Origin of the sequence: Mesorhizobium sp. Pch-S, assembly GCF_004136315.1 — a bacterium.
Lineage (GTDB): Bacteria > Pseudomonadota > Alphaproteobacteria > Rhizobiales > Rhizobiaceae > Mesorhizobium.
Genome location: NZ_CP029562.1, coordinates 1,991,050 through 2,218,154 on the forward strand (window position 1 = coordinate 1,991,050; position 227,105 = coordinate 2,218,154).

The 227,105-nt window shown below is 63.7% G+C and carries 216 protein-coding genes and 4 pseudogenes (2 of these 220 only partly in view); 95 read left to right on the forward strand and 125 right to left on the reverse strand.

Translation table 11 applies throughout. From position 1 onward, the window contains the following. From C1M53_RS09045 to C1M53_RS09105, 13 genes are all read right to left on the reverse strand, one after another. Positions 1-1,514 carry the 5' portion of a VWA domain-containing protein gene (locus C1M53_RS09045; RefSeq protein WP_165358104.1) on the reverse strand. 694 nt of this gene lie to the left of the window's left edge, so 1,514 of the gene's 2,208 nt are visible here — the first part of the coding sequence; its start codon is at positions 1,512-1,514; its stop codon lies beyond the left edge, outside the window. 29 nt (positions 1,515-1,543) lie between these two features. Beyond that, positions 1,544-2,377: a CbbQ/NirQ/NorQ/GpvN family protein gene (locus C1M53_RS09050; RefSeq protein WP_129411944.1), complete on the reverse strand. Its 834-nt coding sequence runs from the start codon at positions 2,375-2,377 to the stop codon at positions 1,544-1,546. Positions 2,378-2,532: 155 nt separating this feature from the next. Next, positions 2,533-3,570, reverse strand: coding sequence for an aliphatic amidase (locus C1M53_RS09055; protein ID WP_129411945.1), 1,038 nt, complete (start codon positions 3,568-3,570; stop codon positions 2,533-2,535). A 69-nt stretch (positions 3,571-3,639) separates the two neighbouring features. Continuing rightward, positions 3,640-4,335, reverse strand: coding sequence for an urea ABC transporter ATP-binding subunit UrtE (gene urtE, locus C1M53_RS09060; RefSeq protein ID WP_129411946.1), 696 nt, complete (start codon positions 4,333-4,335; stop codon positions 3,640-3,642). Further along, positions 4,328-5,086: an urea ABC transporter ATP-binding protein UrtD gene (gene urtD / locus C1M53_RS09065; protein ID WP_129411947.1), complete on the reverse strand. Its 759-nt coding sequence runs from the start codon at positions 5,084-5,086 to the stop codon at positions 4,328-4,330. Before urtD ends, urtE begins: the two co-directional genes overlap by 8 nt. Then, on the reverse strand, positions 5,083-6,315 hold the full coding sequence (urtC, locus tag C1M53_RS09070; RefSeq protein ID WP_245488496.1) for an urea ABC transporter permease subunit UrtC: 1,233 nt from the start codon (positions 6,313-6,315) through the stop codon (positions 5,083-5,085). Before urtC ends, urtD begins: the two co-directional genes overlap by 4 nt. 34 nt (positions 6,316-6,349) lie before the next feature. Continuing rightward, entirely contained in the window at positions 6,350-7,219 is an 870-nt protein-coding gene (urtB, locus tag C1M53_RS09075; protein WP_129411948.1) for an urea ABC transporter permease subunit UrtB, read from the reverse strand. A 121-nt stretch (positions 7,220-7,340) separates the two neighbouring features. Next, positions 7,341-8,588, reverse strand: a complete 1,248-nt coding sequence (locus tag C1M53_RS09080; protein WP_129411949.1) for a transporter substrate-binding domain-containing protein — start codon at positions 8,586-8,588, stop codon at positions 7,341-7,343. Positions 8,589-8,821: 233 nt separating this feature from the next. After that, entirely contained in the window at positions 8,822-9,490 is a 669-nt protein-coding gene (locus C1M53_RS09085) for an ANTAR domain-containing protein (RefSeq protein ID WP_129411950.1), read from the reverse strand. 23 nt (positions 9,491-9,513) lie between these two features. Continuing rightward, a complete protein-coding gene (locus C1M53_RS09090; RefSeq protein ID WP_245488497.1) occupies positions 9,514-10,671 on the reverse strand; it encodes a transporter substrate-binding domain-containing protein in 1,158 nt (385 codons plus the stop codon). A gap of 145 nt (positions 10,672-10,816) precedes the next feature. After that, positions 10,817-11,833: an alpha/beta fold hydrolase gene (locus tag C1M53_RS09095; protein WP_129411952.1), complete on the reverse strand. Its 1,017-nt coding sequence runs from the start codon at positions 11,831-11,833 to the stop codon at positions 10,817-10,819. A 65-nt stretch (positions 11,834-11,898) separates the two neighbouring features. Further along, on the reverse strand, positions 11,899-13,212 hold the full coding sequence (locus C1M53_RS09100; RefSeq protein ID WP_129411953.1) for a cytosine permease: 1,314 nt from the start codon (positions 13,210-13,212) through the stop codon (positions 11,899-11,901). A gap of 415 nt (positions 13,213-13,627) precedes the next feature. Further along, positions 13,628-14,419 carry a DJ-1/PfpI family protein gene (locus tag C1M53_RS09105; RefSeq protein ID WP_129411954.1) on the reverse strand — a complete coding sequence of 264 codons (792 nt, stop codon included), beginning with the start codon at positions 14,417-14,419 and terminating at the stop codon, positions 13,628-13,630. Between the two features lie 207 nt (positions 14,420-14,626). On the opposite strand from C1M53_RS09105, the gene C1M53_RS09110 reads away from it, so the two are divergent. Continuing rightward, positions 14,627-15,586, forward strand: coding sequence for a DJ-1/PfpI family protein (locus tag C1M53_RS09110; RefSeq protein WP_129411955.1), 960 nt, complete (start codon positions 14,627-14,629; stop codon positions 15,584-15,586). Between the two features lie 44 nt (positions 15,587-15,630). Here C1M53_RS09110 and C1M53_RS09115 read toward each other — a convergent pair whose 3' ends face one another. Then, a complete protein-coding gene (locus tag C1M53_RS09115) occupies positions 15,631-16,824 on the reverse strand; it encodes a GGDEF domain-containing protein (protein WP_129411956.1) in 1,194 nt (397 codons plus the stop codon). 132 nt (positions 16,825-16,956) lie between these two features. Then, positions 16,957-18,120 (reverse strand): MFS transporter, encoded by a 1,164-nt coding sequence (locus C1M53_RS09120; protein ID WP_129411957.1) that lies wholly within the window; start codon positions 18,118-18,120, stop codon positions 16,957-16,959. Positions 18,121-18,233: 113 nt separating this feature from the next. Here C1M53_RS09120 and C1M53_RS09125 point away from each other — a divergent pair, with 113 nt between their 5' ends. Genes C1M53_RS09125 through C1M53_RS09135 form a run of 3 tightly spaced genes read left to right on the forward strand, consistent with a single transcriptional unit; the run spans position 18,234 to position 20,154 of the window. Further along, entirely contained in the window at positions 18,234-18,503 is a 270-nt protein-coding gene (locus C1M53_RS09125) for a hypothetical protein (RefSeq protein ID WP_207213087.1), read from the forward strand. A gap of 51 nt (positions 18,504-18,554) precedes the next feature. Continuing rightward, positions 18,555-19,448, forward strand: a complete 894-nt coding sequence (locus C1M53_RS09130) for a DMT family transporter (protein WP_129411958.1) — start codon at positions 18,555-18,557, stop codon at positions 19,446-19,448. 28 nt (positions 19,449-19,476) lie between these two features. Beyond that, the gene (locus tag C1M53_RS09135; protein ID WP_129411959.1) at positions 19,477-20,154 is read left to right on the forward strand and encodes a 50S ribosomal protein L11 methyltransferase; all 678 of its coding nucleotides are present in this window, start codon (positions 19,477-19,479) and stop codon (positions 20,152-20,154) included. Between the two features lie 322 nt (positions 20,155-20,476). Here C1M53_RS09135 and zwf read toward each other — a convergent pair whose 3' ends face one another. From zwf to pgi, 5 genes are all read right to left on the reverse strand, one after another. Next, positions 20,477-21,862 carry a glucose-6-phosphate dehydrogenase gene (gene zwf, locus C1M53_RS09140; protein WP_129411960.1) on the reverse strand — a complete coding sequence of 462 codons (1,386 nt, stop codon included), beginning with the start codon at positions 21,860-21,862 and terminating at the stop codon, positions 20,477-20,479. Between the two features lie 13 nt (positions 21,863-21,875). Further along, positions 21,876-22,883, reverse strand: a complete 1,008-nt coding sequence (gnd, locus tag C1M53_RS09145; protein ID WP_129411961.1) for a phosphogluconate dehydrogenase (NAD(+)-dependent, decarboxylating) — start codon at positions 22,881-22,883, stop codon at positions 21,876-21,878. 160 nt (positions 22,884-23,043) lie between these two features. Further along, on the reverse strand, positions 23,044-23,511 hold the full coding sequence (locus tag C1M53_RS09150; protein ID WP_129411962.1) for a VOC family protein: 468 nt from the start codon (positions 23,509-23,511) through the stop codon (positions 23,044-23,046). Positions 23,512-23,844: 333 nt separating this feature from the next. Beyond that, positions 23,845-24,555, reverse strand: a complete 711-nt coding sequence (locus C1M53_RS09155) for an HAD family hydrolase (protein ID WP_129416093.1) — start codon at positions 24,553-24,555, stop codon at positions 23,845-23,847. A gap of 198 nt (positions 24,556-24,753) precedes the next feature. Then, the gene (gene pgi, locus C1M53_RS09160; RefSeq protein ID WP_129411963.1) at positions 24,754-26,391 is read right to left on the reverse strand and encodes a glucose-6-phosphate isomerase; all 1,638 of its coding nucleotides are present in this window, start codon (positions 26,389-26,391) and stop codon (positions 24,754-24,756) included. A gap of 343 nt (positions 26,392-26,734) precedes the next feature. Here pgi and C1M53_RS09165 point away from each other — a divergent pair, with 343 nt between their 5' ends. Then, positions 26,735-28,225, forward strand: a complete 1,491-nt coding sequence (locus C1M53_RS09165) for a PLP-dependent aminotransferase family protein (RefSeq protein WP_129411964.1) — start codon at positions 26,735-26,737, stop codon at positions 28,223-28,225. 180 nt (positions 28,226-28,405) lie between these two features. Here C1M53_RS09165 and C1M53_RS09170 read toward each other — a convergent pair whose 3' ends face one another. Both C1M53_RS09170 and C1M53_RS09175 read right to left on the reverse strand, forming a co-directional pair. Further along, entirely contained in the window at positions 28,406-28,600 is a 195-nt protein-coding gene (locus tag C1M53_RS09170; RefSeq protein ID WP_129411965.1) for a hypothetical protein, read from the reverse strand. A 220-nt stretch (positions 28,601-28,820) separates the two neighbouring features. After that, positions 28,821-29,915 carry a MerR family transcriptional regulator gene (locus C1M53_RS09175; RefSeq protein ID WP_129411966.1) on the reverse strand — a complete coding sequence of 365 codons (1,095 nt, stop codon included), beginning with the start codon at positions 29,913-29,915 and terminating at the stop codon, positions 28,821-28,823. 253 nt (positions 29,916-30,168) lie between these two features. On the opposite strand from C1M53_RS09175, the gene C1M53_RS09180 reads away from it, so the two are divergent. Then, complete coding sequence (locus tag C1M53_RS09180) at positions 30,169-31,758, forward strand: trimethylamine methyltransferase family protein (protein WP_129411967.1); 1,590 nt, start codon at positions 30,169-30,171, stop codon at positions 31,756-31,758. A 221-nt stretch (positions 31,759-31,979) separates the two neighbouring features. On the opposite strand, the gene speB (C1M53_RS09185) is transcribed toward C1M53_RS09180, so the two are convergent. The 3 genes from speB (C1M53_RS09185) to C1M53_RS09195 are packed head-to-tail and all read right to left on the reverse strand — an operon-like array spanning position 31,980 to position 34,923. Beyond that, positions 31,980-32,933: an agmatinase gene (gene speB / locus C1M53_RS09185; RefSeq protein WP_207213088.1), complete on the reverse strand. Its 954-nt coding sequence runs from the start codon at positions 32,931-32,933 to the stop codon at positions 31,980-31,982. Positions 32,934-32,977: 44 nt separating this feature from the next. Beyond that, positions 32,978-33,373, reverse strand: a complete 396-nt coding sequence (locus C1M53_RS09190; protein ID WP_129411969.1) for a nuclear transport factor 2 family protein — start codon at positions 33,371-33,373, stop codon at positions 32,978-32,980. A gap of 26 nt (positions 33,374-33,399) precedes the next feature. Next, entirely contained in the window at positions 33,400-34,923 is a 1,524-nt protein-coding gene (locus C1M53_RS09195; RefSeq protein ID WP_165358105.1) for a cytosine permease, read from the reverse strand. 98 nt (positions 34,924-35,021) lie between these two features. Between C1M53_RS09195 and C1M53_RS09200 the strand changes: the two genes are divergently transcribed. After that, the gene (locus tag C1M53_RS09200; protein WP_129411970.1) at positions 35,022-35,927 is read left to right on the forward strand and encodes a LysR family transcriptional regulator; all 906 of its coding nucleotides are present in this window, start codon (positions 35,022-35,024) and stop codon (positions 35,925-35,927) included. A gap of 99 nt (positions 35,928-36,026) precedes the next feature. Further along, on the forward strand, positions 36,027-36,620 hold the full coding sequence (locus tag C1M53_RS09205; RefSeq protein ID WP_165358106.1) for a dimethylsulfonioproprionate lyase family protein: 594 nt from the start codon (positions 36,027-36,029) through the stop codon (positions 36,618-36,620). Here the strand turns inward: C1M53_RS09205 and chrA are convergent. Together chrA and C1M53_RS09215 are read right to left on the reverse strand one after the other, a co-directional pair. Further along, on the reverse strand, positions 36,617-37,837 hold the full coding sequence (gene chrA, locus C1M53_RS09210) for a chromate efflux transporter (protein WP_245488498.1): 1,221 nt from the start codon (positions 37,835-37,837) through the stop codon (positions 36,617-36,619). The genes C1M53_RS09205 and chrA overlap by 4 nt on opposite strands. A 125-nt stretch (positions 37,838-37,962) precedes the next feature. Next, positions 37,963-38,445 carry a RidA family protein gene (locus C1M53_RS09215; protein ID WP_129411973.1) on the reverse strand — a complete coding sequence of 161 codons (483 nt, stop codon included), beginning with the start codon at positions 38,443-38,445 and terminating at the stop codon, positions 37,963-37,965. Positions 38,446-38,630: 185 nt separating this feature from the next. Between C1M53_RS09215 and C1M53_RS09220 the strand changes: the two genes are divergently transcribed. Next, the gene (locus C1M53_RS09220; RefSeq protein WP_129411974.1) at positions 38,631-39,326 is read left to right on the forward strand and encodes a TetR/AcrR family transcriptional regulator C-terminal domain-containing protein; all 696 of its coding nucleotides are present in this window, start codon (positions 38,631-38,633) and stop codon (positions 39,324-39,326) included. A gap of 9 nt (positions 39,327-39,335) precedes the next feature. Here C1M53_RS09220 and C1M53_RS09225 read toward each other — a convergent pair whose 3' ends face one another. From C1M53_RS09225 to C1M53_RS09230, 3 genes are all read right to left on the reverse strand, one after another. After that, positions 39,336-39,620 (reverse strand): hypothetical protein, encoded by a 285-nt coding sequence (locus tag C1M53_RS09225; protein WP_165358107.1) that lies wholly within the window; start codon positions 39,618-39,620, stop codon positions 39,336-39,338. Positions 39,621-39,714: 94 nt separating this feature from the next. Further along, a complete protein-coding gene (locus C1M53_RS32060) occupies positions 39,715-39,990 on the reverse strand; it encodes a hypothetical protein (RefSeq protein WP_245488499.1) in 276 nt (91 codons plus the stop codon). Further along, positions 39,990-41,183 (reverse strand): MATE family efflux transporter, encoded by a 1,194-nt coding sequence (locus C1M53_RS09230; protein ID WP_245488500.1) that lies wholly within the window; start codon positions 41,181-41,183, stop codon positions 39,990-39,992. The genes C1M53_RS32060 and C1M53_RS09230 overlap by 1 nt, the downstream gene beginning before the upstream one ends. A 368-nt stretch (positions 41,184-41,551) precedes the next feature. On the opposite strand from C1M53_RS09230, the gene C1M53_RS09235 reads away from it, so the two are divergent. Continuing rightward, the gene (locus C1M53_RS09235; protein WP_165358108.1) at positions 41,552-43,408 is read left to right on the forward strand and encodes a sensor domain-containing diguanylate cyclase; all 1,857 of its coding nucleotides are present in this window, start codon (positions 41,552-41,554) and stop codon (positions 43,406-43,408) included. An 11-nt stretch (positions 43,409-43,419) separates the two neighbouring features. Here C1M53_RS09235 and C1M53_RS09240 read toward each other — a convergent pair whose 3' ends face one another. After that, complete coding sequence (locus C1M53_RS09240; RefSeq protein ID WP_129411977.1) at positions 43,420-44,223, reverse strand: alpha/beta hydrolase; 804 nt, start codon at positions 44,221-44,223, stop codon at positions 43,420-43,422. Between the two features lie 184 nt (positions 44,224-44,407). Between C1M53_RS09240 and C1M53_RS09245 the strand changes: the two genes are divergently transcribed. The 4 genes from C1M53_RS09245 to C1M53_RS09260 are packed head-to-tail and all read left to right on the forward strand — an operon-like array spanning position 44,408 to position 45,837. Further along, positions 44,408-44,722, forward strand: a complete 315-nt coding sequence (locus tag C1M53_RS09245) for a helix-turn-helix domain-containing protein (RefSeq protein ID WP_129411978.1) — start codon at positions 44,408-44,410, stop codon at positions 44,720-44,722. Positions 44,723-44,724: 2 nt separating this feature from the next. Beyond that, on the forward strand, positions 44,725-45,189 hold the full coding sequence (locus C1M53_RS09250; protein WP_129411979.1) for an SRPBCC family protein: 465 nt from the start codon (positions 44,725-44,727) through the stop codon (positions 45,187-45,189). A gap of 25 nt (positions 45,190-45,214) precedes the next feature. Next, positions 45,215-45,631, forward strand: a complete 417-nt coding sequence (locus C1M53_RS09255) for a GFA family protein (protein WP_129411980.1) — start codon at positions 45,215-45,217, stop codon at positions 45,629-45,631. Between the two features lie 56 nt (positions 45,632-45,687). Continuing rightward, positions 45,688-45,837, forward strand: coding sequence for a hypothetical protein (locus tag C1M53_RS09260; protein ID WP_129411981.1), 150 nt, complete (start codon positions 45,688-45,690; stop codon positions 45,835-45,837). A gap of 106 nt (positions 45,838-45,943) precedes the next feature. On the opposite strand, the gene C1M53_RS09265 is transcribed toward C1M53_RS09260, so the two are convergent. Beyond that, positions 45,944-47,749, reverse strand: a complete 1,806-nt coding sequence (locus tag C1M53_RS09265; protein WP_129411982.1) for an IlvD/Edd family dehydratase — start codon at positions 47,747-47,749, stop codon at positions 45,944-45,946. 212 nt (positions 47,750-47,961) lie between these two features. Between C1M53_RS09265 and C1M53_RS09270 the strand changes: the two genes are divergently transcribed. After that, positions 47,962-48,417, forward strand: coding sequence for a carbon monoxide dehydrogenase subunit G (locus C1M53_RS09270; RefSeq protein ID WP_129411983.1), 456 nt, complete (start codon positions 47,962-47,964; stop codon positions 48,415-48,417). A 79-nt stretch (positions 48,418-48,496) separates the two neighbouring features. Then, complete coding sequence (locus C1M53_RS09275; RefSeq protein WP_129411984.1) at positions 48,497-48,985, forward strand: hypothetical protein; 489 nt, start codon at positions 48,497-48,499, stop codon at positions 48,983-48,985. 11 nt (positions 48,986-48,996) lie between these two features. Here the strand turns inward: C1M53_RS09275 and C1M53_RS09280 are convergent, their stop codons facing one another. After that, on the reverse strand, positions 48,997-50,169 hold the full coding sequence (locus C1M53_RS09280; RefSeq protein WP_129411985.1) for an Mrp/NBP35 family ATP-binding protein: 1,173 nt from the start codon (positions 50,167-50,169) through the stop codon (positions 48,997-48,999). 284 nt (positions 50,170-50,453) lie between these two features. On the opposite strand from C1M53_RS09280, the gene C1M53_RS09285 reads away from it, so the two are divergent. Together C1M53_RS09285 and C1M53_RS09290 are read left to right on the forward strand one after the other, a co-directional pair. Next, positions 50,454-50,831 carry a VOC family protein gene (locus C1M53_RS09285; protein WP_129411986.1) on the forward strand — a complete coding sequence of 126 codons (378 nt, stop codon included), beginning with the start codon at positions 50,454-50,456 and terminating at the stop codon, positions 50,829-50,831. A gap of 194 nt (positions 50,832-51,025) precedes the next feature. Continuing rightward, complete coding sequence (locus tag C1M53_RS09290; protein WP_129411987.1) at positions 51,026-51,379, forward strand: nuclear transport factor 2 family protein; 354 nt, start codon at positions 51,026-51,028, stop codon at positions 51,377-51,379. Positions 51,380-51,489: 110 nt separating this feature from the next. On the opposite strand, the gene C1M53_RS09295 is transcribed toward C1M53_RS09290, so the two are convergent. Next, the gene (locus C1M53_RS09295) at positions 51,490-52,713 is read right to left on the reverse strand and encodes a sensor domain-containing diguanylate cyclase (RefSeq protein ID WP_245488501.1); all 1,224 of its coding nucleotides are present in this window, start codon (positions 52,711-52,713) and stop codon (positions 51,490-51,492) included. 145 nt (positions 52,714-52,858) lie between these two features. On the opposite strand from C1M53_RS09295, the gene C1M53_RS09300 reads away from it, so the two are divergent. From C1M53_RS09300 to C1M53_RS09365, 14 genes are all read left to right on the forward strand, one after another. After that, a complete protein-coding gene (locus C1M53_RS09300; protein WP_129411989.1) occupies positions 52,859-53,788 on the forward strand; it encodes a LysR family transcriptional regulator in 930 nt (309 codons plus the stop codon). Positions 53,789-53,893: 105 nt separating this feature from the next. After that, positions 53,894-54,373 carry a formate dehydrogenase subunit gamma gene (locus C1M53_RS09305; RefSeq protein ID WP_129411990.1) on the forward strand — a complete coding sequence of 160 codons (480 nt, stop codon included), beginning with the start codon at positions 53,894-53,896 and terminating at the stop codon, positions 54,371-54,373. Further along, positions 54,370-55,926, forward strand: a complete 1,557-nt coding sequence (locus C1M53_RS09310; protein ID WP_129411991.1) for an NADH-quinone oxidoreductase subunit NuoF — start codon at positions 54,370-54,372, stop codon at positions 55,924-55,926. Before C1M53_RS09305 ends, C1M53_RS09310 begins: the two co-directional genes overlap by 4 nt. A 10-nt stretch (positions 55,927-55,936) precedes the next feature. Beyond that, entirely contained in the window at positions 55,937-58,816 is a 2,880-nt protein-coding gene (gene fdhF, locus C1M53_RS09315; protein WP_129411992.1) for a formate dehydrogenase subunit alpha, read from the forward strand. A gap of 30 nt (positions 58,817-58,846) precedes the next feature. Then, positions 58,847-59,677 (forward strand): formate dehydrogenase accessory sulfurtransferase FdhD, encoded by an 831-nt coding sequence (gene fdhD / locus C1M53_RS09320; protein WP_129411993.1) that lies wholly within the window; start codon positions 58,847-58,849, stop codon positions 59,675-59,677. Beyond that, the gene (locus tag C1M53_RS09325; RefSeq protein WP_129411994.1) at positions 59,667-59,930 is read left to right on the forward strand and encodes a formate dehydrogenase subunit delta; all 264 of its coding nucleotides are present in this window, start codon (positions 59,667-59,669) and stop codon (positions 59,928-59,930) included. The genes fdhD and C1M53_RS09325 overlap by 11 nt, the downstream gene beginning before the upstream one ends. A 400-nt stretch (positions 59,931-60,330) precedes the next feature. Beyond that, positions 60,331-60,804 carry a hypothetical protein gene (locus C1M53_RS09330; protein ID WP_129411995.1) on the forward strand — a complete coding sequence of 158 codons (474 nt, stop codon included), beginning with the start codon at positions 60,331-60,333 and terminating at the stop codon, positions 60,802-60,804. 63 nt (positions 60,805-60,867) lie between these two features. Continuing rightward, positions 60,868-61,263, forward strand: a complete 396-nt coding sequence (locus C1M53_RS09335; protein ID WP_129411996.1) for a hypothetical protein — start codon at positions 60,868-60,870, stop codon at positions 61,261-61,263. Further along, positions 61,230-61,763: a hypothetical protein gene (locus C1M53_RS09340; protein WP_129411997.1), complete on the forward strand. Its 534-nt coding sequence runs from the start codon at positions 61,230-61,232 to the stop codon at positions 61,761-61,763. Before C1M53_RS09335 ends, C1M53_RS09340 begins: the two co-directional genes overlap by 34 nt. Positions 61,764-61,777: 14 nt before the next feature. Next, positions 61,778-62,281: a hypothetical protein gene (locus C1M53_RS09345; protein WP_348630034.1), complete on the forward strand. Its 504-nt coding sequence runs from the start codon at positions 61,778-61,780 to the stop codon at positions 62,279-62,281. A gap of 192 nt (positions 62,282-62,473) precedes the next feature. Continuing rightward, positions 62,474-64,027, forward strand: coding sequence for an alpha/beta fold hydrolase (locus C1M53_RS09350; RefSeq protein ID WP_129411998.1), 1,554 nt, complete (start codon positions 62,474-62,476; stop codon positions 64,025-64,027). Between the two features lie 107 nt (positions 64,028-64,134). Continuing rightward, entirely contained in the window at positions 64,135-64,608 is a 474-nt protein-coding gene (locus C1M53_RS09355; protein WP_129411999.1) for a carboxymuconolactone decarboxylase family protein, read from the forward strand. Positions 64,609-64,685: 77 nt separating this feature from the next. Next, a complete protein-coding gene (locus tag C1M53_RS09360; RefSeq protein ID WP_129412000.1) occupies positions 64,686-65,048 on the forward strand; it encodes a nuclear transport factor 2 family protein in 363 nt (120 codons plus the stop codon). A 122-nt stretch (positions 65,049-65,170) separates the two neighbouring features. Next, positions 65,171-65,485 carry a hypothetical protein gene (locus tag C1M53_RS09365; RefSeq protein WP_129412001.1) on the forward strand — a complete coding sequence of 105 codons (315 nt, stop codon included), beginning with the start codon at positions 65,171-65,173 and terminating at the stop codon, positions 65,483-65,485. A gap of 40 nt (positions 65,486-65,525) precedes the next feature. Here C1M53_RS09365 and C1M53_RS09370 read toward each other — a convergent pair whose 3' ends face one another. The 9 genes from C1M53_RS09370 to C1M53_RS09405 all read right to left on the reverse strand — a co-directional run bounded on the left by C1M53_RS09370 (position 65,526) and on the right by C1M53_RS09405 (position 73,577). Further along, a complete protein-coding gene (locus C1M53_RS09370) occupies positions 65,526-66,953 on the reverse strand; it encodes a gamma-aminobutyraldehyde dehydrogenase (RefSeq protein WP_129412002.1) in 1,428 nt (475 codons plus the stop codon). Positions 66,954-67,080: 127 nt separating this feature from the next. Further along, positions 67,081-67,896, reverse strand: coding sequence for an ABC transporter permease (locus tag C1M53_RS09375; protein WP_129412003.1), 816 nt, complete (start codon positions 67,894-67,896; stop codon positions 67,081-67,083). After that, on the reverse strand, positions 67,886-68,860 hold the full coding sequence (locus tag C1M53_RS09380) for an ABC transporter permease (RefSeq protein ID WP_129412004.1): 975 nt from the start codon (positions 68,858-68,860) through the stop codon (positions 67,886-67,888). Before C1M53_RS09380 ends, C1M53_RS09375 begins: the two co-directional genes overlap by 11 nt. Beyond that, complete coding sequence (locus C1M53_RS09385; RefSeq protein ID WP_129412005.1) at positions 68,857-69,855, reverse strand: ABC transporter ATP-binding protein; 999 nt, start codon at positions 69,853-69,855, stop codon at positions 68,857-68,859. The genes C1M53_RS09380 and C1M53_RS09385 overlap by 4 nt, the downstream gene beginning before the upstream one ends. Before the next feature lie 182 nt (positions 69,856-70,037). Beyond that, positions 70,038-71,198 carry an ABC transporter substrate-binding protein gene (locus C1M53_RS09390; protein WP_129412006.1) on the reverse strand — a complete coding sequence of 387 codons (1,161 nt, stop codon included), beginning with the start codon at positions 71,196-71,198 and terminating at the stop codon, positions 70,038-70,040. Between the two features lie 210 nt (positions 71,199-71,408). Then, positions 71,409-72,320 carry a LysR substrate-binding domain-containing protein gene (locus C1M53_RS09395; RefSeq protein ID WP_129412007.1) on the reverse strand — a complete coding sequence of 304 codons (912 nt, stop codon included), beginning with the start codon at positions 72,318-72,320 and terminating at the stop codon, positions 71,409-71,411. Positions 72,321-72,361: 41 nt separating this feature from the next. After that, positions 72,362-72,706, reverse strand: coding sequence for a VTT domain-containing protein (locus tag C1M53_RS32065; protein ID WP_348630050.1), 345 nt, complete (start codon positions 72,704-72,706; stop codon positions 72,362-72,364). Further along, positions 72,640-72,978, reverse strand: coding sequence for a hypothetical protein (locus C1M53_RS32070; protein WP_245488503.1), 339 nt, complete (start codon positions 72,976-72,978; stop codon positions 72,640-72,642). Before C1M53_RS32070 ends, C1M53_RS32065 begins: the two co-directional genes overlap by 67 nt. Then, a complete protein-coding gene (locus tag C1M53_RS09405; RefSeq protein WP_129412008.1) occupies positions 72,975-73,577 on the reverse strand; it encodes an rRNA adenine N-6-methyltransferase family protein in 603 nt (200 codons plus the stop codon). The genes C1M53_RS32070 and C1M53_RS09405 overlap by 4 nt, the downstream gene beginning before the upstream one ends. A gap of 203 nt (positions 73,578-73,780) precedes the next feature. Between C1M53_RS09405 and C1M53_RS09410 the strand changes: the two genes are divergently transcribed. Next, entirely contained in the window at positions 73,781-74,455 is a 675-nt protein-coding gene (locus C1M53_RS09410; RefSeq protein WP_129412009.1) for a response regulator transcription factor, read from the forward strand. Then, positions 74,452-75,852, forward strand: coding sequence for a HAMP domain-containing sensor histidine kinase (locus tag C1M53_RS09415; protein WP_129412010.1), 1,401 nt, complete (start codon positions 74,452-74,454; stop codon positions 75,850-75,852). Before C1M53_RS09410 ends, C1M53_RS09415 begins: the two co-directional genes overlap by 4 nt. Before the next feature lie 106 nt (positions 75,853-75,958). Here C1M53_RS09415 and C1M53_RS09420 read toward each other — a convergent pair whose 3' ends face one another. Next, positions 75,959-76,522, reverse strand: a complete 564-nt coding sequence (locus C1M53_RS09420) for a TetR family transcriptional regulator (RefSeq protein WP_129412011.1) — start codon at positions 76,520-76,522, stop codon at positions 75,959-75,961. Positions 76,523-76,724: 202 nt separating this feature from the next. Between C1M53_RS09420 and C1M53_RS09425 the strand changes: the two genes are divergently transcribed. The 4 genes from C1M53_RS09425 to secD all read left to right on the forward strand — a co-directional run bounded on the left by C1M53_RS09425 (position 76,725) and on the right by secD (position 84,261). Beyond that, positions 76,725-77,960 carry an efflux RND transporter periplasmic adaptor subunit gene (locus C1M53_RS09425; protein ID WP_129412012.1) on the forward strand — a complete coding sequence of 412 codons (1,236 nt, stop codon included), beginning with the start codon at positions 76,725-76,727 and terminating at the stop codon, positions 77,958-77,960. Next, on the forward strand, positions 77,957-81,046 hold the full coding sequence (locus C1M53_RS09430; protein ID WP_129412013.1) for an efflux RND transporter permease subunit: 3,090 nt from the start codon (positions 77,957-77,959) through the stop codon (positions 81,044-81,046). The genes C1M53_RS09425 and C1M53_RS09430 overlap by 4 nt, the downstream gene beginning before the upstream one ends. A gap of 86 nt (positions 81,047-81,132) precedes the next feature. After that, positions 81,133-81,597, forward strand: a complete 465-nt coding sequence (locus tag C1M53_RS09435; protein WP_129412014.1) for a hypothetical protein — start codon at positions 81,133-81,135, stop codon at positions 81,595-81,597. A gap of 111 nt (positions 81,598-81,708) precedes the next feature. Next, positions 81,709-84,261, forward strand: coding sequence for a protein translocase subunit SecD (gene secD / locus C1M53_RS09440; protein ID WP_129412015.1), 2,553 nt, complete (start codon positions 81,709-81,711; stop codon positions 84,259-84,261). Between the two features lie 116 nt (positions 84,262-84,377). Here secD and C1M53_RS09445 read toward each other — a convergent pair whose 3' ends face one another. Next, complete coding sequence (locus C1M53_RS09445) at positions 84,378-84,854, reverse strand: VOC family protein (protein ID WP_129412016.1); 477 nt, start codon at positions 84,852-84,854, stop codon at positions 84,378-84,380. 283 nt (positions 84,855-85,137) lie between these two features. On the opposite strand from C1M53_RS09445, the gene ilvD reads away from it, so the two are divergent. After that, positions 85,138-86,973, forward strand: coding sequence for a dihydroxy-acid dehydratase (gene ilvD, locus C1M53_RS09450; RefSeq protein ID WP_129412017.1), 1,836 nt, complete (start codon positions 85,138-85,140; stop codon positions 86,971-86,973). Positions 86,974-87,072: 99 nt separating this feature from the next. On the opposite strand, the gene C1M53_RS09455 is transcribed toward ilvD, so the two are convergent. The 7 genes from C1M53_RS09455 to C1M53_RS09485 form a co-directional block, all read right to left on the reverse strand. Further along, a complete protein-coding gene (locus C1M53_RS09455) occupies positions 87,073-87,429 on the reverse strand; it encodes a cupin domain-containing protein (RefSeq protein WP_313956149.1) in 357 nt (118 codons plus the stop codon). Positions 87,430-87,445: 16 nt separating this feature from the next. Next, the gene (locus tag C1M53_RS09460; protein ID WP_129412018.1) at positions 87,446-88,831 is read right to left on the reverse strand and encodes an FAD-binding oxidoreductase; all 1,386 of its coding nucleotides are present in this window, start codon (positions 88,829-88,831) and stop codon (positions 87,446-87,448) included. Between the two features lie 21 nt (positions 88,832-88,852). Beyond that, positions 88,853-89,968 carry an ABC transporter ATP-binding protein gene (locus C1M53_RS09465; protein WP_129412019.1) on the reverse strand — a complete coding sequence of 372 codons (1,116 nt, stop codon included), beginning with the start codon at positions 89,966-89,968 and terminating at the stop codon, positions 88,853-88,855. Continuing rightward, positions 89,965-90,762: an ABC transporter permease gene (locus C1M53_RS09470; RefSeq protein ID WP_129412020.1), complete on the reverse strand. Its 798-nt coding sequence runs from the start codon at positions 90,760-90,762 to the stop codon at positions 89,965-89,967. The genes C1M53_RS09465 and C1M53_RS09470 overlap by 4 nt, the downstream gene beginning before the upstream one ends. Then, positions 90,762-91,601, reverse strand: coding sequence for an ABC transporter permease (locus C1M53_RS09475; RefSeq protein ID WP_165358321.1), 840 nt, complete (start codon positions 91,599-91,601; stop codon positions 90,762-90,764). Before C1M53_RS09475 ends, C1M53_RS09470 begins: the two co-directional genes overlap by 1 nt. A gap of 131 nt (positions 91,602-91,732) precedes the next feature. Next, complete coding sequence (locus C1M53_RS09480) at positions 91,733-92,818, reverse strand: extracellular solute-binding protein (RefSeq protein ID WP_129412022.1); 1,086 nt, start codon at positions 92,816-92,818, stop codon at positions 91,733-91,735. Between the two features lie 52 nt (positions 92,819-92,870). After that, positions 92,871-93,521 (reverse strand): XRE family transcriptional regulator, encoded by a 651-nt coding sequence (locus tag C1M53_RS09485; RefSeq protein ID WP_129412023.1) that lies wholly within the window; start codon positions 93,519-93,521, stop codon positions 92,871-92,873. Between the two features lie 280 nt (positions 93,522-93,801). Between C1M53_RS09485 and C1M53_RS09490 the strand changes: the two genes are divergently transcribed. Continuing rightward, complete coding sequence (locus tag C1M53_RS09490; RefSeq protein WP_207213124.1) at positions 93,802-94,071, forward strand: hypothetical protein; 270 nt, start codon at positions 93,802-93,804, stop codon at positions 94,069-94,071. Between the two features lie 21 nt (positions 94,072-94,092). On the opposite strand, the gene C1M53_RS09495 is transcribed toward C1M53_RS09490, so the two are convergent. Together C1M53_RS09495 and C1M53_RS09500 are read right to left on the reverse strand one after the other, a co-directional pair. Next, positions 94,093-95,256 carry an ATP-binding protein gene (locus C1M53_RS09495; RefSeq protein WP_129412025.1) on the reverse strand — a complete coding sequence of 388 codons (1,164 nt, stop codon included), beginning with the start codon at positions 95,254-95,256 and terminating at the stop codon, positions 94,093-94,095. Continuing rightward, positions 95,253-95,945, reverse strand: coding sequence for a response regulator (locus C1M53_RS09500; RefSeq protein ID WP_129412026.1), 693 nt, complete (start codon positions 95,943-95,945; stop codon positions 95,253-95,255). The genes C1M53_RS09495 and C1M53_RS09500 overlap by 4 nt, the downstream gene beginning before the upstream one ends. Positions 95,946-96,153: 208 nt before the next feature. On the opposite strand from C1M53_RS09500, the gene C1M53_RS09505 reads away from it, so the two are divergent. After that, positions 96,154-96,789: an isoprenylcysteine carboxylmethyltransferase family protein gene (locus tag C1M53_RS09505; protein WP_129412027.1), complete on the forward strand. Its 636-nt coding sequence runs from the start codon at positions 96,154-96,156 to the stop codon at positions 96,787-96,789. A gap of 118 nt (positions 96,790-96,907) precedes the next feature. Beyond that, complete coding sequence (locus C1M53_RS09510) at positions 96,908-97,822, forward strand: DMT family transporter (RefSeq protein ID WP_129412028.1); 915 nt, start codon at positions 96,908-96,910, stop codon at positions 97,820-97,822. 257 nt (positions 97,823-98,079) lie between these two features. Here C1M53_RS09510 and C1M53_RS09515 read toward each other — a convergent pair whose 3' ends face one another. The 5 genes from C1M53_RS09515 to C1M53_RS09535 form a co-directional block, all read right to left on the reverse strand. Next, a complete protein-coding gene (locus C1M53_RS09515) occupies positions 98,080-98,709 on the reverse strand; it encodes a CDGSH iron-sulfur domain-containing protein (RefSeq protein WP_129412029.1) in 630 nt (209 codons plus the stop codon). An 85-nt stretch (positions 98,710-98,794) separates the two neighbouring features. After that, on the reverse strand, positions 98,795-100,738 hold the full coding sequence (locus tag C1M53_RS09520) for a TetM/TetW/TetO/TetS family tetracycline resistance ribosomal protection protein (RefSeq protein WP_129412030.1): 1,944 nt from the start codon (positions 100,736-100,738) through the stop codon (positions 98,795-98,797). Positions 100,739-101,011: 273 nt separating this feature from the next. Beyond that, the gene (locus C1M53_RS09525; protein WP_129412031.1) at positions 101,012-101,284 is read right to left on the reverse strand and encodes a hypothetical protein; all 273 of its coding nucleotides are present in this window, start codon (positions 101,282-101,284) and stop codon (positions 101,012-101,014) included. 76 nt (positions 101,285-101,360) lie between these two features. Next, the gene (locus C1M53_RS09530; RefSeq protein WP_129412032.1) at positions 101,361-103,814 is read right to left on the reverse strand and encodes an FAD-dependent oxidoreductase; all 2,454 of its coding nucleotides are present in this window, start codon (positions 103,812-103,814) and stop codon (positions 101,361-101,363) included. After that, positions 103,811-104,698 (reverse strand): choline/ethanolamine kinase family protein, encoded by an 888-nt coding sequence (locus C1M53_RS09535; protein WP_129412033.1) that lies wholly within the window; start codon positions 104,696-104,698, stop codon positions 103,811-103,813. Before C1M53_RS09535 ends, C1M53_RS09530 begins: the two co-directional genes overlap by 4 nt. 206 nt (positions 104,699-104,904) lie before the next feature. Here C1M53_RS09535 and C1M53_RS09540 point away from each other — a divergent pair. The 8 genes and pseudogenes from C1M53_RS09540 to C1M53_RS09575 all read left to right on the forward strand — a co-directional run bounded on the left by C1M53_RS09540 (position 104,905) and on the right by C1M53_RS09575 (position 114,711). Further along, positions 104,905-105,665, forward strand: a pseudogene (locus tag C1M53_RS09540) (DeoR/GlpR family DNA-binding transcription regulator). Positions 105,666-105,848: 183 nt separating this feature from the next. Beyond that, complete coding sequence (gene kdpF, locus C1M53_RS09545) at positions 105,849-105,950, forward strand: K(+)-transporting ATPase subunit F (protein WP_207213090.1); 102 nt, start codon at positions 105,849-105,851, stop codon at positions 105,948-105,950. A gap of 15 nt (positions 105,951-105,965) precedes the next feature. Next, on the forward strand, positions 105,966-107,675 hold the full coding sequence (gene kdpA / locus C1M53_RS09550; protein ID WP_129412034.1) for a potassium-transporting ATPase subunit KdpA: 1,710 nt from the start codon (positions 105,966-105,968) through the stop codon (positions 107,673-107,675). Between the two features lie 12 nt (positions 107,676-107,687). Beyond that, positions 107,688-109,727 (forward strand): potassium-transporting ATPase subunit KdpB, encoded by a 2,040-nt coding sequence (gene kdpB / locus C1M53_RS09555; protein WP_129412035.1) that lies wholly within the window; start codon positions 107,688-107,690, stop codon positions 109,725-109,727. 2 nt (positions 109,728-109,729) lie between these two features. Next, positions 109,730-110,299 (forward strand): potassium-transporting ATPase subunit KdpC, encoded by a 570-nt coding sequence (gene kdpC, locus C1M53_RS09560; protein ID WP_129412036.1) that lies wholly within the window; start codon positions 109,730-109,732, stop codon positions 110,297-110,299. Positions 110,300-110,417: 118 nt separating this feature from the next. Beyond that, complete coding sequence (locus C1M53_RS09565; RefSeq protein ID WP_129412037.1) at positions 110,418-113,129, forward strand: sensor histidine kinase KdpD; 2,712 nt, start codon at positions 110,418-110,420, stop codon at positions 113,127-113,129. Beyond that, on the forward strand, positions 113,126-113,818 hold the full coding sequence (locus C1M53_RS09570) for a response regulator (RefSeq protein WP_129412038.1): 693 nt from the start codon (positions 113,126-113,128) through the stop codon (positions 113,816-113,818). The genes C1M53_RS09565 and C1M53_RS09570 overlap by 4 nt, the downstream gene beginning before the upstream one ends. Before the next feature lie 146 nt (positions 113,819-113,964). After that, positions 113,965-114,711 carry a hypothetical protein gene (locus C1M53_RS09575; protein WP_129412039.1) on the forward strand — a complete coding sequence of 249 codons (747 nt, stop codon included), beginning with the start codon at positions 113,965-113,967 and terminating at the stop codon, positions 114,709-114,711. Between the two features lie 62 nt (positions 114,712-114,773). Here C1M53_RS09575 and gcvA (C1M53_RS09580) read toward each other — a convergent pair whose 3' ends face one another. After that, a complete protein-coding gene (gene gcvA / locus C1M53_RS09580) occupies positions 114,774-115,730 on the reverse strand; it encodes a transcriptional regulator GcvA (protein ID WP_129412040.1) in 957 nt (318 codons plus the stop codon). A gap of 110 nt (positions 115,731-115,840) precedes the next feature. Here gcvA (C1M53_RS09580) and C1M53_RS09585 point away from each other — a divergent pair, with 110 nt between their 5' ends. Then, on the forward strand, positions 115,841-116,020 hold the full coding sequence (locus tag C1M53_RS09585; protein ID WP_129412041.1) for a hypothetical protein: 180 nt from the start codon (positions 115,841-115,843) through the stop codon (positions 116,018-116,020). A gap of 15 nt (positions 116,021-116,035) precedes the next feature. Here C1M53_RS09585 and C1M53_RS09590 read toward each other — a convergent pair whose 3' ends face one another. The 10 genes from C1M53_RS09590 to gcvA (C1M53_RS09635) form a co-directional block, all read right to left on the reverse strand. Beyond that, positions 116,036-116,440, reverse strand: coding sequence for a type II toxin-antitoxin system VapC family toxin (locus C1M53_RS09590; protein WP_129412042.1), 405 nt, complete (start codon positions 116,438-116,440; stop codon positions 116,036-116,038). After that, on the reverse strand, positions 116,437-116,670 hold the full coding sequence (locus C1M53_RS09595) for an AbrB/MazE/SpoVT family DNA-binding domain-containing protein (RefSeq protein WP_129416097.1): 234 nt from the start codon (positions 116,668-116,670) through the stop codon (positions 116,437-116,439). The genes C1M53_RS09590 and C1M53_RS09595 overlap by 4 nt, the downstream gene beginning before the upstream one ends. Before the next feature lie 98 nt (positions 116,671-116,768). Continuing rightward, positions 116,769-117,476, reverse strand: a complete 708-nt coding sequence (locus C1M53_RS09600; RefSeq protein WP_129412043.1) for an ABC transporter ATP-binding protein — start codon at positions 117,474-117,476, stop codon at positions 116,769-116,771. Continuing rightward, complete coding sequence (locus C1M53_RS09605) at positions 117,469-118,200, reverse strand: ABC transporter ATP-binding protein (protein ID WP_129412044.1); 732 nt, start codon at positions 118,198-118,200, stop codon at positions 117,469-117,471. Before C1M53_RS09605 ends, C1M53_RS09600 begins: the two co-directional genes overlap by 8 nt. After that, positions 118,197-119,159 (reverse strand): branched-chain amino acid ABC transporter permease, encoded by a 963-nt coding sequence (locus C1M53_RS09610; RefSeq protein WP_129412045.1) that lies wholly within the window; start codon positions 119,157-119,159, stop codon positions 118,197-118,199. Before C1M53_RS09610 ends, C1M53_RS09605 begins: the two co-directional genes overlap by 4 nt. After that, the gene (locus tag C1M53_RS09615) at positions 119,156-120,037 is read right to left on the reverse strand and encodes a branched-chain amino acid ABC transporter permease (RefSeq protein WP_129412046.1); all 882 of its coding nucleotides are present in this window, start codon (positions 120,035-120,037) and stop codon (positions 119,156-119,158) included. Before C1M53_RS09615 ends, C1M53_RS09610 begins: the two co-directional genes overlap by 4 nt. A 29-nt stretch (positions 120,038-120,066) precedes the next feature. After that, the gene (locus C1M53_RS09620; RefSeq protein WP_129412047.1) at positions 120,067-121,365 is read right to left on the reverse strand and encodes an ABC transporter substrate-binding protein; all 1,299 of its coding nucleotides are present in this window, start codon (positions 121,363-121,365) and stop codon (positions 120,067-120,069) included. Between the two features lie 114 nt (positions 121,366-121,479). Next, positions 121,480-122,895 carry a hypothetical protein gene (locus tag C1M53_RS09625; RefSeq protein WP_245488504.1) on the reverse strand — a complete coding sequence of 472 codons (1,416 nt, stop codon included), beginning with the start codon at positions 122,893-122,895 and terminating at the stop codon, positions 121,480-121,482. Positions 122,896-122,938: 43 nt separating this feature from the next. Then, positions 122,939-124,243: a nicotinate phosphoribosyltransferase gene (pncB, locus tag C1M53_RS09630; RefSeq protein WP_129412049.1), complete on the reverse strand. Its 1,305-nt coding sequence runs from the start codon at positions 124,241-124,243 to the stop codon at positions 122,939-122,941. A gap of 276 nt (positions 124,244-124,519) precedes the next feature. After that, complete coding sequence (gene gcvA / locus C1M53_RS09635) at positions 124,520-125,491, reverse strand: transcriptional regulator GcvA (protein ID WP_129412050.1); 972 nt, start codon at positions 125,489-125,491, stop codon at positions 124,520-124,522. 248 nt (positions 125,492-125,739) lie between these two features. Here gcvA (C1M53_RS09635) and speB (C1M53_RS09640) point away from each other — a divergent pair, with 248 nt between their 5' ends. The 5 genes from speB (C1M53_RS09640) (at position 125,740) to C1M53_RS09660 (ending at position 130,939) form a co-directional block, all read left to right on the forward strand. Beyond that, complete coding sequence (gene speB, locus C1M53_RS09640; RefSeq protein WP_129412051.1) at positions 125,740-126,792, forward strand: agmatinase; 1,053 nt, start codon at positions 125,740-125,742, stop codon at positions 126,790-126,792. Positions 126,793-126,918: 126 nt separating this feature from the next. Further along, a complete protein-coding gene (locus C1M53_RS09645; RefSeq protein WP_129412052.1) occupies positions 126,919-128,007 on the forward strand; it encodes an ABC transporter substrate-binding protein in 1,089 nt (362 codons plus the stop codon). Between the two features lie 252 nt (positions 128,008-128,259). After that, positions 128,260-129,297 carry an ABC transporter ATP-binding protein gene (locus C1M53_RS09650; RefSeq protein ID WP_129412053.1) on the forward strand — a complete coding sequence of 346 codons (1,038 nt, stop codon included), beginning with the start codon at positions 128,260-128,262 and terminating at the stop codon, positions 129,295-129,297. Next, positions 129,294-130,148: an ABC transporter permease gene (locus tag C1M53_RS09655; protein ID WP_129412054.1), complete on the forward strand. Its 855-nt coding sequence runs from the start codon at positions 129,294-129,296 to the stop codon at positions 130,146-130,148. Before C1M53_RS09650 ends, C1M53_RS09655 begins: the two co-directional genes overlap by 4 nt. Beyond that, positions 130,145-130,939: an ABC transporter permease gene (locus tag C1M53_RS09660; RefSeq protein ID WP_129412055.1), complete on the forward strand. Its 795-nt coding sequence runs from the start codon at positions 130,145-130,147 to the stop codon at positions 130,937-130,939. The genes C1M53_RS09655 and C1M53_RS09660 overlap by 4 nt, the downstream gene beginning before the upstream one ends. A gap of 13 nt (positions 130,940-130,952) precedes the next feature. Here C1M53_RS09660 and C1M53_RS09665 read toward each other — a convergent pair whose 3' ends face one another. The 3 genes from C1M53_RS09665 to C1M53_RS09675 all read right to left on the reverse strand — a co-directional run bounded on the left by C1M53_RS09665 (position 130,953) and on the right by C1M53_RS09675 (position 134,018). Continuing rightward, positions 130,953-131,939: an NAD-dependent epimerase/dehydratase family protein gene (locus tag C1M53_RS09665; RefSeq protein ID WP_129412056.1), complete on the reverse strand. Its 987-nt coding sequence runs from the start codon at positions 131,937-131,939 to the stop codon at positions 130,953-130,955. Beyond that, positions 131,936-132,511 (reverse strand): TetR/AcrR family transcriptional regulator, encoded by a 576-nt coding sequence (locus C1M53_RS09670; RefSeq protein ID WP_129412057.1) that lies wholly within the window; start codon positions 132,509-132,511, stop codon positions 131,936-131,938. The genes C1M53_RS09665 and C1M53_RS09670 overlap by 4 nt, the downstream gene beginning before the upstream one ends. A gap of 97 nt (positions 132,512-132,608) precedes the next feature. Then, positions 132,609-134,018 (reverse strand): MATE family efflux transporter, encoded by a 1,410-nt coding sequence (locus C1M53_RS09675; protein ID WP_129412058.1) that lies wholly within the window; start codon positions 134,016-134,018, stop codon positions 132,609-132,611. A 362-nt stretch (positions 134,019-134,380) separates the two neighbouring features. Here C1M53_RS09675 and C1M53_RS09680 point away from each other — a divergent pair, with 362 nt between their 5' ends. The 5 genes and pseudogenes from C1M53_RS09680 (at position 134,381) to C1M53_RS09705 (ending at position 141,085) form a co-directional block, all read left to right on the forward strand. Next, positions 134,381-136,810, forward strand: coding sequence for a penicillin acylase family protein (locus tag C1M53_RS09680; RefSeq protein WP_348630035.1), 2,430 nt, complete (start codon positions 134,381-134,383; stop codon positions 136,808-136,810). A gap of 185 nt (positions 136,811-136,995) precedes the next feature. Further along, positions 136,996-137,694, forward strand: coding sequence for a helix-turn-helix transcriptional regulator (locus tag C1M53_RS09685; RefSeq protein WP_165358109.1), 699 nt, complete (start codon positions 136,996-136,998; stop codon positions 137,692-137,694). A gap of 209 nt (positions 137,695-137,903) precedes the next feature. After that, positions 137,904-139,060, forward strand: a pseudogene (locus C1M53_RS32075) (nitrilase-related carbon-nitrogen hydrolase). An 83-nt stretch (positions 139,061-139,143) separates the two neighbouring features. Then, complete coding sequence (locus C1M53_RS09700; protein ID WP_129412061.1) at positions 139,144-139,629, forward strand: hypothetical protein; 486 nt, start codon at positions 139,144-139,146, stop codon at positions 139,627-139,629. Between the two features lie 55 nt (positions 139,630-139,684). Next, entirely contained in the window at positions 139,685-141,085 is a 1,401-nt protein-coding gene (locus tag C1M53_RS09705; RefSeq protein ID WP_129412062.1) for an APC family permease, read from the forward strand. Positions 141,086-141,331: 246 nt separating this feature from the next. Here the strand turns inward: C1M53_RS09705 and C1M53_RS09710 are convergent, their stop codons facing one another. Together C1M53_RS09710 and C1M53_RS09715 are read right to left on the reverse strand one after the other, a co-directional pair. Continuing rightward, the gene (locus C1M53_RS09710) at positions 141,332-142,345 is read right to left on the reverse strand and encodes an amino acid ABC transporter substrate-binding protein (RefSeq protein ID WP_129412063.1); all 1,014 of its coding nucleotides are present in this window, start codon (positions 142,343-142,345) and stop codon (positions 141,332-141,334) included. 229 nt (positions 142,346-142,574) lie between these two features. Continuing rightward, positions 142,575-145,625, reverse strand: coding sequence for an aminotransferase class III-fold pyridoxal phosphate-dependent enzyme (locus tag C1M53_RS09715; protein ID WP_129412064.1), 3,051 nt, complete (start codon positions 145,623-145,625; stop codon positions 142,575-142,577). A 126-nt stretch (positions 145,626-145,751) separates the two neighbouring features. Here C1M53_RS09715 and C1M53_RS09720 point away from each other — a divergent pair, with 126 nt between their 5' ends. Both C1M53_RS09720 and C1M53_RS09725 read left to right on the forward strand, forming a co-directional pair. Beyond that, positions 145,752-146,186, forward strand: coding sequence for an Lrp/AsnC family transcriptional regulator (locus tag C1M53_RS09720; RefSeq protein WP_129412065.1), 435 nt, complete (start codon positions 145,752-145,754; stop codon positions 146,184-146,186). 23 nt (positions 146,187-146,209) lie between these two features. Next, the gene (locus C1M53_RS09725; protein WP_129412066.1) at positions 146,210-146,563 is read left to right on the forward strand and encodes a hypothetical protein; all 354 of its coding nucleotides are present in this window, start codon (positions 146,210-146,212) and stop codon (positions 146,561-146,563) included. 215 nt (positions 146,564-146,778) lie between these two features. On the opposite strand, the gene C1M53_RS09730 is transcribed toward C1M53_RS09725, so the two are convergent. The 5 genes from C1M53_RS09730 to C1M53_RS09750 all read right to left on the reverse strand — a co-directional run bounded on the left by C1M53_RS09730 (position 146,779) and on the right by C1M53_RS09750 (position 151,716). Further along, positions 146,779-148,437 carry an FAD-binding dehydrogenase gene (locus C1M53_RS09730; protein WP_129412067.1) on the reverse strand — a complete coding sequence of 553 codons (1,659 nt, stop codon included), beginning with the start codon at positions 148,435-148,437 and terminating at the stop codon, positions 146,779-146,781. 63 nt (positions 148,438-148,500) lie between these two features. After that, positions 148,501-149,487, reverse strand: a complete 987-nt coding sequence (locus tag C1M53_RS09735) for a Gfo/Idh/MocA family oxidoreductase (RefSeq protein WP_129412068.1) — start codon at positions 149,485-149,487, stop codon at positions 148,501-148,503. 80 nt (positions 149,488-149,567) lie between these two features. Beyond that, entirely contained in the window at positions 149,568-150,149 is a 582-nt protein-coding gene (locus tag C1M53_RS09740) for a YceI family protein (RefSeq protein ID WP_129412069.1), read from the reverse strand. A gap of 55 nt (positions 150,150-150,204) precedes the next feature. Next, positions 150,205-150,792, reverse strand: coding sequence for a cytochrome b (locus C1M53_RS09745; protein ID WP_129412070.1), 588 nt, complete (start codon positions 150,790-150,792; stop codon positions 150,205-150,207). Positions 150,793-150,816: 24 nt separating this feature from the next. Next, positions 150,817-151,716 (reverse strand): LysR family transcriptional regulator, encoded by a 900-nt coding sequence (locus C1M53_RS09750; protein ID WP_129412071.1) that lies wholly within the window; start codon positions 151,714-151,716, stop codon positions 150,817-150,819. 122 nt (positions 151,717-151,838) lie between these two features. Between C1M53_RS09750 and C1M53_RS09755 the strand changes: the two genes are divergently transcribed. Further along, on the forward strand, positions 151,839-152,834 hold the full coding sequence (locus C1M53_RS09755; RefSeq protein WP_129412072.1) for an aldo/keto reductase: 996 nt from the start codon (positions 151,839-151,841) through the stop codon (positions 152,832-152,834). Here the strand turns inward: C1M53_RS09755 and C1M53_RS09760 are convergent. From C1M53_RS09760 to infC, 12 genes are all read right to left on the reverse strand, one after another. Further along, positions 152,831-153,130: a hypothetical protein gene (locus C1M53_RS09760; protein WP_129412073.1), complete on the reverse strand. Its 300-nt coding sequence runs from the start codon at positions 153,128-153,130 to the stop codon at positions 152,831-152,833. The genes C1M53_RS09755 and C1M53_RS09760 overlap by 4 nt on opposite strands. 15 nt (positions 153,131-153,145) lie before the next feature. Then, positions 153,146-153,748, reverse strand: coding sequence for a nucleotidyltransferase family protein (locus C1M53_RS09765; RefSeq protein WP_129412074.1), 603 nt, complete (start codon positions 153,746-153,748; stop codon positions 153,146-153,148). Positions 153,749-153,831: 83 nt separating this feature from the next. Beyond that, positions 153,832-154,845 carry a Tim44 domain-containing protein gene (locus C1M53_RS09770; protein WP_129412075.1) on the reverse strand — a complete coding sequence of 338 codons (1,014 nt, stop codon included), beginning with the start codon at positions 154,843-154,845 and terminating at the stop codon, positions 153,832-153,834. Positions 154,846-155,021: 176 nt separating this feature from the next. Then, positions 155,022-155,858, reverse strand: a complete 837-nt coding sequence (locus tag C1M53_RS09775; protein ID WP_129412076.1) for an aldo/keto reductase — start codon at positions 155,856-155,858, stop codon at positions 155,022-155,024. A 165-nt stretch (positions 155,859-156,023) separates the two neighbouring features. After that, the gene (pheT, locus tag C1M53_RS09780; RefSeq protein WP_129412077.1) at positions 156,024-158,429 is read right to left on the reverse strand and encodes a phenylalanine--tRNA ligase subunit beta; all 2,406 of its coding nucleotides are present in this window, start codon (positions 158,427-158,429) and stop codon (positions 156,024-156,026) included. After that, positions 158,426-158,860 (reverse strand): ASCH domain-containing protein, encoded by a 435-nt coding sequence (locus C1M53_RS09785; RefSeq protein ID WP_129416100.1) that lies wholly within the window; start codon positions 158,858-158,860, stop codon positions 158,426-158,428. The genes pheT and C1M53_RS09785 overlap by 4 nt, the downstream gene beginning before the upstream one ends. A gap of 218 nt (positions 158,861-159,078) precedes the next feature. Continuing rightward, positions 159,079-160,176, reverse strand: coding sequence for a phenylalanine--tRNA ligase subunit alpha (pheS, locus tag C1M53_RS09790; protein ID WP_129412078.1), 1,098 nt, complete (start codon positions 160,174-160,176; stop codon positions 159,079-159,081). A 149-nt stretch (positions 160,177-160,325) separates the two neighbouring features. Then, positions 160,326-160,727 carry a 50S ribosomal protein L20 gene (gene rplT / locus C1M53_RS09795; RefSeq protein ID WP_024924238.1) on the reverse strand — a complete coding sequence of 134 codons (402 nt, stop codon included), beginning with the start codon at positions 160,725-160,727 and terminating at the stop codon, positions 160,326-160,328. A gap of 34 nt (positions 160,728-160,761) precedes the next feature. Next, on the reverse strand, positions 160,762-160,965 hold the full coding sequence (rpmI, locus tag C1M53_RS09800; protein WP_027166935.1) for a 50S ribosomal protein L35: 204 nt from the start codon (positions 160,963-160,965) through the stop codon (positions 160,762-160,764). A 171-nt stretch (positions 160,966-161,136) separates the two neighbouring features. Beyond that, positions 161,137-161,769, reverse strand: coding sequence for an isoprenylcysteine carboxylmethyltransferase family protein (locus C1M53_RS09805; protein ID WP_129412079.1), 633 nt, complete (start codon positions 161,767-161,769; stop codon positions 161,137-161,139). A 113-nt stretch (positions 161,770-161,882) separates the two neighbouring features. After that, the gene (locus C1M53_RS09810; protein WP_129412080.1) at positions 161,883-162,524 is read right to left on the reverse strand and encodes an isoprenylcysteine carboxylmethyltransferase family protein; all 642 of its coding nucleotides are present in this window, start codon (positions 162,522-162,524) and stop codon (positions 161,883-161,885) included. Between the two features lie 218 nt (positions 162,525-162,742). Next, positions 162,743-163,279 carry a translation initiation factor IF-3 gene (gene infC, locus C1M53_RS09815; RefSeq protein ID WP_129412081.1) on the reverse strand — a complete coding sequence of 179 codons (537 nt, stop codon included), beginning with the start codon at positions 163,277-163,279 and terminating at the stop codon, positions 162,743-162,745. A gap of 303 nt (positions 163,280-163,582) precedes the next feature. Here infC and C1M53_RS09820 point away from each other — a divergent pair, with 303 nt between their 5' ends. The 4 genes from C1M53_RS09820 (at position 163,583) to C1M53_RS09835 (ending at position 166,972) form a co-directional block, all read left to right on the forward strand. Beyond that, positions 163,583-164,353, forward strand: coding sequence for an alpha/beta hydrolase (locus C1M53_RS09820; protein ID WP_129412082.1), 771 nt, complete (start codon positions 163,583-163,585; stop codon positions 164,351-164,353). Further along, a complete protein-coding gene (locus C1M53_RS09825; protein WP_129412083.1) occupies positions 164,353-165,495 on the forward strand; it encodes a benzoate/H(+) symporter BenE family transporter in 1,143 nt (380 codons plus the stop codon). The genes C1M53_RS09820 and C1M53_RS09825 overlap by 1 nt, the downstream gene beginning before the upstream one ends. A gap of 118 nt (positions 165,496-165,613) precedes the next feature. Beyond that, complete coding sequence (locus C1M53_RS09830) at positions 165,614-166,075, forward strand: DUF2852 domain-containing protein (protein WP_129412084.1); 462 nt, start codon at positions 165,614-165,616, stop codon at positions 166,073-166,075. Positions 166,076-166,213: 138 nt separating this feature from the next. Then, positions 166,214-166,972 carry a M48 family metallopeptidase gene (locus C1M53_RS09835; protein WP_129412085.1) on the forward strand — a complete coding sequence of 253 codons (759 nt, stop codon included), beginning with the start codon at positions 166,214-166,216 and terminating at the stop codon, positions 166,970-166,972. Between the two features lie 30 nt (positions 166,973-167,002). Here C1M53_RS09835 and C1M53_RS09840 read toward each other — a convergent pair whose 3' ends face one another. From C1M53_RS09840 to bla, 6 genes and pseudogenes are all read right to left on the reverse strand, one after another. After that, the gene (locus C1M53_RS09840; protein WP_245488505.1) at positions 167,003-167,899 is read right to left on the reverse strand and encodes a LysR substrate-binding domain-containing protein; all 897 of its coding nucleotides are present in this window, start codon (positions 167,897-167,899) and stop codon (positions 167,003-167,005) included. 258 nt (positions 167,900-168,157) lie between these two features. Next, the gene (locus C1M53_RS09845) at positions 168,158-169,024 is read right to left on the reverse strand and encodes an aminoglycoside phosphotransferase family protein (protein ID WP_129412086.1); all 867 of its coding nucleotides are present in this window, start codon (positions 169,022-169,024) and stop codon (positions 168,158-168,160) included. After that, positions 169,021-169,533, reverse strand: a complete 513-nt coding sequence (locus C1M53_RS09850; protein ID WP_207213091.1) for a GNAT family N-acetyltransferase — start codon at positions 169,531-169,533, stop codon at positions 169,021-169,023. The genes C1M53_RS09845 and C1M53_RS09850 overlap by 4 nt, the downstream gene beginning before the upstream one ends. 184 nt (positions 169,534-169,717) lie before the next feature. Beyond that, complete coding sequence (locus C1M53_RS09855) at positions 169,718-170,032, reverse strand: EthD family reductase (RefSeq protein WP_129412087.1); 315 nt, start codon at positions 170,030-170,032, stop codon at positions 169,718-169,720. Positions 170,033-170,193: 161 nt separating this feature from the next. Then, positions 170,194-171,353 (reverse strand): annotated as a pseudogene (gene ampC, locus C1M53_RS09860) (class C beta-lactamase). A 24-nt stretch (positions 171,354-171,377) separates the two neighbouring features. Next, positions 171,378-172,274 (reverse strand): class A beta-lactamase, encoded by an 897-nt coding sequence (bla, locus tag C1M53_RS09865; protein ID WP_129412088.1) that lies wholly within the window; start codon positions 172,272-172,274, stop codon positions 171,378-171,380. 170 nt (positions 172,275-172,444) lie between these two features. Here bla and C1M53_RS09870 point away from each other — a divergent pair, with 170 nt between their 5' ends. Continuing rightward, the gene (locus C1M53_RS09870; protein WP_129412089.1) at positions 172,445-173,323 is read left to right on the forward strand and encodes a LysR family transcriptional regulator; all 879 of its coding nucleotides are present in this window, start codon (positions 172,445-172,447) and stop codon (positions 173,321-173,323) included. A 29-nt stretch (positions 173,324-173,352) separates the two neighbouring features. On the opposite strand, the gene C1M53_RS09875 is transcribed toward C1M53_RS09870, so the two are convergent. Beyond that, entirely contained in the window at positions 173,353-174,171 is an 819-nt protein-coding gene (locus C1M53_RS09875; protein WP_129412090.1) for an SDR family oxidoreductase, read from the reverse strand. Between the two features lie 78 nt (positions 174,172-174,249). On the opposite strand from C1M53_RS09875, the gene C1M53_RS09880 reads away from it, so the two are divergent. Then, the gene (locus C1M53_RS09880) at positions 174,250-174,693 is read left to right on the forward strand and encodes a MarR family transcriptional regulator (RefSeq protein ID WP_129412091.1); all 444 of its coding nucleotides are present in this window, start codon (positions 174,250-174,252) and stop codon (positions 174,691-174,693) included. A gap of 18 nt (positions 174,694-174,711) precedes the next feature. Here the strand turns inward: C1M53_RS09880 and C1M53_RS09885 are convergent, their stop codons facing one another. After that, entirely contained in the window at positions 174,712-174,930 is a 219-nt protein-coding gene (locus C1M53_RS09885) for a hypothetical protein (RefSeq protein ID WP_129412092.1), read from the reverse strand. Positions 174,931-175,032: 102 nt separating this feature from the next. Here C1M53_RS09885 and C1M53_RS09890 point away from each other — a divergent pair, with 102 nt between their 5' ends. Then, positions 175,033-175,692, forward strand: a complete 660-nt coding sequence (locus C1M53_RS09890; RefSeq protein ID WP_129412093.1) for a phosphoribosylanthranilate isomerase — start codon at positions 175,033-175,035, stop codon at positions 175,690-175,692. Positions 175,693-175,821: 129 nt separating this feature from the next. On the opposite strand, the gene C1M53_RS09895 is transcribed toward C1M53_RS09890, so the two are convergent. Continuing rightward, positions 175,822-176,403, reverse strand: a complete 582-nt coding sequence (locus C1M53_RS09895; RefSeq protein ID WP_129412094.1) for a dihydrofolate reductase family protein — start codon at positions 176,401-176,403, stop codon at positions 175,822-175,824. 186 nt (positions 176,404-176,589) lie between these two features. Here C1M53_RS09895 and trpB point away from each other — a divergent pair, with 186 nt between their 5' ends. The 5 genes from trpB (at position 176,590) to C1M53_RS09920 (ending at position 181,353) form a co-directional block, all read left to right on the forward strand. Continuing rightward, complete coding sequence (gene trpB / locus C1M53_RS09900; RefSeq protein WP_129412095.1) at positions 176,590-177,840, forward strand: tryptophan synthase subunit beta; 1,251 nt, start codon at positions 176,590-176,592, stop codon at positions 177,838-177,840. After that, on the forward strand, positions 177,837-178,082 hold the full coding sequence (locus C1M53_RS09905; protein WP_129412096.1) for a hypothetical protein: 246 nt from the start codon (positions 177,837-177,839) through the stop codon (positions 178,080-178,082). Before trpB ends, C1M53_RS09905 begins: the two co-directional genes overlap by 4 nt. Positions 178,083-178,173: 91 nt before the next feature. Beyond that, entirely contained in the window at positions 178,174-179,013 is an 840-nt protein-coding gene (trpA, locus tag C1M53_RS09910; RefSeq protein WP_129412097.1) for a tryptophan synthase subunit alpha, read from the forward strand. 54 nt (positions 179,014-179,067) lie between these two features. Beyond that, positions 179,068-179,991, forward strand: coding sequence for an acetyl-CoA carboxylase, carboxyltransferase subunit beta (accD, locus tag C1M53_RS09915; protein ID WP_129412098.1), 924 nt, complete (start codon positions 179,068-179,070; stop codon positions 179,989-179,991). Positions 179,992-180,021: 30 nt separating this feature from the next. Next, positions 180,022-181,353, forward strand: coding sequence for a folylpolyglutamate synthase/dihydrofolate synthase family protein (locus C1M53_RS09920; protein WP_129412099.1), 1,332 nt, complete (start codon positions 180,022-180,024; stop codon positions 181,351-181,353). A gap of 47 nt (positions 181,354-181,400) precedes the next feature. Here the strand turns inward: C1M53_RS09920 and C1M53_RS09925 are convergent, their stop codons facing one another. The 14 genes from C1M53_RS09925 to C1M53_RS09990 all read right to left on the reverse strand — a co-directional run bounded on the left by C1M53_RS09925 (position 181,401) and on the right by C1M53_RS09990 (position 200,238). Beyond that, positions 181,401-182,165 carry a sulfite exporter TauE/SafE family protein gene (locus C1M53_RS09925; RefSeq protein WP_129412100.1) on the reverse strand — a complete coding sequence of 255 codons (765 nt, stop codon included), beginning with the start codon at positions 182,163-182,165 and terminating at the stop codon, positions 181,401-181,403. A 48-nt stretch (positions 182,166-182,213) separates the two neighbouring features. Further along, positions 182,214-182,495 carry a cupin domain-containing protein gene (locus C1M53_RS09930; protein ID WP_129412101.1) on the reverse strand — a complete coding sequence of 94 codons (282 nt, stop codon included), beginning with the start codon at positions 182,493-182,495 and terminating at the stop codon, positions 182,214-182,216. A 164-nt stretch (positions 182,496-182,659) separates the two neighbouring features. Then, positions 182,660-182,983 carry a thioredoxin gene (gene trxA, locus C1M53_RS09935; protein WP_024924257.1) on the reverse strand — a complete coding sequence of 108 codons (324 nt, stop codon included), beginning with the start codon at positions 182,981-182,983 and terminating at the stop codon, positions 182,660-182,662. 73 nt (positions 182,984-183,056) lie between these two features. After that, positions 183,057-186,575, reverse strand: coding sequence for a double-strand break repair helicase AddA (gene addA, locus C1M53_RS09940; protein ID WP_129412102.1), 3,519 nt, complete (start codon positions 186,573-186,575; stop codon positions 183,057-183,059). After that, positions 186,572-189,715 carry a double-strand break repair protein AddB gene (gene addB / locus C1M53_RS09945; protein ID WP_129412103.1) on the reverse strand — a complete coding sequence of 1,048 codons (3,144 nt, stop codon included), beginning with the start codon at positions 189,713-189,715 and terminating at the stop codon, positions 186,572-186,574. Before addB ends, addA begins: the two co-directional genes overlap by 4 nt. Further along, on the reverse strand, positions 189,712-190,473 hold the full coding sequence (locus C1M53_RS09950) for a nucleotidyltransferase family protein (RefSeq protein WP_245488506.1): 762 nt from the start codon (positions 190,471-190,473) through the stop codon (positions 189,712-189,714). Before C1M53_RS09950 ends, addB begins: the two co-directional genes overlap by 4 nt. Beyond that, a complete protein-coding gene (tsaE, locus tag C1M53_RS09955; RefSeq protein ID WP_245488507.1) occupies positions 190,473-191,969 on the reverse strand; it encodes a tRNA (adenosine(37)-N6)-threonylcarbamoyltransferase complex ATPase subunit type 1 TsaE in 1,497 nt (498 codons plus the stop codon). Before tsaE ends, C1M53_RS09950 begins: the two co-directional genes overlap by 1 nt. 8 nt (positions 191,970-191,977) lie before the next feature. After that, positions 191,978-194,539 carry a PAS domain-containing sensor histidine kinase gene (locus C1M53_RS09960; RefSeq protein WP_129412105.1) on the reverse strand — a complete coding sequence of 854 codons (2,562 nt, stop codon included), beginning with the start codon at positions 194,537-194,539 and terminating at the stop codon, positions 191,978-191,980. 290 nt (positions 194,540-194,829) lie between these two features. Further along, positions 194,830-196,230 (reverse strand): adenosylhomocysteinase, encoded by a 1,401-nt coding sequence (ahcY, locus tag C1M53_RS09965; RefSeq protein ID WP_129412106.1) that lies wholly within the window; start codon positions 196,228-196,230, stop codon positions 194,830-194,832. A 180-nt stretch (positions 196,231-196,410) separates the two neighbouring features. Beyond that, positions 196,411-196,707 carry an HPr family phosphocarrier protein gene (locus C1M53_RS09970; RefSeq protein ID WP_129412107.1) on the reverse strand — a complete coding sequence of 99 codons (297 nt, stop codon included), beginning with the start codon at positions 196,705-196,707 and terminating at the stop codon, positions 196,411-196,413. Further along, complete coding sequence (locus C1M53_RS09975; RefSeq protein ID WP_129412108.1) at positions 196,704-197,105, reverse strand: PTS sugar transporter subunit IIA; 402 nt, start codon at positions 197,103-197,105, stop codon at positions 196,704-196,706. Before C1M53_RS09975 ends, C1M53_RS09970 begins: the two co-directional genes overlap by 4 nt. A 163-nt stretch (positions 197,106-197,268) precedes the next feature. Continuing rightward, a complete protein-coding gene (locus tag C1M53_RS09980; RefSeq protein ID WP_129412109.1) occupies positions 197,269-197,733 on the reverse strand; it encodes an HPr kinase/phosphatase C-terminal domain-containing protein in 465 nt (154 codons plus the stop codon). Positions 197,734-197,738: 5 nt separating this feature from the next. Continuing rightward, positions 197,739-199,520, reverse strand: a complete 1,782-nt coding sequence (locus C1M53_RS09985) for a sensor histidine kinase (protein ID WP_129412110.1) — start codon at positions 199,518-199,520, stop codon at positions 197,739-197,741. Positions 199,521-199,536: 16 nt separating this feature from the next. Beyond that, complete coding sequence (locus tag C1M53_RS09990) at positions 199,537-200,238, reverse strand: response regulator transcription factor (protein WP_129412111.1); 702 nt, start codon at positions 200,236-200,238, stop codon at positions 199,537-199,539. Between the two features lie 366 nt (positions 200,239-200,604). On the opposite strand from C1M53_RS09990, the gene C1M53_RS09995 reads away from it, so the two are divergent. The 4 genes and pseudogenes from C1M53_RS09995 to C1M53_RS10010 all read left to right on the forward strand — a co-directional run bounded on the left by C1M53_RS09995 (position 200,605) and on the right by C1M53_RS10010 (position 204,033). Next, entirely contained in the window at positions 200,605-202,215 is a 1,611-nt protein-coding gene (locus tag C1M53_RS09995) for a phosphoenolpyruvate carboxykinase (protein ID WP_129412112.1), read from the forward strand. A gap of 94 nt (positions 202,216-202,309) precedes the next feature. Next, on the forward strand, positions 202,310-202,747 hold the full coding sequence (arfB, locus tag C1M53_RS10000; RefSeq protein WP_129412113.1) for an alternative ribosome rescue aminoacyl-tRNA hydrolase ArfB: 438 nt from the start codon (positions 202,310-202,312) through the stop codon (positions 202,745-202,747). A gap of 93 nt (positions 202,748-202,840) precedes the next feature. Next, complete coding sequence (gene lysM / locus C1M53_RS10005; RefSeq protein ID WP_129412114.1) at positions 202,841-203,311, forward strand: peptidoglycan-binding protein LysM; 471 nt, start codon at positions 202,841-202,843, stop codon at positions 203,309-203,311. 108 nt (positions 203,312-203,419) lie between these two features. Continuing rightward, positions 203,420-204,033: pseudogene (locus C1M53_RS10010) on the forward strand (alpha-ketoglutarate-dependent dioxygenase AlkB). 117 nt (positions 204,034-204,150) lie between these two features. Here C1M53_RS10010 and coaA read toward each other — a convergent pair. The 9 genes from coaA to hisB all read right to left on the reverse strand — a co-directional run bounded on the left by coaA (position 204,151) and on the right by hisB (position 210,041). Continuing rightward, positions 204,151-205,134, reverse strand: coding sequence for a type I pantothenate kinase (gene coaA / locus C1M53_RS10015; protein ID WP_186307203.1), 984 nt, complete (start codon positions 205,132-205,134; stop codon positions 204,151-204,153). After that, complete coding sequence (locus C1M53_RS10020) at positions 205,134-205,460, reverse strand: phosphoribosyl-ATP diphosphatase (protein WP_129412116.1); 327 nt, start codon at positions 205,458-205,460, stop codon at positions 205,134-205,136. The genes coaA and C1M53_RS10020 overlap by 1 nt, the downstream gene beginning before the upstream one ends. Before the next feature lie 9 nt (positions 205,461-205,469). Further along, on the reverse strand, positions 205,470-206,264 hold the full coding sequence (hisF, locus tag C1M53_RS10025) for an imidazole glycerol phosphate synthase subunit HisF (RefSeq protein ID WP_129412117.1): 795 nt from the start codon (positions 206,262-206,264) through the stop codon (positions 205,470-205,472). After that, positions 206,261-207,109, reverse strand: a complete 849-nt coding sequence (locus C1M53_RS10030; protein WP_129412118.1) for an arginase family protein — start codon at positions 207,107-207,109, stop codon at positions 206,261-206,263. Before C1M53_RS10030 ends, hisF begins: the two co-directional genes overlap by 4 nt. Next, positions 207,106-207,852 carry a 1-(5-phosphoribosyl)-5-[(5-phosphoribosylamino)methylideneamino]imidazole-4-carboxamide isomerase gene (hisA, locus tag C1M53_RS10035; RefSeq protein WP_129412119.1) on the reverse strand — a complete coding sequence of 249 codons (747 nt, stop codon included), beginning with the start codon at positions 207,850-207,852 and terminating at the stop codon, positions 207,106-207,108. The genes C1M53_RS10030 and hisA overlap by 4 nt, the downstream gene beginning before the upstream one ends. Continuing rightward, the gene (locus C1M53_RS10040; RefSeq protein WP_245488508.1) at positions 207,853-208,143 is read right to left on the reverse strand and encodes a DUF1330 domain-containing protein; all 291 of its coding nucleotides are present in this window, start codon (positions 208,141-208,143) and stop codon (positions 207,853-207,855) included. It lies immediately after the preceding gene. A gap of 10 nt (positions 208,144-208,153) precedes the next feature. Next, complete coding sequence (gene hisH, locus C1M53_RS10045) at positions 208,154-208,804, reverse strand: imidazole glycerol phosphate synthase subunit HisH (protein WP_129412120.1); 651 nt, start codon at positions 208,802-208,804, stop codon at positions 208,154-208,156. 1 nt (position 208,805) lies between these two features. Then, entirely contained in the window at positions 208,806-209,294 is a 489-nt protein-coding gene (locus C1M53_RS10050) for a DUF2628 domain-containing protein (protein WP_129412121.1), read from the reverse strand. 147 nt (positions 209,295-209,441) lie between these two features. Beyond that, positions 209,442-210,041, reverse strand: a complete 600-nt coding sequence (hisB, locus tag C1M53_RS10055) for an imidazoleglycerol-phosphate dehydratase HisB (RefSeq protein ID WP_129412122.1) — start codon at positions 210,039-210,041, stop codon at positions 209,442-209,444. A gap of 237 nt (positions 210,042-210,278) precedes the next feature. Between hisB and hslV the strand changes: the two genes are divergently transcribed. The 11 genes from hslV (at position 210,279) to C1M53_RS10110 (ending at position 220,214) form a co-directional block, all read left to right on the forward strand. Beyond that, positions 210,279-210,830 carry an ATP-dependent protease subunit HslV gene (gene hslV / locus C1M53_RS10060; RefSeq protein WP_054312621.1) on the forward strand — a complete coding sequence of 184 codons (552 nt, stop codon included), beginning with the start codon at positions 210,279-210,281 and terminating at the stop codon, positions 210,828-210,830. 2 nt (positions 210,831-210,832) lie between these two features. Beyond that, complete coding sequence (locus tag C1M53_RS10065; RefSeq protein ID WP_281040924.1) at positions 210,833-211,360, forward strand: GNAT family N-acetyltransferase; 528 nt, start codon at positions 210,833-210,835, stop codon at positions 211,358-211,360. Continuing rightward, positions 211,357-211,956, forward strand: a complete 600-nt coding sequence (locus C1M53_RS10070) for a DUF2585 domain-containing protein (protein WP_129412123.1) — start codon at positions 211,357-211,359, stop codon at positions 211,954-211,956. Before C1M53_RS10065 ends, C1M53_RS10070 begins: the two co-directional genes overlap by 4 nt. A 16-nt stretch (positions 211,957-211,972) precedes the next feature. Further along, entirely contained in the window at positions 211,973-213,127 is a 1,155-nt protein-coding gene (locus tag C1M53_RS10075; RefSeq protein ID WP_129412124.1) for a hypothetical protein, read from the forward strand. Positions 213,128-213,139: 12 nt separating this feature from the next. Beyond that, positions 213,140-214,447 (forward strand): ATP-dependent protease ATPase subunit HslU, encoded by a 1,308-nt coding sequence (gene hslU / locus C1M53_RS10080; RefSeq protein WP_129412125.1) that lies wholly within the window; start codon positions 213,140-213,142, stop codon positions 214,445-214,447. Positions 214,448-214,501: 54 nt separating this feature from the next. Further along, on the forward strand, positions 214,502-214,795 hold the full coding sequence (locus tag C1M53_RS10085; protein WP_129412126.1) for a hypothetical protein: 294 nt from the start codon (positions 214,502-214,504) through the stop codon (positions 214,793-214,795). Between the two features lie 205 nt (positions 214,796-215,000). Further along, positions 215,001-215,963, forward strand: a complete 963-nt coding sequence (locus tag C1M53_RS10090; protein WP_129412127.1) for a DUF1402 family protein — start codon at positions 215,001-215,003, stop codon at positions 215,961-215,963. 194 nt (positions 215,964-216,157) lie between these two features. Beyond that, positions 216,158-217,156 carry an inositol 2-dehydrogenase gene (iolG, locus tag C1M53_RS10095; RefSeq protein ID WP_129412128.1) on the forward strand — a complete coding sequence of 333 codons (999 nt, stop codon included), beginning with the start codon at positions 216,158-216,160 and terminating at the stop codon, positions 217,154-217,156. A gap of 3 nt (positions 217,157-217,159) precedes the next feature. Next, positions 217,160-218,005, forward strand: a complete 846-nt coding sequence (locus C1M53_RS10100) for a TIM barrel protein (protein WP_129412129.1) — start codon at positions 217,160-217,162, stop codon at positions 218,003-218,005. Between the two features lie 56 nt (positions 218,006-218,061). After that, the gene (locus C1M53_RS10105; protein ID WP_129412130.1) at positions 218,062-218,856 is read left to right on the forward strand and encodes an SDR family oxidoreductase; all 795 of its coding nucleotides are present in this window, start codon (positions 218,062-218,064) and stop codon (positions 218,854-218,856) included. A gap of 266 nt (positions 218,857-219,122) precedes the next feature. Continuing rightward, complete coding sequence (locus C1M53_RS10110; protein ID WP_129412131.1) at positions 219,123-220,214, forward strand: 3-deoxy-7-phosphoheptulonate synthase; 1,092 nt, start codon at positions 219,123-219,125, stop codon at positions 220,212-220,214. Between the two features lie 42 nt (positions 220,215-220,256). Here the strand turns inward: C1M53_RS10110 and C1M53_RS10115 are convergent, their stop codons facing one another. After that, positions 220,257-221,366, reverse strand: a complete 1,110-nt coding sequence (locus tag C1M53_RS10115; protein ID WP_129412132.1) for a Gfo/Idh/MocA family oxidoreductase — start codon at positions 221,364-221,366, stop codon at positions 220,257-220,259. Positions 221,367-221,516: 150 nt separating this feature from the next. On the opposite strand from C1M53_RS10115, the gene C1M53_RS10120 reads away from it, so the two are divergent. From C1M53_RS10120 to iolE, 4 genes are all read left to right on the forward strand, one after another. Continuing rightward, entirely contained in the window at positions 221,517-222,338 is an 822-nt protein-coding gene (locus tag C1M53_RS10120; RefSeq protein WP_129412133.1) for a MurR/RpiR family transcriptional regulator, read from the forward strand. A 117-nt stretch (positions 222,339-222,455) separates the two neighbouring features. Further along, the gene (iolC, locus tag C1M53_RS10125) at positions 222,456-224,387 is read left to right on the forward strand and encodes a 5-dehydro-2-deoxygluconokinase (RefSeq protein WP_129412134.1); all 1,932 of its coding nucleotides are present in this window, start codon (positions 222,456-222,458) and stop codon (positions 224,385-224,387) included. A gap of 23 nt (positions 224,388-224,410) precedes the next feature. Beyond that, positions 224,411-226,261: a 3D-(3,5/4)-trihydroxycyclohexane-1,2-dione acylhydrolase (decyclizing) gene (gene iolD, locus C1M53_RS10130; protein WP_129412135.1), complete on the forward strand. Its 1,851-nt coding sequence runs from the start codon at positions 224,411-224,413 to the stop codon at positions 226,259-226,261. Positions 226,262-226,297: 36 nt separating this feature from the next. After that, positions 226,298-227,105 carry the 5' portion of a myo-inosose-2 dehydratase gene (iolE, locus tag C1M53_RS10135; RefSeq protein WP_129412136.1) on the forward strand. The gene runs 110 nt beyond the window's last position, so only the first 808 of its 918 coding nucleotides appear in the window; its start codon is at positions 226,298-226,300; its stop codon lies off the right edge, out of view.

Sequence of the window (227,105 nt, forward strand, 5' to 3'; positions counted from 1 at the left end):
TGGCGACGCAGGCGTTCGGCGCGGCTGACACGGGCGGAGCGGATCAGCGCCGCCACCCGCGCGACGAGATCGGCATGCTCTTCGACAAGCCGCGCCGCCGGACCATTGGCGACGGCTTTCGGCGCGTATTCCTTGACCGAGGTCCATTCGGGCTGCTCGCGGGCGGCGACATAGTCGTATTCGGGATAGCGAGCGACGAGCACGCCGTCCTGCGCCTGCTCGATCACCTCGACGCGCCCGCCGGTATCGCCCATCTCGGTTTCGGTGCGATCGGGCGGACGGCTGTCGTCCTGCTCTTGCCGGATACGCGCCGAAGACAGCACCTGTTCGGCCTCCGACGATTGCTGCTGGTCGTCGTCGCCGAAATCCCAGAGGCCGAGATTGTCGTCGCGGTAGGGCGGCTGCACGACATAGTTCTTCGGGTCGAACTGCACGCGCATCTGGCCCAGATCGTTGCCGAGCAAATCGCCGATGCGGCGGCTGATCTGCTGGCTGCCCCAGTCCGCTTCGGCCTCGAAGAAGGCACGACGGCCCTTCTGAACCCAGGGGTCGGGATCGTCATAGGCCGGATCGGCGAGCGCCCGCGCCAGCCGCGCGAACAGGCCGGGCGCAGTGGCGGTGCCGGATGCTTCCGCCACATGGAAGGGTGTGAACAGGCGACGCAGCCCCGGAAGCTCGCGCATCGCCAGTTGCTCGACCCTGGCGTCTTCGATCAGCGACACCAGCGCGATCTGGGCCGGTTTCAGCCCGCCGACCGGAAAGCGTTCACGCGAGAACTTCAAGTGGGCGCCGATATGGGCGACGGCGGCACGGTAGAGCTTCTCGCTGTCGCTGCCCGAAAAGCCCGGATAGGCGGCGGGCAGCCTGACGACGCTGCCGTCGAAGCCCGGCCGTCGCCTGGCCTGCTCCGGCGCATTGGCCGGCGTCTCGCGCATCGGTGGCGTCTCGCCCCAGAGGGCGGCCAGATAAGGTTTCAGCCGCGCTTCGAGGTCGAGGAAACCGACCTCGCCGCTTTCGCGCAGCAGCCAGCGCCGTGCATTGGGGTCTTCCAGCGTGAAGAAACGCAGGCGCCGCTCCGGCTCGCCATTGTTCGAGCGCAGGCCGATCCTGATCCAGGAGGCCAGCGCGCGCACGTCGAGGCGCGCGGTCAGGCTGGCGGTCTGATCGAGCAGGGCGCCGGCCGATTCCGGCGCCTGATCGCCGACCTGTTCGATGAGCCGCAACCATTCCTGCAGCGAGGCCGCATCGGTATAGCGTTTTGCCGCAACGATCGCCGCGGCCGGTGCCAGCGACGCCGCCCGACGGCCGGCCCGGATCGCCAGGCCCGACACAATCGCGGCCAGCGCGATCGCCGCCTGCGGCGAGGCGAGGCGTGCGAGTTCGGGCGAGTGCCGCAGATAGCTGTCGGTGACGACATCGCCGTAACCGGCGCCGACGAGACGGCGGCAGACATCACCCCAGGATTGGTAGAGATCGCCCGGGAAGGCGGATCGGATGGCCTCGTCCGACTGCATGATCGTCTTCTGCTCAGCGATCATCGCCGTCAGAGGCAGGCCGCGATTGCAGCGGTGAGGGCGTCGCGCATGTCGGCATCGTCGGTGATCGGTAGCACCAGCGCCACCTCGCAGGCCTGGTCGAGCGCGATGCCGCCGGCGACGAGCTGGCCGGCATTGATCAGCATGCGCGTCGAAGCACCCTCCTCCAGCCCGTGGCCTTTCAGATTGCGCGAGCGCTGCGCGATGCGCACCAGCGTTTCGGCGACAGGCCGGTTCACGCCGGCTTCCGAGGCCACGATCTCCGCCTCGATCGCAGCGTCAGGATAGGTGAAGGCAATCGCCGCGAAACGCTGCTTGGTCGATTCCTTCAGGTCCTTGAGCACGCTCTGGTAGCCGGGGTTGTAGGAGATGACGAGCTGGAAATCGGGATGCGCCTTCAAGACCTCGTTCTTCTTTTCCAGCGGCAGGATGCGGCGGTCGTCGGTCAGCGAGTGGATGACGACGGTGGTGTCCTGTCTGGCCTCGACGATCTCGTCGAGGTAGCAGATGGCGCCGGAGCGCACGGCTAAAGTCAGCGGGCCGTCATGCCAGACGGTGCCGTCGGCATCGAGCAGATAGCGCCCGACGAGGTCGGACGCGGTCATGTCCTCATGACAGGAAACGGTGACCAGCGGGCGCTTGAGCCGCCAGGCCATGTGTTCGACGAAACGCGTCTTGCCGCAGCCGGTCGGCCCCTTGAGCATGACAGGCATGCGCGCGCCATAGGCGGCCTGGAACAGCGCGACCTCGTGCCCGACGGAGCGGTAATAGGGTTCCCGGTCGATCCTGAAATCGTCGAGTGCAGGATCGTGAGCCGATTTGGCGCCGCTGGTGCTGTGCATTTCCAACCTCGATGCGAATGCTGTTCAATTTCTCACCCACGTTCTTCCCTCGAAGAGACGCCGGATGAGCCGCCATGGAGAGTGCTCTGAGAAGATTCGACGCCAAAACGTGCCGCGGCCCCTCGCCTGCCGCGACACGCCAGTGGCCGCGCCGTTCAGCGGTGCGCCGCCACCTTGTTCGGGATGCCTTCGATCGGGCTTTCCGGCGTGCCGACCGTCTGACGGGTCATCGCCTCGACCTTTTCGCGCGTGCCTTCAGGATCGGTGATCCACTGATGGTAGAAGTTGTACGGGCACACGGCATGGCCGCGGGTGTCGTCACCGGAGTTGATCAGGCCGGTGTAACCGCGGTGCAGCAGCTTGAAGAGGTGGTTCTGCGACTGCATGTTGCGGCGCGCGTCGCGCAGCAGCGAGGTCGAGAGCTGCGCATACTGGATGCCGTTCTCCTCTGTACCGCATTCGCCGAGCGTGCGGCCGTCGAAGCCGATGATCGCCGAATGACCGAAGTAGGAATAGACGCCGTCGAAGCCGGAGGCGTTGGCGACCGCAACATAGACGTTGTTGGCCCAGGCCATCGATTTCGAGATCAACACCTGCTGTTCCTTAGCCGGATACATATAACCCTGGCAGCGGATGATCAGCTCGGCCCCGCGCATGGCGCAGTCGCGCCAGATTTCGGGATAGTTGCCGTCGTCGCAGATGATGAGCGAGATCTTCAGGCCCTTGGGACCATCCGAGACATAGGTGCAGTCGCCGGGGTACCAGCCCTCGATCGGCACCCAGGGCATGATCTTGCGATACTTCTGCACGATCTCGCCCTTGTCGTTCATCAGGATCAGCGTGTTGTAGGGCGCCTTGTTGGGGTGCTCCTCATGGCGCTCGCCGGTCAGCGAGAACACGCCCCAGACCCGCGCCTTCTTGCAGGCTTCGGCGAAGATCCTGGTTTCCTCGCCCGGAATGGCCGAGGCGGTCTCGTACATTTCCTTCTGGTCGTACATGATGCCGTGCGTGGAATATTCCGGGAAGATCACAAGATCCATGCCAGGCAGGCCACGCTTCATGCCTTCCACCATGTCGGCGATCTTGCGGGCATTGGCGAGCACTTCTTCGCGTGTATGCAGCCGCGGCATCTTGTAGTTGACGACGGCAACACCGACGGTGTCGTTGCTGCTCGAAATATCGCCATGGTACATTTTTCAGTCTCCTCCTGTGGTTGCTGAACGCTTTGCCGGACACGATCTTCGGGATCATGTCCCGGGCATCTAGACGACGAGATGCTTGTGAATGAGGTCGTCGCTTAGCTCGGTGATGGCGCCGCCGACGGCGACGCTGCCGCGATTGAGGATCGCGAAATGTTTCGAGGCACGGCGGGCAAAGGCGATGTTCTGCTCGACCAGCACGATGGTCAGGCCCTGCTTGCGGTTGAGGTCGATCAGCACGTCCTCGATCTCCTCGACGATGTTGGGCTGGATGCCTTCGGTCGGCTCGTCGAGCAGCATCACCTTGGGTTCCGACAGCAGCGCCCGTGCGATCGCCAGTTGCTGCTGCTGACCGCCGGAGAGGTTGCCGCCGCGGCGGTTGAGGAATTCCTTGAGGATCGGGAACAGGTCGAGCACCCATTCGGCGATCCGGCCACCGCCACCCTTGGCGGCAAAGGTGCCGACCATCAGGTTCTCGCGCACGGTGAAGCCCGGCAGGATGCCGCGTCCCTGCGGCACGTAGCCGAGGCCGGCCAGCGCGCGTTCATGCGTCGGCCTCGCCACCAGTTCCTCACCATCGAGGCGGATGGAACCGGAGGTGCGGCTCATCAGGCCGAGCATGGTGCGCAGCAGCGTTGTCTTGCCGACGCCGTTGCGACCGAGCACGGAGAAGAAATCACCGCTCTCCACCGTCATCGAAACCGACTGCAGGGCGCGGCTGCGGCCATAGAAGCCGTCGACATTGGCGAGCTCAAGCATGGCCGATCCCTCCGGAACCGAGATAGGCGTCACGCACCGCCTGGTTGCCTTCGATGTCGGCAATGCTGCCTTCGGCAAGCAGCTTGCCCTGGTGCATGACAGAAATGGTCTGGGCGATGTCGCGCACGAAACCCATGTCGTGCTCGACGACGATCAGCGTGTGGCGGCCGCCGAGCCGGTTGAAGAGCTGCGCCGTCTTCTTGGTCTCCTGCGCGGTCATGCCGGCGGTGGGCTCGTCCATCAGGATCAGTGACGGGTCCTGCGCCAGGATCAGCGCGATCTCCAGCCATTGCGTCTGCCCGTGCGACAGATGCGCGGCCGGCGTGTCGAGCTCGTCCTCGAGCCCGACCAGTTCGGCGAGCCGCTCGATGTCTTCGGTGTCGCCGCCCTGGCCGAAGGTCGTCAGATTGGCGAACACGCCTGGCTGCTTCGAGTGGCCGATGTGCAGATTGTCACGCACGCTGAGCGCCCGGAACACGCTGGGCACCTGGAACTTGCGGCCGATGCCGGCACGCGCGATGGCGTGTTCGCTGAGCCTGTGGATGGGCTTGCCCTTGAACACGATCTCGCCGCCCGACAATCGGGTCTTGCCGCAGATCAGGTCGAGCGCGGTGGTCTTGCCGGCGCCGTTCGGACCGATCAGGCAGCGCAGTTCGCCGGCACGGACCTTGAGGCAGAGGTCCGACACGGCACGGAAGCCGCTGAAGGACACACTGGCATTGTCGACGATAAGCTGGTTTTCGCTGGTCATCGCGTGCTCTCGATCTCGCGGCCGTTTGGCATGGCTTCGGTGTGCTGCACCGGCTTCGGCGCCGGTGCGGGACGCTGCCGTTCGAAACGCCGGGCGAGGCTGGCGAAGGCGCCGGCAATGCCTTGCGGCAGGAACAGCACGACGAGCACGAACAGCAGACCCATGATCAGGGTCCAGGTGTCGAGGAAGGTTTCCGATTCCGACAAGGCACCCTGCACACCGGTGACGATGAGGGCGCCGAGCATGGCGCCGAGCAGGCTCTGCCGACCGCCGACCGCGACCCATATGACGACCGAAAGCGAGAGCGGCACGCCGAGGAAGGTCGGCGAGGCGAACTCCATGACGATGGTGTAGAGCATGCCGGCAAGGCCTGCGATCGCCGCCGAAACCGAGAAGATGAAGATCTTGTAGAGCGCGACGTCGTAGCCGAAGAAGCGGACACGGTCCTCCTCGTCGCGGATCGCCTGCACGATCAGCCCCGCCTTGCTCCTGGTGATGGCAAGTGCCAGGAACAGCGTGACGGTCAGGCAGATCGCAACAAGGTAATAGCTCGACGAACCATAGGCGTCGAAGGTGATGCCGGCGATGTCGAACTGGCCGAGATCGGTGATGCCGTTGAAGCCGCCGGTGTAGGCCTGCTGGTCAATGATGACGAGTTGCACCACCACCATGGCGGCGAGTGTTATGATGGCGGCATAGACGCCCGTCACCCTGCCCTTGAAGACGAACCAGCCGAGCAGGGCGGCGACGCCGGCGGGAAGCAGGATGCCGGCGAGCACGCCGAACAGGGGCGAATAGAACGGTGTCCAGAACCAGGGCAGTTCGGTGACGTTGTTCCAGACCATGAAGTCGGGAAGACCGTCGGCGCCGGTGTGCACCGGAACGGTCTTGAGCTTCAGCATCATCGCCATGCAGTAGGAGCCGATGCCGAAGGTCATCGCCTGGCCGAGGTTCAGGATGCCCCCATAACCCCAGGACAGGCTGAGCGAGACGGCCAGCATGCCGAAGACGAGATAGCGGGCATATTTGTTGAGCAGGAAGGCATCCTGCAAAAACACCGGCACCAGCAGGATGGCCAAACACACCGCCGCGTAGAGCGCGATTTCGGTCTTCGTTCTGGCCAGAGCGTTTCCGTTTTTCACGGAACCGCGGAAACGCTCCAGTTCTTTGTTTTCACGCAATTCCGGACGGAAAACCGCTACGCCCTTTTCCTGGATTTGCTCTGGCACTCTGTTGTTTCCCTGGCTGGACATGATCGTCTTCTCAGGCGCGCAGGCGGGCGGTGAACAGGCCCTGCGGCCGGAAGCGGATGAGGACGACGATGGCGAGCAGCACCAGCGCCTTGGCGATCGTGTCGTTGGAATAGAAAGCGAGGTAACCCGACAGTTCGCCGAGGATGCCCGAGCTGGCCAGCGTGCCCATCAGGCTCTGCGTGCCGCCGAGCACCACCACCATGAAGGCGTCGACGACATAGGTGGTGCCCATCTCCGGCGACACGCTCTTCAAGGGCGACACCAGCGCACCGGCAAGGCCGGCCATGCCGGCGCCGTAAGCGAAGGTCGAGCGATAGATGCGGCCGGCATTGATGCCGAAGGAGGAAGCGACCGCACGGTTCTGGGTGATGGCGCGCAGCTTCAGGCCGAAACTGGTGTAGCGGTAGATGCCCCAGGTCAGCGCGAACAGGCCGAGCGACAGGAACAGGATGAACAGGCGATAGGCGGAGTCGGTCGCGCCGAGAATGTTGACGCTCTGCGACAGCGATTCCGGCATCTGCACGTAGCGCAATTCACCGCCAGCGGTCAGGCGGATCGCCTGCTGCGCCATGACGCCGATGCCCCAGGTCGCCAGGATGGTGTCGAGCGGCCGGTCATAGAGATGGCGGATGACCAGCGCCTCAATGAGCCAGCCAAACAAGGCGAGCAGCAGGAAAATCGGTACCAGGCTCGCCAGCAGGCCGAGCCCGAACTGCGTCTGCAGGAACCAGGCCGCGTAGGCTCCGAGCATGACGAACTCGCCATGGGCAAGGTTGATGACGCCGGTAACGCCATAGATGATGGCGAGGCCGAGCGCGACCAACAGCAGGATGGAGCCGATGCTCAGGCCCGTCATGATCTGGGAGACGAAGATTTCCATGTCGCCGCTTCTTCCGGGAAAGAGGGGACGGGGCGGTGCGAAGCCCGCCACCGATTGCTTCAAGTTGCGCATCGCGCTTTCCGAAAATCGGAACCGATTTTCGGGGCCGGTGCGCAGGCAATCAGCTCTGCTTGAGGCCTTCGGCCGTGCAGTGCTGGTTGGGGTAGGCCTTGTAGGGCGACGGCTCGAGCCAGTTGGCCGACTGCTTCAGAATCTTGAACTGGCCGTCGGCCTGGCACTGGCCGATCTTCGGCCACAGCCAGCTGTGCAGGTTCTCCGGCTCGACGCGGACCTTGCCCTGCGGCGCCACCAGTTCCTGGCCTTTCACCGCCTCACGGATGGCGTTGGGCGAGATGTCGGAGCCGGCCAGTTTCTCGACCGCCTGCTTGAACAGGTAGATCTGGAAATAGGACGGTTCGGACACGAAGTGGGTGACCTTGTCGCCGCCCCAGCGCTTCTTGTAGGCATCGACGAATTTGTGGTTCTCGGGCGAGTCCCACACCATGAAGTAGGGCGCCGAGGTGAAGTGGCCGGCGGCCGCCTCGCCGCCCATCGCCGCCACTTCGTTCTCGGAGGTGGTGAGGCTTGCCATCGGCATCTTCTCGGGATCGAGGCCGGCGGCATGGTACTGGCGGTGCAGTGCGACCACGGAATCGCCGACCACGGTGGAGAAGATGACGTTCGGCTTCTCGGCCTTCAGCTTGTTGATGACGGACGAGAACTCGGAATGGCCGAGCGGTACATACTCCTCGGCGACCACCTCTGCGCCGAGCTCGGCCAGCAGCTTCTTGCAGTAGTTGTTCTCTTCCTTCGGGTAGATGTAGTTCGAGCCGATCAGGTACCAGCGCTTGCCGAACTTCTCGACCAGCCACGGCACGAAGTCGTCCTGCTGCTGGTTGGGCACGGCGCCGGTGTAGATGACGTTCTTCGAGCATTCGCGGCCCTCATAGAGGGTCGGGTACCAGTAGAGATTGTTCTGCTTCTCGAACACCGGCAGCACCGCCTTGCGGCTGGCCGAGGTGTAGGAGCCGAACACCGAGACGCATTTGTCGGACAGCACCAGCTTGCGGGCCTTTTCGGCGAAGGTCGCCGGATCGGAGGCCGGGTCCTCGACCACCGGCACGAGCTTCCTGCCGTTGATGCCACCGGCGGCATTGATCTCCTCGATCGCCATGATCGTCGCCTTGTTGAGCGACTCCTCGATGATGGCGGTGGTACCGGTGAGCGAGAACAGCACGCCCACCTTGATCTCGCCGTCGGCGGCATAGGCCAGCGACGAATTCTTGCTCCAGATATGCGGGAAACCGACGAGGGACACGGTGCCGAAAGCGGCAGTGGCCTTCAGAAAACTGCGACGATTGCTTTTCACCTTCTTCTCCCCTGAAAACAAAAAAGGCCCCGAAGCGAGCTGCCGAAGCAGACCGTTTCGAGGCCGTATTGCCCTGTTGTTTTTCGCGGCAGCGACGCCGCTGCGAACCCGCCAAGGGCTCGCTAGAGTAAGGTCGTACGCAACAAAAAACCCCACGTCCCGCTTCCGCGAAAGTCGTGAGGTTCCGTTACCTTTATTTCGCCGGCAGCGTCGTTGCTGCCGATACCCGAACGCTAGCCAAGAAGTTCGTAGGAGTCAATGATGGCACTGGCCACCGCGCCGATCGTCACGCGCCGTTCCATCGCCTGGCGCCGGAGGTAGTTGTAGGCCTCTTCCTCGCTGACGTTCTTTAGCCGCATAAGCAACGACTTCGCCCGCTCGACGCTGCGCATGGTGCGCAGGCTCTCGTCCAGCTTTTCGATGCGTCCACGCAGCCGGCGCTCGTAGAGGAAATGCCCGCGCGCCAGCGCCAGGGTCGACTGCACCGAACGCGACGTCACCGGGTAGTGCAGCACGCCGTGCGCCGCACAATTGTGCAGCAGGTTGAGATCGAGCATGCCGGCGCCAGGATCGATGACCACCAGTGCTGAGGCAGGCTCTCCCGGGATCCAGGGCAGGCGTTGCGGCAGGTCTGGTGAAAGCACGCAGAAGACGACGTCGTACTGCGCCGGTATCTGCGAGGGCATCGGCCATTCGTGATGTACGTCGCAGCGCAGGCGCTGCAGTTCGCGGATCAGCCGTTCGCCGTCGTCGTTGCGGTCGACGATGACCGCAACCTTGAGATTCCAGAACGAACGCGACGATGACGGACCGGAGGGCGCGTCGCGGCCACCCGCGTCCTTCTTGGTGCCTGCGCCCTGCCGTTCGCGGGCAAATCTTGCGATGTCGATGGTTTCCTGCACTGTCTGTTCCTCCCCGCCGCCGCCTATGCGAGCTCGAGATTCTTCTGGCCAAGACTGCGTCCGTACCCCAGCAGATAGGGGTCGGAGAGGACGCAGGATGGCGATTCATAAACAAGATCGAACTGGCCTTGCCGGTTGGCCCGGCCGATACGCGTCCACAGGTCGGCGTGACCCCAGATCGGATTGATGGCGACATCGCCCTGCGGCGCTTCGAACTCCGATCCCATCACTGAAGCACGCAGGATCTCGGTGTCCATCGAGTTGGTCTGTTCCAGCGTCTTGGCGAAGGCGTTGACCTGGAAATAGGAAGCTTCCAGGCACATGTTGGTCGGCTCGTCATCGCCGTAGCGTTTCTTGTAATCGCGCACGAAAGACGAGTTGCGCTCGTTGCCGACGCCCTGGAAATAGGGTGCCGCGGTGATGTGGCCCTCGCCGACGTCAAAGCCCATAGCGCGGATCTCTGCTTCCGTGGTGGTCAGCGACGCGATCGGCATGACCTTGGGGTCGAGCCCGAGATCGGCATAGGCCTGGTAGAGATAGACTGTTCCATCGCCGACGACGGTGGAGAAGATGACATCGGGCTGGGCGCGCTTGACGTCGCGCATCACCGGCAGGAACTCCTCCCGCGAGGCGCCCATGCGCACATAGGATTCGCCGACGACCGTGCCGCCGCTGTTGCGGATCAATTCGCGCATGATGCGGTTGGATTCGCGCGGATAGATGTAGTCGGCGCCGATGAAATAAAAGCGGGTGCCGTAGCGCTCCATCAGGATGCGGCAGAGCTCGACGCTGTTCTGGTTCGGCGTCGCACCGGTGTAGATGACATTGGGCGAGAACTCGAACCCCTCATAAAGCGTCGGATACCACAGCAGCCCGTTCAGCCTTTCGACCACCGGCAGCACCGCCTTGCGGCTGGATGAGGTGTAGCAGCCGAAGATGGTCGAAACGCCGTCTTCGACCATCAGCTTCTTGGCATAGCGGCCGAAGGCGCTCGCCTCGGAGCCGGGGTCGTAGACGACCGGCTCGAGCGGACGACCGTTGACGCCGCCGGCGGCGTTGATTTCTTCGATCGCCGTCAGCGTGCCACGCAGCTGCGTCTCCTCGATCACGGCCATGAAGCCGGTTCGCGAGAAGAGGACGCCGACGCGCCACGGTTCGGAGGTATTGCTTGATCTCGTCAATATACGCTCCCACGATTCCCCAGTGCCGCTTGGTTTGTTTTTTGCCTGATGCACTCGCGATTTTCGCTTGTTGCGCATCAGGCTCTTGTTTCATTGGCATTCAGCTGCGGCCGGCCGCGCAGCTTGCGGCCGGCCGCTTCACGGGTCAACTGGCCATAAGTTCCTTCAGCTTGCCGTCGAGGAACTTGACGTCGTTCGGGCTGGTTCCCGGCCCGCCGGCAAAGTGCCCCCAGACCGACTCGAACGGCAGGAATTTGGCGTTCGGCATGTTGGCCACTTCGAATTCGCTGTCTTCCGGCGGGAAGTAGAGATCGGTACGGCCGGGCATGACGAAGGCCTTGGCCTTGATGGCCTTGAGCGCCTTCCTGAAATCGCCCTTGTAAAGCTCGTTGTCGCTGATGTCGCCGTTCTGCCAGGTCCACAGCATGGTCAAAAGGTTGTTGGCGTCCTTGGGCAGGAAAAAGCCCTCCCAGAAGGAGACCAGGAAATCCTCCAGCGAGGAATGGCCGAGCGCCTTGAGGTCGAGTTCCTGACGATAGAACGCCTGCGAGAAGCCCCAGCCGGCATAGACGCGGGCCATGGCGCGCAGACCCTTCTCCGGCTTGTTGTCGTACCAGCCATTGTTCCAGGCGGAGTCGGCGGTGAGTGCTGCCTTGACGCCTTCCAGGAACACGAAATTATGGCGCGAGCATTTGGCGGAGCCGCAGAACGGCGCGATGCGCTCGACCATGTCGGGATACATCGCCCCCCAGTGGAAGGTCTGCAAGGCGCCCATCGACCAGCCGACCACCAGCTTCAGTTTCTTGACGCCGAACTTCTCGGTGACCAGCTGGTGCTGGGCACGAACGTTGTCATAGGCCGTCACCTGAGGAAAGCGCGACTTGTTATAGGGTTCCGGCGTGTTGCTGGGCGACGACGACAGCCCGTTGCCGAACATGTTCGGGATGATGATGAAATACTTGGCCGGGTCGAGCGTCATGCCCTTGCCGATCAGCCATTCATTGTCGACGTGCTGGCCGGAGTACCAGGTCGGGAAGACGACGACGTTGTCCTTCTTGGCGTTCAGCTTGCCGAAGGTCTTGTAGGCAAGCTTGGCGTCGCGCAGCGTCGCCCCGCGTTGCAGGACAAAATCGCCCAGCGAGTAGATCTCATAGTCAGGCATCAGGCAGTTTCCTTTACTTGCGAACAGAAGGCGGGCGAGGCCTGTTCGTCGGCCCCGCCCGAAAATCATGCGGTTGCCCGCTCCGGCGACGCGCGCAGCGAGAGCGCCGCATAGGCGATGCCGCCGGCGAGCGCCGCGCTGATGGCGGTCGAGAAATGCGGCAGGTAGAATTCGACGATGACGGCCACCGCCGAGCCGATGATCCAGGCAATGAAGGCGGTCGGGCGCCAATCACGATCGATCTCGGCATTCTTGCGGGCCAGATACTGGTCGACCAGGATGATCGCGCCGATCGGCGGAACCAGGATGCCGAGCAGCGACAGCCACTGGATGAAGAAGGCCCAGACATTGCCGGCCGCGACCACAATGCCGATGGCGCCGAGGATGACGGCCATCACGCGCATGCGGGTGTGGAAGATGCGCGACCAGCCGGTGGCGGCATTGTAGAGGCAGTGTGCGCAGACCGAGCCAAGGTTGAGGTAGAGGAAGACGAAGGCGAGCGCGCTGAGGAAGGCCACCTGCTTGCCGTTGATGTAGCCGAACATGTTGTCGGCGCCGAACGGATTGGCATTCGGAACGGCAAGGGCCGCCGTCATGATGCCGCCGACCAGCATGGCGATCAGGTTGGCGAACGGGAAGGCGCTGAAGGTCGCGATCAGCGAGGCCCTGCCGTCCTTGGCCCAGCGGTTGAAGTCGGCGCTCACCGTGCCGGCATCGATGAACAGCGCGATGACGACGGTGAGCCCGACGCCCATCGACATGGTGGCCGCGCCATTGTTGCCGGGATAGGCGAGGATCGCCTGCCAGCTGGTGGCGGAAGCGGCATCGAAGACCACCCAGCCGCCGAGGATGACGAAGAGCGGCACCGAAACCAGGCCGACCAGATGCAGCCCGTGCACACCGACGAAGGTGATGCCGATGTAGAGCAGGCCGGCGATGATGGTCATGGCCACATAGTTGAGGTCATAGGCCGAACTGATCAGCGCGCCGGTGATGCCGGTCTGCACGGCATACCAGCCGAGCAGCAGCGTCGACAGCAGGCCGGAGGCGAAGACATAACCCTTGCGGCCGAACACGATCGAGGCCAGCAGCGCGAAGTTCATGCCGCGGTTGGTGCCAAGAAGCCCGAGCGCGCCGACATAGGCGAACATGATGAGGTTGCCGATCACCATCGCCCACAATGCGCTGGTGAAGCCCATGCCGAGCACGAGTATCGAGCCGGTCATGGCGCCGGTGATGATCATCGGAAAGCCGATCCAGACCGTCGTCACCGAAAAGGTCGAGCGCCGCGCCGCCATCGGCACGGGCTGATGTTCGTATTCTTCACCCAATATGTGATCGACGCTGTCGAGCGTCTCGATCTCCGTCTTGTTGTTCATGCCACCCTCCCAGGGGTCAATCGCGTTGCGTGTGCGGCAGTCGTCGCGATTGGACATCCTTGTCCTCACCCGCTTTCCCCGGTGGAAGCGCATTCAGGCCATGGTCAGAAAGGCGCGCGGCGTGAACCACTGACGGTTCGCCGGCGCAAGCCCCTTGTCATAGCCGTCCGGCGCCGGTTCCCCATCGGCATCTCGGTCGGTATCGCCAAAACGACAAAGGCCTCCCGATGGCTTCGTTTCCGAAGTCAAAGGGAGGCCTTCTTGCCTTGATCTGATTGGGTGGCCCCGTTGCCACCTGCCTGCTTAACAGGCGAACGAAACGTTAGACGGGCATCGAAACCCTGTCAATACGGCGTTTCGGAGTTCAAAATGAAGGCCGCCGGCAAGCACCGAAGCGCTTCGTGCCTTGACGGGCCTACAGCTGCAGCCGCTTGCGCGCCTGCGCCACCGCCTTGTCGAGAGGCCCGAGACTCGGCTTCAGGAGATCGGAAACCTGCGCGGTGATCTCCGTGCCGGCGCGGACCGGCGTGCCCGCGTCGAAGGGAGGCTCCGGCGCATATTCCAGGATCAGCTGGATTGATTTCGCCCATTCCTCATCGCGGACGAGCGAGGCGACGACGAGGCCGAAATCGAGCCCGGCGGTGACGCCGCCGGCTGTGATACGGTTGCGGTCACGCACCACGCGCCCGTCTTCGAGAATGGCGCCGAGATGCGGCAGCACATGCCGGGACTGCCAGTGGCCGGTGGCGCGGTAGCCCTCGAGAAGCCCGGCCGCGCCGAGCAGCAGCGAGCCGGTGCAGGCGCTGGTGACGAAGTGTGCCGAAGCACCGGTCTTTTCGACGAAGGCGATCACCTCCGGGTCCTGCATGCAGGCGACGGTGCCCCTGATGCCGCCCGGAATGTAGAGAACGTCGGGCGCGGGATGGGCCTCGGCAAGGGTCGCGGTCGGGCGGACGTCGACGCCGACATCGGTCGACACAGGGTTGCGATCCTTCCACACCAGCTGCACGTCGCCCATGGTGAGCTTGAAGGCGGTCAGCGCCGGCACGAGATCGAGCAGCACCATGTCGGGATGCACCAGCATGACGAATGTCGGCTTCGGCGCTTTCGGGTCGAATTTGATCGCGGCCGCGGCTTCCTGCACCCGCAGGGCCGGTGCCGTGAGCGCAGCCAGCGCCAGCATCTGCAACACGTCACGTCTCTGCATGCCCGTCGTCCTTCTTTGGTCCTCGCGAGGCGCTTCGCGTCTGCGTCGCGCCATTGTGCTCATCACCTCTCCCTCGCCGGGCGAGGAAGAGGTGATTGCCCAGCAAGCCGGAATTGGGGGCCCGGTTGCCGGCGGTATTTGTTGGAGACGTGTCTAGACGATCATGCTATTTGGCAGGATGACAATGAAGCTTCATTTCCTGCCATAATGCCAAAAACCATCCTGTTCCTCGCTTTCGACGGCGTGACCGATCTCGATCTCATCGGTCCGATCCAGGTGTTTTCGACCGCATCGAGCGCGACCGAACAAAGCGGCGGCCAGCCGATCTACACGATCGTGGTGGCATCGATCGCCGGCGGCATGGTGCGTACGCGCTCGGGCCTGACGATCGGCACGCAAACGCTTGCCGAGGTCGACATGCACACGGTCGACACCATCGTCGTGCCGGGCGGCCGTTCCAGCCTGGAGGACGATGCGGAGCCGCCGCTTGTCGACTGGCTGGCGCAGAATGCCGGCCGGGCGCGGCGCATCTGTTCGGTCTGCGTCGGCGCCTTCCTGCTGGGTGCCGCCGGACTGCTGGACGAGCGCAAGGCAACCACGCACTGGCGCGCCACGGACATGCTGAAGGCGCGTTACCCTTCCACCACCGTCGTGCCGGATCTGATCTACCAGCAGGACGGGCCGGTTTGGACCTCGGCCGGGGTCAGCGCCGGCATCGACCTCGCCTTGCATCTGGTCGAGCAGGATCATGGCCGCGGCCTCGCCATGATGGTGGCAAAGGCACTGGTGGTGTTCCTGCGCCGGCCGGGCGGCCAGAAGCAGTTCAGTTCCACGCTAGCCTTGCAGGGCAGCGAGGCCTTCTCGCAGCTGATCGCCTGGGCTGCGGACAATCTCGCCGAAGACCTGTCGGTCGACGCGCTGGCGGAGCGCGCCGCGATGAGCCCGCGCAGCTTCGCCCGCAAGTTCCATGCCGCAGTCGGCCAGACGCCGGCCGCCGCCATGGAGGCGCTGCGGCTCGAAGCCGCCAAACGCATGCTGGAAGACGGTGGCCAGCCGATGAAAAGCATCGCCGCAAGCAGCGGCTTCGGCGACCTGCAGGGACTGCGCCGCGCTTTCATACGCACGCTCGGCATCACGCCGAGCGAATACCGGGAGCGCTTTGGCTAGGACACCGTTTCCTTCTCCCACAAGGGGAGAAGGGGATAACCCTCTTAAGAAACCACCAGCTTGAGGTGGCTTTGCCCCGGCGGCCTGCGGTTCTTCATGCCGGAAATGGCATAGCCGTTGCGACCGGCTTCCTTGGCGCGATAGAGCGCCTCGTCCGCCCTGGCGGTGAGGTCGACAGCGGCGACATAGATGTCCGGCGTCCACTCCGCGATGCCGACGCTGATGGTGAAGCGTTCCTCGTCTTCCGCCTTGCCGCTGCCTTCGCGCACGGTGGCGACGAGAACGGAAGCGACCTTTTCCGCCTGGCGCGCGGTCGTTTCCGGCAACAAGATCGCGAACTCGTCGCCGCCAAGCCGGAAAACGGTATCGCTGCCGCGTATCATCGCCCTGGCGATCTCGGCGAACTGGCGCAGGATGCGGTCGCCGAAGGCATGGCCCTGGGTGTCGTTGAAGCGCTTGAAATGGTCGATGTCGATCAGCATCAGCGAGAAGTGGCGGCCGGTGCGGCGCGTGCGTTTGTCCTCGGCTTCCAGCAAGGCCAGGAAATGGCGGCGATTGGGAACGCCGGTGAGATCATCGGTCTGGGCAAGTTCGGCAAGCTCCTCGCGCAGCCGCCCGATCGACATGACGGTGAAGCCGAAATTCCACACCACGCCCGAGAAGATCACGCACAGCAGCGCGTAGGATTCCACCGTGGTGTAGAAGTCCTGGTCGACATGACCCAGCATCAGCCCGACGTTCAGGGCACTTTCGATGAGATGACCCAGGATGCCGACGATCATGGCGGTGGCAGCGATCATCGCGCCGAGATCCTTGCGATGCCAGCGCAGCAGGTACCAGGCGGCAAGCACCAGAGGCACCGACTGGCCGCCGGCATAGACGAGATTGCGGCCCTGCAGACTGCCGAACAGCAGCAGCAACAGGAGCAGGCTGGCGGCAGTGATGGCCACGCTTGCCTTCAGCCCGCCGGACTGGCCGTAGAAGACGCGCACGCCGACCCAGAACATGCAGAAGCCGAAGATGACGAAGCCGTTGCCGACCACGGCCGGCACATAGCTGCCCTCATTGCCCTGCAGCGCCAGCACGCAGCCGCCGATGGTGGACAGCACACAGCCGGCCAGCCACACGCGCGCCGCCGCGAAATTGCGGTAGCGATAGGCGATCGCGCCCCAGATGACGGCCACCGTCAGCGAGTTGAGCAGGATGACGATGTAAAGCGTCAGGAAGTCGAGTTTCATCACAATGTCCCGGGCGAAGCCCCCTCCTACGGGTTCGCCACTTGCCCAGACGTTAAAATAAAAGGCGCGTTTTGCGTCAACTGTTAGAAAAGCCGGCGGCGATGCCAGGATGACGATCCGCAGCGAAAATATTCAGAGGTCCGGCTGCGTGATCCACGTCTGCGCGCTGCGGTGCACGGCGACAAAGGCCGCGGTCACAGCTGCAGCCGCCAGCAACCCACCCAGCCAGGGCAGGCTCTGCAAAGGCAGCCAGGCCAGCGCGGAGCCACCCAGTGCCGTGCCAAGGCCGACACCGACATGCATGGCCGACAGGTTGAGGCCGACGCCGGCTTCCGCCGTCTGTGGTCCCGTCGCGATCAGGAAACTCTGCACGACAGGCGAGATCATCCAGCTGATCATTGCCCAGATCATCATCGCGATGATGAAGAGCCCGGGTATCTCCGCCGCGAACGGTATGGCGAGAAGCGCGACCAGATAGGCGAGCGGCGTCGCCACGATGGCGAAACGCGGCCCGACGCCATCGGCCAGCCAGCCGCCGCAGTAACCGCCGCAGACGCCGGCGATCCCGAAGGCGAGAAAGAACAGCACGACATTGCCCGGTGCGACGCCCACCACCTCGGTGAGGTAGGGCGCCAGATAGGCGAACAGCATGAAATGGCCACCGATCATCAGGATCGAAACAGACTGGGCGGCAACCAGTGGCAAGGAGCGCAGATGCTGCCGATAGCCCGATGCCGTCGGCCGGCCGTGCCCCACCGTCGGCAGCGTGCGCTGGCAGATGAGGAACACGGCCACGGCAAGCAGGGCAAGCGCGACAAAAACCGCGCGCCAGCCGAAATGGCCGCCGATCAGCATTCCCGCCGGCACGCCGAGCACCATGGAACCGCTGATCCCCATGAAGATGATGCCGATCGCCCTGCCGCGCATGGCTGGCCCGGCCAGTTCGGTCGCCAGCATCGTCGCGACGAGGCAGGCGGCTGCGCTGGCAGCGGCCATGCCGATGCGGGCGACGAACAGGACGGCATAGCTGGCGCTGGCCGCGGCCAGCAGATTGCTGGCCAGGAACACGAGCAGTGCCAGACCCAGCATGGTCCTGCGTTCCAGCCGCGTCGCCATGAAGAGCGCCAGCGGAGCGGCGAGTGCAAAGGTGATCGAGAAGGCAGCCGTCAGTTGGCCGGCAAGGCCGATCGAGATATCAAGGCCTGAAGCGACATCCGGCAGGATACCGATGACGATGTTTTCCGCAGTGCCGGTGGCGAAGGTCGCCAAAGCCAGCAAGAATATCCGAAGGTCCATGAGCCCATTCCGTTGCGCGTTTCGCCGCTCCGGAAGACCCTCCGATACGGCGTGGTGTTGCGTATCGGGTTTCGAGGCTATGCTTCGGTTATCCCACGAGACCGAGGCTTAACATGCGCGGACCCGACGGGAAAGGCAGCCGGCTGGTCGTGACGATGGCATCGCCGCTGCAAGCCATCCTCGAGGCCGAGCTTGCTCGCGGCAACACGATCGTCGAGATCGGCGAATGGCCTCCGCAGTGCCGTCTGCTGGTGATGCTGGCGCAACAGTTCCACTCCAGCTACCCACTTGCGGATGGTGTCGAATTCCGTGAGATCGGCGACCCGCACTACTGGAAAGCCGAGTATGTCCTTGCTGACGAATGCCTGGCCTGTCGCTTTTAAGGCGTCGCGGCCCGCTGACGCTGCTTTTCCGCCCCAACCGACCGAGGACCGATGCCCATCCATGAACTCGCAGCCCTCGGCGCCGCAACCTGCTGGGCGCTGACCGGCATCATCTCGGCGGGACCGGCCGGCCATCTCGGCGCGCCGGCTTTCAACCGCCTGCGCCAGATCTTCGTCACCGTCATGCTGGCGCTCTATGTGCTGGCGACCGGCTCCTGGCGCGAGCTCGAGGCAGCCAATGTGCTGCCGCTCCTTGCCTCCGGCTTCATCGGCATCTTCATCGGCGACACGCTGCTGTTTGCCACGCTGAACCGTGTCGGTCCGCGCCGCTCCGGCATCCTGTTTGCGCTCAATGCGCCGATTGCTGCGATCCTCGGCTGGCTGCTGCTCGGCGAAACCCTGACCATGAAAGCGATCGCCGGCATGGCGCTGGTCGTCGCCGGCGTGCTGCTGGCCATCCTGTTCGGAAAACGCCGCGCGCAGCTGCATCAATGGGAAACGGTGAAAGGTCCGCTCTGGATCGGCGTGGCGCTCGGACTGGGCGCCGCGACAGGCCAGGCCATCGGTTCGATCATCGCACGGCCGGTGATGGAAACCGGCATCGACCCCTTTGTCGCTTCGATGCTCAGGGTCGGTATCGCTGCCGCCTTCCTCACCGTCATGATCCAGCTGCCCATTCCCGCACTGAAACCCAAGAATCCGCTGACCTGGAAGGTGGCGATCATGACCGCGCTGACCGGTATCCTGGCGCTGGCGATCGGCATGACGTTGCTGCTCTTCGCCCTTTCCGGCGGCAAGGTCGGTATCGTCTCCACATTGTCGGCAACCTCGCCCGTCATCATACTGCCGCTGCTGTGGCTGCGCACCGGAGAACGGCCGGCGGCTGGCGCCTGGGCAGGTGCCGCACTGGTGGTAGCCGGCATGGGCCTGATCTTCATGGCGTGACGGCGGGCGACGGTCTAGCTTTGCCCGCATGAGCGCCCTGACACCCCAGCCGAACGAGCCCACCGTCGCGACGGACAACATCGTTGCCTTCATTGCCGCCAACCTGCCGGTCGCACCAGTTCCGGGCATTCCGGAAATCCGGCTGCATGGCGCGCATCCGGGCAGCGGGCTGCGCCGCCTGACCGAACAGCGCAGCAGGCTCTCGCCCTACTGGGCCTATCGATGGGCCGGCGGCGCGGTGCTGGCCCGCCACCTGCTCGACCATCCCGACACCGTGCAGGGCCGCACCGTGCTCGACCTCGGCACCGGCTCCGGCCTCGTCGCCATCGCCGCGGCCAAGGCCGGCGCCGGCAGGGTGATGGCGGCGGACATCGATGCGCATGCGATCGCCGCGACGCGCCTCAACGCCTTCCTGAACGATGTGACGGTCGAGCCTCTGCTTGCAGACCTGACATGTGGAGAGCCTCCACATGTCGACCTTCTGATGGTCGGCGACCTGTTCTATGAAAGCCGGCTGGCCCGCCGCGTCACCGCATTCCTCGATCGCTGCCTCACAGCAGGCATCATGGTGCTGGTCGGCGATCCCGGCCGAGCCCACCTGCCGCACAGGCGGCTCAGGATGATCGCCGAATACCATGTGACCGACTTCGGCACTGCAGACGCAGCCACCCCGGCAACTGTCTTTTCGTTTATTCAGGAGAGCTAATTCAACCTCGGAGCATGATGCGAAAGCTGCAGCTTTCGCATTGAAAATCATGCGACAAAACAAAGAGGCGGAAAGACTCAGTTTCCACGCCACCTGCGATTGCTCGGAAGAATAACGCCAATTTTTGCGTGGATTGTCTCAAGAACAGAATCTCATGCTTCGCGCACGCAAGAATCTTGCTGCAAGCTGAAATAATCATCCGGTGATTCCTCCCGTACCACCGGTTGTGTTCTTCCCTCCCGAGAGGCTTTTCAGCCTCTGCTTCGGCCGGGACGCCAGGCGTCCCGGCCTTTTTCTGTGATACAACCCTGTTTGCCAGGCTCTATTTTGCCGGGTCGACCCAGCCATTCGGCGGTCCGAACCTGGCCATGGCTTCGGCCGGCCCCCAGGTGCCCGGCTCGTAGATCGCCGGCTGGCTCTTGTCGTCAAGTATCGGACCGACGATGCGCCAGGCAGCTTCGGAAGCATCCTGCCGGGTGAACAGGCGCACGTCGCCGTTCATGGCATCGCCGATCAGGCGCTCATACGGCTCCATGTCACCGGCGGAATCGTCGACAGCCGAAAGCTCGACCTGCTCGCCGACCATCTCGTCACCGGCCTGCTTGCGGCGGGCGCCGATGCTGATGGAGATTTCCGGGTTGATGCGGAACCGCACATAGTTGGCCTCGTCCGACGCGATCTTGTCGAAGACATCGAGCGGCGGCCGTTTCAGTCGGACGACGACTTCGGTGGCGCGCACCGGCAGGTTCTTGCCGGCGCGGATGAAGAAAGGCACGTCCTGCCAGCGCCAGGTGTCGACGAAGAAGCGCACGGCAGCGAAGGTCTCGACGGTCGAGCCCGGCGCCACGCCCGGCTCCTGCAGATAGCCGGCAAACTGTCCGCGTACCACATCGTCCCTGGTCAGCGTGCGCACCGCCTTCAGCACCTGCACCTTCTCGTCGATCAGGTCCTCCGCCGAACGGCCCGACGGCGGCTCCATCGCCAACAGAAGCATGATGTTGAGCAGATGGTTCTCGATGACGTCGCGGATGCAACCGACCTCGTCATAGAACTTGCCGCGCCCCTGCACGCCGAAATTCTCGGCCATGGTGATCTGCACGCTCTCGACGTAATTGCGGTTCCAGATCGGCTCCAGGAAGGAATTGGCGAAGCGGAAATAAAGCAGGTTCTGGATCGCTTCCTTGCCGAGATAGTGGTCGATGCGGAAGATCGAGTTCTCGTCGAAGACGATGTGCAGGACACGATTCAGCCAGCGCGCCGACTGCAGGTCGCGCCCGAACGGCTTTTCCACCATCAGCCTGGCGCCGACGGCACCACCCGACTGTTCGAGCCCCTGCACCACCGGCTCGAACATCGAAGGTGGCACGGCGAGATAATAGAGCGGGTGGCGGAAGCCGTTGAGTTCTTCCTTCAGCTTGTCGAAGGTTTCCTGGTTGCGGTAATCGCCGCTGACATAGCGCAACAGCCCGACCAGCCTGGCGAACACTTTCTCGTCCACCTTGCCGAGGGCCGCCTTGATGCCGTCATGCGCGCGTTCGGCCAGCTTCTCCACCGTCCAGTCGTCATAGGCGATGCCGATGATCGGTTCCTTCAGGTGGTTGCGTTCCACCATCGAATAGAGCGCCGGGAAGATCTTCTTGTGCGCCAGGTCGCCGGTGGCGCCGAACAGCACAAGCACATCCGATCGGGTTTCAGCCGCTGCTGCCATGATCGCTAACTCCTCAAGCCTTCGGCTTTTCGAGATGGCCGCCGAAGGCATAACGCATGGCGGACAGAAGCTTGTCGGCGAAGGCCGACTCGCCCTGCGAGGAGAAGCGGTCGAACAGCGCGGCCGAAAGCACAGGCGCCGGCACGCCGGTGTCGATGGCGGCCTTCAGCGTCCAGCGGCCTTCGCCGGAATCCGAGACGCGGCCGCCGTAACCTGCCAGCGCCGGATCCGCCTTGAGCGCGCCGGCGGTGAGATCGAGCAGCCAGGAGCCGATGACCGAACCATGCCGCCACACTTCGGTGACTGCCGGCAGGTCGATGTCGAATTGGTAATATTGCGGCTCGGACAAAGGCGTCGTCTCGGCATCGGCGCTGCGTTTGGCCTTGCCGGAATTCGCGGCCTTGAGGATGTTCACGCCCTCGGCATAAGCGGCCATGACGCCGTACTCGATGCCGTTGTGCACCATCTTGACGAAGTGACCGGCACCGCTCGGGCCGCAATGCAGGTAGCCGAAGGGTGCGGTGCCGGCGGCCTTGTCGGGCGTTGCGCCATTGTCCGCACCGGGCGCCAGCGAGGCGAAGATCGGATCGAGATGTTTCACCGCCGCGTCGGGGCCGCCGATCATCAGGCAGTAGCCGCGTTCCAGGCCCCAGACGCCGCCGCTGGTGCCGACATCGACGAAGGCCAGGCCCTTTTCGGCATAGCGGGCGGCGAGATCGACGGCATCGCGATAGTTGGAATTGCCGCCGTCGATGATGATGTCACCCTTGTCGAGAAGGGCAGCGACCTGGTCGGCGACCTTGCCGGTGATCGCAGCAGGCAGCATCAGCCAGACGGCACGCGGCTTGGCCAGCTTGCCGATGAAGTCTTCCAGCGAACCCGCGCCGGTCGCCCCTTCCTTGACCAGGGCTTCGACGCTGGCCGGATTGATATCGTAGACGACGCATTCATGGCCGTCGCGCTGCAGGCGCCTGACCATGTTGGCGCCCATCCTGCCCAGTCCCATCATTCCGATCTGCATAGTTCCATCCTGCTTGCTGACATTGGCCTGCCCGATCGCCCTGCTCGCCGGCACCTGCCGACGCAACCGAGACGCCGACAATCTCCGATCCGCGGCCATCAAGCCAGAGGAATGTGACGGATGTTTCAAAGGAAGTGGCGCGCAAAAGGCGATAGCCTGGCTATTCCCGGTGCCAGCCGTCGATCCGGCAGTTGCTCAGTCGTTCCGCTTCGTCACGGGGGACATGCCGCACGGTTTCGGCGAAGGTCCAGACATGACCTTCCGGATCACGCGCCCGGTAGGTGCGCTCGCCATAGAACTGATCGGCAGGCTCCTGCATGATCTCGGCCCCAGCGAGACGTGCCTGTTCACAATGCTCGTCCAACCCACCGGACAGCTTGAGATAGACAAGCTGTGTGTTCCTGCCGCCAACCGAAACAGGACTGGCAACATCGTCAGACCATTCATGGTCGACGACGATATAGGCGTCGGCGAAGCGCATTTCGGAATGCACCAGCCGGCCAGATGGATCGGTGACCAGCATGCTGCGCCGGAAACCGAAGGCTCGCTCGAGCCATTCGAGCGCAGCCCATGGATCACGGTAGAAGACGCCGACGCCCAGGGTGGCGTGCTGGAAAGGGTCGTGCATCGTTGAACTGCCTTTGGCAAATATCCGACGAATAATGCGCGTCCAATTGGGCGGCGAATAGCTGAGAAAAGGCTGCGGTGAATACCGACCGTCAGCGCCGCCCCTCACCCGCCTACCGGCACCCTCTCCCCGTTGAACGGGGAGAGGATCGCTCCCGCCCGGGATTTCGCCAATCGCCAGCGTTGCCGAACGAGCACCGTCGGCGCGATCAGCGTCCTTCTCCCCGTTTACGGGGAGAAGTGCCCGGCAGGGCGATGAGGGGCAGCGTCAAACTCGGGAGAAAAGTTATGGTTCTCGCCAGACCACAAGGAGAGAAAAGACTTCCCTGATCGCTCACCCTCTCCCAGCGAGAAACGCCGGCAGATCTGCAACGGAAGCCAGCACCACATCGGCCAGTGGCGCGAGCGACTCGCGTGTGCCGGTGCCCGACAGCACGCCGACGGCCAGGCCGCAGCCGCTGGCGCGGGCCATGTCGAGGTCGTGCCGGTTGTCCCCGACCATGGCGATCTCGGAGGGCTTCAGGCCGGTGAGGTCACAGAAGGCGATGACCGCGTCGGGCGCGGGCTTCGGGTTGGCGACAGCGTCGTAGCCATAGGCGGCGTCGAACAGCTGCGCCATGCCGATGGCCGACAGCGTGCGCTCGCAGCCGGCGGTGGAATCGTTGGTGGCGACGCCCAGGCGGTAGGATTTCGCGTGCAGCGCGGCAAGCGACTCGGCAATGCCGGGCAGCGGCACTGCCAGCGCCGACCCCTGTTCGGTGCTGATGGCGTTGAAATGATCCAGCGCGTCACGCTGCTCGGCGGCCGACAATTCGGGGAACCACAGCGCGATGATGTCGGCATTGGTGCCGGCGGCGAAGACGGAGTCCGGCTTGAAGCCTTTTGTTTCCGGGTCATAGCCGGCCTTGGCCAGCAAATCGTCGGCCTTGGCGCGGTCGCCATTCGCCGCTTCCAGCGCCATGCGATCGGCCACGCCCGCCCAGGTGGCGTGGAAGTCGATCAGTGTTCCGTCCTTGTCGAAAAGGATGCCCTTGATGCCCGCCAAACCCTTCACTCCTGTCTGCCTGGTGTCGCGACTTCGATATTTGTCGCGCTTTGAACTGCAAGCGGGCCAAATTCGAGATCGGACGACGCCGGGACCTCAACCTGCCGGGGTCCCAGCGATTCTGCTATTCGTTCACCGCCTAAATAAACAAAGGCCGCCAGAATGGCGACCTTTATCAAGCGGTGACAAATCTCGGAATCAGGACGCTAGCCGGTGGATATGCTCCACCAGCCCCGCCGTCGAGGCATCTCTGCTGGCGGCATTCTCCTTGCCTTCAACGACAGGCAGCAGGCTGGTGGCGAGTTCCTTGCCGAGTTCGACGCCCCATTGGTCGAAGGAATTGATGTCGTAGAGCGTGCCCTCGACGAAGACGCGGTGTTCGTAGAGCGCGATCAGCCGGCCGAAGGTGCGCGGGTCGAGCTTGCGGTAGAGGATGGTGAGCGAGGGCCGGTTGCCGGAAAAGACGCGGTGCGGCGCGATCTTGTCGACCTGCTCCGGCTTCATGCCCTTGGCGAGCATCTGCGCACGCGCTTCTTCCAGCGTACGGCCCTTCATCAGCGCTTCCGACTGCGCCACGACATTGGCCAGCAGCAGATCGTGATGATGCTTGAGGTCCGGCTCATGGCCGACTGCGGCGGCGATGAACTCGACCGGGATGATGTCGGTGCCCTGGTGCAGCAGCTGGAAGAAAGCGTGCTGGCCGTTGGTGCCGGGCTCGCCCCAGACCAGCGGTCCGGTCAGCGTCACCGCCTTCTCTCCATCCAGCATGACGCTCTTGCCGTTCGATTCCATGTCGAGCTGCTGCAGGTAGGCCGGCAGGCGCGACAGGCGCTGATCATAAGGAATGACGGCGCGAGCCGGATAACCACAGACGACGCGGTGCCAGAAACCGACCAGGCCGAGCAGCACCGGCAGGTTCTCCTTCAACGGCGCCGACTGGAAGTGTTCGTCCATGTCATGCGCGCCGGCCAGGAAGGCGCGGAAGTTCGCAGGACCGATGGCGATCATCACCGGCAGGCCGATGGCACCCCAGACCGAATAACGCCCGCCGACCCAATCCCAGAAACCGAAAACGCTGTCCTTCTCGATGCCGAATTTGGCAACCAGATCGAGCGCAGTGGAGACGGCGGCAAAGTGCTTGCCGACGGCCTCCTTGCCGAGCTTGGCCTCGACCCATTTGCGCGCCGTCTCGGCATTGGTCATGGTCTCGACGGTGGTGAAGGTCTTGGAGGCAACGATGAACAGCGTCGTTTCCGGCGACAGGCCCTTCAGCGTGTCGTGCATATGGGCGCCGTCGATGTTGGAGACATAATGCGTGCGCGGCCCGTCATGATACGGAGCAAGCGCCAGCGTCGCCATGACCGGGCCGAGATCCGAACCGCCGATGCCGATGTTGACGACATCGGTGATCTTCTTGCCGCTGTAACCGGTCGCCTTGCCGGAGCGGATGGCATCGGCAAAGACGCTCATGGCGTCGAGCACCAAACGGACATCCTTCTGCACGTCCTGGCCGTCGACATGCAGGCCCTTGCCGTCGAGGTTGCGCAGCGCGGTGTGCAGCACAGCGCGGTCTTCGGTGATGTTGATGTGCTTGCCCGCGAACATCGCGGCGCGCCGCGGCTCGAAGTCGGCAGCCCTGGCCAGACCTTCGAGCAGTTTCATCGTCTCTTCGTCGACCGCACATTTGGACCAATCGAGCAGCATGTCGCCGTCCAGCGCCGAAAAGCGCTTGAAGCGGTCCGGATCGGCGGCGAAGGCCTCGCGCATGTTCATTGGGGTTGCAGCGCGATGGGCGCGCAGGGCGGCGAGCTGTTTGTCGAAAGCGGTGCGGTCCACGGCGATCTCCGGAAAATGGCGAGGAGTGGCGGTTCAGCGGCAGTCTAACAGAGCGATTGCGGCAAGCGAGAGATTTGCACTGGCTTTATCTAGGGGAATTTCAATCGGTTCAAGTTGGCGTTTGCGCACATTTTGCGTCCGCGTGAAACGCGTCGGGGCAAACATGCCATGGCGCCAACCAGGACGGGAAATTTCTACTTTTTGGTGTTCACCGGCGGGAATGAAGGATCACTGGCATAAATCCCAAGGATCAGAAAAATTGATTGGCGCAAACCCTTGGACCAATCATACAGTCCAATGGTCCACAAAACAAAAAAGACTGACCAACGAGGAGCGCCCGAATATGCCACAGCGTAACGACACAGCGATATGGTCGGGCCTGTTCAGGATTTCGGCTGAGTCCGGCCAGACCCTGCAGGCGCAGATCCGTCAGGCAATCGTGGCTGCCATTCTCGACCGTCAGATCGCCGCATCCATGCCGCTTCCGTCCTGCCGCATCCTTGCCGAAAAGCTCGGCGTCGCGCGCGGCACGGTGGTGCTTGCCTTCCAGCAACTCGTCGACCAGGGCTTCCTGGTGGCCCGCGAACGGCGCGGCCACTTCGTGAACCCGGAGGTCCTGGCAACGCCGGCACGGCCGCAGAAGGCACCGGAACAGGCCAACGAGATCGACTGGAAGAAGCTGCGCCAGATCGCTGCCAGCGACATGCCGCCACCGAACAAGCACGACAACTGGATCAAGTCGTCATATCCATTCGTATATGGCCAGTTCGACCCGGCACTGTTCCCAACCGCTGAGTGGCGCGAGTGCAACCGCATGGCGCTGGCCGTGCTGGAGATCCGCAACTGGGCTTCCGACATGGTCGATCGCGACGACCCGCTGCTGATCGAACAGATCCAGGCACGGCTTCTGCCACGGCGCGGCATCTTCGCCAATCCGGACGAGATCATCGTGACGCTGGGCGCGCAGAACGCGCTCTACATGCTGGCCACGCTCCTGATGACCAAGGGCTCCAAGGTGGCGATGGAAGACCCCGGCTATCCGGATGCCCGCTCGATCTTCCGGCTGGCCGGAGCCGACATCCAGCCGATCCCGGTCGACCAGTCCGGCATCGTCACGTCTGCGATCCCTGCCGATTCCGGCTTCGTGTTCGTGACGCCGAGCCACCAGTGCCCGACGATGGTGCCGTTGTCGCAGGAGCGCCGCCAGGACCTGCTGGCTCGCGCCAACCGCAACAACCAGATCATCATCGAGGACGGCTATGACAGCCAGTTGCTGGACGAAGCGCCGCAGCAGGCGCTGAAGAGCATCGATCGCTCCGGCCGCGTCGTCTATGTCGGCTCGATGTCGAAGACGCTGGCACCTGGCCTGCGCCTCGGCTACATCGTGGCCTCCGCCGGGCTGATCGCGGAACTGCGCGCGCTGCGCCGTTTCATGCTGCGCCATCCGCCGGCCAACAACCAGCGTGCTGTCGCACTGTTCCTCTCGCTCGGCCATCACGAGGCGCTGGTGCGGCGCCTGTCGACAGCCTTCGACGAGCGGCGCAAGCGGCTGGTGCATGCCATCTCGGCGTTCCTGCCGGAATGGCGCGCCACCGACTCGGCCGGCGGCACCTCGCTATGGCTGGAAGGACCGCGCGGTACAGACTCGCGTGATCTCGCCACGGCCGCAGCCAGCCGCAGCGTGATCATCGAACCGGGCGACCGCTTCTTCGACCGCGCGGACAAACCGTCCCGTTTCATGCGACTGGGCATATCGTCCATTTCGCTGCAACATATCGAACCCGGCATTCGCGAGCTCGCTACAGCAGCGGGCCGGCGACCGGCAGCCGCTTAGCCGCATCCTCCCGACGGCTCACTTCCGCCCGGTCCAGCACCGGGCGGTTTTCTTTTCTGGACGAAGAGCGGTCGCAGCCGGCAACAAATTAGCCGGCGCAAGATTTGTGTCGACAAGCTAAGGGCAGCAGAGCTCGCAGACGGTTCAGCCAATACCGGCGATGGAGACTGTCGCCAAGCCTCAATGCAGACGAAAGGCAAAGGATACTGGCAGCCAGGACGGCAACAGCCACCAGACGCTTGCCGTCAGCAGCGTGACGGCAGCCAGAACGCCGGCCCACGCCAGAAGCCTGGCAAGATGGCCTGCCGTGGTGCGGCCATCCCGGCTCTGCTCCGATTGGGCCAGAGAAAGGCCGAATCCGGCGACGACCGGCAAGACCGCCGCCCAGCGGCGTGATCGCCCGCGAACGCGTATAGTCCAGCCAAGGACCATTGGACCGGTTCCCTCGATACATTGATTGTCGCGATGGCGACCGGGCGAAACGCCTTATTCGCCTAGAGCGGAATGCGATTTTTATAAATCGTCATTCCGCTCTATCTATTTGTTTTGTCGCATGATTTTTTCCGAAAAGTCTGCAACTTTTCGGAATCATGCTCTAACGCCTTGGACGCAGGAGCATGCCGCCGAACTTGCCGGCAGGCGTCAGGGTGAAACTCCACTCCACCTGACCATGCTCGAACTGCACGTCATAGACGTCCCAGCCCTCCTGGCTGACCCCGCGGAACGTCACGCCGAGCAAGGCGCCAAGACGCGCCAGGTCTTTCGCGATGACGTCTTTCTGCGCGCGCGCCGCGGCCGCCAAAGCCGGACTCATCCGTTCGTAGTCGGGCTCCCCGCGCATATGATCGCTGATGGTTGCGCGCAGCAGTGTTTCACTGTCCGGCACTGGAATCCTGTCGCGGATCCGCCTGTCCAGTGCCGCCCGGATATCAAGGCTGACGGTCTCGTCGATGCGGTGCGCGGGAAGATCCAGGCCGCCTTGGTGCAGCACCAGCCGATCGACCGCGCCTGTCGCAGAGCGCATGAACGTGATCTGGGCCGGGACCAGCTTGAGGAAGAAGGCGTCGCTGCCCTCGGGAAAGGCTTCCACCTCCGGTTGGCCGGTCACCTGGATGAAGAGATGCCCGTCGCGATGGACAATGGCTAGGTCAGGCCCTTCCTGCAGCTGATAGTGGCCGGCGTAGTCGGCATAGAGAGCGGGATCGACTTCGACCGGGGTGCGCGGCCTTGCCTGTTCGTAGCTGCGCCAGGCGATGGCGTCGGATGAGGTATCGGTCATCTGGGTATCCTTTGCCAATCTGACGAGATCGTCGATGGAAACACGCTCGCCTCCGGCAAGCTTGGTTCGCAATGCCTCGACGATGACCAGGCCCTGCTCAGCCCGCTCGCGTGTCTCGCGCAGCACCGCCTGCTGCATGAGGAACAGGCGCTCCAGGTTGGTTGCCTTGCCTGCCAGCAGGCTGGCGATGGCCGACAGGCTGAGCCCCAGCCGCTTCAACGCCAGGACTTCGGTGAGGCGGGCAACATCGGCGGCCCCATAAAGCCGCCAGTCCTTGGCGGTGCGGCGCGGTGCAATGAGGCCATAACGTTCGTACAGCCGGAGCGCCCGAACCGTCAGCCCGATGCGGCCAGCGCATTCGGCGGCGGTCAGCCATTCGGTTTCGGCGATGTCTCTTGCCAGCTTGTCCATGAAAGCTCCTGAAGACCGCTGTAAGGTATGACCATAGGTCCGGCTCAAGCCTTATTTTGGAGACGACGACAGAATATGACAGGGCAAAAACCCGGGTGACGGGCCTCCATGACTGGTCCACTGGCCGGGCAGGTTTGGCTCATATGCTGTGCCAATGCGATTGGCATAGTTCCCCGAAACAAGGGGAAGAAGCTCGCTGATGGTGGACCAACCACCGCATGCAAGGCTTCGGGACAAAAAGCGGAGGTTTTCCATGTCTATGACGGCGGAAAAGCAGGATTTGCAAGGCAATGGCGGGTCTCGCCGATCCGGCGGACGCGAGGCGCGACGGGCCATGCGCGCAGCGCCGCTGGCTGACGACATTAGGCCAGTGAGAGCCGGACTCGAAGGTGGGCGCTACGGTCCATTGGCCCAGAACGACCTGGAACGCATCCATGAGGCTGTGCTGACGCTGCTGGAAACGGTCGGCTTCGCCAACGCCATTCCATCCTGCATCGAGGCGCTGACCAGGGTCGGCGCCAGCTACAGCGAGGATGGCCGCATCCGCTTTCCACGAGCCCTGGTGCTCGACACCATCCGCAATGCGGCGCGCAACTTCACGCTGCATGGCCAGGACCCGAAGCACGACATGTTGATCCAGGGCAAGCGCGTGCATTACGGCACGGCGGGCGCCGCCGTGCACCTGGTCGATGTCGAGAAACGTGAATACCGCGAGAGCCTGCTGCAGGACATCTACGACGCCGCGCGCATCGTCGACGGGCTGGACAACATCCACTTCTTCCAGCGGCCGATGGTGCCGCGCGACATCCCCGATCCGCTCGAGATGGATTTCAACACGCTTTATGCCTGCGTGATGGGAACCTCCAAACATGTCGGCACCTCGTTCACGGTGCGCGAGAACGTGAAGCCGGCGCTGGAGATGCTCTACGCCATCGCTGGCGGCGAGGAGAACTTCCGCGCCCGGCCCTTCGTTTCCAACTCCAACTGTTTCGTCGTGCCGCCGATGAAGTTTGCCGAAGACGCCTGCGGCGTGCTGGAGGCTTGTGTCGAAGGCGGCATCCCGATCCTGCTGCTTTCCGCCGGCCAGGCCGGTGCGACCGCACCGGCGGCGATTGCCGGGGCGGTGGTGCAGGCGGTGGCCGAGGTGCTGGCCGGGCTGGTCTATGTCAATGCGCTCAAGCCCGGCCACCCGGCGATTTTCGGCACCTGGCCGTTCGTCTCGGACCTGCGCACCGGCGCGATGTCCGGCGGATCGGCCGAGCAGGCCCTTTTGACCGCAGCCTGCGCGCAGATGGCGCAGTTCTACGACCTGCCGGGCGGATCGGCCGCCGGCATGGCCGACTCCAAACTGCCCGACATCCAGTCCGGCTTCGAAAAGGGCATCACCGACGTGATGGCAGGCCTGTCGGGCCTTAATCTCGTCTATGAATCCGCCGGCATGCACGCTTCCCTGCTCGGCTTCTGCCTGGAGAGCCTGATCATCGACAATGACATGATCGGCCAGTGCCTGCGCTGCGTGCGCGGCATCGAGGTCAGCGACGAGGCGCTGTCGATCGACACCATCACCGAAGTCTGCCTCAACGGCCCCGGTCACTACCTCGGCAATGACCAGACGCTGAAGCTGATGCAGACGGAGTATTTCTATCCGGCCATCGGCGACCGCTTCTCGCCGAAGGAATGGAACGAGAAGGGCAAGCCCGACATCCTGCAACGCGCCATTGCCGAGAAGAAGCGCATCCTGGCGGAGCGCTTCCCGCACCATGTGCCGCGCGCCATCGACGACCGCCTGCGCCAACGTTTTGACGGGCTCATCCATCTGCCGCGTTCCGGCATGGGCGGGTAAGAAGCATCCTTCCCTTCTCCCCTTGTGGGAGAAGGTGGCCGGGCCGCAGGCGAGGTCGGATGGGGGGTGCTGGACGGAGTGCGTCCTCTCAGGATAAACCTCTGTTATATTTATAGAATGTTGCTCGGTATCGTTTCTTCCAACACCCCTCATCCGTCTCGGCGCTTCGCGCCGATCCACCTTCTCCTTCAAGGGGAGAAGGGGCGCGGTGCCGCCTGCCCCTACGCCCGCCTTTTCACACCCGGCAGGACGCAGAGCATCTCGAACAGCAGGTTGGCCGCGACGAGTGCCGTGTTGCCTGACGTGTCGTAGGGTGGACTTACCTCGACGAGGTCGCAACCGACGATGTTCAGCCCGGCACAGCCGCGTATGATTTCGAGCGCCTGCACCGTGGTCAACCCGCCGATCTCCGGCGTTCCGGTGCCAGGCGCATAGGCCGGGTCGAGGCTGTCTATGTCGAACGAGATGTAGACCGGGCCGTCGCCGATCTGCTGGCGTACCTCCTGCATCAGCGGCGACAGCGACTTGTGCCAGCATTCCTCGGCCTGGACGACACGGAAGCCCTGCTGGCGCGGCCAGTCGAAGTCGTCGGCCGCATAGCCGGTGCCGCGCAGGCCGATCTGGACGCAGCGGCGCGTGTCGAGCACGCCCGCCTCGACCGAGCGGCGGAACGGCGTCCCGTGCGCGATCGCCTCGCCGAACATATGGTCGTTGATGTCGGCATGGGCATCGACATGGATCAGCCCGACCGGACCGTGCTTCTCGGCAACCGCGCGCAGGATCGGATAGGTCAGCGTGTGATCGCCACCCAGCGTCAGCGGAATGCACGAGGCTTGCATGATGGCCGCATAGTGCCGGGTGATGATGTCCATGCATGCAGGCAGGTTGAAAGTGTCGACCGGCACGTCACCGATGTCGGCCACCATAAGGCTGTCGAAGGGCGCGGCCCGTGTCGCCATGTTGTAGGGCCTGACCATGCAGGATTCCGCACGGATCTGCCGGGGTCCGAAGCGGGTGCCGGCGCGGTTCGAGGTGCCGATGTCGAGCGGCACGCCGACGAAACACGCATCGAGACCGGTCGCATCCTGCTGCGACGGCAGACGCATCATGGTCGCCGGTCCGCCGAAACGCGGCATCTCGTTGCCGCCGAGCGGCTGGTTGAAGGGTCTGGTCACGATGCGGGCCTGCTCATGCGCTTGATGGTGAACGGGTGGAAATCTCAGGCTCCCGGCAGAGCCGAGAGATGCTCGTGAACGGCGAGCCATTGGCCGCCGTCCCTGCGGAAAACGATGGTTTCCCGTTCATGGCTGGTGACGGCTTCGCCACCGAACATTGCGCGGGTCTCAACGCGATGCGTGAAGATCGCCGTATCGCCGTAGACCTTGATGTCGCGTGCGGAGGACTTGCAGTCGAGCACCCTGAAACCGAGCGAGCTTTCCCAATCCTGCCACAGGGCACGATACGCGGCGCGATTGGCCAGCACTTCCGGATGATTGTGGAAGATGAAGGTGGCGTCCGGAGCGAAGGCGGCGAAATAGGCGTCGGTGTCATGACGCCCGAACGCGGCCACCAGTCGATCGGCAGCTCCGGCGACCGCAGTCTGGTCCTGATCCATCAATTGTACTCCTTCGCAGGCGCCGATCAGGTGATCGGCGCGATTGCCTCGTCCGACACCGGAACGAGGCGCGGCCCCATGGGGCCGTAGACGGCGCGCGGCTCGGGGAACACGAACAGCAGGGCCGGGTAGATGATCGCCGGCAGGACCAGCGCGACGATCAGCGAGACGTCGACGCCGCCGAACAGGTTGCCGAGCCAGCCGACGAACTGGCCAGGGATGTTGACCATCGCCAGCGCCAGCAGCGCGGTCGGAATCCAAGCCGCGATGCCGGCGATGTTCCAGCCGTTGCGGAACCAGTAGGCGCCGCCGGTCTTGCCCTGGTTGAACACCTGCATGTGCTCGGGCAGGTAGTAGCCGCGCCGCAGGAAGGCGCCGACGATCATCACCGACATCCATGGGGTGGTCATGACGATGATCAAGGTCACCAGCGTGGTGATCGAGGAGATCAGGCTGAAGCTGAAGCGGCCGACGAAGATCAGCACGATCGAGATGATGCCGATCAGCAAGGTGGCCTGCACCCGGCTGAGCGCCGGGAACACGCTGGAGAAGTCGAGGCCGGTGCCGTAGAGGGAGGTGGTGCCGGTCGACATGCCGCTGACCAGGGCAAGGCCGAGCAGCGGCAGCAGGAACCATGCCGGTGCGACTGCGATCAGTCCGCCGGTGTAGTTGGCGTTGGTGATGTAGTCGGGCGCGGCGGCTGCAACCACCGTCGCGGTGATCAGGCCGAACAGGAAAGGCAGCAGGGTCAGCACCTGCGCCAGGAAAGCCGCGCCCATCAGCTTGAACTTGCTGGTCTGGCGCGGGACGTAGCGGGTCCAGTCGCCGAGGAAGGCGCCGAATGAAATCGGGTTCGACAGGACGATCAGCGTCGAACCTATGAAAGCCGGCCAGAAACCTTCGCCGCCGACGGCAAGCCCGGCACCGGCGAAGCTGTTGTCGAACTGCGGCCAGAAGGCGATCAGCCCGATGATCATGAGGCCGGTCACCACCACGACCGCGATCCTGTTGACGACGAGCATCAGCTGGAAGCCGTAGATGCAGACCAGCAGGATCGCCCCGGCAAACAGGCCGTAGGCCAGCCCGTAGAGCCATTCGCTCTCCGCGGCACCGAACAACCGGTGCAGGGTTCCGACCAGGGCATCGCCGCTCGACCAGACGCTGATGGCGAAGAAGCAGATCGCGGTAAGCAGGGCCAGGAACGAGCCGACGATGCGGCCGACGACACCGAAATGCGCGCTGGAGGAAACGGCATTGTTGGTGCCGTTCATGGCGCCGAAGATCGCCATCGGCGCCAGGATCAATCCGCCGATGACCACACCGGTGACACAGGCGGCAACGCCTTGCCAGAAGGAAAGGCCAAAGATGATCGGGAACGACCCGAGCACTGCTGTCGCCAGCGAGTTGGCACCACCCCATTCGATGCGCATGAAATCGAACACGGTGGCGTGCCGTTCATGGTCGGGAATGATGTCGATGCCGCGGGTTTCGATCTTCATCGCGGCGGGCGCCGCAGCAAGCGGCGCTGCCGCCTCATAAGCGGTATTCATGGTCTCCCCCTCTGTTCTCCTCGCCGGCATTTGGGGGACAGCTTGCATTGGATTTCAATCCTGATTTGGATATGAATTCATAGGCGAGGATCTATGTAATGAGTGGCATCTCCACCGATCTGGACTTGAGGCTGACCCGCATCTTCTTCGCGGTGGTCAATGCCGGCGGGCTGTCGGCCGCACAGCATGCGCTGAACATGCGCCAGCCCACGATCAGCAGCCACATCGCCGACCTCGAGATGCGTCTCGGCTACCGGCTGTGCGAACGCGGCCGCAAGGGCTTCCGGCTGACACCGAAGGGGGAGCGCTTCCTGCATGTGGCACGGCGCTATCTCAACCTGCTCGGCGAGTTGAACATCGAGGCTCGGAATATCGACCGCGAACTGGTCGGCATCCTCAATCTCGGCCTGATCGGCAATGCGCCGGCGGCGCAGAACGCCCTGCTCAGCCGGGCGATCTCGCAATTCCGCCGGCGCGACGAGGCGGTGCAGATCAATGTGACGATCAATTCCCCCGACCTCATCGAGGACCTGCTGGAAAACGGTCAGCTGCATGCGGCGATCGGCTATTTCTGGCGCCGCGTGCCGGTGCTCGAATACCGGCACCTGTTTTCCGAACGCCAGGTCGCCTATTGCGGGCGCGGTCATGCCCTGTTTGCCGACAGCGGCACCTGCACGATCGAGCAGCTGTCCGGTCAAAGCTGGGCGTCGCGGCGCTATCCGGTTCCCACCGCGCCGCAACTGCCGCCGAACTCGCGCATCACCGCGTCGGCCGACAACATGGAGGCCAACCTCATCCTCGTCCTGTCCGGCGAACATCTCGGCTATCTGCCGGATCATTTCGCCGAACCGTATTGCAAGGCGGGAGACCTCGCACCGCTCAATCCGGATATGCTGTCCTACGGCGTTGATTTCCACCTCGCACTGCGTCGCGACTACAAGGCCGATCCGGTGGTGAGCGCCTTCATCGAGGATCTGTCGGCACAGGTGCAACGACAGGCGTGACGGGCCTTCGCGATGCCGGCGCCCTCCGAAGTCCGCTGGCAGCATTGCCTCTACCCATGCGGTCGTGGAACAGTGTGGCAGCAACGCCGGAGCAGCACCATGGCAGCATCACACCAGGAGAACCTGGCCACCTTCCTCGACGATCTCGCGGCCGCGATCGCACCGAAAGCGACCAGCGACACGCCGCTGGCGCTTGGCTGGCAACGTGTGGAGGCAAGCATCCCGCGCGGCGAGCTTGCAACCGGCACGACGGAACCGGCACGACGACCGGCCTGCATTCACCTCGAAGCGAGCTATCGCAACCTGGAAAATGCCGGACTGCGCAAGCTGGCGGCCTCCTTCCAGGCAATCGAGCCTCTTCTGGCCTGGAGCAGCCGGGCCGAGCGGCGCATCTCCGACACGCTCGCCGAAAACTACGCCGAGGCGACGATCGTCGGTGACGGCGGCGCGATATCCAGCACAAGGGTCGAGATCGGCGCCTCCATCCTGAGCCCGAACACCGACTATCCAAACCACCGCCATCCGCCGGAGGAAGTCTATATCGCCTTGTCCAGGGGGCACTGGCGGCAGGATGACGATCCATGGGTGGAGCCCGGCATCGGCGGCCTCATCCACAATCCCGCCAACATCGTCCACGCCATGCGCTCGGGCAACCAGCCGCTGTTTGCGATCTGGTGCCTGCCTCTGCCTTAGCCGGCAAATAGAATTTGCATCGCTGCTCCTGCCGCGGCCAGCAGGATCACCACCACCCAGGGCGGTGTCCTGGCGAAGACCAGCAGCAGGAAGCCGCCAAGGCCGAACACGACGTCGAGCGGTTCGACGATGGCGCTGGTCAGCACAGGATCGTAGAAGGCGGCGGCAAGGATGCCGACAACGGCTGCGTTGGTGCCACGCATCGCCGCCTGCGCCCTGGGCAGGGCACGCAGCTGATCCCAGAACGGCAGCGCGCCGTAGACCAGCAGAAGGCCGGGCAGGAAGATCGCGATCAGCGCTAGTGATGCGCCAAGCAGGCCGTTGGGCACGATGCCGGAAACGGCACCGAGATAGGCGGCGAAGGTGAACAGCGGGCCGGGCACGGCCTGCGCCGCGCCGTAGCCGGCGAGGAAACCCTGCAGCGGCACCCAGCCGGGTGCGGCGACTGCGTTCTCCAGCAGCGGCAACACGACGTGGCCGCCGCCGAACACCAGCGCACCCGAGCGGTAGAAGGCGTCGAAGAAGGCCAGCACATGGTTGCCGGTCCAGCCGAAAAGCGCCGGCGGCGCGACGAGCAGGAGCGCAAACAGCCCAAGTGCCACGATGCCGGCCCGGCGACTGACCGGGAAAGCCGGATGCGTCGACGCCTGACTGCCCTCGCCCCGGCAGAGAAAAAGCCCGGCAATAGCGCCAGCGGCTATGGCGCCGACCTGACCCAGCCAGCCGCCGACAAGGCTGACAAGGATGAGCGCGCCAAGCGCAATGGCAATGCGCTGTCGGTCAGGTGTCAAGGTACGCGCCATGCCCCATAGCGCCTGCGCGACGACCGCCACCGCCACCAGCTTCAGCCCGTGCAGGATGCCCTGGCCGATCGAGTTGTCGAGCGCCGCTGCCCCGTAAGCAAAGGCGACCAGCAGCACTGCCGAAGGCAGAGTGAAGCCGGCCCAGGCCGCAAGCCCGCCGGCGAGCCCGCCGCCGCGCAACACGCCGAGCGAAAAGCCGACCTGGCTGGAGGCGGGACCGGGCAGGAACTGGCACAAGGCGACGAGATCGGCATAACCGGCCTCGTCGATCCATTTCCGGCGCACCACGAAGGCGTCGCGGAAATAGCCGAGATGCGCGATCGGCCCGCCGAATGAGGTCAGGCCAAGGTGCAGGAAGGCGCGGAACACCTCGGCGATGCGCGATCCCGACGCCTCATCACTTTCCCCCGCCACCACGCACCCCGTCATTGCCGCCCGACTGCGGCGGCGATCCTAGCGGCTTGCCGTGGAGGAGCAAGGGCGAGACAGTGCCAAGCCTTCTCCCTCAAGGGGAGAAGGAAACGCCGCCCTAGACGCCGCTACTCCAGAACCACCACCGCCTCGACCTCGAACAGCATCGGGTCGATGGCGAGCTTCGGAACCGGAACCAGGGTCTGTGCCGGCAATCTCTCGCCGAACACCTCCTTGACGTTCTGGGTGAGCACGCCGAGCTTGGACATGTCGTGATCGACAACGAAGACCGTGAGCTTGGCGACCTGGTCGGGCCGGGCGCCGATGCCGTCGAGGGCCGCCTTCAGATTGGCATAAGCCTGCCTGACCTGGACGGCGAAGTCCGGAGACAGGGCTCCTGTGCTGTCCTGGCCGCCCTGTCCGGAGATATAGGCCACGCGGGCTCCTGCAGGTGTGATGACCGCCGTGCTGTAGCCGTTCGGCGACGGGTCGTAGAGGGTTTTCGGATTGACGATGGTCAGTTTGGGATCATTCGCCGTCGCCGCAGTGGAAACTGCCGTGGTCATGATGAAAAGGCCTCCGATAAGCAAATGGTTGATAGCGCGTGACATGATCTGGTTCCGCGGATTGTGAGCGACGGACGTTCGCGGGCAGCGTGATCGATGCTGGCCGACAATCGACTCGTACAATATACGATTCATCCTATGGTACAATGTACGAGTCAAGTGACCGGCATCGACAATGCTGACGCCGCCTGCCAAAATCACGGCCAGACCGGCGAGGAAAACAACAACACATGGCAGCCAGACGCAGCGGCGCCCAGAACAAGCGGCCGCAACGGAAAAAAACGGAATCGGCACCACGCGGCGAACCGTCGCTTTCGCTGGAGCGCATCGTCGCGACGGCGATCGAATTGCTGGACACCGGGGGCACCGCCGGATTGACGATGCGCGGACTGGCCGATCGCCTCGGCTCGGGCGTGATGAGCCTGTACTGGCACGTCGACAACAAGGAAAAGGTCTTCGACCTGGCACTCGACGCCGTGCTCGCATATCGCGACCCAGCGCAGCATGTCGAAGCCCATGACTGGCGCAGGGACATCGTGCATCTGCTCGAAGACTGGCGCGCCAGCATGCTGCGCCACCCCTGGGCTGCGCCGCTGCTGCCGAGCCGTGCGCTCGGCCCGAACATCCTTGGCCGCCTGGAACTGATAAGCCGGACATTGTCGAAAGCCGGCGTCGCCGATGCCGATCTCAACGTCGCGATATGGTCGCTATGGAACTACGTGATGGGTGCCACCATCACCCGGGCGAGCTTCGACCGCTCGGAAGACGACATGGCGGCCGCGCAGCGGCGCCTGACCGATCTTGGCGCGCCGACAATCGAACGCTCGCGCCTGCTGCTGGACAATGACTGGGACGGGGTGTTCAGGAACGGCCTCGACTTCCTGCTCGATGGCTTCGTCCCGAGAGGCGCCGTCGCGACGCGATAGGCCAAGCCATCACATCCTGTTTGCGGCGGCTCCCAGAACACCCAGCAGCGAGATCAGGCCGGCAACATAGTTCAGCCGCGACGTGGTGAATGTCGCGACCGCCGCACGGCCGCGCAACAGGCGGGTTCCATAGAAAAGGACAGCTTGAAGGACCAGGAAGAAGACGATCGGGCCGAAAAACATCGAGCCAACCGCACCGCCCCAATTGCCATCCGATGTCATCATCGCCGCGGCCTTCAAGTTCAGAACCACGGCCAGGACGACAACAACGCACAAGGACAGGAACTGCGGCATCGGATGCAACCTCTCTGCGGGCGGACGAACCTTGTCATATCCGTACCATGTCCCGCCACAGCGGCAACGCGATAAGCGCTGCGGAAGACACGCCTCAGTTCTCCCCTTGCGGCGCCAGGCCGGCACGTCCACGCGGCACGCCGAGGCCGGTGTCCGGCGGCTCGCCGGCGGCCGGGCGCTCCTCCTCGATCATGTGCATGGTCCGCCATCTGCCGAAGCGGTAATAGGCAGCGGCAAGCGCCAGCGAAGCGATCGAACCCGCGGGGAAACTCCACCACAAGGCTTCCTGCCCGAGCGTGTCACGCAGCGTATAGGCAAAGCCCGTGCGGATGAAAAGCACCGAGATGACGAGGATGATCAGCGGCGGCATCACCGCGCCGGTGGCGCGGCGGTGGCGAACAGCACGATGGTGACACCGAACAGGATGAACGACCACGAGGCGACGTTGTTGATGTGCTGGGCAATGTCGACCGCGGCGCCGTCGGCAGCCAGGAACAGGCCGAGCAGGGAGCGGTCGAAGACGTAGAGCAGCAACACCAGCGTGCCGGTGAGCAGAAGGTTGAAGCCGACGCCCGCGGCGGCGATACGTCCGATGCGATCCCAGCGGCGGGCGCCGACATTCTGCGCCGCCATCGACGACACGGCGGCGCCGATCGCCAGCGCCGGCATCTGGACATAGGTCCAGAGCTGCGCGGCAATGCCGTACGCGGCAGCGACCTGCGAGCCGTAGCCATTGACCATGCCCATCAGCACCAGCGCCGCCATCGAGATGACGATCATCTGCAGGCCCATCGGGATGCCCTTGGTGACGACGATGCGCAGCAGCCTCGGGTCAGGCTTCAGCAAGGCGAGATCGGCCCCGGCCAGCCGCAACGGATGCTTGCGCCGGTAGAGCAGGATCAGGATCGCGGCCACGCTCACCGTCTGGCCGATCAGCGTCGCGAGCGCGGAGCCGGCAATGCCGAAACCTGGAATCGGGCCGAAACCGATGATGAACAGCGGATTGAGCACGATATCGAGCAGCACGGCGAATGCCATGAAATAGAACGGCGTGCGGGAATCGCCGGCACCGCGCAGGATCGTCATGACGAAGGAAAGCAGGTTGGTCGCCGGTACGGCCGCAAAGATGATGACCAGATAGGCGCGTGCCAGCGGCATCACATCGGCGGGCGTGCCGAGCAGCCCGAGGATCTGGTCCACCCACAGCCAGCCACCGAGCGCAAAGACCAGCGAGACCAGGAAGAAGAACGTTGCGCTGGTGCCGACGATGCGCCGCGCCTCCACCATGTCGCGGGCGCCGACCGACTGCGCCACCAGGATGGTGGCCGCCATGCCGATGCCGAACATGGTGCCAAGCAGGAGGAACAGCACCAGATTGGCGTTGGAGGTCGCTGCCAGCGCTGTTTCGCCAAGGAAGCGGCCAACCCAGACCGAGTTGATCGAGCCGTTGAGCGACTGCAGCACATTGGAGCCGAGCACCGGCAGCGCGAACATCAGCAGCGTCGAGGCGATCGGGCCACTGGTGAGGTCGCGCGGGCGGCGAGGTGCTGTCTTGTCGTCCATGGTCGGTCGTTCCTGATTCCGCCGTAGCGGGGACTGTAGCGAAAATACCGTTGCTATAGAAACGGCAGGCCTATGCACCAGCTTCCGGGCATCGTCAATATCACCCGGGTAAAATTAATAACGCATGGCACCACCGATTCAGGTGAACGGATCCCCCATCCGGGCGACTCATGTCGGGCCAGAGCCCGGGTCCTCGCTGCTCAAGAAGTCGGTCGGCCATTCATTGAATTTGATTAAAATCCAGCCTCGTCCGGCATCCCATTCTTAAAGACGGCGGGCTACATAGAAGATGAGCAGGGGGTGCATTCGGTCAAACACAGCTAATGCAGCAAATACAAATACTTGGCTCCGGTCAGAAAACGGGAACCATGGCACGGTTCCTGTTCTGGATCGCCTTGCTGGGCCTCGCCAGCTACCTGTCGAATTCGCTGTTCCGCATCGAGGGCATGGTTGCGCTGCAACTCACCTATGCCCTGCTGCTGGCGATCCTGCTTCTGACGCCGCGCCGGCAGTGGCCAGCCTACCTGATCACGGCGTTTCCGATGCTGCTGGCCGTCCGGGCGCTGGCGATCGGCTCGGCCGCGGAACTGACCAGCCCGTTTGCGCTGGTCAGCACCACGACGTCGATCCTCGCCGCCACGGCGGGCGCGGCCATCCTGGCGCGCGACCGCGACTGGGTAGAGGGCCGTTCCGACCAGCTCAAGGCATGGACAACGGCCGGTTTCGTCACGGTGGTGGCACTGCCGCTGTTCTGCGCCACCATATTTGCCGCCGTGCGCATTCCACCGGCGGGATACAGCTCGGCGGAATACTGGTTCAACGTCTATTCCAACGTCGCGCTGGCCTATCTGGTGCTGACGCCGCCAGTGCTGCGCGCACGCCCGAAGCAATGGCGCGATCTCTACCGCAGCGGCAAACTGCCGGAAGCAATTGCCCTGATCGCCGGGTTCGGCGTGTTCGCCGCACTGATCTTCACGCAGGAATCGGTGCTGCCACTGTTCCTGATCCTGCCGCCGCTGATCATCATCCTGTTCCGTGTCGGTTTCATCGGGCTCTCCGTCGCCATGGCGCTGCTGGTGCCGATCGCGGTGTTGCTGACCGGGGCGGGACAAGGCCCGTTCTACGCCATCGACAACATGCATGTGGCGGCAGGCAGCCAGGGCGCAGCCGATGTCCATCATGCACTGCTGCTTTGCCGCGTGTTCCTGGTGCTCACCTTCATCGTCGTCGTCATGATCGCGGCGCTGCTGCACGAGCGCGAACAGCTGCAGCGCATGGCAAAGGCCGACCGCGACATCTATGAAATGGTCGCCCGCCAATCCGGCGACATGGCCTTCGTCTGTGATCTCGAGGGACGCATCGTCTTCATCTCGCCGGTCGCTGCACGGGTGCTGGGTTTTGCCGAAGGCGCACTCGACGATTTCGACTGGCGCGACCACATACATCCGGAAGATCTCGGCACCATAGACGCCGCGCTGCAACGGGTGCGCGACGGCGAAGAGGATGTCGACTATCTGTTCCGGGCTTTCGATGCCGGCGGAAATGAGCTGTGGTTCGAAAACCGCGCACGCCTGTCGAGCGCCACCGCCAAGGACGGACCGCGCTACGTCGTCGGCTCGACGCGTGACGTGACGGCCCGCGTGCTGCGCGAGCAGCAACTGGAAAAGATGGCAACCGTCGACGTTCTGACCGGATTGCCCAACCGCCGCCAGCTCAACGAGCAAAGCCGACTGAAGTGGCGTCTGGCCGCGCGGCACAGCGACTTTCTCACGCTCCATGTCATCGATATCGATTTCTTCAAGGCCTACAACGACGTCTATGGCCATGCGAAGGGCGACAAGTGCCTGCGCGAGGTCGGGGCCGCCATCCGCAAGGTGTTGAAGCGGCCGGACGACTTCTGCGCACGCTATGGCGGCGAGGAGTTTGTGGTGCTGTTGCCGGGAACCGATGCCGGCGGAGCGTTGAAGGTCGGCGAGGATATCTGCGCGTCGGTGCGCGACCTCAATATCCGCCATGACGCCAGCGAATATGGCATCGTGTCGGTGAGCGTGGGTTGCGCGACGGTCCGTCCCGCCTTTGCCGACGACGACGGCTCGCTGTTCGAGGCCGCCGACGCGGCCCTCTACCAGGCCAAGCGCCAGGGCCGGAACCGGGTGGTGGCCAGCAATCTGCGCAGTCTCATCATCGAGGCGAACCTCGTCGAGCTGAACAAGCGGCGCGTCTGAGAGGCCGCAGCCTACCTGACCCTGTCGAGGAACCGCCGCACCTCCCGGTTGAACTGAACCGGACGCTGCAGCGGTGCGAAATGGCCGACGCCGGCGAGAACGACAAGTTCGGCGCCGGGAATGCTGAGCGCCAGGTAGTCGGCATGGTCCTGCCGGATGAATTCGTCATGCTCGCCGATGACGACGGCAACCGGCACCCTGATGCCCCTGAGCTGGCTGGTGGTGTAGTTCGGCTCGGTCGCCATCATGCGTCCGACATCGGCCACGAATGTCGCGAAATCGTCGGGCGTTGCCGACAGCGCAGCATAGTCCTTGCCATGGCGGCTGAAACAGCGATCGATCAGCGGCGTCGGCTTGAAGTCGAGCGTGCCGCCGGGATCCATGTTGCAGGCGAAGAAAAACACTCCTGCAACCCGCTTCGGATTTTTGTCGGCGAGGATCAATGCCGTGCAGGCGCCGTCGCTCCAGCCGACAAGCGCCGCTTTCTCCAGGCCGAGGTGATCCATCACGGCCAGCACGTCGCCCGCCATCCGTTCGTAGCTGAATGGCCCGGCGTCGCGCGTGCTGCGACCATGGCCACGACTGTCGATGACCACCACCGTTCTGCCGGCCTGGACGAAGGCCGGAACCTGATGTCCCCAGTTGCCGGCATTGCCCAGCCCGCCATGCAGCAGGATGACGGCCGGACCGGAACCATAGACGGCATGCCAGATGCGCGCGCCGTCGTTTTCCACGAACCCTTCCGTTGTCGATGCTGGAAGCGGTGCCGCACCATGCGCATCGAAATTCAGCAATTCGTCGTCGGTGAAATGCATCGGCCTCTCCTTCGTCATTCAACGTAAAGACGATCGGGCGCGGCGTTTCTCGACATGCCGGAACAAAAAATCGTCGCTGCGATCGTTCAGGACAAGCCGGCACGACAAAGAGCAGGTATTTGCCTGCATGATATTGACATGCAGGTATTCGCCTGCATATATCATGACACATCGAGTGAGACTGATGGACGCTGACAAGGTTTTCAAGGCGCTGGGTGACCCGACACGCAGGAGACTGCTCGACCTTCTTTACGAGAAGAACGGGCAGACGCTCGGCCAGCTTTGCGAGAACCTCGACATGGCCCGACAGTCGGCCACGCAGCACCTCGGCATCCTCGAAGAGGCCAACCTGGTCAGCACGATCAAGCGTGGCCGGGAGAAGCTGCATTTCATCAACCCCGTGCCGCTGCATGAAGTCTACGAGCGGTGGGTGCGCAAATTCGAACGTCAGCGGCTCGAGCTGCTGCACGACCTGAAACAGGAACTCGAGGGAGAGTGACCATGGCCAGAGAGACGACCAGTTTTGTCTATGTGACATACATTCTCTCGACACCGGAAAAGGTGTTCGAGGCCATCGCCAGACCCGAGATCACGCGGCGCTACTGGGGCCACGAGAATGTCTCCGACTGGAAGCCCGGATCGTCGTGGGAACATGTTCGCGCCGGCGGCGAGCGTACCGTCAAGGTCGTCGGCAAGGTCGTCGAGGCCACGCCACCGACCCGCCTCGTCATCACCTGGGCGGCTCCCGGCCAGGCTGCCGATCCGGCAAGCCATAGCCGGGTGACCTTCGCCATCGAGGACTGTGAGAACATGGTTCGGCTCACCGTCACCCATGATGAACTCGAAGCCGGAAGCGATATGGCGAAGACCATGACGAAGGGCTGGCCAGCCGTTCTTTCCAGCCTGAAATCCTTCCTCGAAACCGGCCGCGGCCTCGACATCTTCGGCAAGCCGAAAGCGGCCTGACCTTTCATCCAACGAGAGATTCCCGATGACCAAGATCTATCGCGGCGGCTGCGCCTGCGGCGCGATCCGCTATGAGACCACAAGCGAACCCATCTTCGAAAATCACTGCCAGTGCCGCGACTGCCAGAAACAGAGCGGCACGGGGCACGCATCCTATCTGACCTTTGCCAACCGGACCGACATGGCGATGACGGGAGAGACGCACAGCTGGCGCGTGGCGAGCGACAGCGGCAACGAAAAGATCTACGCCTTCTGCCCGACCTGCGGCGCACCGGTCTATCTGTCGACCGTCGCCATGCCGGACTTCATCGCCGTCTCGGCGGCCAGTCTGGACGACCCCGGCCAGTTCAAGCCGCAAGTGGTCACCTACGCCGCCCGGGGCCACGCCTGGGACACCCTCGATCCCTCGTTGCCGAAATTCGAGGGGATGCCGCACGGATAGGCAAACAATCGGAACCCCTGCCACCTGCGGCGGTTATGGCTGGACAGGAGGCAATCATGATCCGCAAGCTGAAATCAGGCGAGTATCGCCTCTATTCGCGCAAGGTCGATCCCGGAACCCACAAGCGCAGGAACCTCGGCACGTTCAAATCCAGGGAAGCGGCCGAGAAACACGAGCGCGAAGTGCAGTACTTCAAGCGCCACTAGAGCGTTTCCAAGTGATTTCACTTGGCTACAAAATGCTCTAGCCGCGCTGTGACCGAGACCCGGCGGGACCGTTCAGACAGTCCCGGCCGAATAGCGAGACCGCAAGCTAGTGGTTGTCGCGCGGCACGCCCTGGGTGTGGGCGACATCCTGGTATTTGACGGCCGGCTTCAGCACCATGCCTTCCGAGAACTGGTCGACCATGGAGCGCTGGATTTCCTGCCATGGCGTCTGGTGCTTCGGGTAGTGATAGCCGCCATTGCCACCAAGCGCAGCACGGCGACGAGCGAGCTCGTCTTCCGGAACCAGCATGTTGGCGGTGCCTCGCTTGAGATCGATGCGCACGCGATCGCCCTTGCGCAACAGCGCAAGCCCACCGCCGACAGCGGCCTCGGGCGAGGCGTTCAGGATCGAAGGTGTGCCCGACGTGCCGGACTGGCGGCCATCGCCGATGCAAGGCAGCGAGTGGATGCCCTTCTTGATGAGGTAGGCCGGCGGCTGCATGTTCACCACTTCCGCGCCGCCCGGATAGCCGACCGGGCCGGCGCCGCGCATGAACAGGATGGTATGTTCGTCGATGCCTTCGGCAGGATCATCGATGCGGGCGTGATAATCCTCCGGTCCGTCGAACACAGCGACCTTGCCTTCGAAGGCCTCGGGGTCGTCCGGGTTCGACAGGTAGCGGTCGCGGAATTCCTTGGAGATCACGCTGGTCTTCATGATGGCGCTGTCGAACAGATTGCCCTTGAGGTTGATAAAGCCGGCTTCCTTCCTCAGCGGATCGACCACGGTCAGGATCACCTTCGGGTCGTGGTTTTCGGCCTTGCCGCAATTCTCGCCCATGGTCCTGCCGTTGGCCGTGATGGCGCCCGGATGCGGCAGCAGGCCTGCCTTCATCAGTTCGGCGATCACCGCAGGCACGCCGCCGGCATGATGATAATCCTCGCCCAGATATTCGCCGGCCGGCTGCAGGTTGACCAGAAGCGGTATCTTGTGGCCGATCGCCTGCCAGTCGTCATTGTCGAGCCTGACGCCGAGGTGGCGGGCAATGGCGTTCAGATGGATCGGAGCGTTGGTGGAACCGCCGATCGCCGAGTTGACGACGATGGCATTCTCGAAAGCTTCGCGCGTCATGATGTCGGAGGGCTTCAGGTCCTCATAGACCATGTCGACGATGCGCTTGCCGGTGTCGTAAGCGACCTGGCCGCGCTCGCGATAGGGAGCCGGAATGGCAGCCGAGCCTGGCAGCTGCATGCCGAGTGCCTCGGCAAGGCTGTTCATGGTCGTGGCCGTGCCCATGGTGTTGCAATAACCGACCGAGGGCGCGGACGAAGCCACGATCTCCATGAACTCGTCATAGTCGATTTCGCCTGCCGACAGGCGCTGGCGCGATTCCCAGACAATGGTGCCGGAACCTGTGCGCTTGCCCTTGTGCCAGCCGTTCAGCATCGGCCCGACCGACAGCGCGATCGCCGGGATGTTGACGGTGGCCGCCGCCATCAGCATGGCCGGCGTGGTCTTGTCACAGCCGATGGTGAGCACGACACCGTCGAGCGGATAGCCGTAGAGCACTTCCACCAGCGACAGATAGGCGAGATTGCGATCGAGCGAGGCGGTCGGGCGCTTGCCCGTTTCCTGGATCGGATGGCAGGGGAATTCGAAAGGAATGCCACCGGCGGCGACGATGCCTTCGCGCACGCGCTTGGCAAGCTCGAGGTGATGTCGGTTGCAGGGCGAAAGATCGGAGCCGGTCTGGGCGATGCCGATCAGCGGCTTGCCCGACTGCAGTTCGGCGCGGGTGAGGCCATAGTTCAGGTAGCGCTCCAGATAGAGCGCGGTCATGCCCGGATTGTCGGGATTGTCGAACCATTCCTGCGACCGGAACCGCTTCTTATCGCTAGGCACGCCTGCCATGGCTGTCTCCGCATTTGTCCGACAATTGGATATGTCATCGCGCGCGTTCGGGCAAGGCCATGCCCCGGACTTTGGTGCGATGGACAGCATTGATGCACTGCGTTACGGCTTTGACTAGAGCATGATCCCAAAAAGTGGATGCCGGTTCTGGAAAAGACCATGCTCCAACAGGAAACGAAGGCCGTCTCAGGCCGCGCCAGCGGGAGGATTGCATGGCTCTGGTGATCGAAGGCGAAGAACGCATCGCAGCCCCGGTGGACAAGGTGTGGGCTGCGCTCAACGACCCGGCGGTGCTGAAGGGAAGCATTCCCGGCTGCCAGAGCCTGGAAATGAAGACGCCCACCGACATGGCCGCCACGGTGGTGCTGAAAATCGGGCCGATCAAGGCCACCTTCAATGGCGAGGTGACACTGAAGAACCTCAACCCGCCGCATTCCTACACCATCCAGGGTGAAGGCAAGGGCGGCATCGCCGGTTTCGCCAAGGGCGGTGCGGATGTGACGCTGACCGCCGACGGCGATGGCGCGACCCTGTTGAAATACGCCGCCAAGGCCGATGTCGGCGGCAAGATCGCCCAGTTGGGCAGCCGCCTGATCACCTCGACCTCGAAGAAGCTCGCTGGCGAGTTCTTCTCGACTTTCGGCAAGAAGGTGAGTGCGGCCGGCTGAGGCCTCGCCGCAACGGCTTGACACCGGCGCTGCCGATAGCCAGTTCTCCGGCTCCCCGTGGAGAGTCGGAGGTCGACCCGTGGCCAGGATCGCAGTTGCTGCCCTTCTAGGATTGCTGGTATCCGGCCTGCCGGCTGGAGCCGCGGACGACGCGCTCGGCAAAAATCTCATCCGCCAGCTTTCCTGCTCCAACGACCCCGACCCGACCGTAGCCCTGCTTCATCTCGAAAAGACCGGCCGGATCGGCGAAAATGACGGCGACCGTAACGACGGCGAAACCTGCTGGTTCATGAAACCGGCCCTCAAGATCGAAGGCATTGTCTTCACGCGCATCTGCGCAACCGCGGATGACGATGCGCTGATGGTGGAGATGTTCCCGAAATTCTACTATCGCGGCCCAGGCCAGCCGAACGGCAGGCTGGTGCGGCTGACGTCCAAGGCAAGCGTGCCGGCGCTGCGCAGCTGGGCGAAGAAGGTCTTGGGCAGCGGGCCTTACGAGGTCGACTCCGCCGGCCGCGAAGATGACGAGAAGGCCATCTCCTGCGCTGCCAGCTCGCGCCGACAATAGTCCCGGCCGGCCTATTCGAAGACGATGCTGGGTCCTGCTTCGGCAGCGCTCTTGCCGGCCTGCAGCTGCGCCCAGGTCCTGGCGGCGATATCCTTGTAGATCTTCGCTTCCGCGCCGTCCGGCTTGGCAGCCACAACCGGCGAGCCGGCATCCGAACTTTCGCGAATGCCCATTTCCAGCGGCACCGCGCCGAGGAAAGGCACGCCCAGGCGCTCGGCTTCCTTCTGCGCGCCGCCATGGCCGAAGATGTCGTAGCGCTTGCCGGTATCGGGGGCGATGAAATAGCTCATGTTCTCGACGATGCCGAGCAGCGGCACGTCGACCTTCCTGAACATGTTCAAACCCTTGCGCGCATCGATCAGGGCAAGATCCTGCGGGGTGGAGACGATCACCGCGCCGGCCAGCGGCACCTGCTGGGCCATGGTCAGCTGGGCATCGCCGGTGCCGGGCGGCATGTCGACCACCAGCACGTCGAGCGGACCCCATTCAACCTCGCGCAGCATCTGGGTGAGCGCCGACATCACCATCGGCCCACGCCAGATCATCGGCGTTTCCTCATCGACGAGGAAACCCATCGACATCACCTTGAGGCCGTAATTTTCCTTCGGCTTCAACACCTTACCATCGACCGTCTCGGGCTTGCCATGGATGCCGAGCAGCTTCGGCATGGAAGGACCGTAGATGTCGGCATCGAGAACGCCGACCTTCAGGCCGTTGGCGGCGAGACCGAGCGCGATGTTGACGGCGGTGGTGGATTTGCCGACGCCACCCTTGCCGGAAGCGACAGCGATGATCGCCTCGATGCCGGGAACGCCGCGCTTGCCGGAACTCTGCGACGGCGGTGCCTGCCGCGGTGCAGGCGCTGCCGCAGGAGGCGGGGTAGCAGGACGGGGCGCGGCCGGCCGCTGCGGCACCGGCGCTTCCATGCCGCCGCTCTTTTTCTCGGCGGTAAGCGCCACGACGGCGCCGGCGATACCCGGAATGGCTTTCACCACGCGCTCGGCGGCGGCGCGCAACGGCTCCATCTCCTGGGCGCGGGCAGCCGGAACCGTGATGGAGAAGAATACCTTGGCGTCGGCAATGAATATCTCCGACACCATGCCGAGATCGACGATGTTGCCGGAGAAATCCGGCCCGCTGATCGTCTTCAAACGATCGATGACGGCTTCCTTGGTTACGGACATGCTGCTGCTTCTTCTGTCTGTTGCCTGGGCCTGAAATAGTGCACTTCCCGCACTCCGGCAATTCCAGCCAAACCGCGCAGCGGTTTTGCGTCCGGAATTGCGCAAAGTAGAGAACTGGAACGTTTCCACGAAAAGCGGAAGCGCTCGAGGCCAACAGATAAATCCGTCTGTCCTGTCGGGATAGGGCCAGTTCATCCGTCCTGGGAAAGCACACAATCTGTTCGCCACCGGCGTCTTACCTGGCGCAGCCTTCGGCGAACCAACCGCAGCAAGGGAGATTGCAGATGCTTTCCAACACCAATGCAGCCGCCAACATCGCGGTCCGCGACGTCAAGGCAGCACGCGCCTTCTACCAGGACATACTGGGGCTGGAAGAAGTCTCGCACATGGACGACGACGTCGTCGTGCTGAAGAGCGGAGAGACGGTGCTCGTCATCTATCGCTCCGAATTCGCGGGCACCAACAAGGCGACCGCGGTGACATGGGCTGTCGGCGCGGAAATCGACGGCATCGTCAGGGACCTGAGATCGAAAGGCGTCCCGTTCGAGCATTACGACATGCCGGGCACAACGCTGGACGGCGATATCCATGTCGGCCACGGCATGAAGGTCGCCTGGTTCAAGGATCCGGACGGCAACATCCTGAACCTCATAGACCAGTAAATGATCCAGTCGCGCCAGCCGGCATGCAGCCGGCTGACGCCTGCAGTCCCGTTTGGTTCCAACCCGGCAGAAAACAGGCGGCGCGTTGGCGATATCTGTCAGCTGACATCCGGCTCACGCGTCGACATCAAGCGAGGCGAGATGCATTATCCAGGCTCGGAAGGCCGCAGATTTCAAATCTCCAGGAGCCGATCATGACCATTGCCGAGCTTGCCAACGACTTCGCGCATCTGCTGAAGCAAAACGATCACAAGGGAGCTGCCGAGAAATACAACGCCGACAACATTGTCAGTTACGAAGCAATGGAAGGCCCGATGGCCGTCTGCGAGGGCAAGGAGGCCGTTCAACAGAAAAGCGACTGGTGGACGGAAAACCATGAGGTCCACAGCGGTTCCGTCGAAGGCCCCTATGTCAACGGCGACCAGTTCGCCCTCCGTTTCACGATGGACGTGACGCCAAAGTCAACGGGCGAGCGTGTCAGGATGGACGAGGTCGGCGTTTACTCCGTCAAGGACGGCAAGATCGTCGAGGAGCGCTTCTACTACTGACGCCCAGGTCCGAAGAAACGGTCTTGCGGATAGGCCTGCGGCTTAAAGCGCTTCCGCTTTTCACGGGAACGCTTTTTCGAACGGAAAGCCGTGGCACACTTGGAATTGCTCTAGACGAAGGCGACTTCCAGCCGTTTTTCCTGTTGCGACAGGATCCGGCACTGTGCCTCGAACCTGTCGGATGCGATGGCAAGCTGGAAACGGTTGGGGATACCGACCGCGCTGAAGACATCCAATGTGGCGCCGTCCTCGCCGATGCCGCGCACGGTGCAGTCGATGGTTGAGGACCGGTTGTTGAAGATGATCGACCCGGCCTTCAGGACACGCCGGCGCGAGGCATGCGAATCCGCGGAATGCCACAGCGTGCAGCGGTTCCGCCCGGCCTGCTTGGACTGGTACATGGCAGCGTCTGCCCGCTCGATGAGCGCCTCGAGGTTCGGCGCGCTCGGGTCGAGCATGGCGATGCCGAAGCTTGCCGTGGCCTGAAGCGTGATGTCGCCGTGCTGGACACGCATCCGTTCGATGGTCGTGCGCAGGCGCTCGGCGGTTTCGAACGCGCCATTGCGGCCGGCATGGGCCAGCAGTGCGAACTCCTCGCCGCCGATACGGCCGAAGATATCGGTTTCGCGCAGCGTGTTGGCGCAATGCTCGGCCACGCTCTGCAACATGGTGTCGCCGGCACCATGACCGAGCGTGTCGTTGATCGATTTGAAATGATCGATGTCAAAGGCAATCAAGGCGACATTGCCATACTGGCGCTGCGCAAGCGCGACATCGCGCCTGGCGACCTCCATGAAGGCGCGGCGCGACAGGATGCCCGTCAGCATGTCGGTGGAAACACGCTGGCGCAACTCGATCTCGTTCATCGCCATGGCAGCGAAATCGGCCAGGATGCCAAGCTCTTTTTCACTGAAGTCACGTGGCTCGAATCCGATGGCGCAGACGCTGCCGATGTTGTGGCCATCGCTGGTGCGCAGCGGTACGCCGGCGTAGCTGCAGACATGGGGATCGCCCACGACATAGGGATTTTCGGCGAAACGGGGATCGAGCCGGGCATCGGGCACGACCAAGGGCTCGTCCTGCAGGATCGTGTAGCGACAGAAGGTGTTGCGCCGGCCCGCCTCCGAGCCGCCGAGCCCTTCGCAGGCCTTGTACCATTGCCTGTGGGCGTCGATGACCGAGACGATGGCGACCGGAATATCCAGGATCGTCCGGATCAGGCGCACGATGCGATCAAATGAAGCTTCGCGCGGCGTGTCGAGGAAATCATATCGGTCGAGCGCTGCAAGGCGTGCCGCCTCGCGCATGTCCAGATCGGCCTGCACTGCATCCATTCTCGGGCTCCCGTTCATCCAAAGTCGCCCGCACGGCACATGCCGGCAACCTTATCACTTGGCAGCCCCCGCTTGCCTTGAAAGATGGTGTCGTCCACGATCATTAAGCAAGAGTTTCAATGATGGTTCAGATTGAACAGACCGCATGATCGACAAGCTGGAATTTTTCATTGCCCTGGCGCGCGAGGAGCATTTCGGCCGCGCGGCCGAAATGTGCGGCGTGACGCAGCCAACCTTGTCGGCCGGCATCAAGCAGCTGGAAGATCAGCTTGGCGTCATGCTGGTGAAGCGCGGCTCGCGCTTCCAGGGCCTGACGCCTGAAGGCGGACAGGTGCTGACCTGGGCGCGGCGCATCGTCAGCGACACGCGCTCGATGAAGGAAGAGATGCGCGCGGCCAAGCACGGCCTTTCCGGCCGCATCCGCATCGCCGCCATCCCCACCGCGCTTGCCATGGTGGCGCGGCTGACCACGCCGTTCCGCGAGAAACATCCCGGCGTCACCTTCTCGGTGCTGTCGCGCACCTCGATCGAGGTGCTGTCGCTGCTCGGCAACCTCGATATCGATGCCGGCATCACCTATCTCGACAACGAGCCGCTCGGCCGGGTGACGAGCGTGCCGCTCTATGACGAACGTTATCAGCTGATCACGGCAGCCGGCACCGAATATTCCGATCGCGAAAAGGTGACCTGGGAAGAGGTCTCGAGCCTGCCGCTCTGCCTGCTGACGCCCGACATGCAGAACCGCCGCATCATCGACCAGCATCTGGCGGATGCCGGTGTGCAGGTGCGCCCGACGCTGGAGAGCAACTCCATGATCGTGCTGTTCTCGCATATCCGCACCGGCAAATGGTCGTCGATCATGCCACTCAACCTCGCGGAAACATTCGGTTTTTCCGAGCCGATCCGAGCGATTCCGATCGTCGACCCGGACGCCCGCCATGCCGTCGGTCTGGTGACGGCGCCACGCGATCCCCAGACTCCCCTTGTGCAGGCGCTGCTGGACGAGGCGACGGCGCTGGCAGGCGATCTGCGCCGTGAGGCCGCCGCTAAGGTTCGACCGCACCCTGATCGATAGAAAATTTTTATCATGCGACGAAACAGCTTTATTGATTCCAAGGGTTTGCATCGCGTTTAATAGGGCAAAGGCGCCCAAAGGGCGTAGTGTCAGGGAGGGCGCTGCATGACGATGCAGCCTGCAAGTACCGAGATAGCGGCACGGACCGCTGCGCTGATCAGCGAAATGAAGGGCCTCGAAGGGCCGCTCCTGCCGATCCTGCATGGCGTCCAGGAGGAGTTCGGCTACGTGCCGCAGGAAGCGCTGCCGGTGATCGCCGAGGCGCTCAACCTCTCCCGCGCCGAAGTTCATGGCGTCGCCACCTTCTACCACGACTACCGCAAGCATCCGGCAGGGCGCCATGTGTTGAAGCTCTGCCAGGCCGAAGCCTGCCAGTCCATGGGTTCGGACGCCATCGCCGCCAAGGTCAAACAGGCGCTCGGCATCGGCTTCCACGAGACGACCAAGGACAATTCTGTTACACTGGAACCGGTCTATTGCCTCGGGCTGTGCGCCTGCGCGCCGTCGGCGATGCTGGATGGCGAAGTGATCGGCAGGCTCGACGACGAGGCGATTGACGAGATCGTCGCGGAGGTACGGCGATGAGCACGACCATCTACATTCCGGGCGACTCGGGCGCGCTGGCGCTCGGCGCTGAAAAAGTTGCCAAGGCGATGGCCAGGGAACTGGCGGATCGCGGCATCACCGCCAGGATCGTCCGCAACGGTTCGCGCGGCGCCTATTTTCTTGAGCCGATGGTCGAAGTCGAGACTGCGGAAGGCCGCCGCGCCTATGGGCCAGTGAAGGCCGCCGACGTGAAGGGCCTGTTCGACGCGGATTTCCTCACCGGAGGCCAGCACGGGCTGTCGCTCGGCGACCCCGAAGACATCCCGTTCTTCGCCGGGCAGACGCGGTTGACCTTTGCCCGCTGCGGCATCACCGATCCGATATCGCTGGAAGACTACGAGGCGCATGGCGGCCTCGACGGGCTGCGCAAGGCTGTGGCCATGGTGCCCGCCGATATCGTCAGCCGAGTCACCGAATCCGGCCTGCGCGGACGCGGCGGCGCCGGCTTCCCGACCGGCATCAAATGGAAGACGGTGCTCGATACGGCGGCCGACCGCAAATACATCGTCTGCAATGCCGACGAAGGCGACAGCGCCACCTTCGCCGACCGCATGATCATGGAAGGCGACCCGTTCGTGCTGATCGAAGGCATGACGATCGCCGGCATCGCGACGGGCGCCACCAAGGGTTTCGTCTACATCCGTTCGGAATATCCGCATGCGGTGGCGACGATGAACAAGGCCGTCGAGGTCGCCCGCAAGGCCGGCGTGCTGGGCGCCACCGTGCTCGGCTCGCCGAATGCCTTCGACATCGAGATCCGCGTGGGCGCCGGCGCCTATGTCTGCGGCGAGGAAACCTCGCTGCTGAACTCGCTGGAAGGCAAGCGCGGCGTGGTGCGCGCCAAGCCGCCGCTGCCGGCGATCCAGGGCCTGTTCGGCAAGCCGACGGTGATCAACAACGTGATCTCGCTCGCCTCCGTGCCGATCATCATGGACAAGGGTGCGGCCTTCTACAAGGACTTCGGCATGGGCCGCTCGCGCGGCACGATTCCGATCCAGATCGCCGGCAACGTCAAATATGGCGGCCTGTTCGAAACCGCCTTCGGCCTGACTTTGGGCGAGATCGTCGACGGGATCGGCGGCGGCACCCATTCGGGACGGCCGGTGAAGGCCGTGCAGGTGGGCGGACCGCTGGGCGCGTATTTCCCGCGCGAGCTGTTCGACACGCCGTTCGACTATGAGGAATTCGCCAAGCGCGACGGCCTGATCGGCCATGCCGGCATCACCGTCTTCGACGACACCGCCGACATGCTGAAACAGGCGCGTTTCGCCATGGAATTCTGCGCCATAGAAAGCTGCGGCAAGTGCACGCCCTGCCGCATCGGCTCGACGCGCGGCGTCGAGACCATCGACAGAATAGCGGCCGGTATCGAGCCAGAGAAGAACCTCGAGCTGGTCACCGACCTCTGCAACACGATGAAGTTCGGATCGCTGTGCGCGCTGGGCGGCTTCACGCCCTACCCGGTGATGAGCGCGATCAAGCATTTTGGTGAAGACTTCAAGCCGGCGCCCGTCGCCGAAGCTGCTGAATAGGAGCCTGGCCATGGGTCTCATCCACGAAATCGACTACGGCACACCGGCTTCGAAATCGGAGAAGCAGGTCACGCTGACCGTTGACGGCTTCACCGTCACCGTGCCGGAAGGCACCTCCATCATGCGGGCTTCGATGGATGCCGGCATTGCCATCCCGAAGCTCTGCGCCACCGACATGGTCGACGCATTCGGCTCCTGCCGCCTCTGCCTGGTCGAAATCGAAGGCCGCAACGGCACGCCTTCCTCCTGCACCACGCCGGTAGCGCCGGGCATGGTGGTGCACACCCAGACCGGACGGCTGAAGGACATCCGCCGCGGCGTGATGGAACTCTACATCTCCGACCATCCGCTGGACTGCCTGACCTGTGCCGCCAACGGCAATTGCGAGCTGCAGACCCAGGCCGGCGTGGTCGGCCTGCGCGACGTGCGCTACGGTTATGAAGGCGACAACCACGTCTTCAAGAAGAACGACGGCGAAGCGAACTTCCGCTGGATGGCGAAGGACGAGTCCAACCCGTATTTCACCTATGATCCATCGAAGTGCATCGTCTGCTCGCGCTGCGTGCGCGCCTGTGAGGAGGTGCAGGGCACGTTCGCGCTGACCATCGAGGGCCGCGGCTTCGACAGCCGCGTTTCGCCCGGCATGCACGAGCACTTCATCGATTCCGAATGCGTGTCCTGCGGCGCCTGCGTGCAGGCCTGCCCGACCGCGACGCTGTCGGAAAAGTCGGTGATCAAGATCGGCCAGCCCGAGCATTCGGTTGTGACGACCTGTGCCTATTGCGGCGTCGGCTGTCAGTTCAAGGCCGAGATGCGCGGCGACGAGCTGGTACGCATGATGCCGTTCAAGGACGGCAAGGCCAATCGCGGCCACTCCTGCGTCAAGGGCCGCTTCGCTTACGGCTATTCCACCCACAAGGACCGCATCCTCAACCCGATGATCCGCGAGAAGATCACCGATCCATGGCGCGAAGTGTCGTGGGAAGAGGCACTGACCCACACCGCCAACGAATTCCGCCGCATCCAGTACCAGTATGGACGCAGCGCCATCGGCGGCATCACCTCGTCGCGCTGCACCAACGAAGAGACCTATCTCGTGCAGAAGCTGGTCCGCCAGGGCTTCCGCAACAACAATGTCGACACCTGCGCCCGCGTCTGCCATTCGCCGACCGGCTACGGCCTCGGCCAGACCTACGGCACCTCGGCCGGCACGCAGGACTTCGATTCCGTCGAGGACTCCGACGTCATCATGGTCATCGGCGCCAATCCGTCGGCCGCGCATCCGGTGTTCGCCTCGCGCATGAAGAAGCGCATCCGCCAGGGCGCCAAGCTGATCGTGCTCGACCCGCGCAAGACCGAGACCGTCGATTCGGTCCACGCCAAGGCTACCTATCACCTGCCGCTGAAACCCGGCACCAACGTTGCCGTTGTCACGGCGCTCGCCCATGTCATCGTCACCGAAGGCCTGTTCGACGAAGCCTTCATCCGTGAACGCTGCGACTGGGACGAGTTCCAGGACTGGGCGTCCTTCGTGATGCTGCCCGAGAACAGCCCGGAAACGGTCGGCAAATTGTCGGGCGTCGATCCGGAATTGATCCGCGGCGCGGCACGCCTCTATGCGACCGGCGGCAACGGCGCGATCTATTACGGCCTCGGCGTCACCGAACACAGCCAGGGCTCGACCACGGTGATCGGCATCGCCAACCTCGCCATGGCCACCGGCAACATCGGTCGGCGCGGCGTCGGCGTGAACCCGCTGCGCGGCCAGAACAATGTGCAGGGCTCATGCGACATGGGTTCCTTCCCGCACGAACTGCCGGGCTATCGCCATATCTCCGGCGACGCGGTGCGCGACATCTATGAAAGCCTGTGGGGTGTGAAGCTGGACGACGAACCCGGCCTGCGCATCCCCAACATGCTGGATGCGGCCGTCGACGGCTCGTTCAAGGGCATCTACATCCAGGGTGAGGACATCCTGCAGTCCGACCCGGACACCAAGCACGTTTCGGCCGGCCTCGCCGCCATGGAATGCGTGGTGGTCCAGGACCTCTTCCTCAACGAGACCGCCAACTACGCGCATGTCTTCCTGCCCGGTTCGACCTTCCTCGAGAAGGACGGCACCTTCACCAACGCCGAGCGCCGCATCAACCGCGTGCGCAAGGTGATGGCGCCGAAGAACGGCTATGCCGACTGGGAAGTGACGCAGAACCTCGCCAAGGCGCTGGGACTCGACTGGAATTACGCGCATCCGTCCGAGATCATGGATGAGATCGCCAAGACCACGCCGAGCTTTGCCATGGTGTCTTACGACTACCTGGAGAAGATGGGTTCGGTGCAGTGGCCCTGCAACGAGAAGGCGCCGGAAGGCACGCCGATCATGCACATCGACGGCTTCGTGCGCGGCAAGGGCAAGTTCATCCGCACCGAATATGTGGCGACGGACGAAAGGACCGGCCCACGTTTCCCGCTGCTGCTCACCACCGGCCGCATCCTCTCGCAATACAATGTCGGCGCCCAGACCCGGCGCACCGACAACGTCATGTGGCATTCGGAGGACCGGCTGGAGATTCATCCGCACGATGCCGAGAACCGTGGCATCCGCGATGGCGACTGGATCCGGCTGGCAAGCCGCGCCGGCGAGACGACGCTGCGCGCGCTGATCACCGACCGCGTCTCGCCGGGCGTCGTCTACACCACCTTCCACCACCCGGACACGCAGGCGAACGTCATCACCACCGACTATTCGGACTGGGCGACCAATTGCCCGGAATACAAGGTCACCGCGGTGCAGGTGGCGCCGTCCAACGGTCCGACCGAATGGCAGAAGGACTACAATGAGCAGGCTCGCCAGAGTCGGCGCATCAAGGGTCATCTCGAAGCGGCGGAGTGATTGTGAAGCCCTGCTGAGGGAACGAGAGTCATTATCATGATGCGCCCTGCCACCAGCTCGACCACCCGGATCGCGCGCCGCGCGAGCGGAACCAAGGCGGCTGCGCGCATGGTGCCGGAGGAAACGCCGGTGGCGCTCTCCTATGCCGGCACCACCCATGCGGTGATGATGGCCTCGCCTGCCGACTTCGAGGATTTCGCGCTCGGTTTCTCGCTGACGGAAGGCATCATCAGCTCGCCGGATGAAATCGAATCCTTTGACGTGCAGGACGTCGAGGCCGGCATCGACATCCAGATCCGGCTGAAGGACAGGGCCAACACCCGTTTCGAAGCGCGCCGCCGACGGCTGGCAGGTCCGGTCGGCTGCGGGCTGTGCGGGATCGAATCGATCGAGGAAGCGATGCGCTCGGTCGATGCGGTCGACGCCTCCAAACTCATGCTGAGCGCCGACGACATCACCGGCGCGGTCAAGGCGCTGTCGAAACAACAGCCGCTGCATGCCGAGACCGGGGCGGTGCATGCGGCCGGTTTCTATCTGCCCGGCAAGGGCGTGGTGGCGGCGCGCGAAGACGTCGGCCGCCACAATGCGCTGGACAAGCTGGCCGGTGCGCTGGCGAAGGCCGGCATCGACGGGACTGCCGGCGCGGTTGTCGTCACCTCACGCGTCTCGGTCGAGATGGTGCAGAAGACGGCGGCGATCGGCGCGCCTTTCATCATCGCCGTCTCGGCACCGACAGCGCTTGCCATCCGCACCGCCGAGGCAGCCGGCATGACGCTGGTGGCGCTGGTGCGCGGCGACGAGTTCGACATCTTCACGCGCCCGGAGCGGGTCTTGAGCGGAGTTTCCCAACATGTCGCATGACGAGGATCATGTCGCCTCCACCCGCGAAAAGCTGGTGCGCATGGCCAACCAGATCGCGACCTTCTTCCACTCCAAGCCGCGCGAGGAAGGCATTGCCGGCGTGGCCGAGCACATCAACAAGTTCTGGGAGCCACGCATGCGCCGCCAGATGCTCGAGATGATCGACGCTGGCGGAAAGGGTTACGACGAACTGGTCCTTGCCGCAGCGCCACTGATTCGCCGTCCGGCTCCGGAAGAACGGCCGGCAGCCTGATTCTGACTGCGAACCGCTCGCCTTCGAGCCGTCTTTGCCTTGTCAGTCACCACAAAAAACCCGGAGTCCTTTGCGAGTCGCCGGCTCCATTGGCATGCATGGTCGTCAGAAAACAATCCATCCGTCCAAATTTTGGCCACCTGTCATAGAATCTCACCAAGTAGCAACGCACACCCAATGATTGCGGATTCCTGATCTCTATTTTTCCATCTCAAATTTAGAGAGAAAAGTATTATAGATACATTCAAAGACGCAATAATTGAATCGAACCACACCTTCGAATTTTGCTGAATAAATATGGCGTACAGCGTACAGCGCTACGCACATGAACAATAACTTCTTGACTTAAGAATACTTGTGTTTAAGCGTTTCCTTATTCAGTAAGGAGAGGGCTCTCCGCATGAAAGGTATTTTACCTGGACTTGCGTTTCTTGGGCTTGCGGCATCTTCTTCTGTTACGTTCGCCGCAACGCAAGGCGTGATCTTCAACGGAACAGTGGCTTCTGTCTGCGTCCTGACGGTCGGCTCCAACGGCACGATGACCGTCAGCCCGAATCTGCAATCTCTCAGTTCACACAACAGCGGCGGCACGGCCGGCACGGCAAATCTTGCAACCACAGGCGGTGTGACGGTCAGCGTGGATTCCGCCGTAACCGGCGTCACCACACCGGCCGCGGACAGCGGCACCATTGCATGGACACCAACCTACGCGGTTTCAGGTGCGCATAACTTCCCCGAAGGCGGCGCTTCTCATGCATTGACGGGACCCGGGACATCCGTGGTGACCGTCAATCTGGCCGGTGCCAAGACGGGCTCGGATACATTCGTGGCAGGCAACTACCAGGCGACGGTTACGGTTCGCTGCGAACCCTAGAGTGTTCCGGTTTTTCGCGAAACGCTCCTGGAATTGCTCGAGTCCAGTTCGAAAGGGACAACGATGATCAGCAAGCGCCTGTACGGGCCCTTGGCCCTGTTGTGCGTTCTTCCGGCTGCGGTTTCGGCCCAGTCGATGTCGCCGATGCGCGGCGAAATCATGAGCTTTTCCAATGCCTTCGCCGTGCGGGTCTACCCGGCCAACCCCTACAAGCAGCGCATCAAGATCTCGGTCCGCGTCTACGACCAGGATTTTTACCCGGTCAAGGATGCGCGCGTCAGCCCTTCCGAATTCATGCTCGGAGGCGATGCCTCGCGTCCGGTTCTCGTCGTCGTTCCATTCAACGGCAGCAGCGAGCGCAAGGTTCGAATCTGTACGGAAAGCATCCCGTTTCCAAATGATCAAACCCAGATAAGGGCACAGATATGCGGAAAGTTTCTTGGACAAAGGCGCTCCTGACCACACTCGTGTTGACTGGAGCCGGCGCGCGGCAGGCCGATGCCGAAGATGTCTACAAGCTCGTGCAGAACCAGAACGGTTTCGATCTGCCCGGGGTGTCTCTCCCACAGGGACAGGATGAGGTGCGCGCGGCAGACGGTACGACCTGCAGCTCGTCGATTTCCGGCTCAGGCGCGTATCTCGACATGGGCGTCATCAGAAACAGCGCCGCCGTCAGCACGCAGGACATGGCTGCCTATGGCCGCGTGGTGATCCCGCTGGGCAGCAGGCCGAAACGACTGGACTGCTCCAAGCTCTACAATCTCGAGGTCGAACGCCTGCAGATAGAACTCGACCTGATGAAAATGGGGGTCGGTCCCGATGCGGGCATGACCACCGCATCCACCGCGCAACCTGCCTCCACGACTGCCGCCGTTCCGGCGAAACGTCAGGTCAAGGCACAGCGCAAGAGCAAGAACTGGGTGTCCGAGGGTTGGAGCGCACGCGGCGACGGCAAATAGCCAGGCGGAGTGCCATGATGGCATGTAGACCTTTGCGTATCACTGCACTGCGCCTGACGGCCGCGTTCGTGATATCTGCGCTGGCCGGCACCCCCGCATCCGCTGCCCTGGATGGCACCTGCACGATCATGGTGACGCGGACCGGAACGATGGTGACCAACGCCAACGCTTCCGTACTCAGTTCCAAGCTGGCCGGCGGTGCCTATGCCGCGGCTTCGATCACCATCCAGCCCGGCACGCTCGGTCTGCTCTGCAGCCTTGTCCAGCTGCTCAACTGCTTCGCTCTGTCCGTCGTGCCGCCGGCCAGTTTTTCGAGCGCGCCTTCTGGTGGAGGCACCAATGTCAGTTTCAATACGGTGTTCCGCATCGACGGCAGCGCAACCGACCAGCCGCAGAACACACCGGTCAAGATACTGAACGGCCCACACAGTGTTCAGATCGACCTGATCGCGACCAAAAGCTCCGGCATCTATGCTGCCGGCAACTACCAGGGAACGGTGACCCTGCGCTGCGAGTGAGACGGGCCGGCCCCGTCTCCTTCATTGGCCCGTCCCGCCACGCCCGCAGCGCTTGTGGTCCACCGCGGCGGCGGCCTGGGGACGCCAGAGACTCCATGATTATTTCAGTCTGTAAAATTTGTCTGAGTCGCAGCTGGCATTTTCTGCTATGATGACTGGCGGTGGGATCGTCTGGTTGGGCGGGGCAGTCGCGTGAGGTCGATCGAGACCAGATACGCGCGTAGCGGGGATGTGCGGATCGCCTACCAGGTGGTCGGCCAGGGCTCGTTCGATCTCGTCTTCGTGCCGGGCTTCATCTCCAATCTCGACCTGCATTGGGAGGACGAAGGCTACAGCCGCCTGCTGAGACGGCTTTCCGCCTTCTCGCGACTGATCCTGTTCGACAAACGCGGCACCGGGCTTTCCGACCGCGTCGACAGCCGCGACCTGCCCAGCCTCGAAAGCCGCATGGACGACGTGCGCGCCGTGATGGACGCTGCCGGCAGCGGCCGTGCGGCACTGCTCGGCGCATCGGAAGGCGCACCGATGGCGATGCTGTTCGCCGCCACCTATCCGGAGCGAACCAGGGCGCTGGTCCTCTATGGCGGCTATGCGCATTTCCACAGGTGGGTGATGCCGCCGGAGCGCCTGAGGACCTTCATCGAGACGACGGAAACCTCGTGGGGCACCGGCGCAACCTTACCCGGCTTCGCGCCAGGCCGGATGGACGACCACCATTTCATCCAATGGTGGGCACGGTTCGAGAGGCTGTCTGCCAGCCCGACCGCCGCCTCGGTTCTTGCCCGCATGGATGCCGAAACCGATGTGCGCGGCATCCTGTCGACGATCAACGCACCGACGCTGCTCATCCATCGCCGCAATGACGTGCGCGTCGACCCGGAGGCCAGTCGCTTCCTCGCCAAGAAAATCCAGGGGGCCCGGCTCGTCGAGATTCCCGGGCGCGATCACCCGGTCTGGACCGGCGACGTCGACCGGGTGGCAGACCTGATGGAAGAATTCCTGACCGGCCAACCGGCTGTGGCCGACACCGAACGTGTGCTCGCCGCATTGCTGGCAACACGTATCTACGACACCGCCAAGCTCGGCGACCGCATGTGGAGCGAACGGAGCCAACGCTTCCACGAGACGTGGCGGCTGCTGGTCGGTCGCCATGGCGGGCGCACAGCCGGCATGCATGGCGAGCTGATGATTGCGCGCTTCGACGGGCCGGCGCGCGCCATACGCTGTGCGGCTGCGCTGCGCGAGGCGGCGCAGCAGATCGGGGTGGCGAGCGCGCAAGGCGCCCATGTCGGGGAGATCGAATTGCGCGGCCAGCCGACCGGGCTGACGGCACGGGTCACCATGCAACTCGCGACACATGCGGCGCGCGGCGACATCATCGCTTCGCGGCTCGTCGCCGAACTTGCGGTCGGTTCCGGCCTCCGTTTCGTCGACGCCGGCCATGTCAGCCTCGACGAGCTGGGCGAGCCGTTGCCGGTGGTCCATGCGACCTCGGAACAGCATCTCGAACCGGCCTGCCGCTCCAGGGCCAGGCCTCTGGAGCCGGCAGCACTGACGGCGCGGGAAAGCGAGGTGGTCAGCCTGATCGCCGACGGGAAGAGCAATGCGGCAATCGCCGCCGAACTGAAGCTCAGCGAGCATACGGTGAAGCGGCACGTTGCCAACATATTGCTGAAGCTCGACCTGCCGTCGCGAGCGGCGGCAGCGGCCTTTTCGGCCAGGCATGCTGGCCCGGACGGGCCATAGGAGCCATGGCGCTTTCGAGCGAAGCGATCGGAGCGCCTCGAGGACTACGATTTGCTCCATGCGGGCTAGGCGACGTCGCCGTTACGACCCTGCGGATGGAGGATGAAATGCTGAGACTGATTGGCAAGACCGGATTGCTGGCATTGGCGGCGGGCGCATTGCTGACCGTCACACCGGTGCAGGCCGAAGATGCTTCGGCAGCAGCGGCCTACAAGGACATCCAGGCCACGCTGGGGTCGGTGCCCGACATGTTCAGGACATTGCCGGACGTCGCGGTAGCCGGCGCCTGGGCCGAGATCAAGGGGGTTCAGCTCAACCCCGACACCGCGCTCGACGGCAAGACCAAGGAACTGATGGGGCTGGCGGTGGCTGCGCAGATTCCCTGCCAGTACTGCATCTACTTCCACACGCTGGCGGCCAAGGCCAATGGCGCGAGCGACGAGGAGATCAAGGAAGCCGTGGCGATGGCGGCGATCGTCCGCCACTGGTCGACGATGCTCAACGGCAGTCAGGTCGACTTCGCGACCTTCAAGAAGCAGACCGACGAGCTGCTCGCGGCCGCCAAGGCGAAGTCGCAGTGAAGACAGGCTGTCCGGCAACGGCGTCGGGCAGCATCCGATGAAAATCGAACACCTGTAATGGAACCATGGAGATCAAAATGCTGACCAGGACAAAAGCAGTGGATGGTGTCGCGATCAAGAAGGCGATCGAGGGCCGCGACGGCAAGATGTTGTCGAGCTTCTACGCCGACGATGCGCTGGTGCGGGTGATCGACCGCAACAATCCGCCGAGCAAGCCGCGCGAAATCCGCGGCCGCGCGGCGATCAGCACCTTCTGGGACGACATCTGCAGCCGGGCGATGACCCACAAGGTCGACACCACCATCGCCGAGGGTGACAATCTCGCCTTCACCCAGGCCTGTGCCTACCCTGACGGAACGAAGGTGTTCTGCGCAGCGACACTCGAGCTGAAAAACGGCCTCATCGCGCTACAGACGGTCGTGCAGGCCTGGGACGAGTAGATCGACTGACAGCCCGCCCATCCCGATCGGATCGGGATGGGCTTTCGTTTCAGCGGTGAGCTTTCAGAGAGCCCCGCGTTGCGGGATCGAGTTCGGACCGTAATTCAGAGAGGAGAACCAGCATGTTCAGCGCCAGATGGCAGATCGATGCCAAATTCGGTCACAAGCAGACCGTGCTCGAGCTGATGCGGAAATGGGAGCGCGAGATCGGCTCGCAAGTCGACATCGCCGACCTCAAGTTCCAGATCATGACCGGATCGATCGGCGCGCGCGAGGCGACGATCGAGACACATCACCAGGTCGAGAGCCTTGCGCGCCTGGAGGAGTTCTTCGCCAGGATCGGCAAGATCGACGCGCATGCCAAATGGGGCAAGGAGATAGAGCCCTACGTCGTGTCGGGCTCCAGCCTCTGGCAGATCTTCCGCGTTGTGGAGTAGTGCTCCCTCTTCCTTCTCCCCGTTCACGGAGAGAAGGACCCTATCCGTGCGCCACCATGACGTGGCGTACGGCGGTGTAGTCTTCCAGTGCGTAGACCGACATGTCCTTGCCGTAGCCGGACTGCTTCAGGCCGCCATGCGGCATCTCGTTGGTCAGCATGAAGTGGGTGTTGATCCAGGTGCAGCCATATTGCAGGCGAGCGGCGGTGGCCATGGCGCGCGAGATATCCTTGGTCCACACGGAAGAGGCAAGGCCGTAATCGCTGTCATTGGCCCAGCCGACCGCTTCGTCGACATCGGAGAAGCGGGTGACCGAGACGACCGGCCCGAACACCTCGCGGCGCACGATCTCGTCATCCTGGAGGGCGCCGGCGACAACCGTCGGCTGGAAATAGAAACCCGAGCCCTCGCCCGGCTTGCCGCCGGTGGTGATCTCGATGTGCTTCAGCTCCGACGCGCGCTCGACGAAGGAAGCGACACGGTCGCGCTGGCGCCGCGAGATCAGCGGCCCGATCTCGTTCTCGGTGTCGTCGGCCTGATCGTATTTGATGGTCGATACTGCAGAAGACAGTTGCGAAACCAGCTTGTCGTAGATTTTCTTGCCGGCGTAGATGCGGCAGGCGGCGGTGCAATCCTGGCCGGCGTTGTAGTAGCCGAAGGCGCGCAGGCCGGTGACGACGGCATCGAGGTCCGCATCGTCGAAGACGATGACCGGCGCCTTGCCACCCAGTTCCAGATGGGTGCGCTTGACCGATTTGGCGGCCGCCTGCAGCACCTTCTTGCCGGTGGCGATGTCGCCGGTGATCGAGATCATGTTGATCTTGGGATGATTGATCAGCGGACTGCCGACGCTTTCGCCGCGGCCGAGCACGACGTTGACGACGCCCTCGGGCAGGACATCGGCCAGGATGCGCGACAGCTTCAGCGCGGTGAGCGGCGTCTGTTCCGATGGCTTGAACACAACGGTGTTGCCGCCGGCAATGGCCGGAGCCAGCTTCCATGCCATCATCATCAGCGGATAGTTCCACGGCGCGATCGAGGCGACGATGCCGATCGGGTCGCGGCGGATCATCGAGGTGTGGCCGGGCAGATATTCGCCAGCCACCTGGCCGGGCATGGAACGCACCGCGCCGGCGAAGAAGCGATAGCAGTCGACGATGGCCGGAATCTCGTCGTTCAGCACGGCATTGATCGGCTTGCCGCAGTTCAGCGCCTCGAGAGCAGCGAATTCCTGAGCCTCTGCTTCGATACGGTCTGCGATCTTGAGCAGATAGGCGGAGCGCTGTGCCGGGGTGGTGCGTGACCAGGAGGCGAAGGCCTTCTCGGCCGCAGCGACCGCGCGCTCGATCTGCGCTTCGCTCGCTTCGGCCAGGCTCAGGATGGTGGCGCCGGTGCGCGGGTTCAGCACGGCTTCCTCGGCCTCGGCGCCCTTTTCGAACGCAGCGCCGATCAGCATCTCAGTGTTCATTGTCGTACTCCCGTTTCTTTCAAAATTGGGCAGTAGGCAGTCGGCAATAGGCAGTCGTGGGCAGGGTTTCTGCAGCGACGAAACCGGCGCCCTCTACTGCCTATTGCCTATTGCCGACTGCCTCATTTCATTTTCCCGACCCGGCGACCTGGTCGCCGTCGCGGGTGAGGTAATAGGCAAGCAGGATGGGCAGCAGCGTCACCAGCACGACGACCATGGCCACGACATTGGTGACCGGACGCTGGCGCGGCCTGATCAATTCTTCCAGCATCCAGATCGGCAGCGTCTGCTGCTGGCCGGCGGTGAAGGTGGTGACGATGACCTCATCGAAGCTCAGGGCGAAGGCGAGCATGCCGCCGGCAAGCAGCGCCGTGGCGATGTTGGGCAGCACGACATGCCGGAAGGTCTGGAAACCGTCGGCGCCAAGATCATAGGACGCCTCGATCAGCGAGCCCGAGGTGCGGCGGAAGCGGGCGACCGCATTGTTGTAGACCACCACGACGCAGAAGGTGGCGTGGCCGAGCACGATCGTCCAGAACGAGAACGGGATCTCGGTGAGCGCAAAGGCCGAGCGCAGCGCGATGCCGGTGATGATGCCGGGCAGTGCGATCGGCAGGATGACCAGCAGGGACACCGTCTCGCGGCCGAAGAACCGCGAGCGCGAGACCGCGGCAGCGCACAAGGTGCCGAGGATCAACGCAACCAGCGTCGAGATCGCGGCGACCCTGACCGAAAGCGACAGCGCTTCCCAGACATCGGGGCGGTTCCAGGTGACCGCGAACCATTCCGTGGTCAGGCCGGGCGGCGGCCACTGGTAGCTCTTCTCTTCCGTCGTGAAGGCATAGACGAAGATCAGCAGGATCGGCAGGTGCAGGAAGAGCAGGCCGCAGGCGGCGGCGATCTTCAAGCCGAGCGGCGCGGACTGGCTGCGGTCAGAGCGCATCGAAGGCCCCCATACGCTTGGCGCCCCACAGGTAGAACCCCATGATGACGATGGGCACCACCGCGAAGGCTGCGGCGAGCGGGATGTTGCCGGCGGTACCCTGCTGCGAATAGACGGCCTGGCCGATGAACAGGCGCGACGTGCCGATGATCTGCGGCACGATGTAGTCGCCAAGCGTCAGCGAGAAGGTGAAGATCGATCCGGCGACGATGCCGGGCAGTGCCAGCGGGAACAGCACATTGCGGAAGGTCTGCCCGGGCGAGGCGCCAAGGTCGGATGAAGCCTCGACCAGATTGCCCGGCACGCGTTCGAGCGCGGCCTGCATCGGCAGGATCATGAACGGCAGCCAGACATAGACGAAGGTGATGAAGGTTCCGGTCGCCGACACCGACAGCGAGTTGCCGCCGACATAAGGCAGGGCCAGCCAGCCGTCGAGCAGCCACTGCACATGCAGCTTGGCGAGGAACCAGGTGAGGATGCCTTCCTTGGCGAGGATCAGCTTCCAGGCATAGACCTTGACCAGATAGCTCGACCACAGCGGCAGCATCACGGCCAGGTAGAACAGCGCCTTCCAGCGGCCTTGCGCGTAGCGGGCGGCGTAGTAGGCAATCGGGAATGCAACCGCGATGGAAGCCAGCGTGACCAGCGCCGCCATCACCACGGTGCGCACGATGATGTCGAAATTCGCCGGCTGGAAGAGATCGGCATAGGTCTTCAGTGTGAACTGCCGGTTGATGAGGCCGGAGAATTCGTCGATCGAGAAGAAGCTCTGCAGCAGCAGCGCGAACAGTGAACCGATATAGACGACGCCGAGCCACAGCAGCGGCGGCATCAGCATCAGCACGAGCAGGAAGCGCGGCCGGCGCCAGAACAGGTCGGAGAGCGCCCCCAGCATGCCACCACGGGCCGGCAGGATCGCGGAGGCCGGTGCGTCGCTCGTTGCGGTGACGGAAGCGATGCTCATGGCGCTTCGTCCATCAGGTGGATGGCATCGCGGTTGAAGGTGAAGGCAACGGCGTCGCCCTGCTCCGGCACCGCCGAGCCCGACGGTACGCTGGCATGCAGGCGCAACCCTTCGGTGTCGAGCGCCAGCCGGGTGGCCGCGCCAAGATAGCTGACGCCGGAAACCCGGGCCTGGACGGTGTCGCTCCCTGTTTCGCGTGTGATACGAATGGCTTCCGGACGCAGACTGCCCCAGCGGCGCTGGCCGGCGTGACGCTGCACGAAATCCGGCGGCAGCACGTTGGAAGAGCCGACGAAGTCCGCCACGAAACGCGTCTTCGGCCGCTGATAGATCTCCTGCGGCGAGCCGACCTGCATGATCCTGCCTTCGTTGAAGACAGCGACGCGGTCGGCCATCGACAAGGCTTCGCCCTGATCATGGGTAACGAAGACAAAGGTGATGCCGAGCGCCTTCTGCAGCGATTTCAGCTCTTCCTGCATGTTTTCGCGCAGCTTGAGGTCGAGTGCGCCGAGCGGTTCGTCGAGCAGCAGCACCTTGGGCTGGTTGACCAGCGCACGCGCCAAAGCCACACGCTGGCGCTGACCGCCGGAGAGCTGGCCCGGGCGGCGCGCGCCATAGCCCGGCAATTGCACCAGCGCCAGCGCCTCTTCGGCAGCCTTTAGGCGCTCGGCCTTGCCGACACCCTTGACCATCAGGCCATAAGCGACATTGTCGAGCACATTGAGGTGCGGGAACAGCGCATAGTCCTGGAAGACCGTGTTCACGTTGCGCCGGTAGGGCGGCACGCCCTCCGCACGTTCGCCGAAGATCGAAATGGTGCCGGCGGTGGGCTGCTCGAAACCGGCGATCAGGCGCAGGCAGGTCGTCTTGCCGGAACCGGAAGGGCCGAGCATGGCGAAGAATTCGCCGGCCGCGATGTCGAGATCGAGCGCGTCGACGGCTTTTACAGCGCCGAAGTGACGGGCCACTTTCTGGAAGGAAACAGCTGGGGTCATCTCATCTGCGATCATTGTTTCGAACGATCATGCCTGTCCCGGCTGCTGAGCAGCCGTCGGGCAGGCGCGACACCTCCCGGCAGGGAGGCTGCGCCGAAGGGCGGGTGAAAGCTCAGGTCCGCGCGGCTCCCGACCCGCCCCTCAGGGGCGACCCTCCCCTGTTACGGGGAGGGGATGGGAGGTCAACGCCCGCCGATGACACCGATGTAGTCGGAGACCCAGCGATAATAGGGTACGCACTGGTCGTTCTGGCTGGCGCATTTCGAAGTCGGGGTGCGCCAGAACTTGATCTTCTCGAACTGGTCGAAACCGTTGGTCTTGCAGCCTTCGTCAGTCAGCAGTTCGTTGCCCTTGCAGGCGGCCGGCACGACGGGAAGCGAACCGAACCAGGCCGAGACATCGCCCTGCACCTTCGGCGACAGCGAATGCTCGAGCCACATATAGGCGCAGTTCGGATTGGCGGCGTCGGCCTCCATCATGGTGGTGTCGGCCCAGCCGGTGGCACCCTCTTCCGGAATGGTCGATGCGACGGGCTGCTTGGCGGCAACCAGCGTGTTCACCTGGAACGGCCATGAACCCGATGCGACGACGCCTTCGTTGCGGAAGTCGTCAACCTGGATCGCCGCGTCATGCCAGTAGCGGCCGACCAGGGTGCGCTGCACGCGCAGCAGGTCGAGTGCCGCCTTGTACTGGTCCTCGCTCAATTCGTACGGGCTCTTGATGCCGAGGTCCGGCTTGTGCGCCATCAGGTAGTTGGCGGCGTCGGCGATATGGATGGGGCCGTCATAAGCCTGGACGCGGCCCTTGTTGGACTTGCCGTCCGAGAGCGTCTGTTCCTCGAAGACGACGTTCCAGCTCTTCGGCGCTTCCTTGAAGACGTTGGTGTTGTACATCAGCACGTTCGGACCCCATTGATAGGGCACGCCGTAGTGCTTGCCGTCGACCGTGAACCAGGGCGCATCCTTGATGCGGTCGTCGACCGTCTTCCAGCTCGGGATGAGGTCGGTGTTGATGGGCTGCACGCGTTTGCCGGCAACGAGACGCAGCGAGGCGTCGCCGGAGGCGGTGACAAGATCGAAACCGCCCTCGTTCATCAGCGAAACCATTTCGTCGGAGGTGTTGGCAGTCTTGACGTTGACCTTGCAGCCCGACTTCTTCTCGAAGTCCGAGACCCAGTCATAGGCCTTGTCGGTTTCGCCACGTTCGATGTAGCCCGGCCAGGCGATGATGTTGAGCTGGCCTTCGCCCTTGCCTACTTCCTTCAAGGCTTCCTGCGCCACGGCCTGACCGGCGAAGGTCAGCGCGATCGTCAGGGCAGTGCATGATTTGAGGAAAGAATTCATCGTCGTCTCCCATCTCAGGGGCCGCGCTCTGACGGCGGCTTCGCTCCCTGAAATGAAAGGTGTCGTGAAAACGCAGCTTTCGCAAATTCATTTATCAGAAAGGCGGTATCGGTTTTTCCGATAGCTTTCTGCTATGTCGATGATCTTTCTCCGAAACGACCGCAGCTTCGTGCTTCCCCGCCGCATCGGTTCGGGATCATGCCTAGGTCACTATTGCCGCTGCCGGATGGTGCGCTGCGACTGAGCGATGCCGATGAAGTCGCGTGCCGGCTGCGCCAGGCCCGAGCCGCGACGCCAGACCATGCCGACCTGCACGACCGGCAGCGAGCCGGAAACGTCCCGCGATTCAATGCGATCGCCTTCCAGCGACCACGGGCGATAGATCAGGTCCGGCAGCAGGGCCACGCCGGCGCCTGTGGCGACGAGGCTGCGCACCGCCTCCACCGAACGGGTGCGGAAAGCGACGTGCGGCCTGGCGCCGATCGCGGCCAGCAGCTTGCCGGTGTTCTCCTCGATCTCGTCGATGGTCAGCATGATCAGCGGTTCGCTGACGATGTCGCCGACGCCGATGATGTCGGCACCGGTCAGTCGATGGCCGAGCGGCATCCACAAACGATAGGCCGAGACCTCCAGGATTTCCGATTGCAGCGCGTTGCGGTCACGCAGGTTCGAGATCACCATGACCGCGACGTCGAGCTTCCCGCCTACCAGCAGGTGCTCTAGATAATCGCCGTTGTCCTCGATCGCCGATATCTCGACATTGGGATAGGCGCGGCGGTAGCGCGCCAGGATGTCGGACAGGACATAGCCGGCAACCAGCGAGGTGACACCGAGTTGCAACCGTCCCTTCGTCTGCTCCTGTCCGCCGAGGAAGGTGCGGCGCGCATCCGACACATCCGACAGGATCTTGGTGGCGTGGCGCAGGAAATGGTGTCCCTTGTGGGTGATGTTGAGCCCGCGCGAGTGGCGCTCGAACAGCTCGACGCCAAGGTCGCTCTCCAGCTCCTTGACCGCTTCGGTAACGGAGGACTGCGAAATGGACAGTTTCTGTGCGGCTCGCGAAACCGAGCCCTGGTCCGCAACGGCGACGAAGAACTGAAGCTGCCTGAGGGTGAATGCCATGCCGCCGATATAAACACCGGCACGGGCAGGAAGCAAAGCGGTCAGCCGCCGGCCAGTTCCGCACGGCGACGGCGTATCGACCGATAGCGCAGGGCGAGGAAGAATGTCGCTTCCACCAGAACGACGATGGCGATGATGCGGAAACCGATGGAAACCGGGTTGTGGTCGGTGCCGCGCATCACATAGCCGATGAGCAGGAATGCCGAATTCCAGATCGTCGCGCCGAGCAGCGTGGCCGAGGCAAAAGCCAGGATGGGCAGCCGCAACGCACCAGCGCCGATGCCGAGATAGTTGCGCACGGTAGGAATGAGCTGCGCCATCAGCGAAGCGGCAAAGGCCTTGCGGCGATAAGCTTCAGCCAGCTTGCGATAGGTCGAAAGCGGCAGGAAGACATATTTGCCGAAACGCTTGACGAGCGTTTCCGCGCGCGCTTCGCCAAGCCGGCGGCCATCGCGTACCAGAACAGGGAGCCCAGGGTGGACCCTGCAACAGTGATCAACAAAAGCAGCTCCAGCCGATCCAGACCCGGCGCCGCCGTCATGCCGAGGAACAGCAGGACGATGTGTGACGGCGGCGCCGGAAAGATCTTCTCGACGGACGCGATACAGAACACGCCGAGAAGTCCGGAACCCAGAATGGCCGACAGCGGTCCGGTCACGACGCGTAGCGCCAGTCGTACGACTTGACGATCGGGATGCGGCTGATGCGATAGACCGTCGCCGGCGGGAAGTTCCGCAGCGTGTGACCGACGCGGGTCGCCTTCAGGTCGAGCTGGTCGAGCATGCTCTGGTCGATGGGACAACGCAGCCCGACGGTGAACTGATAAAGCGAGGCGCCCGGGCGCAGATTGGCGAACACGCCTTCCAGGATCAGCCGCGTGCGGCGCGGCGAGATCAGCCGGAACGGCAGCCCGCTGACGGCCGCACCCACCACCGGTCCATTGTACAGCGCCAGATGGCGCAGGCCCGTCGCGTCCATTTCGAAGATACGCGCCGAGGGAAACCGCTTGGTGAGCATGGCCGCGAAATCACTGTCGGCCTCGACCAGCGTCAGGTCTTGTTCGCGAACGCCGCGCTCGATCAGGGCCCGCGTGAAGGGACCGGTGCCGGGTCCGAGTTCCAGCACCTGACCGGTATCCGGCCCGATCTCGCGGGTCATCAGCGTCGCCAGGGTCGAGCTCGAAGGTGCGACTGACCCAACCCTGAATGGTGCCGCCGCCCAGGCCATCAGAAATGAGAAAGCGTCATTGGTGTGCATATCATCCTCGATCCGAAATCGAACTGCCGGCGAATCGAACGCCAGCCGATGCAGCGCTGTTTGCTGCCGTTGGATTGCATAAACATTGCGGAAAATGGCGATCCGGGACGAAAAACGCGTGTCGGTCCTCACATTGTTTTGCCATGTTTACGCAATCTTGAAGTCGTAGCCCGCCATGACGGACTTCATGACAAGAGACGACAATGCGTATCCTTCTGGTCGAGGACGAACAGGAAATGGCTTCGGCGCTGCGCGTGGCGCTCAAACGCCACGACATGGTGGCAGACCACGCCGCCTCGCTTCTCGAAGCCGAAGATTTCGTGGCAACCGACAGCTATGACGCGATCCTGCTCGACCGCCAGCTGCCGGATGGCGACGGGCTTTCCCTGGTGAGCAAGCTGCGTGCCGGCGGCAGCGCCACGCCCGTGCTTGTCCTGACGGCGCGCGGCGACACCGCCGACAAGGTCGATGGATTGAATGTCGGCGCCGACGACTATCTGGCCAAACCCTTCGCCTTCGAAGAGCTTATGGCGAGACTGCGCGCGCTGCTGCGCAGGCCGGCGACGGTGCATTCGCAGGTCATCCGCGCAGGCGATCTCGCCTTCGATGTCGGCCATCGCGAGGCCAGCATCCGCGGCGAACCGCTGGCGCTGCCGAGGCGCGAGCTGCTGGTGCTGGAAGCATTGATGCGGCGCATGGGCCGCATGGTGCAGCGCGAATCGCTGATGGAAGCGGTGTTCGGCCTCGACGACGAGATCCAGTCCAACGCCCTCGATACACATGTCTCGCGCCTGCGCCGCAAGCTGGCCGAAGCCGGTGTCGGCGTGACGATCAATGGTGTACGCGGTGTCGGTTACCTCTTGCGCGAAACGTCATGATCTTCCGTAGACCACGCCGACCCCGCTCGCTGAAATGGAGCCTGGTGCTGCGCATAGCGGTGCTGCAGGGCATCCTGATCACCCTGCTCGTACCACTGCTGATCGCCGCGCTCATCTGGTTCGGTGTCGCCAGCATGAACGACTATGAAGGCGGCACCGCCGACGTGATCAAGGACGCGCTGACCAGGGACGCCGGCGGCAAGCTGGCGCTCAAGCCGTCGCGCGAACTCGATGAACTGCGCCGAACCGAAAAGGGCCTCTGGTATGTCGTGCGCGACAAGCAGGGCAACATGCTGAAGGAAGGCACGATCCCGCCGGCGCTGGCGCCTTTCGAGAACCAGCTCGACAACATCAGCGAGGCACGGTTTTCCTGGACCATGGGCAAGGTCGACCGGCCTGCCGGCATCGTGATGTGGGAAGACAACACCGGGGCGGGAACGGTGCAGATCCTGGCCGGCACCGAAGGCAAGCTGTCGTGGGGCCGGATGGGATTTGCGGCGTGGGACTTCTTCCTGGTCGTCATCCTGCCGGTGGCCGGCGTCATGGCGCTGGCAACGCTGTTCGTCACGCCATGGGTGGTGCGCGGGGCGCTGCGCGGCCTGGGCGCAGCTGCCAGCGAGGCCGGCCAGATCGATATCGACAAACGCGGCGTACAACTGCCGCTCAAGGGCGTGCCGATGGAAGTGACGCCGCTGGTCAATGCCGTGAACGAGGCCCTGGTGCGGCTGGACAATGGTTACGAGCGCCACCGCCGCTTCCTCACCGATGCCGCACATGAGTTGCGCACGCCGGTGGCCATCCTGAACACCCGCGTCGCCTCGCTGCCGCCGACGCCGGAGCGCGCCCGCGTGCTGCGCGATGCCGCGCGGCTTTCCACGCTGACCGACCAGCTGCTCGACCTGCAGCGGCTCGGACGCCAGGTCGACAGCCTGGCAAAGGTCGATCTCGTCGAGATCGCCCGCAGCGTCGTCCTCGACATGGCACCGATCGCGTTCTCCTCAGGCTACGAGATGGCCTTCGAGCCCGCGGTCGAGAAACTGGCCGCCACGGGTGATCGCGCTTCGATCGAACGCGCGGTGACCAGCCTTGTCCAGAACGCCATCGAACACGGCGGCAATCGCGGCAGGATCACCATCAGCGTCGTCAGGCCGGCAACCATCGAAATCCTCGACGAAGGGGAAGGCGTGCCCGAAGACGAGCGCAAGAAGATCTTCCAGCCCTTCTACCGCCTGCGTCCGCACGACCACGGCGCAGGGCTGGGCCTCAATCTGGTGCAGGAGATCATGCAGTTGCATGGCGGGCGCATCGAAGTGCTCGACGGAAGCCCGGGCGCGCTGTTCAGGATCAGTTTTCCGACACGCCCTAAAAAGGAGGAGGCGCCCCGCAAGGGCTGCTGATCCGAGCAATTCCCAGGAAAAGTGCGTAGCGGTTTTCCGTCCGGACTTGCGTCAAAACAAAAAGTTAGAGCGTTTCCGCGTTTTCCGAAAGAAACCGGAAAACGCTCTACGCGACAGCGGGAACCGGAGCCAGGTTGCCCTTGGCAACCGACAGCAGCGAGGACACCAGCGACTCGCGTTCCTGTTCCGACAGGACCTGGAAGTCGAACAGGCTGGCGCTGCGCATGCCTTCGACCGCGAAATAGGTGAGCAACAGCGCCTTGAAATCGGGCGTTTCCGCCTTCAACCGGTCGAACAGCTCGCGCTGGAAGATGCGGATGGGCGCCAGGAAGTCGGGATTTTCGGCGATCGCCGAAAATATCCATGCGGAAGGGGGCTGATCCTCCTCGAACTTCTTGGCCGAGAGCTTCACATAAGCGGCCAGAAGGTTGCCCTGGGCGCAATCGCGCCTGGCCGTCTCCAGCGCTTCCTGGAACTCCTGCAGATGATGCTCGACCAAAGCCTGCATCAGCTTGGCCTTGCTTGGAAAATTGTAGAGCAGGCCACCCTTGGAGACACCGGCACGTTGAGCGACCGCATCCAGCGACAGATTGCCCGGGCCCGACTCGCGGGCGACGTCGGCCGCCGCAGCCAGGATCTTTTCGCGGGAATTCGCTCTTGGTTTCTTCATCTCTGTCGCCCATAGGACACAGTTGTGTCCTTATTCTGGAATTCGCCGAGGCGAAGTTCGAAAACATGACACTAGGCGCAATTGACAAGACCGTCCAGACGGTACAGTAAAGCGTCGAAAAACGTGAAGGCCGGGGTTTCGCAAAATGCGCACCCGGCTATTTTGATTCGATTGTCATTGCCACGCGCGTTCGAGGGATCCCATGATCAAGCGCTTCATCATCCGTTTCATCCTGCTTGTCCTCGTGGCCGTGGTGGCCGGCGGCATCATCTGGTTCAACTTCTTCCGCGACAAGATGATCGCCGGGTTCTTCGCCAACATGCCGGCCAATGTGCTGACGGTCTCGGCCAAGAAGATCGAGCCGACCACCTGGACGCCCGGCATCGAAGCCATCGGCACCGTCGGCGCCTCGATGGGTGTCGACCTGACGATGGAAACGTCAGGCGTGGTCAAGGAGATCCTGTTCAAGGCCAACGACAAGGTCGAGAACGGCCAGCTCCTGGTGCGCCTGGACGATGCCGTCGAACAGGCCGACCTTATCGCGGCCAAGACCAAGGCAACGCTCGACCAGCAGGCGCTCGCGCGCGCCCAGGCGCTGCGCAAGACCGGTGTCGGCACCGAAGCCGCGCTGGACACCGCCAATGCCAATGCCGAGACCTCGATCGCGCAGGTTGCCAAGGCACAGGCCCAGGCGGATCTCAAGCTGCTCAAGGCACCCTTCGGCGGCATCGCCGGCATTCCGAAGATCGAACTCGGCCAGTATGTCGCGCCCGGCAACGCCATCGTCACCCTGCAGGACATGGACACGATGCGTGTCGACTTCACCGTTCCCGAGCAGCAGCTTGAGAAGCTGAAGGCAGGCCAGCCCGTTTCGTTCGGCCCGACTTCGGAAGACATGTCGTTCAAGGGTGTGGTCACCGGCATCGATCCCAAGATCGACCCGAGCAGCCGCCTGGTTTCGGTGCGTGCCCGCATCGACAATCCGGAAGGACGCCTGAGCCCCGGCCAGTTCGTGCAGGTTCGCGTCGAGCTGCCTAAGGAAGACAATGTCATCACCGTGCCGCAGACGGCGCTGACCACCAGCCTCTACGGCGACTATGTCTACACCGTCGTTCCGGCCAAGCCGAAGGAAGGCGCGGCAACGCCCGCTGACAAGGCTGCCGAAGCCAAGCCGGCCGAAGGCGCCAAGCCAGCCGAAGGCGCTGCAGCAGCAGAGCAGAAGCCGGCTGGCAACGAAGGCCCGCAGCTTGCCGTCGACCAGGTCTTCGTCAAGATCGGCCGGCGCTTCGGCGGCGTCGCCGAGATCATCGAAGGCGTCAAGGCCGGCGACGAGGTCGTCACCGCCGGCCAGAACCGGTTGAGCAACGGTGCCCTGGTCAAGATCGACAACACGGTCGACCCCAGCAAGCCGGCAGAGCAGAAGGCTTCCGCCCAATGAGTTTCTCTGACCTTTTCATCAAGCGGCCCGTCCTGTCGACGGTGCTCGGCGCCATGATCCTGCTCGTGGGTATCCAGGGCATCTTCAACCTGGCCATCCGCCAGTATCCGAAGGTCGAGGAAACCGCGATCACGGTGACGACCGCCTATCCAGGCGCCAGCGCCGACCTGATCCAGGGCTTCATTTCGGCCCCGATCGCACGCGCCGTCGCCTCGACGGAAAACATCGACTACGTCAAGTCTTCCAGTGCGCCTTCCGCGAGCACCGTGACCGTGCAGATGAAGCTCGGCTCCAATCCGGACGTCGCACTCGCAGAAGTCCTGTCCAAGGTGCAGGGCGTGCGTGGCGACCTGCCTTCGGAAGCCAAGGACCCGGTGATCGTCAAGGGCACCGGCGACTCGTTCGCGATGATGTACATCTCGATGCAGAATCCGAACATGACGAAGGAGCAGCTGACCGAATACATCGACCGTGTTGTGCGTCCGCGCATCACCACGGTCGAAGGTGTCGCCGACGTCAAGATCTTCGGCGCCCAGCAATATTCGATGCGCGTGTGGATCGATCCGATCAGGCTCGCATCGCGCGGCGTCACCGCCGCGGAAGTCGTGCAGGCGATCAACAATTCGAACTTCCTGTCCGCTCCGGGCAAGACCGAGAACGAATATGTGATCTCGTCGATCACCGTGCGTTCGACCCTGCAGACGCCCGAAGCCTTTTCGGCCCTGCCGATCCGTTCGGTCAACGGCAATGTCGTGCGCCTGCGTGACGTGGCGCGTGTCGAGCTGGGTGCGGAAAACACCGATACCCGCGTGACCTTCAATGGCAAGCCCGGCACCTTCCTGGCCATCTTCCCGACACCGGCAGCCAACCCGCTGACGACCGCCTCGGCCGTCCAGAAGCTGGTGCCGGTGATCCAGGAGACGTTGCCGAAAGGCATGACGATCCAGGTCGTCTACGACTCGACGGAACAGATCAGCGCCTCGATCGAGGAAGTGTTCAAGACCATCGGCGAGGCCGTGGCCATCGTCGTCGTCGTCATCCTGCTGTTCCTGGGCTCGTTCCGGTCGGTGCTGATGCCGATCATCACGATCCCGCTGTCGCTGATCGGCGTCTGCTTCATCCTCTATTTCATGGGCTACTCGATCAACCTGCTGTCGCTGCTCGCCATGGTCTTGGCGATCGGCCTGGTGGTCGACGACGCGATCGTGGTCGTGGAGAATATCCACCGCCACATCGAAGAGGGCATGACGCCGATGCAGGGCGCCTTTGCCGGCATGCGTGAAATCTTCTCCGCCGTCGTGGCGATGACGATCACGCTGGCGGCGGTGTTTGCGCCGCTCGCCTTCACCGGCGGCCTGACCGGCTCGCTGTTCCGCGAATTCGCGGTGACGCTGGCGGGCGCGGTGGTCATCTCCGGCATCATCGCCGTGACGATCACCCCGATGATGTCGGCGCGTCTTCTCAAGGCCGGCTCGCACAGCCGGTTCCAGAGGATCGTGGATGGCACCTTCACGCGTATCGAAAACGTCTATGAGCGGCTGGTCCAGGCGTCGCTCGGCGCGCGCTGGGTGACGCTGCTGATCGTCATCACACTGGTCGCAGTGACAGGCTTCATGTTCACCAAGACCTCGAGCGAACTGGCGCCGGAAGAAGATCAGGGCTTCCTGCTCTCCATCGTCACCGGCCCGCAATACGCGACATCGGACTATACCGAGGCCTACGTCAACCAGATGCTGGGCCTGGTGCAGGATATCCCGGAAACCCGCGCCCTGTTCTCGGCAGTCGCCTTCGGCGGCGCCACCAACGGTGCCTTCGTCGGCTTCGCCTTCAAGGACTGGGCCGACCGTATTCGTTCGTCGAAGGAAATTCAGGCCGACATCACCGAACGTCTGAAGAAGGTCGCCGGCGTGGAGGCTTTCGTCTTCGCACCGCCGACGCTGCCGGGTTCCGGCGGCGGCCTGCCTGTCGGCCTGGTCGTGCGTTCGACCGGCGAAGCCTCGAAGGTGTTCGAGGTGGCCGAGGAGATCAAGCAGAAGGCGCAGGCTTCCGGCCGCTTCATCGTCGTGCAGAACTCGATGTCGTACAACGCGCCGCAGACCACGATCACCATCGATCGTGATCGTGCCGCGGCGCTCAACATCCCGATCAGCGACATCGGCCGCACGCTGACGCTGCTGGTCGGCGGCAACGAAGTGGCCAAATTCGACCGCGACTCCAACGCCTACAAGATCATGCCGCAGGTGCCGATGGTCTATCGCGACAATCCCGAAAAGCTCGGCGAGTACTTCGTGCGCAGCGTGACGGGCCAGATGGTGCCGCTGACCTCCGTGGTGAAGATCACGACCGACGCATCGCCTGCAGCGATCGAGCAGTTCAACCAGTTGAACTCCTCGACGATCACCGCACTGCCGATGCCCGGCGTGACCACCGGCGACAGCCTGCAGACGATCGAAACGATCGCACGCCAGGTCATGCCGGACGGTTTCTTCATCGACTACACCGGCCAGTCGCGACAGGAAAAGGAACAGGGCAACACGATCATCATCGCCTTCATCGCTGCGATCATCGTGATCTACCTGGTTCTGGCGGCACAGTTCGAGAGCTTCCGCGACCCGCTCATCATCATGATGTCGGTGCCGCTGTCGATCTTCGGTGCCATCCTGCCGCTCAACCTGATCAACGGCGGCATCGCCGGCGCAACGCTCAACATCTACACGCAGGTAGGACTGATCACACTGATCGGTCTGATCACCAAGCACGGCATCCTGCTGGTGGAATTCGCCAACCAGCAGCGTGAGGAACACGGCCTGTCGATCCGCGAGGCAATCGTCGCCTCGGCCAAGGTTCGCCTGCGCCCGATCCTGATGACCACCGCCGCCATGGCGCTGGGCGTCGTGCCGCTGATCGTCGCCCAGGGCGCCGGTGCCGCAGCGCGCTTCTCGATGGGTCTGGTGATCTTCACCGGCATCCTGGTGGGCACCTGCTTCACGCTGTTCGTGGTGCCGATGTTCTACACGTTCCTGGCGCATCGCGGCCACGCACCGGCCGAGAAGCAAGGCACGACAGCACCGGTGCCCGCGGAATAAGCGGCAGCCGACAAGCGACAAAAAAAGGGCGCCGGAGCAATCCGGCGCCCTTTCATCATGTTTTGCTTTTTTGAAAAAAGCAGGCGATGTTCGATCAAGGAAACAATCGCGAGAGCATGACGTACACCAGCAAAAGATCCGTAGTGCGCCAGGATCGCGGCTTCATACCCGCGACAACGCTGGTCATGTTGCTTGTCTTCCTGCTCGGCTGCCTTCCGTCATCCCTCGTTTCGGATCGAACAAATCGGGACGATGTTCATCCTGCGACCCAGACAGCCGTCGCAAAAAGCGATGTGCTGCCGAGGCAATCTTCGACAAACGGACGCTTCGCAAAAGGCGAGCACAGCTTTCCGGGCCTGAATTTCGAGGGCCGCGCGACAAAAGCGAAGCCGACGCTTGCGGATAACCACAATCCGGGTGGTTTCGCGCCTTGGCATTATTATTGGACCCCTGCGAGCCTCGTTCTGGCGTGGGGTGCCTTCCAGCTCGATAATTCCTCCGAGCAGGAACAGCAGAGCGGTTTCCGCAGCAGAGCCCCTCCGTCGGCCTGATTTCCTGAGATCGAGCAGACCGGCGATGCGTTTGCCGGGTCCCTATTATCGCGCGAAACGTTCTGCCTATCCGGCTGAAGCGTGCGCCATTTCATTCGAAGTGGAAATGCTATGCATTCCTCAAAATGGGCCGTCGCGTCATGTGCCCTGATCATCATCTTTGGCATCCTGGCATCCATCCCCAATATTCTCACGCCAGCAGCCCTGGAGAAATACGGGCGCTTCTTGCCAGCCAATCCGGTGACGCTTGGGCTGGATCTCAAAGGCGGATCCCATCTGGTTTTGAAAGTCGACGCAGCGGCGCTGCAGAAGGCACGGCTGAATGTGCTGTTGAACGACGTGCGCACAATCCTGCGCAAGGCCGGGCAACCGGTCTCTGCGGCGCGGCTTGCCGGGAGTAACCTGACGGTTGCACTGCCCGACCGGACCGCGGTCGACAAGGTCCTGCCGGAAATCCGCGGCCTTGCGGCACCCGCCGGTGTGTTTGGCTTCGGACCAGGGCAAAGCGACATCGACGTCTCCGACTCGGGAACAACGATCACGGTAAGCTTGACGCCCGCGGGTATTTCCGACCGCTTGACCGCTGCGGTCGATCAAAGCCTCGAGGTCATCCGTCGCCGCGTCGACCAGGTCGGTGTTGCGGAACCCTTGATCCAGCGGGTGGAGGGCGATCGCATTCTTGTCCAGTTGCCGGGCCTGCAGGATCCGACGCGCCTGCGCCAGCTTCTCGGCTCGACCGCGCAGATGAGCTTCCACATGCTGGACGCGAGCGTCGACCCCAACGGGGTCGCGCCACGTGGCGTCAGCATCCTGCCGGGCGCGGACGACGGCAGGAAATATCCGGTTGAGGACAGGGTCGCCCTCTCGGGAGACAGGCTCGCCGACGCAAAGGCCGGTTTCGATCAAAGGACGAACGCACCTATCGTCTCGTTCAGCTTCGATGCCGCCGGCGCACGGCAATTCGCAGATATAACGCGTTCCAATGTGGGGCGGCCATTCGCAATCGTTCTCGACGGCAAGGTGCTGACTGCGCCGGTCATCGAAGAACCGATACTGGGCGGCCAGGGCATGATACGCGGGAACTTTTCCGTCGAGGAGGCCTCGGTCCTTTCCGCACTACTGCGCTCCGGCGCTCTGCCGGCGCCGCTCACCATCATCGAGGAGCGCACCGTCGGTCCGAATCTCGGGTCGGATTCGATACGCATGGGACTTTACACGGGGCTCGCCGGCCTTGCCGCAGTCGTGTTGCTGATGCAGGTACTTTACGGTTCATGGGGCCTGATCGCCAATCTCGGCCTCGTGCTGCACACGGTGCTGACAATCGGCACGCTCGGTCTGCTCGGTTCGACACTCACCTTGCCGGGTATCGCCGGTATCATTCTCGGCATCGGGATGGCGGTCGACGCAAATATCCTTATCAACGCCCGAATCCGCGAAGAGACGGCGACCGGCGCAGGCGCCATGAAAGCGCTCGATGTTGGGTTCAACAAGGCCTATGCCACCATCGTCGATGGCAATATGACGACCATGGTAGGCATGCTGCTGCTCTTCATGTTCGGTTCGGGGCCGGTACGTGGTTTCGCCATCACCATGATCATCGGCCTTGCGATCTCGATGTTCACCTCGATCACCTTTGTGCGTTACCTGATGCGCGAGGCCGTGATCCGCCGCAAGATGAAACGGATCGATATCCATTCGATCTTCGGCAAGGTCTGGAGCATTCCGAGTTTTTCCTTCATGCGCGGTCGCTACATCGCGATCGCCATGTCGGCTTTCATCTCAGTCAGTTCGGTCGTCCTGTTCTTCACGCCAGGCCTCAACTACGGCATCGACTTCGTGGGCGGCATACAAGTGGTTGCCGACTCGAAGAATCCGATCGATCTCGCCGTCGTACGAAGCAAAATGGAGGGCTTGAATCTCGGTGAGGTCGCGCTGCAGGAATTCGGACAAGGCAGCACCATTCTGATCCGCGTTCAGCGGCAATCGGGCGGCGAAGAGGCGCAGACCGCAGCCCTTCAGCTTATCCGCGACGGCGTGGAAGAGATCATTCCGGACGCAACCTTCGAACGCTCCGAAGTGGTCGGTCCGACAGTCAGCGCTGAACTTGCCCGTTCCGGCTTTCTCGCTGTCGGCCTCGGCATGCTGGCGATCCTTTTTTACATCTGGTGGCGCTTCGAATGGCACTTTGCGGTAGGCGCCATCGCTACGCTGATCCTCGATATCACCAAAATGGTCGGCTTCTTCGCGCTGATGCAGATCGACTTCAACCTCACCGCCATTGCCGCCTTGCTGACGCTGATCGGCTACTCGGTCAACGACAAGGTGGTGGTTTATGACCGCATGCGCGAGAATCTGCGCAAGTACCGGTCGATGCCGTTCTCGGACCTTATCGACCTGTCGATCAACCAGGTGATCATGCGATGCATCTTCACATCGGTTGCCGTAGCGGCTTCCCTCTTGCCAATGGCGATCTGGGGCGGCGACACGGTCAAGCCATTCGCCTGGCCGATGCTTTTCGGCGTGATCGTCGCGACGACCTCATCGATCTATATCGGCGGCCCGATCCTTCTGTTCCTCAGCCGCTGGTGGAAGGAGCGCGAGGATGGCCGAGGCGAAACACCCGCAGGAGCGCTGGATAGCTCCGGAGCCATAGAAAACAAGTGAGCCGAAGCGGCGTGGAGAATGAGCCGTTTGGGTGATGCCCCAGCGGCTCAATTCGCTGTCCCGAAACTGCTCGAGCAACAAGACCACCGGGTCAAGTATACCCAATTGCCCGGCCACTACCCCCGGGCGGCGGCTTCGAGTGCCGCGATATCGATCTTCACCATCTTCATCATGGCCTGCATGACGCGACCGGCCTTGGCCTGGTCCTTGTCCTTCAGCAGCCTGGGCAGGATGTCCGGCACCACCTGCCAGGAAATGCCGAACCGGTCCTTCAGCCAGCCGCACTGCACTTCCTTGCCACCATCGGCGGTCAGTCCGTTCCAGAAATGGTCGACCTCTTCCTGGTTCTTGCAGTCGATGCTGAGCGAGATGGCATCGTTGAAGCTTGCATGAGGGCCGCCATTGAGCGCCTGGAAGCGCATGCCGTCCAGTTCGAAGTCGGCGACGAGCAGGCTGCCCTCCGGACCATGGCCGTCCTTGCCCCAGCGCGTTTCGCTGACGATCTTCGAATTCCTGAAGATGGACGAATAGAATTTGATCGCATCTTCAGCGTCGTTGTTCTCGAACCAGAGGCAAGCGGTGATCTTCTGCATCTTCTTCTCCTGAGAGGTCCCGTTTCGGCTATTTTGCGGCGGCTCCAGGAACGACACGAGGGTCGAAAACAGGCTACCGTCACAGCAAGGACGGCCTCGACCGCGTCGATCCGACAGGCGCCTGAAACTTTTCTGCAGAGGACGAGTTGACGGGGTCGCGCGTCCGTGAAGCCGGTTTTGTCGCAAAACCGTGGCCAGACTGGCTCATGGCGTATATAACGCCAGCTTCCTATCTACATCTATCGCACAGGAACGTGCCCTAAAGGCATCAAGGACAGTACCCATGCCAGCCTATCGCTCCCGAACCACCACTCATGGCCGCAACATGGCCGGCGCCCGCGGCTTGTGGCGCGCCACCGGCATGAAGGACTCGGATTTCGGCAAGCCGATTATCGCGGTGGTGAACTCCTTCACCCAGTTCGTGCCCGGCCACGTGCATCTCAAGGACCTCGGCCAGCTGGTGGCACGCGAAATCGAAGCGGCCGGCGGCGTCGCCAAGGAGTTCAACACGATCGCCGTCGACGACGGTATCGCGATGGGCCATGACGGCATGCTCTATTCGCTGCCGAGCCGCGAACTCATTGCCGACTCGGTCGAATACATGGTCAACGCGCATTGCGCCGACGCCATGGTCTGCATCTCCAACTGCGACAAGATCACGCCCGGCATGCTGATGGCGGCGATGCGCCTCAACATCCCGGCCGTCTTCGTCTCCGGTGGGCCAATGGAAGCCGGCAAGGTCGTCTGGAAGGACAAGGTGACCGCCGTCGACCTGGTCGATGCCATGGTGGCCGCTGCCGACGACAAGGTTTCCGACGAGGAAGTCAATGTCATCGAGCGCTCGGCTTGCCCGACCTGTGGCTCGTGCTCGGGCATGTTCACCGCCAATTCGATGAACTGCCTGACCGAAGCGCTCGGCCTGTCCCTACCGGGAAACGGCTCGACGCTCGCCACCCATGCCGACCGCAAGCGGCTGTTCGTGGAGGCAGGCCATCTCGTCGTCGACCTCGCCCAGCGCTACTACGAGCAGGAGGACGAAAGCGTTCTGCCCCGCAACATCGCCTCAAAGCCGGCTTTCGAGAATGCGATGGCACTCGACGTCGCCATGGGCGGCTCGACCAACACCGTGCTGCACATCCTCGCTGCCGCATTGGAAGGAGGCATCGATTTTACCATGGATGACATCGACCGGCTGTCGCGCAAGGTGCCGGTGCTTTCCAAGGTCGCGCCCGCCAAGTCCGACGTGCACATGGAAGACGTGCACCGTGCCGGCGGCATCATGGCCATCCTCGGCCAGCTCGACAAAGCCGGGCTGATCAACCGCAACCAGCCGACCGTGCATACCGAAACCATCGGCGAAGCGCTGGATCGCTGGGACATTTCCCGCACGACCGCCGAAAACGTGCGCAAATTCTACATGGCCGCGCCCGGCGGCGTGCCGACCCAGGTCGCCTTCAGCCAGGACCGCCGCTGGGACGAGCTCGATCTCGACCGCGAAAAGGGTGTCATCCGCTCGGCTGAACACGCTTTTTCGAAGGATGGCGGCCTTGCCGTGCTGAAGGGCAACATCGCGCTCGACGGCTGCGTGGTGAAAACCGCCGGCGTCGACGAGTCGATCCTGAAGTTCACCGGCCCGGCCAAGGTCTATGAGAGCCAGGACGCCGCGGTGAAAGCCATCCTCGGCAACGAGGTGCAGGCCGGCGACGTGGTGGTGATCCGCTACGAGGGCCCGAAGGGCGGTCCCGGCATGCAGGAGATGCTCTATCCGACCAGCTACCTGAAGTCGAAAGGGCTCGGCAAGGCCTGCGCCTTGCTGACCGACGGCCGCTTCTCCGGCGGCACATCGGGCCTGTCGATCGGCCACGCCTCGCCGGAAGCGGCGACCGGCGGTGCCATCGGCCTGGTGCGCGAGGGCGACCAGATCGCCATCGACATCCCCGGCCGTACTATCAATCTCCTGGTCAGCGACGAGGAACTGGCGGCACGCCGCAAGGAGCAGGACGCCAAGGGCTGGCAGCCCGCCGAGAAGCGCAAGCGCAATGTGACGCCGGCGCTGCGCGCCTACGCAGCCTTCGCGCTCAGCGCCGACAAGGGTGCGGTCCGCCACGTTCCGGAATAAGCGCCCTCAACAGGGTTTCCGGGCGATGGGATCGCCCGGAATTACTTCAGCAATTCCAAGAGTAGAGCGATCCGCGTTTCCGTGAAAAGCGGAAATGCTCTACGCCTGGATCAGATAGAGCTTGCGGGTCGTCTCGATGATCCGCCACTCGCCCTTCCAGCCCTTCGGCAGCACCAGCAGATCGCCCGGACCGAGGATGCGCGACTGACCCTGATGGTCCCGCATCTCGGCCTTGCCCGAGACGATGTGGCAGATCTCCGTCGTGTCGGAGCGATCGGCGGTGAAGCGGCCCGGCGTGCATTCCCAGACACCGACGTCCAGCTTGCCGTCGGCCGAACTCCACAGTGACGTCGCGGCCTCCATCTGGTTGCCCTCGATGGAGGTCGGCTTGGGCACCGGTGCGCCCAGCTCGACGCCGGCGAGGCTTTTGAAAGTCTCCAGATCGATCATGCTCATTCCCAAGGTTCGTTACTCAGTGCCCCGTTATGCGGTCGGCGATCGCCGCTAGTCGCGAGGAGTGTTGCAGGCCCCTCGCCTCGCGCTCGTCGGCGATACGATAGAGCTGGTACATGGAATGGACGCCGAGCCATCGCAGTGGTTCGGGCTCCCATTTGCGCACCTGGCGATTCACCCAGGGCAGCCGCACCAGATCGGTATCCTGGCCAAGAATGAGGTCGGTGAGCGTTCGGCCGGACAGGTTGGAACTCGACACGCCCAGCCCGACATACCCGCCGGCCCAGCCGATGCGCGTCTTCGGGTCGAGGCCGACCGTGGTGCACCAGTCGCGCGGCACGCCGAGGACGCCGCACCAGGCGTGGTCGATGCGCAGGTGCGCGACCTGCGGCAGCAGGCGCTTCAGGATGGCATGCAGCTTGTCGATGGTCGCCTGCTGGGTCTGCCCGTTCACATCCGTCGCCGAACCATAGCGGTACGGCACGCCGCGCCCGCCCATGGTGATGCGGCCTTCGCGGGTGCGCTGCGCATAACAATAGGCGTGGGCGGTATCGCCGAGCAGTTCGTAGCCGGCCCAGCCGATCTTTTCCCAGAGTTCGTCCGGCACCGGCTCGGTGACGATCTGCGCGCTGTTGAGCGCGAGCCAGGTGCGCTCCTGTCCGGGCAAGCCGGCGCTGAACCCTTCCGTTGCGCGGATGATCGTCCCGGCCTTCACCGTCCCGCGGTTGGTCGTCACGATGCCCGGCTCGATGTTGGTGACGGCGGTCTGCTCGTAGATCGCGACGCCCAGCCGTTCGACGGCCTGCGCAAGGCCGCGCACCAGTTTAGCCGGCTGCACGCGCGCCTGCCCGTTGATGACATAGCCGCCGAGCGCGTTCCTGATGTCGATACGGGCCTTGACCTGGGCTGCGTCGAGCCATTCGATGCGGGATGGGTTGACGTCCCAGGCCTGCGCCTCCTTGAACTCGGCTTTGGCCCGGTCGAGCTGCGGGCCATTGGTCGCCACGCTGAGGTTGCCGGCGCGACGGATGTCGGCGTCGATCCCCTCCCTGTCCGCCACGCGGATGACCTCGTCGACCGTGCCGGCCATCGCCGCCTGCATGGCGACCACGCCCTCGCGGGTCGAGGACTTCAGGTATTTCTCCCGCGACCAGCCGAAGCCCCCGGAGAGCCAGCCGCCATTGCGCCCGGAGGCACCGAAGCCGGCGAACTCGCGTTCGAGGATGGCGATCGAGAGATCGGGCTTCGCCTGCTTGAGATAGTAGGCGGTCCAGAGCCCCGTATAGCCGGCGCCGACGATGACGACGTCGACGGCAAGATCGCCCGGCAGGGGTGGCCGCGGCGCTGGTATGCCGCCGATGTCGGCATACCAGAACGAGATGTCGCCATTGCGCTCAGCATGCATGATGATGGTCTTTCCGGTTCGTCAGGTGAGAGTGGTGTCGGCGGTGCTGTCGTCGGCAAGCAGCTTGGCATCTTCACCGCGGAAGCAGAGTTCGACCGCCTCGCCGATCGCGAAGCTCTCATCCGTCAGCGGCGATCGCACGATGGCCGTCGAGCCGTCGCGCAGCGAGACCTCGTATTTCGAACCGGAGCCGAGATAGATTGCTTCCGACACCGTGCCGGAGAGCCGGTTGTCACCGTCGCGGCGCTCCAGGCCAGGTCGGCGGATCGCAAGCTTCTCCGGACGCAGGAGCATGACCGGCTGGTTGTCGCCCGCATGTTTTTGCGGTGCCGTCACGGTCTCGCCGGCGATGTCGAGCGCCGTGCTCGAACGGTCGCCGCGCGATTGGCCGCGCAGCACGGTGGAATCGCCGATGAAACGGCCGACGAAGAGTGTCGCGGGCGCATCGTAGAGGTCGCGCCCGGTGCCCACCTGCTCGATCTTGCCGCGGTTGAAGACGGCGATGCGGTCGGACAGCACGAGCGCCTCTTCCTGGTCGTGCGTGACATAGACGAAGGTGGTGCCGAGTTCACGGTGGATTCGCTTGATCTCCAGCTGCAGCCATTCGCGCAGCTTCTTGTCGAGCGCTCCGAGCGGCTCGTCCATGAGCAGCAGCGGCGGATCGAAGACGATGGCGCGCGCCAGCGCGACGCGCTGCTGCTGGCCGCCGGACAGTTCGCTGGGGTAGCGATGGGCGAAATCCGCCATGCGCACCATGTCGAGCGCCCGCTTCACGCGGGCCTCGCGCTCGGCCTTGGCGACGCCGCGCAGGCTGAGCGGATAAGCGACGTTACGACCGACCGTCATATGCGGGAAGAGCGCATAATGCTGGAAGACGACGCCGATGTTGCGCTTGTGCGCCGGCACACCGACCACGCTGCGCCCACCCACCCGGAGACTGCCGGCGCTGACCTCGGTGAAGCCCGCGACCACGTTGAGCGTCGTGGTCTTGCCGGAGCCGGAAGGGCCGAGCAGCGTCATGAACTCGCCCGGCTCGATATGCAGCGAAATGTCGTCCAGCGCCCGGAAGCTGCCATAGGCCTTGCTGACGGCGCTCAGGTCGATGGCCGCACCACGCTGTTTGCCGGTCTCGTTCACAGGCCGCTCCTTCTGTCGCGTCCCAGCAGCAGCAGGCCGCCGCCGATCAGGATGGTGGTGGTGCAAAGCAGGATCGTGCCGACGGCGGCGACCGTGGGATCCGCATCGCGCGTGATCGAGGTGAAGATCTGCACCGGCAGTGTCTTCATGTAGGGGCTGGTGATGAACAGCGAGACGATGACCTCGTCGAACGACGTCACGAAAGCAAAGAGCAGGCCGGACAGGATGCCGGGGGCGATCAGCGGCAGCGTCACCGTGCGGAAGGTCGCGATGCGGCCGGCGCCGAGGCTGGCGGCGGCGGTCTCAAGGCGTTTGTCGAAGACTTCGAGGCTGGCCTGCACGGCGATCAGCACGAAAGGCAGCGCCAGGATCGTATGGGCAAGCACGAAGCCGGTCATCGTGCCGACGAGCCGGGCATCCAGGTAGACCGCATAGATGCCGATCGCCAGCACGACGCCCGGCACCACCATCGGCGTCAGCAGAAGCATGCGCAGCAGCCCCGCCGACCGCGCCCGCATGCGGTCGAGCCCGAACGCGGCGAGCGTGCCGAGGATGGTGGCCAGGACGGCGACAACGACGGCCACTTTCAGCGAATTGAGGAAGCTCGTCGACCATTCCGGATTGGTGACGAAATTCTGGTACCACTGCCAAGAGAAGCCCTGCGGCGGGAAAGCCAGCGACTTGTTCTCGTTGAAGGACATCGGCACCACGACCAGCGTCGGCGCGACCAGCCACAGGCCGATGAGGATGCAGGCAAGGCCCAGCAGGGCGCGGGTGAGCGGATGCATGGCCATCAGCGTGTGCCCTGCTTGTGTCTCTGGCGCATCAGCGGACCGGCGAGCGCCAGAAGGATAAAGGTGGCGACGAGCAGCACCACGCCCATCGCGCCGCCGCGCCCCCATTGCAACAGGCTAAGCACCTGGTTCTGGACCAGCGTCGACAGCATGGTCGAGCGTGGCCCGCCCAGCAACGCCGGGGTGATGTAGAAGCCCAGGGCCAGGATGAAGACGATGATCGCGCCGGCATAGACGCCGGGCAGCGACAACGGCAAGTAGACGGTGAAAAAGGCGCGGATCGGTCCGGCACCGAGACTGCGCGCCGCCTGCACCAGACGCAGGTCGATGCCCTTCATCACCGAGTAGAGCGGCAGCACCATGAAGGGCAGCAGTACCTGTGCCATGCCGATGATGACGCCGGTCTGGGTCCGGATCAGCCTGACGCCATCGAGGCCGACCGAGCGCAGCATCGAATTGATGACGCCGGAATCCTGCAGCAGGATCACCCAGGACAGCGTGCGCACCACGCCGCTCACCCAGAACGGGATGAGCACGCACAGCGTGAGCAGCAGACGGACCTTCGGCCCGACAGCAGTCATGGCATAGGCGAAAGGATAGGCGCAGATCACGCAGACGACCGTGACCCAGGCCGAGATGACGAAGGTCCGCTGTAGCACGACGAGATTGACCGGCGTGCTGAAGAACCAGCTGTAGTTCTGCAGGCCCCATTGCGGTTCGGCAAAGCTCCTGAGCACGATCGTCGCCAGCGGATAGCCGATGACGGCGACAAGCAGGACCAGCGCCGGCAAGGCCAGCGCGAGCGCGCCCCAGGACCGACTGGAGCGCCGCGCGTCCATTCGGACGCGCAAAGGACGCTCCAACACTTTGAAGCTACGCATCGTGCTCTCCGAAAATCGATTCCGATTTTCGAGCCGATGCGATGGGACGAGCGGCCCTTTCGGATGGAGTGGCGCTCGCGCTCATGGGATCAGCCGCCGGCCATCATGGCAGTCCACTGCTCGGACGCATCCTTGAAGTTCTCGACCCAGAACTTGATGTTCTGCTGGTAGCCCTGGCCCTGCCGCTCCGGCGTGTTGGTCAGGAAGGCCGCCACGGCATCGTCGACGACGGGTTTCGCCTCGCTGTTGATCGGCGTGTAGGAGGTTTCCTTGGTCAGGATCTCCTGGGCGCTCTTGCCGAGATAGGCATTGATCAGCGCATGCGACGCATCCGGGTCCTTGGCGCCGACGGGGATCGTCAGCTGGTCCATGACGACGAGCCAGTCCTGCCAGGCCGGCGTGTATTTGGCGCCGTTCTTCACCGCGGTCATCGCGCGGCCGGTCCACATCATGATCATGTCGGCTTCACCGGATTCGGCGAGCTGCTGGGATTCGGCGCCGGTCTTCCAGTAGATGGTGTCGCCGCCCAGGTCGCGAACCTTGGCGATCGCTTTCGCGATGTCGTCCTTCGTCATCGCCTTCGGGTCGCCACCGGTGGCGCGGAAAGCCTGTTCGAGCAGGCCGCCGGTGAAGTCGCCGGACCCGTCGATGCCGCGCACGCCCGGGAACTTCTCCGTGTCGAAAAAGTCGACCCAGTTCCTGGGCGGGTTATCCTTGTACTTCTCGGTGTTGTACATCAGCACGACACCGTAGTTCATGGCCGGCACTGAGCATTCGCTGACCTGGCCCTGCGGAATCTTCGAGGTGTCGATCTTGCTGAAGTCGAGCTTCTGGAACAGCGTGCCGCAATGCACGTAGGGCGGAAAGTCGGCCGTATCGACGACGTCCCAGGTCACGTTCTTGGATTCAACCTGCGCCTGCACCTTGGCGATTTCGGTCGGGCCGTCGCTGAGCAGCTTGACGCCGGACTTGTCGACGAATTCCTTGAGCGCCGCGATCTGTCCGTCCTGAAAGATGCCGCCGAAAGACGCGAAAGTCAGGGTCTTGCCCTTGAGCGAACCTTCGGCAATCGCGCCGGCTACCGTTTTCTCCTGCGCAAAGGCACCGGTTGCCGCGGCAACGCCCAGCGCCGCAAGGGCACTGATCTTGGCAAGTCTCGAGCATAAGATGGTCATCGTCATTCTCCCATTGGCTCACGTTCTGTGAAGCGTCGCCGGCCGCGAGCGGTTACCAGCTGACGTATTGGTCGAGCTCCTCGCCGCCGGATGTCGGCGGCGCGATGATCCACATCACCTCGGCCCGGCCGTTGCCGATGTTCTCGGTGCGATGGGGAGTGGAGGTGGCATATTCGATGCTGTCGCCCTCTTCGAGAACGTGGCGGCTCTCGCCGAGGCTGACCTCGACAACGCCACGCGTCACGACCAGCATCTCGTGGGCATCGCCATGCGTGTAGAGGTCGGGGCCGGTCGAACCGCCGATTTCGAATTCACCGACATAGACTTCCATCTCGGTGGCGGGGCGACGCGACAGAAGGGTCTTGCGGCAGCCATGGCTGGTTGGAATGGCGGGGCGCTGGCTGCGCCGCAGCACACCCTCGGTCGAAGGCGTCGCCGGCTCCTCGAAAAGCGCGGCGACTGTAACGCCAAGCGCTGCCGCCATCTGATTGAGCGAGGCCGTGCTGGCGCCTGTCAGGCCCCGTTCGAGCTGGCTGATGAAGCTGGCGCTGGTGCCGGTCCTGTCCGCGAGCTGGCGGAGCGAAAGCCGGCGCCGCTGCCTCAAATCCTTGAGGCGCTGGCCGAGTTTTGCCGTCTCGGGTCCGGCTCGTTCAGGCGGGTTCTCCACGGAGTCCTGCTCCAGGGAAGATGCGACAATCGTCATGCCATAAACTCCACTGAACAGACTGTACAGTGACACTGCACATCAATCAAGATGGCTGATTGCGGTGACTTGAACCCGTGATCGCAAGGACTAGAGGGCCTGGTGATCGTCATCCGGCTGGCATTTCTTTCGCCACGGATGAAGTCTACAATGCGCCTCATCTTTTGGAGCAATTCCAGGAAAAGTGCGCAGCGGTTTGCGTCCGGAATTGCGTATAAACAAAGAGTTAGAGCGTTTCGGCGTTGCCGTGAGAAAACGGAAACGCTCCAGAATCGAGGAGATGGCGATGTCGCTCAAAGTCCTGGCGGCGGTGCTTGTCGCGACCCTGCTGGCCGGTTGCCAGACGATGACGCCGGAGCAGCGGCGCGCGGCGGACGAGGCGAAGTGCAGCGCCTACGGATTCAAGAAGAAGACCGATGCCTTTGCCGAATGCCTGCAACGGATCGACCTTGACCGTTCAGCGGAGATGCGTGCCCGCGACGCGGAGTTCGCACGCTTCAATGCCCGCCCTCCCGTGGTGATTTATCGCCCGATCGTGGTGAAACAATAAACCAGCGAGCGACCGACAGGCTTATTGAGGCTGTGGCGGAACGACGATCGCCATCGTCGCACCGCCGTCCTGCCTGTTGCCTGCTTCCAGCCGGCCGCCATGGGCCTTGGCAATAGCCTCGACGATGGACAGCCCGAGGCCGGTGCCGCCGGTTGCCCGCGAACGCGAGGTTTCACCGCGCCAGAAGACATCAAACGAAATCGAGCGAACCTCCTCAAGCAGGCCGGGACCACGGTCCAGGAAGCGGACAAACGCGTTGCCGTCCCTGTCGAGGCCGGTCTCGCAACGAAGTTCGCCACCTGCAGCGGCGTAGCGGCAGGCATTGTGCACGAGCGCCAGCATTGCCTGCCGCAGGCGCTCCGGATCGACATTGGCCGGGGCCGCGCCGAAGCCCGTTTCGACACGCATCCCGGCCTCTTCGAGCATCGGGCGGGCGGCAGCGATAACGGTCCTGGCTTCGGCCGCAAGATCCGTAGCCGATCTCTGGGTAATCAGCTTGTGGCCTGCGGCGAGCGAGAGCATGCGCAGGTCTTCGACCAATCGCGACAATCCCTGCACCTGCATGAGCAGGTCCTCCAGTCCTTGCTGGCGGATTGGAAAAACGCCGTCGATCATGCCCTGCAGATTACCCTGCAATATGGTGAGTGGGGTGCGCAGTTCATGCGCAACGGCCATGGTGTTGAAACGCAGGCGCTTCTCCATATGGTCGAGATCGGTTGCCAGCGCATCGATTGTCTTGCCGAGGCGCTGCACCTCCGACGTACCACCGCGAAAATTGCCAAGGCCAACCGCGAAATCGCCTTCGCGCAACGTTTCCGCCGCCACAACCAACTTCTCCAGTGGCCGCGCAATCCGGCGGGCGAGCCAATAACCGATCGCACCACAGATGAATGCCGCCAGCAGGATGTGACCGATGAATGCCACATTCATCTGGGCATCCACGGTTTTCTCGAATTCCGGAACGATGAGCATCAGTTTCCGGAAGCTCTCGACGGACGGCATGACACCGTCCTGGATGTCCCGATAAGCCTGCGCCACATCGGCGGGCAGCGTCCGCAACTCGATCTCCGTCAGCTGCTTCATGATCGAGAAGAAGGTGGTGTAGGCGATGATCATGCTGAGCACGAGCATCGCAGCGATGGTTATCGCCGTGACCGTGGAGAGAGAAAGCCGCCGTAACCTCATTTCGGTGCCGCGAACCGGTAGCCGACGCCGCGCACCGCCTGGAAGAGACCGGGAACGCCGGCATTCTCGAACTTGCGGCGCAGGTTCGCGACATGCGTGTCGACCGTCTTGGCCAGCGCGTCGTTTTCCGGCAGGCAGGCATCGAGGATGTCGGCGCGACCGAAGGCATGGGTGGGCCGGCGGATCATATAGGCGACGATGCGGAATTCGCTGAGCGTCAGCGCCAGGGACTGGCGGCCGGTTTCTGCCTCGACGAAAGCGGCATGGGCATCGAGATCGACCTCGACGGGAGCAAATCGCAGCGTCCGCGAGGCACCCGCAGCCCGTGACCGGCGCAGCACCGCATTGACGCGGGCCACGACCTCCTGCGGATTGAACGGCTTGACCACATAGTCGTCGGCGCCCAGCCGCAAACCCGAAAGGCGGTCGATATCCTCGGCCAGCGCCGTCACCATGATGACCGGCGTGTTCGCGTCCTGGCGGATGCGCGCCAAAACCTCGAAGCCATCCTGACGGGGTATGTGCACGTCGAGCAGCACGAGATCCGGCGACAGCATCGCATGGTGGGACAGCGCGATATCGCCGTTCGTCGCGGTGACGGTGCGAAAGCCCTCGCGTGCCAGATAGGCTTCGAGAATTTCGGCGATGCGCGGTTCGTCCTCGACGATAAGGATCAACCCCTTGTCCATGCGCGGTCCTTCAAACGTTTGCTGGGCCATATTCCGCAACACGAAGCGGCAGGCAATCGCAAACACCGACAGGTGCCGGGTTCCTTAGCAAGCCTTGGCGGCTTCTCCGCCAAACCTTGATGAAACTCGACAAAGGTCCGGCTGTCGACGCGTCGTCATGGTTTGGGCGAGACCAGTGGCGCGCCGGCGTCACCTCGTCGGAACCATCATGCAAACGCCACCAAAGACCTTCGGACACATTCAGCGTCCACGCATAGCGGCCTTGTGGATCGTCACCTTGTTCCTCATCGCCTTTGCGCTGCTGTTCCAGTCCGCCTGGAAACTCTATCCGCCAGGCGGCGTGGATCTGCAGCTGACAATCAGGATCGCCGGCATCGGCCTTATCGGCACGGCGATCCTGGGACGGCTCTGGTGCACGCTCTACATCGGCGGAAAGAAGTCGGTGATGCTGGTCGACGACGGCCCCTATTCGATGTGCCGCAACCCGCTCTACCTGTTCTCGATCATCGGGGCGGCAGGGGTGGGAGCGCAGACAGGCAGTGCAGCACCCGCACTGCTGTGCGCCATCGTGGTGCATGCGATCCTGCTGCGGACCGCGACACGTGAAGAGCATCTGCTCAAGACGCTGTTCGGGCAGGCTTACCTGGACTATCGCCAGCGTGTCCCGGCATTCTGCCTCGACTGCCGGCTGTTTGTGGATCGCGAGACGATCGAAATCACGCCGCAGCGACTCTACGGCACCTTGATCGACAGTCTCGTCTTCCTTGCCGCGGTGCCGGCCATGTTTCTGGTCGAATATCTGCAGGACGAAGGCTATCTGCCGGTGTTCTTCAGCCTGTATTGAGCCGGGCCGCCGCGCGACGCTCTGGCGCAACCAAAAGTTTTGCTTCCCTCTCGCCAATGGTTCGGCCAAAGGCTAGTTCCGCGTCGGCTGAACAATCGGCGTGAAGGACTCTCGACCCATGGCGTCGCTGCGGGCACTCGCCCCCAAGAACCTCGTCGTGGCTGGCATCCTGCTGATGCTGGCCGGCGATTTCATGTTCGCGCTCAACGACGCGATGGGAAAATGGCTGGTCGCCAATTTTTCGGTCGGACTGGTGGTCGCCGTCCGCTCGATCGGTGCCTTCATTATCCTCGGTCCGATGATAGCGCGGCAGGGCACGGCGAAACTCTTCCAGCTCGAGCGGCCCGGCACACAGGTGCTGCGCGCCGTCATGGCGACGGTCGATACCGGTCTCTTCTACGCCGCCGTCGTCCACATGCCGCTGGCCGACGTGATGAGCTTCTACATGGCCGGACCGATCTATGTCGCCGCGCTTTCGCATTTCATGCTCGGCGAACGCATCCGCTGGCGCCGCTGGGCGGCGATCCTGGTCGGATTCTGCGGCGTGCTGGTCATTCTCAACCCATCGGCATCCGCCTTTTCGACATCCGCCATCTTCGCCTTCATCGGCTCCGTCGCCTTCGCCCTGACGATCGTCTACAGCCGGCAATTGCGCGGAACGCCCGATACGACGCTGGTGACCTGGCAGACCATCGCCGCCCTGGTGGCGGGTCTCGTCTTCGCGATTCCCGACTGGAAAACGCCCGGCCTCGTCGACATCGGCCCGATGCTGTTGCTCGGCGTCGTTTCCTGCGCCGCCCATCTGATGATCACGCGGGCGCTGAAACTGGCGCCGGCCTCGACGCTGGCACCGCTGCACTACAGCCTACTTTTGTGGGCCATCGTGTTCGGCATGGTGTTCTTCGGCGACGTGCCGGGCCCGCGCGTGCTCGTGGGTGCTGCCATCGTCGTGCTGGCCGGCCTGTTCATCTTCCACCGCCAGAAGGTGGTCGATACGGTGCCGCCGGAGAACGTGCCGAAGGGCGTGAACTAGATAAGGTGCGTCCTTCGAGGCTCGCCCACATGACTTTTACAAGATTTCAAATCTTTCGCGGGCTCGCACCTCAGGATGAGGACCGTTGTGCCATTCGGATAAAAAGCGGAAGCGTTTCAGAACTCGGACGTGGCTTCACGCAACGGCCCTCATCCTGAGGTGCGAGCCCGCAGGGCCACAGGAGACAAAACGCGACCTCAATCGGGCGAGCCTCGAAGGACGCACCAAATCAATGCATGGCGACTTGGCAGGCTCAATCAGCCGACAAAGCCAGCCGCCTTGTGGCTACCATCACAGAACGGCTTGTTCTTCGAATGGCCGCAGCGGCACAGGAACACCTTGGTGACACGGTCGACCGTGCGGCCGGTGCCCGAGACGATCTCCAGATTGCCCTCTACCTTCAGCGAACCGTTGGGCAAGGGTGTTACCTTGACCGCACCGTTGCGTGCCTCGAGCGCGACGGATTCCTTCGTATCGGGCTCGCCGGTGGCGGCAAAGCCCACCTTGGTGTGGCTGCCGTCGCAGAACGGCTTGTTCTCGGACGCGCCGCAGCGGCAGAGCGTTGCCCGCAGCATCATTTCGCCATTGATGTCCATCTCGGCGTTGAAGGCGAGCGGTCCGTTCTCCCGTACCCTCACCAGATTGACCACCGGAGCGGCCTCCGCCGACCCGCCATCCTTGCGGTGGTAGGTGATGGCGCCGGAAGGACAGGAATGGGCGACGCCGACGATCGCTTCGACAGCGCCTGCTTCCGGATGGATCCATTCGCCCGGCGCATTGGGCACGAAGACCTCCGGATGGCCGAGCACGCAGTTGCGCGAGTGGATGCAGAGCCTGCCGTCGAAACCGACGTCGATGTTTTCGCCTTCGACGAAGCGTCGTGTCATGGGTAGCTCCTCAGCATGATCTATCCAGATCATGCCGTAGAGAAACGGTCCGCCGCAACTGGTCGAAAGGAGGGTTTTGCGAAACTCACCCTCGTCGGGAAAGCCGCAGGAGGTAGTCCTTTCTGTTGAGCGGATTGTCGTCGGTGCGCGGTCGTTCCGGCATCGTGCCGCGGATGGGTCGATAGTGATCGAACGCCGTCTCCAGCACCCCCTCCCCATGCGTATGCCCCGGCACCAGCTTCTGCAAAGCGTGGACACGCGCCGCCGGAATGGTGCCGGTCAATATGCAGGAGTCACCTTCCATCGTCGGGTTCTGCGGCGCTGCGTCCAGTTTCGCCAGGATCGGCAGCAATGATGCCAGAGTGTCCGCCGGCGCTTCGAGCTGGAAGCGATGGATCGGCTCGCACACCACCGTCCCCGCCTGCTTCAGGGCGGCCATCACGACCAGCGGGGTGAGCTTGCGATGCTCGGCCGCCGTCGTCATCGGTCCCCAGTGGCGGACACGTGTCGCCTCGGTCATCGTGACGATGCAGTCCGTCACCTGCCAGCCATGGAGACCCTGCCGAAGCGCGTCATGAACAGCGTCCTCCACCGCCTTGTGATAGGAAAGCGGAAGGGTTCCGAACTCCATTTCCAGGCGAAACACAATGCCGCTGCCGACAGGTCCAGGCTCGACCCGCAGGGCAACCGTCGCAACGAACGGGTCTGGGGCCTCGTCGCGCGCGAAACCGCTGCCGATCGGCCGCTCGACGCAGATCGGGGTGGTCTCGCGAAACGAAATGTCGAGCCCGAATTCGTCTGCCAGCGTCTGCTGGATGACCTCCTTCTGCACTTCGCCATAGAGCGAGACATAGGTCTCCTGCCGGCTGTCGTCCTGCCGAAGGTTTATCAGGGGATCCTGTTCGGCGAGCAACGAAAGTGCCGCATGCAAAGGACCCTTGTCGGCCAGGTGGCGAAGCTGGATCACGGTCTCCAGCGTCGGTGGCGCGAAATGATGTTCGGCACCGCGATGGCGAATGCCGATCGCATCGCCGATCTGGACGTCGGCAAGGCCCCAGAGTTTACCGATCTGCCCGGCCTTGAGGCAGGATTGCTTGACCGCACCACCATTGTCGAAAACATGGAGTGCCGAGACCTTGGCCTCGCGCCCCCGGCCGAAACCGACACGCTGGCGCGTTCGCAAGGTCCCGGAAAACAGACGGACATAGGCGATCCTTTCACCGGACCCGCCGCGTTCGATCTTGAACACCACGCCTGAAACAGGGCCATCGGCAAGGCCTTCGGTTACCGGCAGCAGGTCGCGGATGCCAGCGAGCAACGGCGCGATGCCGGCACCGGTGACGGCCGAGCCGAAGAACACCGGGTGCACCAGTGCCTTCCCTGTCTGCTTCGCGAGCGCCTTGTACAGCTTGCCAGCCGACTGCGCCCGATCGTCGACATAGGCTGCGAGCAGCGTGTCGTCATGTTCGGCCAGGGCCTGTGTCAGCACATCACTGAATGCCGCCTCGTCGAAGTCGTAAGGTTGCGTGCGGGCATCCTGCGTTCCGACATCTGGTACCGCACCCATCACAATGGCGCTCGGCGTCAACTTCCTCGTGATTTCCATCACGACGCGTTCGCAATCGGCACCGCCGCGATCGATCTTGTTGACGAAGATCAGCGTCGGAATGCAGAGCCGCCGCAGCGTCCGCATCAATATGCGCGTCTGCGCCTGCACACCCTCCACAGCGGAAACCACCAGCACCGCACCGTCGAGCACGCCAAGCACACGCTCCACTTCCGCGATGAAATCCGGATGGCCAGGTGTATCGATCAGGTTGACCGCCACGTCATCGATCGTGAACGACATCACCGCGGTTTTGATGGTGATGCCGCGCTGCCGTTCCTGGGCCAATGTGTCGGTCTGTGTGTTACCGTCGTCGACGCTGCCGATCCTGTCGATGACGCCGGCTGCATGGAGCAGCCGTTCCGTGAGGCTCGTCTTACCTGCGTCGACGTGCGCCAGAATTCCCAAATTCAAAGTCCGCATAGAGGTTCATGTCCCCAAGATGGATCAAAGCTCCTTTCTCGATGGACATGACTCGCATTGGTCGGCTCCTTACCGAACGTGACTTGGGAGGAATGAGAGAGCACGCGATGCCCGGAATGGCAACCCATTGCGCCCATCGCCGCTTTGTCAGCCGGCGTTAGCTGCGTCTTCTGTGGCGCATTGGTGACGCTTGAGCGTCTTTAACTGCAAGCCAATCAGGCCGAGCTGACCATCAGAGCAGGCGCCGTCCGGTAATGTCGCGACGTTGGCCGGCTACTTGCCGACGTTCTTGCAAATCTCGCAGCCCTGCTGCTGTTTTTCCGAGAGTTTCTTCGCCAGCTCGATTGCCTGCTGTCTTTCCGACAACTTGTTTTGCAAGTTAAGCATGTCGCCTTCCTGCTTCTGCAACGGGGCGACTTTGGACGACCGCTGGAGATCTCCACCCTTCGGCGAGGTCGTCGCCATGGAGGTCGTTGGGCCTGACTGTTGCGCGATAGCGGATGTGGAAACTAGGACCAGCACCGCAATTCCCAATGTGAGGCGCATCTCAATCTTTCCGACTGATCCGTCAGGAAGCCGCATTAGCACGAAACCATATCGAATGCAGCACTATCCCTAGGACCTAGCCCTTCACTCTCTGCCCCGCGGGGTCGAAGAGCGGCTCCGTATGCAGGCGGGCCGGAACGGTTTGGGTCGCGACGACCAGTTGGTAGTTGCCGTCGCGCAGATAGGAATCGCCGACACCCGCTGCATTGCGCACATAGCCGTAGCCGATGTTACCGGCCACGGTGTAGCCGTAGCCACCCGAGGTGAGATAGCCGACCGGTTCGCCATTGCGCAGGATGGTCTCGCGGCCGAGCAGGACGACCTCGGGATCATCCACCGTGAAGCCGGCAAAACGCTTGACCAGCGGCTGCCCGGCAAGCTTCTGCAACGCCGCACGCCCGACGAAATCGGTTTCTTTCTTCAGCTTCACAGCCCAGCCAAGACCTGCCTCGAACGGCGTGTCGTTGGGCGTGATATCGGAACCCCAGGCGCGGTAACCCTTTTCGAGGCGCAGCGATTCCAGGGCGCGATAGCCGACCGGACGGATGTCCTGCTCCTTGCCTGCCTGCATCAATGCGTCGAACACTTCGCCGGTGGCAGCGATCGGAACGTGCAGTTCCCAGCCCAGTTCGCCGACATAGGTGACGCGCAACGCCCGCACCGCATGCCCGGCGATGGCGATCTCGCGCACGTGCCCGAACGGGAAAGCGGCATTGGAGACATCCGCCCTGGTCACCTTCTCCAGCACCGCACGCGCCTGCGGTCCCATCAGCGACAGCGTGCCGAAGGCCTCGGTGACATCGGCGACGTCGACATCCAGGCCGGAACCGATGTGGTCGCGGATCCAGGCAAGGTCATGCGTGCGGAAGCCGGTGCCGGTGACAATGTAGAACTTGTCGTCAGCCAGCCGCGCCACGGTGAGATCGGCCTCGATGCCGCCGCGCGTGTTGAGAAGCTGCGTATAGGTGAGGCGGCCGGCCGGCTTGGCGACATCATTGGCGCAGATCCAGTCGAGTGCCTTGCCGGCATCCCTGCCGCTCAGTTCGTATTTGGCGAAGGACGACTGGTCGAAGATGCCGACTTTTTCGCGTACATGCCGGTGCTCGTCGCCGACCGGTTCGAACCAGTTCTGCCGACCCATCGAATAGATGTCTTTGGCCTCCGCCCCAGCCGGAGCGAACCAGTTCGGTCGCTCCCAGCCGAGCTTGGAGCCGAAGACGGCGTTGTATTTGTGCAGGCGCTGGTAGAGCGGCGAGACGATGCGCGGCCGGCCGCTGTCATATTCCTCATGCGGGAAGGCGACGGTGTAGTGCTTGCCATAGGCTTCGAGCGTGCGGTCGCAAACCCATTGCCGGTCGCGATGCAGATCGGAGAAGCGGCGGATGTCGACAACCCAGAGGTCGAGCGGGGCCTCGCCGTCGACCACCCATTTCGCCAGCACCCAGCCGGCGCCGCCGCCCGAGGCGATGCCGAAGGCATTGAAGCCGGCACCGACAAACATGTTCGAACACTCGGGCGCCATGCCGAGGATGAAGTTGCCGTCCGGCGTGAAGCTCTCCGGGCCGTTGATCATCTGCTTGACGCCGACGGTTTCGAGCGCCGGCACCCGCGCGATGGCCTGCGTCATGTGCTGTTCGAAATGGTCATAGTCATCGTCGAACAGGCGGAACTCCCACTCGTTCGGCACGTCGCCACCGGGCAGGCCGGTCTCCCAGGCCTGCGGGTCCGGCTCGTAGCCGCCCATGACCAAACCGCCGACCTCTTCCTTGAAATAGGTGCGGCGATCAGGGTCACGGATGGTGGGCGCGTCCGTGGCGAGGCCCGGTATCTTCTCGGTGATGATGTACTGATGCTTGACCGGCTGCAGCGGCACGTTGATGCCGGCCATGGCGCCGACCTGCCTCGCCCACTGGCCGGCGCAATTGACCACTTTCTCGCAGGCGATGTCGCCCTGATCGGTCTTCACCGCGACGATGCGGCCGTCCTTGATGTCGAAACCGGTGACGCGGACCTTCTCGAACAACCGGGCGCCATGCATGCGTGCACCCTTGGCGAGCGACTGGGTGATGTCGGATGGACTTGCTTGGCCATCGGTCGGCAGCCAGCTGGCGCCGACCAGATCGCCGGTCTCCATCAGCGGCCACATCGCCTTCACCTCGGCCGGCGACAGCAGGTGCATGTCCATGCCGAAGCTGCGCGCCGTGGTGGCAAGACGTTTGAACTCGGTCCAGCGATCCTGGTTGGTGGCAAGGCGCAAACAGCCGGTCATCTTCCAGCCGGTGGCGAGCCCGGTCTCGGCCTCCAGCCCCTTGTAGAGTTCGACCGAATATTTGAGCACGCGGGTGATCGAAGCCGACGAGCGCAGCTGCCCGACCAGACCCGCCGCATGCCAGGTCGAGCCGGAGGTGATGGCGCCCTGTTCGAGCAGGATCACGTCAGCCTTGTGGTCACGTGCCAGGTGGTAAGCGGTGGAACAGCCGATGATGCCGCCGCCGATGACGACGATCTCGGCGTGACTTGGCAAGGTCATGACAGGATTTTTCCGTATCTAGAGCTGTAGCTTTCGAGCGCCGCATCGAGGCGAGCGAGGTTCTCGGTGGTGTAGGCGACATAGTCGACGCCTGGCGCGTCGAGATGCAGTTCGGAGACCATGCTCCACATCGCCTCGCGCAACAGCGACGCACACTGCATGGCGGCAAAGGAACGGCGCATCGCCGCATCCGGTGCGTCATCGAGATAGACGCCAAGCAGCGCATCCGCTTCCGCATCCGTCATGCCGGAGTTGGATGCGATGCCAGCGATGTCGAACATCGCCGTGCCGAAGCCGGCATATTCGAAATCGATCAGCCAGAGCTTGTCGCCGTCGTCGAGAAAATTGGCCGGCAACAGATCGTTGTGGCCGAACACGATCGGCAGCGGCGCCTGCACGGCCTCCAGCCGATCGGCCAGCGCGAGGTAGAGCGGCAGCACCGGCATCATGCGGCTTTTGCCGGCGCTCAGCGTACGGGCATAATCGCGGATGACATGGAACACCCAGAACATGAAGCCGGGACCGGAAACATGTTCCGGCATACGCTGGTGGAAGCTTCGCATCAGCGTGGCGATGCGCTCGGCGTTGGCACGCACGTCGTCCGGCCCATAGGTCTTCGCACCCAGGAACTGCGTGACCATGGCGCCAGGCTCGGCATATTCGACCGCAGGCCCGAACCCGGCGACCGCGGCGGCCTGCGCCGTCATCAGCTCGCGCTCGCGCAGCACGTGGTGAAAGGGATAATCGCGCCCGAGCCGGACAACATGCCGGCCCGCGGCATCCGTCACCAGGAAGTTCTCGTTGCTCAGCCCCCCCGACAAGGCAGCGACATCAACGCTTCCCTTCCAGCACGGCAGGCGGCGAATGCGATCCTCGCTCGTCACGTCTTCTCCCATTCGACCGGTGTGCCTTTCTGTCGAAGGTCTTTCACCAGGTCCAACCGCATCTCCTCGCCTTCAAGGTCGAACGGCAAGACCAGATTGTCAACGCAATTCTGTGGTTTTTTCTGTTTTAATGACCGTTTATGTTGTTTTCGATCTAGCAAAGTCCTACAAATCAGTCATCCACATGCCAAACTACAGGCAACTCGGTGAACCATTCCAAGCGGCACGGCGAAATCCTGCGCCTCCTGAAAGAGGAGGGCACGGTCACCATTGCCGATCTGGCCCAGCGGTTGGATGTCTCGCTGGAGACCGTGCGCCGCGATGTGAAGCCGCTGACCGAGGACGGTTCGGTGCTGAAGATGCACGGCGCCATCAGCCTGCCCGGCATCATCGGGGAAGCGCCGTTCGAGCGACGCATGCGGGACAATGCCGATGCCAAGCGCATGATCGCGCGCATGGTGGCGGCGACGATCCGCGACGGGGAATCGATCATGCTGGACTGCGGCACCACCACCAGCTTCCTCGCCCGGGAGCTGCTGGGCCATCACCGGCTCACCGTGGTTACCAACTCCTCCGACATCGCCCGCACGCTGGCCACCGCCAACGGCAACCGCGTCTATATGGCCGGCGGTGAGCTGCGCAGCGATTCCGGTGCGGCATTCGGCGTCTCGGCGATCGATTTCGTCGGCCGCTTCAGCGTCGACCACGCCATCATTTCGGCGGGCGCCATCGATGCGGCAGGCGGCGTCATGGATTTCGACCTGGAAGAAGCCGAATTCGCGGCCACCGTGTTGTCGCGCGGCCAGCGTTCCGTCGTCATCACCGACCAAGCAAGTTCGGCCGCCAGGGCCTCGTGCGGGTATGCGGCTTTTCAGGCTTCTCCGAACTCGCCACCGACAGGACGCCGCCGGCCGATATCGTGACCGCCCTGGAAACGGCCGGCGCGCGCCTGCATGTCGCCGGCTGACACGATCCTTATCTTTTCTTGATGCCTGGCTGAGCTATTCCCAATCGATATTTGACCGACATCGGGAGCATTTTCCGCACTTCCTGAACTGCGGAGAAGCATCGTGCTCGACCTCGCCTACCTTGCCCTTGGCATAGGATCCTTCCTGATTTTCGCGCTCTATGCGCGTGCGCTGACCCGGCTTTGAGCGAGGAGATCCTGATGGAAGCCTTACTCGGCCTCGCCGTTGCCGCAGCCCTTGGCGTCTACCTTCTGGTGACGCTGCTGCGGCCTGAAAAATTCTAAGAAAAGAGTTCCGCTATGTCTTTGATCGGATGGCTGCAGATCGGCCTGCTTTTTCTCGTCACATTTTTGCTGATCAAGCCGCTCGGCTTGTTCATGGCAAAAGTCTTTTCCAATGAACGAACCTTCCTGTCGCCGGTGCTCGGCCCCGTCGAGCGCGGCTTCTATGCGCTGGCCGGCGTCGACCCGAAGAAGGAGCAAGGCTGGCTGGCATATGCATTTTCGATGATCGCCTTCAGCATCGCCGGCCTGGTGGTGCTCTACGCCATCCAGCGGCTGCAGGCCTACCTGCCCTACAACCCGCAAGGCTTTGCCGGCGTGGCGCCGGACCTTGCCTTCAACACCGCCGCTTCCTTCGTCACCAACACGAACTGGCAGTCCTATGGCGGCGAAACCACGATGAGCCATTTCACCCAGATGGCCGGGCTGACCGTGCAGAATTTCGTTTCGGCGGCCAGCGGCATCGCCATGGCGCTGGCGCTGACCCGCGCCTTCATCCGTTCGAATGCCACGACCGTCGGCAATTTCTGGGTCGACCTGACCCGCTCCACGCTCTACGTGCTTTTGCCGCTCGCTATCGTCGTCGCGATCATCTTCGTGGCCATGGGCCTGCCGCAGACGCTCGACGGCTCGGTGACCGCGACCACGCTCGAAGGCGCCAACCAGACCATCGCGCTCGGACCGGTCGCCAGCCAGGAAGCGATCAAGCAGCTCGGCACCAACGGCGGCGGCTTCTTCAACGTCAACGCCGCGCATCCGTTCGAGAACCCGACCGCGCTGTCGAACTATCTCAACATCCTCGCCATGCTGATGGTGACGGCGGCGCTCGCCTACACCTTCGGCCAGATGGTCGGCGACCGCCGCCAGGGCTGGGCTTTCGTCGCGACGATCGCGATCCTGCTGATCGCCGGTGTCGGCGTGATCTACTGGGCCGAGACCCAGGGCAACCCGATCCTGACCGCGCTTGGCCTCGACAACGCGCTCGGCAACATGGAAGGCAAGGAGGTGCGTTTCGGCCAGGCCATGACCGCCGCCTATGCCGCCGTCACCACCGGCATTTCGGACGGCGGCGTCAACGGCATGCACGGCTCGTTCACCGGCCTCGGCGGCCTCATCCCTATGTTCCTGATGCAGCTTGGCGAAGTGCTGCCCGGCGGTGTCGGCTCGGGCCTCTACGGCATGATCGTCTTCGCCATCCTCGCCGTCTTCGTCGCCGGCCTGATGGTTGGCCGCACGCCCGAGTTCCTCGGCAAGAAGATCGAAGGGCGCGAGATGAAATACGCCATGCTGGCGGTGCTCATCCTGCCCCTGTCGATCCTCGGCTTCAGCGCACTGTCGGCCATGCTGCCGTTCGCCGTCGCCTCGATCAGCATGAGCGGCCCGCACGGGCTGTCGGAGATCCTCTATGCCTATACGTCGACGACCGCCAACAACGGCTCGGCCTTCGGCGGCCTGACGGCGAACACGCCCTGGTACAACACCACGCTCGGCATCGCCATGCTGCTCGGCCGCTTCGGCTATGTCGTGCCCGTGCTTGCCATTGCCGGCTCGCTGGTCGGCAAGACCAAGACGACCGCTTCTGCCGGCACCTTCCCGACCCACACGCCGCTCTTCGTCGGCCTGCTCGTCGGCATCATCCTCATCCTGGGCGGCCTGCAATATTTCCCGGCCCTCGCCCTCGGCCCCATCGTCGAGCATTTCGCGATGCTGGCCGGCCAGACCTTCTAAAGGACGTCATCCATGTCGACCGCAATCCAACACAAGCTGTTCGAGCCGGCCATCCTGTGGCCGGCGCTCGGGCAGGCCTTTGCCAAGCTGGCACCGCAGAAGCTGATGCGCAATCCCGTGATCTTCGTCACCGAAGTGGTGGCAGCGCTGGTAACGCTCATGTTCCTGCGCGATCTCGTCATCGCCGGCGGCAAGCCGCTGTTCTCCGGCCAGATCGCCGCCTGGCTCTGGTTCACCGTGCTGTTCGCCAACTTCGCCGAAGCCGTTGCCGAGGGCCGCGGCAAGGCGCAGGCCGACAGCCTGCGCCGCACCAAGTCGCAGCTCACCGCGCGCAAGCTCATGTCGGAAGACGGGCTGGACGTCGCCAGCATCCCGGCCACCGACCTCAAGGTCGGTGACATGGTGCTGGTCGAGGCCGGCGAGCTGATCCCGGGCGACGGCGAAATCGTCGAAGGCATCGCCTCGGTCAACGAAAGCGCCATCACCGGTGAATCCGCCCCGGTCATCCGCGAATCCGGCGGTGACCGCTCCGCCGTCACCGGCGGCACCCAGGTGCTGTCCGACTGGATCAAGGTGCGCATCACCGCCGCCCCTGGCTCCTCCTTCGTCGACCGCATGATCGCGCTCATCGAAGGCGCCGAACGCCAGAAGACGCCGAACGAGATCGCGCTGTCGATCCTGCTGTCGGGGCTTACCCTGGTGTTCCTGATCGCCGTGGCGACGTTGTGGGGCCTTGCCGGCTATTCGGGCACGGTGCTTTCGATCACGGTGCTGGCGGCACTGCTGGTGACACTGATCCCCACCACCATCGGCGGCCTGCTGTCGGCCATCGGCATCGCCGGCATGGACCGCCTGGTGCGCTTCAACGTCATCGCCACCTCAGGCCGTGCGGTGGAAGCGGCCGGCGACGTCGACACGCTGCTGCTCGACAAGACCGGCACCATCACCTTCGGCAACCGCATGGCAACCGAATTCCTGCCGGTGCCGGGCATCCGCGCCGAGGACCTCGCCGAGGCCGCCATGCTGGCAAGCCTTGGCGACGAGACGCCGGAAGGCCGCTCGATCGTCGCGCTCGCCACCGGTGAATTCGGCATTGCCGCTCCGGCCAGGCAGCCCGACGCGATCGTGCCATTCGCGGCCGAGACCCGGCTGTCGGGCGTCGATCTCGGCGAGCGCCGCCTGCGCAAGGGCGCCGTCGATTCCGTGCTGAAGTTCACGGCACTCGATGAGACCCGCGTACCCGCTGCTTTCCGGCAGGCCGTGGAACTGGTGGCGCGCACCGGTGGCACGCCATTGGCTGTGGCCGAGGGCAGCAAGCTGCTCGGCGTCATCCATCTGAAGGACGTGGTGAAGCCCGGCATCAAGGAGCGCTTCGCGGCGCTGCGCGCCATGGGCATCCGCACCGTCATGGTCACCGGCGACAACCCGGTCACCGCGGCGGCCATCGCCTCCGAGGCCGGTGTCGACGACTTCCTCGCCGAAGCGACACCCGAGCAGAAGCTCGGCTACATCCGCAAGGAGCAGGAAGGCGGCCGCCTGATCGCCATGTGCGGTGATGGCACCAACGATGCGCCGGCACTTGCCCAGGCCGATGTCGGCGTGGCCATGCAGAGCGGTACCCAGGCCGCGCGCGAGGCCGCCAACATGGTCGACCTCGATTCCAGCCCGACCAAGCTCATCGAGATCGTCGAGATCGGCAAGCAGCTTTTGATGACACGCGGCTCGCTGACCACCTTCTCGATCGCCAACGACGTCGCCAAATATTTCGCCATCATCCCGGCGCTGTTCGTGGCCACCTATCCGGCGCTCGATAACCTCAACATCATGCGGCTCACCTCGCCGGAATCGGCAATCCTGTCGGCGGTGATCTTCAACGCGCTGATCATCATCGCGCTGATCCCGCTGGCGCTGAAGGGTGTCGCCTATCGCCCTGTGGGCGCTGCTGCGCTGCTGCGCCGCAATCTCCTCGTCTACGGCGTCGGCGGCCTGATCCTGCCCTTCGCGGGCATCAAGCTGGTCGACATCGCCGTCTCGGCTCTTCATCTGGTGTAATCATGACAAGCAATCTTCGCCCCGCCTTCGTCATGATCGTGTTGTTCACGATCCTGCTCGGCATCGCTTATCCGCTCGCCATCACCGGCGTCGGCCAGATCATCCTGCCGGCACAGGCAAATGGCAGCCTGATCCGGCAGAACGGAAGCGTCATCGGTTCCGAACTGATCGGCCAGAACTTCACCACCGACCGCTATTTCTGGCCGCGTCCGTCGGCGATCGGCAGCACGCCTTATGACGCCGGCAATTCGAGTGGCTCCAATCTCGGCACGACCTCGCTGAAACTGAAGGAACGTGTCGCGGCCGACATCCAGCGTCTGAACGGCGCCGGCATCGCCAGCCCCGTGCCAACCGATGCCGCCACCACGTCCGGCTCCGGCCTCGACCCGCACATCACGCCGGATTTCGCTCGTGATCAGGTGGCACGCGTTGCCAAGGCGCGCGGCCTGGCCGAGGCGGACGTGACCAAGCTCGTCGACGAAATACAGGAAGGCCGCCTGCTCGGCCTGATCGGTGAGCCACGCGTCAACGTGCTGAAACTAAATCTCGCACTGGATCAGCTAAAGTCTTAAATCTGAAGCATGACCCCGAACCTAGGGCCGCGAAGCAGAAAATTGCGGACTTTTCGGATAGGGATCATACGAGACAGAAAAGGAGATGGAGCGGAATGCTCGCATTCCGCTCCGGTGAATGGCTGATAGCGACCGTCATCGAGAAAAGCGCGCGGACCCCGACGCGCTGCTGGCATTGGCAGGCGCCCAGGGACGCGGTCGGCTGACCGTATTCCTGGGCGCAGCACCTGGTGTCGGCAAGACCTACGCCATGCTGTCGCGCGCGCGCCGCATGAAGGAGGACGGCGGCGATATCCTTGTCGGCCTCGTCGAGACGCACGGGCGCAGTGAAACCGCAGCGCTGCTCGAGGGACTTGAGGTGCTGCCGCTGCGCAGCAGCCCCTATCGCGGCCGCACCGTCGAGGAGTTCGATCTCGACGCGGCGCTGGCGCGTCACCCACACACCATCGTCGTCGACGAACTGGCGCACACCAACGCGCCGGAAAGCCGCCATCCCAAGCGCTACCAGGACATAGACGAGCTGCTCGCCGCCGGCATCAATGTCTGGACGGCACTGAACATCCAGCACCTGGAAAGCCTGTCGGACGTCGTCACCCAGATCACCGGCGTGCCGGTGCGCGAGCAGATCCCCGACACGGTGCTGAAGAAAGCCGACGAAGTGCTGCTGGTGGACCTGCCGCCGGCCGAACTGCTGGAGCGACTGAAGGAAGGCAAGGTCTACCTGCCCGCCAATGCGGCACGTGCAGCGGATTCCTTCTTCCGCCTCGGCAACCTGACGGCGCTGCGCGATCTGGCGCTGCGGCGCACTGCCGACCGCGTCGACGACCAGATGGTCGACTATCTCAAGCAGAACGCCATCGAAGGGCCATGGCCTTCGGCCGAGCGGCTGCTGGTCTGCATCGGCCCGGATGCGCTGTCCGAAAAGGTCGTGCGCATCGCCAGCCGTTTGGCCTCGGGCCTCAACGCACACTGGATCGTCGCGTCGATCGAACCCGTGGATCGCGCCGTTGCCGATCAGGCTGGCGAGCGCCGGCTGGACGATACCTTCCGCCTCGCCGAACGGCTCGGCGCGGAAACACGACGGGTGAAGGGCAGCGATTTCGTCGAGGAGATCCTGCGGCTGGCAAGGCGCGAGCACGCCACGCAGATCGTCATCGGCGGACGCCGGCAATCCTTCCCATGGCGCCTGTTCCGGCGCTCGCTGCCCGACGCCCTGATGGAGAAAGCCTCCGGCATCGGCGTTTATGTCGTCACCGGCGACGATGCGATGCCGCCACCGACCACGCCGGTGAAACAGCGGTCGCTTGCGCTTCGGCTGGCCCGCGAGGTCGGCACGGCTATCGCGACGGTTGCCGCCGCGACCGGCTTCGGCCTGACCATCGACGAGTGGGTGCGACTGCCGAACATCTCGATCATCTATCTTCTGGCCGTGCTGGTCTCGGCGATCAGCAGCGGCTATCTGGCGGCGATCGTCGCCGCACTCGGCTCTGCGGTTGCCTACAATTTCTTCTTCATTTCGCCTTTCTACACATTGACCATCGCCGAGCCGCACGAGGTCTTCGCACTGTTCGTCTTTCTTGCCGCCGCCATGCTCACCGGCGGGCTCACCTCGCGGCTGCGCGAACAGGCGAAGGTTTCCGGCGAACGCTCCGTAACGACCCAGACACTCTACGACTATTCACGCAAGCTTTCCGGCACGGCCAAGCAGGACGATGTGGTTTGGGCGACGGTCTCGCAGTTGCAGGGAGTGCTGTCGCGTACCGTAGCGCTGCTGCTTCCCGATCAGGGCGAGTTGCGCCTGCAGGCATCCTGGCCGCCGGACACCGAACTCGGCGTTTCGGACATGGCCGCCGCGCGCTGGGCCTATGAGAAGAGCGAGGAGGCCGGCAGCGGCACCGGCACCTTGCCCAACAGTGCCTTCCGTTTCATCCCGCTGATGAGCCCGCATGGCGTCGTCGGAGTCTGTGGCATCCAGCAGGATGGCGAGCTGCTGGATGGAACCGAGGAGAGGATGCTGAATGCCATCCTCGACCAGTCCGCCGTGGCCATCGACCGGGCGCGCCTGTCCAAGGAAAGCCTGCGCCAGGCCACGGCGCTGGAGGGCGAGCGTTTCCGCTCGGCATTGCTTGCCTCGGTGTCGCATGACCTCAAGACGCCGCTCGCCACCATCACCGGCGCCATCACCAGCCTGCGCGAACTCGGCGATAGGATGGACAGGCAGAGCCGCGACGACCTGCTTGTCTCCATCGATGAAGAGAGCGCGCGGCTGTCGCGCTTCCTCGCCAACCTGCTCGACATGACACGCATCGAATCCGGTTCGGTCGAGGCCAAGCGCGACTGGGTCGACGTTCCCGACGTGATCAACTCCACGGTGGAACGTGCCCGCAAGGTGTTTCCGGAACGCGTTGTCGAAGTGCAGCTCGCACCGGGCCTGCCATTGATCCGCGGCGACAGCGTGCTTCTGGGGCAGGTGCTGTTCAACCTTGTCGACAACGCCGACAAATATGGCGGCGCCGAGCCGATTCGCATCTATGCGCGACGTGACGAGGACGAGCTCGTCCTGTCGGTGGTCGACATGGGCAAGGGCATTCCGGAAAAGGATCTCGAACAGGTGTTCGAGAAATTCTTCCGGCGTGGCAAGCCTGACGGTCGCGCGCCGGGTACAGGGCTCGGCCTGCCGATCGCACGCGGTTTCGTCGAGGCGATGGGCGGCACCATCAAGGCCGAAAGCCCGGCCCAGAAACGAAAAGGTACACGCATGATCCTGCGCTTTCCGGTCGAAGACATGCCCGTCGAGGACCTGTCTGTCGAAGGGAGGGCAATGTCGTGAGCGGTTTCCGTGTCCTGGTCGTCGACGACGAACCGCAGATCCAGCGTTTCCTGCGCCCGGCATTGACGGCCGCCGGCTATGAGGTGATCGAGGCCGGAACCGGCGCCCAGGCCCTGAAGGCGATCGCCACGGCGGCGCCTGACCTGATCATCCTCGATCTCGGCCTGCCCGACATGGACGGCAAGGAGGTGGTCAAGAACGTGCGCGGCTGGTCCGAACTGCCGATCATCATCCTCTCGGCACGCGACCGCGAGAGCGAGAAAATCGCGGCGCTCGACCTCGGCGCAGACGACTATATCGAAAAACCGTTCGGCATCGGCGAGCTGACCGCGCGTATCCGCACCGCGCTGCGCCACCGCACCCGTGAAGATGGCGGCGTCACCGAGATTTCGGTCGACGGGCTGCATATCGACACCGTGCGCCGGCTGATCACCCGCAGCGGCGCGCCGATCCATCTTACGCCCAAGGAATACGATCTCGTGCTGATGCTGGCGCGCCATGCCGGGCGCGTCGTCACGCACAGGGCGCTGCTGACCTCGGTCTGGGGTCCGGCCCATGCCGATGACCTGCACTATCTGCGTGTCTTCGTCGGCCAGGTGCGCGGCAAGATCGAACGCGATCCTTCAGCGCCTGCGATCATCCGGACCGAACCCGGAGTCGGTTACCGCTTTGTCGGTGACGAGATGTGAGATTAGAGCGGTTCCGTTTTTCACGGAAACGTGGAAACGCTCTAAGCTTTTGTTTTCGCCGCATTTTTGTAACGCCAAGTGATTCCACTTGGCTACAAAATGCTCTATGGTCGATCGGGTCCGCCGATCATCCCTTCGGAGGCAGTGTGTTCAATTTTCTCAGGCGCAAAAATCTGCCGTCGGGTTCGGAAACGCCCGTGCCGCAGGACCCCAAGGAATGGCAACGTCGCTGGCACCAGATCCTGGACAGCTACAACGATCATCCCGATGAGAAACCCGACGACAAGGGCGTGCCAGATCCGCTGCCGGACATGGACAGCGATTTTCGATTGCAGTTCGGTTTCTGGTTCACGGATTGGAAAAGTGCTCGTCAGGCGCGCAGGCGAGCTTTCTCGATTCTGCCGCGCGGCGATCAGATGCTGGCGCGCGTGGAAGAGCATCTATCGGTCCGGCGAAAGCCGATCGATGCCGACTACGCCACCATGGTGTTGCGCAAGGGTGTCGATCTGACCAGAGAGCTTGGGGCGGAAGCAGCAGACCCCTTCGGCCATGTACGCGTGATGGAGAACCCGAAGATCTCTCCGCAGGATGCCTTTGCACGCGCGGATTCGCCCTTTGTGCATTTGCGCGCAGCACTTGGTGAGATGGCTGCCAGGGAACATGGTCAAGCCGGCAGTGCCGCTTACTATTTCCTGTCGGAACCACTCTACCGCCTCGCCTCCAGCTATGATGTTTCCGACTGGGTAAAATGGCCTCTCTGCAGCCATTCAACCGCGGGAGACGACCCCACCACCGCTGCGTATCTGCTGTGGAATGGGGGATGGTCGGCAGGTTGGGATGAAGAGGGGCTTTTTCTGTACGATCGAAGAAGAGAATTCGGACTGATTCGATGACCCGTATCGAGTTCGCGGCGCGCCGCGATCATCTGGACGGAGGTCGGTTATCGTTTCGTCGGCTACGAGAACCGAGATCGACCCGAAGTTCCAACGATCACGGCAGGGCTGCGAGCTTCGGCATTTGCCTTGAGCGACCGCTCGACCTCGACCAGTAGCCATTCGCGAAAAGCCTTGATCTTGGGCACGTTTCGGCGCGACGTCGGATAGACCAGCCAGTAGGAATGGCCGTCGTCGCCGACCAGATCGAAAGGCTGGATCAGGCGACCGTCGGCGAGCTCCGCCTGAAACAGTTCACGGGTCAGGATGGCGACACCGTGACCGGCGATCGCTGCGCTCGCCTCATACATCTGAGCGCCCATGCTGGAGGCCGTTCGTGTCGCAAGCTCGCCGGAATCGACGCCGGCCAGCTTGAACCACTCCTTCCACCAGATGTCGCCGGGATCCATGAGCGGCAGGCGGAGCAGGTCCGCCGGCTTGTTCACGCCACCAATGCTCGCGGCCAGCGCCGGGCTCAGCATCGGCGTGAAGTCGGCCGAGAACAGTTTGTGTACCTCGGTGCCGGGCCATTTGCCGCTGCCGGACCGGATGGCGATGTCGACATCCTCGCGCGCGAAGTCGATCAATCTGGTCGAGGTGTCGAGGCGAACGGCGAGAGAGGGATAGGTCATCTGGAAGGCGCCGAGCCGCTGCGCCAGCCAGTTGGAGGCGAAGGTCAGGATGGTGCTGACGCACAGGACCCCTTCGGCGCCGGAGCGGGCGGCTGAATAAGCCTCGCCGATGATGGCAAAGGCGTCGGTGATCGCCGGCGCCAGCCTCTGGCCGACGTCAGTCAATTCGATATGGCGTGGGTGCCGCAGGAAGAGCTGGGCGCCGACGCGCTCCTCCAGCAGTTTGATCTGATAGCTGACGGCAGCCTGCGTCATGCCGAGCTCGCGCGCGGCCTTGGTGAAGGACAGATGTCGCGCCACCGCTTCGAAGACGCGGGTGGCGGCAAGGGGCGGAAGCTGAAAGCTCATAAGCTGTCTTTATAGGTCATGATCGACATTCGATTGGAAACAAAGGCGCGGCGACACGACATTGAACCTCACGGATCAGATGCATTTAGGCATATCGGAGGTGTTCCGCCATGACAACGACACAGCACTTGATGTTTTCGGTTTCCGGGCACCACTGGCTGTCCTGGCTGACCGACGGGTTCGGCCGTCGCAAGAAGGCGCATCTCGATGTCAGGGAATTGTCGCCGCACCTGCGCCGCGACCTCGGCCTGCTCGACGGCAACGACCCCTGCGGCCGCTGGCAAAGCTGAATGGTGAGCTGTCCGCTACGCGTCCGGAGTAATGAGGGTCAAGGAGGGAAAGTAGGTTCGAAAACGGCCGATATCACGGGTCAGGACCGGCAATTGGGCAATCGCGGCGTGTGCACCGACAAAGAAATCCGGCAACACACCGGTCCGTGAGCCGCCGGCGCGGCGATATTGTGTAAAGACCTTCCCTGCCAGAAACAGTGCCTCGCGAGGCATCGGCAGAATCTCGAGCCCCGCCTCTTCGATGAATGTCTCCAGATCTTCAATTCGCTGATATCGCACCGGCAGCTCAGCGTAGATCACGTCATTGACGAACAATGGTCCGCCAAGACTGCGGGCCTCAAGCTGGCTGATCGACCAGTTCGCCCAATGAGGATCGTTCGTAACCAGGTCGAGCAGGACGTTGGTATCGACCCGCGTCACCCCTCGCCCCGTGTCAGCGCCATGATTGCATCCGTGCCGAGACCGCCCCCCGCATGGCCGCGCAATCTCGCGAATCGGCTCGGTGGCTGTTTCTTGTCGGCGCGCGCGATCACCACGCTACCGTCGGCGGCACGCCGAAAATCCACCTTGCTGCCCGGCACGATCCCCAGAAGGTCGCGGACCGGTTTTGGGATCGTGACCTGACCTTTCGCTGTCACCGTCGTCGCCATGTTCGCCTCGGTAATGATTTGTTTTCTGGAGGTATTACCGATTTCACTATTTTCAATCCCACGACCCGGAGAAGCCTCGCCTCCGACCAAGGTGAGGTCTATCCCACACCGACATAACGTTTGACTGCAGCCGGGTCTGCGCGCAACGCTTCGGCGGTCATGGTCTCGCGGTTGCGGCCGTTCTCGATGAAGGCGACGCGATCGGCGACGGCAAGCACCGCCTCCACCCGCTGCTCGACCAGGATGGTCGACACGCCGAGGCCGCGCAGTTTGGCAACCGTCTCGCGAATCCTGTCGATCATCGACGGCATCAGTCCTTCGGTCGGCTCATCCAGAAGCAGTACCTGCGGCTCCAGGCAAAGCGCACGCGCCATGGCCAGCATCTGCTGCTCACCGCCCGAGAGCGTGCCGGACCGCTGTTTCAGCCGTTCGCGCAGGCGTGGAAACAGCTCCAGCACCGCTTCGCGCGTGGCTGAACCCTTGCCGCGCGCCATCAGGCCGATCTCGATGTTTTCGGCGACCGTCATCTCGGCGAACAGCCGGCGGCCCTGCGGCACATAGGCAACGCCGGCTCTCGGCACCTCATGCGCTGCCAGCGTGGTCAGTTCGCGGCCTTCCAGGTCGATCGAACCGGCGGCGGCCGGCACCAGCCCCATGATCGCCTTCAGCGTCGTCGTCTTGCCAGCGCCGTTGCGGCCGAACAGGCACAGGATCTCGCCTTTGGTCAGCACGAGGTCCAGCCCATGCAGGACCTGCACCTCGCCATAGAAACAATCGAGGCCCTTGATGGTGAGCAGCTTAGCCATGCGCTGCTCCGAGATAGGCTTGCTGCACCTGGACGTTGGCACGGATTTCGGCCGGATCACCCTCGGCGATGATCCTGCCGGCGTCGAAGACGGTGATGCGGTGGGCAAGCTGCATCACCACCGGCATGTTGTGTTCGATGATCAGCACCGTGGCGTCGCGTGCGATCTCACGGATCAGGCTGACGAAGCTTTCGATCTCGCCATCGGAGAGCCCTTGCGTCGGCTCGTCCAGGATCAGCAGGCGCGGCTGCAGTGCCAGGCCCATGGCCACTTCCAGCAGGCGCTGATGACCGTAGGCGAGCTGCCCGGCCAGCGTTCCTGCACGATCCGCCAGCCCCACCTGCTCCAGCGCTTTCATGGCGCCGGTGCGTACCGCGCCCCTCGAGCGCCCGTCGGTCAACGTGCGCTGCACCGAAAGCGCTACATTGTCGTAGACGGAAAGATTGGCGAAGACGCTGGTGACCTGGAACGTGTAGGCGATGCCCAGCCGCACGCGACGATACGCCGGCAGGGCAGAAATATCGGTTCCGGCGAAATCGATGCTGCCCGACGACGGCAGGATGCGGCCGCAGATCAGGCTGACAAAGGTGGTCTTGCCGGCACCGTTCGGGCCGATGATGGCGCGGATCTCTCCCGGCATCAGGCTGAAATCGGCCTTGTCCACGGCGCGCAGTCCGCCGAAGTCGCGCGACAGGCCGCGGGTGGTCAGCAACGGCCGGGTCATGGCAGCCACCCTGTCCAGCGACGGCGGACGGCACCCAGAATGCCTTTCGGCGCGAACAGGACCAGAAGGACGAGTGCCGTGCCGACGATCAACAGCCAGGCCGAGGTGTAGCTACTGGCGATGTCGGTCACGTAGTAGATGAACACCGTGCCGACCAAAGGCCCAAGCGTGGTGGCGGCGCCACCTGCCAGCACCCACAGCAGCGGCAGGATGGAATACTGCACCGAGGCGAAGTTGGAGCCGACATACCCGAACAGCAAGGCGTATGCAGCGCCGGCAGCGGCGCAGAAAATGCCTGACAGCACGACCGCAGCCAGCTTGTTGGCGAAGGTGTCGTAGCCGAGCATGCGCGTGCGCTCCTCGTTCTCGCGGATTGCCACCAGGACGCGGCCGAAGCGCGAGCGGACGATGGCGAGCGTGGCGAACAGCACGACGGCAAACAGCAGCAGTGCTGCGAGATAGCGCACGACCGGGGACGTGAGATCGAGGCTGGCACCGCCGATCGTCAGGATGCGGCTTGCCTGTTGCAGCACCAGCCCCTGATCCCCGCCGGTCCATTGGTTGAAATAGACGATGGTCAGCACAAAGGCCTGCGCGAACATCATGGTGACGATCATGAACGCCACGCCGGAGGTGCGGAGCGCCAGGACACCCACCACCAGCGCCAGAACGGCTCCACAGCCGAGGCCGGTGACGAAAGCCGAGAGGACGCCAAGGCCGAGATAGGTTATCGCCAGTCCGCTGCCGTAAAGCCCGGCGGCAAAGAACATGGCGTGGCCGAGGCTGAGCAGCCCGGCATAACCGAACAGAAGATTGTAGCCCATGGCGAAGGTTGCCAGCACCAGGATGCGTGCGAACAGGCCATGGTGATAGTCGGGCAGCAGGAAGTTCAATGCGAACAGCACCGCCACCACGGCCACGTGCAATCCATAGATCCTTGCCGTTGACGCTTCCGTCATCGGGCCGCCGTTCCGAACAGGCCTTGCGGTCGGAAAACCAGCACCATCGCAACCACCAGCGTCGCGATGAGCTTGGCCAGCGTCGGCGAGAAGAACATCGAGACGATGCCGTCAGACAAGCCGATCAGCAGTGCCGCCACCACGGTGCCGCGCAGCGAGCCAAGGCCGCCGATGATGACGACGATGAACGACAGCAGCAGCGGATCCTGTCCCATCAGGTAGTGCGCCTGGCTGATCGGCACGATCAGCACCGCGGCGAATGCCGCCAGCATGGCTCCAAGCGCAAAGACGCCGGCATAGACCCGCTCCACCGGAATGGCGAAGGCCTGCGCCATCTCGCGGTCATATTGCGTGGCGCGCATGACAAGGCCGACCTTCGTACGCGTCAGCACCAGCCATGTCGCGATGAGCAGCAGGCCGGATGCGGCGATGATCGAAAGCTTGTAGCCGGAATAGCCGAACCAGGGCAGCAGCACGCGATAGCTGAAAGGCGGCGTCACCGGCCGCGCCTCTGGGCCATAGAAGCTCAGCGCCAGTTGCTGGATGATGTAGAGCAGACCGATGGTGGCGACGATTGTGGCTTCCGGATCATAATTGAGCCGGCGCAGCACCAGCCGTTCGGAAAGCAGGGCTATCGCACCGACCACCAGCGGTGCCACGATAAGCGCCGCCACGAAGCCGATGGCCGGATGAGCGCCGAGTGCCGTCGCCACCGCCCAGGCAAGCACCGCGCCCAGCATGAAGAATTCGCCATGGGCGACGTTGACGATGCGCATCACGCCGAACACCAGCGACAGGCCGAGCGCGGTCAGCGCCAGCACGGCCGCGGTAACCAGCCCTTCCAGGGTAGCCAGCAGAAGATGCGGTCCGAAAGCCATTCAGGTCCCGGCCTTCGACGACAGGATCATCACAGGGACTGCTTGGTGTAGTCGGCCTCCGGCTCGTACATGCCGTCTTCGATCGCCGTCTTGTGCACGACCTTGAGCTTGCCGCCCTCCAGCTTGGAGATGTTCTGGTGGCCGAAGCACTGGTGGATCTTGCCGTTGAAGAGTTTCTTGCCTTGCGGATGCTCCGGCCCTTCGGCGAATTCGGTCATTGCCTCGGTCGCCTCGACCAGCTTGGCACGATCTTCCGGCCCCTTGTAGCCGGCATCCTCCATCGCCTTCTTGATGACGTAAAGCGTTTCCCAGCAGCCGAACATATGGGCGGCGGTGGAAACGTCCTTGGCGTCGGCAGCGGAGGCACCATTGTCGTCGATGCCGACGGCGGCGCGATAGGCCTTCTGCGCGTCGGTGTCGTCGGCCTGGGCATAACGCGGCGAACCTTCCCAGAAATGGCTGCCATCGAGATATTCGAGGCCGGGGCTGTTGATGTCGACCGCCTCCAGCGAGTCGATGAAGCCGAACAGCTTCGGCCCGGTCGAACCGTAGAAGTCACCCAGTTCCTTGACGAAGGTCAGCACCGCCGGCCCGACCATGACGTGGTAGATGGCATCGGTATCGGACGGTATCTGCGGGAAGTACTTGGTGAAAGAGGATTCCGTCGGCGGGATGGCGATCTTTGCCACGACCTCCGCGCCGGCTTTCTGCAGGGCGGGCGGCAGGTAGTCGCGATGGTCGTAGCCGAAAGCATAGTCGGGGAAGATCATGGTGATCTTCTTGCCCGCGTTGGCGGCGATCCATGGTGCCACCGACGTCACCTGTGCACGCACGTCGGTGATGCCCGGCTGGAACACGTAGCGGTTCAGCTTGCCGGACGCGACGTGATAGCCTTCCGACACGACATAGTATGGAATCTTCAGTTCGCCAGCGGCCGGCGCAGAGCCGACGACGACATTCGAGAACAGGGTGCCGTAGACGATGTCGACCTTGTGCTGGTTGGCAAGCTTGGCCACCACTTCGGCACCGCGGGCGGCATCGGTGCCGTCATCCTCGATGACCACTTCGATCGGGCGGCCGTTGATGCCGCCGGCGGCGTTGATCGCCTTCACGGCCGCAGCCGTGGTTCTTTCGTACCAGCGGCCATAGGCGGCGCCGATGCCGGTGCGATGCGCCTGGAAGCCGATCTTGATCGGGGCAGAGCTCTGCGCCTGCGCATAACGCACGAAACCAGGCGCGGCAGCCAGGCCGGCGCCGGCTGCCAGTCCTTTCAGGACCGTACGGCGGGATGCCTTGCCCTTGGTCAGGTCGAAGAAGCGGCCAGTCATCGAATTCCCCCTCATGGCATTGACCCGCAGCCGACGGTCGACTGCATGAAATCGCGAGGCAAACCAAGCATCAAACCCCAGCCAAGGCAAGCGAGCATTGCCGGCAACAGGAGGTCATCCGGCAGTGGGCGTGGAGAGCAGCCAGAGACCGAAAAGCGTGTAGGCAACCATCAGCACGGTGAGCGGAACCTGCAGCAAGGCCGCCTGCGACGTTGCAGGCGCCAACCTGGATGCCGTGACATGGGCGACAAGCACGGCCAGGATGTGCCCGCCTACGATCAGGGCCGCCTGGATGTTCCACAGCCACCGGGCAGCGTCCGCACCAGCGGCGATGCCGGCGGTGACCGGCATATGCGCCGTTCCGAACAGGTTCCACCCTCGGGCGAAGGGGTCAGACAGGGCAACCAGCGCATACTGGCCGTTGACAAGAACATCGGTGAGGTAGTGCGCGATGTGATAGGCAAGCGCGATCGGCACAATCGACCAGACCAGCAGCCCTGCAAGCTGAACGAAAGAAAAGCGGTTCCGCGCCAGTCGGCGGCCGAGCAGGATCGCGACGGCAAACAGCAGCGCCAGCAACAGAAACGTCGCGACGAGACCCGTGCTGCCCATGCCCATCATCGCGGTGCGGCCGGGCAGTTCGAGCGGGTTTATACCGTTCAGGCCGAGCCAGAAGAAGGTCCGCATCAGCCCGTCGAACGAGACCGACGAAAGGGCAAGCAGCAGGAATGCGGCAGCGCTCAACGGCAGCGGCGACGCATCGAGCAATTTCGCACCCGGCCAGCAGAGCGACAACCTGCCGGCGGCGTCACGGTCAAGCAGCGAGAACCGCGCCAGCATGGAAAAGAAGACGCTCAGGAACTCGCCGCGGCTGCTCCAACGCTCATAACCGAAGGCCAGCATCATGACGAAGCTGAGCAGCCAGTAACCACCGGCCGCGATCGCGAGTTTCGAGGGATCGTCCGGCGCGGGATAGATCAGTTCGAACCAGGCGAAGCCGAGGAAAAACAGGAACGCCGGCCAATAACCGAGCCACGGTGGCATGCGCCTTCGTCCCCGGTTGGTGCCGGTCAGCCAGGCGAGAAGCCGGCAGGGTCCATACCATGGGTTCAGCCAGGACCACAGATTGCCCAACACCCCTTGCGCCAGGGTCATGCCGGTCCACAACAGCGTCCAGATCGTCAGCGGCAAAGGATTGGAAAGAGGATCGCGGCTGCCCCAGAACCCTGCCGCGATGAGCGCAGCAAAAACGGCGAAGGAAAGCAGGCTGGCCACGGCTCGTGCAGTGTCCGGAAACCGGAAAAGAGGCAAGCGCCCGCGCCAGAGACGGCCCAGCGCCTCAGGCGACACCAGGCTCAATACCAGGAAGGATGCCGCCACCGCAAAGGCGCCGCCGGCGAGGTAGTAGTTGGTCGGCAGAAGCAGGACGTGGCCGCGATCGGAAGCATGCGCCAATGCCTGCGCGGGGAGAAGCGGGATCGCACAGACCGACGCAGCGAGCGGGGCCCACCGATTTTGTTGCTGACTCAACCGCTTGCTCATCCGGAAAATGGCAAACCGGAACCCGCCTTGCCTAGACCTTTACGAGCTGGCGCACCCGCGCCTCCTCGCCGAAGATGCGGATATAGCGGTCGATCTCCTTTTGATCACCCGTTGCTTTCGCCGGGTTGTCGGACAGCTTCACCGCCGGGCGGCCATTGGCCTCGGTGACCTTGCACACCAGCGAGATGGCATTGAGCCGGTCGGTCGGCACCGGCGCGCAATCCTCGAAATCATTGGTGAGGTTGGTGCCCCAGCCAAAGGACATGCGCACCTTGCCCTCGAAATGGCGATAGGTCTCGATGATGGTGTCGACGTCGAGCCCATCGGAGAAGATCAGCAGTTTCTGGCGCGGATCCCGACCACGCTCGCGCCACCACGAGATGATGCGTTCGCCGCCTTCGATCGGCGGGGCGCTGTCGGGGCGGAAGCCGGTCCAGTCGGCAACCCAGTCGGGCGCGTCGCGCAGGAAAGCGGCGGTGCCGAAGGCGTCAGGCAGCACGATCAGCAGATTGCCGCCATAGTAGCGCTGCCAGTCCTGCAGGACCTTGTAGGGGGCCTGGCGCAGTTCGGCCTCGGAATTGGCAAGCGCTGCAAGCACCATCGGCAGTTCGTGCGCGTTGGTGCCGAGCGCTTCGAGATCATTGTCCATCGCCAGCAGCACGTTCGAAGTTCCGGTAAAGGCCTCGCCGATGCCTTCCTTCAGCGCCTCCACGCACCAGCGCTGCCACAGGAACGAGTGGCGCCGGCGCGTGCCGAAGTCGGAGATGCGGATGCCGGGGAGTTGCTTGAGACGCTCGGTCTTGGCCCACATCTTGGCCTTGGCGCGCGCATAAAGCACGTCGAGTGAAAACGGACCGAACGCCTTCATCGCCGAGCGCGAGCGCAATTCGTTGATGATGGCGAGCGCCGGGATTTCCCACAGCGTGGTGTACATCCAGGGGCCGGAGAAGGAGAGTTCGAACTGGCCGTCGCGCCTGGTCAGTTCATATTCGGGCAACCGGAAATTCTCCAGCCAGGCAAGGAACTCCGGCTCGAAGATCTGCTTGCGGCCATAGAAATTGTTACCGCCCAGCCAGATCATCTCCTTCTTGGTGAAGCGCAGGGTCCTGGCGTGGTCGAGCTGGTCGCGCAGTTCGCCGATATCGATCTCGTCGGCGAGCCGTACCTTGGTCTTGCGGTTGATGAGCGAGAAGGTGGCGTCGACCTTGGGGTACATGCCCCAGATCATCTGCAGCATCAGCAGCTTGTAGAAATCGGTGTCGAGCAGCGACCGCACGATGGGGTCGAGCTTCCAGGTATGGTTGTAGACGCGCCGCGCAATGTCAGTCTTGGCCATGTCCGAAACCCGCTTCCACCCGATCCGTTACCGGATAGGCCTCTTAGCATCGAAATGATTAACGCGCTTCCCGCATCGCGACCGCGAGGCAGGAAGACATGAACATGGGGGCATTGCCGGCGCTTGTCGAGCCGGTCCTATAAGAGAGGTCCTGGCTGTTGAAACATCCAGGACGCCTCAATCGCCGGCGTGGCCCGTCCGGGCCGCTTGGCTTTCGCGCCAACGGGCGCGGCGCGCGGTCGCGCGCTCCAACGGTCAGTCAAACTGATCGTTGGATTACTCTTCGGATTTTGCCACCAGTTGCAGCATGGGTCGCTTGCGACGGGTCGACAGTCTGGTCGCAACCGGCTCGGCGCGACCGTCAGCTTCAGCTTTTTCAGCGAACAGCCAGTCGACGAAGAGCTGCACGATGGGCGTGGAGCGCATTTCGTTGCGGCAGATGACATAAAAATCGTCGACCGCCGGCACCGAGAGGCCGAACGGCACGATCAGCTGGCCCATCGCCAGCAGGCGGCTGGCGGTCATCGTGTCGCCAAGCGCCACGCCATGGCCATGGAGTGCCGCCTCGATCGACAGGCGGGCATCGTTGAACTGATGGCGCCGGCAGACCCGCTCGAGATCGAGCGCATCCGCGGCGGCAAGCCAGGTGTGCCACTCGCGTCCATCGTCGCCATGCAGCAGGACGTGGTCGGCAAGGTCGCGGATCGAGCGGATCGGCCGGTTGTTGGCAAGCGTCGGGCTGATGACCGGAAACAACTCCAGCCCTGACCATTTGCGGATCCAGCAATCGCTCCAGCTGCCGTCGCCATAATGCACGCAGACATCGATGTCGGGCTGGCGGATATCACGCGCATCGTTGGAGGCGAGAAGTTTGAGCCGGATGTCGGGATAGCGCGCGGTGAACGAGCCGAGGCGCGGGATCAGCCACAGCGACAGAAGCGCCGGCACGCAGGATACGACCAGCGCGCCGCTGCTGGCGGGACGGGTCAACCGTGCGGCGGCAGCGGCGATGCCCTCGAAGGCACCGGATACTGCCGGCAATAGCTCGGCACCGTGCGGCGTGAGTTTGAGACGCGAACCAATCCGCTCGAACAGCTTGACCCCGAGCGACTGCTCCAGTGCCTTGATCTGGTGGCTGACCGCACCGTGGGTGACATGAAGTTCAGCGGCGGCCTTGGAAAGCGAGCCATGACGGGCGGTCGCTTCGAAGGCCCGCAAGGGATTCAAGGGGGGAAGGCGACGGGTCATAAGCCGATGTCAAGGCACAGTGTGAGATTTCCTAACAGCCAGCGCTATAACAATATCAATTGATTTTCCATCCGCAGCCTCCGACAATCCGCGGCAATCAATCATAAAAACACGGTATCGCAGGCAGCCGGAACTGGTTCATGCCCCGCATCGGAGGCACAGCGGCTCGCCAGTTTGATATGGCACATCATCCTTTCCGAAAATCGATCCCGATTTTCGGGGTCATGTGCAGCAGGAGGAGTTGCAGGATGGGTTTCGACAGAGGCAAGCTCGACGCGTTGCGCCGCAAATATGGCGAGAGCCATGGCGGCGAGTTGTTCGATCCGAAGTTCCGTCGGGTGGCCGACAAGATCTTCTCGAAGGGCGGCACCCGTCTTGCACCCTATTCCGGCATCCCGACCTTCCTGACAGCGCCCTATCGTGAAGTTGCCGCCGACAATCCCGATTTCGGCGACCTCCAGGTGGCAATGATCGGTGTGCCGATGGATCTCGGCGTCACCAATCGTCCGGGCTCGCGTTTCGGTCCGCGTGCGCTGCGCACCATCGAACGCATCGGCCCCTACAACCATGTGCTGGATTGCGCACCGACCCACGAACTGCGCGTGGCCGATATCGGCGACGTGCCGTTCCGCAGCCGCTATCGGCTGGAAATGAGCCATGAGGATATCGAGAAACGCCTCAACCAGATCGTCGATGCCGGCGTCATCCCGCTGTCGGTCGGCGGCGACCATTCGATCACCCATCCGATCCTGAAGGCCGTCGGCAAGGAGCGGCCGGTCGGCATGATCCATATCGACGCGCATTGCGACACCGGTGGCGCCTTCGACCAGACCAAGTTCCACCACGGCGGCCCCTTCCGCAACGCGGTGCTGGATGGCGTGCTCGACCCGTCACGCACCATCCAGATCGGTATCCGCGGTGCGGCCGAATATCTGTGGGAGTTCACCTACGAATCCGGCATGACCGTCGTGCATGCCGAAGAGGTTCCAGGCCTCGGCATTCCGGCCATCATCGAGAAGGCGCGCAAGATCGTCGGCGACGGCCCGACCTACATCTCCTTCGATGTTGACAGCCTCGACCCTGCGTTTGCGCCCGGCACCGGCACACCGGAAGTCGGCGGCCTGACGACGCGCGAAGTCCTGGAGCTGCTGCGCGGGCTGAAAGGCCTCAACATCGTCGGCGGCGACGTCGTCGAGGTCGCGCCGCAATACGATTCCACCACCAACACGGCGCATGCCGGCGCGCAGGTGCTGTTCGAGATCCTATCGCTGATGGTGTTCAGCCCGGCGCTGAAAGGATGACGGTGTGCTGGATGGAAGCATGATCCCGGAACCGGTTCTCGGAACAGATCATGCTCTATCCAGTGACGCCATTTTATAAGAAAACCATAAGGGAACCCGGCAAAGCCGGAACAACGGAGAACAACGATGACCGAGATCATGAAGACGATGCTCAGCCGGCGCAGCGTGCTTGGCGCCGGCGTTGCCGCCGCCGGCGTGCTGGCGATGCCCGCCATCCTCCGCGCCCAGGAAAAGTCGCTGAAGGTCGGCGTCTATGGCGGCTATTTCAAGAAGTCGTTCGACCAGCACATCTTCCCGGAATTCACCAAGGCGACCGGCATTACCGTGGAATCGGTGGCCGAGCCGACCGGTGAAGCCTGGCTGGTGCAGCTGGAGCAGGCCGCCAAGGCCGGACAGGCGCCGGCGGACCTTTCGATGATGTCGCAGACCTCGACGCTGAAGGGCCAGTCGACCGAGCTGTGGCAGCCGCTCGATACCGCCAAGTTCAAGCACTATGGCGACCTGCTGCCGCAGTTCATCAACAAATATCCGGACGGCCGTGTCGCCGGCATCGGCGCGGTGGCCTGGTACATCACGCTCGTCACCAACACCAATGCCTACAAGGAAGCGCCGACCTCGTGGGACGCGCTGTGGGACAAGGCCAATGCCGACAAGCTCGGCCTGCTGGCGCTCGCTTCCAACTCCTTCCTGCTGGAAGTGACGGCGAAGACCTTCATGGGCGGCACCAACGCGCTCGACACCGACGAAGGCATCGACAAGGCCTTTGCCAAGCTCGCCGAAGTGAAGCCGAATGTACGCCTGTGGTATCGCGACGAGGCGCAGTTCGAGCAGGCGCTGAAGTCGGGCGAGATCCCGATGGGCCAGTACTACCACGACGTCACCGGCCTTGCCGCCAAGGACGGCCAGCCCGTGCGGTCGACCTTCCCGAAGGAAGGCGGCATCCAGGATTCCGGCAACTGGGTGCTGTCGCGCGCCTCGAAGAAGGTCGACGAAGCGCATGCCTTCATCGACTATATGAGCCAGCCGGCGATCCAGGGTCTGATGTCGCGCAATGTCGGCACCGCACCAACGCTGAAGCGCGAGGTTCTCGACCTGAAGCCGGAAGAATTCGCGGCAGTGTCTTCCGACATCGCGCCGATCATTCCGCGCTACGACCTCTATGTGTCGAAGGCTGATGCGATCAATCAGAAATGGACCGAGCTGATCGTCGGCTGATCACCCGCCGACTTTTGTAACGATATCTGGAGCCCGCTTGGATCAGGATGACGTTTGATTGGACGCCATCCTGATCCAGCTCTCTACCAAAGCATGATCTTTTCCGAAAACCGGGTCCCACTTTTCGGGATCATGCTCCAGCGGACTCCATATCTTCGCATCGACCGCTCGCCCGCCTTCCGCTAGTTTCGAAGGCGACTGCGGCACCGACCGCACCATCCGCATGCACGACCAGCCAAGCAGGATAACGCCATGCCCGGATTGTCCATAAATTCGATCACCAAACGCTTTGCAGATTTCGCCGCCGTCGACGATGTCAGCCTGTCCGTCCCGGACGGAAAGTTCATCTGCCTGCTTGGCCCTTCCGGCTGCGGCAAGACCACGCTGCTGCGCATGATCGCCGGGCTGGAGGAACCGACCAGCGGCGCCATCGTGCTCGACGGTGACGACATCACCCGCGTGCCGACGCACAAGCGCAATCTCGGCATGGTGTTCCAGTCGCTGGCGCTTTTCCCGCATCTGACGGTCGGCGAAAACATCGCCTATGCGTTGCGCATCCGCGGTGCCTCGAAGGACGACCAGCGCAAGCGCGTCGAGGAACTGCTGGCGATGATCCATCTGCCGGGCTTCGCGGACCGGCCGGTGGCGAAACTCTCGGGTGGCCAGCGCCAGCGCGTGGCGATCGCCCGCGCACTGGCGCTGTCGCCGAAACTCTTCCTGCTCGATGAGCCGCTGTCGGCGCTCGACGCCAAGCTGCGCGAAGCGATGCAGGTGGAACTGCGCCAGCTGCAGCAGCGCCTCGGCATCACCACCGTGGTCGTCACCCACGACCAGCGTGAGGCGATGACCATGGCCGATCTCGTCGTCGTCATGGGCAAGGGCAAGATCCTGCAGGCCGCCTCGCCGATCGAGATCTACCGCAAACCTGCGGATGCCTTCGTCGCCGACTTCATCGGCATCACCAATCTGCTGCCCGCCGAAGCCGACAGCGCCGGCCGCACCACGGTACTGGGGGCGGCCGTACCCGGCGTCGCCCTGCCATCGGGCTCGGCCAAGGCCACCATCTCGATCCGTCCCGAGGACATCCATTTCTCGACGCCCGGCGCCGGCGCGATCCCGGGCACGGTCAGCTTCGTGCGCGATCTCGGCGGCACGGTCGAAACCTTCGTCGAAGCCGGCGGCACCACCATCGTGGCGGTCGCCACGCCGCGCGAGCGCCCCAATGTCAGCGTCGGCCAGGCCATCGGCGTGGTGCTGCCGCCGGAAAGCTGCGTGGTGCTGCAGCCATGAGACGAGAACCGGCCAGGGCCCTTGCCGACTATACGCCGCTGTTCTTTCCGGCACTGATGCTCATCGTCTTCTTCGTCGTGCCGTTCTCGATCATGATCGCGGTGAGCTTCTTCAAGCGCAATCCGTCCGGCTTCTACACGCCGGATTTCGTGTTCGACAATTACGCGCGCTTCCTCACCGCCTTCTTCGGGTCGGTGCTCGGCTTCTCGCTGCTGCTGGCGATCCTTGTCGCGGTGTGCTGCGTCGTGATCGCCTTTCCCTTCACCTATCTGCTGACCAAACGTCCCCGCGCGGTGCAGACGCTGTGGCTGGTCGGGCTGCTTTCGGTGCTGTCGCTGTCGGAAGTGATCATCGGCTTCGCCTGGTCGACGCTGTTCTCGCGCACCGCCGGCATCACCAACCTGTTCGTCGCGATCGGGCTGATGAAGGAGCCGGTGGCGCTGCTGCCAAGCTTCTGGGCGGTGCTGACCGGCATGGTCTATCAGGCGCTGCCCTATACGATCCTCGTGCTCTACCCCGCTTTGGTCAGGCTCGACCCGACATTGCTGGAAGCCGCACGCACGCTGGGCGCCTCGCCGGTGCGTGCCTTCTTCAACGTGGTCACGCCGGCGCTGCGCAACACCATCGTGGCGACGCTGATCATGGTGTTCGTCTTCGCGCTCGGCTCCTACCTGCTGCCGCAGATCCTCGGCCGGCCGTCGAACTGGACGCTTTCGGTGCTGATCACCGATCAGGCTATCTACCAGTCCAACATGCCATTCGCCGCGGCGATGGCGGTGTTCCTGGTGCTGATCTCGCTGGCACTGGTCGGGCTCACTTTGCTCGTCGGCCGCAAGGAGAACGCGCTATGACCGTGCTTCGCCGGCTTTACTTCGTCCTCGTTGCACTGTTCCTGGCAGCACCGCTGATCGTGGTGGCGGGTGTCTCGGTGAATCAGAAGCAGGAGCTGACCTTCCCGCCGAAAGGCTTCTCGCTCGGCTGGTACGGGCAGATCTTCAACGATCCGGAATGGCGGCTAGCGCTGATTCATTCCGTCACCCTGGCCATCTGCTCGGCGGCGATCGCAGTGGCGATCGCGCTGCCGCTGGCCTGGTTCCTGTGGCGGCGCATCGCACCCTGGGCGAACATCTTCCAGGTGCTGGGCCTCGCGCCCTTCATCCTGCCGCCGGTCATCACCGCGCTCGGCTTCCTGAGCTTCTGGGCGACGGTCGGCCTGTTCGGGCAGTTCTACACGGCGATCATCAGCCACGCGATCTTCTTCGTGACGCTGCCGCTGGTGACGCTGTCGCTCGGCTTCGCGTCCATCGACCGCTCGCTGGTCGAAGCCGCGTCGACGATGGGCGCCGACGACCGCACCGTGCTGAAAACAGTCGTGCTGCCGCTGATCCTGCCCTATCTGGTCTCCGGATTCGCCTTTGCCTTCGTGCTATCGCTCAACGAATACATCGTCGCCTACATGACCATCGGCTTCACCACCGAGACGCTGCCGATCAAGATCTTCAATGCGCTGCGCTACGGCTACACGCCGACCATGGCGGCGGTGTCGATCTTCTTCGTCACGGTGGCTGCGCTGGTGTTCGGGGCGATCGCTTATTTCGGCGACATCCGCAGGCTGCTCGGCGCAATGTCGTCGGACAGCTGAACGGCGACCCTGGTCATGACGGGCTCGCCACCATCGCGGGCCCGTAGCTTCTCAGCCCCTCGGCGCGTGACGTTCTTCCGACATAGCCCAGCTCGCGACGTGCAGCGGCATCATCGATCCCAAACTCCCGCCCGATCATGCGTACCATCGAGCGCGAAAGCGGCGGGTCGTTTTTCCTCCGCGTGACGGCCCAGATGGCATCGAGCGTGCGGCCGACCGTGGAAGCGAGCCGGTAGGGGATCGAGCGCAGCCTGTCGATGGACAGTCCCTGCAGCTTCGCCAGCGCCGCGACGAATTCGCGAAAGGTCGGCCGTTCCCGATCGCTGATGAAGAAGGCATGCCCACCCTCGCCGCGCTCCAATGCGCATTGCACCGCCTCGACGACATTGTCGACATGGCAGGTTGAAAAGGCATAGTCACCACGATCGATGAAGGCGAACTGCCCGGACTTTATCGCCGTCGGCAGTGCGCGGCTGAACGGATCGCCCGGCCCCCATATCGCCGGCGGGCGCAGCGCGATGGTTCGGAAGCCGGGCTTGTTGGCGGCCAGCACGATCGCCTCGGCCTGCGCCTTGCTCGCCAGATAGGCGGAAGAATGGTTCGGGAATGTTGGCGCGCTTTCATCAGCGTGACGGATCGCCGAACCGGCATCGTCCATGATGATCCCGGCCGCGCTGATGTAGACGAAGGTCCTTGCGCCGGCTTTCTCGGCGGCCTTCAGCAGCGCTGCGGTGCCGTCGACATTGGTGCGGAAATAGGGTTGGCGAGGCCCCGAAAAGCGAAACAGCGCGGCCGCATGCACGACGCTGTCGATCGCTGGCAGGGACAGGGGCGCACGGCTCTCCAGATCGGCGTCGACCGGTGACGCGCCCAATGCCTTCAGCCGGCCATGGGACGATGCGGAGCGTGTGAGGGCAAACACTTCGTGGCCAGCCTCCACCAGTCGCGGGATCAGGCGCCCGCCGACAAGACCGGTCCCACCCGTGACGAGGATTTTCATTGCGATCGATCCTTTGAAGGAGAATTCAGGATGGCCTGCATGGCATTCTCGCGGATGTTCTCGAGGACAGCAGGCATGGGCGGCGGCGTCTTGCGCAGCCGGGCTGTCACGTGAAGCAGCGATGCGGCATTCGCCGAGGCCCATACCAGGTCGGCCGCCACCTCAACCGCCAGCACCAGGCGACCTTCGGCAGCGATCGCCGCTATGCGCTCGATCAGCAGCGCGTGCGCCTCCTCGGCCGCAGGCATCTGGCCGCCCTTGAGAACACGGCCCATCATCACCGCGTAGAGCCTCGGGCGGGCTGCAGCGAAGCGCACATAGTCGTCCCAGCCTTCGCGGAGCGCCGTCACCGGGTCGGGAGACTGGACCGCTGCTTTCTTGCTTTCGAGAAATTGCGCGAACGCTTCCGCGATGGCTGCGCTCAGCAGGCCGTCAGCGCTGCCATAGTGATGGTAGAGTGTGGGCGCGGTGACGTTCGCGATCGCACAGACATTGCGCGTCGAGAACTGTTCCTCGCCCTCTTCCTCGAGAATCTTCAGGGCCGCAGCCAGCAGGGTTTCGCGTGTATCCATACGCGCTATATAGCACCGCTATAGAGACGAGTCTATAGCAGTGCTATACTGAGACTGCCACCGCGCATTCATGATCGATGCAACGGGCCCAGCCCGATCAATGCATGGCGATCGCGCCCGACTTTGCCGGCAGGTGGTCGCGGCGCAGCCAGCGGCCGAGCAGCAGCACGGCGACGACCGCCAGTCCGGTCGAAAGGCCGATCCAGATACCGATGCCGGCGAAACCGAAATGGAAGGCAAGTAGCGCTCCGAGCGGCAGGCCGACACCCCAATAGCCGACCGCCGCGTAGATCATCGGCACCGTGGTGTCGTGCAGGCCGCGCAGCATGCCGGCACCGACGGCCTGGGCACCATCGACGATCTGGAAAAGCGCGGCGAACGCCAGGAACGAGACGGCGAGGCCGACAACCTGGCTGTTGACCGGATCATGCACGTCGATGAAGCCGGAGATCAGCACGCGCGGCCACAGGATCATGGTGAGCGCGGTCAGCGACATGAAGCCGACGCCCATGGCGTAGGAGGTCCAGCCGGCGCGGCTGATGCCGTCCTTGTCGCCGGCGCCATAGGCAAGACCGACGCGCACGGTGACAGCCTGGTTGAGACCCAATGGCACCATGAAGCTGATCGAGGCGATCTGCAGGGCGATGGCATGCGCGGCGAGCGACGGCGCGTTGATCAGCCCCATCAGGAAGGCAGCGGCATTGAAGATCGTCACCTCGAAGGCCAGGATGCCGGCGATCGGCAGGCCGAGCTTCATCAGCGCCCTGAAGCGCGGCCAGTCGGAGCGCCAGAAACGGCCGAACAGGTGATAGCGGCGGAACTTCCTGTGCCGGGTCACCACCAGGGCCATGCCGATGAACATCAGCACTGACGAGATGGTGGTGGCCAGCCCCGAGCCGGCGATGCCCATCCTGGGCGCGCCGAGATTGCCGAACATGAACATCCAGTTGAGCAGCACATTGGCGCTCACCGCAATGAAGACGATGACCAGGGCCCAGCCGGGACGCTCGAGCGCCGATATGAAGGACCTCAGCACGATATAGCCGTAGAACGGCAAAAGAGCCCATTGCAGCCAGTGGATATAGATGCCGGCCTGATGCGCAAGCACGGGATCCTGGCCCATGGCCAGCAGGATCCGTTCGCCGTTCCAGAGGAACAACCAGATCGGGATGGCGATGAAGATTGCGGACCAGAGACCCTGGCGCACGGTGCGGCGTACGTCGCGCACCGAATGGCGGAAGCGGCCGAGTTCCGTCGCCATCATCGGCGAGGTGGCCAGCATCAGGCCGAGACCGAAGATCATCGGCATGAAATAGAGGTTGGACCCGAGCGCGCCGGCGGCGAGCGTTTCGGAGCCCAGCCGGCCCATCATCATGACATCGGTGGCCGTCATCGCCGTCTGGCCGAGATTGGTCAGCACCATCGGCCATGCGAGCGACAGCGTTGACTTGATTTCGGAGCGCCAGAGGCTTCCCGGCGCTCTCACACCGGCTTCGATCGCGGACATTGTCTTATACTTCCCGTTGCGGCGCATCGGCATCAGCCGGAAGCCGCATCTGGCCGAGAACGGAATGGCTCCCGGCTCAAACGGGTTTTCGTTGAATGCCGGAACCTTGGCAAGGGCTCATGCCAATGAAAAATTGATCCAGCTTCGGGTCATTTGCAGGAAACCCATTCATTTTCGACGGCCATATCGCCAATCGGTTTTCCGGATTGCCGCATTCGGCCGCCGCAGACCTGTCGAACGCCCGGTCTGCTGCCGAGCCGGTTGTACCAACCGTTCATGGACCGTCGGTCCAATTGGCGCGTCAGCTTGTCATCCACCGACTGGCCATGAATACTTTTGCAGGCGGGGCGCGGAATGGAGGAATGATGCGCTCTCTTCGCTTGGCCGCTTCGGCCGCCCTGCCTTACGCCTTGTCCGTCCTGCTTGCCGGTCCGGCACTCGCCGACATGTCCACTGCGGTGCGCTCCGACACCTATCCGGTAAAGGGCCTCGACCAGCCGGCCGAAATCCTGATCGACCACTGGGGCATCGCCCACATCTACGCCAGGAGCAACCGCGACGCGCTTTTCCTGCAGGGATACAACGCCGCCCGCGACCGCCTGTGGCAGATCGATCTGTGGCGCAAGCGCGGACTGGGCCGGCTGGCGGAGAGCTTCGGCGAAGATTTCGCCGAGCGGGACCGCGCTGCCAGGCTTTTCCTCTTCCGCGGAGACATGGACACGGAATGGGCATCTTACGGCCCGAACGCGAAAAGCTTTGCGCAAGCCTTCGTCGCCGGGGTGAACGCTTATGTCTCGGAAGTGCTGGCCGGCTCCAAACCGCTCCCGATCGAATTTTCGCTGAGCGGGTCAAAGCCGGAGATCTGGGGTCCGGAAGACGTGGTGCGGATCCGCAGCCACGGGCTGACGCGCAACGTCTCTTCGGAAGTGAAGCGCGCCCTGGTGACCTGCAAGGCCGATATCGATGCAGACCGCCTGCGCAGCAAATTGGAGCCGGATTGGAAGCCCGAGGTGCCGCAAGGCTTGGACCCCTGCATCATTCCGGCCGATGTGCTGAAAGACTATGACTGGGCGACCGATTCCGTCGACTTCAGCCCACCCAAGAAGAAGGCGGAACTCTACGATCCGCAACCATTCCTCGACAGGGCCGACGGCACGGTCGACACCATCGGTTCGAACAATTGGGTGGTTGCTCCTGCGCGCACCGCGACGGGACGGCCGATCCTGGCCAACGATCCGCATCGCGCCCATAGCGCGCCGTCGCTGCGCTACATCGTGCATCTCAACAGCCCCGAAATGTCGGTGGTGGGTGCCGGCGAACCGGCGCTGCCCGGCATCTCCATCGGTCACAACGGCACGATCGCCTTTGGGCTGACGATCTTCAACGTCGACCAGGAAGACCTCTACGTCTACGAGACCAACCCCGACAATCCCAACCAGTACAGATACAAGGACGGCTGGGAGGACATGAAGACGGTCGAGGAAACGATCGCGGTTCGCGACGGCGAGCCGCGCAAGGTCTCGCTCAAGTTCACGCGGCACGGACCGGTCGTGAAAACGGACGGCGAAAACCACCGGGCGTTCGCGGTGCGCAGCGTCTGGATGGAGCCGGGGACCTCAGCCTATTTCGGTTCGTCGGACTATATGACGGCGAAAAACTGGAACGAATTCCTGACAGCCATGAACCGCTTCTATGCGCCTTCGGAGAATCAGGTCTACGCCGACACCCAGGGCAATATCGGCTGGGTGGCGGCAGCCATGACACCGGCACGCAAGAACTGGGACGGCCTGCTGCCGGTGCCTGGCGACGGCCGCTACGAGTGGGGCTTTCTGAAACGCGACGACCTGCCCAGCGTCTACAATCCGGCCAAGGGCTGGTTCGCCACCGCCAACCAGATGAACCTGCCGGAAGGTTATCCGGTGAAGGAGCGCAAGGTCGGCTTCGAATGGGCCGACCCTTCACGTTATGAACGGATCGCGCAGGTTGTCGCCGCCAACGACAAGGTCACGCTGGCCGATTCGATGAAACTTCAGAACGACGATGTGAACCTGTTGGGTGAACGGGCCGTCAAACTTCTCAAAGCGGTCGAGTTGCCTGCCGATGCCTCCACCGAGGTCAAGCAGGCCGCGGAGATGCTGAGGACCTGGAACGGATCCAACGACATCGACAGCGCTCCGGCTGCGCTCTACGAAATGTGGATCAGCCAGCACCTGCCCAAGGCGCTGATCGCGCGTGTCGTGCCGGAAGTCGCCCGCAAGACGATCGGCAAAGGCAGCGGGACCGCAACCATCGACATGCTGGAGGCGGCAGACGAGCGCCTGGGGAAAGACCCTCAGGCGACGAGAGCCGCCGTGATTTCGGAAAGCCTTGCCTCGGCCGTCGCGGCGCTGAAGGAACGGCTCGGAAATGACATGGACAAATGGCGCTGGGGCGACCTGCATCGCGCCGTTTTCAACCATTCGCTGTCGCCGACCGTCTCGAAGGCAATGCAGGAGCAACTCACGGTCGGCCCCTGGGCAATGTCCGGTTCGTCAACGACGCCTCATGCGGCAAGCTACAATCCGGACTTCACGCTCATGTCCGGGGCATCGTTCCGAATGGTCCTCGACGTCGGCGGCTGGGACAACAGCCGTGTCATCAACACGCCGGGTCAATCGGGCGATCCGTTCAGCCCGCACTACAGGGATCTCGCGCCGCTCTGGCTCACCGGCGACTACGTGCCGCTGCTCTACTCGCGCGAGGCGGTCGAAGGTGGGGCTGCGACGCGGATCTCGCTGACGCCGGGCAAATAGACCGGCCGATGCAGGCGGGCATCGTTGCCTGCCTTCCGCTCCGGACAGATCCTGCTGTCCGGAGCCACAGCATCAGGTTCGATCCGGCAGAATGCGGCGTGCAGGAATTCAGTTTATTTTGGCAGCCGCATAACGATACTATGATGTTAAAGTATCGCCGCGACAGGGGAACGGAGAGGCCGGAAATGGCCGATCCGTCGATCGGGCCAACGCTCATGCATTTCGACAGGACAGCTTTCGGAGACCAGTTCCTCACAGTCGTGGCGGCGGCAATGCCGCTTGTCGGCTGTTGTTTCTATCGCGTCGAGGACGGCAGGCATGTCGTCGACCATCGACTGTCGGGCCTCTCGCCCTACTGGCTGAACCGCTACTACCACCGCTTCTGGCGTTTCGATCCGCTGCATCCCGAACGTGTCGACCAGGCTGGCATCAGGCTGCGCTCGGTGACGCGCGAGACCGCGCGGCGCGATGCCGGTGCGCCTGAATATTTCGAGCAATTCCTGGTGCCGCAGAACACGGTGCACCAGACCGAGCTCTACTTCCATGCCGGATCGCGGATCGTGGCAGGCGCCTCGCTGCTGCGCAGCGAACGCAACGGGCCCTTCACCTCCGACAACCTCACCTTCCTCGACAGGCTGGTCGGTTTCGTCGAAGACAGTGTGCTCACCGATGAGGACGAAACGTCAGGGCTGGATATCCCCGGGTTGACGCCGCGCGAGCGCGAGATCGCCAATCTCGTCGGCGCCGCCATGTGCAACAAGGACATCTGCCGGCGGCTCGACATCGAACTGCCGACGGTGAAGACCCACATCAGCCGCATCCTGGTCAAGGCCGGCGTGCGCAACCGCGCAGAGCTGATGAAGAAGCTGCACGGCCGCGGCTGACGCCAACACGGCGTCGTACTTCGGTATGATAGCCCCGGCCCGCCAAGTCTCCCTATCCTGCCGGTTCCTGCAGACGCCCGGGAGGAACGCGGCATTCGAGGGAGATGGCTCGGCCCGCGCCGATGCCTGCCCCTGCAACGTCGCACCTCCAATCGACCATTGGAGTATCGACCGGAATGGCCCCTCGTCCCGCCTATGTCGCGCCCTACATGGCGATCGGCCTTTCGACCATCGTCACCGGCGTCGCGCAGCGCAAGCACATCCGCCACAATCTGGAGACGATCGAGGAAGCCATCCATGCCGCCGTCTCGATCTGCGCCATCAATGCGCCGATCCGCGTTGTCGCGCTGGCCGAAGGCGCGCTGACCGGCTTCACCGACGAGATCTTCGACGTGCCGCATGTCACCGCGGCGCGCGACATCTTCATCGACCTGCCCGGCGAAGAGACCGAGGCGCTCGGCAAGCTCGCCCGTCACTACGACACCTACATCATCGGCCAGTGCAAGGCGCGCTGGCCCGACGTGATGGAGGACCGCTTCTTCAACACGCTGTTCGTGATCGACCGCAAGGGCAAGCTCGTCCACCGCGCCGCAAGAACCACATCTGGTGCCGCGAGCGCAGTTGCACGCCGCATGATATCTACGACCGCTGGGTCGAGCTGTTCGGCGACGGCTTGGAGGCCTTCTATCCGGTGCTGCGTACTGACGACATCGGCAACATCGGCACCATCTGCTGTTCCGACGGCGAGTATCCGGAAGCGGTGCGCGCGCTCGCCTTCGGCGGCGCCGAGGTCGTCTATCGTCCTTCGGAGGCGATGCCGATGACCGGCTCGTCCTATCCCGGCGGCGGCAGCTGGATGATCCAGAACCGGGCGCATGCCGATTTCAACAGCGTCTACATGCTTTGCCCCAACATCGGGCCGGTCTACCTGTCACCGAGTTCGCGCCATCCGATCGACATCGCCGGCGGCAACAGCCACATCGTCGACTTCCGCGGCAACATCAGCTCCTATTCGGCCAGCGGCGCCAACACCATGGTGGCCAGCCTGATCGACATCGAGGCGCTGCGGCAGTTCCGCGCCATGAACCTCAATTCGAACTGGCTGAAGGACCTGCGCACCGAGCTGTTCTCCAGGATGTACGAGAAGCCCATCCACCCGCGCAATCTGTGGCTGAACCGCGACCCGGAGCGCCATGCGACGGTGGACGAGGTCTATCGCGACAACATCGCAAGGCTGGTCGAGCGCGGCACCTGGACCCTGCCGGCGCACGAGGTGCCGGGCGCGCGCTACACGCCCGCGCCTTCGGACGGCAATGATGATTGGGCCGCCGCACAGGCCATGTGGGCGCCCTGGAACGAGGACTGATCAGAAAATACCGGACCAGCCGCCCCAAAGCATAACCAATCAGGGAACAGGCGGCGGTCCCATCAAAACAAGGGAGGCTATCGATGCACTTTTCCAATTCCGGCCCGCTGTCGCGGTTCGCCAGATCATTCATCCTGCCGGCGGCCATGGCGCTTGTCGCAGCAACCGCATCGGCAACGGCTGAAAACGCCGCCAGGCCAGCCGGCATCGTCGGCACATGGGTGGTCAAGGCGGTCGATGCGCCGTTCACCCATCACATGTTCGTCTTCAATGCCGACGGCACCATGCAGCAGGCCAATCCGGATTTCGGCAACCCCGACAACAGCGACAGCGACGGCAAGGGCATCTGGGCCGAGAAGGACGGCAGGGTCATCGGCAAATTCGTCGAGGTGACCGCCGACCGCAACACCCACAAATTCGTCAGCCGCGGCGAGATCTCCTACGAGATCGACCTCGCCGGCGACGCGTTCACCGGCACGGCTGCGGCACGTTTCTACGATGCAGACGACAAACTGCTGCGCGGTCCATTGCCGACACCCCTGGAGGGCAAGCGCGTGACCCTGCCGTAAGAGCGGGCGCGGCTTGCCTTCCCTTTTTCGTTTCACGTCAGCCGGACCAAACGCCATGTCTTCCACCAACACCGCGCCAAGGCGCAGCCTGCATTCCTTCGATATCTTCTTTCTCGTCGTCGCGGCCGCCGCACCGCTTGCCGCCGTGGCCAGCAACGGAGCGCTCGGCGTCCTGATGGGCAACGGCGTCGGCATGCCGGGTTCCTACCTGCTCGCCGGCCTCGTGCTCATCCTGTTTGCCATCGGCTTCATCCGCATGAGCCCGCATGTGAAACACTCCGGCGCTTTCTATGCCTATGTCAGGCATGGCCTGGGGCCGCTTGCCGGCGGGGCTGCGGCTTTCGTGGCCATCGTCGTCTACGGCATGATGGTTATCGGCAGCGTCGGCGGCTTCGGTTTCTTCGCCAGCGTGTTCTTCGCAGAGAGCCTCGGCATCGACCTGTCGTGGAAGGTCTGGGGTGCGATCTGCCTGGTGATCACAGCCATCGTCGGCTACCGCGAGATCACGCTCGGCGCCCGGCTGCTCGCGGTGTTGCTGACGCTGGAAGTGCTGATCCTGGTCGTGCTGACGGTGGCCGTACTCGCCCCGAGCAGCCCGGCCCAGGTGACCTTCGGCTCATTCAGCCTGCCCAACGTGCTCAGCGGCTCGTTCGGCGTCGGCCTGATGTTTGCCTTCGTCTCCTTCCTCGGCTTCGAATCCGCCGCCATCTACAGCGAGGAAGCGCGCGACGGACACCGCACGGTGAGCCGGGCGCTGATCACCGCCGTGGTCTTCATCGCCCTCTTCTATGCCATCACCATGTGGGCCGTGGTGCTGGCCTTCGGCGAAGACAAGGTCGTGGCCGCGGCCAGCGAGAACCCGGGCACGCTGGTGTTCCGTGCCTTCGCGCAATACACCCACCCGGTGTTCCTGGTGGCGGTGCAGTTCCTGATGGTGACGAGTGCGCTCGCCGCGACGCTCGCCCTGCACAATGCCGCGTCGCGCTACCTGTTTGCGCTCGGCCGCGAAGGCATGCTGCCCGGCGTGCTCGGCAGCCTGCATGCACGCGTGCAGTCGCCGCATGTCGCCAGCATCACCGTCACGGTGGTGTCGTCGATCGCGGTGGCGTTGTTTGCGATTGCCGATGCCGACCCGCTGATGACCCTTTTGTCCAGCACGTTCGGGCTGGCGGCACTCGGCATCATCATCCTGCAGGCGGTGACCTCGCTTTCGGTGGCGGTCTTCACGTGGAAGAACCGCGACCGGGAAGCCGGTTCACTGGTCCAGCTGCTGATCGCCCTCGTCGCCACCATCGGCCTGGGCACGGCAGCCCTTCTTGTGATGAAGAACTACGCGACGTTGACCGGCAGCCTCGGCGTGCTCGACTATGCGCCCTGGCTGCTGCCGATCGCGGCAGTGCTCGGCATCTTTGTCGCGATGCGCTCCGGACAGGCAAGGCAGCTGTCCGAAGCATAGGTTTGCAGAGCGCTGCGGGACGACTCGGTCGGTGCGACGCGAAGAGCCCCTCTCCGTCTCGGCAACGGCGGCTTTGCCGCCGGAGCCGAGCCACCTCTCCCCGCCCTTCGGCAGGGCGAGGAATCGCGGTTGCAGCGCCGGCACCTCTCCAGCTTGGGTTCCTCGCCCCCATGAAGTGGGGGAGAGGTGGCTCGGGCAGAGCCCGAGACGGAGAGGGGGCATGACGCTATGTGTGGTTGTCTCTGTTCAGCGCAGCGGCGGAGCGTACATCAGACCGCCGGCATTCCACAGCTTGTTGATGCCGCGGTCGATCTTGAGCGCGCTCGACTGGCCGAGATTGCGTTCGAATATCTCGCCGTAATTGCCGACCTTCGAGATGATGTTGTAGGCGAAACGCGGATCGAGCCCGAGCTGCTTGCCGTTGTCGCCGTCGACGCCGAGGAAGCGCTTGACCGCCGGGTTGGTGGAGGTCAGCCCGGCCTCGGCCGTGGCCTGGGTGACGCCCAGCTCTTCCGCCTCGAGCAGCGCAAACAGCGTCCAGCGCACGATGTTGAACCACTTGTCGTCGCCCTGGCGCACCGCAGGTCCGAGCGGCTCCTTCGAGATGATCTCCGGCAACACGGTATAGCCGTCCGGGTTGGCCAGCTTGAGGCGCTGCGCATAGAGTGCCGAGGCATCGGTGGTGTAGACATCGCAGCGCCCGCTGTCGAAGGCCTTGATGATGCCTTCGGCGGAATCGACCACCACTGGCTCATACTGCAGCTTGTTGGCGCTGAAATAGTCGGCGGTGTTCTGCTCCGTCGTCGTACCCTGCTCGGCGCAGACGGTCGCGCCGGAAAGCTTCAGGGCGCTGTCGACATTGAGGTCCTTGCGCACCATGAAACCCTGGCCGTCATAGTAGGCGGTGCCGACGAAGTGGATGCCGATGCCGGCATCACGCGACAGCGTCCAGGTGGTCTGCCGCGACAGGAGATCGACAGTGCCGGACTGCAGGGCGGTGAACCGCTCCTTGGTCGACAGCGGCACGTAGCTGACCTTGTCGGCGTCGCCGAGCGCCGCGGCGGCAACTGCCCGGCAGAAGTCGATGTCGAAGCCGTGCCATTTGCCGGCATCGTCCGGTGCCGAAAAGCCGGCAACGCCCTGGCTGACGCCGCAGGTGACGGTGCCGCGCTGCTTGATCGTGTCGAATGTGTCGGCCTTTGCCGGTACGGCAACTGCCGTAGTCGCCAGAAACGCTGCTGCTAAAAGACGTGTCTTCATGGTCTCCTCCCTGTTATTCTGAGCAATTCCAGGAAAAGTGTGAAACGGTTTTCCGTCCGGAATTGCGTGAAATAAAAAAATTGGTGCGTTTCCGCGTTTCCGTGAAAAACGGAAACGCTCCAATGCAAAGCCTCTCCTGACGCCGGCGTGAACACGCCGGCGTTGATTCAGTTTCCTGTTGTGAACTGCCCGGCGACCGATCCGCCGGGTAAGTTTCTCCGTGAGGCAGCTAACGCGTCGCCAGCACCTCGCCGAACGTGTCGTCCAATGCGCTGACCAGATGATCGGCATTGGCGCGGCTGAAGATCATCGGCGGACGCATCTTCAGCACGTTGTCATGCGGGCCTTCGGTGCCGATCAGCACACCGCGCGCGCGGACGCCGTCATTGATGCGTCGCGCCAGCGCCGTCGCCGGCGCCTTGGTCTTGCGGTCCTCGACCAGTTCGATGCCGAGGAAGAGCCCCATGCCACGCACATCGCCGATGATATCGTAGCGCGTCTGCAATTCACGGAAGCGCTCGACCAGATAGGCGCCGATGCCCGCCGCATTTTCGCGCAGGCGGTCGCGCTCGATGACATCGAGCACGGCAAGGCCGGCAGCGCAGGACACCGGGTTGCCGCCGAACGTGTTGAAATACTCCATGCCGTTGTTGAAGGTGGCGGCGATCTCCTTGGTGGTCACCAGCGCTGCCATCGGATGGCCATTGCCGATCGGCTTGCCCATGGTGACGATGTCCGGCACCACGCCCTGTGTCTCGAACGCCCACCAATGGCTGCCGACCCGACCGAAGCCGACCTGCACTTCATCGGCGACGCAAACGCCGCCGGCAGCGCGTACCATGGCGTAGACTTCGCTCAGATAGCCTTCCGGCAGGAAGACCTGGCCGGCGACGCTCGGAATGGATTCCGCCATGAACAGCGCCGGCGCACGGCCCTGCGCCTTGATCGCCGCGATCTGCTCGGCAATGCTTTCGGCAAAGCGGCCGGCATGCTCTTCGAGCGGCCAGTCGGCCGGAGCACGGTAGCTGTCGGGGATCGTCGCCTCGAACACATGAGCCGGCCGGCCCTTGCCGCCCTTGCGCTTGTATTTGTAGGGGCTGAGATCGATCAGTTCCTGCGTCGTGCCGTGATAGGCCCAGTCGAGCACGATGGCGTCGCTCTGCCCGGTGTGATTGCGCGCCATGCGCAGCATCAGGCTGTTGGCCTCGCTGCCCGAACAGGCGAAGGATGCCACCGAAAGCTCCTCCGGCAGCGTTGCCGTCAGCCGCTCGGCATAGGTGACGATGGTGTCGTGCAGATAGCGCGTGTTGGTGTTGAGCCTGGCCGCCTGCCGGGCAATCGCCGCGACCACGTCGGGATGGGCATGGCCGAGATGGCAGACATTGTTGAAGCAGTCGAGATAGGCGCGGCCACGGTCATCGATCAGCCAGGCGCCCTCGCCGCGCACGAACTTGATCGGTTCCGAATAGGAGATCGACAGATTGGGCAGCAGCGAGGTCTTGCGCGCCGCCACGATCTGCGAACGGCTGCGGCCGGTCTGGACGAAGGTTTCCGGCGGGATGCCGGCGAGTTCGGCGGCATCCGGGAAGAGCTCGCGCCAGACGTCGAGATAGCGCGCTTCGCCGACGCCGAGGATCTCGCGGGCCGACAGGCTGGTGTCGGTGGAGATCTGGAAATGCAGGTGCGGCGCCCAGCCGCCGTTCTGCGCGGCCACGCCCATCTCGCCGACGACATCGCCCGCTTCCAGGCGCTGGCCTGGCTTCAATCGGGACGCCGCCTCATGGGCGAGATGCCCCCACAGCGTGACGAAGGCGGGGCAGCCTTCCGGCGCGTGTTCCAGGGCGACGAGGCCGCCATACCCCAACGGATCTTCTTCGATCTCGACGCTTTTCACGGTCGCCGCAAGCGGCGTGCGCACCTTGGTGCCGGCCGGCATGAACAGATCGAGGCCGAGGTGATGGATGCGGCGTTCCTGTTCGACGAAACGCGACTGGAACATGTCGCTGGCATAGACGGTACGCACCTCGCCCCACGGACCGATGCCGAGTTCGATGCCGTGTTCGGCGCAGTGAGCGTCCCACCAGGCACTGGCCTTGGCCGGCTCCTGCGCCGCCGACGCGACGGTCATCGGGTGCTGCGGATCGCCATAGGGCACCAGTTCCTTGACCAGGGTCGCCGGATGGCGGTCGAGAACCGGTGCAAGGCTCCTGGCGTGGGCGGCGATCCAGCCGGCGACGGCGCGGGCGCCCGGCACGGCATCGAAGCCGCAGGCATGGCGCAGGATCGCGGTGGCGAAGCTGCGGTTCATGGCATCGAGGCGGCGCAGCATGCGCCAGGCCGGTGCTTCGCTGATGGCCAGATAGGGATTGTCGCCGGTCTCCTGCCGACGCAGCGCCGACAGGGTCACGCTGGTGACGAGGCGCATGGCGATGAGATCGAACAGAAGATCGATCTCTTCCTCGCGCAGCGGATATTCGGCATGGAAACCGGCAGCGAGCTTCGCTGCCGCGCCGATCGGATCCTCGGTATCGAGAATGGAGTAGGCGCAGGCGACAGCCAGTTCGGCGATCAAGGGTGCATAGAGCGCGTCGCCGAAGTCGATCAGGCCGGCGACACGCTTCGGATCGGCTGCGTCGACCAGAACATTCCAGTCATTGGCATCGTTGTGAATGACCTGCGCGCGCAGCCCGGGAAGGCGCGGTGCCACATGGGCGTCGAAGCGATCGAGGAACCGCTCCAGCAGCGCCCGGTCATTGGCATCGCTTACATGCGTCAGGCGCCGGCGCGAGGCCCCGGCGCGGCGGATGTCCCAGTCGAAGCTGCGCAAAGCACCCGGATGGATAAAACCCTGCAGCGCGCGATCGAGCTTGCCCAGCGCGCGACCGAGGCTGTCGAGCGCCTCGGGCGAACGATCGGCTTCCGCCAGAGGCTGGCCCGGCAACCAGGAGACCAGCCGCAGGGCGTGGCGGGTGCCGTCATTGGCCGCCGCGAAGGCGAGCGAGGTGTTGTCCAGCGTCTTCTTCAGCGACGGCACGGCAAGGTCGATCCCGCTGCCGGCGAGATGATCGAGCAGCGCGGTCTGGAACTCGCTCTCGCCGCGCGGCTCGCTGGCATTGACCACCTTCAGGATCCAGTCACCGTCTTCCGACGTCAGCCTGAAATTCTGGTCACGCTCGCTGTCGAGCGAGCCGACCGAGCCAGAGACGCCGAAATGGCTGACGGCAAGCGCGCGCGCTTCGATCAGCGAGAAATTGGGAGCCGGGTGAGTAATATTGGTCATTGCAGGTCCGGATTTGATCTTCATGGAGCTTGGCACGGGCGCAAAAATCGGGCATCCGGCAAAGCGTCGGTCAGACCGGCACTATGCCTGCTTCGACCGGCATATTAACGGTGAGCGGAAATCGCCATGAAGGAACTCGACGCCAAGGACCGTGACATCCTCGCCATCCTGTCCAAGGAGGCTCGGATTCCGTTGAAAACACTGGCGGCGCGCATCGGGCTCTCGCGCAGCGCCACCAGCGAGCGCGTGGCGCTGCTGGAGAAAAGCGGCGTCATCCGCGGTTATCGCGCCGACATCGGCCAACTGGAGCAGAACCAGCTCTCCGCTTTCCTGATGGTGACGCTGGTGCGCACCCCTTCGATCGGTATGCTCGACTTGCTCGCGCGCCATCCGGAGGTGCGGCGGGTATCGTCCATTTCGGGCCAGGTCGACCTGATGGTCGAGGTGGAGGTGCCGTCGATCGACCGGCTCAACACGCTGCGCGACGAGATCGCCTCGCACCCCAGCGTCGAGGACCTGACCTCGCTGATCGTGCTCAGGCGCGATATCGAGCGGATATAGACGATAATCCCAAGGTACCACTGATGAAAATTCCAGCGACCGCCCTTCTTGCCCTCGTCATTGCCGCCTCACCGGCTGCGGCTCAGGAATTCAAGGTTCCGAAACAATATGAAAGCCAGTTCATGGGCCAGGTGATGTCGCTGTCGCTCGCACAGCAGTGCGCCGCCTACATCAAGACGCCCGGTATACTGGACGAGATGCGGACATCGCTGCTGAAATTCGCGCGCAAGGTGAAATGGCAGGACCCGCAGGCCAAGGTGAACAAACTGATGGCCGATTCCAAAGCCAAGGTGAACGGCCCGATCGGCCTCGAAACGCCGGCAAGCTGTTCCAGCCTTTTGCGCGATCTCAGGAAGAGCAACGGCAGGAAGGGCTGAGGCAGGTCCCCTTCTCCCCCTGTGGGAGAAGGTGGATCGGCGTGCAGCGCCGAGACGGATGAGGGGTGCTGGAAGAAGTGAGGTGGAGGAACTGTATCTTCCACATCGTTCGAAACACCCAATCGCGAAAGTAGCACTCCGTCCAACACCCCTCATCCGACCTCGCCTGCGGCGAGGCCACCTTCTCCCTCAAGGGGAGAAGGAAGAGCTCAAGACTAACGCACGCCCTTCGCGGCCGCGCGGCCGGCGCTGCGGCCCGAGAAGATGCAGCCGCCGAGGAACGTGCCTTCGAGCGCCGCATAGCCATGCACGCCGCCGCCGCCGAAGCCGGCCACTTCGCCGACGGCATAGAGCCCTTCGACCGGCTGGCCATCGGCGCCCAGCACGCGGCTGTCGAGATCGGTGTGCAGACCGCCCAGCGTCTTGCGGGTGAGGATGTTGAGGCGCACCGCAATCAGCGGCCCGTTGGCAGGATCGAGCATCCTGTGCGGCCTGGCGGTGCGGATGAGCTTGTCGCCGAGATAGGTACGGGCGCCGCGCAGGGCGATCACCTGCATATCCTTGGAGAACGGATTGTCGAGCTGCATGTCGCGGGCACGGATTTCGCGTTCGACCTGGGCGACATCAAGCAATGGCTCGCCACCGGCCAGCCTGTTCATGCGGGCGACCAGCGCCGGCAGCTCGCGCTCGACGATGAAGTCCTCGCCCTTGTCGAGGAAGGCCTTGACCGGACCCGGAATACCGGATGTGGCGCGCTGCAGAACCTGGCGCCAGCTCTTGTTGGTCAGGTCCGGATTCTGTTCCGACCCCGACAGGGCGAGCTCCTTGCGGATGATCTTCTCGGTCAGGATGAACCAGGAATAGTCGAAGCCGGTCTTCATGATGTGGGCGAGCGTGCCCAGCGTGTCGAAGCCGGGATAGAGCGGCACCGGCAGGCGCTTGCCGCGCGCGTCCAGCCACAGCGACGACGGGCCGGGCAGGATGCGGATGGCGTGGTCGGTCCAGATCGGCGCCCAGTTCTTGATACCCTCGACATAGTGCCACATGCGGTCGCGGTTGATGATCGAGCCGCCGGCGTTTTCGGTGATCGCCAGCATGCGGCCGTCGACATGGTCCGGCACGCCGGTGATCATGCGCTTCGGTGCCGTGCCAAGGCGGGCGGGCCAGTTCTGGCGCACCAGATCATGATTGCCGCCGATACCGCCGGAGGCGACGATGACCGCCTGCGCCTTGAAGGCAAAATCGCCTGTAACCGCGCGTGAACTCTTGCGGCCGCGGTCGACGCTGCTCTGCTCCAGCACTTCGCCGCGCACGCCGTCGACCGCCGTGCCGCTCTTCGTCAGTTCGCTGACACGGTGCCGGAACTTGAAGGTGACCAGCCCGCGCTTCACCGCTTCGCGCACCCGAAGGACAAAGGGCTCGATCACGCCCGGACCGGTGCCCCAGGTGACATGGAAGCGCGGCACCGAATTGCCATGGCCGACAGCGTTGCCGCCACCGCGCTCGGCCCAGCCAACGACGGGAAAGAACTTGATGCCGCGCTCGGAAAGCCAGGCGCGCTTCTCACCGGCAGCGAAACCGACATAGGCCTTCGCCCATTCACGCGGCCAGTGGTCTTCCGGACGATCGAAGGCGGCGGTGCCCAGCCAGTCCTCCAGGGCAAGGTCGTGGGAGTCTCGAATGCGCATGCGCCGCTGCTCGGGCGAGTCGACCAGGAACAGCCCGCCGAACGACCAGAACGCCTGGCCGCCGAGCGACTGCTCCGGTTCCTGGTCGAGAATGAGGACTTTCCTGCCCGCCTCGGCGAGCTCGGCCGCGGCGACCAGCCCCGCGAGGCCAGCGCCGACGATGATGACATCCGCGTCGTAAGCCAATGTTTCCCTCCCTTTTGCGTTGTCTATCCCCGGCTTGTTCCTCCCGCCGGGGCAACGCCGCTGTCAGACCGTTTCCCAGCCATCCTTGTCGCCGGCGCGGAAGATCGCGTCGATGGCCTTCTGGTTCAGCACTGATTCCTCGAGCGTGAAGACGCGGTCGCTGCCGCCAAGTGCTGCACGCACGAAGGCTTCGGCTTCGAGTTTGTATTGTTGCACGCCCGGGAAGCGGAATATCTGCGCTTCGGCATGGTTCTGATTGTGCAGCTCGACACGGTGATGATCGTAGACGCCGGCGTTGAAGGGCGAGGCCACTTCGATGAAACCCCTGTCGCCGTGGAACACCATCGACTGGCGCCCGGCCATCTGCGTCGAGACATAGAAGGACAGTTCGAAATCGCCGAAATCGGCGCGCACCGACGAGTAGACATCGGTGCCGAAACTCCTGTCCCGTTCGATCGTCGCCTGCACCCGCAACGGCTCGCGGTCAGCCGCAAAGCGCGTGGAAACGATCGGATAGACGCCGATGTCCAGCAGTCCGCCGCCACCGAGATCGAGCTGGTTGCGCATGTTGGCGGGGTCGACATTGTAGTAGGTGAAGCAACCTTCCACATGGCGCAGCCGGCCGATGGCGCCGTCGGCAATCAGCTGGCGCACCTTGAGCCATTGCGGATGATAGATGACCATGAAGGCTTCGCAGACCAGCACCTTGTGGCGGTCACGCAGCGCAATCAGCGGCGCGATATCCCTGGCGTCGAGCGCCAGCGGCTTCTCGACCAGGACGTGTTTCCTCGCCTCGATCGCCCTGGCTGCCCATTCGACATGCTGCGATGTCGGCACGGGGATATAGACGCCATCGACATGCGGTGAGGCCAGCAACTCCTCATAGGAGCCGAAGGCATGCGGCGCACCGAAACGGTCGGCCAGGGCCCGAGCCTTGCCGACATCGCGGCTGGCCACGGCCGTCAGCACGCCATTGCTGGAATCGGCGATGGCCGGCAACACCTGCTCGCGCCCGATCTTGGCCGTCGACAACACACCCCAACGAAACATCCGGCATTTCCTCGCAAGATTCTGTGCTGGCGAGACTTGCGCGAAACGCGCCGAAAAACCAGTGCCGTTGCGGCAGCTTTCTAGCTGCGCCGCCCCGACAGTGTCATCTCGAATTCGACGACATTGGAGTAGATCGGCGTGCCGACATCCATGCCGTAGCGCGAGCGCAGCACCCTGCCGGTGACCCGGAAGATGATGGTGCCGCCGGCAAAGGATTTGAGTTCGGCCTGGAACTTCTCCGGCGAGGTCTTGCCGCGTGCGGTGAGATTGCCGGTGATCGTTGCCGTGGTCTCGCCGGTTCGCCGCACGCTGGTCGAGCGGAAGCGGATTTCCGGATCGTTGGCGACATCGAAGACGGCATCCGAGCGCAGAAAGGCATCGATGCGGCTCTGACCGGTACCGACGCTGGCCGGCATGATGGTGATGTTGACCTCTGAGCGGTCGGCATCGGCATTATCGACGCGGATGTTGCCGGTGAAACGGGCGAAGGCGCCGTCGAGGCTGCCGCCACCCGCCTTGCCGATGGAAAAGCGGATGCTCGACCCGGCCGGATTGATCGTATAGCGGCCGCCGGCTGTGGAGAGTGAGGTCGCTGCGTAGGCAGCGGGGCCGGCGATGGCTATCGCAGCGAGCGTAAAAAGAGCGAGACGGCGAAACGACATCTGGGGTTTCCGGCTGAGTGCGGCACTCGCAGGATCAACGCGTCATGCAAGGCGTCTATTCCGGCTCCGTGTCATCACGCTGGCGTGAAGGCAAAATCATGCGGGTCAGCACGGTGTCTCCGAGCCGGAAATGATGCCGCAAGGCGGCCAGCACGTGTATCGTCACCAGCACGACGGCTGCATAGGCCAGACAGGCATGCGCCGCTCGCCACCAGGCTTCACCCGCGTCCGAGACAGCAACTGGCAGATTGGGCATCACGAAGAGATCGAACGGCATCGTCGGGATTTCCAGAACGGAAGCCGACACCAGCGCCCAGCCGGTGAGCGGCAGGAGGAGTTGCAGCGCATAGAGCGCGAAATGCGCGGCCGGCGCCGCCCGCCTTTCCAGCAGTCCGGTTCCGGCGGGAAGGTTCGGCGTGCCGTTGGCGAGCCTCCAGCCAAGCCGCAGCGCGACAAGACCAAGCAGCAGGAAGCCGAGCGATTTGTGCAGCTGGATCAGTTCGAAGGCAGTGCGCTGGCTGGTCACTCTCACCATGGCGAGCCCAAGCGCGATCTGGCCGATGAACAAAAGGCCGATGAGCCAATGCAGGAGGATCGCGATCCAGCCGTAGCGGGTCTGGGTGTTCCTGATCAGAAATGCCATGACGGGTGAACGACCGCGGCGCGGTCAATCATCCCGGTCGCGCCAGCGGAAGAAATCGACGAAAGCGCGCAGCGCCGGCCGCATCTGACGCCGGCTCGGATAGTAGACGTAGAACCCGTCGAAAGGCGGGCACCAGTCTTCCAGCACCCGTATGAGGCTGCCGGTCGCCAGCGCCTGCTGGGCATATTCCTCGAAGACGAAAGCCAGCCCAGCGCCATCGATGGCCGCGCGGATGATGGCGCTGTCGACACCGAGGATCAGCGGCCCCTGCACCGGCAGCTCGATCTCCTCGCCGTCCTTCTCGAACTCCCAGCGATAGAGCACGCCGCTGGAGAAGCGGAAGCGGATGCAGCGGTGGCCGACGAGGTCGCGCGGATGTTTCGGCTTCGGCATCCTGGCGAAATAGGAGGGAGCCCCCACGACAGCGCTGCGGATCTGCGGGCCGATGCGCACGGCAACCATGTCCTGCTGAAGGCTTTCGCCAAGCCGCACGCCGGCATCGAAGCCGCCTTCGACCACATCGGCGAAACGGTCCTCGATGACGATGTCGAGCACGATCTCGGGATAGGCCTTTGCGAAGGCTCCGAGCTTCGGCGCCAGCACCAGGTTCAGCGCGGTGCGCGGCACGGTCAGCCGGAGATTTCCGGCGGGTCTGTCCCTCGCCTCGACCGCCGCTTCCAGCGCCAGGTCGATTTCGGACAGTGCCGGCCGCAGCCGCTCGAGCAACCGGGCGCCCTCCTCGGTCGGCGCAACCGAGCGCGTGCTGCGCGCCAGCAACCGCACGCCGAGCCGGGCTTCCAGGCTGGAGACGGCATGGCTGACCGCTGACGGCGCAATCGCAAGATCCCGGGCGGCGCCACGGAAACTGCCCCTGTCCGCCACGGCGGCAAGCACGGCAAGTTGAGCGAGGTAGCTGCGGTCCATTGCTTAAATTCTAAGATTGGCCATTGTTCTAACTTTTAGAATAGCTCGTGCAATTATGAGGCAATTATCGAACATAAGGCAAGGCGCTATCTCTCTCGCATCGCCAACCAAGGAGAACCGCGATGCAAAAGCGCAAACTCGGAACCGAACTCACAGTCTTTCCCGTCGGCCTCGGCTGCATGGGGATGAGCTTCGCCTATGGCGGCCAGGAGGAAGCCGAAGCGATCCGCACGCTCCGGCATGCCGTCGACATCGGCGTCGACTTCTTCGACACGGCGGAAGTCTACGGTCCCTTCGACAATGAGATCCTCGTTGGCAAGGCGCTGAAGCCGGTGCGCGAGCATGTGACGATCGCCACCAAGTTCGGCTTCAAGATCTCCGAACAGGGCAGCGGCACGGAACGCATGATCGGTGTCGACAGCCGGCCTGAACATGTCAAAGCCGTCGCCGAGGCATCGTTGCGTCGGCTGGACACCGACGTCATCGATCTCTTCTACCAGCACCGGGTCGATCCCAGCGTGGCGATCGAGGACACGGTCGGCGCGATGGCGGAACTGGTCAAGGAGGGCAAGGTGCGTGCGCTCGGCCTTTCGGAAGTGAGTGCCGCGACGCTGCGACGCGCCCATGCCGTGCATCCGATTGCCGCCGTGCAGAGCGAATATTCGCTGTGGAGCCGCGATCCTGAAGAAGAGATCTTCGACGTCTGCCGCGAACTCGGCATCGGCTTCGTCCCTTACAGCCCGCTCGGACGCGGCCTGCTGACCGGGACGATCAACAAGCCGGAGCAGCTTGGCGCCGACGACTGGCGCCATACCTTGCCGCGCTTCCAGGCGGAAGCGCTCGACGCCAATGCCCAGGTGGTGAAGGTTCTGGAGCGTTTCGCCGCGCAGAAGGGTGTCACCGCCGCGCAGCTCGCTCTGGCCTGGGTGCTGCATCAGGGCGACTTCATCGTGCCGATCCCCGGCGCCCGCAAGATCCATCACCTGGAGCAAAATGCAGGCGCCGCGGCGATTGCACTGACCGAGGCGGAGGTTGCCGAAATCGGCAACGCTCTGTCGCCCGACAAGGTGGTCGGCAAGCGTTACACGGAAGAAGCACTGGCTCTGGTCAACGGCTAACCGCGCTGAACCATCAGGAAAAGGGCTGCGATCAACAGTACAAAGAGCCCGGCTGCGGCCGCGACGATCCCCAGAAGAGCGAACCAGGTTCGCACATTGCTGAGGTTTGGCCGCTGGCCGTCAGCTCCCTTTGAGCCGAGAAATGCCCAGGCCCCGAGGACCACCGGCGTAGCGCCTCCAACGATCATCGCCACTGCGCCTTCCGGAGCGGTGGTACGCCAGATCATCCCGAACAGGTAAATGCCGGCGATCGTTCCAACGATAAGGGCGCCAAGAATGAGAAGAATGCGCATCATGTGCCTTTTAGCCGTTCACCAGGGCTCGAGCGTGATCTGCGGCCACAGCCGCATGGCACGTTCCCCTTTGGCTTTGTGAGTCTCGCGATTGTCCATCACCCTGTTCGGCGTGATGCGGAAGGAAAAGATGTCGTCGAGCCCGAAGGGTGCGATGATCTCGAGGTCGTCCGCCGGTGTCAGCCGCACGCCGACCGCATGCGTGCGCGAGGCAAAATAGCCGAGCGCCGCGGCACTGGAGTGGTAGGCCGGGCAGCTGCGGCCGAAGCGGGCTGGATACCAGAGATGCACCCGCGCCTGGTTGCGCACCTCCACCGGCAGCGGCAGCCGTTCGAAACGCGCCGCCGCGCGCCGGATGACGGCATCCTCGGCCTCGTAGGAGAGGTCGGAACCGTCGCAGTAGAAAAGGTCGATGTCCTTGATGCCGTGGCCTGCCGGCTTGCCGGTCAGGCTGTTCCAGACGCTGTTGTAGATCGCGCCCGAAACGACCATCCAGTCCTGCAGATCGAGGCCACGCGCCAGTTCAAGCGCCTTCCATACGATCGGATCGGCGCGCAGGATTGTCTTCAGGGCAGCCGCCTGTTCGACAGCCGGCAGACCGGAATGGCGCAGATGGTTCATGAAGCGAGATGACGGCGATTCGCCGGTTCGGGCAACGCCCCCAGAAATGAAAAGGCCCGCGAATTTCGCGGGCCTTTTTAAACTCAGGCAGACGCTTCCTGGATCGCCGACAGCTTCCAGTCGCCGCCGCGCGGGCGGGTGAAGGTCCACAGTTCGGTCGTCTCGGTGAGCCTCTCGTCGCCCTCGACCACCTTGCCGGTCTTGCGGTCGCGCATCACGTCGACCGATTCATAGCGGAAGGCAGCCGTGGCGTAGTCCTGATTGTCCTCGCGCCAAGCTTCGGCGATGTCGGCCTGCACCAGATGCACGTCGGCAACATCGTTGCGAACGCCATTCTGGGCATTCTCGGCAAGCTCTTCCGAGAAGTAGGACACCATTTCGGGCGTCGACAGGCGGCGCAGGCCGGCGTGGTCTTCCTTGGCGAAGGCGGTCTGGACTTCATCCAGCATGCGCTCGAACCGGTCGAGGTCATCCTTTTCCAGCTCGATATCCTGCGAGGCCGGCCCCGACTGGGTTCCGAATCCCGGGATGTTGAACGAACCCGCGCGGCCATTGCCGGCTGAGCGCTCGTCCTCGGCAGCGTCACGATTGGCCATGCGCCCGAACATCTCGCTGGGGCCGCTGCTGGCGGCCGGTCCGCCGGCCGTCGCGGTCGCCGGGGCCTGGCGCGAGCGGAAGAAGCGCAGCGCCAGCATCACGACAAGGCCGACCAGCAGCAACTGCACGATGAAACCGAGTGCGCCGGCCATGCCTCCGAAGCCGTAGCCGAACAGGACGCCGAGAAGACCGCCGATCAGGATGCCGCGCATCAGGCCGCCACCGAGACCGCTGAACAGGCCCGGGCGCTGCTGCTGCGCCATGCCGGGCTGCTGCTGCCGCGTCGTCGCTGTCGGTCCGGTGTTCGGCGTCATCGAACGCTCGACCGGAGCGGTCGGGTTCGGCGCCGTGCGCGTCGGCGGTGCCGACTGGAACGTGCGTGTGCCGCGGCTGCCGAAGCTGCCGCCGCGCCGTGCGTCGGCGAAATCGGTCGACACCAGCGTGAACGCCATCAGAAGCGTGGCCAACAATGCGAATGAACGTGTCTTGCCAGAGATCATCGGGTCCTTCTCCACAACCCGCTCCGGTGAATATGCAAAGCGGGCCCAATTCAGCGGTCCGACATCACGTCTTGCTTAGACGTCAGAGGGGCCCGGTCCGCGCACGGAATGTGGGAGACAGCCGGCTGCTTTGCAAGAGCCGAAGGGAGAAAAGGGCAGTGCTACTCTGCCGCAGTTCAGATCATCTCCAGCGGCACCTTGCGGCGCGGCGGCGGGAAGGCTGCATCGAGTTCGGCGATATCCGCCTCGGTCAGCACCAGATCGGCAGCGGCGCGATTGGCACGGACGTGCTGCGGCTTCACCGCCTTGGGAATGGCGATGACACCCTTTTGGCGCAGCACCCAGGCCAGCGCCACCTGCGTGGTGCTGACACCGTGGCGGGCGGCGATCGCGGCCAGCCTGTCGTCACCCACAAAGCCGCCCTGCCCGATGGGCGAATAGGCCATGATCGGAACGGCCGCGCGCTGAGAAGCCGGCAAAAGATCGAACTCGATGCCACGGCTTTCCAGATTGTAGAGCACCTGGTTGGTCTGGACGGCACTGGAAACACCCGCCAGCTCCTGCATGTCGTCGACGTCGAAATTGCTGACACCCCACTGGCCGATCTTGCCGGCAGCCTGCAGCGCCTCGAAAGCCTCGACCGTTTCGGCCAGCGGTACACCACCGCGCCAATGCAGCAGGTAAAGGTCGACATGATCGGTCCCCAGCCGCTTCAAGCTGGCCTCGCAGGCAGCAATGGTGCGCTGACGTGAAGCGTTCGACGGCAACACTTTGGAGACCAGGTAGACCTCGTCGCGGCGACCGGCAATGGCGTCACGCACCACCTCCTCGGCGCCACCCGAAGCATACATCTCGGCGGTGTCGATCAGCGACATGCCGAGATCCAGCCCAAGCCGCAGCGCGGCCACTTCATCGGCGGCGCAGCGGCTGTCCTCGCCCATGTACCAGGTGCCCTGGCCGAGCACCGGAACATCGACGCCGGCGGGAAGTCGTGTGGTACGGATCGCCGGCATCGAGTGTTCTCCCAGCATTTTACAAACGGTCATCTTGAATGATCGTTTGAGCGCGCGCCAATGACTGTGTTCATGGGCGTCGCGCCCGTTGGCGCGAAAGCGACCCGGATGGGTCGCGCCGGCGATTGAGGTGCCCTGGATGTGTCAAACATCCAGGGCTCTGTATTAAGTGCGCAGCACGCCGCCGGTCTGCTTGGCGACATTTTCGACCACGCGCTTGGCCAACGCTTCGAAATCCTCGTCGGTCAGCGTCTTTTCCACCGGCTGGATCGCAATCTCGATGGCGATCGACTTCTTGCCGGCACCGAGCGCCGCTCCTTCGAACACGTCGAAGACGGAAACGCCGGTGATCAGCTTCTTGTCGGCGGCGAGGGCAGCGCGCGTCAGCGTACCGGCCTCGACCGCCTTGTCGACGACAAAGGCAAAGTCGCGCTTCACGGCCTGGAAGGCAGAGAGCTCCAGCTTCGGCTTGGTGCGGGTCGGCTTGGCCTTCGGCTCAGGAATCGCATCGACGAACACTTCGAAACCGCAGAGCGGGCCGGAAGCGTCGAGCACTTCCAGTGCCGTCGGGTGGAATTCGCCGAAATGGCCGAGCACCACCTTGGGACCGAGCTTGATGACGCCGGAGCGGCCCGGATGATACCAGGACGGCGCACCCGTCTCGATCTGCAGCCGGTCGACCGGCGCGCCACAGGCTTCCAGCACCGCGATGGCGTCAGCCTTGGCATCGAACACGCCGACGCCCTGGGCGTTGCCGGCCCAGTGGCGGCCGGAACCGTCGAGCTTGGCGGTACCGCGACGTACGCCTGCAGCGACGCGACGCTGCGTTTCGGGCGTATCGCCTTCATAGGTGCCGGAGACCTCGAACAGCGCGACATCGCCGAAACCGCGATCGGCGTTGCGCTGCGCTGCCGCGACGAGGCCGGGCAGCAGCGAGGGCCGCATGTCGGACATGTCGGCGGCGATCGGGTTCGCCAGCTTCAGGTGCTTCTGGCCACCGCCGAACAGCTCGGCGTGCTTTGCCGGGATGAACGACCAAGTCACCGCTTCCATCATGCCGCGCACGGCCAGCGCACGCTTGGCGGCGCGGGTGCGGATCTGCAGCGTGGTCAGGATCTTGCCGTTGACGACGCCATGGCTGGACAGCGGCTGCGGCCGGATCTCGTCGACGCCGTGGATGCGCATCACCTCTTCGACCAGGTCGGCCTTGCCGTCGACATCCGGGCGCCAGGATGGAACCGCGACCTCGACCACATCGCCATCACCCTTCACGACGAAACCGAGCCGGGTCAGGATATCGAGGCTTGTCGAGCCCGGCACATCGATGCCGGTCAGACGCTTGACCTCCGACACCGGGAACGAGACGATCTTCGGCGTGAAAACTGTCTCGCCCGACACTTCGATCTCGGCCGGCTCGCCGCCGCAGAGATCGAGCACCATGCGCGTCGCAAGCTCGATGCCCGGGGTGTTGAAGGCCGGGTCGATGCCGCGCTCGTTGCGGTAGCGTGCATCGGTGATGATGCCGAGTGTACGGCCCGTGCGGGCCACGGTCAGCGGCTCCCAGACGGCAGCCTCGATCAGCACGTCGGTGGTGTTCTCGTCACAGCCCGAATGTTCGCCGCCCATGACGCCGGCGATGGATTCGACACCATTGTCGTCGGCGATGACACACATGTCCGGCGTCACCGGATAGGTGCGGCCATCGAGTGCCAGCACGCTTTCGCCTTCCTTGCCGCGACGGACGACCAGGTCGCCCGCAACCTTGGCGGCGTCGAAGACGTGCAGCGGGCGGCCGCGATCGAACGTGATGTAATTGGTCATGTCGACCAGGGCGTTGATCGGCCGCAGGCCGATGGCCAGCAGCCGCTGCTGCAGCCATTTCGGCGACGGGCCGTTCCTGACGTTGCGCACCAGCCTGAGCGCGAAGACGCGGCAGAGATCCGGCGCCTCGATCCTGACCTTGACCGGGGTGGCGCCCTTGCCGGCAACCGGCTCGACCGGCGCGGTCTTCAGCTTGCCGAGGCCCGATGCGGCGAGATCACGCGCGATGCCGTAGACGCCGGTGGCTTCCGGATGGTTCGGCGTCAGGTTGATCTCGATGACCGGATCGTCGAGATGGGCATAGGCGGCGAAGGATGTGCCGACCGGCGCGTCCTGCGGCAGATCGATGATGCCGTTGTGCTCGTCCGACAGTTCGAGCTCACGCTCGGAACACATCATGCCGTGGCTTTCGACACCGCGGATCTTGCCTATGGACAGGGTGACGTCGATGCCGGGCACATAGATGCCGGGCGCGGCGAAGGCGCCGATCAGGCCGGCGCGCGCATTCGGCGCACCGCAGACGACCTGCACCGGCGCGCCGGAGCCGACGTCGACGCTCAGCACCTGCAGCTTGTCGGCGTCGGGATGCTTGGCGGCCGTCAGCACCTTGGCGATGACGAAGGGCTTCAGCGCCGCCTTGTCGTCGACCGACTCGACCTCGAGTCCGATCGAGGTCAGCCGCTCGACGATCTCGTCGAGCGTGGCATCGGTTTCCAGATGATCCTTGAGCCAGGAGAGGGTGAATTTCATGGGTTCACTCGTTTCGTATTGTTGCGGTCGAGCACTTCCACCAGCCGGAACCGCTCGCAAACCAAAATCATCTCGGGCGAGTAACCGCCATTCCGGCCAAAATAGGCTTCGTGCGCCTCTCGCCAGTATTCATAGGACAGGTCGCCTTCACCCTCTTCGCGCGCAAAGGCGGCATCAACCTCGTCGAAACGCTTCATCTCGATCGACACCGTCTCGATGATCGCGGCACGGCGGCCCAGGCCATCGAGCACGACATCGCGCCGTCCGACCACTGGCACCGGTTCCGCACCACCAAAGTCACGGAGCGCGCCGCAGGTCGCTGTCTTGCGGCCCGCAAGCACCAGCGCCAGCAGTTCGTCCTGCAGTTCCGGACTGTCACCAAAGGCGAAGGTTACCGCCGGATCGTCGATTTGCCGGCCGAGCGCCCACACACCGGGGGTAATCTCGGCAAGCAGCAACCAGTCGCCGCCAGCCTCGTTGCGATAGACGCGCAAGGTCTTGGTTTCTGCCGGGTAGAGTGGGTCGACAAAGGTCAACGCACGCGGCTCGTCGCTCCGGGAAACGATGTTGCCCAGCTCGGTCGTCGGCTCGGCGATGCCCCAGTCGATCTGGAAGCGGCCGAGCGGTGTGTCTTCAACCGTCTTTATCATCAGGTGCTGAGGCCACCGAACAGCGTCGGCATATCGAGCGGGCGGAAGCCGTAATGCGACAGCCAGCGCACGTCTGCGTCGAAGAAGGCGCGCAGGTCCGGCATGCCGTATTTCAGCATGGCGATGCGGTCGATGCCCATGCCCCAGGCGAAGCCCTGATACTCGTCGGGATCGAGCCCGCCGGCGCGCAGCACATTGGGATGCACCATGCCGCAGCCGAGGATCTCCATCCAGTCGTTGCCTTCGCCGAAGCGTACTTCGCCCGGTCGCGAACGGTCGCACTGGATGTCGACTTCCAGGCTCGGTTCCGTGAACGGGAAGAAGGACGGCCGGAAGCGCATCTTCAGGCTCGGCACCTCGAAGAAGGCCTTGCAGAACTCCTCCAGCACCCAGCGCATGTTGGCGACGTTGGCCGTGCGGTCGATGACCAGCCCTTCGAGCTGGTGGAACATCGGCGTATGGGTCGCATCCGAATCCATGCGGTAGGTCTTGCCCGGGATGACGATGCGGATTGGCGGCTGCTGCACTTCCATGGTGCGGATCTGCACCGGGGAGGTATGGGTGCGCAGCAGCTTGGCCTCGTTGCCATCGGCCGCCTGCAGGAAAAACGTGTCGTGCATCTCGCGCGCCGGATGGCCGACGGGGAAGTTGAGCGCGGTGAAGTTGTAATGGTCGGTCTCGATGTCCGGCCCTTCGGCGATCGCGAAGCCCATGTCGCCGAAGATGGCGGCGATCTCGTCGATGACCTGGCTGATCGGATGGATGCGGCCACGCTCGGCCGGCGACTGGCGCACCGGCAGCGTGACATCGACCGTCTCGGCGACGAGGCGGGCAGCGATGGCGGCGTTCTTCAGCTCGGCCTTGCGGGCCGCCAGCGCCTCGGTGACGCGGTTCTTCAGCCCGTTGATCGCCGGGCCCTGGACCTGGCGCTCCTCGGCGGTCATTGCGCCCAGCGTCTTCAGCAGGTCCGAGACGGAGCCCTTCTTGCCGAGAGCGGCGATGCGTACGGCCTCGATGGCCTGCTCGTCGGCGGAAGCTGCGATATCGGCAAGCAGCGCGCTCTCCAGGACTTCGAGATTTCCAGCGTTGGCGTTCACGATAAAACTCTTTCGATCGGGACTACGCGGCAGCGGTCTGCCTGATAGCCACTAGGTTGCTTTGGAGCGCGGCATAAGAAAAACCCGCGCCGGCCGAGCCAGCGCGGGTTTCCCAAATCAGATTTCGAAAAGCTTGGGAAGACGCTGGCTTAGGCGACAGCGCTTTCAAAAGCATTCGGGGTGGTGTTCTTCAGATATTCGAGCGCGACCTTGGCCTTGCCGACGAGCACGGCGAAAGCCTGCGGCTCGTGGATAGCCATGTCGGACAGGACCTTGCGGTCGATCTCGATGCCAGCCTTGTTGAGGCCGTCGATGAAGCGGCCATAGGTCAGGCCGTGCTCGCGGACAGCGGCATTGATGCGCTGCACCCAGAGCGCGCGGAAGTTACGCTTGCGCGCCTTGCGGTCGCGATAGGCGTACTGCAGCGACTTCTCGACCGCCTGCTTGGCGATGCGGATGGTGTTCTTGCGACGGCCGTAGAAACCCTTGGCGGCTTTCAGGACCTTCTTGTGCTTGGCGTGGGCGGTAACGCCTCTCTTTACACGTGCCATGTCATGATCTCCTTAAATTGGGACGCAGCCGGGCTCAGAGGCCGTTCGGCAGGAAATTCTTGATGACCTTCTTGCCATCCGGTTCAGCAAGAACCATCGTGCCGCGGGCATCGCGAATGAACTTGTTGCTGCGCTTGATCATGCCGTGACGCTTGCCGGCCGCAGCCGACAGGACCTTACCGGTCGCAGTGATCTTGAACCGCTTTTTGGCGGCGGACTTGGTCTTCATCTTGGGCATTTTGCTACTCCTATGCGAAGGCTTGAGGCCTTCTTGTTGTTGTTTCCGGGCCGACCAAAGCCTGGAAAGCAAGTTAAACCGCCACGGCATGCCCTGCCGGGCGGTTTTTCTGGAACGCGGCCCTATACTGCAAAGATGCCGGCCGCGCAATCCCTGCCTGCATGTCGGCTTTCAGTAAAGCCAGAACAGGATTGGCACCAGCCCGTTCTCCTGACCTTCCTCGATGAATTCGAAGAAAGGGATGGCTGCCAGGAAAACCAGGCCGTCGCGCAAGGTGAGATTGAAGATGCGCGGCGTGAACGTCACCTCCGTCTCATCCCGGTAGAGAAACGGATTTGGCAGGAAACGCGGCACGCGCCGCAAGTATTCCTCATAAGGCGCGCCGAGCGCGGTCTTCAGATGGCGCTCTTCCCGCAGGGCGACGATGTGGAACACGGCAGCGCAGAGCAGCGCGGAAGCGATCGTCACCACCACGCTACCTGTCTGGGCGCCGATGCCGGCGGCGGCAATCGTGGAAAAGAAATACAGTGGGTTGCGCATCATCGAATAGGGACCGGTCGAGACCAGCTCCGCGGACTTGCGCCCGCCGATATAGAGGATCGACCAGAGCCGGCCACCGATACCGACCAGGATCAGGGCAAGGCCCGTCGATTCGATCCGCTCATGCGTGAGTTCGTCATGCAGCGAGCCGCTGAAGGCGATCAGCCCGAAGAAAGCAGCGATCAGGACGGCAAGCCCGCCGCGCCGCCGCCGCTGATAGCGCCCCAATGCTTCGAGCGCCTCGGATGATGGGATGGTGGGCATCGAAGAAAAACCCGGCCGCAGGACTGCGGTCGGGTTTTGTCGGGCCGCTTTGCGGAATTTATCCGGTGTGTTTGTGGAATTTGCCGGGTCTGTTTGCGGAGAAATCGTGGCGGTCAGGGCAGCCGGAAAAGGATCGGCAGCGCACCGGACCCTTGCGCGTTCTCGATCAGCTCGAAGATCGGCATGGCGATCAGGAAGACCAGGCCGTCAAGCAAGGTGTTGAGCAGGAGCCGCGGACGGAAAGAGCCGGTGTCACCTTCCTGATAAAGCGAGAGCTTGGGAATGAAGCGCGGCACGCGGGCGAGATAGGCCTTGTAGGGTGCGCCGAGTTCGGCCGAGAGAAAACGCTCTTCGCGCAGGATCACGATATGGAACGCAATGGCGCAAAGCAGGCCGAAGCCGATCGTGGCGACGATCGAACCCATCTGCGCACCGACGCCGGCGGCGGCCAGCGTCGAGAAGACATAGAGCGGGTTGCGGGTGATCGAATAAGGCCCCCCCGTGACGACCTCATGCGACTTGCGCCCGCCGATATAGAGCGTCGACCACAGGCGCCCGACGATACCGAGGAATATCATCAGCACGCCGACCATCTCGACGGTTTCGTGGATGAAGCTTTCCGGCGGGTAGATCGCCTCCCCGAACAGCAGGGCTGCAAACATCGCCACGATGAGGATAGCCAGGACCAGGCGCCGGAGAGACTGATAGGTGCCAAGCGCACGCCTGGCATCGGTCTCGGCAGTTTTGTCGTTCATGTTCAGAGGTCCGCTGAGCGCCGCAATACAGGGCGACAAATCACCAAGAGCAATTCCAGCAAATTGCGTAGCGGTTTTGCGTCCGGAATTGCGTCAAAACTAAGAGATAGAGCATTGCGACGTTCTGTCTCGCTGGAAATGCTCTAGTTGGGGCAGGAAAAAGGCGTCCCGCCAGAGGTGGGACGCCTTGATCAAATACGTATCGAGCGGGCACCGCGTCAGCGCGGCGCCAGCACCATCATCATCTGACGGCCTTCGAGCTTCGGCTCTGCCTCGACCTTGGCGATGGTGGCGACTTCCTCGCGCACCTTGTTGAGAAGCTGCATGCCGAGTTCCATGTGCGCCATTTCGCGGCCACGGAAACGCAACGTCAGCTTGACCTTGTCGCCCTCCTCGAAGAAGCGGCGCACGGCGCGCATCTTCACATCGTAGTCGTGACTATCGATGTTGGGGCGCATCTTGATCTCCTTGATCTCGATGACGCGCTGGTTCTTGCGGGCCTCGGCGGCCTTTTTCTGGTTGGCGTATTTCAGCTTGCCGAGGTCGAGAATCTTGGTGACCGGCGGGACGGCGTTGGGCGAGATCTCGACCAGATCCAGCCCGGCTTCCTCAGCCAGCTGCAATGCTTCGTTGATGGAAACTTCACCGCGGTTCTTGCCTTCTGCGTCGATAAGCTGGACGCGGGGGACGCGGATATCCCGGTTTGCGCGCGGGCCATCCTTCGTGGGCGCCGCTGCTTTGAAAGGTCTGCGAATTGTCGTGGTCTCCTCGAGCCGTTGGCGTTCTGGAATTCAGTTCAAATTTTGCTGTGGCGCGTCAATGTGGTGACCGCGCGGCGCGAGTCAATAGCACAGGCGTGACAACAAATCACCTGTTCAGGCAAATTAGTCCTACTGTTGCTTTCTGAACCAAGCAAAGAATTGAACAGCGCTCTTTTCGCTGCGTTCCGGCCATGCCAAGAAGCGCAACCTCGAGCGGCGCTCCGAGCGGATGCACGTGCTCGAAACAGCTGAAGCTGCGCATCGCTCCTGCCAGGCCGATGCGCAAGGAACCGTGCCATGCAGCCGACTGCCCCTGATTTTCTCGACGTCGACAACATCCCCATCGCCGTCCGCCATCAATCCGGCGAGACACCCGGCGTGGTCTGGCTGGGCGGCTACAAATCCGACATGCTGGGCACCAAGGCCGAGACGCTGGCCGCCTGGGCCGACAGGAACGGTCACGCCTTCCTGCGGCATGACTATTCCGGCCATGGCGAATCCGGTGGCGACTTCAACGAGGGCACGATCTCGACCTGGCTTGCGCAGAGCCTCGCGGTCTTTCGCCGATACGCCGAGGGCAGACAGATCCTGGTCGGTTCCTCGATGGGCGCATGGATCGCGCTGCGCATGGTGCAGGAACTGCGCAAGGCCGGTGACGACCGCGTCGCCGGGCTGGTGCTGCTGGCGCCGGCGCCGGATTTCACGGCCGAACTGGTCGAACCGACGCTGACCGAGGCGCAACGCCGCGATCTGGCCGAGAAAGGCTTCTTCGCCGAGCCGTCCGAATACTCGGACCAGCCTTACATCTATACACGCGCCCTGATCGAGGATGGCCGCGACAACCTCGTCATGACCGGTCCGATCGACACGCATTGCCCGGTCCATGTCATCCAGGGCCTCGCCGATCCGGATGTGCCACACACCCACGCCTTGAAGCTGGTCAGCCACCTGCCCTCCGACGACGTCACCCTGTCGCTGGTGCCGGAAGGCGATCACCGGCTGTCGCGCCCGCAGGACCTGGAGTTGCTGCAGCGCGCGGTCGAGACACTGGTCAAGCGGGCCGGCTGATGCGCATCTCCATTCCGATATCCGCCTTCGTCGCGGCGATCGTCGGTTTCGGCGGAACCCTTGCCATCATCATCGCGGCCGCCAATGCCGTCGGCGCCACGCAACTGCAGACCGCAAGCTGGGTCACCGCACTGTGCATCTCGATGGCGGTGGAAACGGCGTGGCTGTCCTGGCGCACCAGGATGCCGATCATCAGCGCCTGGTCGACGCCGGGAGCGGCGCTGATCGCGGCATCCAGCGGCTTCTCGATCGGCGAGGCCGTCGGCGCCTTTCTCATCGCCGGGGCACTCCTCGTGCTGACCGGACTGATCAAGCCGCTGACCCAGCTGATCTCGAAGATCCCGGCCTCGGTGGCCTCCGGCATGCTGGCCGGTATCCTCGTCACCTTCGCGCTCAATGCTGTCCGGACCATCCCTGTCGATCCCTGGCTGGTGCTGCCGCTGATCGCCGCCTTCTTCCTGATCCGGCTGTGGAACCCGGCGCTGTCCGTTCTCGCGGTGCTGGTCGGCGGCGGCTTTGCCGCCTACCTCACCGGCCGTGTCGGCAGCCTGCCGGCGCCAGAACTTTCGACGTTGACGCTGATCGCGCCCGTCTTCACCGCCAAGGCGGCGATCGGGCTGGCATTGCCGCTCTATCTCGTCACCATGGCCTCGCAGAACCTGTCCGGCCTCGCCGTGCTGCGGGCGGCGGGCTACAATCCCGAGCCCGGACCGTTGATCAGTTTCACCGGACTGGTGTCCTTCCTGCTCGCCCCGTTCGGCGCCTCGACCTCCAACCTGGCGGCGATCTCGGCCGCGATCTGCACCGGGCCAGACGTGCACCCGGACCCTGCCGAGCGCTGGAAGACCGGGCCATTCTATGCGCTTGCCTATGTCGTGTTCGCGATCTTCGGCGCCTCGCTGGTGGCAATCTTCGCGGTGCTGCCGCAGAGCCTGATCGTGCTGGTCGCGGGCCTCGCCCTGCTCGGGCCCTTCACCAACGCGCTGACCATCTCGCTCAAGGATGAGCATGAACGCATGGCCGCCACGACGGCTTTTGCCGTCACCGCCTCGGGCCTGACCCTGTTCGGTGTCGGTGCCGCGTTCTGGGGTCTTGTCGCCGGCATGATCGTGGTTCTGCTCGATCACGCAAAAAATCGTTAGGTTTTACAGGCGGTTGATTGCGGCCGAGGGCGCTTGTTCTTGAAGAACATGCCCACTCTTCCCACCTCGTTTGGCAGCAGCCGTGTCTTGGCTGCCTCCAACCGAAGGAACGGGAGAAATGAACACGACTGCATTGATCCGCCCGGCCTGGACGCCGGCAACCATCGCGCTGATGGTTCTTGGCTTCGTGGTGTTCTGGCCGCTGGGCCTCGCCATGCTTGCCTACATCATCTGGGGCGACCGGCTCGACGGCTTCAAGCGCGACGTCAACAAGGCCACCGATGGCATCTTCGCCGGCTGCCGCCGCGGCGCCGACAAGGCTCATCGCTGGGGTCATGCCTCCGCCCGCACCGGCAACGTCGCCTTCGACGACTGGCGCGACAAGGAACTGGAGCGCCTCGCAGAAGAGCGCCGCAAGCTCGATGAAGCACTGGCCGAGTTCGACGACTATGCCCGCGAGCTACGCCGCGCCAAGGACCAGGAAGAGTTCGATCGCTTCATGGCCCAGCGCAACAAGCCGACCGCGCCGGCCACGACCAAGCCAGCCAAGGGCAAGGGCACGAACCTGCTCGACGACTGATCGATGCGATCAGCATGAGTTCCAGCGGCGCCGTCTGAAAAGCGGCGCCGTTGTCTTGTGGGGCCTTTCGTCCTCCTGCGGCGATCACATCGCTGCGAAGACCGCTACAGATTTCTCCGAATCGCTTATGTTCCTCTTATGTCCTTCGCCTTCTTCCGCAACCTGACCAAGCCCAGGCCCGCCCCGGTCGAGGAGCGCGAGCATCATGTGGCCGGGCGCACGCTGCCGCTCAGGATCGTGGAGAACGAACGCGCACGGCGGCTGACGCTGCGGATCGATGCCGGCGGCCAGGGCCTGCGCATCACCGTGCCGCCGGGCCTGCGCCAGGGCGAGGTCGAACGGTTCCTCAGCCGCCACCAGGGTTGGCTCGAACAGCGGCTGGCCAAGGTTCCGGACCGGCCGCAGGTGCGGCCGGGCATCAAGGTTCCCGTGCGCGGCGTGCCGCATCGCATCGTGCATGAGCCAGGCAAGCGCGGCACAGTCGTGGTCGGCAACGACGACACCGGTCCGACGCTGACCATCCATGGCGACAGGCTGCACCTACCGCGCCGTGTCGCCGACTTCCTGAAACGCGAAGCCAAGCGCGACATCGAGGCGCTGGTTCAGCGCCACACCGGCGCGATCGGCCGCAAGGCGAAAAGCATCCGCTTCAAGGACACGTCGAGCCGCTGGGGCTCCTGCACCGCGGACGGCAACCTCTCCTTCTCCTGGCGCATCATGATGGCGCCGCCGCCGGTGATAAACTACCTGGTGGCGCATGAAGTGGCGCATCTGAAGGAGATGAACCACGGCCCGAAATTCTGGAAGCTGTGCGCGGAATTATGCCCCGACACCGAGCGCTGCAAGGCCTGGCTGAAGAAGAATGGCGGTGCGCTGCAGGCCATCGCGTTCGACTGACGGCACTCATTTCCATCCAATTTCCAGCCGTCACCACTCCCCGTCCTGCAACCCCTTTTCCATGAAATCGATAAAGGCCTGCACGCGCGGCAAGCGGAAGCGGCCGCGTGCCATGACCGCCCAGAGCGCGATCGGGTCGGAGCGGTTGATGTCGCACAGTATTTCAACCAGCCGACCCTCGCGCACAGCCTGGCCGACGACAAAATCGGCGAGCCTGACTATACCGTTGCCTGCGAGCGCCATATCGAACAGCATACCGACCTGATCACAGGAGAACGGTCCCCGCGGCAGAAAGCGCACGATGCCCTCCGCAGTCTGCAACGGCCAGGTGGTCGCCGGGTTCTGCCCTGACAACGCAATGCAGGCATGACCGACCAGATCTTCTGCCTTGCGTGGCGTCCCGGCACGATCGAGATAGGAGGGAGCCGCACAGATCAGGCGACGCCCATCCGCCAGCTTGCGTACGACCAGATCGGAATCTGCCGAAGGGCTGCCGCGCAACACGATATCGGCGTGGTCAACGACCGGATCGACCAGCCGATCTGTCAGCGACAGGTCAACCGTCACGTCCGGGAAGCGGGCAAGGAAAATCGGGAGCGCACGCAGAAGCGTTTGCCTGGCAAAACCCGTGCTGGAGTTGATCCGCAGTTGGCCCTTCGGCCGCAAGCTCGCGGAAGCAGCGTCTGCTTCGGCCTGTTCGATCAAATCCAGTATGTCACGCGCCCGCTCAAGGTAGCGTGCGCCTTCAGGCGTCAGGGCCAGCCGGCGGGTGGTGCGTGTCAGCAATCGCACACCCAGCCGGTCCTCCAGCCTTGAGACCAGTTTGGACAAGGCAGATGGCGTCACGCGGAGATCGTCCGCCGCGCTGGCGAAAGAGCCCCGATCGACGATGCGTATGAAGGCGATCATCTCGTCCGATGCGGCCATATTCATGAACTCCAGTCATGAAAGCACCGCTATTTTAGACAATTATCAGCGCTCCTGGAAATGGTAATTCGAGACGCGCTCGTTTCGAAGGACCAATCCCATATCCGGCAAGCCGACCCCACCGCCCTTTGATCACTATCGCGCCATCGCTTCGAACGATCGCCGCGCGGCGATCGCTGCGTTCCCTGCGCGAATTCGCTCATGGTTCAAGACGCGGTTTTCCTCGGCCCACGAGACATCTCCCGCCGCCACTCGAGATCATTCGGCCACGATGGCATGCAGACCCGCCTGCAGCGCCTCGTCGTCGCCTTGCTCGACGCCGAAAAGCACATCCAGCAGCGGGAAAGTGCAGCGATAGAAGGCCATGCGCTCCCGCATCGCGTCGGATATCGGCGTATGCCGTTCGACCAGGGCAAGGAAACCGTCGCCAAAACCCGCGGCGAGGCTCGCGAAATCATAGGCCGGATCACCGATGCCGCAGCCTGCGAAGTCGATGACGCCGGTGAGGCGGCCATCATGGACCAGGATGTTGCCGGCGCCGAAATCGCCGTGGATGATCGTTCGCGCCGACATGCCGGGATCCGCCAGGAAGGCATTGAACCGTTGCCTGAGGTCCGCAACGACGCGCGCCGGCAGAAGCGGGAAGGCGTGCTGTTCGCACCGTCGCAGCAGTTCATGCCATTCGGCCAGCGGATCGACGGCTTCGGCGCCAGGCAGGAGCGAGACCGGCAGCGCATGCAATGCCGCCAGGAAGGCGGCGAGACCCCGCGCAAGGGTTTTCTGGTCCTCGCGCGGCAGCGCGCCGGGATCGGTAATCGGCTCGCCGGCCAGTTTGTGGTGCATCGAGACGACGTGGCCGCCGACGTCGTGCAGTTCCAGGACGGGCACAAGCGGCGGCAAATGCGGGCGCAACGCAGCCAGCACTTCGGCCTCCCGCGCCAGCTCGCGAACGCCCGATGGATAATATGGCAGCCGCACGATCGTCTCGCCGAAATCGAGCACGAGATTGTTCTGGCCCGTCGAAACGACTTTCGGCGATGGCGGCAGCTTCAGCGCCGCTGCGATCTCGGCGGGCGTCGGCCGTCCGGCGATCGGATCGGGAATCATGGTGCTCGGTCCGCTCACAGCGATTTCGTCAACCAGAGGATCAGATCGTCGTCGACACGCACCGGCTGGTCGGGAACCACCGGCTTCTCGCCATAGCTGATGCCGCGCCCGTCCGGCAGATAACCCAGCCTGACATAGAGGCGCTGGGCAGCGCCATAGTCGGCATAGAGACCGACACCCAGGCCGATCACCGGCTTGCCTCTGGATGCGGCGAGCCGTTCGAAGCGGCCGATCATTGCCGTGGCGATACCGCTGCCGCGCGCGGCCTGCGCAACGACCAGATTGTTGATTTCAGGAATGCCGGCTTCGCTGAACGGCGGATAACCCGACCGCCACAGCAGCGTGCCGTAGCCGACCACATGCCGCCCCTGGAAGGCGAGCAGAACGACGCGACGATCTCGAGCGGCATCGGCAAGATAGTCCTGCCAAAGCCCGGGATCGGCATTCCAGGCCGGTCCGCCGTCCGTCGCAGCGATCCGGTCCAGATCGCCGGCCTCAAACGCCCTGATGGTGAGGTCGCCCATCATCGCCGTAAGTCCTCATCGCCGTCAGTCTTCATTGCCATTGTTCCGCACAGATGGCCCCGGCCCCTGTCGGAAGCAACTTCACGGCATGGTCCAGAGGGCGAAGACAGAACCGGCCAGGCAGGCCCGGCCGGTTCGATTCTTCCACGGCGAGTTCGGGCCGCAATGCGCCCGGCGTGCCTGCCGCTTAGTCTCCAACGATTTCGCTGAACTGCACGATCGGCGCGATATCCGTATAGTTGGCGACGTCTGCTGCGACTTCCGCTCGGTGGGGGTCGAACGTCTGCTGGAATATCTCCAGGCTCGGCGAGTAGACGTGGCATGCCGCGACGAACTCCGGCGCGCTTCCGGGTTCGCGACCCCCAATGCCCTTCTCGATCTCGTAGCGCAGGCAGGCGTAACCGAGCCGTTGCTTGATCAGTGGCATGTGGGTGGTGCGGTAATAGTCGTGATCGAACCTCGAGCCGCCATCGGCCGGATAGTAGACACTCATCTTGATCATGCTGGGGCTCCCGCGGGGATGCCCCTCCGGGGTCGGAGGGGGTGGAGCGGGATGCGATCTTGTGAACCATCATTCCGCTCCATCTGCTTGTTTTGACGCATGATGGGCGGCGGATACCGCCCGCTTTGCCCGAAAAGTCTGCAACTTTTCGGAACCATGCTCTAAAGCCCGGACAATTTCTCGATGCCGGACAGGATGCGATATGCCGCCTTGATTCGGGCCGGGATCGGATAGCTCCTGTTGGCCAAAATGACGATGCCAACCTTCCTGGCCGGGATGAACGCGGCATAGCTGGCAAAGCCGTTGGTCGAACCGGTTTTGTTCAGCCAGGCGTCGGCGCCAGCTGGAACCGGCGGCTCGAGTTTCTCGGCCTTCTGCGGCTTGAACGCCATGTCCGCCGAGTTGCCGGCCAGCAGCGTGTCGAGGCTGGTCGGGTAGGAATAGCTCTCCCAGCCCAGTCCCTGGGTCATTTCGCCTGTCTTGTAGTAGCCGACATGGGTGGCGGCGATGGCGCGACGCAGCTTCTCGTCCGACACCTTGCCGTCGATGTTCGCCTGGATGAAGCGGATCAGGTCGGGCGCGGTGGTCTTGATGCCATAGGCTTCGGAGTCCAGAACGCCGGGCGACACGCGGATGGGCTTGCCCGCCTTCGTGTAGCCGTAGGCATAGTCGCCCATCCGCTCCCTGGGCACGTGGATGAAGGTGTTGGACAGGCCAAGCTCCGGCAGGAGTGTCCCTTCCATCAGCGCATCGAAGGACTTGCCCATGCTTTCCGCCGCCAGATAGCCGAAGAGGCCGATGCTGGGATTGGAATAACGCCGGTGCGTTCCCGCGGCGAATTCCGGTTTCCAGGCCCGGAAATAGGCGATCATGCCATCCTGGTTGGTCACGTCATCGGGAACCTGCAGCGGCAGGCCGCCCGCCGTATAGGTGCCGAGGTCGAGCACGTCGATCTTGTCGAGGGCACCGCCGGAAAGCGCCGGCAGATAGGCACTCGCCTTCTCGGACAGGGAAACGTGCCGCTTTCAATCGCGTAGGCTGCCAGTGTCGCTGCAAAGGTCTTCGATACCGAGCCAACTTCGAAGATGGTCTTCTCGGTCACCTTCTGCCCACTCTCCCGGGATGCGACGCCGTAGCCGAAGAAGAACTGCTTGCCGTTGACGGTGATGGCCACCGCCATGCCGGGCAGGTCGTTTTCCTTCATCAGCGGCCGCACGGTCTTGTTCACCAGTTGCTCGAGTTCCTTGCCGTCGGCGGCATGGGCATGGGCGGCCTGCAGGAGCGCGGCCGCAACGGTTCCGATTTTCAGAATTCTGGTCATGGTCCTGGATCCTTCGATAAGTCGTCAAACCTGCGCTGCGATGCGGCCGATCTCGGCGATGGCGGCGTCGCGCTCGCTCGACGATATCTTCGGGATCTCGCAATAGACCGTCACGATCAGCGGGGCGCGATCCGGCGGCCAGATGACCGCAATGTCATTGGCATTGCCATGTTCGTCGCCATTGGTGCCGGTCTTGTCGCCGACAAGCCAGTCCCCCGGGAGCCCGGCGCGCACCCGCCTGTCGCCGGTCTTGTTGGTGATCAGCCATGCCGCCAGTTGATGACGCGATGCTGCCGACAGGACATCGGTGAACAGCAGCTTGCGCAGGGTTTCCGTCATCGCCGCCGCCGTGGTGGTGTCGCGCTGGTCATCGGGGCCGTCGTGGACATTGAGCTCGGGTTCGGTCCTGTCGAGCCGCGTGACGTCGTCGCCGATGCGGCGGCAGAAAGCCGTCAGCGCGGCCGGACCGCCGAAGCGGGCGAGCAGCAGATTTGCGGCGGTATTGTCGCTGATCGTGACTGTCGCGTCGCACAGTTCGGCAATCGTCATGCCCGACCCGTCGGCATGCGGCTTGGTCACCGGCGAGTGAACCGCTACGAGGTCTTTGCTGGTGAAGGTGATGCGCTCGTCCAGCCTGGCCTCCCCCTTGTCGACGCGCGCCAGAACCAGCGCGGCCAGCAGCGCCTTGAAGGTGCTGCACATGAGGATGCGCTCGTCAGCCCGGTGCTGAATGCGTTTGCCGCTGCCAAGGTCGAGGATCGTGACGCAGAAACGGCCTGGATGCTTGCGCTCCAGCTCGGCGAGCTTGTTTTCGGCTTCGCCGCCACGCTCGGCGCGGGCGATCGAACTGAAAGCTGCCAGGGTTGGGATGGCCAGAAGACTGCCGGCAAGAGCCTGCCGGCGCGAAAGAGACATCGTCATTCGCGGGTTCCATATCAGCGTTGATTGAGGAGAGAAACGAACGCCGACGATCTCGATGATCTGCGGCCAACTCCCAATCGCGACTCTCGGAAACGACTATGGCGTTGCCCCTTGCCCCAGGCAAACGATCAATTCTAAGCTCAGGCATGAACAAAACTTGGTCATAGCTCATGGAAGTGTCGCAACTGCCGCTCAATGCCCTGCGTGCCTTCGAGGCATCGGCGCGCCATTGCAGCTTCACCCGCGCCGGTCTCGAACTGCGCGTGACGCAGACGGCGATCAGCCACCAGATCAAGGCGCTGGAAGAAGCGCTGGGGGTGACGCTGTTCAAGCGCCTGCCGCGTGGCCTGACCATGACCGACGAGGGCCATGCGCTGCTGCCGGTGCTCACCGATGCCTTCAGGCGCATGAGCGCCACCTTGAGCCAGTTCGAGGAAGGCAACTACCGTGAGATCCTGACGGTCGGCGTCGTCGGCACCTTCGCGATCGGCTGGCTGCTGCCGCGACTCAATGCGTTCAAGGCACAGCACCCGCATCTCGACCTGCGCCTCAAGACCAACAACAACCGCTCCGACATCCTGCTCGACGGGCTCGATTTCTTCATCCGCTTCGGCGATGGCGCCTGGCACGGCACCGAAGCCTTTCACCTGATGGAAGCCCCGCTCTCGCCGGTCTGCGCGCCGGCGCTGCAATCCGGTCTCGACACTCCGGCCGATCTGTCGAATGCCGAACTGCTGCGATCCTACCGGATGGACGAATGGAAGCTGTGGTTCAAGGCTGCCGGGCTCGGCGCGCCAGGCCTGCGTGGGTGGATGTTCGATTCCTCGCTGACGCTGGTCGAAGCCGCTGCGCGCGGTGTCGGCGTCGCGCTGGTTCCGGTGGCCATGTTCAGCCACGACATCGCCATTGGACGGATCGTGCAACCCTTCGACATTACCGTGCACACCGGCAGCTACTGGCTGACGCGGCTGAAATCGCGTGAAGAGACCCCGGCCATGACCGCGTTCCGCGAATGGCTGGTCGACACGACGGACGCCGGCCGGGCCTGATCGACCCGGCCGCCTTGTCAGCGCCTCGCTCAGGACGCTGCCCGTATCGGCTCCCCCGGCCGATAGTTCATCGCGATCTTGTTGCCGGCAGTCTGGCCGCCATCGATCGGCAGCACCGCTCCGGTGATGAAACTGGCCTCGTCCGAGCAGAGCCAGAGCACCGCGCTGGCGACCTCCTCGACGCGCCCGATGCGGCGCATCGGCGTGGCGAGCCCGGCCTGCCGCTGCGCTTCCGGCCCCGCTGCCTCAAGGTGATGTGTCAGGATCGGGCCAGGGGCGACCACATTGATGCGGATGCCGCGATCAGCGTAGTCGAGCGCAGCAGCCTTGGTGAGGCCGATGATGCCGGCCTTGCCGGCAACATAGCCCGCAAGGCCGGAGGTACCGTTAACGCCGGCGACGGAAGCCATGTTGACGATGGCTCCACCACCACCCTTCAGCATCGCGGCGATCTCGTGCCGCATGCCGTTGAACGTGCCGCCGATATTGGTACGGATGCCGCGCCCGAATCCTTCGAGGTCGAGTTCGGCGAGCGGTGCCGGCCGCGGACCGTCGGTGGCATTGTTGAAGGCCGCATCCAGCCTGCCGAACTCGGCGACGATTTGTTCGACTGCCCGCGCCATCTGCTCGTCGTCGCCGACATCGGCCTGGATGGCGATGGCCTTGCCGCCGTTTTCCCGGATTTGTCGCGCCCGCGCCTCGACCAGATCACCCGACCGCGCAATCAGTGCGACCGCGGCGCCAGCGGCGGCAAAGGCATCCGCTGTCGCCGCGCCGATGCCCTTGCTGGCACCGGCCACCAGCGCAACCTTGCCCGCAAACGACGCGGCCCTTTTCAACTCACTCATATCTGCCTCGAGTTTGACCATTCAATTTATTTAAAGTACTACCAATATGGTGAGAGTCAAATTTTCAGAAGCAAGGCAATGACAAGTCCTGACAGCGCGGCTGCGGTCTGGCGGCTGATGTTCGATTTCTTCATGCACTCGGCACCCGAACGCACGGAAAGCCTGCGCAAGCGAGGCCTGACGCCCAACGATGCAAGGGCGCTCTCCAGTCTCGATGGTTCACAGGGCAGGCCGATCGGCGAACTGGCGCGGCAATGGAAAAGCGACCCGTCCAACACGACGTGGGTCGTCGACCGCCTGGAGAAAGCCGGGCTGGTCGAACGCAGTGCCGCACCGGACGATCGCCGCGTGAAGCTGGTGGCGCTGACGGCCAAGGGCCGCCGCACGCGTGACGAACTGCTGGCCGAATTCCGCAGGCCGCCTCGTGAAATCACCATGCTCGACGCCGATGATCTCGGCGCGATGGAGCGGATCTTCACGAAGATCGGAGCTGCAACAACCGCAGGCGGAGGTGAACGCTAAGCGCGGATCGGGAGAGCCTCAATCATCATTGGCAGCATTGAGCTCGTCGGGCCGAAGCCCTTCATCTTCCTGGCGCGGCCAGGGCAGGAACGTCCTGTCGAAGGCGTCGCTGCCGAAATAGTCGAGCGCGCGATGCGCCTCGGCACCGTTGAAGGCGGCCTTGTCGATCAGATGCGCGATCACGTCACGCGCCTGGGCAAGCTTTTCCTTCAGCTCCGCGACAGTCTTCTCAGCCATGCCATAGTGCTCCCATTTATAGACAAGGTAGCCGCTTTCACCATTTCGGCAAATCGTCGCTTTTCCTCGACTTTGCCGGCTTTTCGTGGCACTTGCCGGCGCATGGCACGCGATATCAAGATATGCGGTCTCAAGACCGATGAAGCATTGGCGGCCGCGCTCGACAGTGGCGCGAGCCATGTCGGCTTCATCTTCTTCGCCAAGAGCCCGCGCAACATCGTGCCTGCCGATGCCGGGCGCCTGCGCCAGGCTGCTCGTGGCCGGGCCCAGGCCGTCGCCGTCACCGTCGATGCCGACAACGCCTTCCTCGACGAGATCGTCGCGGCGATGGCCCCGGACATGCTGCAGCTGCACGGGTCCGAAAGCCCCGAGCGTGTAGCCGACGTGAAGGCCCGTTACGGCCTGCCGGTCATGAAGGCGTTTTCGCTGCGCGAGGCCGGAGATCTCGCGGCGCTTGCGCCCTATCGCGGTGTCGCCGACCGTTTCCTGTTCGATGCCAAGCCGCCCAAAGGTTCGGAACTGCCCGGCGGCAATGGTGTTTCCTTCGACTGGCGCATCCTGACCAGCCTCGACGCCGATCTCGACTACATGCTCTCGGGAGGGCTCAACGCCGGCAATGTCGGCGAAGCGCTGGCGATCGCCAATCCACCCGGCCTCGACATCTCGTCCGGCGTTGAAAGCGCGCCGGGGGTCAAGGACGTCCGGCTGATCGCCGCCTTCTTCGAGACCGTGCGATCCGCCGAGGCCAAAAGCGCCGCCTGACACCCGGCCGGCGGCGCTGTGCATGACCCCGAAAATCGGAATCGATTTTCGGAAAGGATCAGGCGCAAATTAAAAGTGCCTAGAGCGACCTTTGCGCGTCCAAAAGGACGCGCGGCGCTCCAGGGAGTTTCAGTGGGGCCCGACCCTGTAGATCAGCCGCACATTGCCCGACTTCAGCCGATCTGCTGCCTCCAGCGTCAGCGCATGACGGTGCCGCACGTCCTTGAACAGGGCTTTCCCAGCACCCAGGATGATGGGGATCACCACCAGCCGCAACTCATCGACCAGGCCGGCCTCGACCATGCTCGACACCAGGGTGGCGCCACCGACAAGGTGCATGTTTTTCCCGGGACGATCTTTCAATTTTGCGATCTCGTCCAGATCGCCGACGATTTGCGCAACATCCCATTGGGTGGCCTTGAGGGTTCGCGAAACCACGAAATGCGGTGTTCTGGCCGCGAACCGCGCATAGTTCCTCTCGCCTTGCGTGGCCGGCCTTCCGGTCAATTCGAGGACACCGTCCGGATTGGCGATGATCGAAGTCCAGTATTGTTCGTAGCCGGGATACATGCCGCCGCCGAGAATGCAGGCGTCGATCTCCGGCGTCACTTCGAATTCATCTTCCCAGCCCGTGATCCAGTCCAGTTCGCCTTGCGGTCCCTCGATGAAGCCGTCGAGGGAAATCTGTAGTGCAGCGATGATCTTGCGCATGTCTTGTGCCCTTCCGGTTTGCGTTGACGCCGGTAGGACGATTGACGTCGCGAGGTTCCGACAAAACGGTGCGCATTTTTGGCAACCCGCCCAAAAGGCGGTCGGTGGTTTACATTTCGCGCCGGAAAGGATTAAGCGATAGTCGAGAAACCGGTCTGTTGCCGGTCATTGTTGCTGGAACCCCGCATGAACAAGCCGGCCCTGCCCAATTCCTTCCGTATCGGCCCTGACGAGCAGGGCATGTTCGGCATCTTCGGTGGGCGTTTCGTCGCCGAGACGCTGATGCCGCTGATCCTCGACCTGGAGCGGGAATGGAACAAGGCCAAGCATGATCCCGAGTTCAAGGCCGAGCTCTCGGCGCTGTCGACCTTCTATGCCGGACGGCCGTCCAAGCTCTACTTCGCCGAAGGCCTGACCCGCCATCTTCGTGATGTTGCCTCGGCAAAGGGCCTCGGGGGCGGCGCGAAAATCTACTTCAAGCGCGAGGACCTCAACCACACCGGCTCGCACAAGATCAACAACTGCCTCGGCCAGATCCTGCTCGCCAAGCGCATGGGCAAGAAGCGTATCATCGCCGAAACCGGCGCCGGCCAGCATGGCGTCGCCTCCGCAACCGTGGCAGCCCGCTTCGGCTACCCCTGCGTGGTCTATATGGGCGCCACCGACGTCGCCCGCCAAAGCCCGAACGTCTTCCGCATGAAGCTGCTCGGCGCCGAGGTGCGGCCGGTGACGGCCGGACACGGCACGCTGAAGGACGCCATGAACGAAGCGTTGCGGGACTGGGTCACCAATGTCGAGGACACCTACTACCTGATCGGCACCGCCGCCGGCCCGCATCCCTATCCGGAGCTGGTGCGCGACTTCCAGTCGGTCATCGGCACGGAAGCGCGCCAGCAGATGCTGGAGCAGGAAGGCCGCCTGCCCGACACCATCATCGCCGCGGTCGGCGGCGGCTCCAATGCCATCGGCCTGTTCCATCCCTTCCTTGACGACAGGCAAGTCGAGATCATCGGCATCGAGGCCGGCGGACGCGGACTGGACGGCGTCGAGCACTGCGCCTCGATGAATGCCGGCAGGCCCGGCGTGCTGCACGGCAACCGCACCTATCTGCTGCAGAATGAGGACGGGCAGATCCTGGACGGCCATTCGGTCTCGGCAGGGCTCGACTATCCGGGCGTAGGTCCCGAGCACAGCTTCCTGCGCGACACCGGCCGGGTCGACTACCAGCCGATCCTCGACGACGAGGCACTGGAAGCGTTCCAGCTGTGCACCCGCACCGAAGGCATCATCCCGGCGCTGGAATCGGCGCATGCCATCGCCCATGCCGTCAAGATCGCCCCCGGCATGGCCAGGGACAAGATCATCATCGTCAACCTGTCCGGCCGTGGCGACAAGGACGTCCACACCGTCGCAAAGATGATGGGCATGGAGATATGAGCACTTTCGAGATCTATCATTCCAGGCACAACCCCCACCACTATGTGGCGGTGGAGGCCGGCGACCAGCGCGAGAACGCCAGGGGCGTCCGCGAGAGCCAGAACCTCAAGTTCCTCACCAATGTCGCCGACGACGGCGAGCCGCGTATCGCCTTCGATCCGAACCAGGCGCGCAGCCGCATCGCACGCGACGGCTTCTATGCCTTCGCCGTGACCATCGAAATCCGCGAACATCCCGAATGAGACGGATGCCTGCGATCCTCGACCTTGCCGCGTGTGGCCTCGCAGCCGCCTGCGCTACAATCCAACTTCATTCGACTATGAAGGGCATGGCATGACCACCCGCATCGACCGCCGCATGGCGAAGCTGAAGGCAGAGGGCCGTCCGGCGCTCGTCACCTATTTCATGGGCGGCGATCCCGACTATGACACCTCGCTGTCGATCATGAAGGCGCTGCCGAAGGCCGGCAGCGACATCATCGAGCTCGGCATGCCGTTCTCCGATCCGATGGCCGACGGCCCGGCGATCCAGGCTGCCGGCCTGCGCGCGCTGAAGGGCGGCCAGACGTTGAAGAAGACGCTGGCCATGGCAGCCGACTTCCGCACCGGCGACGACGAGACACCGATCGTGCTGATGGGCTATTACAATCCGATCTATGTCCATGGCGTCGAGCGCTTCCTGGCGGAAGCCAAGGCCTCCGGCATCGACGGGCTGATCATCGTCGACCTGCCGCCGGAGATGGACGAGGAACTGTGCATCCCGGCACTGAAGGCCGGCATCAACTTCATTCGTCTCGCCACGCCGACCACCGACGACAGGCGCCTGCCCAAGGTGCTCGAGAACACCTCCGGCTTCGTCTACTACGTGTCGATGACCGGCATCACCGGCTCGGCACTGGCCGACACCACCAAGGTCGCGACCGCCGTCCAGCGCATCAAGCAACACACCGACCTGCCGGTCTGCGTCGGCTTCGGCGTCAAGACAGCCGAGCAGGCACGCACCATCGGCGCTTCCGCCGACGGGGTCGTGGTGGGCACGGCGATCGTCAATGCGGTGGCCAATGTGCTGGGCCCGAAAGGCGAGAAGACCGCCGACCCCGCCGAGGCGGTCGCCACGCTGGTCAGCGGCCTGGCGCAGGGTGTGCGTTCGGCCCGCCTTGCTGCTGCCGAATAGTTTTCCTACCTCTTTCAAGATAAGCCCTACGAAACAGGGGCAGGAGCCGAAGCGATGAACTGGATCACCAACTTCGTTCGCCCGAAGATCAATTCGATGCTGGGCCGCCGGGAAGTGCCGGAAAACCTCTGGGTCAAGGACCCGGAAACCGGCGAGATGATCTTCCACAAGGATCTGGAAGGGAATCAGTTCGTCATCCCTTCCTCCGGCCATCACATGAAGATCTCGGCCAAGGAGCGGCTGAAGTTCTTCTTCGACGACGGCAAGTATGAAGTCATCGAGAACCCCAAGGTCGCCGTCGATCCGCTGAAATTCCGCGACGAGAAGCGCTACACCGACCGCCTCAAGGAAGCGAAGACCAAGACCGGGCTCGAAGACGCCATCCTCAACGCCACAGGCACGATCGAGGGTCTGCCCGTGGTTGTCACGGTGCAGGATTTTGCCTTCATGGGCGGGTCACTCGGCATGGCCGCCGGCGAAGCCATCATCCGCGCCTTCGAGGTCGCGCTGCAGCGCAAACGCCCGCTGATCCTGTTCGCCGCATCCGGTGGCGCGCGCATGCAGGAGGGCATCCTCTCGCTGATGCAGCTGCCGCGCACGACCGTTGCGGTCGACCGCCTGAAGGAAGCCGGTCTGCCCTATTTCGTCGTGCTCACCAATCCGACGACCGGCGGCGTCACCGCGTCCTATGCGATGCTGGGTGACGTGCACATCGCCGAACCCGGCGCGCTGATCGGCTTCGCCGGCCCGCGCGTCATCGAGCAGACCATCCGCGAGAAGCTGCCAGAGGGCTTCCAGCGATCGGAATATCTGATGCAGCACGGCATGGTCGACATGGTCGTCTCCCGGCTGGATATGAAGAAGACCGTGGCCGGCCTGCTCAAGCTGCTGCTCAAGCTGCCGCCGGAAAAGAAGGCGATCGAGCCGGAAATCCTGCCGCCGGTCGTGGCCAAGCCGGAAGCGCGGCCACAGGCATAACCCTATCCAAGTGCAGCGCGGAGCCTCCGCATGACCACACTCTCCGCCGAGCGTCAGATCGAACATCTGATGACGCTGCATCCGAAAGGCTTCGACCTTTCGCTCGACCGTGTCAGCCGCCTGCTGGAGCGGCTGGGCAATCCGCAGGACAAGCTGCCGCCGGTGATCCACATCGCCGGCACCAATGGCAAGGGCTCCTGCGCGGCCTTCTCGCGCGCGCTGCTCGAAGCGGCCGGCTACCGCGTGCACGTGCACACCTCGCCCCATCTGGTGAACTGGCATGAACGCTACCGGCTTGGCGCCGAAGGCGGCGGCAGGCTGGTCGAGGACAAGGTCTTCGCCGATGCCATTGCCCGCGTGGCGGAAGCCAATGCGGGCGAGACCATCACCGTCTTCGAGATCCTGACCGCCGTCGGCTTCCTGCTGTTTGCCGAGCATCCGGCGGATGCCGCCATCATGGAAGTCGGCCTCGGCGGGCGGTTCGACGCCACCAATGTCATCAAGCGGCCTGCGGTGTCGGTGATCATGCCGGTTTCGCTCGACCACGAGGCCTATCTCGGCGATCGCGTCGAGCTGATCGCGGCGGAAAAGGCCGGCATCATCAAGCGCGGCTGCCCGGTTGTGGTCGGCGCGCAGGAATTCGAAGCTGCACAATTGGTTTTGATCGAAACCGCCGAGCGGCTGCGCGCACCGCTCTCTGTCTATGGCCAGGACTTCCTCGCCTTTGGGGAGAACGGCCGCATGGTCTATCAGGACGGCGACGGGCTGATGGATCTTTCGCCGCCGCGCCTGCCCGGCCGCCACCAGTTCGCCAACGCCGCGGCCGCGATTGCCGCGATCAAGGCGGCCGGCTTCGAGATCGGCGAACGCGATGCCGACCAGGCGATGACCAGTGTATCCTGGCCGGGCCGTATGCAGCGGCTGACGCAGGGACGGCTGGTCGACCTGGCGCCGCGCGGCGCCGAGATCTGGCTGGACGGCGGTCACAATCCCGGCGCCGGCACGGTGATTGCCGAGGCACTCGCCGAGCAGGAGGAAAAGACGCCGCGGCCGCTGTTCCTGATTTCAGGCATGATCAACACCAAGGACCAGACCGGCTACTTCCGCGCCTTCAAGGGTCTGGCGAGACACGTCTATACGGTGCCTGTGTCGATGAGCGATTCCGGTGTCCCCAACGACGAACTGGCGGCGCGCGCCGCCGAGGCGGAGCTGTCGTCGGAACCGGTCAGTTCGGTCGCCAACGCCCTGATGCTGCTGCGTGATACCTGGGACGAAAAGGAAGTTCCGCCGCGCATCCTGATCGGCGGCTCGCTCTACCTCGCCGGTGCCGTTCTGGCCGAAAACGGCACCCCGCCGACCTGACGCAGCGAGAGCGTTTCGGTTTTTCACGCACTTTTCCCGGAATGACCCTAAGCCACGAGATGCAGGGCGGCTGGCAGCGCCAGCGACAGGCCTGACAGGAAGAGCAGGACGAAAACGATCCTTCGCATCGCCTGTTGCGACAAGGACGGCGGCCAGCGGCGCGCTGCATAGGTCATCAGCATCACCGTCGGTATGGCCAGGATCAGCGCGACAGGCGACATGGACGGCATGTTGCCGCTTGCCACCACCACCACGAGCCGGACTGCCTGCGCCACGCCGAAAGCGGTGACCAGCGTTTCGCGGATGCGCGCATGCGACAAAGGCTGACGGAAGAGATGATAGACGAGCGGAGGGCCGCCAGTCGCAAACAGCCCGCTCATCAGGCCCGAGACCATGCCGAATCCGACGAAGCTCGCATTGGATGAGCGTCTTGCCAATCCGGCCGGCCTGACGGCGAGTTGCAGGCTGGACAGCATGATGACCAGGCCGAGCCCGATCTTGAGGAGGTCTGCACGCGTGTCCGCAAGCCACTCCAGCAATGCATAACCCAGGAGCAGAGAAGGCAGGCTCGCAACCAGGATCAGCCGCAACTCCCGAGGTGCAACGTCACGCCAACCACCCTGGACCAGCATCTGGGTGGCGTTGACCAGGGTCAGCATGCCGACCATCGCAGCGGCATCCGGCAGCGGCAGCAGGCCGACAAGCGCGACCGCGCCCATCATGACCAGGCCGAAGGCAAAGCCCGTCAGCGTCTGGACATAGGCGGCGACGGCCGCAAAGCCGACAAAGACAACAAGAGGTCCTAGACCCATGACGCCCCGTCAGGCGCACGCAAGATGGCTGCCGAAGTCACGATCCGTCTATTTCAGCTCGATTTCGATGAAGGCGTATTCGCCGTCATTGGCGTTGATGACATCGTGCTCGACGCCTTCGCCACGGAAATAGGGCACGCCCTTCTTCATCTCGGCGAAACTCTCGCCGTCCCTGGTCAGCAGTTTCACCTTGCCGTCCATCAGCGGCACGACGACATAGTCGTGGCCATGGCGGTGCCAGCCCGTATTGGCGCCCGGCGCGAAACGATACTCGGTGACGATGACACGTTCGTTGTCGATGAAGACGGTGGCTTTGGCGATTCCGGTCATGTGCTTCTCCTCCCCGGAGCAATGTTTCCGTAAAAGACAGAAACGCTCCAGGGAAAAGGGAAAAGCCATCTGACGTCGCGATGCGAGGGCCAGTACCAGGGTTCGGTGGGGGCAAACAAAAAGCCCGGCACGAAGCCGGGCTTTTGATCAATGCTGTGGCGGGATCAGGCGACGGCGCCGTTGATCCAGTGCGACAGCGCGGTCTTAGGCGCGGCGCCAACCTTGATGTCGGCCACTTCGCCACCCTTGAAGATCATCAGGGTCGGGATCGAGCGCACGCCGAACTGCGCGGCAAGTTCCGGGTTCTCATCGATGTTGAGCTTGGCGACCTTGACCTTGGCGCCGAGTTCGCTCGCGATGTCTTCCAGCGCCGGAGCGATCATCTTGCAGGGGCCGCACCATTCGGCCCAGAAATCGACGACGACCGGCACATTGGCCTCAAGCACATCAGCGCGGAAATTGTTGTTGTCGACCTTGACGGTGGCCATAGCCAAGTCCTTTCGGATGTTTCGTTGTGCTAGATGTGGTGCTGCAGGCAGCTCCATTCAAGCAGAGTTTGTGTCACGCCTCGGTGAGTCGGGCAAGGGCGTCGTCCATAACCATCGCCGGGAGCTCGATCAGCCGCGGCGCTTCGGTGAAAAGCAGGCCGGCCGCGACTTCCCTGCCAGGATAGAGCGGTTTCAACAGGGCGCGGTAGAGCGAGAGCTGCAGGATGTAGGCCGTCGGCACGTCGGCCAATGTCGCAGGCGCCGGGCGATTGGTCTTGTAGTCGACGATGAAGACCCTGTCGGCACCGACCGCCAGCCGGTCGATCTTGCCCGATATGATGCGCGGCTTGCCTTTCACCGTCAGGCTGCCCATCACCGCGACTTCCGCACGTGAGCCGGACGCAAACAGCGGCGCGAAAAGCGGATCGGCAAGGATGCTGGCAACCGATGCCAGCGCCTGTTCACGGTCAGCCTCCGCCCAGTCGCTGCCGGCCCGCGCCAGATAACGACGGGCCGCAGCCATGTGCTGTTCTTGCGCGAGGTCGGGCAACATCTGCAGCAGCTTGTGCATGGCAAGGCCGCGCCGCACTGCCATTCCGGGCTCGCTGCCGGCATCCAGCACCGGTGAACGACGGTCGGGGATCGGCTCGGTCGTCTCGTCGATCAGCGCCGATGCGCCGGACGGCGACAGCGGCCGCGGCAGGTCTTCGACCACCGGCAGGGGCTCGAACAGGGACGCCGGTACCGAGGCAAAGGTTTCTGCCTCCAGCTGCTCGCCGGCTTCCGCGGCGACGAGCGGCGGAAACTTCGTCCAGCGGAAGCGAAACACATCGCCTTCGTCGACCGGATGCGGGCGACTTGCGGTCTCTTCGGCGCCGGCGAGAGCCCGCATCACCAGGGAATGCCAGGTGCCTGGGCTGGGTGTGCGCTTGCCGTGGTAACCACAGACGATCAGCCTGTCCTCGGCACGGGTCATGCCGACATAAAGCAGCCGACGGTATTCGTCGTCGGCGAGATCCCGGGCGTGTGCGGCGACGGATTGGGAGAAACCGTTGGCGACTTCGGCGGCCGAACGCCACAGGAAGCCCTTGCCGGGCCAATGCCTGCCGGAGCCGTCGAACGGCATCAGCCGCGGCAGATGCTGGTCGCTGAAGGGTGCGGCACCGCCATCGACCAGGAAGACCACCGGCGCCTCCAGGCCCTTGGCGGCGTGCACCGTCATCACCCGAACCTCGTCGCGGGTCTGGTCCATCTCGCGCTTGATCTCGGGGCCGGCATTTTCCAGCGTCGACAGGAAGGCTTCCAGTCCCGGCAGGCCGGCGCGTTCTTCGGCCAGGCAGAAATTGAGGAACTCGTCGAGGATGTCGCCGGCTTCCGGTCCCAGCCGGGCGATCATCCTGCGCCTCACGCCATCCCGCGCGAGCAGCCCGGCATAGAACTCGAACACCGGCTTGAAAGCGACCTCGTTGGCCCAGGCATCGAGCTGCGCGACGACGCTTGCCAGCGTTTCATCGCTTTCCGCGGCGGCGCGCAGTGTCCTGTAGAGCGAGGTGCCGCCGCTGCGATACGCGGCAAGCTCGAACAAGGTCTCTTCGGTCAGGTCGAAGATCGGGCTGCGCAGCAATGCCGCCAGCGAAAGGTCGTCCTGCGACTGGATCAGGAAGCGGCCAAGCGCCACCAGATCCTTCACCGCGATATGGCCCGGCAGGCTCAGCCTGTCGGCGCCGGCAACCGGGATGCCTTTCTCCTTCAGGCTCCGCGACAGCGCATGCACGAAGCGGTCGCGCTTGCGCACCAGCACGACGACGTCGCCGGCCTTCAGCTTGCGGCCCTTACCCTCGATGACCTCGCTGCGGTCGATCCAGCGCTTGACGGTCCTGGCTATCTGCTCGGCCAGCCGGACAGCCGGCGCGCTGACATGGTTGACCGGCAGCGTCCAGTCGTCGGGCTCCTCGATCACATCCGCCCCGAGCGATGGCCAAACCTCGACATAACCCGGCGCGTCGTTGCGGATCGCCTTGTGGTCGAGCGGATCGGGATCGTTGCTGATGCCACGGCGCGTCTCCGGCGCGGCGAAGACGCGATCGACGGCGGCCAGCACGTCGCCGGTCGAGCGGAACGACCAGGTCAGCTTCAGATCGGCAAAGCTCGCTTCGGCTTCCCGCACGCGGCGCGCGAACAGCTGCCGGCTCTCGTGGAAGGAATCCGGCGCCGCGCCCTGGAAGGAGTAGATCGACTGTTTCTCGTCGCCGACGGCAAAGACCGTGCGACGCACCAGTCGCGCACCTTCGCCGGCAAAGAACTCCTCGGCCAGACGACGGACGACGCCCCATTGATCCGGGCTGGTGTCCTGCGCCTCATCGAGCAGGATGTGGTCGATCCCCTGGTCGAGCTTGTATTGCACCCAGGGGCCGGCGTCGGTGCGCGACAACAGGTTGACGGTGCGCGTGATGAGATCGTTGAAATCGAGGAAGCCGCGGCCGCGCTTCAGCTGCTCGTAGCGGCTGATCAGCCAGTCGGCGACCGTCAGTGCGGCGACGGTGCCTTCCAGCATGCGAAACAGCGCCAGTCGGTCGGCGGTGCGGACAATGGCGGCGGCGGCAGCCTCGTACCTTTCCGGCAGGTCGGGCAGCCGGTCGAGCAGCGCTTTCTTGAATGCCTTCAGCGGGTCGTAAGGATCGCCATCCGAACGCAGGAAGCCCTTCGCGAGCAGCGGCAATCTCCGTACCGGGTCGAGTTCGCTGAAGCCGAGCGACGCATAAGGCACGATGTTGTTGAGCACGGACCGGGCATCGGTCGCCTCGGCGGCGTGCACGAAGGCCGCGAAATAGCCGGGCTCGAATCCCGGCAGTGGCCACAGAGAAGCGGCTATGCCTGCAGCCGTGTCACCAGGGCCAAAACCGAACTCGTCGAAAAGCAGGCGGAAGCCATGACCATCACCGCCGACGGCATCGATGAAACCACGCAGACCGTCGCGCTTGCGCATGATTTCGGACAGGAGATCGTCCAGACCTTTCTCGCCGCCGCGCTCGAGCACGGTAGCAAAGGCCTCGGCCAGTTCAACGCCGCCCGGCGCACCGGCGCCGGTGATCATGTCGCGCCGTGCCTGCGCCAACAGCGCCTGCTCCATCTGCGAGTCGAGCATTTCGAAATGCGCTGCGATGTTGGCTTCCAGCGGGAACTGATGCAGCACCGATTCGCAGAAGGCGTGGATGGTCTGGATCTTCAGGCCGCCCGGCGTCTCAAGCGCCTCCGCGAACAACCGCCGCGCCCGGCGCATCGTTTCGCCGTCGGGGGTGTGGCCGTCGAGCGCTGCTATCTTCTTCTCCAGATCGGCATCGGGCAGGACGGTCCATTCCGACAGGGTCGAGAAGACGCGGTTCGACATATTGGCCGCGGCGGCGCGCGTATAGGTCAGGCAGAGAATCTTCGACGGATCCGTGCCGCGCAGCAAAAGGCGGATGACGCGCTGCGCCAGCACATGGGTCTTGCCGGAACCGGCATTGGCCGACACCCAGGCGGATGTGCGGGGGTCCGAGGCACGTGCCTGGCTTTCGGCGGTGCCGGAGGGAATGGGATAAAGCTTCTTCAAGCCTCCCCTCCTTCATCCGGGCCATCGCCGCCGGCAGACCATTCCAGGACACGGGCGAGGTGATCATAATCGCCGTCGGTCTCGCCTTCACGGAAAGGCAAGGCCCGAGACAGGTAGCCGGTCTGCGGATCGGCATAGTGAAGCAGCAGCTTTTCGAGCCTTGCCCAGGCCTCCTCGCCGAGGTCGGACGCGGTGCGCGGCTTGCGGTTGTATTCGAGGATCGACTCCTGCTCGACCTCGCCATTGGCCTTGAGCCGGACGAAAGCGAGTTCGGCCGGCTCGCGTGCGCCGACATCGCGGAAAGCGCCGCGCTTCAGGAGAGCGGCCTCCAATGCCAGCTGTGGCGCCAGCAAGGTATGTGCCTGCGCCTTCGACGGTGAAGACCCGGTCTTGAAATCGAGAATATCGGCCATGCCGGCAGCAAGAATGTCGACCCGGTCGGCGTAACCGGACAAGGTGATGCCGGACTGCCCGACAACCGTCTTCTCGGCGCGTTCTTCCGACTGCCGGCGCACGACATTGTCTGCCCGCGAACGCTCCCACTCGATGATGCCGGATGCCAGTTTCTCGAAGCGCGGCCACCAGACGGCTTCGACATCGGCCGGAAGTGCGGCCTCGGCAAAACAGGCGCGACCGGCATCGAGGAGCATGCCAAGCGCTTCCGGCGCGCGCGGATCGGCCACCGCCTGCGAGAAGTGATGCAGGATGGCGTGGAACAGCGTGCCGCGCTCGGCGGCACCGGGATCGCGGATCACCGGCTCAAGTGGCATCAGCTTCAGGATGCGGCGGGCATAGACGGCGTAGGGATCGCGCCGCAAGGTTTCGATCTCGGTCACCGAGAAGTGCTGCGGCCGGCTTTCCAGGGGCGGTCTGGGTTGCGGCCTGGATGCAAAATCCACCTTCGGACCGGCATCGAGACCTCTCGCCCAGGCAAGCAGTTCATTGCCGCGCCGGCGCAGCGGTTCCGCCTGTTCCCTGCCGACGAAGGTGAGCAGCCGCTGCAGCCAGCGCGACGCAACGGCGGGCGCATCTCCGGCGCGCGCCGAACGCGTGAGCACGACGGTTGGCGCGCCCATCGCCATCTGGAAATCGTGGGCAGCGAGGCCTATGCGCCGCTCCGGCGGTTCCAGGTCGATGCCGGTCTTCATCAGCCGCGACATGAAACGGTCACCTTCCGGCTTGCGCGGCCAGACACCTTCGTTGAGACCGCCGACAATGAGCGTGTCGACATGTAGCAGGCGGGCTTCCAGCGTGCCCCAGATGGCGATCGCCGCCTCGGCGCCGCGCGCCGGCTTGACCATTTCCGGCGCGATCAGCGCCATCGCCACGTCGGGCCACTCCTGCGGCGAAAGCGTGAAGACCGCATCGGCGCCGACAAGGCCGCGCAGCAGATCAGCCAGCTTCTCGCCGGCATCGCCATCATAGAGAGCCGAGAGCGTGCCATCCTCGGATCGGCCAAGCGCCTCCAGCGCGACCACGCTCGCACGCACCAGGGATGCGACATCGCTTTCCGGCTCGTCGCGGCAGGCCGCCAGCGGCGCAAGGGCATCGGCCAGGCGCGAAAGCAGGACATGCGCCTCCTCGATGCGTTTTGCCGACAGCCGCGCCAGCCAGAAAGGCCGGCGTTCGGCTTCCTGCGCCAGCGTCCAGCGGGCCTCGAACAGCCCGGCCAGCGAAACGATATCGGGCCGACCGGTGCCGCCACGCAGGGTCACCAGTTCGACCGTCTCGGCAGCACGCCGCACGTCGGCACGCGGCAGGCCGAGACCGAGCAGCGGATGCTTGAGCAGCGCCAGGATCGCTACCGGGTCGCCCGGCCGCAGCACCGTGTCGAGCAGCAACCGCAGCAGGCTGGCCGGAGGCGTATCGGCCAGCGGCCGGCCGCCTGAATCATCGGCGACGATGCCGAGCCGCAGCAATTCGGCGGAGACACGGCGCGCCAGTGCGCGATCACCGGTGACCAGGGCCGCACGATGGCCCGGCTCGGCGACCGCACGGCGCAAGGCAAGCGCGATGCAGGCCGCCTCGTCGCGTTCGTTGGCGGCTTCCACCAGCGTGACCCCATGCAAGGCAGCGGAAATCTGCGACGCCTCGAAACCTGCCCGCGTCTCGGTCCACAATTCGGTGGTTTCGGCCGGCCGCAGCGCCTCGGAGACCAGCGCCGCACGCCGGACCAGAGCATTGTCAGCCCTGCCGATCTCCTCGACATCGCGACGCAGGATGCCGATCCTGCCGATCAGCCTGGCGAGACCATATTGCGGGTGTCCGAGCAGCGCCGGCCGGGGATCCGGCGCGGTGAGGGCGTCGAAGGACGGCTGGTCGATCGCCGTATCGAGGCCGGGCAACACGACAGCACCATTCGGCAGACCCGCGATCACCGCCAGAAGGTCGGCGGTGGCGGGGATCGAGCCGGTGGAACCGGCGGCAATCACCGGGCCGGGCGGCGGATTGCGCCTGAGGCGCTCAGCCTCCAGCCGGATCAGCGCGCTGCGATGTGCCGCCGGGTTGGAACGATCGCGCTCGGCCAAGATACCCGGCCAGGCTTCGGTGACGATCTTCAGGAAATCCAGCGTCACCTGCCACCAGCCGGCGAGATTGCCTTCGACCAGCCCGGCAAGCCGCGCCCAGTCGGAACCTTCCGTCTCGATCTCATCCATCAACCGGGCGAGGTCGCGCGCCAGCCATACGGCGTCCGCCGCCGAAGCTGGAACGACGACCTCCTCGTCGAAAAGGGCCGCGACATGGGCCGGGAGATGGCGTTTCCAGGCGCGCACCAGCGGCGCCAGCAACAAAAGCCTTTCGAGGGCGGCGACGGGCGGCGCAAGGTCGATGGCGCCAGCGTCCTCGGCCTCCTGGTCGAAGGCCGCTTCGTCCTCGTCGAATTCACCGAGCGGTTTGATGACCGGGAGGATGGTCGAGGCTCCGCCCAGACGTTCGGCGAAAACGCCGCGCAGCGCGCGCGCGGCGCGGCGCGTCGGCACATAGAGGGTCGTGCCGGCCAGCGCCAGGGGATCGCCGCCATGCCGGAACCCCGGGATGAGGCGACCTTCGATCAGCGCGTCGGCGAGCGTCGACAGGAACGGCGAACCTGGCGCAATCGTAAAGACACGAGGGGTAGAGACGCGGGACGATCCGCTCATTGCGTGTCTGCGCGGGACACGTCCACGCGGGGCGCCTCCGCGAAGGCCCTTGCGACTGCGGCTTCCGCCGGGGCGATGGCATCCGGCGTGCCGACGGTGATCCAGTGGCCTTGCATCACCAGGCCGAACAGCCTGCCGGCAGCGATGGCGCGGTCGAAATAGGCGTTGAGCGAGTGCGGCTCGGTGGCAACGGCTTCGAAGAGAGCCGGATCGGCGATGGCCGCGCCGGCATAGATCAGCCCGGTCGGGTCGCCCTTGGCGCGAGACAGGCGGCCGTCCGGCGTTATCAGGAAATCGGTGCCGCCCGAATGGCCGGTAGTGGAAGGGAGTTCTGCCAGCATCAGCAGAATATCCATCGCCGAACCATCCCAGGCAAGGGCGAGCCGTTCGAGATTGGGCTTGCCGGCATCGAGCCAGAACGTGTCCGCGTTGACGATGTAGAAAGGCTTGCTGCCGAGTTCGGGCAGCGCCTTGACGATGCCGCCAGCCGAATCCAGCAGGCGCTCGCTTTCATCCGAAATGACGATCCGCGGCCGGGCGCGCGCTGCGACATGGCGGACGATCTGGTCCGGCAGGTAGTGGACGTTGACCACCGCCTTTTCGACACCGACCTGTTGCAGGCTGTCGAGGCCCCAGTCGAGCAAGGTCTTGCCGGCGATCGGCACCAGCGGCTTCGGGATGGTATCGGTGATCGGCCGCATGCGCTTGCCGAGCCCGGCGGCGAGCACCATCGCTGTTGCGGGACGTTCGGCGGCCATCAAGCCGGCTCCTCGAGCACGCCGAGCCGATCGTAGAGAGCCCGCACCTCGGCCAGAGCCGGGTGGACCAGAAGCCGGCGGAGATAGTCGCGGATACGCGGCAGATGCTTCAGGTAGAACGGCTTGCCGTCGCGCCGGTCGAGGCGCACGAAAATCCCCAGTATCTTCGAATGTCGCTGCGCCCCCATGATGGCATAGGCCACCTCGAAAGCCGCTCTGTCAAAACCTCCAGCTGCGGTACGGGCAGCGGCATAGACCTCGACGACAGCATGCTCGAACGCTGGCTCGATGGTGACGCGCGGATCGAGTGCGAGCGATGCGACGTCGTAGGCCGAAGGGCCGATCAGCGCGTCCTGGAAATCGATGACGCCGAGCCTGTCGAAGCCGGTACGGTCTCCACGCCAGATGAAGTTCGGAGACTGCACGTCGCGCAGCATCAAGCTCGGTTCGCCCCCGCCCAGACGGTCCAGCACGGTACTCCAGGCGGCACGAAACGCATCCCGCTCCGCCTCGCTTGCCGACTGTCCGCGAATGGCGGGCAGATACCAGTCTATCAACAGTTCTGCCTCGATCAGCATCGCATCGCGGTCGAAGGGAGGCACGACGTGGAATGTGTCCGGCGCCACGGCGATGCGATCGGACCAGTGCTGCCGATGCATGAAGGCAAGCAATTCGGAAACCAGCGCATAGCGCTCCAGGATGGGAGCACCGTCGGCAGTGAGCAGGCCCTCGGTTCCCAGATGGTCGATGAGCAGGAAGCCGTCGTCGAGATCCTGCGCATGGATTTCAGGCGCGGCGACGCCTGCCTCGCGAAGCAGCCTGTCGACGCCGATGAAAGCGGCAACTGTCTGCGCGGTATGGGCGATCTCGGCGTAAGGCTTGCCGTCGCGTACCGGCGGGCCGAGCACCAGCCGCGGCGAGTTCATCAGGACCCGTGGCACATGGTCAGCCAGCGAAACGATTTCATAGGAGCGCGCCGAGGCGTCGCCGACGAAATGCCGCCGCCGTGCCGCGCCCCAGCCGTAACGCTCCAGGAAATCGCGCATGGCCAGTGATCGCGTTATGCGCTGGTAAGTTGCACCGTCGCCCAGGATACGCACCGAACGGCCGTCATCCTGGTGCACAAGCTCGACGGCGATCGTGCTGTCCGGCAAGCGATCGTCTGCACGCTCGGGCCATTCGATCAGAGCAGCGCCATCCTTCAGCACGTCGGGGAAACCGAGTTCTTCCAGTTCGTCGGAAGATGACAGCCGATAGAGATCGAAGTGATGCACCGGCACGCGTGTGTCGTAGCTCTGCACCAGGGTGAAGGTAGGGCTCGGCACCTCGAGCGCGGTGTCGTCGGCCAGCGCCCGGATCAGCGCGCGCGCCAGTGTCGACTTGCCGGCGCCGAGATCACCATGCAGTGCCAGCACGTCGCCCGGCCGCAAGGCCATGGCGAGATCCTCGCCGAGACGCATCGTCGCCGCTTCTTCGCCAAGAAACCGCTCCAGCATCGGCAATGCTATTCGGCCGCAGCGCGGATGCCGGCCGGAGCTGCCGGAAACAGGCAGATCACCGTCGTGCCGCGGTTTTCGCCAGTCTCGATGCGCACGGTGCCGCCATGCAGTTCCACGAAGCTCTTGACGATGGAGAGCCCGAGACCGGCGCCACGCCGACGACCGCCGTTCACGCGCGGTTCGAAACGGCGGAACACGGAATCGAGAACGTCCGGCGGCATGCCGGGCCCGTCGTCATGAACGGAGAATTCCACGCCTTCCGCGGTTTCGCGGCAGGTCAGCGCGATCGTGCTCTTCTCCGGCGCATAGTTGGCGGCATTGCTGAGCAGGTTGTAGAGGATCTGCCGCACGCGGGTCTCGTCGCCGTGGAAGCTCTTGGGCGCCGCGGCGATGTCCACGCCCAGCCGGATCGAGTGCTCCGCCAGCCGGTCGGCGACCAGTTCCGCGGCAGCCGCCACGGTGCTCTCCACCTTAACCTCGGAAATCTCCAGCTGCATGATGCCGGCATCGACGGTGGCAAGGTCGAGGATGTCGTTGACGATGGTCAGCAGAACCGAGGACGACGAGCCGATATGGTCGAGATATTCCTGCTGCCTTGTTGTCAGCGGGCCTGTCGCTGGCAGGGACAGCAATTCGGTGAAGCCGATGATGTTGGTCAGCGGCGAGCGCAGTTCGTAGGAGACGTGCTGGACGAACTCATTCTTCAGCTGATCCGATTTGAGCAGCGCGTCGTTCTTCTCCTTCAGCGCCCGCTCGACATTCACGCTGTCGGTGACATCGACGAATGTCAGCATCACCTGGCCATTCGGCAGGTGGATGACGGCATAGCGCAGCGTGCTGCCGTCTTCCAGCGTGACCTGGCCATGACGGTCGCGGCGTTCGTCGTCGAAACCGGTCACTGCTGCAACAAAGCCGGCCCAGGGCCCGTCCGCGGCACGCGTGGCGCATAGGTCGCGGATCAGCGAGACGTGGATGCCTGGCTGCGCCGCATCGTTCGGCAAGGCCCACATCGCGGCGAAGGCCGGATTGGACAGCCGCAGCCGGCCGTCCGGCCCGAACACCACAACGCCCTCGGCCAGATTGTCGAGCGTTTCGCCCTGCACGCGCACGGCCGTCTGATAGCGGCTCTCGAGATCGATCTTTTCCGTCAGGTTCTCGAAGACCCAGGTGACACCGCCCTTCGGCTGCGGATTGCCGACCACGCGGATGGTCTTGCCATCGGGCAGATGCCACCAGTGTTCGACCGGCTCGACCGAACGGTATGCCGACAGCAGGCTTTCTTTCCAGCGGCGCCATTCCGGCTGCTCCGCGATCTTGCCGCCGCTGCGCAGCCGATCCAGCAGCAGCGCATTGTCGGGCGTGCTGACGAGGAAGGCGGTATCCAGTCCCCACAGTTTCTGGAAGGCCTGATTGTAGAAGCGCAGCTTCTCATCGGCGTCGAAAATCGCGACTGCCGTGTTGAGCTGATCGAGCGTATCGGCATGACTGCGCACGGTGCGCTCATATTCCTCGCGCACGGTGTCGGCGGCACTGACATCATAAGCAAGGCCAGCCGACCCTTCGGTGCCGGCGACATCGGTAACCGAGAAGACGTGCCGGTCGCCGGCAATGACGGTCGACAGCGTCTGTTCGAACACCGGCCGCTGCTGGTGCTGGCTGATGATGGCGTCGCGCGCCTGTCCGCCGAGGAATTCGCGGCCATCCCTCAGGGCGGCTTCACGGTCAGTGGCCTCGACGGCGCTCCAGTAGGCACGGTTCACCCACTTCAGGCGACCATCGGCGCCACGCAGCCAGAACGGCATTTTCAGCGCGTCGAACAGACCAAGCATGGTGTCGTGTTCGGTTGCGATTTGCTGGTGTTCCAGCCTGAGCCGCGCCAGATTGCGCTGTGTTTCCGACAGCGAAACGAACCGCACGATGGCGTGCGCGGCACTCTTGCGCCCCTGTACGTCGAGCGGTGCACCGGCCTGGGTCTCCGCGACGAGGTCGAAAGAGGTCCCCTTCTCGCGCAACACGGCGATCGCATTCTCCAGTGCCGCGGCAGAACGTGGCATCAGCCAGCGCCCGAAGGCGAGGAACGCGGCGCGTTCATCCGGCGCGCCTGTTTCGATCGGCAGGCTGCCGACGATGTCCGACTTCCTGTTGTCCGCAGACCACACGACGACACGCTGGTCACGCAGGTTGAGCATCGCCTCGGAGCGCTGCAGCGAGACATTGGCATCGGCGAGGCGGGCGCGCAGATCGGCATTCTCGACCGCGGTGCGCTGGCGCTCCCGGATCAGCACGATGGCGGAGATCAGTGCTGCGCCGAGCACGCCGACAGTGACGGCCAGCTGGATGACTTCGATGGTACCTATCGGCAGGCTGGTGGCCTTGACCGTGGTTTCCTGGGCCTGGGCGGCCAGGTTGCCGAAGGGAAGGAACAGCGCCGTGCCGCCAAGCAGGCGCGAAAAACGTCGGCGCGGCGCGAGCCGGATGCTGGCTGCCGCGAGGCGATCGATGATCGCCGAATCCTCTTTGCCGCCGGTTACGGCCTGTCCCGCCTCGTGCGGGTCTTCCCCCGGCATATGCTGGTCCTCTCCGCCTGAATGCAAGCCGCCCCCCGACCCGCCATCGTCCCGAATCCGGAGCACTGCGTGGTCCGCCCCGGACACGCAAAGAACGCTCCTTTACCGGAAACCCGCGCATCGTGCCTTGAGCCGGACCGGATCACGGCCGCGCGCGAGCAGGAAGCTTCGCGAATCACCTCACAATACCTGCTCGCCGAATCGACGGGAAGGCGGCGATTCCGCAAAAATAAGGCCGGGCGAAATGTCAATCGCCCGGCCTCAATATCTTGTAGCAAAATCAGATAAGGTTAATAGCGGTAGTGTTCCGGCTTATAAGGGCCCTGCGGCGTCACGCCGATATAGGAGGCCTGCTCGCCGGACAGTTCCGTGAGCTTGGCGCCGAGCTTGCCGAGATGCAGGCGAGCCACCTTCTCATCAAGATGCTTCGGCAGCGTGTAGACCTTGTTTTCGTATTTGCCGGGCTGCGTCCAAAGCTCGATCTGTGCCAGCACCTGGTTGGTGAAGGAAGCCGACATCACGAAGCTCGGATGGCCGGTGGCATTGCCGAGATTGAGCAGGCGGCCCTCCGACAGCAGGATCATGCGCTTGCCGTCCGGGAACGAGATCATGTCGACCTGCGGCTTGACATTGGTCCATTTCAGGTTGCGCAGCGAGGCAACCTGGATCTCATTGTCGAAGTGGCCGATATTGCCAACGATCACCATGTCCTTCATGGCGCGCATGTGGTCGAGCGTCACGACATCCTTGTTGCCGGTGGTGGTGATGACGATGTCCGCGGTCGGAGCGGCATCCTCCAGCGTGACCACCTCGAAGCCGTCCATGGCAGCCTGCAACGCGCAGATCGGGTCGACTTCGGTGACCTTCACGCGAGCGCCGGCGCCGGAGAGCGACGCTGCCGAGCCTTTGCCGACATCGCCATAACCGCAGACCACGGCGACCTTGCCGGCCATCATCACGTCGGTACCGCGACGGATGCCGTCGACCAGCGATTCCTTGCAGCCGTACTTGTTGTCGAACTTCGACTTGGTGACCGAGTCGTTGACGTTGATCGCCGGGAACGGCAGCAGGCCCTTCTTCTGCAGCTGGTAGAGGCGGTTGACGCCCGTGGTGGTTTCCTCGGTGACGCCGCGGATCGCCTCGCGCTGCTTGGTGAAGAAGCCGGGGGAAGCCTTCAGGCGCTTTTTGATCTGCGCGAACAGGATTTCCTCTTCCTCGCTGCCCGGCTTCGACAGCACGTCCTCGCCGGCCTCGGCGCGGGCGCCGATCAGGATGTACATGGTGGCGTCGCCGCCATCATCGAGGATCATGTTGGAGACGCCGCCATCGGCCCACTGGAAGATCTTGTCGGTGTATTCCCAGTATTCCTCGAGCGACTCGCCCTTGACGGCGAAAACCGGGATGCCGGACTCGGCGATCGCCGCTGCCGCGTGGTCCTGGGTCGAGAAGATGTTGCAGGAAGCCCAGCGGATTTCCGCGCCGAGCGCCTTCAGCGTCTCGATCAGCACCGCGGTCTGGATGGTCATATGCAGGGAGCCGGTGATGCGGGCGCCCTTGAGCGGCTTCTTCTCGCCGAATTCCTCGCGGCAGGCCATCAGGCCCGGCATTTCCGTCTCGGCGATCTCGATTTCCTTGCGGCCCCAGCCGGCAAGCGAAATATCGGCGATCACATAGTCCTTGCTACCCGTCATGGCGGTGCTCCGGTTGATTTGCTGTGCTGACGCGCCTGCGCCGGATGGCGCAAAAGATGAACGCGGCGTTGGCGACTGCCTAGCAGATCAGGCCGAAACAGACAACGGGATATAAAGAAATCTTTATCTGCGCATATGGCGCGGCGGACTCAAACCCGCCAAAGACCGGCTTCGTGCCCGTCAGATCTCTTCGCCGAATTTCGAGGCGACGAGTTCGTCGAGCGCGGCGATCACCTGGGCCGCCTCGCGCCCCTTGGCGGTGACGCGGATCGAGCAGCCGGGGCTGGCAGCCAGCATCATCAGCCCCATGATCGAGGTGCCGCCGACCTTGGTGCCATCCTTCTCGACATGGACGTCGGCTTCGAAGCTGCCCGCCACCTGGACGAACTTGGCGGAGGCACGGGCATGCAGTCCGCGCTGGTTGATGATCCGCATGTCGCGGACAACATAGCCGGCATCGGAGGACATGGTGTTCATTTGCTGGTCAGGAGCTGGCTGGCGACGTTGATGTACTTGCGACCGGCTGTCTGCGCCTCGTCGAGCGCCGTGACCATGTTGTCGCTCTTGCGGACGCTGGAGAGCTTGATCAGCATGGGCAGGTTCATGCCGGCAATGACTTCGATGCGGCTCGCCTCCATCACCGAAATGGCGAGATTGGACGGAGTGCCCCCGAACATGTCGGTCAGCAGGATGACGCCGGCGCCAGTGTCGACACGCCTTACCGCTTCGACGATGTCGCTGCGGCGCTGCTCCATATCGTCTTCGGCACCGATCGCAACGGTTTCGAAATTGTCCTGCGGTCCCACGACGTGTTCCACGGCAAGGCGGAACTCGTCGGCCAGTCGACCGTGCGTCACGAGCACGAGTCCGATCATTCTTTGGCGGCTCCCGTCATGGCCCCTTCACAGGCGCATCTTATTCTCGCCATCTGTCCAGACGGCGGGAGCGCTATCTTGTCGACGCAAGTCGCGTTGACAAGCCCCAATTTGCGCCAGTGCGAGCCATTTTGACGCATTGCAGCATAAAAGTTCCGTTGCGTCATCGAAAAGACGCGATCGACAGCCGCGTCGAAATCGCTGCCAGAGCAGCGGTGACGTTGCGGGCTGCAACGTCGAGCGCGGGGATCTCGCAGCCGGCGATGGCAATGGTTGCGGCAGCCTGAAACCGCTGCATCTCGTGGTCCGGAACCAGCCGCACACACAGATCGATCAACGCCTCCGGCTCATACGCCACCGGCTGCGGACCGATGCCGGCAACCTCGGCCAGGCCGGCGATGGCGGGAGGGGCGGCACAAAGCAGCCGGCCGTCATGGCTGGAAATGAAAAGCTGGTCATCGGCGATCAGTCGCGAAAACAGGCCCTGCTCCCGAAAATGGCCGACCAGCGCCAGAGCCAGCGTCGATTTTCCCGACCCCGATGCACCGGTGATGAGAATGCCGCGATCTCCGGCCAGCAGCGCGGTGCCGTGGATGTTCGGCGCAGGCTTTGCCTCGTCTGCGGCCAAGGCGCTCAGCCTTCAGCCGGCAGGGCGACGAGGAAGCGGGCGCCCCGGATCTCGCCCGGCTTGGTGCCGGGGATGTTCTCGGCTGTCAGCGTGCCACCATGAGCCTCGACGATCTGCCGGCTGATCGACAGGCCAAGGCCCGAATTCTGCCCGAACGCCTCGCCGGCGGGCCGATCGGTGTAGAACCGTTCGAAGATGCGCTCGATGTTCTCGGCGCGGATGCCCGGACCGTTGTCGTCAACCGTGAGGATGTTGAACTTGCCCGACCTGGCAAGCGACAGCGTGATCTGGCCGTGACCGTCGGGCACGAACGAACGCGCATTCTCGATCAGATTGGTGATGACCTGGCCGAGGCGCAGGTCATGGCCCTGCACGTAATACCCCTTGGCGCCCTGCGGCAGCTTGGCGACCGTGAGTTCGATCTCGACCGATTTCTTGTGGTGGGAAGCCTCACGTGAAACGCTGACCAGATCGGAAACGAACTGCTTGAAATCGACCCTGGCCGCATCGTCGCGTGCCAGTTCGGCGTCGAGGCGGGAAGCATCGGAGATGTCGGTGATGAGGCGGTCCAGCCGCCTGACGTCATGCTGGATCACTTCCATCAGCCGGCCGCGCGAGGTCTCGTTCTTGGCCAGCGGCAGAGTCTCCACGGCACTGCGCAGCGACGTCAGCGGGTTCTTCAGCTCGTGCGAGACATCGGCGGCGAAACTTTCGATCGCCTCGATGCGGGCATAAAGCGCATTGGTCATGTCGCGCACCGCGATCGACAGGTTGCCGATCTCGTCCTGGCGGTCGGAGAAGTCGGGAATCTCCTCGCGATTCTTGATCGAACGGCGCACACGCACCGCAGCAGCCGACAGCCGGCGCAGCGGATTGGCGATGGTGGAGGCAAGCAGCATCGAGAGGATGGCCGTCACCAGCGCTGCAACGCCGAAAACGCGCAGGATCGCCTTGCGTTCGGCCGCCACGATCTTGTCAATGTCGCCGCCCTCGGTGGACAGCATCAGCACGCCGAGCACCGCCCGGAATCGCTGGATCGGCACCGCGACCGAGACGATCTGCTCGCCCTTTTCACTAACCCGCACGAATGTCGACGGACCACCCGTCAGCGCCTTCACCACCTCGGGGAAGGCGGCACCATTGCCGCCGGGCTGCTCCTTGTAGACCGGCAGCGAGTGGTTGGAGAAAATGTCGAAGACGAATTTCTGCGCGCGCTCGGCGAAACTGGGCTCTTCCTCCTCGGTCGGCGGCAGGTCGTAGCGCAGGATCTGGCCCTTTGAATACAGATGCCTGGAATCGAGCAGCAGGTTGGCGTCGCGGTCGTAGATGCGGGCGCGGGTGCGGGTCGGCGAAATCAGCCGCCGCAGAACCGGCGCCACGCGCTCGGGATTGATCGGAAAATCGAGATTGTCGAGCTGATCCGCCGAAGGGCCGAGGCTCTCGCCGGCCTGCAGCTCAAGCAGCTTTTCCGGATCGATGCGGATGGCATCGGTCTCCACCGTGGCCGATGCCGCGATGGCACCGGCGATGATCTCGCCCTGCGTCATCAGGCTTTCGACGCGCGCGTCGATCAGGCCGTCGCGGAACGTGTTGAGATAGAGAATACCGACGACCAGCACGGCGAGGCCGGCGAGGTTGAGGAAGAGGATGCGCCGGGTGAGGCTGGAAAAGATGTGATGGCCGAGGAAACGGCGCATCGGCACCGTTACCCTCGACAAGGCTGCGGGCAGGATACGCGACGACCGCCGCGTGGCCGAAGGCCTGTTCCGCTCTACCTCTGCTGCCATCGGATCCCGGTCAATCTCAGGCTTCGCGGAACCGGTAGCCGACCCCGTAAAGCGTTTCGATCATCTCGAAGTCGTCGTCGACGGCCTTGAACTTCTTGCGCAGCCGCTTGATGTGGCTGTCGATGGTGCGGTCGTCGACATAGACCTGCTCATCATAGGCCGAATCCATCAGCGCATCACGGCTTTTCACAACGCCCGGTCGCTGCGCCAGCGAATGCAGGATCAGGAATTCGGTGACGGTGAGCACGACGGGCTCGCCCTTCCAGGTGCAGGTGTGACGCTCCTGGTCCATGACCAGCTGGCCGCGCTCCAGCGAACGCGACGCCTGCGCCGGCGCCTTGGCGGCCGCCTCGCGGGCGCTGGTGCGGCGCAGAACCGCACGCACGCGCTCCACCAGAAGACGCTGCGAGAACGGCTTCTTGATGAAGTCGTCGGCGCCCATCTTCAGGCCGAACAGCTCGTCGATCTCGTCGTCCTTGGACGTCAGGAAGATGACCGGGAGGTCGGTCTTCTGGCGCAGACGGCGCAGCAGTTCCATGCCGTCCATGCGCGGCATCTTGATATCCAGGATCGCGAGGTTCGGCGGACGCGCCGCAAGCCCCTCGAGCGCGGACGCGCCATCCGTATAGGTTTCGACCCGATATCCTTCCGATTCCAAGGCAATCGAAACCGACGTCAGGATGTTGCGGTCGTCATCGACCAGCGCGATAGTCGCCATTTCCAGCGGCTCCCTCATAAGCGGGTGTCCCTTCATACCGTAGGAAGGGGCTTTTGCAGGACAAATTGGGTACAAAATGTGGCACGCCGCAAGCCGTCCTACATCGGCTAAGCGCTTATGTCCACAACGAGCCCTCCGCCATCACTTCGTCAAGATTGGACGCCGGGCGCTGCCCGATCCTTTGGCCGCCCCTTGGGGACAACCCGCAATTTTCACGCTTTTAAACGATTTAAACATCTTTCAAAATTTTTAAATCGATTAATGATTTGATATCGTTTGCTTTTTCTGATTTTGGCCATTTTCCGAAGCTTGGATCACCCGATCCTGGGGCAACCACCGAAGCGACAATCAACAGGGAGAATATCGATGGCGGAACGCGGCAAGCGTAACCCCGCATGCGGACTCGACGCGATTGGCCTGAAGACGACAGGCACGGTGCGCTACAATTTCGGGGCTGCCGAGCTCTATGAAGAAGCGCTGCGCCGCAACGAGGCGAAATTGACCGCTCATGGCGCCCTCGTCGCCGAGACCGGCCAGCACACCGGCCGTTCGCCCAAGGACAAGTTCGTGGTGCGCGACGCCAAGACGGAAGACACCGTCTGGTGGAACAACAACAAGGCCATCACTCCGGCCCAGTTCGACACGCTGCTTGCCGACTTCCTGGCACATGCGGCCGACAAGGATCTCTATGTGCAGGATCTCGTCGGCGGTGCCGACACGGAACTCAGCCTGCCGACCCGCGTCATCACCGAGTTCGCCTGGCACTCGCTGTTCATCCGCAACCTGCTGATCCGTCCCGAGACGGAAGCTCTGGCCAGCTTCCTGCCGAAGATGACGATCATCGACCTGCCGTCCTTCCGCGCCGACCCGGCCCGCCATGGCTCGCGTACCGAGACCATGATCGCACTCGATCTGACGCGCATGATCGTGCTGATCGGCGGTACCTCCTATGCCGGCGAGATGAAGAAGTCGGTGTTCACCGCCCTGAATTACCTGCTGCCGGAACAGGGCGTCATGCCGATGCACTGCTCGGCCAATGAAGGCCCGGATGGCGATGCCGCCGTGTTCTTCGGGCTGTCCGGCACCGGCAAGACCACGCTCTCGGCCGATCCGTCGCGCACGCTGATCGGCGACGACGAGCATGGCTGGGGACCGCACGGCATCTTCAACTTCGAAGGCGGCTGCTACGCCAAGACCATCAAGCTTTCGGCCGAGGCCGAGCCGGAAATCTTCGCAACCACCCGGCGCTTCGGCACAGTGCTGGAGAACGTCATCCTCGACGACCAGCGCGTCCCGGATTTCGACGACGGCCGGCTGACCGAGAACACGCGCTGCGCCTATCCGCTGAATTTCATTCCGAATGCCAGCGCCAGTGGCCGCGCCAGCCATCCGAAGAACATCATCATGCTGACGGCGGACGCTTTCGGCGTGATGCCGCCGATCGCCAGGCTGACGCCGGCACAGGCGATGTACCACTTCCTGTCGGGTTACACAGCCAAGGTTGCCGGCACGGAAAAGGGCGTGACCGAACCCGAGGCGACATTCTCGACCTGCTTCGGCGCGCCGTTCATGCCGCGGCATCCTTCGGAATACGGAAACCTGCTGCGCGAACTGATCGCGCGTCACGGCGTCGATTGCTGGCTGGTCAACACCGGCTGGACCGGCGGCGCCTATGGCACCGGCCGCCGCATGCCGATCAAGGCGACCCGCGCACTGCTCACCGCCGCGCTGAACGGCTCCCTCAACCAGGCCGCGTTCCGCACCGACCCGAATTTCGGCTTCGAGGTGCCGGTGGCCGTGGAGGGTGTCGACGGTGCCATCCTCGACCCGCGTTCGACCTGGGCCGACAAGGCCGGCTACGACCGCCAGGCCGCCAAGCTGGTCGGCATGTTCATCGACAATTTCGGCAAGTTCGAAGATCACGTCGATGCGGCCGTGCGTGGCGCCGCGCCGCGTGTACAGGAAGCAGCGGAGTAAGCTCCGCGAAGCTTCCTATCCCAGTTCTGCCTCCAACGGGCTCGATTTCGGTCGGGCCCTTTTCTTTTCGCCGCAGCCGCGCCATCACTGTGTCATGGCAAATGACGACATCATCAGGGTCAGCGCAGAGGCGATCATCCACCCCGACGACCTGGAAGAGAGTTTCATCCGCTCTTCCGGTCCTGGCGGGCAGAACGTGAACAAGGTCGCCACCGCGGTGCAACTGCGCTTCAACGCTGTACTTGCTGAAGGCCTTTCCGAGCGCGTGCGCGACCGCGTCATCCGCTTTGCCGGCCAGCGCGCCACCAAGGACGGCGTCATCGTCATCGAAGCCGGGCGTTTCCGCACCCAGGAACAGAACCGCGCCGATGCCCGTTCCCGACTGACGGCATTGGTGGCGAAGGCCGCTGAACCGCCGCCGCCGCCGCGCAAGAAGACCAAGCCCAGCAAGGGCGCGGTCGAGCGGCGTCTGAAAAGCAAGGCCGGACGCTCAACCGTCAAAAAACTTCGCGGCAGGGTTGGCGATGACTAGAAGAATAACAGCAGCGTTCCGCAACGTGACTTCCCATCGAAGCGTTCAGATGCAAAGTTGGCGCTCCCGCTCAACAGGCATGGAGGCGTTCCAATGGGAATTTTCGATTTCGTCAAAGGCGTCGGCAAGAAGCTCGGCATTGGCGACGATGAGGAAGCAGCGCCAGACGCCGGCACGCTGAAAAAGGAACTGGATTCGCACAAGCTCGGCACCGACGGCGTGCAGGTCGAGATCAAGGGCGACACGGCCGTTTTGAAGGGCGAGGTCAAGGACCAGTCGATCTTCGAGAAGGCCGTGATTGCCGTCGGCAACACGCTGGGTGTTTCGAAAGTCCAGGCGGACGAGCTCAAGGTTGGCGCCGATACCGCCACCGCAGCACCTGCCAAGGCCCCGGTTTTCTATACCGTGAAGAAGGGCGACAATCTGTGGAAGATCGCCGAGGCCCAGTATGGGAAGGGCAATGGCGCCAAGAATCCGCTGATTTTCGAAGCCAACAAGCCGATGCTCACCCATCCCGACAAGATCTATCCGGGTCAGGTCCTGCGCATCCCTGAACTTTCCTGATCCCGCTATACGGGTCAAAACGACAAGACGGCGGCTTTCGGGTCGCCGTTTTTCGTTGGCAGGTGCATTGTTGTGCCGCACCATCACCACGCGAATCTGGAACCTGCCATGCTCGTCCTGCCCAAAGGCGTCCGCCACATGCCCGGCCATCTCGCGCGCCCGGCCCAGGAAGCCCTGGTCGAGGCCGTACGCGCCGTCGTGCAGGAAGCACCGCTCTATGTGCCTGCCATGCCACGTACCGGCAAGGAGATGAGCGTGCGCATGACCAATTGCGGTGCGCTCGGCTGGGTCACGGACAAGGAGCAGGGCTATCGCTACCAGGCGACGCATCCGGCGACCGGAAAGCCGTGGCCCGCCATCCCGGAAAGCCTGCTTGCGCTGTGGCGTGAGGTTTCAGGCTATCCGCATCCGCCGGAAGCCTGCCTCGTCAATTTCTACACGGCCGACGCCAAGATGGGGCTGCACCAGGATCGCGACGAGCAGGAATTCGCCGGCCGGTGGTCTCGATCTCGCTCGGCGACGATTGCCTGTTCCGCGTCGGCCAGACGGCACGCGACGGCAAGACGGTGTCGTTCAGGCTGAAATCGGGCGATGTTGTCGTGCTGGGTGGCGATGGCCGCCTCGCCTTCCATGGCGTCGACCGCATCTATCCGATGACCTCGGCGCTGCTGAAGAACGGCGGGCGGATCAACCTGACCCTGCGGCGCGTGACGAAGCCCTGATTTCGTCCGTGGAAGACCAGAGCGTTTCCGTTTTTCACGGAAACGCGGAACGCTCTAAGGTTTTGTTTTCACCGCATTCTTGTAACGCCAAGTGATTCCACTTGGCTACAAAATGCTCTAGAGCTTTCGCAGCGCCACTTCCTCGACCAGGTGGTTGGCGCCCTTGCGCAGGATGAGATCGGCGCGTGGGCGTGTCGGCAGGATGTTCTCGCGCAGGTTCTTGAGGTTGATGTTGGCCCAAAGGCCCTCGGCGATGGCGCGAGCGGCGGTCTCCGACAATTGCGAATAGCGATGGAAGAAGGATTCCGGATTGCGGAAGGCGGTTTCGCGCAGCCGCATGAAGCGGGCGATGTACCATTCGTGGATGAGCTCTTCCTCGGCGTCGATGTAGATCGAGAAGTCGAAGAAGTCCGACAGGAATGGCACGAACTTGCCGTCCATCGGCAGCCTGCCGGGCTGCAGCACGTTGATGCCTTCGAAGATCAGGATGTCGGGCCGATCGATGGTGACATAGGCGCCCGGAAGCACGTCATAGGTCAGGTGCGAGTAAAGCGGTGCGCGCACGTCGCGTTCACCCGACTTGATCGATGACAGGAAACGCAGCAGCGCTCCGACGTCGTAGCTGTCAGGAAAACCCTTGCGCTCCATCAGCCGGTCGCGGCGCAGCACTTCATTGGGAAGGAGAAAACCGTCGGTGGTGACCAGGTCGACCTTCGGGCTCGACGGCCAGCGCGCGAGCAGCTCCTTCAGAACGCGCGCGGTGGTCGACTTGCCGACCGCCACGGAACCGGCGATGCCGATGATGTAGGGCGTCTTGACCACACTGGCCTTGTTGAAGAAGGCCTGGCGCTGGCGAAACAGCATCTGGCTGGATTCGACATGCGCCGAAAGCAGGCGCGACATCGACAGATAGATGCGGGTGACTTCCTCGAGATCGACCGGGTCGTTCAGCGAGCGCAGCCTGTCGATCTCGTCCCTGCCGAGCGTCAGCGGCGTGTCGGCGCGGAATTTGGCCCAGTCGTCGGCGGAAAAGAAAAGATAGGGAGAATATTTCTCGGTCGGCGTGAGCTGGTCCATCGAGATCCCCGCCCTTTCCAGCATCAGTCCCGCCCGCCCCGCGAAGCCTTCTCGGTGATGCCTGAACGCCCGGTCCGGCGTTCGAGTTCCGCCAGAACGTCATCCAGCGGCACACCCGCGATGCCGAGCACCACCAGCCAATGATAGAGGAGATCGGCGCTTTCCGAAACGAGCCCCTGCCGGTCACCCTTGATGGCGGCGATGACGGTCTCGACGGCCTCTTCGCCGAGCTTTTGCGCGGCCTTGTCCATGCCGCGCGCATAAAGCTTGGCCGTCCACGATTCCGGATCGCCGGAATGCGCACGCTCGCGAATGGTCGCCTCGAGATCGGACAGCGAAAAGCCAGTCATAATAGCCGTTTAGGACCCTTTGGGGAGCGAGTCGAGTCGCATCGGCAGACCAGCCGCCGCCATATGCTGTTTGGCCTCGGCAATCGTGTAGGTGCCGAAATGGAAGATGGAGGCGGCAAGCACCGCGGTGGCATGACCATCGCGGATACCGGCGACCATGTGGTCGAGATTACCGACGCCGCCTGACGCGATCACCGGAACGCGAACGGCGTCCGCGACAGCGCGCGTCAGGGCAATGTCATAACCCGCCTTGGTACCGTCGCGATCCATCGAGGTCAGCAGGATTTCGCCAGCACCGAGATCGACGACCTTGCGGGCAAACTCGACGGCATCGATGCCGGTCTTTTCGCGGCCGCCATGGGTGAAGATCTCCCAGCGATCGGCCTCACCGGCCGCCGATACCTTCTTGGCGTCGATGGCAACGACGATGCACTGGTTGCCGAACTTGTCGGCGGCTTCCGCGACGAAGGACGGGTTCTTCACCGCCGTGGTGTTGATCGATACCTTGTCGGCGCCGGCCAGCAGGAGCCTTCGGATATCGGCAACCTGGCGCACGCCGCCGCCGACCGTCAGCGGCATGAAACACTGTTCGGCGGTGCGGGCGACGACATCGAAGATGGTTTCGCGGTTGTCGGACGAAGCGGTGATGTCGAGGAAGCAGAGCTCGTCGGCACCGGCCGCATCATAGGCCTTGGCGGCTTCCACCGGGTCGCCGGCATCGACCAGGTCGACGAAATTGACGCCTTTCACAACACGGCCATCTTTGACATCCAGGCACGGGATGACTCTCGCCTTCAGCGTCACAGGGCAGCTCCCGGTTCCTCTACCGTGGCGAGCAGCTCGGTGAGCAACTGTCCGACCAGGGGCGGCACTTCGGCCTGGGCATCGAAGGCGGGATCGTAGGCCGAGATGGTAATGCCGACGACCGGCACGTCCTTGGCCATGATGCAGGCTGCGCGGCGCAGCTGCACCGGGTTCGGGCCGCCTTCCGTCGTGTAGCGGTTGGCCTGCAGTTCCTTCGGGTCATGCACGTCGAGGTCGATATGCATGTGGGTGCGCGTCGCACCGGCCGCCTTCAGCCTGGTGACGGCTCCCACGGCGCCACCGCACTCTGTGCGGATGACCGGCAAGGTCTCCAGCAGCTTCTTTTCATCCGGGTCGAGGTCGCGTGCATTGACCAGGATGCAGCGTGACGGATCGATCGGCTTGAAGCCCGGTATCTCGAGCGCCATCGGTTTCCAGCACAGGCCGAGCACCGTCGACAGCGCCATGCCGTCAAGGAAGCCGTAGATCGAGGTTTCTGGCGTGTTGAGGTCGCCATGCTGGTCGGCCCAGATGATGGAATCGGCATCCTCGCCGGCAACCGCTCCCGCAGCGGTCAGGCAATTGCCCGTCAGGACGACAGGAAACCGGCCATCTTCGCCCACGGCGCGCACTTTTTTGGCGACCGCGTTGCAGACCGCGAACCCGGTCGCGATCTCACGACCCGGCTCATCGCCAACCTTGCCAATGTCTTCCACGTCGACTTCGTGGCCGGCGAGCGTCAGCGCTTCGACCAGTCCGCCGGCAATCAGAGCGTCGGGGCCCTGGCCGCAGCCGCCATGGAAATGCCCACTGTCGTAGGAAGCGAGGATGATCGACAGCTTCACCAGGCAGCCTCCTTCGTCTTGCCTTTCAGGATCGCCAGCGCCTCGGCAGGATCGATGCGGCCGTCGTAGAGAGCGCGGCCGGAAATGGCACCTTCAAGCCTGGCGGCATCAGGCATGGTCATGCGCACGATGTCGGCGATCGAAGCCAGTCCGCCGGACGCGATGACCGGGATGGAGACCGCTTCGGCGAGGTCGATGGTCGAATCCCAGTTGATGCCGGTGAGCACGCCGTCGCGGTCGATGTCGGTGTAAATGATGGCGGCGACGCCGGCCCCCTCGAACTTCTTGGCAAGCTCGACCACGCCAAGGCTGGAGGCTTCCGCCCAGCCTTCAACCGCCACCTTGCCGCCTTTCGCATCGATGCCTACGGCAACCTTGCCGGGAAATGCCCGGCAGGCTTCCTTGACCAGTTCGGGATCGCGCACGGCGACTGTGCCGAGAATCACGCGGGCAAGCCCGCGATCCAGCCAATCCTCGATCTGCGGCAAGGTGCGGATGCCGCCGCCGAGCTGCACCGGATTTCTGGTCGCCTTCAGGATGGCACCGACCGCTGCGCTGTTGACGCTCTTGCCCTTGAAGGCGCCGTTGAGATCAACGACGTGCAGCCATTCGAAACCTTGCGCCTCGAAGGCACGCGCCTGGTCGGCGGGATCCTCGTTGTAGACGGTGGCCGTATCCATGTCGCCGAGTTTCAGGCGAACGCACTTGCCGTCCTTCAGATCGATTGCCGGAAAAAGGATCATCTATGCCCCCTCGACGATGGCGACCTTGCCGACCGATCCGGCCAGACGATGCTTCAGAGCTTCCTGGTATTCCGGCGAGTTGTAGCAGGCGAGCGCCGTCTCGTAGGACTCGAACTCGATGATGACATGCCGGTTGCCGGTCGGGCCTTCCGGCTCGGTGTGGCGGCCGGCACGCACCAGGAATTTGGCGCCGTATCTGGCAAAGGCCGCACCATTGGTTTCGATGTACGTCTTGTAGATGTCGAGGTCTTGGACATCGATCATGGCCATCCAGTAGCCCTTCTTGCTCACGATATCCTCCTCAAGGCTTCCAGCGCAGGAAATTGGCGATCAGGGCGAGGCCGAGCGCCTGGCTCTTCTCGGGATGGAACTGCGTGCCGGCAAGGTTGTCGCGTGCAACCGCGGCCGTCACCAGCCCACCGTAGTCGGCCTCGGCAAGCACCTCGTTCGGATCGCGCGCATCGAGATGGTAGGAATGGACGAAATAGGCGTGAAGCCCGTCCGGACCTGTCGGTATGCCGGCAAACAGCGGGTGTTCCCGCTTCACCGCGATGGTGTTCCAGCCGATCTGGGGGATCTTGAGCGCGGCGTCAGCAGGCCTGATCTCCTTGACGTCGCCGCCGATCCAGCCGAAGCCCTCGGTGACCGTCTTTTCCAGACCACGCTCCGACATCAGCTGCATGCCGACACAGATGCCCAGGAAAGGCCGGGCCTTGGCGATGGCGACCTCCTGCACGGCTTCCCACATGCCGTCGACCGCATGCAGGCCGGCGGCGCAATCCGCGTATGCGCCGACGCCCGGCAGCACGATGCGGTCGGCATGGCGTACCCGCGCCGCGTCCGCGGTCAGTTCGATATCGGCGGCGACGCCTGCTTCGCGCGCGGCGCGCTCGAAGGCCTTGGTGGCCGAGCGCAGATTGCCCGAGCCGTAGTCGATGATGGCAACCAGCATGTCAGTGTCGTCCGGGATGGGAAAGTCCAAGCGCCATGCCGGTCTGCACCGAGCGCGCGGGATTGGCGGCGGGCACGATCGTCTGGCGAAACTCTGTCGGCTCGACCGCAGGCTCGGAGGTCTCGCGCCCGAATGCGTAGCGGGTTTCCGCGTCGGCCAGATTTTCCGCCTCGACCACGCCCCATTCTGTCCAGCCCGCGCGGCGCAGTGCCGCGGCCCGCAATGCCGCCCCTTCGAAGCCGACGACGAGGGAGACGAGCAGGGTCAGCAGCGAACCGGCAACCGCCAGCCCCTGGCTTTCGCCGACGAAGGACAGCGCGCCGAGGACGATGAAAGCCAATACGGCGGCGAACCAGAGGCGATGCCACAGCAGCCAGAACGGGGGCAGGATGAAGGCCAGCCAGGAGAACCCGTCACGGATCAACCGTGTCCCTTCAGGCCTCGTGCCGAGGCCATCGGAAGGTGGTTCCATGACGATAAAACTGGCCATGACTAAGAGACCGCTTGGAAATTGATGAGGCCGGGCTGCAAACGACAAGAAACTGCGCTCCGATGCTCTCGTAGCGCCATGTACGCTCCGCTTCGGTGCTCGTTTCTCATCATTTTCGCCTCGGCCTGATCAATTTCGAAACGGTCTCTACCCCTGCAGCGAACCCTTGGTGGAAGGAACCGCGTCCGGCTGGCGCGGATCACTCTCGAGCGCAGCCCGCAGCGCGCGCGCGACAGCCTTGAAGCAGGTTTCCGCGATGTGATGGTTGTTGGCGCCGTAGTGGTTCGTCACATGCAGCGTGATGCCGGCATGCTGCGACAGCGCCTGGAAGAATTCGCGCACCAGTTCGGTGTCGAAAGTGCCGATCTTCGGCGCCGAAAAAACAACGTTCCAGACCAGGAACGGCCGGCCCGACACGTCGACCGCGGCACGCGTCAGCGTCTCGTCCATGGCAAGATCGATCGAGGCATAACGCATGATGCCGCGCCGCTCGCCAAGCGCCCTGGCCAGGGCTTGGCCGATGACGATGCCGGTGTCTTCGACAGTGTGGTGGTCGTCGATGTGCAGGTCGCCTGTCGCCTTCACCGTCATGTCGATCAGCGAATGGCGCGACAGCTGGTCGAGCATGTGGTCGAAGAAGCCGACCCCGGTCGAAATGTCGGACTTGCCGGTGCCGTCGACATGAACCGACACGGCGATGTCGGTTTCCTTGGTCTTGCGGCTGATTTCGGCCGAACGGGGTGCCATGACCTCATCCTCGCTACAGGAAAACGAGTGCGTTCTAACAGCATGATCCGGCGATTGCCAGTTGCCAAAACTGCCAGTCGAAACATATGCCTTCGCAGTCTATCGTGAAGTGGAGTCGGGTTGGGTCGTGGCTCCATTCCGGGTTTGCAAACGGGATGGCGCTGCATACATATGCCGCAACTCAACTCGTAGCGCGCCAATCGCCTCGGAAGGGATGGCGCGGAATCGGAGCAACATATGTCAGACGAACGTTCCATGCACTCCACGACCATCGTCACCGTGCGCAAGGGCGGCAAGGTGGTGATCGCCGGCGACGGCCAGGTCAGCCTTGGCCAGACCATCATGAAGGGCAATGCACGCAAGGTGCGCCGCATCGGCAAGGGCGGCTCGGTGATCGCCGGTTTCGCCGGCGCGACGGCAGATGCCTTCACGCTCCTGGAGCGGCTGGAAGCCAAGCTCGAGCAATATCCCGACCAGCTGATGCGCGCGAGCGTCGAACTCGCCAAGGACTGGCGCACCGATCGTTACCTGCGCCGGCTCGAAGCCATGATGCTGGTGGCCGACAAGAATGTCTCGCTGGCGCTGACCGGCAATGGCGACGTGCTGGAGCCGGAACAGGGCGTGATGGCGATCGGCTCGGGCGGCAACTATGCGCTCGCCGCCGCACGCGCGCTGATCGACACCGACAAGGATGCCGAGGAGATCGCCCGCAAGGCCATGCAGATCGCGGCAGACATCTGCGTCTACACCAACCACAATTTCGTCGTCGAAACACTGGACGCCGCCTGATCGTGAATTCCCCAAAGGCGCCCAGCTACGGCTTTCGTCCACTGACGCATGAGGACATGCCGCTTCTGGCGCGCTGGCTCGTCATGCCGCATGTCGCGGCATGGTGGGGCGACAAGGCAACAGAGATGAAAGGCATCGCCGAGACGATCGACAGCGTCGACACCGAGCCTTTCATCATCGAACTGGACGGCAGGCCGATCGGCTTCATCCAGAGCTATGACCCGCATCTCGACGAGGGCGAGAACCCATTCCAGGACCAGCCGACCGGCACGCTCGGCATCGACCAGTTCATCGGCGAACCCGAGCTGATCGGCAAAGGCCACGGCACCCGATTGATCACGGAATTCGTGGAGATGCTGTTCGAGGAAGGTGCGCCGCGCGTCATCCTCGACCCGGACCCGGCCAACAAGGCTGCGGTCAGAGTCTATGAAAAAGTCGGCTTCCATCCCGTCCGTCGTTTCAAGACGGAGAACGGCGGGAACGCACTGCTGATGGCGATCGACAATCCAGACGACGCGGACGCCGAATGACCGCAGCCGGCACCGGCGATCTGCCACTGCATCAGCGACTGGCCTGGCCGGCCGGGCTCGCCATTGCCGCGGCGCTGATCGGCATCCAGGCACTGGTCCTCTACTTCCAGGGCCATCCGGCGATCTGCACCTGCGGTACCGTCAAGCTGTGGCACGGCATCGTGCAGAGTTCGGAGAACTCCCAGCACATCGCCGACTGGTATACGCCCTCGCACATCATCCACGGCTTCCTGTTCTATGCGCTGGCGAAATTCCTGTTCCCGCGCTCGTCGATCTGGCTCCGGCTAGCCTTTGCACTGATGGTCGAGGGTGGCTGGGAGATCCTGGAGAACAGCCCTCTCATCATCGACCGCTATCGTGCCGGCACGATCTCGCTCGACTATTTCGGCGACTCCATCATCAATTCGGTGTCCGACACGCTGGCCATGGTGGCGGGCTTCGCCGCTGCCCGCTATCTTCCCGTCTGGCTGGTCGTGACCATCGCCATTCTGTTCGAGGTCGGCACGGGTTATATGGTCCGCGACAACCTCACCCTCAACGTGCTGATGCTGGTCTATCCGCTGGAAGCGGTCAAAGCCTGGCAAGGGGCCGCATGATGATTGGGTATCCGTTGTGATCAGCCAGGAAACGCTCGACAGCGCCGTCACCCAGGGCGTCATCACCACGCAGCAGCGCGACCGGCTTTACGCGCTGGAACGCAGCGGCTCCTTCAATGCGGAAGACGCTTCGGAGTCGGCCGAGGAAAACCTGCGGCTGATCGGCGGCGGCAACGATCTGTTCGTGACCGTCGGTACGGTCCTGCTGACGGTCGGCTTCTATTTCGTGCTCAACACGCTGCTGCCCGGCCAGCGGCTGTGGATCGCCGCGCTGATCGTGGTGTTTTCCTGGGGCCTCGCCGAGGTCGTCACCCGCCAGCACCGCATGAAACTGTCATCGACGGTGCTCAGCCTGTTCTTCGTCATCTCCTTCACCGTCGCGCTCGAACTGGAGATCTTCGCGCGCTATCCGATCCAGAAGCCGGAATCGATCTGGCAGCTGCTGGCGCTCCGCCAGCAGGTCTCGGGCGCCGGCTATCTGTTCCTCGGTGGTGTCATGGCGGCGGTCGCGCTCTATTTCTGGCGCTTCAGGGTACCCATTCTTGCCGGCGTTTTCGCGATCGCCGCGACACTGCTCGCCTTCCTGCAGACCGCGCTCATGCTTTACGATGGGGTGACCACAGGCGCGGTTGCACCGCCGCGACTGGAGGACATGCCGGAGCTGATGCGGGCAGCACTCTACATGCCGCTGATCTGCGGCCTGATCGTCTTCGGCACGGCCGTCGCGCTGGACGTGTATGACCGCGAACGTCGCAAGATCTGGTCCGACTGCGCATTCTGGCTGCATGTCGTTTCGGCGCCGATGCTGGTGCATCCGCTCTTCATCATGGCAACCGGTCAGGACGTCGTGATGGGCCGCATCGAACCCGACGCCAACGCCACGATCATGCTGGCGATCCTCATCATCGCCTTTGTCTATGTGGCGCTTGCCATTGATCGCCGATCGCTGCTGGTGCCGACGCTTGCCTATTTCGGGTCGCTCGGCATCTACTATCTGGTCAATTCGACGGCCAACAGCACCGGCATTCCGCCTTTCGCCCTGATCCTGCTGGTGGTTGGCGCCTTGATCATAACCTTCGGCGCAGGCTGGCAGCATATCAGGCGCTTGATCGTACGCCCCACGCTCCCCACATCCGTGCTCGACAAACTTCCTCCCATCAAACAAGTGTAGACGTGTAATTTCATGAGCAATTTCTCTCCCCGCGAAATCGTTTCCGAACTCGACCGTTTCATCATCGGCCAGAAGGATGCCAAGCGCGCCGTCGCCATCGCGCTGCGCAACCGCTGGCGCCGCCAGCAGCTGGAAGGCCAGATGCGCGAAGAGGTGATGCCGAAGAACATCCTGATGATCGGACCTACCGGCGTCGGCAAGACCGAGATCTCGCGCCGCCTCGCCAAGCTGGCGGGCGCGCCCTTCGTCAAGGTCGAGGCGACCAAGTTCACCGAGGTCGGCTATGTCGGCCGCGACGTCGAGCAGATCGTGCGCGACCTGGTCGAGGTCGGCATCGGCCTGGTGCGTGAGAAGATGCGCGAGGACGTCAAGGCGCGCGCACACGTCAACGCCGAGGAGCGTGTGCTCGAGGCCCTGGTCGGCAAGACGGCCTCGCCGGCGACCCGCGAGAGCTTCAAGAAGAAGCTGCGCGACGGCGAACTGGACGACAAGGAGATCGAGATCGAGGTGACCGATACCGGCAACGGCGGCATGCCCGGTTTCGAAATCCCCGGCATGCCGGCAGGTGTCGGTGTGCTCAACATCAACGACATGCTGTCGAAGGCGATGGGCGGCAAGCGTACCAAGATGCGCAAGACCACGGTCAAGGAAAGCTACGACCTTTTGATCCAGGACGAGTCCGACAAGCTGCTCGACCAGGACGAAGTGGTGCGTCGCGCCCTGGAAGCGGCCGAGAATGACGGCATCGTCTTCCTCGACGAGATCGACAAGATCGCGGCGCGCTCCGACGTTTCGGGCGGGCCTTCGCGCGAAGGCGTGCAGCGCGACCTGCTACCGCTCGTCGAAGGCACGACGGTGGCGACCAAGTACGGGCCGGTGAAGACCGACCATATCCTGTTCATCGCTTCCGGCGCTTTCCACGTCTCCAAGCCGTCCGACCTGCTGCCGGAACTGCAGGGCCGCCTGCCGATCCGCGTCGAACTGAGGGCGCTGGAGAAGGAAGACTTCGTGCGCATCCTGACGGAGACCGAGGCCAGCCTGATCAAGCAGTACATCGCGCTGATGAAGACCGAAGGCGTCGAGCTGGACTTCACCGACGATGCCATCGATTCGCTGGCCGGCATTGCCGTCGACCTCAACGCTACGGTCGAGAACATCGGCGCACGCCGGCTGCAGACGGTGATGGAACGCGTGCTGGACGAGATCTCCTACGACGCGCCGGACCGCAACGGCAGCAAGGTGACGATCGACGCCGACTATGTGAAGAAGCATGTCGGAGACCTGTCGAAGAACACCGACCTGTCGCGCTTCATCCTGTAGTCCCGTGCCCTGTGACAGGAGGCCGCCTGGCGGCCTCATGCATCGGAACTCGATATGACGACCATCAGGCGGCCTCTCGTTACCGTCGTGAACTGTGCCGCCGCGTCGGACGGCGGTTCGCTGTGGCTCCAGCTCTCGGTCAACGGACAGATCAAGGACTACGGCCTCAACCGATCCATCGCCTCGCGTGGCACCGCTGAGTATGGAAGCGTGAGTGGAGAACAGGGTCCGCTTTCGAAAGACGAGCTCTCGGAGCTGGTGCTTATGCTTGATGTGCCGCAGCAGGGAATGTGTGCCGGGCTCGTCGAGGAATTTGTGCAGTTCCTGAAGACATCAGCCCTCGGCTAGGCTTGCGCGCGAGGTGTAGGTCCATCGCTGGATACCGGCCAGCGTCACGACGCCCGGTGTGGCTAAATGGAAGCAGGCTTACGCCTTTCGCCGCAATCCCGCACGAAAGGCTCGACTCGCCTGCCTGCTTTTCCTAGAGCAAATCCAGCGTGGGGCCCTTCCGGCGTCGCGGGTTCCTGGATTGCACGATTTCGAGCGGTCGCTGATGAAGAAACTGGTCTCCTTCCTTGTCGCTTCGGTGCTGAGTGTAACGATGCTGGCCGCGGCGCATGCGGCCACGCTGGTGCCGCCTGGCAACCGCAATGCCGAGCAGCCACCGATCCCCGGCTCCTCGACCAAGCGCACCAAGGCGACCAATACCTCCTTCGAGGCCAAGTATCGCAAGGTCTACGCGCTGCTGCAGAATGACGCCGAGCTGCGCGGCAAGATCAAGAAGGCCGCTGCGGCTTATGGTGTCGATCCCATCCATATCGTCGGAGCGCTGGTCGGCGAGCACACCTACAATGTCGGCGCCTATGACCGCCTGCAGACCTATTACGTCAAGGCGATGTCCTACCTCTCCTCGAAGCTGACCTTCGCCTATAAGGGCGAAGACGTCTCCGAATTCATCCGGCGGCCGGAATTCGCCAAATGCGCCAGTGAAACCGGCAGCAACGACATCTGGGAATGCCGCGAGCAGGTGTGGAACCGCTCGTTCCGAGGCAAGACCGTGGGCGGCACGAGCTTCCCCAACGACCGCTTCGGTGCGACCTTCTTCCAGCCCTACTACGCCGGCCAGACCTTTGGCCTCGGCCAGCTCAATCCGCTGACGGCGCTGCAGATGAGCGACATGGTCAACAAGGTGTCGGGCCTGCCCAAGCTCGACGTCGACGACCCCAACGAGATCTACAAGACGATCATGGATCCGGACATGACGCTGCCCTACGTCGCGGCGATCGTGAAGACCTCGATCCAAGCCTATCGCAACATCGCCGGCTTCGACATCTCGCAGAACCCAGGCCTTACCGCCACGCTCTACAATGTCGGCAACCCGGAAGCGCGTGCTTCCCAGCTGAAGGCCGAAAACGACCGCCGTCGCGCTGCCGGCGAACCGGAAAAGCTGCCTGAAGAGAACTATTACGGCTGGCTGGTCAACGACAAGCTGGCCGAACTCAAGGCGCTGTTCTAGTTTTCAACCCATCGCCTCGGGCGGTTCCGCGCCGAGACGTCGCTGCACGTTCGAGAGCGCATTTGTCATGCGCATGGAGCTTGACGGCTCTCCGGAATATGGAATAAATATTTCATACTGAACATTTCTGGTTCTTTCATTCTGAAATGTGAACGAAGGCTCCAGCTCTCTCCAGCCCTATCGATGAGGTTGTCATGACAGTGCGTTTTGGTCTCCTCGGTGCCGGGCGTATCGGCAAGGTGCACGCCCGGGCGGTCGGCTCGAACCCGCAAGCCAAACTGGTCGCCGTTGCCGATGCCTTCGAGAAGGCCGCGAAGGAACTGGCTGCAAGCTATAGCGCGGAAGTGCGCTCCATCGAGGCGATCGAGAAGGCTTCGGACATCGATGCCGTCATCATCTGCACGCCGACCGATACCCATGCCGACCTGATCGAGCGCTTCGCGAAGGCCGGCAAGGCGATCTTCTGCGAGAAGCCGATCGACCTCGACGTCAAGCGCGTCGAGAAATGCCTGGCCGTGGTCGACAAGACCAAGGCGGCGTTGATGGTCGGCTTCAACCGCCGCTTCGATCCGCATTTTGCCGCCGTGCGCAAGGCGATCGACGACGGCGTCATCGGCAAGGTCGAGCAGGTGGTGATCACCTCGCGCGATCCAGGCGCGCCGCCGGTCGATTATATCAAGCGTTCGGGCGGTATCTTCCGCGACATGACCATCCATGATTTCGACATGGCGCGTTTCCTGCTCGGCGAGGAGCCGGTGGCTGTGTCGGCGCATGCTTCCGTGCTCGTCGACAAGAAGATCGGCGAGGCCGGCGACTTCGATTCCGTCAGCGTCATCCTGCAAACCGCGTCGGGCAAGCAGGCGGTCATCTCCAACTCGCGCCGCGCGACCTACGGCTATGACCAGCGCATCGAAGTGCACGGCTCCAAGGGCATGGTGGCGGCCGAAAACCAGCGCCCCGTCTCCATCGAAGTGGCAAGCGAGAAGGGCTATACCCGGCCGCCGCTGCACGACTTCTTCATGACCCGCTACATCGACGCCTATGCCAATGAGATCGCCACCTTCATCGAGGCGACGACCACCGGCAGGAAGGCTTCGCCCAGTGGTATCGATGGCCTGATCGCGCTGAAGATCGCCGATGCAGCACTCAAGTCCGCGCTCACCGGCAAGACGGTCGCGATCAAGGCGAGCTGAACGATGTCGGCGCAACTGACCTTCGCGCTGAACCATATGGCGACGCCCCGGCTGAGCTGTCGGGAATTTCTGGACCTCGCCGCCTCGCTGGGCTGCATCGGCGTCGAGCTCCGCAATGACCTGGCCGACAAACGGCTTTCCGACGCCGCGTTCTTCGATGGTGAAGCACCGGAAGCGATCGGCGCCTATGCCCGCTCGAACGGCATACGCCTGCTCGGATTGTCCGAAGCCTATGGTTTCAATGCCTGGTCGGAAGCAATGCGCGCCAAGGTGCAGCTGCTGATCGACCAGGCGGGACAGGCAGGCGCGGAATCGATCAGTCTGATCCCGCGCAACGATGCGCCTCGCTATGGAGAAGGCGAGCGCGACGAGGCGTTGCGCCGCTCGCTCGGCGAGATCCTGCCCATGCTAGACAAGGCCGGGCTGATCGCGCTGATCGAGCCGCTGGGCTTCCCCTCGTCGTCACTGCGCCTCAAGGCCGACGCCGTCGCGGCTATCGAAGCAGTCGGCGGCGAGGCGCGCTTCAGACTGGTGCACGACATCTTCCATCACCATCTGGCGGGCGAGAAGGAATTCTTTCCCGAGCACACAGGCATCGTCCACATCTCAGGCGTCGTCGACCCGACGCTGGCTGCGGAGGAGATGCAGGACAGGCATCGCATCCTCGTCGACCGCCGTGACCGGCTCGGCAATATCGAGCAAATCCGCGACCTGCTCTCCAACGGCTATAGCGGACCGCTCTCCTTCGAACCGTTTTCGCCTGAAATCCACGCACTCGACAAACCTGTCGAGGCCTTGCGTCTCAGCATTGACTTCATCCAGGACAGTCTTGCCCGAAAGGCTGCCTGATCGCGGTGATCGAGGCATGCAGGCGCCGGGCGGATAGAGGAAACCGGGAGGCCTAGATGATCACGCTCGATACACGCAACGGCGCGACGCGCGCGCTGATAACCGGCGGTGCGCAAGGCGTTGGGCTGGCCGTGGCGCGGCAGCTCGTCGATGAGGGCTGCAAGGCACTGGTCCTGCTCGGACGTTCCGAAGCAAAAGGCCGGGCTGCCGTGGCCGAACTGGAAAAGAAGGGCGCCGAAGCGATCTTCATCAGCGCGGACCTTGCCGACCCGGCTGCCTGTCTTGCTGCCGTTGAAACCGGCGTGACGCGGTTCGGCAGCCTGAATGCCCTGGTCAACGCGGCAGCCTCGGCCGCGCGCGGCTCACTGGTCGAAACCACGCCCGACATGTTCGACGAGATGTTCGCCATCAACGTGCGCGGGCCATTCTTCCTGATGCAGGGCCTGGTCAAGCATCTGCTTGCGAAGGGTCAGGCAGGTTCCATCGTCAACGTGCTTTCGGTGAATGTGCATGGCGGCCAGTCGTTCCTGTCCTCCTACTCGGCAAGCAAAGGCGCACTGGCAACGCTGACGAAGAATGTCGCCAACGCCTATCGCCGCAACCACATCCGCTGCAACGCCGTGCTGCCGGGTTGGATGGACACGCCGGGCGAGGCCGACACGCAGGCAAGGTTCCATGGCGCCGGAGCCGATTGGCTGGCCAAGGCGGAAGCCGCCGCACCGATGAGGCAACTGGTGAAGACGCATGAAATGGCGGGCCTCATCACCTACATGCTGTCACCGCAGTCCGGCGTGATGACTGGAGCACTGGTGGATTACGACCAGAACGTGCCGGGCATCATCGGCGAATAAGGCGGGCCGGCGTCAACCCGCGCGACGACTACCGCGCCGTCCCTGGCCACCCGAGACAAGGCACGTGACAAACACCGCTGCTTCCGCTACAAGGCACGCCATGATCCACCTGACCGCCTCGTTTTGGTACTTTAGCTACGGTAGCTCGCTGGCGGCGGGAGGATTGCGCTCGATCTGAAGATTGCAGCATAAAAATCCGAACAGCCGCCAGACCTGGCGGCTTTTTTGTTTCAGCCGGCAGGTCTCCCAACCAGGAGCAGAAAGCCGTGTTGACCACCACAGACGACCTTCGGGTCAAGGAACTCAAAGAACTGAGCACACCTGACCAGGTGATGCAGGAGATACCGCGCACGCTGACAGCGACCCGCACTGTCACCGCGTCGCGCAATGCGATCCATGCCATGTTGACCGGCGCTGACGACCGGCTGCTGGTCGTCGTAGGCCCGTGTTCGATCCACGATCCGGCCGCGGCCATAGACTATGCCAACCGTCTGGCGGCGTTGCGCGAAAGTCTGTCCGACCGGCTCGAGATCGTCATGCGGGTCTATTTCGAGAAGCCACGCACCACGGTCGGCTGGAAAGGCCTGATCAACGATCCCGATCTCGACGGCAGCTTCAACATCGACAAGGGCCTGAGGCTGGCGCGCAACGTGCTGGCGGCGGTCAACAATCTCGGCCTGCCGGCGGCAACCGAATTCCTCGACATGACGACGCCGCAATACATCGCCGACCTCGTTGCCTGGGGTGCGATCGGTGCGCGTACCACCGAAAGCCAGATCCATCGCGAACTGGCATCGGGGCTGTCCTGCCCGGTCGGCTTCAAGAACGGTACCGACGGCAATGTCCGCATCGCCGCCGACGCCGTGAAATCCGCCGCGCACCCGCATCATTTCATGGCGGTCACCAAGGGTGGACGCAGTGCGATCGCGGCCACCACCGGCAATGAGGATTGCCACGTCATCCTGCGTGGCGGGCTTGCGCCGAACTACGACGCGGCAAGCGTCGAGGCGGCAAGCGCGGAACTCGCGCGCGTCGGTCTCGCGCCACAGCTGATGATCGATGTCAGCCATGCCAACAGCAACAAGAAGCCGGAGAACCAGCCGATGGTCGCGGCCGACGTGGCGGCACAGGTCGCGGCGGGCGACGAGCGCATCATCGGCCTGATGATCGAAAGCAATCTCGTCGCCGGCCGGCAGGATGTCGTTCCCGGCAAGCCGCTGGTCTATGGCCAGAGCATCACCGACGGCTGCATCGACTGGGCAACGACGGAGACGGTGCTGCGCGACCTTGCCGATGCGGTCGAACATCGCCGCGCCGCACGCCATGCGCTGATCGCGAAGCGGCCCGGCGCGGCGTAAAAAGTTTGCCTGGCGTCGGAAGCGTCTTCGTCGCCAGGCATCTCAGCGCACGTCGACCCAGCGCTTTTCCGCGAATGAGCGGGCCATGGCGTGCACGGTGCGCTCGATTTCCAGCCCTTCTTCGAACTCGATGAGGTTTGCCTCTTCGCCACGGATGCGGCGGATCAGTTCACGGCACTCGATCGTCTTGAGATCGTTGAAGCCCAGCCCATGACCCGGCGCCGGGATGAAACGGTCATAGGGCTTGTGGATGGGTGCCGCCAGGATGGTGCGGTAGCCCTGCTCGGTGGCACGATCCGAAGTGACATAGAGCTGGAACTCGTTGAACCGCTCCTGGTCGAACAGGATCGAGCCTTTCGAACCGAAGATCTGCACGGCGATGCGGCCCTTGCGTCCCCAGGCAGAACGATTGACCAGCAATGTGCCCGAGACGCCATTGTCGAGATGGATCAGGCTGCTGGCGATATCATAGGTCTCGACGGCGCGGCGGCCACCACCGGCCAGAGCGCGGTCGGCAAAAGGCCTGGCCATGTCGCACATGACGCTGGCGACACGCCCGAACAGCGCCTTGACCAGCGACAGCGGATGCACGGCGAAGTCGTCCAGCGCACCGTAGCCGGAAGCGGCCTCGTGCTTCCAGTTGAACGGCGTTTCCGGGGCAGCCATGAAGTCCTCATCCATCTCGATGCGCAGATGGCTGATGTCGCCGATGACGCCTTCGTCGAGGAGTGTGCGGATGTGCCGGACCGTCGGGCCCTGGATATAGTTGTAGCCGAGCGCCGCGACCCTGCCGGAGCGGCGTGCCGCCGCCAGCATCGCTTCGGCATCAGCGAAGGATGGCGCCATCGGCTTCTCGCACCAGACATGCTTGCCTGCCTCGAGGGCGGCAATGGCCATTTCGGGATGGAACTGGTTCGGCGTGGTGATCGAAACGACATCGACGGACGAATCCTCGATCAGCCGGCGCCAGTCGCTGGAGGCCCTGTCGAAGCCGAATTCGTCGGCACGCTGTCGAGCCAGTTCCGCACTGGCCTCGGCGAGATGGACAAGCCGCACCGGTTCGACATCGCCAAAGACGGTACGCACCGACGTCCAGGCCAGCGCGTGACACTTGCCCATGAAGCCGGTTCCGATCAAGCCGACGCCGATCATGCACTCTCTCCCTGACTGTACGACGATATCACGTGAACTCTTTAGTCCATTTTCATGCATTATGGAATATATGATCCATTTCGGATGGCATCTTTTGCGCGAACCGCTATGCTCTTGCGATTGGAGACAGAACAGGGGATTCTTGAGCCCATGAACCCTCGCCTGCCGCAAGACTACGAATCGCTCCGCAACCTCGTTCTGGAAAAGCGTTCCGCGCTGCCGAAGCGCATCGCGCAGATCGCGGCCTATGCACTCGACAATCCTGACGAAATCGCCTTCGGCACGGCCGCGAGCATCGCCGCTTCCGCCGGCGTGCAACCTTCCACCCTTATCCGCTTCGCGCAGTTCCTCGGTTTCGACGGCTTCACCAGCCTGCAATCGGTGTTTCGCGAAAGGCTGCGCGAACGCACCGTATCTTATGAAGACCGGCTGAAGGCGCTGCGCGGCGGTGGCGTCACCCAGAACCGTACCATCCTCGACGGCTTCGTCGAGTCCGCGACACGGTCGCTCGAAGTCGTATCGCGCGCGCTCGACGATGGCCTGCTTGATCGCGCCGTCGACATACTGGCCAAGGCCGAGACCATCTATCTGGTTGCTCGCCGCCGTTCCTACCCGATCACCTCCTATATGGCCTACGCACTCGGCAAGCTGAAGATCCGCTACACGCTGGTCGAATCCGCCGCGGGTCTCGATCCCGAGATCATGTCCTTCGCCACGCCGAAGGATGCCGTGGTGGCCATCAGCTTCTCGCCCTATGCCTCCCAGACGGTGGACTATGCGCGCATGCTCTCCGACCAGGGCGTGCCGGTGGTTGCCATCACCGACAGCGCCTTTTCCCCGCTCGCCCAGTCGGCCAAGGTCTGGTTCGAAGTGGCGGAAGCCGATTGCGCCGGCTTCCGCTCGCTGTCGGCGACCATGGCGCTGGCGATGACGCTGGCCGTAGCGACGGCCGAACGGCGCAATGGAACGTGAATTCCAAAAATAGCTCATCCATTCCATATTGACTGTGGAATGGAATTAATATTTCATAGCTGGAGTACGGACGGCGTCCCGGGACGCCAGAAAACCTGTCGTTTCAGGGAGGAAAGCATGGCGAGCCTTCGCGGCGCCGACAAGGCGCTCGACGTCATCACCATCGGCCGCGCCTCGGTGGATCTCTACGGTCAGCAGATCGGTTCCCGGCTGGAAGACATCACCTCCTTCGCCAAGTCGGTCGGCGGCTGCCCGGCCAACATCGCGGTCGGAACCGCGCGGCTCGGCTTGAAATCGGCACTGCTGACGCGCGTCGGCGACGAGCAGATGGGCCGCTTCATCCGCGAACAGCTGCGTCGCGAAAAGGTCAATGTCGACGGCCTTCGCCCCGATCCTGACCGCTTGACGGCCCTGGTGCTGCTTTCGGTCGAGGACGAGGGCGTCTCACCGATGATCTTCTACCGTTCCGACTGTGCCGACATGGCGCTGTCCGAAGACGACGTCGATGAGGCTTTCGTCGCATCGGCCAGGGCCATCGTCGTGACCGGCACGCATTTCTCGCGCCCCAACAGCGACGCCGCCCAGCGCAAGGCAATCCGCATCGCCAAGGCGAATGGCGGCAAGGTGGTGTTCGACATCGACTATCGCCCGAACCTGTGGGGCCTGGCCGGCCATGCCGAAGGGTTCGGCCGCTACATCAAATCCGATCGTGTCTCGGCACAGTTGAAGACCGTGCTGCCGGATTGCGACCTGATCGTCGGCACGGAAGAAGAAGTGCTGATCGCATCGGGCGAAGCTGACCTGCTGGCGGCGCTGAAGACCATCCGTTCACTGTCGGCGGCCACCATCGTGCTCAAGCGCGGCGCCAAGGGCTGCATCGTCTATGACGGACCGATCAGCGATGACCTCGAAGACGGCATCGTCGGCGACGGCTTCCCCATCGAAATCTACAATGTGCTCGGTGCCGGCGACGCCTTCATGTCCGGCTTCCTGCGCGGCTGGCTCGGGGGCGAGGATCTCGCGACAGCCGCCACCTGGGCCAATGCCTGCGGGGCATTCGCGGTGTCGCGTCTGCTCTGCGCACCGGAATATCCGACGTTCACGGAACTGCAGTTCTTCCTGAAGAACGGCTCGAAACATCTGGCCCTGCGCAAGGACGAGGCGATCAACCATGTGCATTGGGCGACGACCCGCCGCCGCGACATCCCGCTGCTGATGGCGCTGGCCTGCGACCATCGCGTCCAGCTGGAAGACATCGCGAGCAAAGCCGGCACGGATGTCTCGCGCATCAACGCCTTCAAGGTGCTGGCGGTGCAGGCAGCAGCCAGGGTCGCAGCCGGGCGCGACGGCTACGGCATGCTGATCGACGAGAAACACGGCCGCGAGGCAATGTTCGAATTTGCCCGCCATCCCTTCGCCTGGCTCGGCCGTCCGGTCGAACTGCCGGGATCACGGCCGCTGCGCTTCGAATTCAGCCAGGACATTGGTTCGCAGCTTGTCGACTGGCCTGTCGATCACTGCATCAAATGCCTGTGTTTCTACCATCCCGACGATCCGGAGGCTCTGAAAAGGGAGCAGCAGGAGAAACTGCGCGCGCTGTTCGAGGCCGCGCGCAAGGTCGGTCGGGAACTGCTGGTCGAGATCATCGCCGGCAAGCATGGCAAGGTTGACGACGACACCATTCCGCGTGCCCTGGAAGAGCTTTATGCACTCGGCATCAAGCCCGACTGGTGGAAGCTGGAACCGCAGGCTTCAGCCGGCGCCTGGGCGAAAGTTGAGGAGACGATCGTGCGCAACGATCCATTCTGTCGTGGCGTCGTCCTGCTCGGCCTGGAAGCACCGCTGAATGAGCTGGAGGCGGCCTTTGCGGCCACGGCACAGGCACCGATCGTCAAGGGTTTTGCCGTGGGCCGTACCATTTTCGTGCATGCGGCCGAACAATGGCTTGCCGGCAAAATGAGTGACGAGCAGGCCATCGACGACATGGCACGACGCTTCGAGGAATTGACCGGCGCCTGGCTTGCCGCGCGTGGACGCAAGGCGGCATAAGGGAAACCGGGAGGAGAGACGACATGACCGGAACCGTCCGCCTGACCATGGCGCAGGCGCTTACCCGCTTTCTTGCCGCGCAGATGACCGTGATCGACGGCGAGAAACTGCCGATCTTCGGCGGTGTCTGGGCGATTTTCGGCCACGGCAATGTCGCCGGCATCGGCGAGGCGCTCTATCAGCATCGCGACGACCTGCCGACCTTCCGCGCCCACAACGAGCAGGCCATGACACATGCCGCGATCGGCTATGCCAAGGCGCATTTCCGCCGTCGCTTCATGGCTGCCACCACCTCGATCGGTCCAGGCGCGGTCAACATGGTCACGGCCGCGGCGCTCGCCCATGTCAACCGGCTGCCGGTGCTGCTGCTGCCGGGCGACGTCTTCGCCAATCGCCTGCCCGACCCGGTGCTGCAGCAGGCCGAGGATTTCTCGGACGGCACGGTTTCCGTCAACGACTGCTTCCGGCCGGTCTCCCGCTACTTCGATCGCATCACCCGGCCTGAACAGATCATCCCGGCACTCGCCCGCACCATGCAGGTGCTGACCGATCCGGCCGAATGCGGCCCGGTGACGCTCTCGCTATGCCAGGATGTCCAGGCAGAAGCTTATGACTATCCCGAACGCTTCTTCGAGGAGCGTGTCTGGCAGGTGCGCCGGCCCCGCCCGGACCGCACCGAACTGAATGAAGCCGTCGCGGCTTTGAAGGCCGCCAGGAAACCGCTGGTGATCGCGGGCGGCGGCGTGCTCTATTCCGGTGCCTCCGCCGAGCTGGCACGCTTCGTCGATGCCACCGGCATCCCGGTCTGCGAGACGCAGGGCGGCAAGTCCTCCCTGCCGGACAGCCACCCGCTCAACATGGCGGCTGTCGGCGTCACCGGCACCACGGCCGCCAACCGGCTGGCCGAAGAGGCCGATGTCGTCCTTGCGATCGGCACCCGGCTGCAGGATTTCACCACCGGCTCCTGGGCCTTGTTCCAGAATGGGGCCAAGACCATCATCGGCCTCAACACGCAGCCTTTCGACGCCGGCAAACATCGTGCATTGCCGCTGGTCGCCGATGCCGCCGAGGGCCTGGCTGAACTGGCCGCCGGTCTGCGGGGCTGGAAAGCCCCGGCGAGCTGGACGGAGAACGCCACCGAGGGCAAGAACGAGTGGCAGGCAGCAGCAGCCAAGGTCACCGCCGCCACCAATGCAGCCTATCCTTCCGACGCGCAGGTGATCGGCGCGGTTCAGCGCGCGCTGGGTTCCGGCGTCACCGTGCTGCATGCCGCCGGCGGGCTGCCAGGCGAACTGCACAAGTTGTGGCAGGCCGGCGCGCCGGGTTCCTACCATGCCGAATACGGCTTCTCGACCATGGGCTACGAGATCGCCGGCGCACTCGGCGCCAAGATGGCGAAGCCGGAACAGGAGGTCGTCGTCATGCTTGGTGACGGCTCCTACCTCATGCTCAATTCCGAGATTGCCACCTCGGTGATGCTCGGCCTGAAGCTCACCATCGTCCTGCTCGACAATCGCGGCTATGGCTGCATCAACAGGCTGCAGATGGCGACCGGCGGCGCCAACTTCAACAACCTGCTCAAGGACGCGCGCCACGAGACGCTGCCCGATATCGACTTCGCCGCCCATGCCGCAAGCCTCGGCGCGATCTCGCAGAAGGTCTCCTCGATCGCCGACCTTGAAAACGCATTGGAGAAGGCGAAGACGAACAGCCGCACGACGGTGGTCGTCATCGACACCGATCCCCTGATCTCGACCGAGGCCGGCGGGTACTGGTGGGATGTGGCGGTGCCGGAAGTGAGCGCCCGCAAGGAAGTCGCCGCCGCCCGCAAGGGCTATGAGGAAAAGCGCAGGCTGCAGCGCGTCGGCGACTGAGTTTGCGGCCCAATCATCGAGACCGGAGTTTATGAATTGAAAGCCAAACTGGGCATGTCCCCCATCGCGTGGTGGAACGACGACCTCGTGGAACTGAGCGATGACGTGTCGCTCGAGGAATGCCTGAGGCAATCGCGCTCGGCCGGCTTCACCGGCATGGAACAAGGCCGTCGTTTTCCGGGCACGCCGGAAGAGATGCTGCCGATCCTGAGAAAGGCTGATGTCACGCTGTGCGGCGGCTGGTTTTCCGGCACGCTGGTCAACGAAGAGCTCGCGGCCAACAAGGACCGCATCGCGCCGATGATCGATCTGTTCAAGGCGGTCGATGCGCCCTGCATCGTCTATGGCGAGGTCGGTCGCTCGATCCAGGGCGACCGTTCCAGGCCGCTCGCCACTAAGACGGTGCTGAGCGATGACGAGATGAAAGCCTATGCCCGCAAGGTAACGGAGTTCGGCGAGTGGTGTGCCGGACAAGGCATGCCGCTCTCCTACCACCACCATATGGCGGCGGTGGTGCAGTTCGAGCATGAACTCGACGCCTTCATGAAGCATTCGGGCGAGGGCATCCCGCTGTTGCTGGATGCCGGCCACCTGGCCTTCGCCGGCGGCGATGTCCTGCGCGCCATCGACAATCATCACCGGCGCATCAACCATGTGCACGTGAAGGACGTGCGGATGGACGTCATCAAGGCGTTGGACTGGCAGAAGCAATCCTTCCTCGATGCGGTGGCACTCGGCGCCTTCACCGTACCGGGTGACGGGTCGCTGGATTTCGGTGCGATCGTGCAGAAATTTGCCGGCTATGGATATGAAGGCTGGTTCGTCGTCGAAGCCGAGCAGGATC

What these genes read in the sequence shown, in the direction of transcription:
- C1M53_RS09415 (WP_129412010.1), top strand. Translation starts at nt 74,452, where the DNA reads ATGATCTTCCGTAGACCACGCCGACCCCGCTCGCTGAAATGGAGCCTG.
- urtB (WP_129411948.1), bottom strand. Translation starts at nt 7,219, where the DNA reads ATGGAAATCTTCGTCTCCCAGATCATGACGGGCCTGAGCATCGGCTCC.
- C1M53_RS09260 (WP_129411981.1), top strand. Translation starts at nt 45,688, where the DNA reads ATGATCCGCAAGCTGAAATCAGGCGAGTATCGCCTCTATTCGCGCAAG.
- trxA (WP_024924257.1), bottom strand. Translation starts at nt 182,983, where the DNA reads ATGGCCACCGTCAAGGTCGACAACAACAATTTCCGCGCTGATGTGCTT.
- C1M53_RS09110 (WP_129411955.1), top strand. Translation starts at nt 14,627, where the DNA reads ATGCCAAAAACCATCCTGTTCCTCGCTTTCGACGGCGTGACCGATCTC.
- C1M53_RS09095 (WP_129411952.1), bottom strand. Translation starts at nt 11,833, where the DNA reads ATGCCTGACTATGAGATCTACTCGCTGGGCGATTTTGTCCTGCAACGC.
- C1M53_RS09235 (WP_165358108.1), top strand. Translation starts at nt 41,552, where the DNA reads ATGGCACGGTTCCTGTTCTGGATCGCCTTGCTGGGCCTCGCCAGCTAC.
- secD (WP_129412015.1), top strand. Translation starts at nt 81,709, where the DNA reads ATGCATTCCTCAAAATGGGCCGTCGCGTCATGTGCCCTGATCATCATC.
- C1M53_RS09755 (WP_129412072.1), top strand. Translation starts at nt 151,839, where the DNA reads ATGCAAAAGCGCAAACTCGGAACCGAACTCACAGTCTTTCCCGTCGGC.
- C1M53_RS09585 (WP_129412041.1), top strand. Translation starts at nt 115,841, where the DNA reads ATGACAACGACACAGCACTTGATGTTTTCGGTTTCCGGGCACCACTGG.
- C1M53_RS09705 (WP_129412062.1), top strand. Translation starts at nt 139,685, where the DNA reads ATGTCTTCCACCAACACCGCGCCAAGGCGCAGCCTGCATTCCTTCGAT.
- C1M53_RS09245 (WP_129411978.1), top strand. Translation starts at nt 44,408, where the DNA reads ATGGACGCTGACAAGGTTTTCAAGGCGCTGGGTGACCCGACACGCAGG.
- C1M53_RS09975 (WP_129412108.1), bottom strand. Translation starts at nt 197,105, where the DNA reads ATGATCGGACTCGTGCTCGTGACGCACGGTCGACTGGCCGACGAGTTC.
- C1M53_RS09175 (WP_129411966.1), bottom strand. Translation starts at nt 29,915, where the DNA reads ATGGACAAGCTGGCAAGAGACATCGCCGAAACCGAATGGCTGACCGCC.
- C1M53_RS09600 (WP_129412043.1), bottom strand. Translation starts at nt 117,476, where the DNA reads ATGGCTAAGCTGCTCACCATCAAGGGCCTCGATTGTTTCTATGGCGAG.
- C1M53_RS09195 (WP_165358105.1), bottom strand. Translation starts at nt 34,923, where the DNA reads ATGAATACCGCTTATGAGGCGGCAGCGCCGCTTGCTGCGGCGCCCGCC.
- C1M53_RS09840 (WP_245488505.1), bottom strand. Translation starts at nt 167,899, where the DNA reads ATGGCCGCATCGGACGAGATGATCGCCTTCATACGCATCGTCGATCGG.
- accD (WP_129412098.1), top strand. Translation starts at nt 179,068, where the DNA reads ATGAACTGGATCACCAACTTCGTTCGCCCGAAGATCAATTCGATGCTG.
- C1M53_RS09765 (WP_129412074.1), bottom strand. Translation starts at nt 153,748, where the DNA reads ATGAACCATCTGCGCCATTCCGGTCTGCCGGCTGTCGAACAGGCGGCT.
- C1M53_RS09280 (WP_129411985.1), bottom strand. Translation starts at nt 50,169, where the DNA reads ATGTCCGTAACCAAGGAAGCCGTCATCGATCGTTTGAAGACGATCAGC.
- C1M53_RS09740 (WP_129412069.1), bottom strand. Translation starts at nt 150,149, where the DNA reads ATGTCGTTTCGCCGTCTCGCTCTTTTTACGCTCGCTGCGATAGCCATC.
- C1M53_RS09970 (WP_129412107.1), bottom strand. Translation starts at nt 196,707, where the DNA reads ATGAACACCATGTCCTCCGATGCCGGCTATGTTGTCCGCGACATGCGG.
- C1M53_RS09295 (WP_245488501.1), bottom strand. Translation starts at nt 52,713, where the DNA reads ATGGATGCAGTGCAGGCCGATCTGGACATGCGCGAGGCGGCACGCCTT.
- C1M53_RS09950 (WP_245488506.1), bottom strand. Translation starts at nt 190,473, where the DNA reads ATGGCCGCCGAACGTCCCGCAACAGCGATGGTGCTCGCCGCCGGGCTC.
- C1M53_RS09125 (WP_207213087.1), top strand. Translation starts at nt 18,234, where the DNA reads ATGCGCGGACCCGACGGGAAAGGCAGCCGGCTGGTCGTGACGATGGCA.
- C1M53_RS09505 (WP_129412027.1), top strand. Translation starts at nt 96,154, where the DNA reads ATGCAAACGCCACCAAAGACCTTCGGACACATTCAGCGTCCACGCATA.
- gcvA (WP_129412040.1), bottom strand. Translation starts at nt 115,730, where the DNA reads ATGAGCTTTCAGCTTCCGCCCCTTGCCGCCACCCGCGTCTTCGAAGCG.
- C1M53_RS09345 (WP_348630034.1), top strand. Translation starts at nt 61,778, where the DNA reads ATGATGGCATGTAGACCTTTGCGTATCACTGCACTGCGCCTGACGGCC.
- C1M53_RS09565 (WP_129412037.1), top strand. Translation starts at nt 110,418, where the DNA reads ATGGCTGATAGCGACCGTCATCGAGAAAAGCGCGCGGACCCCGACGCG.
- C1M53_RS09500 (WP_129412026.1), bottom strand. Translation starts at nt 95,945, where the DNA reads ATGGACAAGGGGTTGATCCTTATCGTCGAGGACGAACCGCGCATCGCC.
- C1M53_RS09230 (WP_245488500.1), bottom strand. Translation starts at nt 41,183, where the DNA reads ATGGACGACAAGACAGCACCTCGCCGCCCGCGCGACCTCACCAGTGGC.
- fdhF (WP_129411992.1), top strand. Translation starts at nt 55,937, where the DNA reads ATGGGTCTCATCCACGAAATCGACTACGGCACACCGGCTTCGAAATCG.
- C1M53_RS09055 (WP_129411945.1), bottom strand. Translation starts at nt 3,570, where the DNA reads ATGTACCATGGCGATATTTCGAGCAGCAACGACACCGTCGGTGTTGCC.
- C1M53_RS09410 (WP_129412009.1), top strand. Translation starts at nt 73,781, where the DNA reads ATGCGTATCCTTCTGGTCGAGGACGAACAGGAAATGGCTTCGGCGCTG.
- lysM (WP_129412114.1), top strand. Translation starts at nt 202,841, where the DNA reads ATGGGAATTTTCGATTTCGTCAAAGGCGTCGGCAAGAAGCTCGGCATT.
- C1M53_RS09325 (WP_129411994.1), top strand. Translation starts at nt 59,667, where the DNA reads ATGTCGCATGACGAGGATCATGTCGCCTCCACCCGCGAAAAGCTGGTG.
- C1M53_RS10070 (WP_129412123.1), top strand. Translation starts at nt 211,357, where the DNA reads ATGACCGCAGCCGGCACCGGCGATCTGCCACTGCATCAGCGACTGGCC.
- iolC (WP_129412134.1), top strand. Translation starts at nt 222,456, where the DNA reads ATGGCGAGCCTTCGCGGCGCCGACAAGGCGCTCGACGTCATCACCATC.
- C1M53_RS09445 (WP_129412016.1), bottom strand. Translation starts at nt 84,854, where the DNA reads ATGCAGAAGATCACCGCTTGCCTCTGGTTCGAGAACAACGACGCTGAA.
- C1M53_RS09370 (WP_129412002.1), bottom strand. Translation starts at nt 66,953, where the DNA reads ATGAACACTGAGATGCTGATCGGCGCTGCGTTCGAAAAGGGCGCCGAG.
- C1M53_RS09825 (WP_129412083.1), top strand. Translation starts at nt 164,353, where the DNA reads ATGCGCATCTCCATTCCGATATCCGCCTTCGTCGCGGCGATCGTCGGT.
- C1M53_RS09455 (WP_313956149.1), bottom strand. Translation starts at nt 87,429, where the DNA reads ATGAGCATGATCGATCTGGAGACTTTCAAAAGCCTCGCCGGCGTCGAG.
- C1M53_RS09670 (WP_129412057.1), bottom strand. Translation starts at nt 132,511, where the DNA reads ATGGATACACGCGAAACCCTGCTGGCTGCGGCCCTGAAGATTCTCGAG.
- C1M53_RS09250 (WP_129411979.1), top strand. Translation starts at nt 44,725, where the DNA reads ATGGCCAGAGAGACGACCAGTTTTGTCTATGTGACATACATTCTCTCG.
- C1M53_RS09760 (WP_129412073.1), bottom strand. Translation starts at nt 153,130, where the DNA reads ATGATGCGCATTCTTCTCATTCTTGGCGCCCTTATCGTTGGAACGATC.
- C1M53_RS09305 (WP_129411990.1), top strand. Translation starts at nt 53,894, where the DNA reads ATGACGATGCAGCCTGCAAGTACCGAGATAGCGGCACGGACCGCTGCG.
- C1M53_RS09645 (WP_129412052.1), top strand. Translation starts at nt 126,919, where the DNA reads ATGACCGAGATCATGAAGACGATGCTCAGCCGGCGCAGCGTGCTTGGC.
- hslV (WP_054312621.1), top strand. Translation starts at nt 210,279, where the DNA reads ATGTCAGACGAACGTTCCATGCACTCCACGACCATCGTCACCGTGCGC.
- C1M53_RS09660 (WP_129412055.1), top strand. Translation starts at nt 130,145, where the DNA reads ATGACCGTGCTTCGCCGGCTTTACTTCGTCCTCGTTGCACTGTTCCTG.
- C1M53_RS09385 (WP_129412005.1), bottom strand. Translation starts at nt 69,855, where the DNA reads ATGACCCCAGCTGTTTCCTTCCAGAAAGTGGCCCGTCACTTCGGCGCT.
- ahcY (WP_129412106.1), bottom strand. Translation starts at nt 196,230, where the DNA reads ATGACGGGTAGCAAGGACTATGTGATCGCCGATATTTCGCTTGCCGGC.
- C1M53_RS09995 (WP_129412112.1), top strand. Translation starts at nt 200,605, where the DNA reads ATGGCGGAACGCGGCAAGCGTAACCCCGCATGCGGACTCGACGCGATT.
- C1M53_RS09495 (WP_129412025.1), bottom strand. Translation starts at nt 95,256, where the DNA reads ATGAGGTTACGGCGGCTTTCTCTCTCCACGGTCACGGCGATAACCATC.
- C1M53_RS09190 (WP_129411969.1), bottom strand. Translation starts at nt 33,373, where the DNA reads ATGGATCAGGACCAGACTGCGGTCGCCGGAGCTGCCGATCGACTGGTG.
- C1M53_RS10105 (WP_129412130.1), top strand. Translation starts at nt 218,062, where the DNA reads ATGATCACGCTCGATACACGCAACGGCGCGACGCGCGCGCTGATAACC.
- C1M53_RS09375 (WP_129412003.1), bottom strand. Translation starts at nt 67,896, where the DNA reads ATGCGCTCTGACCGCAGCCAGTCCGCGCCGCTCGGCTTGAAGATCGCC.
- C1M53_RS09675 (WP_129412058.1), bottom strand. Translation starts at nt 134,018, where the DNA reads ATGTCCGCGATCGAAGCCGGTGTGAGAGCGCCGGGAAGCCTCTGGCGC.
- C1M53_RS09820 (WP_129412082.1), top strand. Translation starts at nt 163,583, where the DNA reads ATGCAGCCGACTGCCCCTGATTTTCTCGACGTCGACAACATCCCCATC.
- C1M53_RS09270 (WP_129411983.1), top strand. Translation starts at nt 47,962, where the DNA reads ATGGCTCTGGTGATCGAAGGCGAAGAACGCATCGCAGCCCCGGTGGAC.
- C1M53_RS09050 (WP_129411944.1), bottom strand. Translation starts at nt 2,377, where the DNA reads ATGCACAGCACCAGCGGCGCCAAATCGGCTCACGATCCTGCACTCGAC.
- C1M53_RS09750 (WP_129412071.1), bottom strand. Translation starts at nt 151,716, where the DNA reads ATGGACCGCAGCTACCTCGCTCAACTTGCCGTGCTTGCCGCCGTGGCG.
- C1M53_RS09830 (WP_129412084.1), top strand. Translation starts at nt 165,614, where the DNA reads ATGAACACGACTGCATTGATCCGCCCGGCCTGGACGCCGGCAACCATC.
- C1M53_RS09335 (WP_129411996.1), top strand. Translation starts at nt 60,868, where the DNA reads ATGATCAGCAAGCGCCTGTACGGGCCCTTGGCCCTGTTGTGCGTTCTT.
- iolG (WP_129412128.1), top strand. Translation starts at nt 216,158, where the DNA reads ATGACAGTGCGTTTTGGTCTCCTCGGTGCCGGGCGTATCGGCAAGGTG.
- C1M53_RS09420 (WP_129412011.1), bottom strand. Translation starts at nt 76,522, where the DNA reads ATGAAGAAACCAAGAGCGAATTCCCGCGAAAAGATCCTGGCTGCGGCG.
- C1M53_RS32060 (WP_245488499.1), bottom strand. Translation starts at nt 39,990, where the DNA reads ATGCCGCCGCTGATCATCCTCGTCATCTCGGTGCTTTTCATCCGCACG.
- bla (WP_129412088.1), bottom strand. Translation starts at nt 172,274, where the DNA reads ATGACGATGTCTCTTTCGCGCCGGCAGGCTCTTGCCGGCAGTCTTCTG.
- C1M53_RS09850 (WP_207213091.1), bottom strand. Translation starts at nt 169,533, where the DNA reads ATGATGGGCGACCTCACCATCAGGGCGTTTGAGGCCGGCGATCTGGAC.
- C1M53_RS09595 (WP_129416097.1), bottom strand. Translation starts at nt 116,670, where the DNA reads ATGGCGACGACGGTGACAGCGAAAGGTCAGGTCACGATCCCAAAACCG.
- pheT (WP_129412077.1), bottom strand. Translation starts at nt 158,429, where the DNA reads ATGAAATTCACCCTCTCCTGGCTCAAGGATCATCTGGAAACCGATGCC.
- C1M53_RS09435 (WP_129412014.1), top strand. Translation starts at nt 81,133, where the DNA reads ATGTTCGATCAAGGAAACAATCGCGAGAGCATGACGTACACCAGCAAA.
- C1M53_RS09920 (WP_129412099.1), top strand. Translation starts at nt 180,022, where the DNA reads ATGACCACACTCTCCGCCGAGCGTCAGATCGAACATCTGATGACGCTG.
- C1M53_RS09895 (WP_129412094.1), bottom strand. Translation starts at nt 176,403, where the DNA reads ATGCGCAAGATCATCGCTGCACTACAGATTTCCCTCGACGGCTTCATC.
- trpA (WP_129412097.1), top strand. Translation starts at nt 178,174, where the DNA reads ATGACCACCCGCATCGACCGCCGCATGGCGAAGCTGAAGGCAGAGGGC.
- C1M53_RS09115 (WP_129411956.1), bottom strand. Translation starts at nt 16,824, where the DNA reads ATGAAACTCGACTTCCTGACGCTTTACATCGTCATCCTGCTCAACTCG.
- C1M53_RS09300 (WP_129411989.1), top strand. Translation starts at nt 52,859, where the DNA reads ATGATCGACAAGCTGGAATTTTTCATTGCCCTGGCGCGCGAGGAGCAT.
- C1M53_RS09355 (WP_129411999.1), top strand. Translation starts at nt 64,135, where the DNA reads ATGCTGAGACTGATTGGCAAGACCGGATTGCTGGCATTGGCGGCGGGC.
- C1M53_RS09150 (WP_129411962.1), bottom strand. Translation starts at nt 23,511, where the DNA reads ATGCACGACCCTTTCCAGCACGCCACCCTGGGCGTCGGCGTCTTCTAC.
- C1M53_RS09775 (WP_129412076.1), bottom strand. Translation starts at nt 155,858, where the DNA reads ATGCCGGCGATCCGTACCACACGACTTCCCGCCGGCGTCGATGTTCCG.
- C1M53_RS09515 (WP_129412029.1), bottom strand. Translation starts at nt 98,709, where the DNA reads ATGACACGACGCTTCGTCGAAGGCGAAAACATCGACGTCGGTTTCGAC.
- C1M53_RS09225 (WP_165358107.1), bottom strand. Translation starts at nt 39,620, where the DNA reads ATGCCGCAGTTCCTGTCCTTGTGCGTTGTTGTCGTCCTGGCCGTGGTT.
- hisH (WP_129412120.1), bottom strand. Translation starts at nt 208,804, where the DNA reads ATGCTGGTTGCCATCATCGACTACGGCTCGGGCAATCTGCGCTCGGCC.
- C1M53_RS10050 (WP_129412121.1), bottom strand. Translation starts at nt 209,294, where the DNA reads ATGGCCAGTTTTATCGTCATGGAACCACCTTCCGATGGCCTCGGCACG.
- C1M53_RS09165 (WP_129411964.1), top strand. Translation starts at nt 26,735, where the DNA reads ATGCCACAGCGTAACGACACAGCGATATGGTCGGGCCTGTTCAGGATT.
- C1M53_RS09490 (WP_207213124.1), top strand. Translation starts at nt 93,802, where the DNA reads ATGGCGATGTCGCTCAAAGTCCTGGCGGCGGTGCTTGTCGCGACCCTG.
- C1M53_RS09685 (WP_165358109.1), top strand. Translation starts at nt 136,996, where the DNA reads ATGGCCGATCCGTCGATCGGGCCAACGCTCATGCATTTCGACAGGACA.
- C1M53_RS09485 (WP_129412023.1), bottom strand. Translation starts at nt 93,521, where the DNA reads ATGACGATTGTCGCATCTTCCCTGGAGCAGGACTCCGTGGAGAACCCG.
- C1M53_RS09100 (WP_129411953.1), bottom strand. Translation starts at nt 13,212, where the DNA reads ATGAACAACAAGACGGAGATCGAGACGCTCGACAGCGTCGATCACATA.
- C1M53_RS09475 (WP_165358321.1), bottom strand. Translation starts at nt 91,601, where the DNA reads ATGGACGCGCGGCGCTCCAGTCGGTCCTGGGGCGCGCTCGCGCTGGCC.
- C1M53_RS09770 (WP_129412075.1), bottom strand. Translation starts at nt 154,845, where the DNA reads ATGATCTCTGGCAAGACACGTTCATTCGCATTGTTGGCCACGCTTCTG.
- speB (WP_129412051.1), top strand. Translation starts at nt 125,740, where the DNA reads ATGGGTTTCGACAGAGGCAAGCTCGACGCGTTGCGCCGCAAATATGGC.
- C1M53_RS09390 (WP_129412006.1), bottom strand. Translation starts at nt 71,198, where the DNA reads ATGAATTCTTTCCTCAAATCATGCACTGCCCTGACGATCGCGCTGACC.
- zwf (WP_129411960.1), bottom strand. Translation starts at nt 21,862, where the DNA reads ATGGCAGCAGCGGCTGAAACCCGATCGGATGTGCTTGTGCTGTTCGGC.
- C1M53_RS09810 (WP_129412080.1), bottom strand. Translation starts at nt 162,524, where the DNA reads ATGAACGACAAAACTGCCGAGACCGATGCCAGGCGTGCGCTTGGCACC.
- urtE (WP_129411946.1), bottom strand. Translation starts at nt 4,335, where the DNA reads ATGCTTGAGCTCGCCAATGTCGACGGCTTCTATGGCCGCAGCCGCGCC.
- C1M53_RS09130 (WP_129411958.1), top strand. Translation starts at nt 18,555, where the DNA reads ATGCCCATCCATGAACTCGCAGCCCTCGGCGCCGCAACCTGCTGGGCG.
- gcvA (WP_129412050.1), bottom strand. Translation starts at nt 125,491, where the DNA reads ATGACCCGTCGCCTTCCCCCCTTGAATCCCTTGCGGGCCTTCGAAGCG.
- urtD (WP_129411947.1), bottom strand. Translation starts at nt 5,086, where the DNA reads ATGACCAGCGAAAACCAGCTTATCGTCGACAATGCCAGTGTGTCCTTC.
- hisB (WP_129412122.1), bottom strand. Translation starts at nt 210,041, where the DNA reads ATGGCACCCCGTTCGGCCGAAATCAGCCGCAAGACCAAGGAAACCGAC.
- C1M53_RS09205 (WP_165358106.1), top strand. Translation starts at nt 36,027, where the DNA reads ATGGCAGCATCACACCAGGAGAACCTGGCCACCTTCCTCGACGATCTC.
- C1M53_RS09285 (WP_129411986.1), top strand. Translation starts at nt 50,454, where the DNA reads ATGCTTTCCAACACCAATGCAGCCGCCAACATCGCGGTCCGCGACGTC.
- C1M53_RS09330 (WP_129411995.1), top strand. Translation starts at nt 60,331, where the DNA reads ATGAAAGGTATTTTACCTGGACTTGCGTTTCTTGGGCTTGCGGCATCT.
- C1M53_RS10020 (WP_129412116.1), bottom strand. Translation starts at nt 205,460, where the DNA reads ATGACTGGCTTTTCGCTGTCCGATCTCGAGGCGACCATTCGCGAGCGT.
- C1M53_RS09735 (WP_129412068.1), bottom strand. Translation starts at nt 149,487, where the DNA reads ATGTTTCGTTGGGGTGTGTTGTCGACGGCCAAGATCGGGCGCGAGCAG.
- C1M53_RS09930 (WP_129412101.1), bottom strand. Translation starts at nt 182,495, where the DNA reads ATGACCGGAATCGCCAAAGCCACCGTCTTCATCGACAACGAACGTGTC.
- tsaE (WP_245488507.1), bottom strand. Translation starts at nt 191,969, where the DNA reads ATGCTGGAGCGGTTTCTTGGCGAAGAAGCGGCGACGATGCGTCTCGGC.
- C1M53_RS09135 (WP_129411959.1), top strand. Translation starts at nt 19,477, where the DNA reads ATGAGCGCCCTGACACCCCAGCCGAACGAGCCCACCGTCGCGACGGAC.
- C1M53_RS09805 (WP_129412079.1), bottom strand. Translation starts at nt 161,769, where the DNA reads ATGCCCACCATCCCATCATCCGAGGCGCTCGAAGCATTGGGGCGCTAT.
- C1M53_RS09380 (WP_129412004.1), bottom strand. Translation starts at nt 68,860, where the DNA reads ATGAGCATCGCTTCCGTCACCGCAACGAGCGACGCACCGGCCTCCGCG.
- C1M53_RS09290 (WP_129411987.1), top strand. Translation starts at nt 51,026, where the DNA reads ATGACCATTGCCGAGCTTGCCAACGACTTCGCGCATCTGCTGAAGCAA.
- coaA (WP_186307203.1), bottom strand. Translation starts at nt 205,134, where the DNA reads ATGCTGGAAAGGGCGGGGATCTCGATGGACCAGCTCACGCCGACCGAG.
- C1M53_RS09310 (WP_129411991.1), top strand. Translation starts at nt 54,370, where the DNA reads ATGAGCACGACCATCTACATTCCGGGCGACTCGGGCGCGCTGGCGCTC.
- C1M53_RS09425 (WP_129412012.1), top strand. Translation starts at nt 76,725, where the DNA reads ATGATCAAGCGCTTCATCATCCGTTTCATCCTGCTTGTCCTCGTGGCC.
- C1M53_RS09665 (WP_129412056.1), bottom strand. Translation starts at nt 131,939, where the DNA reads ATGAAAATCCTCGTCACGGGTGGGACCGGTCTTGTCGGCGGGCGCCTG.
- C1M53_RS09925 (WP_129412100.1), bottom strand. Translation starts at nt 182,165, where the DNA reads ATGGGTCTAGGACCTCTTGTTGTCTTTGTCGGCTTTGCGGCCGTCGCC.
- C1M53_RS09880 (WP_129412091.1), top strand. Translation starts at nt 174,250, where the DNA reads ATGACAAGTCCTGACAGCGCGGCTGCGGTCTGGCGGCTGATGTTCGAT.
- C1M53_RS09180 (WP_129411967.1), top strand. Translation starts at nt 30,169, where the DNA reads ATGTCTATGACGGCGGAAAAGCAGGATTTGCAAGGCAATGGCGGGTCT.
- C1M53_RS09460 (WP_129412018.1), bottom strand. Translation starts at nt 88,831, where the DNA reads ATGCATGCTGAGCGCAATGGCGACATCTCGTTCTGGTATGCCGACATC.
- C1M53_RS09875 (WP_129412090.1), bottom strand. Translation starts at nt 174,171, where the DNA reads ATGAGTGAGTTGAAAAGGGCCGCGTCGTTTGCGGGCAAGGTTGCGCTG.
- C1M53_RS09890 (WP_129412093.1), top strand. Translation starts at nt 175,033, where the DNA reads ATGGCACGCGATATCAAGATATGCGGTCTCAAGACCGATGAAGCATTG.
- C1M53_RS09710 (WP_129412063.1), bottom strand. Translation starts at nt 142,345, where the DNA reads ATGAAGACACGTCTTTTAGCAGCAGCGTTTCTGGCGACTACGGCAGTT.
- C1M53_RS09365 (WP_129412001.1), top strand. Translation starts at nt 65,171, where the DNA reads ATGTTCAGCGCCAGATGGCAGATCGATGCCAAATTCGGTCACAAGCAG.
- C1M53_RS09655 (WP_129412054.1), top strand. Translation starts at nt 129,294, where the DNA reads ATGAGACGAGAACCGGCCAGGGCCCTTGCCGACTATACGCCGCTGTTC.
- C1M53_RS09105 (WP_129411954.1), bottom strand. Translation starts at nt 14,419, where the DNA reads ATGCAGAGACGTGACGTGTTGCAGATGCTGGCGCTGGCTGCGCTCACG.
- C1M53_RS09470 (WP_129412020.1), bottom strand. Translation starts at nt 90,762, where the DNA reads ATGGCCATGCATCCGCTCACCCGCGCCCTGCTGGGCCTTGCCTGCATC.
- kdpB (WP_129412035.1), top strand. Translation starts at nt 107,688, where the DNA reads ATGTCGACCGCAATCCAACACAAGCTGTTCGAGCCGGCCATCCTGTGG.
- C1M53_RS09605 (WP_129412044.1), bottom strand. Translation starts at nt 118,200, where the DNA reads ATGACCCGGCCGTTGCTGACCACCCGCGGCCTGTCGCGCGACTTCGGC.
- iolD (WP_129412135.1), top strand. Translation starts at nt 224,411, where the DNA reads ATGACCGGAACCGTCCGCCTGACCATGGCGCAGGCGCTTACCCGCTTT.
- C1M53_RS09255 (WP_129411980.1), top strand. Translation starts at nt 45,215, where the DNA reads ATGACCAAGATCTATCGCGGCGGCTGCGCCTGCGGCGCGATCCGCTAT.
- C1M53_RS09650 (WP_129412053.1), top strand. Translation starts at nt 128,260, where the DNA reads ATGCCCGGATTGTCCATAAATTCGATCACCAAACGCTTTGCAGATTTC.
- C1M53_RS10100 (WP_129412129.1), top strand. Translation starts at nt 217,160, where the DNA reads ATGTCGGCGCAACTGACCTTCGCGCTGAACCATATGGCGACGCCCCGG.
- C1M53_RS09610 (WP_129412045.1), bottom strand. Translation starts at nt 119,159, where the DNA reads ATGACGGAAGCGTCAACGGCAAGGATCTATGGATTGCACGTGGCCGTG.
- C1M53_RS09480 (WP_129412022.1), bottom strand. Translation starts at nt 92,818, where the DNA reads ATGACCATCTTATGCTCGAGACTTGCCAAGATCAGTGCCCTTGCGGCG.
- C1M53_RS09615 (WP_129412046.1), bottom strand. Translation starts at nt 120,037, where the DNA reads ATGGCTTTCGGACCGCATCTTCTGCTGGCTACCCTGGAAGGGCTGGTT.
- C1M53_RS09220 (WP_129411974.1), top strand. Translation starts at nt 38,631, where the DNA reads ATGGCAGCCAGACGCAGCGGCGCCCAGAACAAGCGGCCGCAACGGAAA.
- C1M53_RS09870 (WP_129412089.1), top strand. Translation starts at nt 172,445, where the DNA reads ATGGAAGTGTCGCAACTGCCGCTCAATGCCCTGCGTGCCTTCGAGGCA.
- C1M53_RS10115 (WP_129412132.1), bottom strand. Translation starts at nt 221,366, where the DNA reads ATGATCGGCGTCGGCTTGATCGGAACCGGCTTCATGGGCAAGTGTCAC.
- C1M53_RS09340 (WP_129411997.1), top strand. Translation starts at nt 61,230, where the DNA reads ATGCGGAAAGTTTCTTGGACAAAGGCGCTCCTGACCACACTCGTGTTG.
- C1M53_RS09520 (WP_129412030.1), bottom strand. Translation starts at nt 100,738, where the DNA reads ATGCGGACTTTGAATTTGGGAATTCTGGCGCACGTCGACGCAGGTAAG.
- C1M53_RS09430 (WP_129412013.1), top strand. Translation starts at nt 77,957, where the DNA reads ATGAGTTTCTCTGACCTTTTCATCAAGCGGCCCGTCCTGTCGACGGTG.
- pncB (WP_129412049.1), bottom strand. Translation starts at nt 124,243, where the DNA reads ATGGCCAAGACTGACATTGCGCGGCGCGTCTACAACCATACCTGGAAG.
- C1M53_RS09720 (WP_129412065.1), top strand. Translation starts at nt 145,752, where the DNA reads ATGAAGGAACTCGACGCCAAGGACCGTGACATCCTCGCCATCCTGTCC.
- ilvD (WP_129412017.1), top strand. Translation starts at nt 85,138, where the DNA reads ATGCCAGCCTATCGCTCCCGAACCACCACTCATGGCCGCAACATGGCC.
- C1M53_RS09855 (WP_129412087.1), bottom strand. Translation starts at nt 170,032, where the DNA reads ATGATCAAGATGAGTGTCTACTATCCGGCCGATGGCGGCTCGAGGTTC.
- C1M53_RS09530 (WP_129412032.1), bottom strand. Translation starts at nt 103,814, where the DNA reads ATGACCTTGCCAAGTCACGCCGAGATCGTCGTCATCGGCGGCGGCATC.
- C1M53_RS09835 (WP_129412085.1), top strand. Translation starts at nt 166,214, where the DNA reads ATGTCCTTCGCCTTCTTCCGCAACCTGACCAAGCCCAGGCCCGCCCCG.
- C1M53_RS09715 (WP_129412064.1), bottom strand. Translation starts at nt 145,625, where the DNA reads ATGACCAATATTACTCACCCGGCTCCCAATTTCTCGCTGATCGAAGCG.
- C1M53_RS09960 (WP_129412105.1), bottom strand. Translation starts at nt 194,539, where the DNA reads ATGCCGGGGGAAGACCCGCACGAGGCGGGACAGGCCGTAACCGGCGGC.
- C1M53_RS10120 (WP_129412133.1), top strand. Translation starts at nt 221,517, where the DNA reads ATGAACCCTCGCCTGCCGCAAGACTACGAATCGCTCCGCAACCTCGTT.
- C1M53_RS09885 (WP_129412092.1), bottom strand. Translation starts at nt 174,930, where the DNA reads ATGGCTGAGAAGACTGTCGCGGAGCTGAAGGAAAAGCTTGCCCAGGCG.
- C1M53_RS09525 (WP_129412031.1), bottom strand. Translation starts at nt 101,284, where the DNA reads ATGCGCCTCACATTGGGAATTGCGGTGCTGGTCCTAGTTTCCACATCC.
- rplT (WP_024924238.1), bottom strand. Translation starts at nt 160,727, where the DNA reads ATGGCACGTGTAAAGAGAGGCGTTACCGCCCACGCCAAGCACAAGAAG.
- C1M53_RS09395 (WP_129412007.1), bottom strand. Translation starts at nt 72,320, where the DNA reads ATGGCATTCACCCTCAGGCAGCTTCAGTTCTTCGTCGCCGTTGCGGAC.
- gnd (WP_129411961.1), bottom strand. Translation starts at nt 22,883, where the DNA reads ATGCAGATCGGAATGATGGGACTGGGCAGGATGGGCGCCAACATGGTC.
- C1M53_RS09510 (WP_129412028.1), top strand. Translation starts at nt 96,908, where the DNA reads ATGGCGTCGCTGCGGGCACTCGCCCCCAAGAACCTCGTCGTGGCTGGC.
- C1M53_RS09620 (WP_129412047.1), bottom strand. Translation starts at nt 121,365, where the DNA reads ATGACTGGCCGCTTCTTCGACCTGACCAAGGGCAAGGCATCCCGCCGT.
- C1M53_RS09265 (WP_129411982.1), bottom strand. Translation starts at nt 47,749, where the DNA reads ATGGCAGGCGTGCCTAGCGATAAGAAGCGGTTCCGGTCGCAGGAATGG.
- C1M53_RS09120 (WP_129411957.1), bottom strand. Translation starts at nt 18,120, where the DNA reads ATGGACCTTCGGATATTCTTGCTGGCTTTGGCGACCTTCGCCACCGGC.
- arfB (WP_129412113.1), top strand. Translation starts at nt 202,310, where the DNA reads ATGGCAAATGACGACATCATCAGGGTCAGCGCAGAGGCGATCATCCAC.
- C1M53_RS09200 (WP_129411970.1), top strand. Translation starts at nt 35,022, where the DNA reads ATGAGTGGCATCTCCACCGATCTGGACTTGAGGCTGACCCGCATCTTC.
- rpmI (WP_027166935.1), bottom strand. Translation starts at nt 160,965, where the DNA reads ATGCCCAAGATGAAGACCAAGTCCGCCGCCAAAAAGCGGTTCAAGATC.
- C1M53_RS09985 (WP_129412110.1), bottom strand. Translation starts at nt 199,520, where the DNA reads ATGGCAGCAGAGGTAGAGCGGAACAGGCCTTCGGCCACGCGGCGGTCG.
- hisA (WP_129412119.1), bottom strand. Translation starts at nt 207,852, where the DNA reads ATGATCCTTTTTCCGGCAATCGATCTGAAGGACGGCAAGTGCGTTCGC.
- C1M53_RS09745 (WP_129412070.1), bottom strand. Translation starts at nt 150,792, where the DNA reads ATGGCATTTCTGATCAGGAACACCCAGACCCGCTACGGCTGGATCGCG.
- C1M53_RS09360 (WP_129412000.1), top strand. Translation starts at nt 64,686, where the DNA reads ATGCTGACCAGGACAAAAGCAGTGGATGGTGTCGCGATCAAGAAGGCG.
- kdpA (WP_129412034.1), top strand. Translation starts at nt 105,966, where the DNA reads ATGTCTTTGATCGGATGGCTGCAGATCGGCCTGCTTTTTCTCGTCACA.
- C1M53_RS09240 (WP_129411977.1), bottom strand. Translation starts at nt 44,223, where the DNA reads ATGCATTTCACCGACGACGAATTGCTGAATTTCGATGCGCATGGTGCG.
- C1M53_RS09725 (WP_129412066.1), top strand. Translation starts at nt 146,210, where the DNA reads ATGAAAATTCCAGCGACCGCCCTTCTTGCCCTCGTCATTGCCGCCTCA.
- C1M53_RS10090 (WP_129412127.1), top strand. Translation starts at nt 215,001, where the DNA reads ATGAAGAAACTGGTCTCCTTCCTTGTCGCTTCGGTGCTGAGTGTAACG.
- C1M53_RS09990 (WP_129412111.1), bottom strand. Translation starts at nt 200,238, where the DNA reads ATGGCGACTATCGCGCTGGTCGATGACGACCGCAACATCCTGACGTCG.
- trpB (WP_129412095.1), top strand. Translation starts at nt 176,590, where the DNA reads ATGAACAAGCCGGCCCTGCCCAATTCCTTCCGTATCGGCCCTGACGAG.
- C1M53_RS10085 (WP_129412126.1), top strand. Translation starts at nt 214,502, where the DNA reads ATGACGACCATCAGGCGGCCTCTCGTTACCGTCGTGAACTGTGCCGCC.
- C1M53_RS09680 (WP_348630035.1), top strand. Translation starts at nt 134,381, where the DNA reads ATGATGCGCTCTCTTCGCTTGGCCGCTTCGGCCGCCCTGCCTTACGCC.
- hslU (WP_129412125.1), top strand. Translation starts at nt 213,140, where the DNA reads ATGAGCAATTTCTCTCCCCGCGAAATCGTTTCCGAACTCGACCGTTTC.
- C1M53_RS09215 (WP_129411973.1), bottom strand. Translation starts at nt 38,445, where the DNA reads ATGTCACGCGCTATCAACCATTTGCTTATCGGAGGCCTTTTCATCATG.
- kdpC (WP_129412036.1), top strand. Translation starts at nt 109,730, where the DNA reads ATGACAAGCAATCTTCGCCCCGCCTTCGTCATGATCGTGTTGTTCACG.
- addB (WP_129412103.1), bottom strand. Translation starts at nt 189,715, where the DNA reads ATGAGCGGATCGTCCCGCGTCTCTACCCCTCGTGTCTTTACGATTGCG.
- C1M53_RS09405 (WP_129412008.1), bottom strand. Translation starts at nt 73,577, where the DNA reads ATGCACACCAATGACGCTTTCTCATTTCTGATGGCCTGGGCGGCGGCA.
- C1M53_RS09905 (WP_129412096.1), top strand. Translation starts at nt 177,837, where the DNA reads ATGAGCACTTTCGAGATCTATCATTCCAGGCACAACCCCCACCACTAT.
- C1M53_RS09700 (WP_129412061.1), top strand. Translation starts at nt 139,144, where the DNA reads ATGCACTTTTCCAATTCCGGCCCGCTGTCGCGGTTCGCCAGATCATTC.